The 179488-nt window shown below is 70.9% G+C and carries 156 protein-coding genes, 1 other RNA gene, 1 pseudogene and 1 riboswitch (1 of these 159 only partly in view); of the genes and pseudogenes, 79 read left to right on the forward strand and 79 right to left on the reverse strand.

Annotated elements, in window-relative coordinates; translation table 11 throughout:
- Positions 1 to 693, forward strand: partial view of a bifunctional RNase H/acid phosphatase gene (locus tag NBY69_RS27205; RefSeq protein ID WP_250304627.1) — the 3' portion only. The gene continues 453 nt to the left of window position 1, outside the view; the window shows 693 of its 1146 coding nt (coding positions 454-1146); its start codon lies beyond the left edge, outside the window; the stop codon is at positions 691 to 693.
- A 55-nt stretch (positions 694 to 748) separates the two neighbouring features.
- Here NBY69_RS27205 and eda read toward each other — a convergent pair whose 3' ends face one another.
- Complete coding sequence (gene eda, locus NBY69_RS27210; RefSeq protein WP_250304350.1) at positions 749 to 1369, reverse strand: bifunctional 4-hydroxy-2-oxoglutarate aldolase/2-dehydro-3-deoxy-phosphogluconate aldolase; 621 nt, start codon at positions 1367 to 1369, stop codon at positions 749 to 751.
- Positions 1370 to 1442: 73 nt separating this feature from the next.
- Positions 1443 to 2225 (reverse strand): peroxide stress protein YaaA, encoded by a 783-nt coding sequence (gene yaaA, locus NBY69_RS27215; protein WP_250304352.1) that lies wholly within the window; start codon positions 2223 to 2225, stop codon positions 1443 to 1445.
- A gap of 153 nt (positions 2226 to 2378) precedes the next feature.
- On the opposite strand from yaaA, the gene rnpB reads away from it, so the two are divergent.
- The 4 genes from rnpB to NBY69_RS27235 all read left to right on the forward strand — a co-directional run bounded on the left by rnpB (position 2379) and on the right by NBY69_RS27235 (position 9163).
- Positions 2379 to 2782, forward strand: an RNA gene (gene rnpB / locus NBY69_RS27220) — RNase P RNA component class A.
- Between the two features lie 273 nt (positions 2783 to 3055).
- The gene (locus NBY69_RS27225; protein WP_250304355.1) at positions 3056 to 4081 is read left to right on the forward strand and encodes a LuxR family transcriptional regulator; all 1026 of its coding nucleotides are present in this window, start codon (positions 3056 to 3058) and stop codon (positions 4079 to 4081) included.
- A gap of 249 nt (positions 4082 to 4330) precedes the next feature.
- Positions 4331 to 7723, forward strand: coding sequence for a S8 family serine peptidase (locus tag NBY69_RS27230; RefSeq protein WP_250304356.1), 3393 nt, complete (start codon positions 4331 to 4333; stop codon positions 7721 to 7723).
- Between the two features lie 291 nt (positions 7724 to 8014).
- Positions 8015 to 9163: a PP2C family protein-serine/threonine phosphatase gene (locus NBY69_RS27235; protein ID WP_250304358.1), complete on the forward strand. Its 1149-nt coding sequence runs from the start codon at positions 8015 to 8017 to the stop codon at positions 9161 to 9163.
- 76 nt (positions 9164 to 9239) lie between these two features.
- Here the strand turns inward: NBY69_RS27235 and NBY69_RS27240 are convergent, their stop codons facing one another.
- Complete coding sequence (locus NBY69_RS27240) at positions 9240 to 9428, reverse strand: hypothetical protein (RefSeq protein ID WP_250304360.1); 189 nt, start codon at positions 9426 to 9428, stop codon at positions 9240 to 9242.
- A 190-nt stretch (positions 9429 to 9618) separates the two neighbouring features.
- Between NBY69_RS27240 and NBY69_RS27245 the strand changes: the two genes are divergently transcribed.
- Entirely contained in the window at positions 9619 to 10767 is a 1149-nt protein-coding gene (locus NBY69_RS27245) for a D-alanyl-D-alanine carboxypeptidase family protein (protein ID WP_250304362.1), read from the forward strand.
- 86 nt (positions 10768 to 10853) lie between these two features.
- Here NBY69_RS27245 and NBY69_RS27250 read toward each other — a convergent pair whose 3' ends face one another.
- The 4 genes from NBY69_RS27250 to NBY69_RS27265 are packed head-to-tail and all read right to left on the reverse strand — an operon-like array spanning position 10854 to position 13957.
- A complete protein-coding gene (locus NBY69_RS27250) occupies positions 10854 to 11729 on the reverse strand; it encodes a PhzF family phenazine biosynthesis protein (RefSeq protein WP_250304364.1) in 876 nt (291 codons plus the stop codon).
- Positions 11730 to 11756: 27 nt separating this feature from the next.
- Positions 11757 to 12116: a MazG-like family protein gene (locus tag NBY69_RS27255; RefSeq protein WP_250304366.1), complete on the reverse strand. Its 360-nt coding sequence runs from the start codon at positions 12114 to 12116 to the stop codon at positions 11757 to 11759.
- 45 nt (positions 12117 to 12161) lie between these two features.
- On the reverse strand, positions 12162 to 12947 hold the full coding sequence (locus tag NBY69_RS27260) for an SDR family oxidoreductase (RefSeq protein WP_250304367.1): 786 nt from the start codon (positions 12945 to 12947) through the stop codon (positions 12162 to 12164).
- Between the two features lie 11 nt (positions 12948 to 12958).
- Positions 12959 to 13957: a Gfo/Idh/MocA family protein gene (locus tag NBY69_RS27265; protein ID WP_250304368.1), complete on the reverse strand. Its 999-nt coding sequence runs from the start codon at positions 13955 to 13957 to the stop codon at positions 12959 to 12961.
- A gap of 109 nt (positions 13958 to 14066) precedes the next feature.
- Here NBY69_RS27265 and NBY69_RS27270 point away from each other — a divergent pair, with 109 nt between their 5' ends.
- The 7 genes from NBY69_RS27270 (at position 14067) to NBY69_RS27300 (ending at position 22474) form a co-directional block, all read left to right on the forward strand.
- Positions 14067 to 15344: a multidrug effflux MFS transporter gene (locus tag NBY69_RS27270; protein ID WP_250304370.1), complete on the forward strand. Its 1278-nt coding sequence runs from the start codon at positions 14067 to 14069 to the stop codon at positions 15342 to 15344.
- A 143-nt stretch (positions 15345 to 15487) separates the two neighbouring features.
- The gene (locus NBY69_RS27275; RefSeq protein ID WP_250304372.1) at positions 15488 to 16582 is read left to right on the forward strand and encodes a beta-ketoacyl-ACP synthase 3; all 1095 of its coding nucleotides are present in this window, start codon (positions 15488 to 15490) and stop codon (positions 16580 to 16582) included.
- Entirely contained in the window at positions 16579 to 17802 is a 1224-nt protein-coding gene (locus tag NBY69_RS27280; RefSeq protein WP_250304374.1) for a beta-ketoacyl synthase, read from the forward strand. The genes NBY69_RS27275 and NBY69_RS27280 overlap by 4 nt, the downstream gene beginning before the upstream one ends.
- A 3-nt stretch (positions 17803 to 17805) precedes the next feature.
- Positions 17806 to 19671, forward strand: coding sequence for an acyl-CoA dehydrogenase (locus NBY69_RS27285; RefSeq protein ID WP_308409505.1), 1866 nt, complete (start codon positions 17806 to 17808; stop codon positions 19669 to 19671).
- Positions 19672 to 19901: 230 nt separating this feature from the next.
- Complete coding sequence (locus NBY69_RS27290) at positions 19902 to 20147, forward strand: acyl carrier protein (RefSeq protein WP_250304376.1); 246 nt, start codon at positions 19902 to 19904, stop codon at positions 20145 to 20147.
- Positions 20144 to 21370, forward strand: coding sequence for a beta-ketoacyl synthase (locus tag NBY69_RS27295; RefSeq protein WP_250304378.1), 1227 nt, complete (start codon positions 20144 to 20146; stop codon positions 21368 to 21370). Before NBY69_RS27290 ends, NBY69_RS27295 begins: the two co-directional genes overlap by 4 nt.
- A 96-nt stretch (positions 21371 to 21466) precedes the next feature.
- On the forward strand, positions 21467 to 22474 hold the full coding sequence (locus NBY69_RS27300; RefSeq protein WP_250304380.1) for a small ribosomal subunit Rsm22 family protein: 1008 nt from the start codon (positions 21467 to 21469) through the stop codon (positions 22472 to 22474).
- Between the two features lie 117 nt (positions 22475 to 22591).
- Here the strand turns inward: NBY69_RS27300 and ddaH are convergent, their stop codons facing one another.
- Entirely contained in the window at positions 22592 to 23494 is a 903-nt protein-coding gene (gene ddaH / locus NBY69_RS27305) for a dimethylargininase (protein WP_353961842.1), read from the reverse strand.
- Positions 23495 to 23611: 117 nt separating this feature from the next.
- On the opposite strand from ddaH, the gene NBY69_RS27310 reads away from it, so the two are divergent.
- Complete coding sequence (locus tag NBY69_RS27310; RefSeq protein ID WP_250304384.1) at positions 23612 to 24331, forward strand: TetR/AcrR family transcriptional regulator; 720 nt, start codon at positions 23612 to 23614, stop codon at positions 24329 to 24331.
- A gap of 90 nt (positions 24332 to 24421) precedes the next feature.
- Positions 24422 to 25153 (forward strand): bifunctional DNA primase/polymerase, encoded by a 732-nt coding sequence (locus tag NBY69_RS27315; protein ID WP_250304385.1) that lies wholly within the window; start codon positions 24422 to 24424, stop codon positions 25151 to 25153.
- Between the two features lie 81 nt (positions 25154 to 25234).
- Here the strand turns inward: NBY69_RS27315 and NBY69_RS27320 are convergent, their stop codons facing one another.
- The 7 genes from NBY69_RS27320 to NBY69_RS27350 form a co-directional block, all read right to left on the reverse strand.
- Positions 25235 to 26149, reverse strand: a complete 915-nt coding sequence (locus NBY69_RS27320) for a hypothetical protein (protein ID WP_250304629.1) — start codon at positions 26147 to 26149, stop codon at positions 25235 to 25237.
- Positions 26076 to 27035, reverse strand: a complete 960-nt coding sequence (gene efeU / locus NBY69_RS27325; RefSeq protein ID WP_250304387.1) for an iron uptake transporter permease EfeU — start codon at positions 27033 to 27035, stop codon at positions 26076 to 26078. The genes NBY69_RS27320 and efeU overlap by 74 nt, the downstream gene beginning before the upstream one ends.
- 78 nt (positions 27036 to 27113) lie before the next feature.
- The gene (gene efeB, locus NBY69_RS27330) at positions 27114 to 28361 is read right to left on the reverse strand and encodes an iron uptake transporter deferrochelatase/peroxidase subunit (RefSeq protein WP_250304388.1); all 1248 of its coding nucleotides are present in this window, start codon (positions 28359 to 28361) and stop codon (positions 27114 to 27116) included.
- Between the two features lie 42 nt (positions 28362 to 28403).
- Positions 28404 to 29549 carry an iron uptake system protein EfeO gene (gene efeO, locus NBY69_RS27335; RefSeq protein WP_250304390.1) on the reverse strand — a complete coding sequence of 382 codons (1146 nt, stop codon included), beginning with the start codon at positions 29547 to 29549 and terminating at the stop codon, positions 28404 to 28406.
- A gap of 201 nt (positions 29550 to 29750) precedes the next feature.
- Complete coding sequence (locus NBY69_RS27340) at positions 29751 to 30596, reverse strand: heme ABC transporter ATP-binding protein (protein ID WP_250304392.1); 846 nt, start codon at positions 30594 to 30596, stop codon at positions 29751 to 29753.
- A 228-nt stretch (positions 30597 to 30824) separates the two neighbouring features.
- Positions 30825 to 32000, reverse strand: coding sequence for an iron ABC transporter permease (locus NBY69_RS27345; RefSeq protein ID WP_250304394.1), 1176 nt, complete (start codon positions 31998 to 32000; stop codon positions 30825 to 30827).
- Positions 32001 to 32005: 5 nt separating this feature from the next.
- Positions 32006 to 33064: a hemin ABC transporter substrate-binding protein gene (locus tag NBY69_RS27350; protein WP_374211347.1), complete on the reverse strand. Its 1059-nt coding sequence runs from the start codon at positions 33062 to 33064 to the stop codon at positions 32006 to 32008.
- Between the two features lie 106 nt (positions 33065 to 33170).
- Between NBY69_RS27350 and NBY69_RS27355 the strand changes: the two genes are divergently transcribed.
- The 11 genes from NBY69_RS27355 (at position 33171) to NBY69_RS27405 (ending at position 43603) form a co-directional block, all read left to right on the forward strand.
- Positions 33171 to 34550 (forward strand): HtaA domain-containing protein, encoded by a 1380-nt coding sequence (locus NBY69_RS27355; protein WP_250304398.1) that lies wholly within the window; start codon positions 33171 to 33173, stop codon positions 34548 to 34550.
- A 54-nt stretch (positions 34551 to 34604) separates the two neighbouring features.
- A complete protein-coding gene (locus tag NBY69_RS27360; RefSeq protein WP_250304400.1) occupies positions 34605 to 36104 on the forward strand; it encodes an HtaA domain-containing protein in 1500 nt (499 codons plus the stop codon).
- Positions 36105 to 36269: 165 nt separating this feature from the next.
- On the forward strand, positions 36270 to 36755 hold the full coding sequence (locus tag NBY69_RS27365) for a CrcB family protein (protein ID WP_250304402.1): 486 nt from the start codon (positions 36270 to 36272) through the stop codon (positions 36753 to 36755).
- A gap of 31 nt (positions 36756 to 36786) precedes the next feature.
- Entirely contained in the window at positions 36787 to 37131 is a 345-nt protein-coding gene (locus NBY69_RS27370; protein WP_250304404.1) for a DUF190 domain-containing protein, read from the forward strand.
- Entirely contained in the window at positions 37128 to 37502 is a 375-nt protein-coding gene (crcB, locus tag NBY69_RS27375; RefSeq protein WP_250304406.1) for a fluoride efflux transporter CrcB, read from the forward strand. The genes NBY69_RS27370 and crcB overlap by 4 nt, the downstream gene beginning before the upstream one ends.
- A 124-nt stretch (positions 37503 to 37626) precedes the next feature.
- A complete protein-coding gene (locus tag NBY69_RS27380; RefSeq protein WP_374211348.1) occupies positions 37627 to 38586 on the forward strand; it encodes an urea transporter in 960 nt (319 codons plus the stop codon).
- A 128-nt stretch (positions 38587 to 38714) separates the two neighbouring features.
- Positions 38715 to 39578, forward strand: coding sequence for a sirohydrochlorin chelatase (locus NBY69_RS27385; RefSeq protein ID WP_250304407.1), 864 nt, complete (start codon positions 38715 to 38717; stop codon positions 39576 to 39578).
- Between the two features lie 132 nt (positions 39579 to 39710).
- On the forward strand, positions 39711 to 40436 hold the full coding sequence (locus NBY69_RS27390; RefSeq protein ID WP_250304409.1) for an urease accessory protein UreF: 726 nt from the start codon (positions 39711 to 39713) through the stop codon (positions 40434 to 40436).
- Between the two features lie 120 nt (positions 40437 to 40556).
- Positions 40557 to 41177, forward strand: a complete 621-nt coding sequence (gene ureG / locus NBY69_RS27395) for an urease accessory protein UreG (protein ID WP_250304411.1) — start codon at positions 40557 to 40559, stop codon at positions 41175 to 41177.
- A 1-nt stretch (position 41178) separates the two neighbouring features.
- The gene (locus NBY69_RS27400; protein WP_250304413.1) at positions 41179 to 42174 is read left to right on the forward strand and encodes an urease accessory protein UreD; all 996 of its coding nucleotides are present in this window, start codon (positions 41179 to 41181) and stop codon (positions 42172 to 42174) included.
- 49 nt (positions 42175 to 42223) lie between these two features.
- On the forward strand, positions 42224 to 43603 hold the full coding sequence (locus NBY69_RS27405; protein ID WP_250304415.1) for an ammonium transporter: 1380 nt from the start codon (positions 42224 to 42226) through the stop codon (positions 43601 to 43603).
- Between the two features lie 38 nt (positions 43604 to 43641).
- Here NBY69_RS27405 and NBY69_RS27410 read toward each other — a convergent pair whose 3' ends face one another.
- Complete coding sequence (locus NBY69_RS27410; RefSeq protein ID WP_250304416.1) at positions 43642 to 44289, reverse strand: heme oxygenase (biliverdin-producing); 648 nt, start codon at positions 44287 to 44289, stop codon at positions 43642 to 43644.
- 154 nt (positions 44290 to 44443) lie between these two features.
- Positions 44444 to 45301: a type I methionyl aminopeptidase gene (gene map, locus NBY69_RS27415; RefSeq protein ID WP_250304418.1), complete on the reverse strand. Its 858-nt coding sequence runs from the start codon at positions 45299 to 45301 to the stop codon at positions 44444 to 44446.
- Between the two features lie 30 nt (positions 45302 to 45331).
- Between map and NBY69_RS27420 the strand changes: the two genes are divergently transcribed.
- Positions 45332 to 45562 (forward strand): hypothetical protein, encoded by a 231-nt coding sequence (locus NBY69_RS27420; protein ID WP_250304420.1) that lies wholly within the window; start codon positions 45332 to 45334, stop codon positions 45560 to 45562.
- Here the strand turns inward: NBY69_RS27420 and NBY69_RS27425 are convergent, their stop codons facing one another.
- Both NBY69_RS27425 and NBY69_RS27430 read right to left on the reverse strand, forming a co-directional pair.
- Complete coding sequence (locus tag NBY69_RS27425; protein WP_250304633.1) at positions 45563 to 46846, reverse strand: MFS transporter; 1284 nt, start codon at positions 46844 to 46846, stop codon at positions 45563 to 45565.
- 54 nt (positions 46847 to 46900) lie between these two features.
- Positions 46901 to 47503 carry a hypothetical protein gene (locus NBY69_RS27430; RefSeq protein WP_250304423.1) on the reverse strand — a complete coding sequence of 201 codons (603 nt, stop codon included), beginning with the start codon at positions 47501 to 47503 and terminating at the stop codon, positions 46901 to 46903.
- 147 nt (positions 47504 to 47650) lie between these two features.
- Between NBY69_RS27430 and NBY69_RS27435 the strand changes: the two genes are divergently transcribed.
- From NBY69_RS27435 to NBY69_RS27450, 4 genes are all read left to right on the forward strand, one after another.
- Positions 47651 to 47911, forward strand: a complete 261-nt coding sequence (locus NBY69_RS27435; protein ID WP_250304424.1) for a type II toxin-antitoxin system Phd/YefM family antitoxin — start codon at positions 47651 to 47653, stop codon at positions 47909 to 47911.
- A complete protein-coding gene (locus NBY69_RS27440; protein WP_250304426.1) occupies positions 47908 to 48177 on the forward strand; it encodes a type II toxin-antitoxin system RelE/ParE family toxin in 270 nt (89 codons plus the stop codon). The genes NBY69_RS27435 and NBY69_RS27440 overlap by 4 nt, the downstream gene beginning before the upstream one ends.
- A gap of 97 nt (positions 48178 to 48274) precedes the next feature.
- Complete coding sequence (npdG, locus tag NBY69_RS27445) at positions 48275 to 48979, forward strand: NADPH-dependent F420 reductase (RefSeq protein ID WP_250304428.1); 705 nt, start codon at positions 48275 to 48277, stop codon at positions 48977 to 48979.
- A gap of 90 nt (positions 48980 to 49069) precedes the next feature.
- The gene (locus NBY69_RS27450) at positions 49070 to 49261 is read left to right on the forward strand and encodes a hypothetical protein (RefSeq protein WP_250304430.1); all 192 of its coding nucleotides are present in this window, start codon (positions 49070 to 49072) and stop codon (positions 49259 to 49261) included.
- A gap of 103 nt (positions 49262 to 49364) precedes the next feature.
- On the opposite strand, the gene NBY69_RS27455 is transcribed toward NBY69_RS27450, so the two are convergent.
- Positions 49365 to 50171, reverse strand: a complete 807-nt coding sequence (locus NBY69_RS27455; protein ID WP_250304432.1) for a site-2 protease family protein — start codon at positions 50169 to 50171, stop codon at positions 49365 to 49367.
- A 249-nt stretch (positions 50172 to 50420) separates the two neighbouring features.
- On the opposite strand from NBY69_RS27455, the gene NBY69_RS27460 reads away from it, so the two are divergent.
- The gene (locus NBY69_RS27460) at positions 50421 to 53861 is read left to right on the forward strand and encodes a BTAD domain-containing putative transcriptional regulator (protein WP_250304434.1); all 3441 of its coding nucleotides are present in this window, start codon (positions 50421 to 50423) and stop codon (positions 53859 to 53861) included.
- Positions 53862 to 53882: 21 nt separating this feature from the next.
- Here the strand turns inward: NBY69_RS27460 and NBY69_RS27465 are convergent, their stop codons facing one another.
- The 3 genes from NBY69_RS27465 to panB form a co-directional block, all read right to left on the reverse strand.
- Complete coding sequence (locus tag NBY69_RS27465) at positions 53883 to 54719, reverse strand: ABC transporter permease (protein ID WP_250304436.1); 837 nt, start codon at positions 54717 to 54719, stop codon at positions 53883 to 53885.
- Positions 54716 to 55747, reverse strand: coding sequence for an ATP-binding cassette domain-containing protein (locus NBY69_RS27470; RefSeq protein ID WP_250304635.1), 1032 nt, complete (start codon positions 55745 to 55747; stop codon positions 54716 to 54718). The genes NBY69_RS27465 and NBY69_RS27470 overlap by 4 nt, the downstream gene beginning before the upstream one ends.
- Positions 55748 to 55867: 120 nt before the next feature.
- Positions 55868 to 56764, reverse strand: coding sequence for a 3-methyl-2-oxobutanoate hydroxymethyltransferase (gene panB / locus NBY69_RS27475; protein WP_250304437.1), 897 nt, complete (start codon positions 56762 to 56764; stop codon positions 55868 to 55870).
- A gap of 176 nt (positions 56765 to 56940) precedes the next feature.
- On the opposite strand from panB, the gene NBY69_RS27480 reads away from it, so the two are divergent.
- The 4 genes from NBY69_RS27480 (at position 56941) to NBY69_RS27495 (ending at position 61852) form a co-directional block, all read left to right on the forward strand.
- Entirely contained in the window at positions 56941 to 58548 is a 1608-nt protein-coding gene (locus NBY69_RS27480) for an MFS transporter (protein WP_250304439.1), read from the forward strand.
- 60 nt (positions 58549 to 58608) lie between these two features.
- Positions 58609 to 59298: a TetR/AcrR family transcriptional regulator gene (locus NBY69_RS27485; protein ID WP_250304441.1), complete on the forward strand. Its 690-nt coding sequence runs from the start codon at positions 58609 to 58611 to the stop codon at positions 59296 to 59298.
- 152 nt (positions 59299 to 59450) lie between these two features.
- Positions 59451 to 60476: an endonuclease/exonuclease/phosphatase family protein gene (locus NBY69_RS27490; protein ID WP_250304443.1), complete on the forward strand. Its 1026-nt coding sequence runs from the start codon at positions 59451 to 59453 to the stop codon at positions 60474 to 60476.
- Between the two features lie 152 nt (positions 60477 to 60628).
- Positions 60629 to 61852, forward strand: coding sequence for an MFS transporter (locus NBY69_RS27495; protein WP_250304446.1), 1224 nt, complete (start codon positions 60629 to 60631; stop codon positions 61850 to 61852).
- On the opposite strand, the gene NBY69_RS27500 is transcribed toward NBY69_RS27495, so the two are convergent.
- From NBY69_RS27500 to NBY69_RS27525, 6 genes are all read right to left on the reverse strand, one after another.
- Positions 61824 to 63575, reverse strand: coding sequence for an NAD+ synthase (locus NBY69_RS27500; RefSeq protein WP_250304448.1), 1752 nt, complete (start codon positions 63573 to 63575; stop codon positions 61824 to 61826). The genes NBY69_RS27495 and NBY69_RS27500 overlap by 29 nt on opposite strands.
- A 151-nt stretch (positions 63576 to 63726) precedes the next feature.
- Positions 63727 to 65367: a multicopper oxidase family protein gene (locus NBY69_RS27505; protein WP_250304449.1), complete on the reverse strand. Its 1641-nt coding sequence runs from the start codon at positions 65365 to 65367 to the stop codon at positions 63727 to 63729.
- Between the two features lie 71 nt (positions 65368 to 65438).
- Positions 65439 to 65939: a hypothetical protein gene (locus tag NBY69_RS27510; RefSeq protein ID WP_250304451.1), complete on the reverse strand. Its 501-nt coding sequence runs from the start codon at positions 65937 to 65939 to the stop codon at positions 65439 to 65441.
- Positions 65940 to 66047: 108 nt separating this feature from the next.
- Positions 66048 to 67997 (reverse strand): protease pro-enzyme activation domain-containing protein, encoded by a 1950-nt coding sequence (locus NBY69_RS27515; RefSeq protein WP_250304453.1) that lies wholly within the window; start codon positions 67995 to 67997, stop codon positions 66048 to 66050.
- A 109-nt stretch (positions 67998 to 68106) separates the two neighbouring features.
- The gene (locus NBY69_RS27520; RefSeq protein ID WP_250304637.1) at positions 68107 to 68703 is read right to left on the reverse strand and encodes a DUF305 domain-containing protein; all 597 of its coding nucleotides are present in this window, start codon (positions 68701 to 68703) and stop codon (positions 68107 to 68109) included.
- Positions 68704 to 68771: 68 nt separating this feature from the next.
- On the reverse strand, positions 68772 to 69446 hold the full coding sequence (locus tag NBY69_RS27525; RefSeq protein WP_250304456.1) for a DUF3105 domain-containing protein: 675 nt from the start codon (positions 69444 to 69446) through the stop codon (positions 68772 to 68774).
- A gap of 375 nt (positions 69447 to 69821) precedes the next feature.
- Here NBY69_RS27525 and NBY69_RS27530 point away from each other — a divergent pair, with 375 nt between their 5' ends.
- The 4 genes from NBY69_RS27530 (at position 69822) to NBY69_RS27545 (ending at position 77099) form a co-directional block, all read left to right on the forward strand.
- Positions 69822 to 71183, forward strand: coding sequence for a glutamine synthetase family protein (locus tag NBY69_RS27530; RefSeq protein WP_250304457.1), 1362 nt, complete (start codon positions 69822 to 69824; stop codon positions 71181 to 71183).
- Positions 71184 to 71505: 322 nt separating this feature from the next.
- Positions 71506 to 72903 (forward strand): alpha-amylase family protein, encoded by a 1398-nt coding sequence (locus NBY69_RS27535; protein WP_250304459.1) that lies wholly within the window; start codon positions 71506 to 71508, stop codon positions 72901 to 72903.
- Positions 72904 to 73129: 226 nt separating this feature from the next.
- The gene (locus NBY69_RS27540) at positions 73130 to 73885 is read left to right on the forward strand and encodes a DUF3472 domain-containing protein (protein WP_250304461.1); all 756 of its coding nucleotides are present in this window, start codon (positions 73130 to 73132) and stop codon (positions 73883 to 73885) included.
- Positions 73886 to 74066: 181 nt separating this feature from the next.
- A complete protein-coding gene (locus NBY69_RS27545; protein ID WP_250304463.1) occupies positions 74067 to 77099 on the forward strand; it encodes a bifunctional [glutamine synthetase] adenylyltransferase/[glutamine synthetase]-adenylyl-L-tyrosine phosphorylase in 3033 nt (1010 codons plus the stop codon).
- A gap of 97 nt (positions 77100 to 77196) precedes the next feature.
- On the opposite strand, the gene NBY69_RS27550 is transcribed toward NBY69_RS27545, so the two are convergent.
- From NBY69_RS27550 to NBY69_RS27560, 3 genes are all read right to left on the reverse strand, one after another.
- Entirely contained in the window at positions 77197 to 78177 is a 981-nt protein-coding gene (locus NBY69_RS27550) for a phosphatase PAP2 family protein (protein ID WP_250304465.1), read from the reverse strand.
- 76 nt (positions 78178 to 78253) lie between these two features.
- Entirely contained in the window at positions 78254 to 79318 is a 1065-nt protein-coding gene (locus NBY69_RS27555) for a LacI family DNA-binding transcriptional regulator (protein ID WP_250304467.1), read from the reverse strand.
- A gap of 25 nt (positions 79319 to 79343) precedes the next feature.
- A complete protein-coding gene (locus NBY69_RS27560; RefSeq protein WP_250304469.1) occupies positions 79344 to 80969 on the reverse strand; it encodes a glycoside hydrolase family 13 protein in 1626 nt (541 codons plus the stop codon).
- Positions 80970 to 81258: 289 nt separating this feature from the next.
- On the opposite strand from NBY69_RS27560, the gene NBY69_RS27565 reads away from it, so the two are divergent.
- From NBY69_RS27565 to NBY69_RS27585, 5 genes are all read left to right on the forward strand, one after another.
- Positions 81259 to 82530: an extracellular solute-binding protein gene (locus NBY69_RS27565; RefSeq protein WP_250304471.1), complete on the forward strand. Its 1272-nt coding sequence runs from the start codon at positions 81259 to 81261 to the stop codon at positions 82528 to 82530.
- 87 nt (positions 82531 to 82617) lie between these two features.
- Positions 82618 to 83598, forward strand: coding sequence for a carbohydrate ABC transporter permease (locus tag NBY69_RS27570; RefSeq protein WP_250304473.1), 981 nt, complete (start codon positions 82618 to 82620; stop codon positions 83596 to 83598).
- Positions 83599 to 83652: 54 nt separating this feature from the next.
- Positions 83653 to 84558, forward strand: a complete 906-nt coding sequence (locus NBY69_RS27575; protein WP_250304474.1) for a sugar ABC transporter permease — start codon at positions 83653 to 83655, stop codon at positions 84556 to 84558.
- A 48-nt stretch (positions 84559 to 84606) separates the two neighbouring features.
- Positions 84607 to 86256, forward strand: a complete 1650-nt coding sequence (locus NBY69_RS27580) for a glycoside hydrolase family 13 protein (RefSeq protein WP_250304475.1) — start codon at positions 84607 to 84609, stop codon at positions 86254 to 86256.
- The gene (locus tag NBY69_RS27585; protein WP_250304477.1) at positions 86244 to 87275 is read left to right on the forward strand and encodes a LacI family DNA-binding transcriptional regulator; all 1032 of its coding nucleotides are present in this window, start codon (positions 86244 to 86246) and stop codon (positions 87273 to 87275) included. The genes NBY69_RS27580 and NBY69_RS27585 overlap by 13 nt, the downstream gene beginning before the upstream one ends.
- 375 nt (positions 87276 to 87650) lie before the next feature.
- Here NBY69_RS27585 and NBY69_RS27590 read toward each other — a convergent pair whose 3' ends face one another.
- Complete coding sequence (locus NBY69_RS27590) at positions 87651 to 88154, reverse strand: GNAT family N-acetyltransferase (RefSeq protein ID WP_250304479.1); 504 nt, start codon at positions 88152 to 88154, stop codon at positions 87651 to 87653.
- Between the two features lie 75 nt (positions 88155 to 88229).
- Between NBY69_RS27590 and NBY69_RS27595 the strand changes: the two genes are divergently transcribed.
- Positions 88230 to 88580 (forward strand): 5-carboxymethyl-2-hydroxymuconate Delta-isomerase, encoded by a 351-nt coding sequence (locus NBY69_RS27595; RefSeq protein WP_250304481.1) that lies wholly within the window; start codon positions 88230 to 88232, stop codon positions 88578 to 88580.
- Here the strand turns inward: NBY69_RS27595 and NBY69_RS27600 are convergent.
- The 7 genes and pseudogenes from NBY69_RS27600 to NBY69_RS27630 form a co-directional block, all read right to left on the reverse strand.
- Positions 88571 to 89287 (reverse strand): TetR/AcrR family transcriptional regulator, encoded by a 717-nt coding sequence (locus tag NBY69_RS27600; RefSeq protein ID WP_250304483.1) that lies wholly within the window; start codon positions 89285 to 89287, stop codon positions 88571 to 88573. The two genes, NBY69_RS27595 and NBY69_RS27600, sit on opposite strands and share 10 nt — an antisense overlap.
- Before the next feature lie 84 nt (positions 89288 to 89371).
- Positions 89372 to 90212: pseudogene (locus tag NBY69_RS27605) on the reverse strand (DUF3626 domain-containing protein).
- Positions 90213 to 90413: 201 nt separating this feature from the next.
- A complete protein-coding gene (locus NBY69_RS27610; RefSeq protein WP_250304485.1) occupies positions 90414 to 93776 on the reverse strand; it encodes a GH92 family glycosyl hydrolase in 3363 nt (1120 codons plus the stop codon).
- A gap of 180 nt (positions 93777 to 93956) precedes the next feature.
- Positions 93957 to 95084 carry a PDR/VanB family oxidoreductase gene (locus NBY69_RS27615; RefSeq protein WP_250304486.1) on the reverse strand — a complete coding sequence of 376 codons (1128 nt, stop codon included), beginning with the start codon at positions 95082 to 95084 and terminating at the stop codon, positions 93957 to 93959.
- Position 95085: 1 nt separating this feature from the next.
- Positions 95086 to 95982, reverse strand: a complete 897-nt coding sequence (locus NBY69_RS27620; protein WP_250304488.1) for a metal-dependent hydrolase — start codon at positions 95980 to 95982, stop codon at positions 95086 to 95088.
- Between the two features lie 130 nt (positions 95983 to 96112).
- The gene (locus NBY69_RS27625) at positions 96113 to 98038 is read right to left on the reverse strand and encodes a hypothetical protein (protein WP_250304491.1); all 1926 of its coding nucleotides are present in this window, start codon (positions 98036 to 98038) and stop codon (positions 96113 to 96115) included.
- 207 nt (positions 98039 to 98245) lie between these two features.
- Positions 98246 to 101347 (reverse strand): alpha-N-acetylglucosaminidase, encoded by a 3102-nt coding sequence (locus tag NBY69_RS27630; RefSeq protein ID WP_250304493.1) that lies wholly within the window; start codon positions 101345 to 101347, stop codon positions 98246 to 98248.
- 369 nt (positions 101348 to 101716) lie between these two features.
- On the opposite strand from NBY69_RS27630, the gene NBY69_RS37695 reads away from it, so the two are divergent.
- Positions 101717 to 101797, forward strand: a complete 81-nt coding sequence (locus NBY69_RS37695; protein WP_353961845.1) for a tryptorubin family RiPP precursor — start codon at positions 101717 to 101719, stop codon at positions 101795 to 101797.
- Between the two features lie 165 nt (positions 101798 to 101962).
- Complete coding sequence (locus NBY69_RS27635) at positions 101963 to 103006, forward strand: cytochrome P450 (protein WP_250304494.1); 1044 nt, start codon at positions 101963 to 101965, stop codon at positions 103004 to 103006.
- Positions 103007 to 103043: 37 nt separating this feature from the next.
- On the opposite strand, the gene NBY69_RS27640 is transcribed toward NBY69_RS27635, so the two are convergent.
- Entirely contained in the window at positions 103044 to 103862 is an 819-nt protein-coding gene (locus NBY69_RS27640; protein WP_250304497.1) for a TrmB family transcriptional regulator, read from the reverse strand.
- Positions 103863 to 104210: 348 nt separating this feature from the next.
- Here NBY69_RS27640 and NBY69_RS27645 point away from each other — a divergent pair, with 348 nt between their 5' ends.
- Complete coding sequence (locus tag NBY69_RS27645) at positions 104211 to 105368, forward strand: S53 family peptidase (protein WP_250304640.1); 1158 nt, start codon at positions 104211 to 104213, stop codon at positions 105366 to 105368.
- 99 nt (positions 105369 to 105467) lie between these two features.
- Here NBY69_RS27645 and NBY69_RS27650 read toward each other — a convergent pair whose 3' ends face one another.
- Together NBY69_RS27650 and NBY69_RS27655 are read right to left on the reverse strand one after the other, a co-directional pair.
- Complete coding sequence (locus NBY69_RS27650; protein ID WP_250304499.1) at positions 105468 to 106115, reverse strand: response regulator transcription factor; 648 nt, start codon at positions 106113 to 106115, stop codon at positions 105468 to 105470.
- Positions 106079 to 107389: a sensor histidine kinase gene (locus tag NBY69_RS27655; RefSeq protein ID WP_250304501.1), complete on the reverse strand. Its 1311-nt coding sequence runs from the start codon at positions 107387 to 107389 to the stop codon at positions 106079 to 106081. Before NBY69_RS27655 ends, NBY69_RS27650 begins: the two co-directional genes overlap by 37 nt.
- Before the next feature lie 230 nt (positions 107390 to 107619).
- On the opposite strand from NBY69_RS27655, the gene NBY69_RS27660 reads away from it, so the two are divergent.
- Positions 107620 to 109740, forward strand: coding sequence for an MMPL family transporter (locus tag NBY69_RS27660; RefSeq protein ID WP_250304503.1), 2121 nt, complete (start codon positions 107620 to 107622; stop codon positions 109738 to 109740).
- Between the two features lie 103 nt (positions 109741 to 109843).
- On the opposite strand, the gene NBY69_RS27665 is transcribed toward NBY69_RS27660, so the two are convergent.
- Positions 109844 to 110371 carry a winged helix-turn-helix transcriptional regulator gene (locus NBY69_RS27665; RefSeq protein WP_250304505.1) on the reverse strand — a complete coding sequence of 176 codons (528 nt, stop codon included), beginning with the start codon at positions 110369 to 110371 and terminating at the stop codon, positions 109844 to 109846.
- Between the two features lie 372 nt (positions 110372 to 110743).
- The gene (gene glnII, locus NBY69_RS27670) at positions 110744 to 111763 is read right to left on the reverse strand and encodes a glutamine synthetase (RefSeq protein ID WP_250304507.1); all 1020 of its coding nucleotides are present in this window, start codon (positions 111761 to 111763) and stop codon (positions 110744 to 110746) included.
- Positions 111764 to 111941: 178 nt separating this feature from the next.
- Between glnII and NBY69_RS27675 the strand changes: the two genes are divergently transcribed.
- Positions 111942 to 112844 (forward strand): Gfo/Idh/MocA family protein, encoded by a 903-nt coding sequence (locus NBY69_RS27675; protein WP_250304508.1) that lies wholly within the window; start codon positions 111942 to 111944, stop codon positions 112842 to 112844.
- Positions 112845 to 112875: 31 nt separating this feature from the next.
- On the opposite strand, the gene NBY69_RS27680 is transcribed toward NBY69_RS27675, so the two are convergent.
- Positions 112876 to 113235, reverse strand: coding sequence for an arsenate reductase family protein (locus NBY69_RS27680; RefSeq protein WP_250304510.1), 360 nt, complete (start codon positions 113233 to 113235; stop codon positions 112876 to 112878).
- Between the two features lie 180 nt (positions 113236 to 113415).
- Here NBY69_RS27680 and NBY69_RS27685 point away from each other — a divergent pair, with 180 nt between their 5' ends.
- Entirely contained in the window at positions 113416 to 113673 is a 258-nt protein-coding gene (locus tag NBY69_RS27685; RefSeq protein WP_250304511.1) for a hypothetical protein, read from the forward strand.
- A 115-nt stretch (positions 113674 to 113788) separates the two neighbouring features.
- On the opposite strand, the gene NBY69_RS27690 is transcribed toward NBY69_RS27685, so the two are convergent.
- From NBY69_RS27690 to NBY69_RS27705, 4 genes are all read right to left on the reverse strand, one after another.
- Positions 113789 to 114625: a putative protein N(5)-glutamine methyltransferase gene (locus NBY69_RS27690; protein ID WP_250304513.1), complete on the reverse strand. Its 837-nt coding sequence runs from the start codon at positions 114623 to 114625 to the stop codon at positions 113789 to 113791.
- A gap of 195 nt (positions 114626 to 114820) precedes the next feature.
- A complete protein-coding gene (locus tag NBY69_RS27695; RefSeq protein WP_250304515.1) occupies positions 114821 to 115597 on the reverse strand; it encodes a (2Fe-2S)-binding protein in 777 nt (258 codons plus the stop codon).
- A gap of 125 nt (positions 115598 to 115722) precedes the next feature.
- Positions 115723 to 116604 carry an Fpg/Nei family DNA glycosylase gene (locus tag NBY69_RS27700; RefSeq protein WP_250304517.1) on the reverse strand — a complete coding sequence of 294 codons (882 nt, stop codon included), beginning with the start codon at positions 116602 to 116604 and terminating at the stop codon, positions 115723 to 115725.
- 124 nt (positions 116605 to 116728) lie between these two features.
- Positions 116729 to 117097: a nuclear transport factor 2 family protein gene (locus NBY69_RS27705; RefSeq protein ID WP_250304518.1), complete on the reverse strand. Its 369-nt coding sequence runs from the start codon at positions 117095 to 117097 to the stop codon at positions 116729 to 116731.
- Between the two features lie 179 nt (positions 117098 to 117276).
- On the opposite strand from NBY69_RS27705, the gene NBY69_RS27710 reads away from it, so the two are divergent.
- Positions 117277 to 117564, forward strand: coding sequence for a hypothetical protein (locus NBY69_RS27710; protein WP_250304643.1), 288 nt, complete (start codon positions 117277 to 117279; stop codon positions 117562 to 117564).
- A gap of 528 nt (positions 117565 to 118092) precedes the next feature.
- Positions 118093 to 118710 carry a hypothetical protein gene (locus NBY69_RS27715; protein WP_250304520.1) on the forward strand — a complete coding sequence of 206 codons (618 nt, stop codon included), beginning with the start codon at positions 118093 to 118095 and terminating at the stop codon, positions 118708 to 118710.
- 124 nt (positions 118711 to 118834) lie between these two features.
- On the opposite strand, the gene glnA is transcribed toward NBY69_RS27715, so the two are convergent.
- The gene (glnA, locus tag NBY69_RS27720; protein ID WP_250304523.1) at positions 118835 to 120244 is read right to left on the reverse strand and encodes a type I glutamate--ammonia ligase; all 1410 of its coding nucleotides are present in this window, start codon (positions 120242 to 120244) and stop codon (positions 118835 to 118837) included.
- Positions 120245 to 120455: 211 nt separating this feature from the next.
- Here glnA and NBY69_RS27725 point away from each other — a divergent pair, with 211 nt between their 5' ends.
- Positions 120456 to 120923, forward strand: coding sequence for an RDD family protein (locus tag NBY69_RS27725; RefSeq protein WP_250304525.1), 468 nt, complete (start codon positions 120456 to 120458; stop codon positions 120921 to 120923).
- A gap of 152 nt (positions 120924 to 121075) precedes the next feature.
- Here NBY69_RS27725 and NBY69_RS27730 read toward each other — a convergent pair whose 3' ends face one another.
- The 4 genes from NBY69_RS27730 to lipB all read right to left on the reverse strand — a co-directional run bounded on the left by NBY69_RS27730 (position 121076) and on the right by lipB (position 124300).
- Positions 121076 to 121771 carry a DUF4191 domain-containing protein gene (locus tag NBY69_RS27730; protein ID WP_250304527.1) on the reverse strand — a complete coding sequence of 232 codons (696 nt, stop codon included), beginning with the start codon at positions 121769 to 121771 and terminating at the stop codon, positions 121076 to 121078.
- Positions 121772 to 121790: 19 nt separating this feature from the next.
- Entirely contained in the window at positions 121791 to 121997 is a 207-nt protein-coding gene (locus tag NBY69_RS27735) for a hypothetical protein (protein ID WP_250304529.1), read from the reverse strand.
- A gap of 375 nt (positions 121998 to 122372) precedes the next feature.
- Positions 122373 to 123326 carry a lipoyl synthase gene (gene lipA, locus NBY69_RS27740; RefSeq protein WP_250304530.1) on the reverse strand — a complete coding sequence of 318 codons (954 nt, stop codon included), beginning with the start codon at positions 123324 to 123326 and terminating at the stop codon, positions 122373 to 122375.
- A gap of 152 nt (positions 123327 to 123478) precedes the next feature.
- Positions 123479 to 124300 (reverse strand): lipoyl(octanoyl) transferase LipB, encoded by an 822-nt coding sequence (gene lipB, locus NBY69_RS27745; protein ID WP_250304533.1) that lies wholly within the window; start codon positions 124298 to 124300, stop codon positions 123479 to 123481.
- Positions 124301 to 124523: 223 nt separating this feature from the next.
- Here lipB and NBY69_RS27750 point away from each other — a divergent pair, with 223 nt between their 5' ends.
- Positions 124524 to 125996, forward strand: coding sequence for a regulator (locus NBY69_RS27750; protein WP_250304534.1), 1473 nt, complete (start codon positions 124524 to 124526; stop codon positions 125994 to 125996).
- A 66-nt stretch (positions 125997 to 126062) separates the two neighbouring features.
- Here the strand turns inward: NBY69_RS27750 and NBY69_RS27755 are convergent, their stop codons facing one another.
- Together NBY69_RS27755 and NBY69_RS27760 are read right to left on the reverse strand one after the other, a co-directional pair.
- A complete protein-coding gene (locus NBY69_RS27755) occupies positions 126063 to 127367 on the reverse strand; it encodes an NAD(P)/FAD-dependent oxidoreductase (protein WP_250304536.1) in 1305 nt (434 codons plus the stop codon).
- A 230-nt stretch (positions 127368 to 127597) separates the two neighbouring features.
- Positions 127598 to 128503 (reverse strand): TIGR01777 family oxidoreductase, encoded by a 906-nt coding sequence (locus tag NBY69_RS27760; protein WP_250304537.1) that lies wholly within the window; start codon positions 128501 to 128503, stop codon positions 127598 to 127600.
- Between the two features lie 114 nt (positions 128504 to 128617).
- On the opposite strand from NBY69_RS27760, the gene NBY69_RS27765 reads away from it, so the two are divergent.
- On the forward strand, positions 128618 to 129115 hold the full coding sequence (locus tag NBY69_RS27765; RefSeq protein WP_250304539.1) for a GNAT family N-acetyltransferase: 498 nt from the start codon (positions 128618 to 128620) through the stop codon (positions 129113 to 129115).
- Positions 129116 to 129144: 29 nt separating this feature from the next.
- Here the strand turns inward: NBY69_RS27765 and NBY69_RS27770 are convergent, their stop codons facing one another.
- On the reverse strand, positions 129145 to 129663 hold the full coding sequence (locus tag NBY69_RS27770) for a DUF4240 domain-containing protein (RefSeq protein WP_250304542.1): 519 nt from the start codon (positions 129661 to 129663) through the stop codon (positions 129145 to 129147).
- A gap of 164 nt (positions 129664 to 129827) precedes the next feature.
- Here NBY69_RS27770 and NBY69_RS27775 point away from each other — a divergent pair, with 164 nt between their 5' ends.
- Positions 129828 to 130760 (forward strand): SDR family oxidoreductase, encoded by a 933-nt coding sequence (locus NBY69_RS27775; RefSeq protein ID WP_250304543.1) that lies wholly within the window; start codon positions 129828 to 129830, stop codon positions 130758 to 130760.
- 202 nt (positions 130761 to 130962) lie between these two features.
- Here NBY69_RS27775 and NBY69_RS27780 read toward each other — a convergent pair whose 3' ends face one another.
- From NBY69_RS27780 to NBY69_RS27810, 7 genes are all read right to left on the reverse strand, one after another.
- Positions 130963 to 132024: a YafY family protein gene (locus NBY69_RS27780; protein WP_250304545.1), complete on the reverse strand. Its 1062-nt coding sequence runs from the start codon at positions 132022 to 132024 to the stop codon at positions 130963 to 130965.
- A gap of 43 nt (positions 132025 to 132067) precedes the next feature.
- Positions 132068 to 134731 (reverse strand): pyruvate dehydrogenase (acetyl-transferring), homodimeric type, encoded by a 2664-nt coding sequence (aceE, locus tag NBY69_RS27785; RefSeq protein WP_250304547.1) that lies wholly within the window; start codon positions 134729 to 134731, stop codon positions 132068 to 132070.
- A gap of 206 nt (positions 134732 to 134937) precedes the next feature.
- Positions 134938 to 135561 (reverse strand): GntR family transcriptional regulator, encoded by a 624-nt coding sequence (locus NBY69_RS27790; protein WP_250304549.1) that lies wholly within the window; start codon positions 135559 to 135561, stop codon positions 134938 to 134940.
- 123 nt (positions 135562 to 135684) lie between these two features.
- Positions 135685 to 137445, reverse strand: coding sequence for a 2-oxoglutarate dehydrogenase, E2 component, dihydrolipoamide succinyltransferase (sucB, locus tag NBY69_RS27795; RefSeq protein ID WP_250304552.1), 1761 nt, complete (start codon positions 137443 to 137445; stop codon positions 135685 to 135687).
- A gap of 71 nt (positions 137446 to 137516) precedes the next feature.
- A complete protein-coding gene (lpdA, locus tag NBY69_RS27800; RefSeq protein ID WP_250304553.1) occupies positions 137517 to 138905 on the reverse strand; it encodes a dihydrolipoyl dehydrogenase in 1389 nt (462 codons plus the stop codon).
- Between the two features lie 305 nt (positions 138906 to 139210).
- Positions 139211 to 140722, reverse strand: coding sequence for a leucyl aminopeptidase (locus NBY69_RS27805; protein ID WP_250304555.1), 1512 nt, complete (start codon positions 140720 to 140722; stop codon positions 139211 to 139213).
- Between the two features lie 141 nt (positions 140723 to 140863).
- Positions 140864 to 141628 carry an adenosylcobinamide-GDP ribazoletransferase gene (locus NBY69_RS27810; RefSeq protein ID WP_250304556.1) on the reverse strand — a complete coding sequence of 255 codons (765 nt, stop codon included), beginning with the start codon at positions 141626 to 141628 and terminating at the stop codon, positions 140864 to 140866.
- Positions 141629 to 141742: 114 nt separating this feature from the next.
- Between NBY69_RS27810 and NBY69_RS27815 the strand changes: the two genes are divergently transcribed.
- Positions 141743 to 142516 (forward strand): hypothetical protein, encoded by a 774-nt coding sequence (locus NBY69_RS27815; RefSeq protein WP_250304558.1) that lies wholly within the window; start codon positions 141743 to 141745, stop codon positions 142514 to 142516.
- On the opposite strand, the gene NBY69_RS27820 is transcribed toward NBY69_RS27815, so the two are convergent.
- The 4 genes from NBY69_RS27820 to NBY69_RS27835 all read right to left on the reverse strand — a co-directional run bounded on the left by NBY69_RS27820 (position 142411) and on the right by NBY69_RS27835 (position 147596).
- Complete coding sequence (locus NBY69_RS27820) at positions 142411 to 143205, reverse strand: hypothetical protein (protein ID WP_250304559.1); 795 nt, start codon at positions 143203 to 143205, stop codon at positions 142411 to 142413. The two genes, NBY69_RS27815 and NBY69_RS27820, sit on opposite strands and share 106 nt — an antisense overlap.
- Positions 143169 to 144935, reverse strand: coding sequence for a phosphatidylglycerol lysyltransferase domain-containing protein (locus NBY69_RS27825; protein WP_250304561.1), 1767 nt, complete (start codon positions 144933 to 144935; stop codon positions 143169 to 143171). The genes NBY69_RS27820 and NBY69_RS27825 overlap by 37 nt, the downstream gene beginning before the upstream one ends.
- Positions 144936 to 145011: 76 nt before the next feature.
- Positions 145012 to 146238: a nicotinate-nucleotide--dimethylbenzimidazole phosphoribosyltransferase gene (cobT, locus tag NBY69_RS27830; protein WP_250304563.1), complete on the reverse strand. Its 1227-nt coding sequence runs from the start codon at positions 146236 to 146238 to the stop codon at positions 145012 to 145014.
- A gap of 155 nt (positions 146239 to 146393) precedes the next feature.
- Complete coding sequence (locus NBY69_RS27835) at positions 146394 to 147596, reverse strand: bifunctional adenosylcobinamide kinase/adenosylcobinamide-phosphate guanylyltransferase (protein WP_250304565.1); 1203 nt, start codon at positions 147594 to 147596, stop codon at positions 146394 to 146396.
- A gap of 130 nt (positions 147597 to 147726) precedes the next feature.
- On the opposite strand from NBY69_RS27835, the gene NBY69_RS27840 reads away from it, so the two are divergent.
- Entirely contained in the window at positions 147727 to 147966 is a 240-nt protein-coding gene (locus tag NBY69_RS27840; RefSeq protein WP_250304567.1) for a hypothetical protein, read from the forward strand.
- Between the two features lie 70 nt (positions 147967 to 148036).
- Here the strand turns inward: NBY69_RS27840 and NBY69_RS27845 are convergent, their stop codons facing one another.
- The 3 genes from NBY69_RS27845 to NBY69_RS27855 all read right to left on the reverse strand — a co-directional run bounded on the left by NBY69_RS27845 (position 148037) and on the right by NBY69_RS27855 (position 150598).
- Positions 148037 to 149131 carry a S1C family serine protease gene (locus tag NBY69_RS27845; RefSeq protein ID WP_250304568.1) on the reverse strand — a complete coding sequence of 365 codons (1095 nt, stop codon included), beginning with the start codon at positions 149129 to 149131 and terminating at the stop codon, positions 148037 to 148039.
- 76 nt (positions 149132 to 149207) lie between these two features.
- Complete coding sequence (locus NBY69_RS27850; RefSeq protein WP_250304570.1) at positions 149208 to 149915, reverse strand: bifunctional 2-polyprenyl-6-hydroxyphenol methylase/3-demethylubiquinol 3-O-methyltransferase UbiG; 708 nt, start codon at positions 149913 to 149915, stop codon at positions 149208 to 149210.
- An 86-nt stretch (positions 149916 to 150001) separates the two neighbouring features.
- Complete coding sequence (locus tag NBY69_RS27855; protein WP_250304572.1) at positions 150002 to 150598, reverse strand: DUF3043 domain-containing protein; 597 nt, start codon at positions 150596 to 150598, stop codon at positions 150002 to 150004.
- Between the two features lie 348 nt (positions 150599 to 150946).
- Between NBY69_RS27855 and NBY69_RS27860 the strand changes: the two genes are divergently transcribed.
- The 5 genes from NBY69_RS27860 to NBY69_RS27880 all read left to right on the forward strand — a co-directional run bounded on the left by NBY69_RS27860 (position 150947) and on the right by NBY69_RS27880 (position 157422).
- Positions 150947 to 151723 (forward strand): PspA/IM30 family protein, encoded by a 777-nt coding sequence (locus NBY69_RS27860; RefSeq protein ID WP_250304574.1) that lies wholly within the window; start codon positions 150947 to 150949, stop codon positions 151721 to 151723.
- A 9-nt stretch (positions 151724 to 151732) separates the two neighbouring features.
- Complete coding sequence (locus NBY69_RS27865) at positions 151733 to 152011, forward strand: PspA-associated protein PspAA (protein ID WP_250304576.1); 279 nt, start codon at positions 151733 to 151735, stop codon at positions 152009 to 152011.
- Positions 152012 to 152167: 156 nt separating this feature from the next.
- Positions 152168 to 153430, forward strand: coding sequence for a sensor histidine kinase (locus NBY69_RS27870; RefSeq protein WP_250304578.1), 1263 nt, complete (start codon positions 152168 to 152170; stop codon positions 153428 to 153430).
- Entirely contained in the window at positions 153427 to 154110 is a 684-nt protein-coding gene (locus NBY69_RS27875; protein WP_250304579.1) for a response regulator transcription factor, read from the forward strand. Before NBY69_RS27870 ends, NBY69_RS27875 begins: the two co-directional genes overlap by 4 nt.
- Before the next feature lie 156 nt (positions 154111 to 154266).
- Positions 154267 to 157422, forward strand: a complete 3156-nt coding sequence (locus NBY69_RS27880) for an efflux RND transporter permease subunit (protein ID WP_250304581.1) — start codon at positions 154267 to 154269, stop codon at positions 157420 to 157422.
- Between the two features lie 82 nt (positions 157423 to 157504).
- Here the strand turns inward: NBY69_RS27880 and nadA are convergent, their stop codons facing one another.
- Positions 157505 to 158695, reverse strand: coding sequence for a quinolinate synthase NadA (nadA, locus tag NBY69_RS27885; protein WP_250304583.1), 1191 nt, complete (start codon positions 158693 to 158695; stop codon positions 157505 to 157507).
- A 311-nt stretch (positions 158696 to 159006) separates the two neighbouring features.
- On the opposite strand from nadA, the gene NBY69_RS27890 reads away from it, so the two are divergent.
- Positions 159007 to 159363 carry an iron-sulfur cluster assembly accessory protein gene (locus NBY69_RS27890; protein WP_250304585.1) on the forward strand — a complete coding sequence of 119 codons (357 nt, stop codon included), beginning with the start codon at positions 159007 to 159009 and terminating at the stop codon, positions 159361 to 159363.
- Between the two features lie 123 nt (positions 159364 to 159486).
- On the opposite strand, the gene NBY69_RS27895 is transcribed toward NBY69_RS27890, so the two are convergent.
- Complete coding sequence (locus tag NBY69_RS27895) at positions 159487 to 160908, reverse strand: hypothetical protein (RefSeq protein ID WP_250304587.1); 1422 nt, start codon at positions 160906 to 160908, stop codon at positions 159487 to 159489.
- A 168-nt stretch (positions 160909 to 161076) separates the two neighbouring features.
- Entirely contained in the window at positions 161077 to 161274 is a 198-nt protein-coding gene (locus NBY69_RS27900; protein WP_250304589.1) for a hypothetical protein, read from the reverse strand.
- A 130-nt stretch (positions 161275 to 161404) separates the two neighbouring features.
- On the opposite strand from NBY69_RS27900, the gene NBY69_RS27905 reads away from it, so the two are divergent.
- A complete protein-coding gene (locus NBY69_RS27905; RefSeq protein WP_250304591.1) occupies positions 161405 to 162379 on the forward strand; it encodes a carbohydrate kinase family protein in 975 nt (324 codons plus the stop codon).
- Between the two features lie 13 nt (positions 162380 to 162392).
- On the opposite strand, the gene NBY69_RS27910 is transcribed toward NBY69_RS27905, so the two are convergent.
- Entirely contained in the window at positions 162393 to 163808 is a 1416-nt protein-coding gene (locus NBY69_RS27910; RefSeq protein WP_250304594.1) for a cysteine desulfurase/sulfurtransferase TusA family protein, read from the reverse strand.
- Between the two features lie 260 nt (positions 163809 to 164068).
- Between NBY69_RS27910 and coxB the strand changes: the two genes are divergently transcribed.
- The 4 genes from coxB (at position 164069) to NBY69_RS27930 (ending at position 168522) form a co-directional block, all read left to right on the forward strand.
- The gene (gene coxB, locus NBY69_RS27915; protein WP_250304596.1) at positions 164069 to 165034 is read left to right on the forward strand and encodes a cytochrome c oxidase subunit II; all 966 of its coding nucleotides are present in this window, start codon (positions 164069 to 164071) and stop codon (positions 165032 to 165034) included.
- Positions 165031 to 166764, forward strand: coding sequence for a cytochrome c oxidase subunit I (gene ctaD / locus NBY69_RS27920; RefSeq protein ID WP_250304598.1), 1734 nt, complete (start codon positions 165031 to 165033; stop codon positions 166762 to 166764). Before coxB ends, ctaD begins: the two co-directional genes overlap by 4 nt.
- Positions 166761 to 167159 carry a cytochrome c oxidase subunit 4 gene (locus NBY69_RS27925; RefSeq protein ID WP_250304599.1) on the forward strand — a complete coding sequence of 133 codons (399 nt, stop codon included), beginning with the start codon at positions 166761 to 166763 and terminating at the stop codon, positions 167157 to 167159. The genes ctaD and NBY69_RS27925 overlap by 4 nt, the downstream gene beginning before the upstream one ends.
- A 106-nt stretch (positions 167160 to 167265) precedes the next feature.
- Positions 167266 to 168522: an Ig-like domain-containing protein gene (locus tag NBY69_RS27930; protein ID WP_250304601.1), complete on the forward strand. Its 1257-nt coding sequence runs from the start codon at positions 167266 to 167268 to the stop codon at positions 168520 to 168522.
- 46 nt (positions 168523 to 168568) lie between these two features.
- On the opposite strand, the gene NBY69_RS27935 is transcribed toward NBY69_RS27930, so the two are convergent.
- On the reverse strand, positions 168569 to 168985 hold the full coding sequence (locus tag NBY69_RS27935; protein WP_250304602.1) for a hypothetical protein: 417 nt from the start codon (positions 168983 to 168985) through the stop codon (positions 168569 to 168571).
- 184 nt (positions 168986 to 169169) lie between these two features.
- Here NBY69_RS27935 and NBY69_RS27940 point away from each other — a divergent pair, with 184 nt between their 5' ends.
- The 6 genes from NBY69_RS27940 to NBY69_RS27965 all read left to right on the forward strand — a co-directional run bounded on the left by NBY69_RS27940 (position 169170) and on the right by NBY69_RS27965 (position 176330).
- Positions 169170 to 169790, forward strand: a complete 621-nt coding sequence (locus NBY69_RS27940; RefSeq protein WP_250304605.1) for a heme-copper oxidase subunit III — start codon at positions 169170 to 169172, stop codon at positions 169788 to 169790.
- 65 nt (positions 169791 to 169855) lie between these two features.
- Positions 169856 to 170665 (forward strand): c-type cytochrome, encoded by an 810-nt coding sequence (locus tag NBY69_RS27945; RefSeq protein WP_250304606.1) that lies wholly within the window; start codon positions 169856 to 169858, stop codon positions 170663 to 170665.
- Complete coding sequence (locus NBY69_RS27950; RefSeq protein ID WP_250304608.1) at positions 170662 to 171714, forward strand: Rieske 2Fe-2S domain-containing protein; 1053 nt, start codon at positions 170662 to 170664, stop codon at positions 171712 to 171714. The genes NBY69_RS27945 and NBY69_RS27950 overlap by 4 nt, the downstream gene beginning before the upstream one ends.
- Positions 171711 to 173336, forward strand: coding sequence for a ubiquinol-cytochrome c reductase cytochrome b subunit (locus tag NBY69_RS27955; protein ID WP_250304611.1), 1626 nt, complete (start codon positions 171711 to 171713; stop codon positions 173334 to 173336). Before NBY69_RS27950 ends, NBY69_RS27955 begins: the two co-directional genes overlap by 4 nt.
- Before the next feature lie 129 nt (positions 173337 to 173465).
- Positions 173466 to 174530: an anthranilate phosphoribosyltransferase gene (trpD, locus tag NBY69_RS27960; RefSeq protein WP_250304613.1), complete on the forward strand. Its 1065-nt coding sequence runs from the start codon at positions 173466 to 173468 to the stop codon at positions 174528 to 174530.
- A gap of 158 nt (positions 174531 to 174688) precedes the next feature.
- Positions 174689 to 174806: riboswitch (SAM riboswitch) on the forward strand.
- A 147-nt stretch (positions 174807 to 174953) separates the two neighbouring features.
- The gene (locus tag NBY69_RS27965) at positions 174954 to 176330 is read left to right on the forward strand and encodes an aminotransferase class V-fold PLP-dependent enzyme (RefSeq protein WP_250304615.1); all 1377 of its coding nucleotides are present in this window, start codon (positions 174954 to 174956) and stop codon (positions 176328 to 176330) included.
- 111 nt (positions 176331 to 176441) lie between these two features.
- Here NBY69_RS27965 and NBY69_RS27970 read toward each other — a convergent pair whose 3' ends face one another.
- Positions 176442 to 176723, reverse strand: a complete 282-nt coding sequence (locus NBY69_RS27970) for an Lrp/AsnC family transcriptional regulator (RefSeq protein ID WP_250304618.1) — start codon at positions 176721 to 176723, stop codon at positions 176442 to 176444.
- Positions 176720 to 177433: a rhomboid family intramembrane serine protease gene (locus NBY69_RS27975; RefSeq protein WP_250304619.1), complete on the reverse strand. Its 714-nt coding sequence runs from the start codon at positions 177431 to 177433 to the stop codon at positions 176720 to 176722. The genes NBY69_RS27970 and NBY69_RS27975 overlap by 4 nt, the downstream gene beginning before the upstream one ends.
- Before the next feature lie 171 nt (positions 177434 to 177604).
- On the opposite strand from NBY69_RS27975, the gene NBY69_RS27980 reads away from it, so the two are divergent.
- Both NBY69_RS27980 and NBY69_RS27985 read left to right on the forward strand, forming a co-directional pair.
- Positions 177605 to 177847, forward strand: a complete 243-nt coding sequence (locus NBY69_RS27980; protein WP_250304621.1) for a hypothetical protein — start codon at positions 177605 to 177607, stop codon at positions 177845 to 177847.
- Between the two features lie 35 nt (positions 177848 to 177882).
- Entirely contained in the window at positions 177883 to 179247 is a 1365-nt protein-coding gene (locus NBY69_RS27985; RefSeq protein ID WP_374211349.1) for an NYN domain-containing protein, read from the forward strand.
- The last annotated feature ends 241 nt before the right edge of the window (positions 179248 to 179488 follow it).

A 179488-nucleotide genomic window follows, 5' to 3' on the forward strand; every position in this document is an offset into this window, starting at 1 on the left:
CCGTCCGCCCCTGAGGCGACCGGTGCCCCGGCCGCCCCGCCGGTCGGCTGGTCGGCCCCGGCCGACCTGGGCGCCCCGGCGACCTTCGTACTGCTGCGCCACGGCGAGACGGCGCTCACCCCGGAGAAGCGGTTCTCCGGCAGTGGCGGCACGGACCCCGAGCTGTCCGCGACCGGCCGCGAGCAGGCGGAACGGGCCGCGGCGGCGTTCGCTGCCCGCGGCACGATCCAGGCGGTCGTGTCGTCACCGCTGCGCCGCTGCCGCGAGACGGCGCAGACGGTGGCGGACCGGCTGGGTCTGCCGGTCCGGATCGAAGAGGGCCTGCGTGAGACGGACTTCGGTGCCTGGGAGGGCCTGACGTTCGGCGAGGCGCGCGAGCGGTACCGCGCCGACCTCGACGCCTGGCTCGCCTCGCCCAAGGCGGCCCCGACCGGCGGCGGCGAGAGCTTCGCGACAGTGGCCCGCAGGGTCGCGTCCGCCCGCGACCGGCTGATCGCCGGGCACCGGGGGACGACGGCGCTGCTGGTCACGCATGTCACACCGATCAAGACACTGGTACGGCTCGCGCTGGGCGCGCCGCCCGAGTCGCTGTTCCGGATGGAACTCTCGGCGGCCTCGGTGTCGGCGGTGGCGTACTACGCGGACGGCAACGCGTCCGTACGGCTGCTGAACGACACGTCACACCTGCGCTGAGCGGAAACCCGCTTCGGGCGGAACGTGCTTCGGCCGCCGGTCGACCGGACCCGCGTCACGCCACGCGCAGCGCCGCCGCACCCCGCGCCAGTGACTCCACCCGCGCCCAGTCCCGGGTGGCGACGGCTTCCGCCGGGAGCATCCAGGTCCCGCCGACGCAGCCCACGTTCGGCAGCGCCAGATACGACGGCGCGGACGTCAGCGAGATCCCGCCGGTGGGGCAGAACCGCGCCTGCGGCAGCGGCCCCCCGAGCGACTTCAGGTAGGGCGTCCCGCCCGCCGCCTCCGCGGGGAAGAACTTCATCTCGGTGATCCCGCGCTCCAGCAGCTGCACGACCTCCGAGGTCGTGGAGACGCCCGGCAGGAACGGCACACCGGATTCCGTCATCGAGCCCAGCAGCCGGTCCGACCAGCCGGGGCTGACCAGGAACCGGGACCCCGCGGCGAGTGCCTGAGCGACCCCCTCGGGGGAGATCACGGTGCCCGCGCCGACCACCGCGTCCGGCACCTCGGCGGCGATGGCCCGGATCGCGTCCAGCGCGGCGGGTGTCCGCAGCGTCACCTCGATCGCGGGCAGCCCGCCCGCGACCAGCGCCCGCGCCAGCGGTACGGCATCGGCTGCGTCGTCGAGCACGACGACAGGGACCACGGGGGCAAGGTCGAGCACGGAAGTCATACCGGCATCCTGCCCCGGCACACACGTCACGCGCAACGCCCGTTGCATCCTGTGCAACGGGCGTGGGTGTGGCTCAGTGGATCTCGGTCACCAGTACATCCAGCTCCCAGGCCTTCCCGGCCTTCGCCGGAGCCGATGCCTCCACCACGTACCCCAGCTCCCGCAGGGTCTCGACGAGGGCGGCGGGGCCGGCCGGTGCGGCGCCCGCGAGCAGCAGATCGCGCACCATCCGCCCCTTCGTCGCCTTGTTGAAGTGACTGACGACCTTCCGGGTCGGCGCGTGCAGCACCCGTACCGAAGCCGTACGCTCCGCGACCTCACCCTTCGGCTTCCATGCCGTCGCATAGGCGGCCGACCGCAGATCGAGCACCAGCCCACCGCCCGCGACCTCGGGCATGACGGCGGCCATCGGCGCCCGCCAGTGCGCCCCGAGCGCCCCGAGGCCCGGCAGCTTCACCCCCATCGAGCAGCGGTACGAGGGGATCCGGTCGCCGATCCGTACGGCACCCCACAGCCCGGAGAACACCAGCAGGGACGTCGCGGCCCGCCGCCGGGCCGACGCGTCGAGGGAGCCGAGGTCCAGTGCGTCGTAGAGCACGCCGGTGTAGATCTGACCGGCGGGACGCGCGCCCGCGGTCCGCAGCCCCGTGTTCTTGGCGACCTCGCCGCGCAGCCCCTCGCTCAGCCCGAGGACCTCGCGCGCCTTCTCCTCGTCCGCCGCGCACAGCTCGACCAGTTCGTCCAGCACCGCGGCCCGTGCCCCGGCCAGCCCCGGCAGCGACAGCGACTCCGGCTTCAGCGGGGCACCGGAGCCGCTCGCGGCCTTTCCTTCGGACGGCGGCAAGAGCACGAGCACGGCAGGTCTCCTTCGTACGTGAGCAGCAACAGCCAGCGTAAAGGTGCGGCACTCGGTACCGGCCCGGACCACCGTCCCGCCTCCGTCCCGCCCCGGCCCGCAGTCGGCCGGCTCCGGCAGGGCCGCGACCGGCTACGATGTCCGTACGGCGGACGAGTCGGCCGGACGGCCGCGTGGGGATCTCCGGATCCTCCCGAGGAACGTCCGGGCTCCACAGGGCAAGGTGGTGGCTAACGGCCACCCGGGGTGACCCGCGGGACAGTGCCACAGAAAACAGACCGCCGGGGTCCGCAAGGCCCCCGGTAAGGGTGAAACGGTGGTGTAAGAGACCACCAGCGCCTGAGGTGACTCAGGCGGCTAGGTAAACCCCACCTGGAGCAAGGTCAAGAGGGGTTGTCGCAAGACGATCCTGCGCGGACGTTCGAGGGCTGCTCGCCCGAGTCCGCGGGTAGACCGCAGGAGGCCGGCAGCAATGCCGGTCGTAGATGGATGGCCGTCTCCCCGGCGACCGCGAGGTCACCGGGTGACAGAACCCGGCGTACAGGCCGGCTCGTCCGCCGCCATCTGTGAAGTTTTCCCGGAAGGGGCCTCCGACGTGTGTCGGAGGCCCCTTCCGGGCTTCAGGGGCACGGGCTCCTCAGGGGCACGGACTTCAGGGAGCAGTGGCTCTTCCGTGCCTCCCGCCCGGGACATGTCCACCCACCGGTACCGACAGGCGAAGCGGAAAACGACGTATTCCGGTTGAGAGATAGGGTTCGACGGAAAAGACCCGCTCGGTGCACGTGAGTTGTGCCGGGGCCGGACACGGTGGCCGCCCCAGGAGGAACCGGATGCTGCAGGCGCTCGGACTGGGCCCACCCGAAGAGGCCATATACACGGCCCTGTTGGCGCGCCCGGCGGCATCCGCGCAGGACCTCGCCCAGCAGACCGGACTGGACGAGGCCGAGAGCGACCGGATCCTGCTCGGCCTCGCGGCGCGCGGCTTGGTGGCCGTCGCCACCGGGACGGGGATTCCCGGCCCGGTCGAACCCGCCGAGGCCGGTCCCGGGGCCGCCCGCTACCGGCTCACCCCGCCCTCGGTGGCCCTGGCCCCCCTCCTCGTCGAGCAGCGCAACGCCCTGCACCTGGCCGAGACCGCGTATGCGCAGCTGACCGAGCAGTACCGCAACACCGCCGCACACACGGCGGGCGGTGTCGTGGAGGTGGTCGTGGGTGTGGAACAGGTGGCGCACCGCTTCCACCAACTGCAGTCCGGGGCCCAGCGGGAGCTGTTCGTCTTCCTCGTCGGCGAGCCCATCGCGGTGCCGCGCGAGGACACCGACACGTCGGAGAGTTCCGCTCTGGACCGCGGCGTCGACTTCCGGGTCGTGGCCGCCAAGAACTATTTCGACGGCCACGAGGCCGTGCGGGACGTGCGGGAGGCCGTCATGGGGGGCGTCGAGCTGCGCGTGGCCGACTCGTTGCCGCTCAAGATGGTCATCTCCGACCGGGAACGCGCCATGGTGCCCCTGGACATGACGGATCCCGGAGGCGAGCCGAGCGCCATCGTGGTGCACCGCAGCGGCCTGCTGACGGCCCTGGTGCATCTCTTCGAGAAGGAATGGGCTCAGGCCCGGCCGCTGTACACCACCCCCACGGGCCTTGGCGAGGAGCCGGCCGCCGAACAGCAGCCGTCCGAGGAGGAGTTGGAGGTACTCGCCATGCTGCTGGCCGGGATCTCCGACCGGCGGGCAGCGTCCCAACTCGGCCTCTCCCTACGCACCGTGGAGCGTCGGGTGCGCCGGCTGATGGACCTCGCGGGAGTGGAATCGCGCCTCCAGCTCGGATGGCACGCCGCGCGCATGGGCTGGCTCTGATCCCGTCCCCGGCGCGTCCGGGGCACGGGCCGTCCGGTAGTCCCCGGGGCGGGTACACCCGCTCTCAGCTGGAAGTACGTTCATCCACCTGACCGGGAGAGCCCGGTCAGGTGAACCGCCGGAAGTGACCGGCTGGCGGAATGCCGCCACGTGGGGAACCCGCCACACGTGGGCACCCCTGAGTGATCCGTATCCCTGCCAGGATGCAGCCGCAGCATGGCACGTTCACGGTTTCGATTAGGGAGATTCATGTATCCGATAGCGCGAATTGCCTTGGGCGCGGCTACCGCCGCGGTCCTGGCAGTCACGGCCGTCGCGCCGTCCGGGGCGGCAGCGGACACACCGCCCGGCGGTTCCCCGGGCAAACGTCCTGTCGTCGGCAGCGGGGCCGCGGCAAAGGACGGCAAGCAGGTCACCGTCACGCTCGTCACCGGCGACAAGGTACTGGTGACCACGGACCCGTCGGGCCACAGCTCGGCAGCCGTACTGCCCCGCAAGGACGGCGTACAGCCGATCGTGCAGACGTACCAGCGGGGCAAGGACCTCTACGTCTACCCGGACGACGCCTCCCGGGCGATCGCCGAGGGCAAGGTCGACGAGCAGCTGTTCAACGTCAGTGGGCTCATCCGTCAGGGATACGACGACACCCACTCCGACACGCTGCCGCTGATCGCCACCTACCGGAACAGCGTGAACGTTGCCGACAGCGCACCGGCGGCTCCCCGTGGAGCCGAGCGGGGTCTGAGTCTCCCGGCCGTGGACGGTGTCGCGCTGAAGGCCGACAAGGACACCGCCGCCACCTTCTGGCAGGACGTCACCGACAACCGCTCCCGTTCCGGCTCCTCGCTGAAGAAGCTGTGGCTGGACAGCAAGGTCAAGGCCACGCTGGCCCAGTCCACCAAGCAGGTGCACGCGCCGGAGGCCTGGGCCGAGGGCTACGACGGCAAGGGCACCAAGGTCGCCGTCCTGGACACGGGCGTGGACGCCCAGCACCCGGACCTGGTGAACCGGGTCGCCGCGTCCAAGAACTTCACGGACTCCGACAGCACCGACGACCGGCACGGTCACGGCACCCACACCGCCTCCACGGTGGGCGGCTCCGGAGCGGCCAGTGACGGCCGCGAGAAGGGCGTCGCCCCCGGGACCTCCCTGCTCATCGGCAAGGTCCTCAACGACAGCGGCTCCGGTGACAGTTCCTGGATCATCGCGGGCATGCAGTGGGCCGTCGACCAGAAGGCCGACGTCGTCTCCATGAGCCTCGGCAACCCCGCGATCGGCGACTGCACCGACCCGCTGGCCGAGGCCGCGAAGCAGCTCTCGCAGAGCACGCACACCCTGTTCGTCATCGCCGCGGGCAATGCCGGATCGGCCAGTGAGACCGTCTCCTCGCCCGGCTGCGCGCCCGGCGTGCTGACCGTCGGCGCTGTCGGCCAGGACGACACCACCGCGCCGTTCTCCAGCCGCGGCCCGGTGGCCGTCACCCACACCCTCAAGCCCGAGATCGCCGCCCCCGGCGTCGACATCCTGGCCGCCAAGGCGGGCGGGCGCGGCGTCTACGCGTACCAGACGATGTCGGGTACCTCCATGGCGACCCCGCACGTCGCGGGCGCGGCGGCCATCGTCCGCCAGGCCCACCCGGACTGGACCGCGCAGCAGATCAAGGCGGCCCTGGTCTCCTCCGCCCGTACCGGCGGCAAGATCGCGGGCGCCGACCAGACCGGCGCCGGTGTCCTCGACGTGGCCACGGCGGTGCACCAGAAGGTGCTCTCCGCGCCCGCCGTCCAGGGCGGCAGTTTCAACTGGCCGCAGGACGCCTCGGACCGCACCACCGTGCAGGTGCCCTTCACCAACACCAGCACCGGTGACCTCACCTTGGGCCTCAAGGTCAGCGGCGTGCACGGCAACGACGGCAGCGACGTCAACTCCGGCGTCGTCAAGCTGGACCAGAGCAAGGTGACCGTTCCCGCGGGCGCCACCGTCCAGGTGCCGGTGCGGATCAACCCCACCGCTCACCTCCAGGCCGGCCAGTACGGCGCGGTCACCGGCCGGATCATGGCCACCGGCAGCGACGTGCACGTCTCCGTACCGGTCACGCTCTACGTCCAGCCGGAAACCGTCACCCTCCGGGTCAAGGTCATCGACCGCAACGGGCAGCCCGCGAACGGTGCTTCCTCCCTGGACCTGGTCAGCCTCGACACCGCCAAGGGTGAGCGCCGCAGCAACGCGGGCGCGACCGACCAGACGTACAGCGTGCGTCCGGGCGACTACGCCCTCTCCAGCTTCGTGGCCACCTACGACGCGAACAACGCGGCCGAGTCCATCGGCTACCTCGGGCGCCCGCAGCTGCGGATCACCGGGGACACCACGGTCGTCCTCGACGCGCGCAAGGCCCACCGGATAAGCGTGCGCACCGACCGCCCCTCGACGGTCACCCACACCACCTTCAGCTACGCCCGCACCTGGGACGACACCTGGCAGCTGGACGGATCGCTCATGGCCGGCAGCGCCGTGCAGAAGTTCTACGCCTCCGTCGACGGGCGCGCGAAGAAGGGCTTCTTCGAGTTCCGGCCCACCTGGCGCGCGACCGGTTCCCAGGGCGGATCGTCCTATGTCTACAACCTCTCGTTCCCGAGCCAGGGCCCGCTGCAGTCCGACCACGTGTACCAGTCGAAGGACTCGAAGCTGGCCCAGGTCACCGAGAAGTGGTACGCCCTCGGCAAGGAGGCCGACTACCTCGACGGACTCTTCATCGGTCCTTCCTGGAACACGAACACCTCGATCACGGTGAGCCTGTTCGACCCGGTCCATGTGCCCGGTACCCGTACCGCCTACTACACGACCGGCGACGACGTCTGGTCCCACGGCGCGATGAGCAGCTTCCCGTTCGCCGCGTTCATGAGCGACCAGAACCGCACCTACCGGGCAGGGGACCGGCGTTCCGAGGAGTGGTACCGCGGTCTCCTGCGGCCGGCGGCGCCGCGTGACACGGACGGCAAGCCGGTGCTGGCCGCCGAGCGGCAGGGTGACCTGATCGGCTTCCAGAGCGCGCTCTGGCTCGACGCGTCCGGTGACCACTGGTCCGGCGGCGCGTCGTTCGGCGACCTCGGCAACCTGGTGCTGAAGCGCAACGGCGAGCAGATCGCCACCAGCACCTATCCGTACGACGCGTTCGCGGTTCCGGCCGAGGACTCCGCGTACGAGCTCACCCAGAACCTGGACAAGATTCCGTCCTCGGACCGGAGCTGGCTGCGCTCCACCGATATCACCACCACCTGGAGCTTCCGCTCCCACCTGGAGTCGGACGTCTACTCCCGCGGTCTGCCGATCCTCTTCCCTGACTACGACCTGCCGGTGGACGGCATGAACACGCTGCCCGCGAAGAGCGGCATCAAGGTCGGCCTGTCGGTCGAGGGCCACGCCGGGTACACCCCGGGCACGATCACCGCGGCCTCGCTGTCCTACTCCTACGACGGCGGCACCACCTGGACCCAGGCGCCGACCGAGCAGAAGAACGGCAAGTGGACGGCCGTCCTCGACCACACCGGCGCCGCCGGTAAGCAGGTCACGCTGAAGACCACCTTCACGGACTCGAACAAGAACGCGGTCAGCCAGACGATCACCCGCGCCTACGACGTCCGGTAACCACACAGCACGCGCACGGCAACGACACAGCCGGGCCGGGCGGTCCCCCGTACCAGGGGGACCGCCCGGCCCTCGTCGTGCCCTCGTCGTGCCCTCGTCGTGCCATCGGCGTCGAAGTCGGCGAACCGCGTGCCCGCTCCGCGCATCGCCACTCGTACGGGCGCACTTCAGCACGGCAGCGGCCAGCCTCCCGCCGGGCCCCTGGCCGACGTGAATGATCGAGGCCGCCTGTCCGCCGCCGTGTGCGGACTCGCACCAGCCCGACCTCAAGTGCCGCTGGAGGATGCCCGCATGTTCCGTTCGTTGCGTGCGGCACTGCGCTCGGCACCCGACCTGGCGGACCGCAGCGACGAAGACACCGCCATTCGCACGCCTTCCACCCGCAATGTCGTCTGGGCGACGGTGGCCACGACAGCGGTGGCGGTCACCCTTGTCCTGCTGACCGGAGCCGCGGTCTTCCTTCTCGGCCTGCTGGTGTTCCTGCCGGCGTTCGCCGCGGCGCTGTGCAGCCCGCGCCAGACGGCCCTGGTCTCCGCCTGGGTGACCGCCTTCGTCATCGTGCCGGTGTTCATCCGGTCCGAGGAGCGTTTCGTCGACCGGGTGATCCTGGCGCTGTTCGCCATCGGCTTCGGTGCGCTGGCCGTCTACAGCTCCCGGATTCGCCTCACGCGCGAGGCGGCGCTGGTGCGGCTGCGGTCGACCGCAGCCGCGATGCAGCGGCAGATCCTGCGTCCCCTGCCGCTGCTCACCGACGACGTCCTCGTGGACGGTGTCTACGAGCCGCTGCAGCAGGACAAGCTCGTCGGCGGCGACATCTACGACGTGGCGGCCACCCCTTGGGGCACCCGGGTGCTGATCGGCGACGTCCAGGGGAAGGGGCTGCCCGCCATCGGCATGGCCATCGACGTCGTGGGTGCCTTCCGCGAGGCCGCCCACCGCGAGCCGACGATGACCCTGCTCATCGACGCGCTCGAAGCGGCGGTCGTCCGCCACAACGACTACGCGGCACAGCGCGGTGAGCCGGAACGGTTCGTCACCGCGCTCGTCCTGGGCGTGGACAAGAGCACCGAGACCCAGGTCGTCACCTGTGGGCACATCCCGCCCTACCTGCTGCACGACGGAGCGGTCACCGCCGTCGCCGCAGGGACCGAGCATGTGCCGCTCGGCCTGGCGAGCCTGGTCGACGAGCCGCGCACGGTGGAGTGGTTCCCGTTCCCCACCGGGGCCACGCTGCTGCTGTGCACCGACGGTCTGACCGAGGCCCGTTCGCCCGAGGGCGCCTTCTATCCGCTGGAAACGCGCCTGACCGGCCGCGTCGACATCACCGCAGGCCAACTCATCGGTTCACTCGTCGACGACGTGAGTGCCTTCACCGCGGGGTCCCAACAGGATGACCTGGCGGTCCTCGCCGTCCGCCGCGCCCCGCACCGGGTGCCGTAGCGCACGACGCCGACCGCGTCGGGTGTCAGGGTGCCGACACGGTCGGCGTCGCTTCGGTCACCGGAAGAGGCTTCGGTCACGGGAAGAGCGCGACTCCCACGATGATCAGCAGGATGATGGCCGCGGTCATCAGAACCACGGTCAGCGGCCCGCGGTGTTTCAGTGGCGCTCTCGGTCCGCCTCCACGGGGGCGGTCCTCCGGCATGGTCGCGTTGGGCGACCTGTCGCGTGAGTAGAAGTCGTCCTTCTCATAGGTGGTGCTCATAAGACACCTCCGGGCGCTGGATTCTCGCCCCCACATGGGTTTCTTACCCGCAATACAGGCATGTACTCGGACAAGGGCGACATGTGTTCGGGTGGATCCGGTGACGGACACGCACAGGAACAGCACCCGTGCGAGGGGTGAGATCGGCCCCGCCGCACCCGCCCGCCGCTCAGGTTCGTACGATCCCTCAGTGACCAGCAACGCTTCGCACTCCCGGCGCGCAGTGCTCGGCCTCGCCGCCGCTGCCGTGCCCGCCGCGCTTCTCGTCTCCGGGGCCACCCCGGCCTCGGCCGCCACCGTGATCGGCGGTGAGCGGCTGGGCCTCGACGGGATACAGGTCAGACGCCGCGCCGGTGCGCCCGCGTTGCCGCGCGCCGCCGCTCAGTCGTGGCTCGTCGCGGACTACGACAGCGGTGAGGTGCTGGCCGCCTACCGGCCCCACCGGCCGCTGCCGCCCGCCTCCACGCTGAAGATGCTCTTCGCTGACACCGTGCTCCCCAAGTTCGACAAGGCGCAGAAGCGCAAGGTGACCGCCGCCGATCTGGCGGGGATTCCGGCGGGCAGCAGCCTCGTGGGCGTCGAGGCCGGAACCACGTACACCGTCGACCAGTTGTGGCATGGGGTCTTCCTGCGTTCCGGCAACGACGCCGTCCACGTGCTGAGTTCCATGAACGGCGGTGTGGCCGGCACGGTCGGTGAGATGGCCGCGAAAGCCGTGGACCTCCAGGCCCTCGACACGCATGTGGTCAGCCCCGACGGCTACGACCACCCCGGGCAGCTGTCGTCCGCGTACGACCTGTCGCTGTTCGCCAGGCACGGGCTCAGGAACACCGACTTCCGGGGCTACTGCGCCACCCGCGTCGCCGAGTTCCCCGGCCGGGGAGGCAAGAAGTTCCAGATCCAGAACACCGACCGGCTGCTCGGCACGTACGCCGGGATGATCGGCGTCAAGAACGGTTACACCACGCACGCGGGCAACACCTTCACCGGAGCCGCCACCCGAGGTGGCCGCACCCTGCTGGTCACCGTCATGCACCCGGCGGTCGGCTACGACGCGGTGTACAAGGAGACCTCGGCCCTGCTGGACTGGGGGTTCAGGGCGGTGGACAAGGTGACCCCCGTCGGTATGCTCGTCGACCCGCTCAGCGAGGGCGGCGGCCTCAGGACCGCCTCCCCGGCCGCGGGTCCGCGGGCCGCGCGGGCCGCGGCGTCCGGCGGCAGCGGGACGGGCGACAGCTCCTGGCCGCTGCTCGGAGCGGGCGGGGGAGTGGCCGCGCTGCTCGCGGTCGGCACGGTGGCCCTGCGCAACCGGCGTCCCCGCCGCAGGCGCAAGCACTGACGCGGACGGTGACACCGGCCATCGGCCGGACCGGCGCCACCGCGATCGGCCGGACCGGCGGCGGGCAGTGGCCCGCCGCCGGGGGTTCAGTCCGCGATCCGGGCGCCCGTGCCGCTCACCCGCACCCGCTCGTCACCCGCGCGCAGTTCGACGGTCAGCTCGCCGGGGCGGCCGAGGTCCGCGCCCTGGTGCAGGGTGAGGACCGCATCCGCCGCGACCAGGCCCAACTCCCGTGCGTACGCGCCGAACGCGGCGGCAGCGGCCCCCGTCGCCGGGTCCTCCACCACCCCGCCCACCGGGAACGGGTCGCGGACGTGGAAGACGGACTCCGACTCGCGCCACACCAGTTGGAGCGTGGTGAGGTCCAGGCCGCGCATGAACGCGGCCAGCCGGTCGAAGTCGTACGACAGGTCCGCCAGCCGGGACCGGGTCGCTGCCGCCAGCACCAGGTGGCGGGCTCCCGCGTACGCGATCCGGGGAGCGAGCGCCGGGTCCAGGTCGGCGGCGGACCAGCCCAGAGCGGCGAGTGCCTCGGCCACGTCCTCCGCCGTCACGTCGAGGACGGCGGGCGCCACGCTCGTCAGCGTCGCCCGCAGCACCCCGTCCCGCTCGGTCACGGCGACCGGGACCGTACCCGCCCGGGTGGCGAGGAGCAGGTCGCCGGGGCCGTGCCGTTCCGCGAAGGCGACGGCCGTGGCGATGGTGGCGTGCCCGCAGAAGGGCACCTCGGCCCGGGGGCTGAAGTACCGCACGGTGTACGCCCGGCCGGGCTCCCCGCCGAGCCCCTCCGGCGGCACGGTCAGGAACGCGGTCTCGCTGTACCCCAGCTCCGCGGCGATGGCGAGCTGCTCCGCGGTGCCGAGCCCCGCGGCGTCCAGGACGACCCCGGCGGGATTGCCCCCGGCCGGGTCGGCGGAGAAGGCGGTGTAGCGGAGGATCTCGGGGCGGGGAAGTGGCGTCATGTCGACGTAACTTCCGCCGCTCCGTGGTCATTCCCGGGTGTCGGAGGCCGGGTCGGGGGACGGCGGCGCGGCACCGCCGAGGGAACGGTCCGCGACCCGTTGCACATGGGCGGCGAAGACCCCGGCCGCGTCCGGGGTCAGCGTGCGCAGCGCCACCATCGCCGTCACGATCACGTCGCACAGCTCGGCCTCCACGTCCTGCCAGCTGTGCGACCGCCCCTTGCGCGGGTTCTGGCCGGTGGCGCCGATGACGGCCTGCGCCACCTCCCCGACCTCCTCGGAGAGTTTCAGCACCCGGAGCAGCGTCTCCTCGCGGGGCGGCCGGGTGGCGGACTCCTCCAGCCAGGCGTGGAGTCGGGTGACGGTCGTCCAGGCGTGTTCGTCCATGACGGCACCCTGCCACGGCGCGCCGTCATGCCGGGCGCCCCCGCGTCAGCCGCGCCCCACGTACGGCATGGTCGTGGCCAGCACCGTCGCGAACTGCACGTTCGCCTCCAGCGGCAGCTCCGCCATGTGCAGCACCGTCCTCGCCACGTCCGCCGCCGCCATCACCGGCTCCACCGCCAGTTCCCCGTTCGCCTGGCGGATCCCCTGCCGCATCCGCTCCGTCATCTCGGTCGCCGCGTTGCCGATGTCGATCTGCCCGCAGGCGATGCGGTACGGACGGCCGTCCAGCGAAAGGGACTTCGTCAGGCCCGTCAGGGCGTGCTTCGTCGCCGTGTACGCGATCGAGTCCGGGCGCGGTGTGTGCGCCGAGATCGAGCCGTTGTTGATGATCCGGCCGCCCTGCGGCTGCTGCTCCTTCATCAGCCGGAACGCCGCCTGCGCGCACAGGAACGACCCCGTCAGGTTGGTGTCGACCACCTTCTGCCACGCCGCGTACGGAAGGTCCTCGACCGGCACCCCGCCGGGGCCCGAGATGCCCGCGTTGTTGAAGAGCAGGTCCAGGTGGCCCCAGCGGTCCCGTACCTCCGCGAACAGGGCGGTCACCTCGTCCGGCGACGAGACGTCCGTGCGGACCGGCAGGGTCTCGCCGCCGGTCAGTGACGCCGTCTCGGCCAGTTTCTCCGTACGGCGGCCGGCCAGCGCCACCGACCAGCCCGCCTCCGCCAGGGTCAGCGCGACGCTGCGGCCGATCCCCGAGCCCGCGCCGGTCACCACCGCCGTCCTGCGGGATGTGCGCGGGGGCGGGTCCGTGGGTGTGCTCATGGTGCTCATGAGGGCGCAGGTTACGACAGGTCCACCGGGTAGCGGACGCCGATACGGTCCCGTACCGCGTCGAGGGTCCGCATCACCGCGAGCGTGCCGTCGAGCGGTACCAGCGGGGACTCGGTCTCACCCGCGCGCAGGGCACGCATCACCTCGGCGGCCTCGTACTGCATGCCGTGCAGCCCGCTCCCGGCCTGCCCGAGGGTGAACTCCTCGGGCTCCCGGCCCACCCGGTGCAGCACGAACCGCTCCGGGTAGAAGAAGCCGGGCGGGAACTCGATCCGGCCCGCCGTGCCCGTCACCGCGGCCGTCCGCGGGGTGTCCGCGGTCACCGAGCAGCTCAGCAGCGCGCTCGCCCCGCTGTCCCAGCCGAGCAGCATCCCGGTGTTCAGATCCACGCCCTCCGGCGAGAGCAGCGCGTGCGCCGCCACCCGGTCGGGCTCGCCGAGCAGCAGCTGGGCGAAGGACACCGGGTAGACCCCGAGGTCGAGCAGCGCGCCGCCGCCCTGGGCCGGGTCGCGCAGCCGGTGGCCCGCGTCGAACGGTCCCTCCAGTCCGAAGTCGGCCTGGACGGTGCGGATCTCGCCGATCGCCCCGTCCCGTACGAGCTCCACCAGCCGCCGGACGAGCGGGTTGCAGTACATCCACATGGCTTCCATCAGGAAGCTGCCGCGGGAACGGGCGAGGCCCACCAGTTCGCCCGCCTCCCGCGCGTTCAGCGTGAACGCCTTCTCGCACAGCACCCCGCGGCCCGCCTCCAGGCAGAGCCCGGCGGCGGCCCGGTGCGCGGAGTGCGGGGTGGCGACGTACACCACATCGACGTCCTCGTCGGCCGCCAGCTCGTCCCAGCTGCCGTACGCCCGGGGAATGCCGAAGCGTCCGGCGAACTCCTTCGCCGGAGCGAGCGCGCGGGAGGCCACCGCGACCACCTCCGCGCCCGGCAGCTCCTGCAGGTCAGCGGTGAAAGTGGCGGCTATGCCACCCGTCGCGATGATGCCCCAGCGCACGGTTCTGTCCATTCCGGCCTCCACAGGACCGACCGGCAGCCGGGTAGCGGCGCCCGCTCCCCGACTGCCGGTCGGCCTGAATCGTCATTACCACACGGTCTGAGCTGAGAGCATAGAGGCCATGCCGAAGACCTCTGCCCCGGACCACATACGCACCGGGCACCCTGCCCCTGCCGTCGCCCGTACCGCCGGAATCCTGGTCACCCTCGTCCTCGGCGGGCTCACCGCGCTGCCCGCGCTGTCGATGGACATGTACCTCCCCGCGCTGCCCGAGGTCACGGACGCGCTGCACTCACCCGCCGCCACCGTCCAGCTGTCCCTCACCGCCTGTCTGATCGGCATGGCGCTCGGCCAGCTCGTCATCGGCCCGATGAGTGACAAGTGGGGGCGCCGCCGTCCGCTGCTCATCGGCATGGTCGTCTACGTCGCCGCCACCGCCGTCTGCGCCTTCGCGCCCAGCGTCGGACTGCTCATCACCTTCCGGCTGTTGCAGGGGCTGGCCGGCTCCGCGGGCGTCGTCATCGCCCGTGCCGTGGTGCGCGATCTGTACGACGGCATGGAGATGGCCCGGTTCTTCTCCACCCTGATGCTGATCTCCGGGGCCGCCCCGATCGTCGCCCCGCTCATCGGCGGCCAGATCCTCCAGATCACCGACTGGCGCGGGGTGTTCGTCGTGCTCACCGTCGTCGGCGCGCTGCTGACCCTCGTGGTGTGGAAGTGGCTGCACGAGACGCTGCCGCCCGAGCGGCGGCACACCGGCGGCATCGGGCACGCGCTGCGGACGATGCGCTCGCTGCTCGCCGACCGGGTCTTCACCGGCTACCTACTGGCCGGCGGGTTCGCCTTCGGGGCGCTCTTCGCGTACGTCTCGGCCTCGCCCTTCGTGATCCAGGACATCTACGGCGCGTCGCCCCAGACCTTCAGCCTGCTCTTCGGGATCAACTCCGTCGGGCTGGTCGCGGTCGGCCAGATCAACGGCAAGCTGCTGGTCGGCCGGGTCAGCCTGGACAAGGCGCTCGGCTTCGGGCTGACCGTCATCGCGCTCGCCGCCACGGCGCTGCTGCTGATGACGTCCGGGGTCTTCGGCCACGTCGGTCTCTTCCCGGTCGCGGCTGCTCTCTTCGTCCTGATGTCGGCGATGGGGCTCGCGATGCCGAACACCAACGCGCAGGCCCTGATGCGTACGCCGCACGCCGCCGGTTCGGCATCGGCGCTGCTCGGCACGTCGACGTTCCTGCTCGGCGGGGTGGCGTCCCCGCTCGTCGGCATCGCGGGCGACGCGACGGCCGTGCCGATGGCCGTGGTGCAGCTGGTGTGCGCGGTGAGCGCGGCAATCTGCTTCCTGGCGCTGTGCCGGCCGTGGCAGCGCATGGCCCCGGCGGCACCGCAACTGCCATAGGCATACCTTCGCAGGTCATCGCGGTGCGGGTCTGCACTTCGAACATATGAACCGAGCCCACCCGTTCGGCCCCCTGCTGCGAAACCCTTCCCCCTCGGATGCCGTTCTGCTGCCGCAGACATCGAATGACGAGGGGGGAACAGATGGCTCTCGTGGAGTCGGTGGCCGGGTGGGTGCCACCGCAGCGGGTGACGAACGACGACTTACCCACGCACTGGGGCGTGGACGACGCCTGGGTACGGACCAGGACCGGCATCGGGGCCCGCCACCGGGCCGGTCCCGGTGTGTCCACCGGCGACCTCGCCTACGAGGCGGCCCGGCGGCTCCTGGAGCGCACCGGCCACCCCGAGGTCGACGCGCTCGTCCTGGCGACCGCCACCCCGGACCACCCCTGCCCGGCCACCGCGCCCGCCGTCGCCGCCCGCCTGGGCCTCGGCACGGTCGCCGCCGTCGACGTGTCGGCGGTGTGCAGCGGATTCGTCTACGGACTGGCCTACGCGCAGGGCCTGGTGGCCGCGGGGGTCGCCGGGCGCGTCCTGCTGGCCGGGGCCGACACGTACTCCACCTGGCTGGACCCCGACGACCGCGGGCCCGGCGTCGTCTTCGGCGACGGCGCGGGCGCCGCCCTGGTCGCGGCGGGGCCCGCCGGGGCCCCCGGCGAACTGCTCGGCTTCGACCTGGGCAGTGACGGCACCGGGTACGACCTGATCACCGTGGCCGGCGGCGGTTCCCGGGCGCGGGCGTCCGCGGCGCCCCACGGACCGGGCGACGGCTACTTCCGTATGCGCGGCGGGCCGGTGTACCAGCACGCCGTCGAGCGGATGACCGGCTCGTGCCGGGCGCTGCTCGCGAAGGTGGGCTGGGAGCCGGACCAGGTCGACCACTTCGTACCGCACCAGGCCAACGCCCGGATCCTGAGCGCGGTCGCCGAGCGGGTGGGGATCGATCCGGCGCGGTGCGTGACCCATCTGGACCGGGTCGGGAACACCGGCGCGGCCTCCCTTCCGCTCGCGCTGGCCGACGCCGACGCCCGGGGCGTCCTGCGGTCCGGCGACCGGGTGCTGCTGACCGCCTTCGGCGGCGGGCTGACCTGGGGGTCGGCCGCCCTGCGCTGGGCCGGTTCCGACGCGCCCGGCACGCGCCGGGCCGCCTCCCGTACGGCCTCCGCCCCGCCCGCCGCTTCCCGTACCACCTCCACGCCGTCCGCCGTGGCGGCACTCTCCGAGGAGCTCTCATGACGACACCCGAGATCGCCGTGACCGGCTTGGGGATGATCACCCCGGCCGGGGCGGACACGCACACCACCTGGGAGCAGGTGTGCGCGGGCCTGCCCACCGCCCGCCGCCTGCCCGAACTCCACGGCCTGCCCGTGGACTTCGCCTGCCCGGTCGACGCCGACGTGGACGCGCTGGTGGGCGGGCGCCGGACCTGGCGCATGCACCGGTTCGTCAAGCTGGCGCTGATCGCCGCGCGGCAGGCCGTCGCGGACGCCGGACTCGACCCGGCGAGCTGGGACGGCAGCCGGGTGGGAGTGATCATCGGCGTCGGCGTCGGCGGGGTCTCCGTACTCACCGACAACGCGCTGAAGCTGCACACCACGGGCCCGGAGTCGGTCTCCCCGCTGCTGGTCCCGATGATGATCCCGAACGCGGCGGCGGGCGAGGTGGCCATCGCACTCCGGGCCCACGGCCCCAGCCTGGCCCCCGCCACCGCCTGCGCCTCGGGCGCCACGGCCATCGCCGTCGCCCGCGACCTGCTGGCGTCCGGGCAGTGCGACGTGGTGGTGGCCGGCGGCGCCGAATCGGTGCTCCAGCCGCTGGTGGTGTCCGGGTTCACACAGCTGGGGGCGCTCTCGCGGCGTACCGAGGACCCCGGAGCGGCGTCCCGTCCGTTCGCCGGGGACCGGGACGGGTTCGTCATGGCGGAGGGCGCCGGGGTACTGGTGCTGGAGCGGGCCGCCGACGCGGCGGCCCGGGGACAGCGCGCGCGTGCCCTGCTCACCGGGGTGGGCGCCACCACCGACGCCCACCACCCGACCGCCCCCGACCCGCAGGGCCGCTGCGCGCGGGCCGCGGTGGCGGCGGCCCTGCGGGAGGCGGACTGGAGCCCGTACGACATCGGGCACGTCAACGCGCACGGCACCTCCACCCCGCTCAACGACGCGATGGAAGCAGCGGTGATCACCCGGGTCTTCCCGCACTGGCCGTCGGTGACCTCGGCGAAGGGAGTCCTGGGGCACTCGCTCGCCGCCGCGGGCGCCATCGAGGCCGCGCTGACCGTACTGACCCTGGAGACCGGCCTCATCCCGCCGGTCGGCAACCTCGACGCCCCGGCCGTCGAATTCGACCTGAACTGTGTGACCAAGCAGGCGCGCCCGGAGCACGTGGAGACGGCCGTCAGCCACTCCTTCGGCTTCGGCGGGCACAACGTGGTGCTGGCCTTCCAGCGCGGAGCGTGAGACATGACGGTGAACAACACCGTGGAGCGGGAGACGGGGACCGCCGGGGAGGCCGCCGTACGGGGCGAACTCGTCCGGGTCCTGTTCGGCGACGACCACCGGGCCACCCACGGCCACTGGCGCAGACTGCTCACCACCGGGCCCTTCCGGCGCCGTGCCGGACTGACGCCCGAGGAACAGCTGGGACTGGCGTACGAGCGGCTGCGCACCCTCGACTCCACGCTGGACAGCGCCTTCCGGCTGGCCGCCGACCCGGTGGCCCTGGCGAACCTGCACGAGTGGATCAGCCCGGTCGACACCGCGCTGGCCACCGTCGCGGGCATCCACTACAACCTCTTCCTCGGCAGCCTGCTGGACCACGACGGCGACGCGGGGCGCGATCTGTCGGAGTTCGCCGACCTGTCGCGGGTCGGGACCTTCCTGTGCACGGAGCTCGCCCACGGCAACGACGCCGCGGCGCTGGAGACGACCGCCACGTACGACCGGGCGGCGGACGGCTTCCTGCTGCGCACGCCGCACGCGGGCGCGCAGAAGTTCATGCCCAACACCAGTACGGCGGGCGGCCCCAAGAGCGGTGTGGTCGCGGCGCGGCTGCTGCTCGACGGCCGGGACCTGGGGGCCTTCCTGTTCCTGACCCCGCTGACCGACGCCACCGGACCGCTGCCCGGCGTACGGATCAGGCTGCTGCCCCGGCGCATGGGCAGCGTCGTCGACCACTGCGTCACCTCCTTCGGCGACGTCTTCGTCCCGCGCTCCGCGCTTCTCGCCGGACCACAGGGCCGCCTCGACGGCGAGGGCGTCTTCAGCAGTGACGTGGCCAACCGGCGCAGGCGGTTCCTGCTGTCGATCGGCCGGGTCACCGCGGGGAAGCTCAGCATGAGCGCCTGCGCGGTGGGCTCCGTACGGGCGGCGCTGGCGGTGGCCGTACGCTACGGCTCGCACCGGATCATCGCCGGGGTACGGGCCGCCGAGCGGGTGCCGGTGACGGCCCATCGCAGCCACCACGCCCCGCTGGCGTCCGCGCTGGCCACCGCGTACGCGATGACGCTGCTGCACCGCACGGTCCAGCGGACCTGGACGGACCACGACGAGAGCAACAGGGCGGCGGCCGAGCGGCTGGTCGCGGTGGCCAAGGCGTGGATCACCTGGGAGGCGCGTACCGTCATCGCCGAATGCCGTGAACGGTGCGGCGCCCAGGGCCTGTTGGAGAACAACGGGCTCGCCGCGTTCGTCACCGGGATCGAGGGGACGATCACCGCCGAGGGCGACAACCTCGCCATCCACGCCAAGGCGGCGGCCGAGATGGTGTCGGGCCAGCACCCGCCGCGCCCGGCGGCGGCCCCCGCGGGACGCGAACTCACCGACCTCGCCTTCCTGCGCGATCTGCTCGCCGCCGTCGAGGCCGTCCAACTCGGCCGGGCCCGCGCGCGGATGCGTGAGGCGCCGCCCGGTGACGCCCTCGGCCGGTGGAACGCGGGCGCCACCGCAGCCCTGAAAGCGGCCACCGCGCACGCCCAGTTGCGGGCCGTCGAGGCGGTGACCGAAGCGGTGGCGGCCCTGCCGCCCGGCTCGGCCGCCCGGGAGCGGCTGTCCGGGCTGGGGCGGCTGTTCGCGCTGGAACGCATCGCGGGCAACACCGGCGATCTGCTGAACGAGGGATTTCTGGAAGGCCGGCACATCAGCGAGCTGCCCGTCGAGGTGGACCGGCTCGCCGCGCGGATCGCCTCGGTGGCGGGGCCGCTGACCGAGGCGTTCGACCTGCCGGAGGAGTGGCTGGCCGATGTGCCCATCGCGGGCGCCGGGTATCTGGCGGCGTACGACGATCCCCAGGGGCCGTGGCACCGGTCCGGTACGGGGGAGTCGAAGTGAGCCGGCTGTTCCTGCGGGTCGTCCTGCTCGCGTACTGGGGCACCGGACATGTTCTCTCGCTGCTCTTCCGTCACCCCTCCGGAACCCCTCCCGAGCAGGTGCGGAGTGCCTCCGGAGAACTGAAAAAACCTTCCCTCACTGCGTAACCGGAAGATCATCCGGACGTTGACAGGACGTCAATAGCCCGCGTTCCGTCATCATTTCGAACGCTACGCACCGAGGAGAACACCATGCCCGAGCTGCACCCGACCCTCGTCGACGTCCTGACCAACACCTTCAAGGTCCCCGCCGGTGAACTGCGCCCCGAGGCCACCATGGACGACCTGGAGATGGACTCCCTCGCGGTCGCCGAACTGGGCGTCATCGTCAAGGAGACCCTTGGTGTCGACGCCGACACCGACTCGGCGTACAAGGGCGCCACGCTCGGCCGGATCACCGAGTTCCTGAACGATTCCACCGCGGTCGCCTCCCGATGAGTCGCTCTCCCGTCGCCATCACCGGCCTGGGCATGATCACCCCGGCCGGCAACGACACGGAAGCCACCTGGCGGGGGGTGTGCGCGGGCCGCTCCACGGCGCGTGTCCTTCCCGAACTGGACGGCTGTCTCATCGACTTCGCCTGCCCGGTCACCGGAATCGACCTGGCGGACGCCGTCGGCGGCCGTACCGCCTACCGCATGGGGCGCTTCGTCAGACTCGCGATCCTCGCCGCGAGGGAGGCCGTCGCCGACGCCGGTCTGTCCCCGGCGACCTGGGACGGATCGCGGGTGGCCGTGATCATCGGGACCAGCAGCGCCGGTTCGACCGGACTGTACGAGCAGTCGCTCGTCCTGGAGCGGCGCGGCCCCGATTCCACCTCACCGCTGGGCACCCTGCTCACCATCGCCAACATGCCGGCTGCCGAGGTCGCCATCCGGCTGCGGGCGTCCGGGCCGAGCCTGGCGCCCGGCACGGCCTGCTCGTCCGGGGCCACCGCACTCTCCGTGGCCCGTGACCTGCTGGTCACCGAACAGTGCGACATCGCCGTCGCCGGGGCCACCGAATCGATCATCGACCGGCTCGCGATGACCGGTTTCGCCCGGTCGGGGGCCGGGGCGCTGCGGGCGGGCGAGGAACCGGACGCGGTCAGCCGCCCCTTCGCCGCCGACCGGCGCGGGCTGGTCATGGGGGAGGGCGCGGCGGTGATGGTCCTGGAACGCGAATCCGCCGCACGGGCCCGGGGCGCCGCGCCGCGGGCGCTGCTGGCCGGGGCCGGTGCCACCACCGATGCGTACCACCCCACCAGCCCGCGCCCGGACGGTGCCGTCGCCGTGGCCGCTGCCGAGGCGGCGCTGCGGGACGCGGGCTGGGACGCCACGGACGTCGATCACGTCAACGCCCACGGCACCTCGACCCCGCTCAACGACGCCACCGAGGCCGGACTGATCGCCCGGGTCTATCCGCACCGGCCTCCGGTGACCGCGCCCAAGGGTGTGCTGGGTCACTGCATGGGGGCGGCGGGCGCCATCGAAGCCGCCCTGACCGTCCTGACCATCCAGCACGGGCTCGTGCCGCCGGTCGCCAACCTGGCGGCCCCGGCGCCGGAGTTCGGCATCGACTGCGTCACCAAACAGCCCCGCCGTACGCGGGTGTCGCGCGCGGTCAGCCACTCGTTCGGATTCGGCGGGCACAACGCGGTGCTCGCCTTCCGGAGGGCGTAGACCGACCCGGGCCTTCCGCCCGGATCAGGCCGGACCAGGGAGAGGGCTCCCGGTCCGAGGCGGCCTCCTCCGCGACGGTCGGTCTAAACTCCTCCGGTGAACGACTCCCTCCCCACCGCGGAAGCCCTGCGCAGTGCCCTTGCCGGACTTCTCGACGGGCTGCCGCCCAAACAGGCCGCACAGGCCGTCGAGCGGCTGATCGCCAACTACCGGGGGACCACCCCCACCGACGCCCCGGTCCTGCGGGACCGTTCGGACGTCGCCGCGTACGCCGCGTACCGGATGCCCGCGACCTTCGAGGCGGTACGGTCCGCGCTCGACGCCTTCCGGGCCGCGGTTCCGGAGTGGGTGCCCGCCACCCACACCGACATCGGCGGCGGTACCGGGGCGGCGAGCTGGGCGGTGGCCGGGGCCTGGCAGGACACGGAGGACGGCGAGACCCGCCGTACCACCGTGCTCGACTGGGCGGAGCCCGCACTCGCGCTCGGCCGTGAACTGGCCGCGGAGTCGGGCTCGCCCGCTCTGCGCGGCGCCGAGTGGCGGCGCTCACGGATCGGCTCGGCGCTCAGCCTGGAGAGCACCGATCTGGTCACCGTCTCGTACGTCCTCGGCGAGCTGACCGTGGCCGACCGCACCGCCGTGGTGGACGCGGCGGCTGCCGCGGCCACGGCCGTCGTGATCGTCGAACCGGGCACCCCCGACGGCTATCTGCGGATCATGGCGGCCCGCGACCGGCTGACCGCGGCGGGGATGCGGACCGCGGCACCCTGCCCGCACAGCGACGCCTGCCCCATCGAGCGCGGCACGGACTGGTGCCACTTCTCGGCGCGGGTCACCCGCTCCTCGCTGCACCGACGGATCAAGGGCGGCTCCCTTCCGTACGAGGACGAGAAGTTCAGCTACGTCGCGGCCTTCCGCGGTGACGTGGCGACGGTCCCCGCCCGAGTCGTACGCAAACCGCAGATCCGCAAGGGCCTCGTCCAGCTGGAGCTGTGCACGGACGCCGGGGACCTCGTCCGCGAGACGGTGTCCAAGCGCCACGGCGACCTCTACCGCGCGGCACGGGACACGGCGTGGGGCGACGCCTGGCCGCCCGACGCGTAACGGCCCGTGCGGTAACTGCCCACGCGGTAACGGGTCATGCGGTAACGGCCCGTGCCGTAACGGGTCACGCGCAACCGCTCGCGCGTGACCCGTACACCCGGCCCGGTTCCCGACCGGCTACGGACGCAGCTCCTGCGTACAGCACTTGACGCTGCCGCCGCCCTTGAGCAGCTCGCCCAGATCCATCCCCAGCGGTTCGAACCCGCGCGCCCGCAGCGGCCCGAACAGCCCGACAGCGGCCTGCGGCAGCAGCACATGGCGGCCGTCGCTCACCGCGTTGAGACCCAGCGCCCCGGCGTCCTCGGGGGTGGCGATCAGCGCGTCGGGGAAGAGTCTGGCCAGTACGGAGCGGCTGCCGGGGGAGAAGGCGTCCGGGTAGTACATGATCTCGTCGGCCGTGTCGTCCAGGACGCTCAGCGCGGTGTCCAGGTGGTAGTAGCGGGGGTCGACGAGATCGAGGCCGATCACCGGGCGGCCGAAGAACTCCTGGGCCTCGTCGTGCGACAGCGGGCTGGAGCGGAAGCCCCGTCCGGCGAGCACGAAGGACGCGGTGACGGCGAAGTCCCCCTCGCCCTCGTTGACATGGGCGGGCAGGTGGATGTCCGTGAAGCCGTGCGCGTGGAACCACGCCAGATGCGCCTCGGCCTCCCCGGCCCGTTCGGCATGGGCGAAGCGGGCGCCGAGCACCCGGTCGTCGACCACGGTGGCGCCGTTGGCGGCGAAGACCATGTCGGGCAGCTCGGGGCGGGGATCGAGCAGCTCGACGGTATGGCCGAGGGAGCGGTAGCGGTCCCGCAGGTCCTCCCACTGGGCGAGGGCGAGCGGCAGGTCGACCGGTTTCGAAGGGTCCATCCACGGGTTGATGGAGTACGTCACCCTGAAGTGTGCCGGTGGGCACATCAGATAGCGCCGGGGTCGGGCGTCACGAGGCAATGAGGGCTCCTCACGGCGGACATGGGCTGCGGGTGCGCAGCCGGTTGCTGCCCATGGTCCGCTCTGCGGGGCCCGCGCGCTGTGCACCGATCGGGTGGTTCACCCACCGTGGCCGCGCCGGTGGCCGGAACCGTGACCGGCCGGGCACAGTCCAGGCAAACCGAGACGATACGTGTCGACTCCACCGGTGTTAGATTCCGGTCCATGGCCGATTCCCCGACCCCCGCGCAGCCGCCCTCCGCGCAGCCGACTCCCGTACAGCCTTCACCTGCGCAGCCGTCCTCCGCGGCACCGTCCGCCGACCCGGTGTCCCGCAAGGCGCCGAACGCCAACCGCCGCAGCGAGCGCTCGCGCCGCGCGATCCTCGACGCGGCGCTCGCCCTGGTCGGTGAGGTCGGCTACGACAGGCTGACGATCGAGGCCATCGCCGCCCGCGCGGGGGTCGGCAAGCAGACGATCTACCGCTGGTGGCCGTCGAGGGCGGCCGTACTGCTCGACGCCTCCACCGCGCTCTTCGAGGACGCGGCGGCCGAGGGCGAGTGGACCGGCTTCCCCGACACCGGGGACGTCGCCGCCGATCTGAAGCACGTGCTGCGGCTCACCGTCGACCAGTTCACCGACGAGAAGTACGAGGCGCCCACCCGCGCGCTGACCGCGGCGGGCGCCACCGATCCGGAACTCGGCCGGAAGTTCACCCGCGAACTGCTCGAACCCTCCCTCGCGCTGTACGAGGAGCGGCTGCGGGCCGCTGTCCTGGCCGGGCAGGTCGACCCGGGCGTGGACATCCGGGTGGCCGTGGAGATGCTGGTGGGACCGCTCACCCACCGCTGGCTCCTGCGCACCGCCCCGCTCACCCATGCCTTCGCGGACACCTGCGTGGACCAGGTCCTGCGCGGAATCGGTGCCCGTCCCGACAGCCCCTGAGGCACCCGGGAAGGCATATGTGGTCACCCGGGGCGCAGGATGGTGGCAGCATGGAGGGTACGTGGGGGTAGTGGTGAGGTGAGGGGATAGATGGGAACAGAGTCCGGCCGGGATCGCGGCACAGCGAGCAGGATGTCCCAGTGGCTGCGCCGCCGTCCCAAGGAGTCCCCCGACGACCACCACCTCCGCGAGACGCTTCTGCTCGCTGCCGCCGCAGCCGGACTGCCGCTCTCGCCCGCCGCCCACCCCATCGGTTACCGGTGTTCCTGCGACCGCGTGGGCTGTCCCACCCCGGCCAGGCACCCCCTCTCCTTCGCCTGGCAGACGCAGTCGACCACCGACCGCGCCCAGGTCGAGCGCTGGGTCCGCAACCAGCCCGATGCGAACTTCATCACCGCGACCGGCATGGTCCTCGACGTACTCGACGTCCCGCTCGACGCGGGACGCAGTGCTTTGGAGCGGCTGCTGGCCGAGGGCATCGAAGTGGGGCCCGTCGCCCAGTCGGGCAGCGACCGGATGCTCTTCTTCACCGCCACCCGTGGCACGCCCGAGGACGAGGACGAGTGGTGGCCGTGCGAGCTGGACTGCCACCCCGAGACGATGGACGAGCACCCGGGGCTGCGCTGGCACTGCCGCGGCAGCTACGTGCTCGTACCGCCCGCCCGGCTGCCCGGTGAGGCGAGCGTGGACTGGGTCCGTGGGCTCGAACATCCGCTGCCGGACCCGCTGACCCTCCTGGAGACGCTCACCGACGCCTGCGCGCGCTTCGCGGACGAGGACGATCAGGACGCGCACGCGGTGGCCTGGCCGCTCGGCCGCTGAGCAGGCGGCTGCCGACAGACACCCGCCGTTCCCCGTCCGGACGACGGCCGGGGAACAGGCGGGGAACAGCGGGGGAACCGCCTACGAGCCCTTCGCGGCGGTCAGGCCCTGCAAGCGGTTGAGCACGTTCACCTGTCCCTCGGCGGGGACCAGCGCGACCTCACCGGCCACGCGTTCCTTGGTGATCGTGGTCCTCGCGTCACCGGTCGTCAGCGCCTTCACGTCCGCCGGGACCGTCAGGTGCAGACCCTTCGCCGCGGTCTGCTGCTCGAAGTGCCGGGTGGAGAAGAAGACCAGCGCCCCGCCGTCCCGCGTGGCCAGCCCGAGCGGCCGGTAGTCGCCGTCGGTGAGCGGCCGGTCGACGTACTGCGTGGAGAGCGTCGGCAGATTCGCGTTCTTCTCCCGCGCGGCCCGCCAGAGGCTGGTGTTCGGCCCGGGGGCGAAGTGCGCCGGTTTCCCGCTCTGCAGATACGAGGCGTACTGCGCGCTCAGATCCTTCGGGGCCACCGCCAGCGAGTGACCGGCCGGCTCCACCGGCTCGGCCCAGCCGTCCTTGTCCGTGACGAAGGCGGGGAGCGCCGACGGGGCGACGACCGACAGATAGGCGGCCCGCCACGGCTGGCCCGCCGCGTTCTTCACGAAGACCACCAGCCAGCGGTTGTTCCGGTCCCGGTTGGAGTCGGTGTCGGCGACGAACCACCGCGGCCACCCGGCCTTCTTCGGTATGAGGAACTTCGCGTCGGACAGCGTCATGTCCGAGTGCTGGGCGTTCCCGGCCGGGGTGGTGATGTGCCGCGCCTTCAGCCCCGCCTGGTTGATCGCACCGAGCGAACCCGTGACCCGGCCCTCGTCGAGAGCCGGGTCGTACGCCTTGTCCGCCTTGTTGTACGCGTCGGTGAACGCGGCGAGTGCCTGGGCGGCCTCAGCCTTCGTCGCTGACGGTACGACTTCCAGCTCCCCGTGCACCGTCATGCACCCGCTCGCCGTCAGCGACATCACTGCCACCGTCGCGAGAACCGCCGTCAGCCGCCCCAGCTTGCTCATGAGTTGCCTTCTGCTCCCTCGACCCCACCGACTTCGCGAACCCTACCGGGGCGAAGAAAAATGCGAGCGTGGGGACCAGGTAGAGCACCCATACCGTTGCCTGGACCACGGTCGGGTCCGGCTGGAAGTTGAACACGCCCTTCAGCAGCGTGCCGTACCAGCTGTCCGGCGGAACGGCCGAGCTGATGTCGAACGCGAGGCTCCCGATGCCGGGGAGGAAGTCGGCCTCCTGGAGGTCGTGGACGCCGTACGCGAGCACGCCCGCGGCCACGATCACCAGCATCCCGCCGGTCCAGGTGAAGAACTTCGACAGGTTGATCCGGACCGCACCCCGGTAGAACAGCCAGCCGAGGACGACCGCCGTGAGGATGCCGAGCAGCGCGCCGATCATCGGCTCCTGGCTGCCGTTGGTCGAGGTGTGCACCGAGGACCAGATGAACAGCGCGGTCTCCAGGCCCTCCCGGCCCACGGCGAGGAAGGCGGTCGCGACGAGCGCGCCCGTACCCATCCGCAGCGCGGAGTCCAGCTTGCCGTGGAGTTCGGACTTGAGGTGGCGCGCGGTGCGCCGCATCCAGAAGACCATCCAGGTCACGAGCGCGACCGCGACGATCGACAGCGAACCGCCGAGCGCTTCCTGAGCCTTGAACGTCAGCTCCTGCGAGCCGAATTCGAGCGCGAAGCCGAACGCGAGCGCCACCACGATCGCGGTGGAGATACCGATCCAGATGGGCCGCAGCGCGTCACGCCGCTCCGTCTTGACGAGGTAGGCGATGAGAATGCACACGACCAGGCTCGCTTCGAGCCCCTCGCGCAGACCGATCAGATAGTTGCCGAACACGTCGGGTCCTTTCTGGTTGCAGGAACCGGATTACGAGAACGACGGACACCGCAGGAGCAGCACGGGCCGGTACGGGTCCTAGGAGAAGAGCGCACGGCCCCACCAGTCGTTCTTGTCACGGACGCCCGGCGGGACGGCGAAATGCGCCGAACCGACGTGCTGGATGTACTCGTTGAGCGCGTCGTGCCGCGCCAGCCCCTGCTGGATCGGGATGAACCCCTTGCGGGCGTCCCGCTGGTACGCCAGGAAGAACAGCCCGGCGTCCAGCCGCCCCAGACCGTCCGTACCGTCGGTGAAGGAGTAGCCCCGGCGCAGGATCCGTATGCCGTGGTTGCTGTCCGGGTGGGCCAGCCGTACGTGCGAGGTGGGCAGCATGGCCTTCAGGAAGGGCTCGTCCCGCTCCTTCGCCTTGCCGACCGGCGCGCCCTCGCCCTTGTCACGGCCGAAGACGTCCTCCTGCTCCTGGAGCGAGGCGCGGTCCCAGGTCTCGATGTGCATCCGGATCCGGCGGGCGACCAGGTACGAGCCGCCGGTCATCCAGTCCGGACCGTCCTTCCCGGACACCCAGACGTGCTGGTCGAGCGCGGCCGGGTCGGTGCCCGAGATGTTCCGGGTGCCGTCCTTGAAGCCCATCATGTTGCGCGGGGTCTGGGCGTCCGGCGTGGTCGACGAGGTCTTGCCGAAGCCCAGCTGCGACCAGCGGATGGCTATCTTCCCGAAGCCGATCCTGGCCAGGTTGCGGATCGCGTGCACCGCCACCTGCGGGTCGTCCGCGCAGGCCTGGACGCACAGGTCGCCACCGCTGCGCGTCGCCTCGAGGTTGTCGCCGGGGAACTTCGGCAGGTCGACCAGCGCGTCGGGCCGCTTGTCCTCCAGACCGAAACGGCCCTTCCTGAACAGGCCGGGGCCGAAGCCGATGGTCAGCGTCAGCCGGGACGGCTTCAGCCCGAGCGCCTCACCGGTGTCGTCCGGCGGGGCCTCCGGCTGACCGCCGTACGCGCCGTCGCCGACCGGGTGCCCCTGGGCCATCAGGGCCGCCGCCTTCGTCCAGTCCTTCAGCAGCTGGATCAGTTCGGCGCGGTCCTCGGTCGTCACGTCGAAGGACGCGAAGTGCAGCCGGTCCTGGACGGCGGTGGCGATACCGGCCTGGTGCGCACCGTGGAAGGGTACGGCCGTACTGCTCTCGGCGACGGGGGCCGTGTCGTCGCCGGTGCGCAGCGCGGCGACACCGCCACCGGCGGCGACCGCGCCGAGAGCGAGCCCCGCGCCGCCCCAGCCGATCAGGGAACGCCGGGACGGGGAACCGGGGTTGGTCTCGTCAGCCATCAGGGTCTCCTGTCTCTGTCCGACCGCTGTCTCTGTCCGGCGTTACTTCGTGACCACGGCCGCGGCGAGCCTCGACAGCGGCTCGGCGAGCGCGTTGACGGCGTCCGACAGCTTCTTGCGGTCCGCCTCGGAGACCTTGTCGTACGACGTGAAGTCGTACGAGGTCTTGTCCGTGCGGTAGCCGTCGAGCAGCGTGTTCAGCGCGGCGAACTGCTTGTCCAGGTCCTTGGTCAGCGCGGGCTGGTTCACGGAGGCGACCGGCTTCAGCAGCTCGTACGCCTTCTGTGCGCCCTCGACGTTGCCCTTGAAGTCGACCAGGTCGGTGTGGCTGTAGCGGTCCTCCTCACCGGTGATCTTCCCGGTGGCGACCTCGTCGAGGAGTTCCTTGGCGCCGTTGGCCATCGAGGTCGGGGTGATGACCGCGGTGCCGACCCGCTTCTGCCAGTCGGTCAGGTCGGTGTCCAGCTCGGTGGCGAGGGCCTTCTCGGTGGCGCCGATCTTCTTGTCCTGCCAGAGCGCCTTCTCCAGCCGGTGCCAGCCGGTCCACTTCTGGCCCTTCTCCAGGTCGTTCACGCGGGTGTCGGTCTTCGGGTCGATGTCACCGAAGGACTCCGCGACCGGCTCGGTGCGCTCCCAGCCGAGGCGCGAGGGGGCGTACGCCTTCTTGGCCGCCTCCAGGTCGCCCTTGCGGATGGCGTCGGTGAACGCCTTGGCCTTCGGCAGCGTCTCGTCGGCCTGCTCCTGCGCGTACGTGCGGTACGCGGCGACGGCGGCGTCCAGCTTCGGGTCGCGCTTGACGGCCGTGCCGCCGGTCACGGTGACCTTCTGACGGATGCCGTGGCCCTTCATGCCGGGCTTGCAGGCCAGCTCGTACGAACCGGCCTTCACCTCGGCCGTCAGCGTCTGCTTCAGACCGGGGCCGATGTTCTCGCGCTCGGCGACGATGCGGTCGTCGGGGAAGAGGAGGTACACCTCGGTGACCTTGGAGCCCTTGTTCTCCACGTCGAACTGCACGTGTCCGGCCGGGAACTCGGTCTTGGACACCTTGCACGAGGAGTCGTCGGCCGTGACCTCGACGGCGCCGCCGGCACCGGCCTTGGCGTCGCTCTTCTCGGCGCAGCCCGTGACGGCGGTCAGGGCGGCCACGGCCGTGATGGCGGTGACGACGGAAAGACGGACGGGTCGCATTCGGGCTCCACGCTGGGTGAATGGTCGAGTGAGGCAGCCCTAACTTAACCGAGGCTTACCTCACTGATACCCAGTTGTGTCGTGATTCAGGTCTCATTCCGGTGACCCTGCCACGGGCCCGGCCACGGACCGGTCCGGATCTGGCCGTGGACCCGGTCCTGGACTCGGCCTCGATCGCATCACACCCGCCTCGGCTCCCGCTCAAGCCGTGGTCAGCGGCGGCCGTTCCGGAATCACCAGTGGCGCCCCGGTCCGGGGATGTGCCAGCACCTCGACGGGCTGCCGGTACACCCGGCTCAGCAACTCCCCGGTGAACACCTCCGCGGGCGGCCCCTCGACGGCGATCCGCCCGTCGTGCAGGACGGCGCCCCGGTCCGCGTACGCAGCTGCCAGCCCGAGATCGTGCAGTACGACGACGACCGCGCACCCGGCGGCGGCCCGTTCGCGGCAGACCCGCAGGACGAGTTCCTGGTGCCGCAGGTCGAGTGCGGCGGTCGGTTCGTCGAGCAGCAGGAGCGGGGCCTGCTGTGCGAGCACTCTGGCGAGGGCGACCCGGGCGCGTTCGCCGCCGGAGAGCGCGGGGAAGGGCCGCGTGGCGAATCCGGCCACTTCGGTGGCGGCCATGGCCTCGGCGACGATCCGCTCGTCGTCGTCCTCGCGGTCCGTTCCCGCCCAGGGGGCGCGGCCCATCCGTACGACCTCCTCGACCGGGAACGGGAAGGAGAGGGCCGCGGACTGGGGCAGTACGGCGCGCCGCAGGGCGAGTTCGGCGGCGGGCCAACTGCCGACCGGTCGCCCGTCGATCCGTACCTCCCCTCGGGTAGCCGGGAGATCAGCTGCGAGGGCGGCCAGCAGGGTGGATTTTCCCGCCCCGTTGGGCCCGACGAGGGCAAGGAGTTCGCCGGATCGGACGGTGAGGTCGATACCGGTGAGGACCCGCCGCCCGCCGAGCTCCAGATGGAGCCGGTCGGCCTCGGCGAAGGGGGTTCCGGGCGGGACGGGCCCGGGGAGTCCGCGGGGGCGGGGGCGGAAGAGGTGGGTGAGCATTTCGGTTGCCTCGCCTGTCTGTTGTATCGGGGCTCGAAGACCAAGTCCCTGGCGGGCTTCGGGACTTCAGGCCCGCCTGGTGACGCAGGTTTTCCAGCCGTCCGGTGACGCCTGCTTTCTTGTTTCAAGCCCCTCCGGCGATCGAGGAGCGGGGTCCCGGGCGGAGCCCCGGGTTCGGGAAGGGGCGGGGCGGGGAACAGCCCGCCGCAGGCGCACCCCCGCCCCCCGTCACGCCCACCCGCCCTGCCGCCGCCGCGTCCTCCGCAGCAGCCAGAAGAAGAACGGGCTTCCGAACAGCGCGGTCAGCACACCGAGCGGCAACTCCGCGGGCGCGGCCACCGTACGGGCCGCGAGATCACCCGCCACCAGGATCACCGCCCCGCCCACCGCACTGCCCGGAACCAGGAATCTGTGCCCGGGACCGTTCGCCATCCGCAGCAGGTGCGGGACCAGCAGGCCGACGAACGTGATGATCCCCGCCACCGCCACCGCGGCTGCCGTGAGCAGCGCCACGATCAGCACCAGTACGATCCGCAGCCGCTCGACGTCCACCCCGAGGTGGCGGGCGGGCCGTTCACCCAGGGCCAGCAGGTCCAGCTTCCGGGCATGGAACGGCGCGACCGTGAGGCCGAGCAGCGCGCACGGCAGGACGGCCAGCACCTTCGGCCAGGTCGCCTGGGAGAGCGAACCCAGCTGCCAGAAGGTGATCTGGGTGACCTGGGCGTTGTCCGCGAAGAAGAGGAAGAGCCCGATCAGGGCCCCGGCGAAGGCGTTCACCGCGATCCCGGTGAGGATCAGCGTGACGACCTCGGTCCGCCCGCCCGAACGGGAGAGCGCGTACACGAGCAGTACGGTCACCAGCCCGGCGGCGAACGCGCAGACCGTCACCGTCCAGTTGCCGAAGAAGCTCAGCCCGAGCGCGAGGGACCCGACCGCGCCGACGGCCGCGCCCGACGAGATGCCGATGACACCCGGTTCGGCGAGCGGATTGCCGAACACGCCCTGCATCAGCGCCCCCGCGCAGCCGAGCGACCCGCCGACGAGCAGCGCGAGGACCACCCGGGGCAGCCGTACGTTCCACAGGACGCTCTCCCCGACCCGGTCCAGCGGGGCGCCGCCGATCCCGGCCCGGTGCCGCGCCGAGGCGAGGACGTCCCCGAGCGGGATGTGGTACGCGCCGACACCGGCCGACACCAGGCACAGCAGCAGGAGCACGGCGAGCAGGGCGGCGGTGAGGAGGACCGCGGAGGACGGACGGCGTCGTACCGCCGACTCTCCGGAAGGCGACTCTCCGGAAGGCGGTTCTCCGGAAGGTGGCGCTCCGGCGGGCGGCGGTGCGGCCGGGTCCGCAACGCCTCCGGTGCGTACGGGAGTTGCTGAGGTGTCCGGAGGTGACTGGGGCATCGGATTCACTTCCCGTCCGCGTACAACTGCCGGACCAGGGACGCCAGTACCTGATCGGTGCGCGGGCCGTAGTTCAGCAGCACCCCGTCGTCGATCGAGACGACCCGGCGGTCCATTCCGGCCGGGGTCTCGGCGACGCCGGGGATCTTCACCAGGCCGTCGGTCCCGCCGACCGATTCGAGCCCCTTGGTCATCACCAGGATCACGTCCGGCGCGGCTTTGGCCAGCGCCTCGCTGGTGATCGCGGTGAAGTCCTTCGTCAGCCCCGAAGCCTTGCCCGCGTCGATCGCGCCGGCTGCCTCCAGGAGCGAACTCGCCCCGGAATCACGGCCGCCGAGCAGGTAGACGGAGGCCGTTCCGCGTAGATAGAGGAAGGCGACCCGAGGCCTCTGCCCGTCCTTGCGCCCGTCCTTCCGCCCGTCCTCCGGCGCGGGGACGGACTTCCGTACGGCGGCGAGCCGGTCGTCGGTGCGCTGCTTCAGCGCGGTCCCCGCGTCCGGTACGCCGAGCGCCGAGGCCACCGCGTCGATACGGCGGTCGACGTCGTCCAGGCCCTTCGCCGGGTCGATGACGACGAGCGGGATGCCCGCGTCCCGTAGCTGGCCGATGGCCTCGGCGGGTCCGGTCGTGGTGTCCGCCAGGACCAGGGTCGGCTTCAGTGAGAGCACGCTCTCTGCCGAGACGTCGTGCGCGCGGGTGACCACGGGCAGCTTCGCCGCCTGCTCGAAGGTGGTGGTGATGTCGCGGGCGACGACGTGCTTGCCGAGGCCGAGCGTGAAGACGATCTCGCTGAGACCGCCGGTCAGCGGAACGACGCGGTCGGCCGAAGTGACCGTCACCCGCTTGCCGTCGGCGGAGCCCACGGACACGGGCAGCCGGGGTCGTGGCGTGGCGGCCAGTGGTTCGACCCGGTCGGCCGGGGCGCCGGTCGCGGGCCCGGCGGCTCCGCTTCCCGCGGTCCTCCCGCCGGACGCGGGGTCCGTGCCGCAGCCGGTCGCTGCCAGCGCGAGGGCGAGCGCGGAGAGAAGGGCACCGGCCAGCCGGGGTGTGCGCACCGAAGGCACCGTCCTTGTCGTTCGGTTGAGCGTGCCGGGGCGGAGGGGTTCCGGACCGGATCAGGGATAGCTTAGGTTAGCCTTACCTTAGTCACCGGCCCTCCGGGGGGATTCCATGCTGTCGTTCAGACCCGTCCGCGCGCTCGTCGTCGTACTGCTCGCGGGCCTGCTGGGAGCACTGCTCCCGGCGTACACCGCTCAGGCGGCGAGCCGTACGGTGCAGGGCGGCCGGCTCGACTGGGGGATCAAGTCGTCCTTCCAGAGCTACGTCACCGGCCCGGTGGCCAAGGGGAGTTGGGGGCTGCTGGGCGGGGCCGCCACGGTCGGAGGCAGCCAGTTCCGCTTCCATTCGGCGACCGGTTCGTACGACCCGGACAGCGGCAGCTTCAGCGCCGGGTTCTCCGGCGGTGTCCGTTTCACCGGTCACCGGAAGGCGGACGGCAGCCATGAACTCGACCTCACCATCAGCAGGCCCACCGTCCGGATCTCCGGAGGCCGGGGCACGCTCTTCGCCGACATGGTCAGCAAGTCCAGGAGCACCGGACGGGTCACCACATCGACCCAGGTCCCGCTCGCCGCACTCGGCCTCTCCGGCATCGACATGAGGGGCGGCGGCAGCCCCGTCGCCCTCAACTCCGTCCCCGCGACGCTCACGTCACAGGGCGCCACGGCCTTCGCCGGGTACTACACGGCCGGTACGGCGCTCGACCCGGTCAGCCTCTCGGCCGATGTGATCCGGCCCGCGCAGCAGCAGGAGAAGGCCACGGAGAAACCGGCAGCGGAGAAGCCGGGCGGGAAGAAGACCGACGCGGAGAGGGACAGCGTGGCGGGTCCCATCCGGGATGCCGCCGTGGACTGGGGCGTACGCCGCACCTTCCGTGAGTACGTCACCGGGGACATCGCCAAGGGCAGGTGGACCCTGTCCGGAGGGGCCCAGGACGGCGGCGCGCTCTTCCGCTTCCCCCAGGGCAAGGGCACCTACGACGAGAAGAAGAGGACGCTCGACGCGCACTTCGCCGGCACGGTCCGCTTCACCGGGGACCGACTGGACGTGGAACTCACCGCGTTGGCCGTCAGGATCGAGGACGGCAAGGGCACGCTCCTCTCCGCGGGTAGGCCCGTGGTCACCTTCGAAGCGAAGCAACTCACCGTGAAGGACGGCCTGATCGCCCTCGACGAGGCGCCCGCGAAACTCACCGGGGGCGGCGCGGAACTCTTCGGCTCGATGTACCGGGCGGGCACCGACATGGACCCGGTCTCGCTGGCCGTGGCCATCGACAAGAAGGCCGAGCTGCCCGCCCTCCCGGACCTGGGCAGCGAACCGGGCGCCGCCCCCACGCCCGCACCGCGGACCGGGGCGGCGGCCCCCGCGCCCACCGCGGCCTCCACGGACAGCCGCACCGGGACCTACGTCGGCATCGGCGCGGGCGTCCTCGGCGTGGCCGCACTCGGCGTCTTCGTGGCCCTCCGGCGTCGCGCCGCCCGGCAGCACTGATCGTCCCCACCCACCCACCTGTACCTCACCCCCTTGTCAAGGAGACACCCGATCATGGCCGTTACCCGTCGCCGTCAGATATCCGTCGCAGCCGCCGTCGCCACCGTGACCGCACTGGGCGCGACCGCCTTCGCCCTGCCCGCGCTCGCCGCGGACGGCCCGCCCAAGGAGCCGCTGAAGATCACCGGGGGCACGCTGGACTGGGGCATCAAGGCTTCCTACCGCAATTACGTCACCAGTTGGGCCGCAGGGGAGATCAGAACCGCGGACGGCGCCGTACGCAACGACGACGGAAGCTTCGAGTTCGGCGGCGCGCAGGGTGCGTACGACCCCGGGGCACACACGGTCAAGGCCGCGTTCGACGGCAGCGTCACCTTCTTCTCGCCCGCGCCGCCCAAGGGCCACGGCTTCGAAGTGACCCTGTCCGACCTGCGGTTCGACAGCGGCGCCCAGCGGATCACCGCCGACGTCACCAAGGACGGCGCGACCGAGCAGGACGTGCCGCTCGCCGACGTGAAGGCGACCGGCGCCTCGATGGAGGACCTGCCCGCGACCCTCACCGAGGAGGCGGGGGACGTGCTGGGCTCGGCGTCGTACGCCGGGGCGGAGGGCGATCCCGTCACGGTGCGCCTGGAGTTCGGGGCGCCCACGGAGCCCACCGCCCAGCCGAGCACCGACCCCAGCACCGCCCCGTCCACCGGCCCGACGGACGGCCCGACCGGCAGGCCCACCGACCCGCCGACCGGGCAGCCCACTCCCGCCGAGAGCTCCACCAAGCCGGCCGGGACGACCGGCCAGGTCTCCGACGGCACGCTCTCCTGGGGCGTCAAGGCGTCCTTCCGTACGTACATCCTCAGCGGCGGCGAGATCAGCACGGCCGCCGGTGCGAAGAAGAACGCGGACGGATTCGACTTCCCGCTCGCGCAGGCCGACCTGAACAGCGGGCAGCAGACGCTGAAAGCCGCCTTCGACGGCAGCGTGCGGTTCCACTACGCCGCGCACGGACTCGACATCGCACTCTCGGACATCCACCTCGTCGCCAAGGGCGCCAAGGGCACCCTGCGCGCGGACGTCACCACGCCCAAGGGCACCGACGAGGACGTCGACTTCGCCTCGCTCGACCTGTCCGGGGCCGACTACACGGCCAAGAACGACGTGGTCCAGCTGAAGAGCGTCCCGGCAGTCTTCACGGCGGACGGCGCGGCCCAGTTCGCCAACGACACCACGGGCTCCCTCTACAAGGCGGGTGACGCCATCGACCCGGTGACGGTGGCGCTCGCCCTGAGCGACGACGCGCGGCTCCCCGGCGGCTCCACCACGGGAGGTACCGGCACCACGGGAGGCACCACCGGCGGCTCGGGCTCCGGGTCCACCACGGGCGGCGGCTCGGTGGGTGGCCCGGCGGGCGGTTCCGTCGGCGGAACGGACACCGGCGCACTCGCCTCCACCGGCTCGGACGTCCCGGCCGGCGCCCTCCTCGGTGCGTCGGGTGCGGTCGCCGCGATCGGCGCGGCCCTGGTGACCGTGGCCCGCAGGCGCCGCACGAACGTCTGACACGACCGGCCCTCCGGCGCGGTGCGGGCGGGCACGGTGCGGGCGGGCCGCACCCGCACCGGTGGCCGGCCTCCGTACCAGCGTCTAGGTTCCGAGAGGAGACCCGCGGCCCACGGCCGCGGCACGTGCGGGCGGCCACGGCCCCCTGACCACGATCGGAACACGATGGCTCCTCCCACCGGTGCGGCAGCGTCCACCCCCGGGGCGGCCGGCCGCACCCGGAGCACGGCCCCGGCGGACCTCAGGCACGCCCTCGGCCCCCGGGACGTCCTCCTGTCCGTCGGTCTCGGCGGTGTGCTGGGTGCCTTCCTCCGGCACGGCGCGAATCTGGTCTGGCCGCACACCGCCGGTACCTTCCCCACCACCACGCTCGTCATCAACGTGGTCGGCTGCGCGCTGATGGGCGTACTGAAGGTGGTCGTCAGCGAGTTGCGCCGGGTGCACCGGCTGGCCGGTCCCTTCATCGGCACCGGCATCCTCGGCGGATTCACCACCTTCTCCACCTACGAGGTGGGCATCCACCTGCTGCTCACCGACGGCCACGTCGTGACCGGCCTGGTCTACGGCCTGGTGACCCCGGTGGCCGCGATGGCGGCGGTCCAGGTGGCCACCGGACTCACCCGTCGAGCCCTGACCGGACGGCACCGATGACCAGGCCGGCACCGATGATCAGGAGGCACCCATGATCCGGACCAAGAGCGCCCTGCGGCTGACCGTCTTCGTCGCGGAGAGCGCCACCTGGCACAGCCGTCCGCTGCACGCGGAGATCCTGCGGCTGGCGCAGGCCGCGGGACTGGCCGGCGGCAGCGTACTGCGTGGCATGGAGGGCTTCGGGCCCAGCGGCGTACGCCACACCTCCCGGCTGTTCTCGATGAGCGGTGATCTGCCGCTGACCGTGATCCTCGTCGACGAACCCGACCGCATCCGCGCCTTTCTGCCCCGCCTCGACGACGTGATCGCGAAGGGCCTGGCGGTGCTCGACGAGGTGGAGGTGGTCTTCCACCTCACGGACGGCGAAGAACGGTGACCTGGCTGCTGGTGGCCGTCGGCGCCTGCGTCGGCGCGATGCTGCGCTACCTCACCGACCGCTGGGTCCACACCCGCTACCACGGGGTGTTTCCCTGGGGCACCTTCACCGCGAACATGGCCGCCGCGCTCGTCCTGGGCGTCGTCACCGGAGCCGTACTGTCCGGCCACGCCTCGCACGACACCCAACTGCTGCTCGGTACGGGCCTGTGCGGCGCTCTGAGTACCTACTCGACCTTCTCCTACGAGACACTCGCCCTGGCAGCGAGCCGCCCCCGGACACTGGCCGTGACGAACCTCGTCGTCACCGTACTGGCCGGTCTCGGCGCAGCCGCTCTCGGCTCCGCCGTCGCCACGGCGCTGTTCGGCTGACCTGCCCCGGGCCGCCCGGGGGTGCTCACCCCATCGGGCCGCCTGCGGTGGCGGATCCCCGGAGCTCTCGTAGCGTCGGAAGGGCGGCAGCTGCCGCAGCCGACTCCGTTCAGGGGCAACTCCCGTGCCTACCACCGAAATACACGGTCGCCATCCGAGTGACGAGCTTCCGCAGGCTCTGGCCGAGACCGGGCTGCGCGGGTTCGCCCAAGTGGTCCTGCAGACCAACCTGCTGACCGGGGCGCTCATCCTGGCCGGGCTCTTCGCGTACAGCTGGCAGGCCGGGGTCTTCGGACTGTTCGGTACCGTGGTCGCCACGGTCACCGCCTATCTGCTCGGCGCCGACCGCACCGCGATCCACCAGGGGCTGCACGGATTCAACGGGTGCCTCACCGGAGTCGCCGTACTGGTCTTCCTCGGCATGCACCTCTCGACCTGGCTGCTGGCCCTCTTCGGCGCCGCAGCCGCCACCCTGGTCTCCGCCGCGCTGGCCACCGTGTTCTCCACCTGGGGGCTCACCGGCCTGACCGCTCCGTTCTGCGTCGTCTCGGGCGTCATGGTCGTCGGGGCGCCGTCCTTCGCGCGGCTCTGGCACACGGGCAGCCCCGCGGCCCTGCCCACCGTCACCACCGGCGACCGGGCGCTGTCCTGGAACGATCTCTGGCACGCCTTCTTCAACAACGTCGCCGAGATCTTCCTGCTCAACACCTGGTACTCCGGGCTGCTGATCCTCGCCGGACTCTTCCTCGCGGGCGTGCGCGTGGGGCTGTTCGCGGTGGCGGGCAGTGTGCTCGGGATCGTCGTCGCCTGGGCGTTCGGCGCCCCCGCAGCGGTGATCGCCAACGGCATCTACGGCTACAACGCGGTGCTCGTCGCCATCGCGCTGGGCGTCACCTTCCTCGCGCACGGCACCTGGGAGACCGGCTACGCCCTGTTCGGGGCCGTGCTGAGCTGCGCCCTCACGGCCTCCCTCACCTCGTTCTTCAAACCGTTCGGCGGCCACACCTTCACCTGGCCGTTCATCCTCACCACCTGGCTCCTGCTGCTCGCCGTACCCGGCCTGACCCGGTTGCGGCGTGCCTGACACCCGAGCCGGGCGCCCTGCCCAAGGAGGACAACCCGCATGAACCTGACCCCCCGTGAGATCGACAAACCGCTCGTCCACGTCGTCGCGGACCTGGTCTCCTGCCACGCCCCGATCGGCGGCTGACCGTGACCGCGCTCCCCACCGTCATCGCGGTCTGTGGCCACGAGGCCGCCTTCGGCCGCGCCCTCGACGGCGTACTGGCCGGCAGCGGCGTTGTTCCCGTCGCACCGGGGCGGGAACTCCAGGCCGCAGTGGGCCGCGCGCTGCGGGCCGGTCCCGGGCCGGTCTGCGTGGTCCCGATGACCCTCGGCCGCGACCCCGAACTCGTCGCGGACACCGCGCGCACGCTGCGCCGGCCCGCCGCCGAACACCCGGGCCGGATCGCGCTCACCGAGCCCTTCGGCTCGACGGAACACCTGATCGGCTGGCTCCGTGCGGCGGCCGGACACAGCGCGCCGGCCGAGGCCGAACCGGCCCTGCTGATCGTGGCGCCCGCGGCGGACCCGCACGCGGACGCCGAACTGTTCCGGGTCGCCCGGCTGGTACGCCAGTACGGGCGGCACGGGCTGGTCGAGGTCGCCCTGGCGGGCGGCGACCCCTCACCCGCCGAGGGCATCGACCGCTGCCGCAGGCTCGGCGCCGCCCGGGTCCGGGTGCTTCCCGCATCCTTCGTGGAGCCGGGGCCACCGGGACCGCCCGACCTGTCGCACCTGCCGGAACTCCCGCACCAGACCGAGGTGTTGTGCGGTGGCCCACTGCTCGGGAGGGCTGCGGTCGAGGCCGTACTCGCCACCAGGACCGGCGCGGCGCTGCGGAAGCTCGCGGCCCACGACGACGGGATCGCCGCCGGGTCGGCCCAGCACCACGGCCACACACACAGCCACGACGACGATCACGACGACCACAACCATGCCCTCGACCACGAGCACGCACATCCACACCCGCACGTCACGGACCGGCCCTTGCACACCGCCGTCCTTCACCCCTGATCGCCCCAGCCCCCTGACGCACCGCTGCTGAAACGAGGCACCCATGGCAGGCCAGCCGACATATCTGTACGGCGACGATCCCGTCGAGATCAACGCCGGACTGCCCCTCGACCAGCTGTTCTTCCTCGTCCGATGACGGCCCCGGTGATACTCGACAGCGCGCCGCCGAACACCCTGCTGAGTTCGCTCCTGGTCAGTCTCCAGCTCACCGACTCGGCGTTCCCCAGCGGCTTCTACACGCTCTCGCACGGGCTGGAGGGGTTCGCCCAGGCGGGCATGGTCGACCCCGAGGGTCTGGCCCCGCTGTTGTCCGACCTGCTGCACCACGGCATCGGCCCGTCCGACGCCACGGCGCTCGCCCTGGCGCACACCGCGGCGGTGCACCGGTCCTGGGGGCAGGTGGCCGAGGTCGACGAGCGGCTGTACGCCACGAAGCTCAGCCGGGAGATCCGGGTGGCGGCCACCCGGACCGGCCGTCAGATGCTCGACCTGGCCCGGCAGGTGTTTCCCAGCGAGGCCGTCGAGGAGTACGCGGCCGTGGTGGCCCGCCGCGAGGCGCCCGGCAACCAGGCCGTGGTCGCCGCGGTGATCCAGGCCGGTATGGGCGTACCCCGCCAACAGGCGGTGGCCACGGACCTGTTCGCCTTCTGTGCCGCCTTCGCCGGGGCGGCGCTGCGGCTGCGGCTCACCGATCACCGCAAGGCGCAGGTACTGCTGCGGGAGGCCGCCCCGGTGGTCGAGGAGGTGACGGCGGCGGCCGTCCGCCGTGAACTCGCCGACCTGGGTGGCTGCATTCCCACCACCGACGCGCTGTCGGGGCGCCATGAGCGTTCCGACGCACGCCTGTTCGCCAACTGACCGCTGTGTGCGCGGACCCGCGCACACAGCCCGTAACGACACAGCCCGTAACCACAGAGCGTAACCACGGAACCCGTACCCGCAGAGCAGCGCATCCACAGACCGAGGAGAGGAAACGCCATGGACGACAAGGTGCTGAGGGTGGGCATCGCGGGACCGGTCGGCTCGGGGAAGACCGCGCTGATCGAGGCCCTCGTGCCGCTGCTCGTCGAGCGCGGTCGCACTCCGGCGGTGGTCACCAACGACATCTACACGCAGGAGGACGCGATCCATGTCCGCCGCACGCTGGAGGGGGTGCTCGACCCCGAGCGGGTGGTCGGCGTCGAGACGGGTGCCTGCCCGCACACGGCGGTGCGCGACGACCCGACGATGAATCTGGCCGCGGGAGCCGAACTGCTCGAACGCTTCCCGGACGTGGACACGCTGCTCTTCGAGAGCGGCGGCGACAATCTGACGCTGACGTTCAGTCCGGCGCTGGTGGACATGTTCATGTTCGTACTGGACACGGCCGAGGGCGAGAAGATGCCCCGCAAGCGCGGCCCCGGCATCACCACCTCCGACCTGCTGGTGATCAACAAGATCGACATCGCGCAGTACGTGCGGACCGACCTCGCCGTCATGGAGGGCGACGCGATCCGGGTCCGGGACGGCCTGCCGGTGATCCTCACCGACTGCCTGACCGGGCAGGGCGTGGCGGACGTACTGGACTTCATCGAGTCACGGCGCAAGGTGCTGGTCTGAGATGGCCCTGGTCACGCAGGAACCCGAGACCTCCGGCGGGACCCGCCCGGGGTCCGCGACGGGCCGGCAGGTGCCGCGCCTCTCCGCCGCGCACCACACCCCGCGCCGGATCCCGGCGGAGGTGGCCCGGTACGCATCCGTTCCCGACACCCTCCCCGCAGGCTCGGCCGGAAGGATCGGCCTGCTGGAACTGGGCTTCGAACGGCTCCAGGGCCGGACCGAACTGGTCCACCGGTACGAGGAGTCGCCGCTCCAGATCATGCACCCGCTGTACGTGGATCCGCTGCGGCCGAAGATGGCGTTCACCTCCATGACGTCCGTCGGCGGCGGCATGGTGCAGGCCGACCGGTACCGCATCGACGTCTGCTGCGGCGCTGAGACCGAGGCGCACCTCACCACGCAGGCGGCGACCGAGGTCCACCGGATGGAGCACGACTACGCGACCCGGCTGGTCAACCTCCGGGCGGGCCCCGACGCGTACCTGGAGTACCTGCCGGACCCGCTGATCCCGTTCCGCGGCGCCCGGCTCTACCAGCGCACCGTCATCACCGCCGACCCCACCGCCACCGTGGTGATCGGCGAGACGGTGACCCCGGGACGGCCCGCGCTCGGTGAACACCACGTCTACGACGTCCTCGGCCTCGACCTGGAGGTGCGGCGGCCCGACGGGCGGCTCCTCGCCCTGGACACCATGCGGTTCTGCCCCGACCTGCACGGTGTGAACGGTCCCGGCGTGCTGTCCGGACACGCCTGTGTGGGCTCGCTGTTCGTGGTGAGCGGCCGGTGCGCCGCGACCGTGGTGGCCGATGCCCTGCACACCGCGCTCGACGGCCGGGGCGTGCTGCACGGCGTGAGCGTGCTGCCGCACGACTGCGGAGCCTGGGTCCGGATCCTGGGCGACGACGCGCCCGCCGTGGCCGCCGCCCGGCACGCGGCCTGGGACGCCGCCCGCCGGCTGCTCACCGGATCACCCGCACCCGACCTGCGCCATTCCTGACCCGCACCGCGCCGGATCAGGGCGCGGACACCGGACAGAGTGAGGAACCATGCCACCCAGCTACGATTCCGGCGACACCGCCTGGCTGCTCGTCAGCACGGCGATGGTGCTGCTGATGACCCCGGGGCTCGCCTTCTTCTACGGGGGGATGGTCCGCACCAAACATGTCCTGGTGATGCTCAAGATGAGCTTCGCCTGCCTGTGTGTGGTCAGCGTGGTCTGGTTCGCGTTGGGCTACAGCCTGGCCTTCTCCGGTGACGTCGGGGGCGTCGGCCTGATCGGCGACGCCCAGCAGGGCTTCCTGCACGGCATCGGCCCCAAGACCCTGCACGGTCACATCCCCACCTATGTGTTCGCCACCTTCCAGATGGCCTTCGCCATCATCACGGTGGCCCTGATCAGCGGCTCGATCGCGGGCCGGGCCCGGATGTCCGCCTGGCTGGTGTTCGCGGCCGTCTGGACGCTGGTGGTCTACGCCCCACTGGCGCACTGGGTCTTCGACCCGCGGGGCTGGGTGGTGCACCACCTGGGTGCACTGGACTTCGCGGGCGGGCTGCCCGTCGAGATCAACTCGGGCTTCGCCGGTCTCGCGGTGGCCACGGTGGTCCGGGGCCGCAAGGACTTCCGCAGGCTGGAGCTCAGGCCGAACAACGTCCCGCTGGTGGCGCTCGGCCTGGCACTGCTCTGGTTCGGCTGGTTCGGCTTCAACTCCGGTTCGGCGCTCACCGATCAGGGCGCGGCGGCGACCGCCCTGATCAACACCCAGCTCGGCGCGGCGGGCGCGCTGATCACCTGGCCGATGGTGGAGAAGTGGCGCGCCGGCCAGGTGACCATGACCGGTGTCTGTTCCGGCGCCGTCGCCGGGATGGTCGCCATCACCCCGGCCTGCGGTGAGATCTCACCGGTCGGCGCGCTGGTGACCGGGCTGGTGGCCGGCGTGGTGTGTGCCTTCGCGATCACCCTGAAGTACCGCTTCGGGGTGGACGACACCCTGGACGTGGTCGGGGTGCACGGCTGGGGCGGCATCACCGGTACCTTCATGGTCGGCCTCTTCGCCACCGCCCAGGTCAGCGGCCGGAAGGGCCTGTTCTACGGCGGCGGGTGGGACCAGCTGGGCAAACAGGTCGTCGCGATCCTGGCCTGCGCCACCTTCTCCTTCCTCGCGACCTGGCTGATCGCCAAGGCCATCGACGTGACCATCGGCTTCAGCACCCCCGAGTCGTACGAGCACGTGCCGGGCGCCGACGAGGAGCGTGCGTACGACTTCCGTACGGTGTCGCAGATCGCGGACCTCACCGAGGACCGGCCCGGAGCGGCCGGTGCGGGCCGGGCCCCCGCCGAGGTCGGGGCCGGGCGCCGCGCCGCCTCCGACGCCGAGGTGGTCGAACGGATCCGGCGGCTGGTCAAGGAGCGGAATGCCGACCGCTGACGCCCCGGGCCGACCCGACAAGACCGACCGGACAGGCCCTACGCGCTGATCGGGAACTCCTGCCCCAGCTCCCGGAAGACCTGGATGTTCAGCGCGAAGGCCCGCTTGCACTCGTCCACGATCCGGCGCTTCTCCAGATCGTCCGCGTCCACCGCGTCCAGCAGTTCCCGGTAACCCCGCTTGAAGGCGGCGGGGTTGGGGATCTCCTCGAAGACGTAGAACCGCACACCGTCGCCCTTGCGCGCGAAGCCCCAGGTCTTCTCCGCCGTGTCGCGGATGATCTGGCCGCCGGAGAGGTCGCCGAGGTAGCGGGTGTAGTGGTGCGCCACGTACCCGGCGGGCCAGGCGTTCGCGCAGTGCGCCACCCGCTCCGCGTACGCCGCGGTGGCGGGCAGCGGCGTCGCACCCGCACGCCAGCCGTCGCCGCGCAGATGCGCCAGATCCCGCTCCAGCTCGGCCGTACGCATCAGCTCCGGCTGGATGAACGGCCCGGCGACCTGGTCCGACGCGAGCTTCTCCGCGCCCTCCTCCAGGGCCCGGTACACGAACCACAGCTGCTCGGTGTAGCGCGCGTACGCCTCCACCCCGAGCCGGCCGTTCAACAGGTCCCTCATGAACGTCGGGGACTGGGCCTCGGCGTGCTGCTCGTGCGAGGCGGTGCGGATGAGCGTCGAGAAGGCGTCCATGACGGACCTCCAGAGAGCCGGAGCGGGCGGGGAACCTGAGTAGATCCTCTGACTTAGGCTTACCTAAGTCAATACGTTCCCGACGACCTGTCGGTAAAACGCTACCCAGTACCCGCCCGTACGCAACCTCTCGGCGCGCGGCCCCGGTGTCCGGTCAGGGGAGCGTCAGGATCTCCGCCCCCGTGTCCGTCACCACCAGCGTGTGCTCGAACTGGGCGGTCCGCTTCCGGTCCTTGGTGACCACGGTCCAGCCGTCGTCCCACATGTCGTAGTCGTGGGACCCGAGCGTGAGCATCGGCTCGATCGTGAAGGTCATTCCCGGCTTGATCAGTTCCTTCGCGTACGGGCTGTCGTAGTGCGGGACGATCAGCCCGGAGTGGAAGGAGGTGCTGATGCCGTGACCGGTGAAGTCCCGTACGACCCCGTAGCCGAAGCGCTTCGCGTACGACTCGATGACCCGCCCGATGATGTTGATCTGGCGGCCGGGCTTCACCGCCTTGACGGCGCGGTCGAGGGACTCCCGGGTCCGCTCGACCAGCAGCCGCGACTCCTCGTCGACGTCCCCGCAGAGGTAGGTGGCGTTGTTGTCGCCGTGCACGCCGTTGATGTACGCGGTGACGTCCAGATTCACGATGTCGCCGTCCCGCAGCACGGTGGAATCCGGAATCCCGTGACAGATGACTTCGTTGACCGAGGTGCAGAGCGACTTCTTGAACCCGCGGTAGCCGAGCGTCGACGGATAGGCCCCGTGGTCGCACATGAACTCATGGGCGACCCGGTCGAGTTCGTCCGTCGTCACACCGGGCACGATGTGCTTGGCGGCCTCCGCCATCGCCCGGGCGGCGATACGGCCCGCGACGCGCATCCGCTCCACGGTGTCGGCGTTCTGGACTTCCGGTCCGGTGTACGGCGTCGGCGCGGGCTTGCCCACGTACTCGGGACGCCGGATGTTTCCGGGTACGGAACGGGTGGGAGAGAGCTCCCCTGGTACGAGAAGTGACTGGCCAGACATGCCAGCGAGTGTATGAGAGAGGAGCCGACCATGGCTTTGTTCAAGAAGCGTGCGGCAGCGAAGCCGGGCGAGTGGTACTACTGCATCCAGCACAAAAAGGTCGAAGAGGGGCCGGAGTGCCCGGCGAAGGACCGCTTCGGTCCGTACGCCACCCGCGAGGAGGCGACGCACGCCATGGAGACGGCGGCCGAGCGCAACCTGGAGTGGGAGACCGACCCCAAGTGGCACGACAAGGGCGAAGCCACCGACGAAGAGACCTGATCAGCCCACCGCCGCAGCCGTCGCCGCCTCCTTGTGAGCGCGGCGCAGCTGCGCGTCCTCGTCCGTCGTCGCGTCGTACGTGACCAGCTTCGGGAGCACGGCTGCGAGCAGCCCCACCGAGGCGACGCACGCGAGCCCGCCGCTCCAGACCGCGGTCCTGGTCCCGGTCCACCCGGCCAGCGCGCCGGCCCTCACCTGGCCGAGCTGGGGTCCGACGCTGTACGAGAGCACCTCGATGCCCGCGAGCCTGCCGCGCAGCTCCTCCGGGATGGTCTGGTTCCAGATCGTGGAGCGGCCGAGCCCGCTGAGCATGTCGCCCGCGCCCGCGAAGGCGAGGCAGAGCAGCACCAGCCAGACGTTCGCGAACCAGCCCGCCGCCACCATCGCCGCACCCCATCCGGCAGCCCCGAACACCACGAAGAGCCCGTGCCGCCGCACCCGCGAGGTCCAGCCGCTGGTCAGGCTCAGCAGGACGGACCCCACTGACCCCGCCGCGTACATCAGCCCCAGGGCCCACTCGGCGTGCAGGTCGTCGGCGAGGAACGGGAAGATCGTGTTCGGGTAGGCGAAGAACATCGCGGCCAGGTCGACGGCGTACGTCCCGAGCAGCACCGGCCTGCTCCACGCATACCGCGCGCCCTCCGCGATGCCGCGCAGCGAGGGCTTTTCGGCGTCGCGCGACGGCGGGGCGGGGGAGAGCCGCGTGCACATCGCGACCGAGACGACGAAACCGAGCACGGTGACGCAGTACGCGGTGGGGTACCCGGCGTACGCGACGACCACCCCCGCCAGCGCCGGTCCCGCGATCGCACCGGTCTGCCAGCGCAGCGCGTTCAGCGCGGCGGCGGCGGTGAGCTGGTCGTGCGGGACGATCCGCGCCATCAGGGAGTCCAGTGCCGGACGCTGGAGTCCGGCGAGCGCCGACACCCCGGCGGCGACGACGTACAGCGGCCACAGCATCGGCCGCCCGAACAGGGAGTTGGCCAGCAGCAGCACGGCGAGCAGCCCGAGCCCGGCCTCGGTGCCGAGGATGACCCTGCGCCGGTCGACGGCGTCGGCGAGCGCCCCGCCGTACAGCCCGAAGACCACCAGCGGCACCAGTTCGACCGCCCCCATCGCCCCCACCGCGGCCGGGGAACCGGTCAGGTCCTTGATCTGGAGCGGCAGCGCGATCATCGCCATGGAACTGCCGAAGAAGGTGATCAGACCCTGTACCCAGAGCAGCCGGAACTCCCGGGAGGAGCGCCAGGGGGTGAGATCGGGGAGTATCGCGCCGAGCCGCATGCGTGGAGCCACGAAAGGTCATGCTCGGGCCGGCGGTTCCCGGGCGCAACCCGATTACCAGCGGCTCGGCGGGGGCGCGGTCAACTGGTCGGCCAGCCGCGACAACCGGTCCCGGAAGCGCGACGTCCCGCGCTGCACCGGCAGGCTGTTCTCCCCGGCCGCCGCGCTGACCAGGTGCTGCACGGTGTCCAGATCGACCTCGTCCTCCTCGGTCACCGCGAGCGTCTCGTGGGCGAGCCCACGGACCTCGGTGTCCCCGCCGTCGAGCGACAGCACGGTCGCCCCGGCCCGCCGCGCACCGTGCACCCGCTCCAGCAGCGCCTCGCCGGGCGACCGCGGGGCCACCACGAGCAGCGTCTCCCCCCGCCCGGCCGCTTCGATCCGCCCCAGCCCGACGGAGAGGTGCGCGGGCTCCCCGGCCTCGACCCGGTGGCGTACGAGCGTGGGGGCCAGCTCGGGCAGCCCCGACCAGGCGGCCTCGTCGACGAGATGTGCGGCCAGGTGCCACGGCTCGTACTGCTCGGTCCCCACGAGCAACAGCCCGCCGCCGTGCGGCACGACGGACGACCGCAGCGCGGCGGCGAACCTCCGGGTGGCCCGCGGCCACTCCGTCCCGGCCAGGACTTCCCTCAGCAGCGCCACGCGTACGGCATCCATGGGGCGGGATCCTGCCGCATCCGCTGCGCCGAGAAGGCGAGTTGGCGGTGAATCACCCGTCCGGGAGGTGGGATCTCCCAGATGCCGGCGCTCGACAGGGCTTCTCACGTTCTGGAGTGTGTACACGCGAGCGCGTACACTTGGCGCATGGATGAATCCGTCTCCGTTCGTGAAGCCCGTGCCCAGCTCGCCCGGATCCTTGATGCCGCCCAGGAGGGCACTCCTACCGTGATCAGCCGGGCCGGGGTGCCCGTCGCGGCCGTCGTCCCGTTCGAGGCGTACAGCGCCCTTGAAGACGCCGCGGATCAGTTGCTCGCGCGGGAGGCCGTGCAGCACCTCGGTGAGCCGACTGTGGGAATGGCCGAGGTGCTCGCCGACATCTTCGGCAGCGCCGAGGGTGCCGCGTGAAGTACACCTTCCGTTTCACCGAGCGGGCCAGGCGTGATCTGCGTGGTATCGACCAGCCCGGCGCCATGCGCATTCTCGCGGCGCTGACGCGCCTCGGTGACGATCCCTACCGCGCTGATGCCGACATCAAGAAGCTCACCGACCAGCACGGCATCTACCGTTTGCGGGTGGGTGACTTTCGCGTGGCCTACACCGTCGATGACGGGCAACTGATCATTCTCGTCATCAAGATCGGAAATCGCCGGGACATCTACCGCAACCTGTGAAGGACGGGCCTGCGCCAGTGGCGTGCGGGAGCGGAGCGGACAACCATGGGGCAGGTGGATCTGTTGGTCCTGTCGGGCCTGAAGCTAGGGTCAGCCCATGACTTCTACCGACAGTGCACAGAAGCCCGCAGCCAAGGACCCCTGGGATCTCCCCGACGTGTCAGACCTGGTCGTCGGGGTCCTCGGCGGGACCGGCGACCAGGGCCGTGGGCTCGCCTACCGGCTGGCCAGGGCGGGCCAGCGGGTGATCATCGGGTCCAGGGCCGCCGAGCGGGCGCAGACCGCCGCCGACGAGCTCGGGCTCGGCGTCGAGGGCGCCGCCAACGCCGACTGCGCGAGCCGTAGCGACGTGGTGATCGTGGCCGTGCCGTGGGACGGGCACGCCAAGACACTGGAGTCGCTGCGGGAGGAACTGAGCGGCAAGCTCGTCGTCGACTGCGTGAACCCGCTCGGCTTCGACAAGAAGGGTGCGTACGGCCTGAAGCCCGAGGAGGGCAGCGCCGCCGAGCAGGCCGCCGCCCTGCTGCCGGACTCGCGGGTGGCCGCCGCCTTCCACCACTTGTCCGCCGTGCTGCTCCTGGACCCGGAGACCGCCGAGATCGACACCGATGTGATGGTGCTGGGTGAGGAGCGGGCCGACGTCGAGATCGTGCAGGCCCTGGCCGGGCGGATTCCCGGGATGCGCGGGGTCTTCGCCGGGCGGCTGCGCAACGCCCACCAGGTCGAGTCGCTGGTGGCCAACCTGATCTCCGTCAACCGCCGCTACAAGGCACACGCGGGGCTGCGCATCACCGATGTGTGACCGGCGGCCGACCGACGTGTGAGTGCGAAGGGGGCATGGGGGACACTGGGCGGGAGCAGATACTGACCTTCCGGACAGGAGCCGACCCCCATGCCCCGCCTCGCTGTGTACGCCCTCGTCGTCTGTGCCCTCGCCGTGATCGCGGCCGTGGTGTCCTTCGTCCAGGGCAATTTCATCGGGATCGTCTGGGTCCTGCTGGCCGGGCTCTCGTCGAACATGGCCTGGTACTACCTGCGCAAGGACCGGGTCGGCAAGGCCGCGGGCGCACCCGTCACGGACTGACCGGGCACGTCGGCCCGACGCCGGCCCGACGAACCGACCGGACGCGGCGGCGCCACGACCCCGGCGACTTCACGACCCCTTCGGCTTCACGACCCCGGCGGCCTCACGACCCCGTCGGGCAGAAGAACGGGTCCGGCTTGCCCAGCCAGAACCGGTAGAACTGCTGACCGCAGTAAGAGTCCTGGTTGCTGACCCCGACACCGCGCAGAATCGCGTCGATCATGTCGAAGAACACATGGTTCACCGACGGGATCCACAGCAGCGCGAAGACCGCCAGCAGCCCGATCTGCCCGAACGGCTCGACCTGGCGGCGGATCCCGTACGAGAGCCACGGCTCGATCACGCCGTACCCGTCGAGCCCCGGCACGGGCAGGAAGTTCAGGATCGCGGCGGTGAACTGGAGCAGCCCGAGGAAGCCCAGCGCGTAGCGGAACATCGGCGGGACGCCGTCCAGGGCGTGCAGCCAGAACGGGGCGGTGCAGACGAACGCGAACAGGACGTTCGTCAGCGGGCCCGCGGCGGAGATCAGACTGTGCCGCCAGCGTCCCCTGATCCGGCCCCGCTCGATGAAGACCGCCCCACCCGGCAGCCCGATGCCGCCCAGGATCAGGAAGACCAGCGGCAGCACGATGGACAGCACCGCGTGCGTGTACTTCAGCGGGTTGAGGGTGAGATAGCCCTTCGCGCCCACCGAGATGTCGCCGCTGTGCAGGGCGCTGCGGGCGTGCGCGTACTCGTGCAGACAGAGCGAGACCACCCACGCGGAGGTCACGAAGAGGAACACGGCGAACCCGGGAACCTTCGCGTAGTCGGCCCACACGGCCCAGCCCGTGGCCGCCATGACGGCGACGATGCCGAGGAAGACGGGGCTGATCCGCCGTTCGCTGTGGTGCGTGTGGGCGGTGGTCATCGGCGGAGCTCCTGGTGCGTCGGGCCGCGAGTGCGAGGGGCGGTGCTGAAGTGCCCGACGGTACAGGTGACACGCGGTAAACGTCTCGCAGACGGAGGGGAGTTCCGTGCAGGGTAGGCCCATGACTGTGTGGCAGAACCGGTACCAGGACGGCGGGACCGGCGATACGGCCGGGCCGGATGCCGGGAGCGGTGCCGGGCCGGAGAGACCGGGCGGGCTGCCGTGGGCGACGTAACGGAGAATGGGCACGTGCGCTATCGGATCCTCACCACCACCCAGGCGCTCCGCGACGACGGCACGGCCGTCACCCTCGGCGGGGCGCGGCTGCGTGCGCTCCTCACCGTACTGGCGCTGCGCGTCGGCCGGACCGTGCCCTCCGGCGTCCTCGTCGACGAGGTGTGGGGCGATGAGCCGCCCGCCGATGCCAGCGGCGCGCTCCAGGCGCTCGTCGCCCGGCTGCGGCGCACCCTCGGGCACTCCGCCGTCGCCTCGGTGGACGGCGGCTACCGGCTCTGCGCCGAGGCCGACGACGTCGACCTGTACCGCTTCGACCGGCTCGCGGGGGAGGGCGCCAGAGCACTGGACGAGGGCGACCCGGCGAAGGCCGCGGGCCTGCTGGCGGACGCGCTGGCGCTGTGGCGGGGCGCGGTCCTCGCCGACCTCCCGGACCGCACGGCCGAGGCGGCCCGCTGGGAGGCCCGGCACCTGGACGCCCGCCGGGTCGCGTTGACCGCGGCGCTGGCGCTGGGGCGGGCCGAGGAGACGCTGCCCGAGCTGGCCGCGCTCTGCGGCGGCCATCCGATCGACGAACCCTTGCAGGCGCTGCGGATCCGGGCGCTGCGGGACGCCGGGCGGGCCGCGCAGGCGCTCGCCGCGTACGAGGAGGTACGGCGTGACCTCGCCGACCGGCTCGGCGCCGATCCGGGGCCCGAACTGCGGTCGCTGCACGCGGAATTGCTCGCGCCGCAGCCGGCCGCCCCACACCCGGCCGCCCCACACCCGGCCGCCCACCGGACGTCCCCGGACCTGACTGCCCGGACCTCGACCGCTCAAGCCTCGACCGCTCAGCCGCCGACCGTCCAGCACCCGACCGCCGGGCAGCAGTCCGTCCGGCAGCGGTCCGGACCCGGCGGGGACGCGCCCGCCTCCCCGGCCGTCGGCGTACGGCCCCCCGGTAACCTCCGTGCCCGGCTCACCAGTTTCGTCGGCCGCGAGAGCGACATCGACGCCCTCCGAGGCGACCTCGGGCGGGCCCGGCTGGTGACGCTCCTCGGCCCCGGCGGGGCCGGGAAGACCCGGCTGTCGCAGGAGGCCGCCGAGGCCGCTGCCGGGACCTGGCCCGACGGGGTGTGGCTGGCCGAGCTGGCTCCGGTGGACGACCCGGAGACCGTCCCGGAGGCCGTACTCACCGCACTCGGCGCCCGCCAGACGGTGCTGCGCGGTGCGGGCGCCGAGGAGATACGGGCCGTCGAACGGCAGTCCGACGACCCGCTCGCCCGGCTGGCCGAGCACTGCTCCCGCCGCCGGATGCTGCTGCTGCTCGACAACTGCGAGCACGTGATCGGGGCCGCTGCCGAGCTCGCCGACGAACTCCTCGCACACTGCCCCGAGTTGACCATCCTGGCGACCAGCCGGGAGCCGCTCGGGGTGCCCGGCGAAGTCGTACGCCCGCTGGAGCCACTGCCCCAGCCGTCCGCCCTGCGGCTGTTGGCCGAGCGCGGCGCCGCCGCCCGCCCCGGCTTCCGCGTCGACGACGACCCGGCAGCCGCTGCCGAGATCTGCCGCCGCCTCGACGGACTGCCGCTCGCCATCGAACTCGCCGCGGCCCGGCTGCGGATGCTCACCCCGCGGCAGATCGCCGACCGCCTCGACGACCGCTTCCGGCTGCTCACCGGCGGCGCCCGGACCATCCTGCCGCGCCAGCAGACACTGCGCGCGGTCGTCGACTGGTCCTGGGATCTGCTGGACGAGGGGGAGCGCACCGTCCTGCGCAGGCTCTCCGTCTTCGCCGGTGGCTGCGGCCTCGCGGCCACCGAGGAGGTCTGCGGCCCCGAGGCGCTCGACCGGCTGGGTTCGCTGGTCGACAAGTCCCTGGTGGTCGCCGCCCCCACGGCCGAGGGCGAGATGCGCTACCGCCTCCTGGAGACCGTGGGGGAGTACGCGGCCGAGCGGCTCGACGAGGCCGGTGACCGCGCCGAGGCCGAGCACCGGCACCTCGTCCACTACCGCGAGTTGGCCCGGCTGGCCGACGCCCGGCTGCGCGGTCCCGGGCAGCGGGCGGCGATCGACCTGCTGGAGCGCGAGTACGAGAACCTGCGCACCGCGCTGCGCCGCGCCGTTGCCACCCGTGCGGAACACGAGGCGCTGGTCCTGGTGCACGCCCTGGCCTGGTTCTGGCAGATGCGCGATCTGCGGGCCGATGCCAGGCACTGGTCGGAGGTGACCGCCGCACTCGGCCCCGACCCGTTCGAGGCCCCGGTCGCCCAGGCGCCGCCGCTGCACGAGCGGTGCACCGACGCGCCACCGCCCATGGGGCCCGAGCTCCTCGAAGAGGCACGGCGCGGCGTACGGCTGATCCACCTCACCACGGCGGACCAGGAGTTCGACGACTGGACCACACCGGAGAGCGTCGACCGGCTGAGCCGGGTCGCGCAGGCCTACCGGCCCGGACTGCCGCAGACCTGCCGGCTGCCCGGTTCGCTCTGGTTCTTCGCGATCGTGGTCGCCGGTGACGCGGAGCGGCTGAAGGCCGTCCTCGACGAGACCGTCCGGGCCTGCCGGGACTACGGCTACGTCTGGGAGCTGGCCATGGCGCTCCAGATGCGGGCCAACATCCTGGCCAACCGGAGCGACTGGGCGGGCGACGCCACCCAGGATGCCGACGAGTCGCTGATGATCTTCACGCGGATCGGCGACATGTGGGGTGCGGCCGAAGCGCTCTCGGCGCGCGGAGAGGCACGCGAGCGGCAGGGCGACTTCCGGCGCGCGGGCGAGGACTACCACAGCGCGTTGGTGTACGCCGAGCAACTCGGAGCCCAGGGGCAGGTGTTGGTGTTGCGGGCGAGGTACGCCGGCACCCTCGTGGAGTCCGGCCGGGGCGAGGAGGGCGAGGTGCTCCTGCGGTCGATCCTGGAAGAGGACAGCCAGCCGGGCGCGGGCCACGAGGTCTGGCCGCTGGCCCGCATGTACATCGCGATGTGGCTGGGCCGCACCGGCCGGATCGACGAGGCACGGGCCGAACTCGACCTGCTGATGGAGCGGTTCAGTTCGGGAGCGCTGGTCGTCTTCGAAGGGTTCGTGCTCGGCCTCATCGCCTGGCTGGACAACGAGGTGGGACTGTACGACGAAGCCCTCGGCAAGGCGCGTGAGGCGTACCTGCGGACCCGCGACCCGTTGTCGCAGATGGTGGCCCCGCAGATGGCCGCCGCCCATCTGGCGACCTACGCCTGGGCGTTGACCGGCCCCGGTGAACCCGACCGGGCCCGGGAGGCCGTGCAACTGCTCGCGGTGGCAGACGCGCAGCTGCCGGCCGGTCACTTCCTGACGCCCCTGGAGCGCGCGAACCGGGAGCGGGCCGAGGCGCTGGCCCGCGCCGCCCTGGGGGACGCGGGTTTCGACACCGCGTACGCCGAGGGCGGCGGCCTCACGATCGAGGAGGCCACCGCCCTGGTGGAGCGACGCGGGGAGTAACCCGGAACCGTGCCGTGACCGTCAGGTCTTCTTGCGGAACTTCCGGATCGCCAGCGGCGCGGTGATCGCGGTGATCGCCACCGACCAGCCGAGCGTCATCAGCACGGAGTGGGCGACCGGTCCGCCGTTCACCAGGTTCCGCGCCGCGTCCGCGAGGTTGGAGAGCGGGTTGTAGTCGGTGAACGCCTGGAGCCAGCCGGGCATCGTGGTGGGCGGGGCGAAGATCGACGAACCGAACTGCAGCGGCATCAGGACCAGCATGGCCATCCCCTGAACGGCTTGCGCCGTCTTCAAAGTCAGTCCGAGCAGGATGAAGATCCACATCAGCGAGGCGCCGAACACCAGCGAGAGGCCGATCGCCGCGAAGAGCGAGAGCACCGAGGTGTGGATGGTGAGACCCAGGATGAAGCCAACGGTCAGCAGGATCGTGATGGCGACCAGCATCCGGCCGATCTCCACGACGATCTTCGCGATGAGGACGGACGACCGGGCGATGGGCATACTGCGGAACCGGTCCATCACCCCCTTCTTGAAGTCGTCGTTGACGCCGGTGCCGACGGCCATGGCGATGTTCATGCCCATCATCGCCATCAGCCCGGGAACGACGTAGTCGACGTACTGCGTCTGGTGGCCCTTGCCCGAGATGGCGCCGCCGAAGACGAACACGAACAGCAGGGTGAAGATGATCGGCATCAGCAGGACGTCGAACATCGACTCCGGGTCCGCCTTGATCTGCAGCGCGTTGCGCCGCGCCAGCGCTCCGATGTGCCGGAGATTGCCCCGCAGCCCGATCCGGCCCTCGGAGTTCGCCGCGGCCGTGGTGACGGGCGCCGGCTTCTCGATCGTTGCCGTGCTCATACCGTGACCTCCTGGTTCAGCGTGTTCGTCTCGTCCTGCGTGTCCGTCGGTTTCTGGCCGGTGATGGCCAGGAACACCTCGTCCAGGCTGGGCAGATGGGTACCGATGTTGGTGATGCCGAAGCCGCGCGAGGCCAGCAGGCCGACCACCGCGGTCAGTTGCTCGTCGCTGAGGATCGGCACGTTGAGCAGGCCCTCGTCGGGCACCGCCTGGGATCCGGCGACACCGTCGAGGCCGGCCTCGGCCAGGGCGCGTGCCATGGCGGGCAGCTGTCCGGGGTCGCTCGGCTGGATCTGCAGGGTGCGCCCGCCCACCTTGGCCTTCAGCTCGTTCACCTTGCCGTTGGCGATGACCCTGCCCTTGTCGATGACCGTCAGCTCGTTGGCGAGCTGCTCGGCCTCCTCCATGTACTGGGTGGTGATGAGCACGGTCGCCCCCTCCGCGACCATCCGCTGCACCTCGTCCCAGACCTCGTTGCGGGTACGGGGGTCGAGGCCGGTCGTCGGCTCGTCGAGGAAGAGCACCGACGGGCTGCCGATCATCGAAGCGGCCAGGTCGAGCCTGCGGCGCATCCCGCCCGAGTAGTGCATCGCGGCCTTCTTGGACGCCTCGGTCAGCGAGAACCGCTCCAGCAGCTCGTCCGCGCGGTGCCTGGCGTCCTTGCGGGACAGGTCGAGCAGCCTGCCGATCATGTAGAGGTTCTCCCAGCCGGAGAGCTTCTCGTCGACCGAGGCGTACTGCCCGGTCAGGCCGATCACCCGGCGCAGCTGCCGGGGCTGGGTCAGTACGTCGTACCCGGCCACCGTGGCGCTGCCCGAGTCGGGCTGGAGCAGGGTGGAGAGCACCCGCACGAGCGTGGTCTTCCCCGCGCCGTTGGGGCCGAGCACACCGAGCACGGTGCCTTCGCGGACATCGAGGTCCACGCCGTCCAGAGCTTTGGTCTCGCCGTAGTGCTTGACCAGACCCCGCACCTGTACGGCTTGGGCGCCGTTACCGGGGTTCCTGTCGATTCGCGTCATGCCGTACATCAGACCAGCCGTCACTGACAATCCGCCGACAGAGTGCCGACAGCCCGCCGATGGGGGATGTCGGCGGGCTGTCGGTGTGTGCGGCAGTGGGTCAGGTGCTGTCCGTCACCCTGCCAAACCCTAGTGGAAGGTGTGCGCCTCCTGCGGGAAGGTCCCGCCGACGACCTCGTCGGCGAACTCCCTCGCCGCGTCACCCAGGGTCCGGCGCAGGTCCGCGTACTGCTTGGTGAAGCGCGGCACCTTGCCGCCGGTCAGTCCGACCATGTCGGTGTAGACGAGGACCTGTGCGTCGCACTCGGGCCCGGCGCCGATACCGACCGTCGGGATGTGCAGGATGCGGGTGACCTCGGCGGCCAGCTCCGCCGGGACGAGTTCGAGTACGACCGCGAACGCGCCCGCGTCCTGGACGGCCTTGGCGTCGCGCAGCATCTGCTGGGCGGCCTCCTCGCCGCGGCCCTGGACCCGGTAGCCCATGGAGTTGACCGACTGCGGGGTGAGCCCGATGTGCCCCATGACGGGGATACCGGACTGCACGAGGAGCTCGATCTGCTGGTGGGAGCGCTCGCCGCCCTCCAGCTTCACCGCGCCCACACCCGCGTCCTTCACCAGCCGCATGGCGCTGCGCAGCGCCTGGACCGGGCCCTCCTGGTACGTGCCGAACGGCAGGTCGCCGACGATCAGGGCACGCGAGGTGCCCCGTACGACCGCGGCGGAGAGCATCGTTATCTCGTCGAGGGTGACCGGGACAGTGGTCTCGTAGCCGAGGTGACAGTTGCCCATCGAGTCGCCGACGAGCATCACCGGGATGCCCGCCTCGTCGAAGACGGAGGCGGTCATCGCGTCGTACGCGGTGAGCATGGGCCACTTCTCGCCGCGCTCCTTGGCGCCGGAGATGTCATGGACGGTGATGCGCCGGCTGCTCCTGCCGCCGTACAGCGCCTTGCTGCTGTCGGACTGCTGCCGGGGAGCGGTCGGGCTCTGGGCATCGTTCTGGGGGTCGTTCAACGCGCGCGTCATCGCAACGCTCCTGTTCGTCATCTCAAGGCGCCCTGACGGCGTCCCTGGACCGCATCCATGGTCGCATCGCACGGCTGTCCCACGGAAGTGGGCAGCTGGTTCCCTCCGGGACCTTCCGGGTAAAATCTTTACGATACGAGACGGTGCCGTATCGAAAGTGTTCTAATCTGTTCGACATGACCAATCCCACGGGGCCGGCTGCCGCGCCCCGCATATCCGAAGCCGTGCACCGCCGCCGCTGGGCGATTCTGGCCGCGCTGATGCTGAGCCTGCTGATCGTGGTGCTCGACAACTCCATCCTCAACGTCGCGGTCAAGACGATCGCCGCCCCCGCGCCCGACGGGCTCGGGGCCACCCAGAGCCAGCTCGAATGGGCGATCAACTCCTACACGCTGGTCTTCGCCGGGCTGCTCTTCACGGCGGGCCTGCTCGGCGACCGGATCGGCCGCAAGCGGGTCCTGCTCTTCGGTCTCGCGGTCTTCGGTATCGGCTCGGTGCTCGCGGCGGTCTCCACCTCACCGGCCGAACTCATCGCGTTCCGGGCCGTGATGGGCCTCGGTGGGGCTTTCGTGATGCCCGCCACCCTCGCCGTACTGATGAACGTCTTCGAGCGTGACGAACAGCCGAAGGCCATCGGGATCTGGGCGGGCGGTGTCGGTCTGGCCATCGCCATCGGCCCGATCACCGGCGGCGTGCTCCTCGAACACTTCTGGTGGGGCTCGGTCTTCCTGGTCAACGTCCCCGTGGTGATCGTCGCCCTGATCGCCATGGTGCTGCTGGTCCCCGACTCCAAGGACCCCGACCCCGGCCACATCGACCCGGTGGGCGTGGGGCTCTCCGTCGTCGGTCTGGTGCTGCTGGTGTACGGCATCATCCGGGGCGGCGAACTGGCCGACTTCACCGCGCCGTCCGTCCTGCTGACGACCCTCGGCGGCCTCGCGGTGCTGATCGGCTTCGTGGTGTACGAGAAGCACAGCGCCCACCCGGCCATCGATGTCAGGTACTTCAAGAACCCGGCGTTCTCCGCCGCCGTCGCCGCCATCGCGCTGGTCTTCTTCGCGCTGATGGGGGTGACCTTCTTCTCCGCCTTCTACATGCAGAGCGTCCGCGGCTACAGCGCGCTGGAGTCCGGCGTGCTGCTGCTGCCGCTCGCCGCGGCCCAGATGATCTTCTCGCCGCGGGCCAGGCTCGTCGTCCAGCGCTTCGGCGCCCGCGCCGTCTGCACGGCCGGCATGGTGCTGGTGGCCGCCGGGCTCGGCTGCTTCGCGTTCTTCGGGACCGACACCCCCATCTGGGCGATGGAGGTCGTCTTCTTCGTCATGGGCACCGGGATGGCGCACATCATGCCGCCGGTCACCGTCTCGATCATGCAGTCGCTGCCCCGGGAGAAGGCCGGTTCCGGCTCGGCGATCAACAACACCTTCCGGCAGGTGGGCGGGGCCCTCGGCGTCGCCGTACTGGGCTCCGTGCTCTCCGCCGCCTACCGCGGCCGTATCGAGGACCACCTCGACGCCGTACCGCCGGGCGCCCGTAAGGCGGCGGGCGAGTCGATCGAGGCGACCCTGGGCATCGCGGCCAAGCTCGGACCCGCGGGCAAGGACCTCGCGAGCCAGGCGGACACCGCCTTCCTGCACGCCATGCAGGTGACGGCCCTCGGCTCGGCCGGTGTCGCGCTGCTCGGCGCGCTCGTGGTGGTGCTCTTCCTGCCGGGCAGGCCGAAGGCCGGTACCGCCACCGAAGGCGCTGCCGACGCCGTGCCCGCATCAGCGACAATCGGGGACTGACCGGCAAGGATCTACGACGAGCAGCACGCGGTGAGCGGTGCGGTGAGAGACGGAGCGGGTGTGCCCCCGACGGAACAGCGGAACCATCCACCGGAGCACCGGCGCGGCCGGCCCCGCTCCGAGGCGGTCGAACGGTCGATCGTCGAAGCCGTGGTGAAGCTGCTGGAGGAGGGCGCCCCGCTCGCCGAGGTGTCGATCGAGCGGGTGGCCCGTACGGCGGGTGTCGGCAAGGCCACCATCTACCGCCGGTGGAGGGGCAAGGAAGAGCTCTTCATCGATGTGCTGAAGGACATCGAGCCGGTCGACGCCGAGCTCCCGGGCACCTCGGTGCGCGACGACCTGATCGCGATGCTCGAATCGCTGCGCAGCCGCGGCCTCGCCAAGCGTTCGTCGGCCCTGCTGTACAACGTCTTCGCCGAGATGCAGGGCTACCCGGCGCTCTGGAGGGCGTACCACGACACGGTGGTCGAGGCCCGGCGGCGGAGGGGCGCGGAGATCGTGAGCCGGGGGATCGAGTCGGGGGAGATCCGCTCGGACGTGACGGCCGAACTCATCAACGACCTGTTCGTCGGGCCGATGCTGCTGCGCTCCGTGCTGCGGCCGGACGGAGAACTGGAAGACGATCTTGCCGAGCGCATCGTGGACGCCGTGCTGGAAGGGCTGAGGCCGCCCGGTGGCACGGGCTCGGCCGGGAGTGCGGGGTCGCCCGGGAGCACGGGGCCGGCCGGGGACGCGAAGCCGACCGGCTGAAGTTTGCGCGTTCCGTCACAACCGGAACCCCGGGGGCCGTCCGCCACGTCCTTGTCACCGTACGGCCGTGTCCGCACGGCAGAGAAAGTGCCGTTCCATCGCCTAGGGTCAGGTCGGGACGGTGTGTACGGCAAGGCAGCGAGGACAACGGTATGGCGCAGGCGCACTTCACGGACACGGATCAAGGCAGCTCGGAGCCCGAGCACCCGGGATCCGGTGCCCGGCGCCTGTTCGGTGGACGCTGGCGGGGAGACCCGGGTGTCTGGCGGCGGGGCATCGTCATCGCCGTCCTGGCCGTCCTGCTCACGCTGGTCCTGCTTTTCCACGGGCAGCTCCCCAACACCGTCGGCAACCTCGGCAGCCTCACCGAGACCTTCCTGCCCTGGCTCGGTCTGGGCGTCCCGGTACTGCTCGTCCTCGCCGTGCTGCGCCGCTCCGCCACCGCGCTGATCGCCCTCCTGCTGCCCGTGATCGTCTGGTTCAACGCCTTCGGCGGCCAGCTCACCGACAAGTCGGGCACCGGCGGTGACCTGGTGGTCGCCACGCACAACGTCAACGCGCAGAACCCCGACCCGGTGGGCACCGCGAAGAAGGTCGCCGCGTCCGGCGCGGACGTGGTCGCGCTGGAGGAACTGGCCGCGGGCAAGGTCTCGACGTACGTGAGCGCTCTGGCGGCCACCTACCCGTACCACTCGGTGCAGGGGACGGTCGGGCTGTGGAGCAAGTACCCGATGAGCGACACCAAGCCGGTCGACATCCGGCTCGGCTGGGTGCGCGCCCTGCGCTCGACGGTGGCCACGCCCAAGGGGAAGGTCGCGGTCTACGTCGCCCACCTCCCGTCGGTACGGGTCAAGATCGACGCCGGGTTCACCGCCTCCCAGCGCGACGAGAGCGCCGACGCGCTGGGGCACGCCATCGCCAAGGAGCCGCTGCACGACGTGGTGCTGCTCGGCGACCTCAACGGCACGATGAACGACCGCTCGCTGAACGCCGTCACCGCGCAGATGCGCTCCGCCCAGGGCGCCGCGGGCAACGGCTTCGGTTTCAGCTGGCCGGCCAAGTTCCCGATGGCCCGGATCGACCAGATCATGGTCAAGGGCGCCGACCCGGTCTCCTCGTGGACGCTGCCGAGGACGGACAGCGACCATCTGCCGATCGCCGCACGCCTGAAGCTCTGACCGCGCGGCGGCGGGAGGGCGCCTGGGAGATACGCGTCACGTAACGCGGCGTTCACCTGCCGGAACAACCCGGCTGAAAGAATTTGTTCCGTGGGAGAACTTAAGCTGAGGACTCCCGTTCCCCGCCCCCACGGAAGAGAAGGCCCCCTTTCATGCCCCTGGCCCTGCTCGCGCTGGCCATTTCCGCGTTCGGCATCGGCACGACCGAATTCGTGATGATGGGCCTGCTGCCCAACGTCGCGGACGACCTGGGCACCTCGGTGCCCACGGCGGGCTACCTCGTCTCCGCCTACGCGATCGGCGTCGTCATCGGCGCCCCGCTCCTCACCGCCCTCGGCTCCCGCGTCCCGCGCAAGCGGATGCTGCTGCTCCTGATGGGGCTGTTCACCGTCGGCAACCTCGCCTCCGCCCTCGCCCCCGGCTTCGGCTGGCTGCTGGCCGGGCGGGTACTCGCCGGGCTGCCGCACGGCGCGTTCTTCGGGGTCGGCGCGGTCGTCGCCTCCGGCCTGGTCGAGGAGGGCAGGCGCGGCCGTGCCGTCGCCACCATGTTCCTCGGCCTGACCATCGCCAACATCGTCGGCGTACCCGCCGCGACCCTGCTCGGGCAGCACCTCGGCTGGCGCGCCACCTTCGTCGTGGTCGGTGTGATCGGGCTGGTGGCGCTGGCCGCACTGGCCCGGCTCGTCCCGTACGTCCCCGTCGACGCGGGACAGGGCCTGCGCCACGAGGTACGCGCCCTCGGCAACCGCCAGGTGCTCCTCGGGCTGCTCACCGCGGTCTTCGGCTTCGCCGGGGTCTTCGCCGTCTACAGCTACCTCGCCTCGATCACCACCGAGGTCATGGGTTTCTCCGAGTCCTCGGTGACCCTGGTGCTCGCCCTCTTCGGCATCGGGATGACGCTGGGCGCGCTGGCCGCGGGGCCGCTGAGCGACCGGGCGCTGCGCCCCACGGTGTACGGCTCGCTGGGCGCGCTCGCCGTCGTCCTGGTCGCGTTCGACTTCACGGTCCATGTGAAGTGGGCCGCGCTGGTCAGCGTGGTGCTCCTGGGCGCGGTCGGTTTCATGACCACGACACCGCTGCAGATGCTGGTGATGAAGAAGGCCAGTTCCGCGCCGACGCTGGCCTCCGCCTCCAACCACTCCGCCTTCAACCTCGCCAACGCGGGCGGTGCCTGGCTCGGCGGCGTCGCCATCGCGGCGGGCTGGGGCTGGATGTCACCGACCCTGGTGGGCGCGGCGCTCGCCGTGATCGGACTGGCCGTCGCGGTGACCGCGGGCCTGCTGGACCGCGGTACGCCGAAGGGGGCCTCCCGCGTGGTCGCGGAAGGCCCCCGTACGGAACGTGCGCTCAGCTCGTCTCGCGCCAGCGGTTCGTGATCGGCAGCCGCCGGTCCTTGCCGAAGCCCTTCGCCGAGATCTTGGTGCCCGGCGGGTACTGACGGCGCTTGTACTCCGCGGTGTCCACCATCCGCAGTGTCTTCGCCACCAGTTCCGGATCGAACCCGGCCGCGACGATGGTGTCCTGGCCCTGGTCGGCGTCGACGTACATCGCCAGGATCGCGTCGAGCACCTCGTAGTCCGGCAGCGAGTCCGTGTCGACCTGGCCGGGCCTCAGCTCGGCGCTGGGCGGCTTGGAGATCGAGTTCTCCGGGATCGGCGGGGTCTGGCCCCGCTCGGCCGCCGCCCGGTTGCGCCACTCGGCGAGCCGGAAGATGGCCGTCTTGTAGACGTCCTTGATCGGCCCGTACGCGCCGACCGAGTCGCCGTAGAGCGTCGAATAGCCCACCGCCAGCTCGGACTTGTTGCCCGGCGCGAGCACGATCTGGCCCTCCTGGTTGGAGATGGCCATCAGCGTCGTGCCGCGCAGCCGCGACTGGAGGTTCTCCTCGGCGAGACCGGTGAGGGAGAGCGAGTCCATGTACGCGTCGAACATCGGCGCGATCTCCACGGTCCGGAAGTTCAGCCCGGTACGGCGGGCCAGTTCGGCCGCGTCGCCCCGGGAGTGGTCCGAGGAGTACTTGGACGGCATCGAGACGCCGTACACGTTCTTCGCGCCGAGCGCGTCGCAGGCGATGGCCGCGACGAGCGCGGAGTCGATCCCGCCGGAGAGCCCGATCAGGACCGAGCCGAAGCCGTTCTTCGCGGCGTACGCACGCAGCCCGACGACCAGCGCGGTGTACAGCTCCTCGTCGTCGTCCAGCCGGTCCGCGTAACCGCCCGCGACATCGGTCCCGTACGCCGGGAGCGGTTCGGCGGAGAGGGTGACGTGCTCGACCCGCAGTCCGTCGTCGACCACACCGGCCGGGACCGGACCCGCGGCGGGCAGCTCCAGGTCGAGGACCACACAGCCCTCGGTGAACTGCGGTGCGCGCGCGACGACTTCACCGTTCTTGTCGACGACGATCGAGTCGCCGTCGAAGACCAGCTCGTCCTGGCCGCCGGTCATCGCGACGTACGCGGTGGTGCAGCCGGCCTCCTGGGCCCGCTTGCGGACCAGTTCCAGCCGCTGGTCGTCCTTGTTCCGCTCGTACGGCGACGCGTTGATGGAGAGCAGCAGCCCGGCTCCGGCGGACCGGGTGGCCGGGACCCGGCCGCCGTCCTGCCAGAGGTCCTCGCAGATGGCGAGCGCGACGTCGATGCCGTGCACCCGGATCACCGGCAGGGTCTCGCCGGGGACGAAGTAGCGGAACTCGTCGAAGACGCCGTAGTTCGGCAGGTGGTGCTTGGAGAAGGTCAGTGCGACCTCCCCGCGGTGCAGCACGGCCCCGGCGTTGCGCGGCGCGCCCGCGGGCTGGCCGTAGCGGGGCTGGGCCTGCTCGGTGCGGTCGAGGTAGCCGACGACGACGGGGACCTCCCCGAACCCCTCGCCGGCGAGCCGCGTGGCGAGCGCGCGCAGCGCGGCCCGGGACGCGTCGACGAAGGACGACCGCAGAGCGAGGTCCTCGACGGGGTAGCCGGTCAGCACCATCTCGGGGAACGCCACCAGGTGGGCGCCCTGCTCGACGGAGTGCCGGGTCCAGTGGACGATCGCCTCGGCGTTTCCGGTGAGGTCACCGACGGTCGAGTCGATCTGATTCAGTGCGAGGCGTAGTTGAGGCACGGGCCCAGTGTATTCGTCTCTCTGACGCGATGTCCTGGCGGGAGCGTGCGCGGTACGTCACTCGCCCGTACCGCGCACGCTTCCGTACCGCGGCCACCGCACCCGTGGACGGTGCCGGTGGACCGCACCCGTGGACCGTGCCCGGGACGGGTCAGTCCTGGTAGCCGAGCACCGTCATCATGCCCGCCTCCGCGTGGTAGACGTTGTGGCAGTGGATCATCCACAGCCCCGGGTTGTCCGCGTCGAAGTCGACGCTCAGCGTGCCCTTCGGCAGCACGATCGCGGTGTCCTTGCGGGCGCCGCCGGGCCGCGTGGTGAGCGCGAAGGTGTGCCCGTGCAGATGCAGCGGGTGCCACATCCCGGTGGGGTTGCTGAAGACCAGCCGCACCCGCTCACCCTTGCGGACCGGGTGCCGCCGGTCCGGGGCGTACGGCTTGCCGTCGAAGCCCCAGTCGTACGCCGCCATCCCGCCGGTCAGCCGCAGCCGCACCGTCCGGTCGGGGGTGCGGTGTGCCAGGGCCACCGATTCGGCTGCCTCCAGCCGGTCGGCGGTGACCAGCTTCCCGGACAGCTCCTTCGGCCGTACGGACGCGGTGGGCGCCGCACCGCCGGAGGTGCGCAGCACCGCGAGGGCCGCGGCGCCCTTGCCCTCGGCCAGCGCGGTCAGCGGGAACGCGCCGTCGCCCGCGGTGACCAGGACGTCGTACCGCTCACCCATGCCCAGCAGCAGCGCGTCGGTCGTGGTGTGCCGGACCGGGTAGCCGTCCGTGTGGGTCACCGTCAGCCGGTGGCCGCCGAGTGCGATCCGGAAGGCGGTGTCACCACCGGCGTTGATGATGCGCAGCCGGATGCGGTCGCCGGGCTCGGCCGTGAAGACCGAAGGGTCCTGCGCGGTACGGCCGTTGACCAGGTAGTACGGATACGCGACATCGCCCGCGTCGCCGCCGAGCAGGGGGCTGGTGGCACCCATGAGCATCCGGGACGGCGTGCGGTGCGAGGCGGACGGGGAGGGGCCGGGCGATGCGCCCGTGGCCGTGCCGGCCCTGCCTCCCATTCCCTCCATCCCGTCCATGCCATCCATCCCGCCCATGTCGCCCATGTCGTGGCCGTCGTGACCGCTGCCGCTGCCACTGCTGTGGTCCGGGCCGTCCTTCTCGGGCGACGGGCCCATGCCACCCCGCAGCTCCGCCAGTACCGCGTCCGGTGTCGAGCCGCCGACCCCGTCGACCCAGTCGTCGAGGATCACCACCCACTCCTTGTCGTAGGCGAGGGGCTCCCTGGGGTCGTCGACGATCAGCGGGGCGTACAGCCCCCGGTCCTGCTGTACGCCGGAGTGCGGATGGAACCAGTACGTCCCCGGGTCGGGAACTGCGAACCGGTACGTGAAGTCCGCGCCCGGTTTGACGGCCCGCTGGGTCAGTCCCGGTACGCCGTCCATGGCGTTGGGCAGGGCGATGCCGTGCCAGTGCAGCGAAGTGGACTGCGGCAGATGGTTGGCGACGGTGACGGCGAGGGTCTCGCCCGCGGTGGCGCGGATCTCCTTGCCGGGCAGCCGGTCCCCGTACGCCCAGGAGCTGACGGTCCGGCCGCCGCCGAGGTCGAGCGAGGCCCGCGCGGCGGTGAGCCGGATCTTCCGCCCGGCAGCGGAGCCGGAGTCCGAGCCGGAGCCGGAGTCCGAGCCGGAATGGTGGTGGCCGTCCGGCGACGACGAGCACGCCGCCAGGAGTCCGGTGCCCGCGACCGCGAGCGACGCGCCGAGCACGGAACGGCGTGAGGGGTGGTGAATGCGCATGACTGAACTGCACCTCGTGAGGAAAGTCGGTGGAACGAGCGTGAAGGGGTGCGTCTACAGCTCGTGCGCTCTTATCTGCGCAGGACCGACAGTCTGCCGAGGGGAGGGGCGAGCGGCGGCGGGTTCGGCCACAGGGCCCGCAGCAGCGGGGTGGCGGCCACCGCGGCCGGACGGCCCGCCGGGTGGCGCAGCAACAGCGCGGCGGCCCAGGCCACCAGGACGGCCAGACAGACCGACATGGGGTCCATCAGGGGCTGGTGAGGGGCGTGTTCGGTGTGCTGCCGATGTGCACGCACGGGCGCCGCGTGCGGGACCGGTGCGGTCGGCGGGTGCGCCGCCGCCGGAGCCATCGCAGGAGCCGCCGCCGGGTGGGCCTCGGGCATCCGGACTTCAGGCATCCGGGCCCCGTCCGCCCGGACTTCGGGCATCCCGGCCCCGGCCATGACCGTCCCGGTCATCGGCGCCCCGGCCTGTGCCGGGTGGCCCACCGTGTGCATCATGACGATCCCGAACAGCAGAGCGGCGAACAGCAACAGCTGTCCGCCCCTGGTGCTCCGCCCGGTCGCCGTCATGCGGCCACCCTACCCCCGCCCGGTATACGGGAGGGGGCAGGGTGGCGTCCGCACGAGAGGCAGGAGTGACTGCTCCGGGCGGTTACGTCAGCTTGATGCTTCCGCTTGTCACTTCAGCCGGTACGAGTTCACGTAACCGGCGGCCGGCGAACCGACACCGGTGACGACGTCGTAGCCCTTCGTCGCCTCCAGCGAGGCGTCGTCGCCCAGACCGCGCAGCGAGGTCAGCAGACCACCGGACGCGTCGATCGAGTTCGCGAAGTCCACCCGGACGACCGCGAGGTCACGGTTCTTGCCCAGCGGGTGGTCGGTGACGTCGTGGTAGACCTTCGAGCCGAAGCGGTCGTAGATCGACGGGTTCGCGAAGCCGATCGGGACACCGTGCCGCGCCTGCTGTGCCAGCGCCTGGACACCGGCGAGAACCGGGGCCGCAAGCGAGGTGCCGCCGATGCGGTACTCGCTGTACTGCTGCGAGCCGTCGGGGAAGGTCTGCGTCTGGCCCACCAGGAAGCCGGTGTTGGGGTCGGCGACCGCCGAGATGTCCGGCACCGTGCGCATGGGGTTGCCGCCGTTGGCCCGCGAGAGGGTCTTGGGCACCACGTTGCGCTGGTAGTACGGCTGCGCCACGGTCCTGCTGGTGCCGCCGCCCGCGCCGCTCGTGTAGGCGCCCGGGTACCCGGCCCAGCTGTTGCCGTCGGCGGCGAGGTTGGACTTCACCGTGCCCCAGCCGGTCTCCCACTGGTACTTGTCACCCTTGCCCACGGCCAGCGCGGTACCGCCGACAGCGGTGACCCAGGCGGAGTTGGCCGGGGTGTCGACCTGCTTCGTGCCGGTGTGCGCGACCTCGTCGCCGTTGTCACCGGAGGAGAAGTAGAAGCCGATGCCCTCGATCGCGCCCATCTGGAAGACCTGGTCGTACGCGGCTGCGACGGCCGGGGTCTCGTTGGCCTCGATGTCGCCCCACGAGTTGGAGACGATGTCGGCGAGCCGACTGTCGACGATCTTGTTCAGGGAGTCGAGCAGCGCGTCGTCGTTGCAGGACGCGGCGCCGACGTACCGGATGTCGGCCTTGGGCGCCACCGCGTGCACGGCCTCGACGTCGAGGGTCTCCTCGCCGTACCAGCCCGCCGCGCCGCACTCGTCGACGTCCGTGTAGGCGTCCGGCAGGACCTGCTGGAGCTGGCCCTTGGCGTACGCGCCGTCACCGTTGCTCTTCGCGTACTTGCTCGCGTCGGCGGCGATGTACGGCGAGGCGTAGGCGTCGGTGATGGCGACCGTGACGCCCTTGCCGTTCTTGTCGCCCGCGCCGTAGGCGGAGCGCAGCTGCTTGCCGGTGTAGCCCTTGATCGCGTACGGGGCCTGGACCCCGCCGGCGCTCGGCAGCTTCTTGTTGACGTTGGAGCCGAAGTACGTCGAGAACGGCCCGGCGTTCTTGAAGACCGCGTCCGGCGGCGGCAGCGTGTCGTCGTGCTTGACCTTGTGCGGGGCGTTGTCGAGGCCGACGACCGTCAGCACGGCGCCGCCCAGCGACGCGGGCGCGGAGGCCGCGGCCGTCGGGGCCCGGTAGGTCTTGTTGCCCTTGCGGTAGTTGTGCAGCTTGGTCGAGAACGCCTTCTCGGCCGCGCTGACGTCGCCGCTGACCGAGACGTAGTGCTGGTTCGACCCGGTGACCGTGAGCCCGGCGGACTTCAGCCAGGCGGTGACCTGCTTGATCTGCTCCGGCGTCGCGCCGAAGCGGGCCTGCGCCTGCTTCGCGGTCAGGTACTTGCCGTACGAGGCGGACTGCGGGTCCGACACCTGCTGGGCGTACGCCGTCAGGCCCTGCGCGTCCCGGCCGGCCAGATAGACCCGGGCGTTCACCTGGGCGGATCCGGCGGCGGCGCCGCGGTCGGCCGAGGACTTCGCCCACTGGGGCCTGGTGCCCTGGAGCGTGTGGCGACTGCCCGGACCGGAGTCGGCGTTGGCGCTGGGTACGGACAGAGCCAACGCGCCGGCGAGCAGCGGCAGTGTCGCTGCCACGCTCAGACCGGCGCGTATCTTCGAGCGGCTGGATCTCATGGAACCCCCTGTGTTGCGGTTCGTCGCAGGTACGCGTGTACGCCACACCTTGCCCGATGAACGGCTCATGCCAGGGGCATGCGATGACCAAGAAGAGACCAAGGAAGGGTCATGAGTGGTCAGTTGATCCCGATGTTGCCGAAGCGCCCCTTTCCTTCAGCAGATCGGCCATGAGCTGCACCTCCGACTGCTGGGCGGCGACCATTCCCTGGGCGAGCTTCCGCTCCGTACCGACCTTGCAGAGCTGCACACAGCCCTCCGCCATGTGGATGCCGCCCTGGTGATGGGCCGTCATCAGCTGGAGGTAGCGGATCTCCGCCTGCTTGCCGCTCAGCCCGCGCAGGGTGTCGAGCTGCGCCCTGGTCGCCATGCCCGGCATCAACGCCCCGTCGGTGGACGGCTCCTGGCCCATTCCCATCCACTGCATCGGCAGCCTGGCCGCGTCGGTGACCGGCAGCCCCCAGAGGTTCAGCCAGCCCGTCATCATCCCGCGCTGGTTGGCCTGGGTGTTGGCGATGTCGTACGCGAGACGGCGCACGTCCGCGTTCTCCGTGCGGTCCCGGACGATGAACGACATCTCCACGGCCTGCTGGTGATGCACCGACATGTCGCGGGCGAACCCCGCGTCCGCGGAGTCGGCGGTGGGCGTGCGGACGGCGGACGCGCGGGCCGCGGACGGGTCCGGGCCGCCGGTGGTGAACGCCATGGTGGCCGCAGCCGCGCAGAGCAGCGCGAGGACGACGGCGGCGACCGCCAGCAGCCGGGTGCTCCGGCTCACTGTGCGTCCAGCCCGCCCGTGCAGGCCGCGCCGGGCTCCGGCGTCTGCGGGCCCTGCACGTACTTGGTGAAGAACTCGTTCACCCTCGGGTCGTCGGCGCCGTTCACCGTCAGCTGCTTGCCCCAGGCGCTGAGCATGATCGCCCCGGCCTGGCCCGGGTACGGACTCATCAGGGAGTAGGGGGTCGTGGAGACCTTGGCGCCGAGCTTCTTCACATCGGCCGCGGGCGCCTTGTCGGTGTAGGTGACCCAGACGGAGCCGTGCTCCAGCGCGTGCACGGCGTTCCGGTCGGGGACCGCCTTGGTGTAGACGTTGCCGTTGCAATTCAGCCAGACCTGGTCGTGGTCCCCGCCCACCGGCGGCTTCATCGGGTACGTGACCGCCGTGGTGACGTGCTTACGGCCCAGCTTCTTCACGTCCCAGTCCCGCTCGCCCTTGATCGGCCCCGCGGTCGTCGCGGCGTCCGACTTGCTGTCGGCGGTGGCGGTGGAGGCCTTGTCGTCGGACCGGTTACTGAGGGCGTAGGTGCCGAACCCGATCAGACCCGCCACGGCGACCGCGGCCACCACGATCGCGACGGTGCGGATGCGGCGCTCACGTGATTTCTGGGCGCGGCGCATCTCCTCTATTCGGGCCCTGCGATCGTTCTTCGGACTCTCGGTCGAAGCCATCGGTCAGTCCTTCTGGATACGGGCGGAGACGGGCCGGGTCAGGAAGGCCGCCGTGCCCGCCGGATGCGCTACGGGGCCCCCTCGCGCAGATGGTAGTGGTGGGGCGCACGGCATGGCAGTGCGCGGCTGCGGAGCGACCGCGGTCCCCGGAACGCCGGTGGCGGCGAGGCCCGCCGGGGAGGCCCGCGCCCCTGACTCGTTCACCGCCTCGGCGTGACCCACAATGGAGTCCGCGGTACGCCTGAACAGGGTGAGATGTTCGGACGAAGGTTCGCAACATGCCGGAAATCGTGTGGTGGGATGCTCATGAGCCCCGGTGTCTCCGGAGGCGTGGGAGCAGGTGGCTGACCAGCAAGGATGGGTAGGGCGGTACATATGGACAAGCAGCAGGAATTTGTGCTCCGGACGCTGGAGGAGCGCGACATCCGCTTCGTGCGGCTGTGGTTCACCGATGTACTCGGCTTCCTGAAGTCGGTCGCCGTGGCCCCCGCCGAGCTGGAGCAGGCCTTCGACGAGGGCATCGGCTTCGACGGCTCCGCCATCGAGGGCTTCGCCCGGGTCTACGAGTCCGACATGATCGCCAAGCCCGACCCCAGTACCTTCCAGATCCTGCCCTGGCGCGCGGAGGCCCCGGGCACCGCCCGGATGTTCTGCGACATCCTGATGCCGGACGGCTCCCCTTCCTTCGCCGACCCCCGCTACGTACTGAAGCGGATCCTCGCCAAGACGTCCGACCTGGGCTTCACCTTCTACACCCACCCGGAGATCGAGTTCTATCTCCTGAAGGACAAGCCCCTCGACGGGACCCGCCCCACCCCCGCCGACAACTCCGGCTACTTCGACCACACCCCGCAGAACGTCGGCATGGACTTCCGCCGCCAGGCCATCACCATGCTCGAATCGATGGGCATCTCGGTCGAGTTCAGCCACCACGAGGGCGCCCCGGGCCAGCAGGAGATCGACCTGCGGTACGCGGACGCGCTGTCGACCGCCGACAACATCATGACCTTCCGCCTGGTCATGAAGCAGGTCGCGCTGGAGCAGGGCGTCCAGGCCACCTTCATGCCGAAGCCGTTCAGCGAGTACCCCGGCTCGGGCATGCACACCCACCTCTCCCTCTTCGAGGGCGACCGCAACGCCTTCTACGAGTCGGGCTCCGAGTACCAGCTCTCCAAGGTCGGCCGCTCCTTCATCGCGGGCCTGCTGAAGCACGCCGCCGAGGTGTCTGCGGTGACCAACCAGTGGGTCAACTCCTACAAGCGCATCTGGGGCGGCTCGGCCCGCAGCGCGGGAGCGGGCGGCGAGGCCCCCTCGTACATCTGCTGGGGCCACAACAACCGCTCCGCGCTGATCCGCGTCCCCATGTACAAGCCGGGCAAGACCGGCTCGGCCCGGGTCGAGGTCCGCTCCATCGACTCCGGCGCCAACCCGTACCTGACGTACGCGCTGCTGCTCGCCGCCGGCCTCAAGGGCATCGAGGAGGGCTACGAACTCCCGCCCGGCGCCGACGACGACGTCTGGGCGCTGTCCGACTCGGAGCGCCGGGCGATGGGCATCGAGCCGCTGCCGCAGAACCTGGGCGAGGCGATCGAACTGATGGAGCGCAGCGAACTGGTCGCCGAGACGCTCGGTGAGCACGTCTTCGACTTCTTCCTGCGGAACAAGAAGCAGGAGTGGGAGGAGTACCGCAGCGAGGTCACCGCGTTCGAGCTGCGGAAGAACCTGCCGGTGCTGTAAGGCGGATCAGAGGGATCAGACGGGCCCCAGCACCCGGGCCGCAGTCCGAGGTGCTGGGGGTGAGCGCGAGGCCGAGGTCCGGCGAGCACGCCGCGAGGCCGTGCGCAGGATGGCCGCCGCGCTCGCCGACGGGATCCCGCCCTCGTCCGCCGCCCGTCGACCGCACTGGATCGCGTGAGCGGGGCCCGGTCCCACCGGCTGTAATTTCTTGCTGCAAGGTTCAGGAAATCCCTTGCAGATATCTTGACGTGTCCATCTCCACGGCGGGAGGCTCCTCGGGCGCAGCCTCGCGGGACGCGGGGCCCGACCACAGGAGCCGCTCATGAGATCCCGTGCCCTACGCAGCGGGCTGGCCGTACTGCTCGCGGCGACCGGCCTCACCTTCGCCGCCCAGCCGTCCGCGCAGGCGACCCCGCCCGGCAGCAAGGACGTCACCGCCACCCTCTTCGAGTGGAAGTACGACTCCGTGGCCAAGGCCTGCACCGACAGCCTCGGCCCGGCCGGGTACGGGTACGTCGAGGTCTCACCGGCGTCCGAGCACATCCAGGGCGACCAGTGGTGGACCTCGTACCAGCCGGTCAGTTACCGCATCGCCGGGCGGCTCGGCGACGAGACCTCGTTCCGGAACATGGTGAACACCTGCCACGGTGCCGGGGTGAAGGTCGTCGCCGACGCGGTGATCAACCACATGTCGGCCGGCTCGGGGACGGGCACCGGGGGCACGGGCTACAGCAAGTACGACTACCCCGGCTTCTACCAGGACCAGGACTTCCACTCCTGCCGCACCGACATCAGCAACTACGGCGACCGCGACAACGTCCAGAACTGCGAACTCGTCGGCCTGGCCGACCTGGACACCGGCAGCGACTACGTCCGCACCACCATCGCCGGCTACCTGAACCACCTCATCTCGCTCGGGGTGGACGGATTCCGGATCGACGCGGCGAAGCACATGGCGGCCGGTGACCTCGCCGCGATCAAGGCGAAGCTCTCCGACCCCGGGATCTACTGGGCGCAGGAGGTCATCTACGGCGCGGGCGAGGCCGTCCAGCCGGGCGAGTACACCGGGACGGGCGACGTGGACGCCTTCCAGGGCGCCTTCGACCTCAAGCGGATCTTCAGCAGCGGGCAGCTGTCCTCCCTCGGCAACTGGGGCCAGTCCTGGGGCAGCGGATACCTCGCGAGCGACAAGTCCCGTACGTTCGTGGACAACTGGGACACCGAGCGCAACGGCTCCACGCTCAGCTACAAGGACAACGCCACCTACACCCTGGCCAACGTCTTCGTGCTGGCCTGGCCCTACGGCTCGCCGAACGTGTACTCCGGGTACGAGTTCTCCAGCAACGACGCCGGCCCGCCCAACGGCGGTACGGTCAACGCCTGTTACAGCGACGGCTGGAAGTGCCAGCACGCCTGGCCGCAGATCGCGAACATGGTCGGCTTCCGCAACGCGGTCTCCGGTACCGCGGTGACCGACTGGTGGTCCGACGGCGGCAACGCCATCGCCTTCGGCCGCGGCAGCAAGGGCTTCGTCGCGATCAACCACGAGGGCGGCCCGCTGACCCGGACGTTCAGCACCTCGCTGCCGGGCGGCACCTACTGCGACGTCCAGCACGGCGGGACGACGTACACCGTCGGCCCGGACGGCACGTTCACCGCCACCGTCGGGTCCGACGACGCGGTCGCCCTCTACGCGGCGAGTTCCTGCTCGGGTACGTGAACACCGATGGCCGGGACGGCCCTCGCCGCGGCGGTCCCGGCCGCCCCGCCGGTACGGGTGCGCGGGCTCTTGGACTTTGGCGCCGGCGCACTTGTCCTTTCGTCGCGATCTGTTGACGAACCGTCAGGTCGTGCGTGAACGTGCTTGTTCAGCGTCACCGGTGAACAGGACCACTCACCTTCACTGCACGGCCACGTGAACTCCACCCCCCACTCAGGAGACACACATGCGGATGCGGAAACTGATCACGACCGGAACCCTCACCGCGGCGGCGGGCGCCGCCGTGCTGCTGATGGGACCCGCGGCCCCGGTACAGGCGGCCGACACCGGCCAGACCCCGGGCACCTACGCCTACTGGAACGCGCCCCAGGACGTCACATCGGTCTCGATCCCGATGACCCTCCAGCACTCCCCGGGCAACTACAACGCCTACTGGTCCACCCAGTTCACCTTTGCCGGGAGCGGAGCCTCCGGCTACATGGGCTTCCAGACCCACGCCGACGGCGGCGGCATGTTCCTCGTCTCCATCTGGAACGGGACGGCGGCCACCGCGGGCGGCGCAGGCACCTACTGCCAGGACTTCGACGAGGGCGGCACCGGCAAGACCTGCCGGCTGGACCAGCGCCCGGTCGAGGGACACCAGTACGCGATGCAGGCGGAACAGCAGTCCGGCTCGAACTGGAAGTACTCCATCGTGGACCGGACCGCCGGCACCACCACGGTCCTCGGCACCATCAGGATCGACGGCGACCACTCCATGGCCGGCGGCAGTTTCATCAGCTGGACCGAGTACTTCGACTGGAACAACCCCGCCACGACCTGCGCGGACGCCAAGTACTCCAAGCTCCTGTTCGGCATCCCCACCACCAGCGCGGGCAACGGCACTTACCAGTCGTCGAGCCTCAGCGACACCTGCCAGGACATCGCCAAGGTGACACTGGACGGCTCCGGCGCCACCGAGGAGAACGGCATCGGACAGTAACTCCGCACCCCGTCCGCCCGGCCTCCCCTCCCCGGGGCCGGGCGCGACGGTGCGGACGGCCCCCACGCTTGCCTCCGGCCGGGACGGTGCCGCCCCTCGGGAGGGCCGCTCACCGCTGCTGCGGCTAGGCTCGGAACCCGGACTTCGATCTGCCGGGTGGACCGGCTCGGGAGGCGGCGGCATGACGGTGCCGGGGCGCAGAAGCAGTACCTTCACCCGGCTGTTGCGGCACGGTTTCACCGACCCCTCGGCCGCCGAACGGCTCCTCGACGCCCCGGAGCTCGCCTCCGTACGCACCGATCCGGTACTCCTCGACGCCCTGGGCGCCACCGCCGACCCGGACCTCGCGCTGCTCGCCCTCGTACGCATGGCCGAGTCCCAGGAGCCCGACGAGCGGCAGACCCTGCTGGACATGCTGATCGCGGCGAAACCGCTGCGCGACCGGCTGCTCGGGGTGCTCGGCGCCTCCGAGGCGCTCGGCGACCACCTGGCGCGGCACCCGCACGACTGGCACGCCCTCGTCACCTACGAGACGTCGGATCTGCACCCGGGCGTCGTCGAGTTCGAGCGCGGTCTCGCCGACGCGGACGACCCGGTGTCCCTGCGGATCGCCTACCGGCGGTGCCTGCTGTCCATCGCGGCACGCGACGTGTGCGGGACGACAGAGGTCGGACAGACCGCCGCCGAGCTGGCCGACCTGGCGACGGCCACCCTGCGCGCCGCCCTCACGATCGCCTCCGCCGCCGCCCCGCAGGACGCCGCGCTGTGCCGTCTCGCCGTCGTCGCCATGGGTAAATGCGGGGGACACGAGCTCAATTACGTCTCCGACGTGGATGTCGTCTTCATCGCCGAGCCCGCCGTCACCGTCCTGGTCACCGGCGGAAACGGCGACTCCGGTGACGCCGCTGACGAGACCGAGACCGAAGCCGTCCAGGCCGCCACCCGGCTCGCCGCCCACATGATGCGGATCTGCTCCGAGACCAACATCGAAGGCACCATCTGGCCCGTCGACGCCAACCTGCGTCCCGAGGGGCGCAACGGGCCGCTGGTGCGTACCCTGTCCAGCCATCTCGCGTACTACCAGCGCTGGGCCAAGACCTGGGAGTTCCAGGCACTGCTCAAGGCGCGGGCGGTCGCCGGTGACCTCACGCTCGGCGAGGAGTACGTCGAAGCCGTCAGGCCCCTGGTGTGGCAGGCGTCGGAGCGCGACAACTTCGTCACCGACGCCCAGAAGATGCGCCGCCGGGTCGTCGACAACATCCCGCCCGCCCTCGTCGAGCGCGAGCTGAAACTCGGGCCCGGCGGGCTGCGGGACGTGGAGTTCGCCGTCCAGCTGCTCCAGCTCGTCCACGGACGCAGCGACGCCACCCTGCGCAGCGGGAACACCCTGGAGGCCCTGGACGCGCTGGCGGTGGGCGGCTATGTGGGCCGGTCCGACGCCGCGCAGCTGGACGAGGCGTACCGGTTCCTGCGCGCCATGGAGCACCACATCCAGCTGTACCGGCTCCGGCGCACCCACCTCGTACCCGAGGGCGAGGCCGATCTGCGCAGGCTCGGGCGTTCACTGGGGCTGCGCACCGACCCCGTCGCCGAGCTGACCAGGGCGTGGAAACGGCACGCGGCCGTCGTACGGAAGCTGCACGAGAAGCTCTTCTACCGGCCGCTCCTCGACGCCGTCGCCCAGCTGGCCCCCGGCGAGATCAGGCTCAGCCCGAAGGCCGCCGGCCAGCGCCTCGAAGCGCTCGGGTACGCCGACCCGGTCGGCGCCCTGCGCCACCTGGAGGCGCTGTCCTCCGGGGTCTCCAGGAAGGCCGCCATCCAGCGCACCCTGCTGCCCGTGCTGCTCGGCTGGTTCGCGGACTCCGCCGACCCGGACGCCGGTCTGCTCGGCTTCCGCAAGGTCTCCGACGCGCTCGGCAAGACCCCCTGGTACCTGCGGCTGCTCCGCGACGAGGGGGCCGCCGCGGAGAACCTCGCCCGGGTCCTCTCGGCCGGCCGCCTCGCCCCCGACCTGCTGCTGCGCGCCCCCGAGGCGGTCTCGCTGCTCGGCGCGCGCGGTGGCCTCGACCCGCGCAGCCGCGACAACCTCGAACAGGAGGTCCTGTCGGCCGTCGGCCGGGCGGAGACCCCCGAGGGCGCGGTCGCGTCGGCGCGCGGGGTCCGCCGCCGGGAACTCTTCCGTACGGCGGCGGCCGACCTGATCAGCTCGTACGGCACCGAGGAGAACCCCGCCGAACCGGACCCGGGCGCCCTGGTGGACCGCGTCGGCAACGCCGTCACCGACCTGAACGCCGCGACCCTCGCCGGCGCCCTGCGGGCCGCCGTACGGGCCGAGTGGGGCGACACCCTGCCGACCAGGTTCGCGGTCATCGGCATGGGCCGTTTCGGCGGCCACGAGCTGAGCTACGGCTCGGACGCCGATGTGCTCTTCGTGCACGCCCCGCGGGACGGCGTGGACGACCAGGAAGCGGCCAGGGCGGCCAACGCCGTCGTCGCCGAGATGCGCAGGCTGCTCCAGCTGCCGACCGCCGACCCGCCGCTGCTGATCGACGCGGACCTGCGCCCCGAGGGCAAGAGCGGCCCGCTGGTGCGGACGCTGGCCTCCTACGCCGCGTACTACCGCCGCTGGTCGCGCGTCTGGGAGAGCCAGGCGCTGCTACGCGCCGAACCGATGGCGGGCGACGCCGACCTGGGCCGGAGCTTCGTCGAGCTGATCGATCCGCTGCGCTACCCCGCCGAGGGCCTCGGTGACGACGCGGTACGGGAGATCCGCCGCCTCAAGGCGCGGATGGAGTCGGAGCGGATGCCGCGCGGCGCGGACCCGACCCTGCACGCGAAGCTCGGCCGGGGCGGGCTCAGTGACGTCGAGTGGACGGTGCAGCTGTTGCAGATGCAGCACGGCTGGCGGCTGCCGGGCCTGCGGACCACCCGTACCCGCAGGGCCCTGGCCGCCGCCCACGAGGCGGAACTGCTGTCCACCGAGGACGCGCAGACCCTGGACGAGGCGTGGGTGCTGGCCTCGCGGGTGCGCAACGCGGTGATGCTGGTGCGGGGGAGGGCCGGTGACACGTTCCCCTCGGACGGGCGGGAACTGGCGGCGATGGCCCGGTACCTGGGGTACGAGACGGGACACGTGGGCGACATGATCGACGACTACCGCCGGGCCACACGGCGGGCCCGCGGGGTCATGGAGGAGCAGTTCTACGGGGCGTAGCCGTACGGTGTACGGGTTCTGCGCGGGATCCCCGGGAGAACCCCGGCCCCAGCCGGTCGTGCCCAGCCGGTCGTGCCCAGCCGGTCGTACCCGGCCCTCAGTCGCCGGACGGGGTCGATCTCGCCGACGCCGGACGGTCGGTGGCCGGTCCGGGGCGGCGGCCCTTGGCGGTCACGGGGCGCTCCTGGCCGCCCTCGCGCGGCTCGGAGGCGTCCCCGCCCAGATAGCGGGAGGCCACGATCCGGCCCGGCTGCCTGCTCTTGGGCACCCGGGGCAACTGATGCGGCAACGCCCCGTACCAGCTGTACGACAGAGCCGTACCGAACGCCAGGCAGAGCACTCCGCCCACCGCGTCCAGCCAGAAGTGGTTGGCCGTCGCCACGATCACCAGCAGTGTCAGCACCGGGTACAGCAGGCCCAGGATCCGCGCCCAGGGCGCCTTCGCCAGGGCGAAGATGATCAGGCCGCACCAGAGCGACCAGCCGATGTGCATCGACGGCATCGCCGCGTACTGGTTCGACACGTTCTTGAGGTTGCCCGAGGCCATCGAGCCCCAGGTGTCGTGCACCAGCACGGTGTCGACGAAGTGGCTGTGGGGCATCAGACGTGGCGGTGCCAGGGGGTACAGGTAGTACCCCACCAGCGCCACCGCGGTCGTCGCGAACAGCGCGAGCCGGGCCGCCGCGTAGCGGCCCGGATGGAAGTGGAAGAGCCACACCAGGACACTGATCGTCATGATGAAGTGCATGGTCGCGTAGTAGTAGTTCATCCCGACGATCAGCCATGTCACCGAATTCACGGCGTGGTTGACGCTCTGCTCGACTGCGATACCGAGGGTGTGCTCCGCACGCCAGACCCAGTTGGCATTGCGGAGCGCCTCCGCCTTCTGCTCCGGTACGGCGTTGCGGATCAGCGAGTACATCCAGTAACTCAGCGCGATCAGCAGGACTTCGAACCAGATGCGGGGACGGCGGGGTGTACGAAGTCGCCCGATGAGAGAGATATGAGGCTCCTTGGCCACGACGGGTGACGCGGCGGCCGTAAGGCCTTCCAGTGTCTTCACGGTCGTTTCACCCATAGGAAAAGAGTCTGCCAGAAACTCCGCTTCCCACAGATCATCCCTCGGCGGCGCCCGGCCCGCACCTGCTAGGACGCTACCGGGCCTGCTCCGCGCCCCTGGAACGGGAAGTTGACGCCGGGGCGGAACCCGGGCCGGAAGCGGTGGAACCACGGACCACCAGCTCCGTCATGAAGACGAATTCGCTGTGCGGCGCGGGCGTACCGCCGACCTCTTCGAGCAGGGCCCGGACGGCGGCCTGCCCCATGGCGGTGACCGGCTGGCGGATCGTGGTCATCGGCGGATCCGTGAACGCTATGAGCGGGGAGTCGTCGAAGCCGACCACCGAGATGTCACGCGGCACGTCGAGCCCGAGCTGGCGGGCGGCCCGGATGGCACCGAGTGCCATCATGTCGCTGGCGCAGACCACCGCCGTACAGCCGGCGGAGATGAGCGCCGACGCCGCGGCCTGGCCGCCCTCCAGCGTGTACAGCGAGTGCTCGATCAGCTGCTCGCTCTCGGCCGGGGACAGCCCGAACCGGTCCTGCATCGCGGCCTGGAAGCCCTCTGTCTTCCGCAGCACCGGGACGAAGCGCCGCGGCCCGAGCGCGAGCCCGATCCGGGTGTGCCCCAACGAGGCGAGGTGGGTGACGGCCAGCCGCATCGCGGCCCGGTCGTCGGGCGAGATGAAGGGCGCCTGCACCTTCGGCGAGAAGCCGTTGACCAGGACGTACGGCACGCCCTGGGCGCGCAGCTGCTCGTAGCGCCGCATGTCCGCCGTGGTGTCCGCGTGCAGCCCGGAGACGAAGATGATGCCCGCGACCCCGCGGTCCACCAGCATCTCGGTGAGCTCGTCCTCGGTGGAGCCGCCCGGGGTCTGGGTGGCCAGCACCGGGGTGTATCCCTGGCGGGTGAGCGCCTGACCGATGACCTGCGCCAGTGCCGGGAAGATCGGGTTCTCCAGCTCGGGGGTGATCAGCCCGACGAGGCCCGCGCTGCGCTGGCGCAGCCGGACGGGACGTTCGTAGCCGAGCACGTCGAGTGCGGCGAGAACGGACTCGCGGGTGGCCGCCGCTACCCCCGGCTTGCCGTTGAGGACCCGGCTGACCGTCGCTTCGCTGACCCCCGCCTGGGCTGCGATGTCGGCAAGCCGTGCGGTCATGGGAAGGGACTGTACCGGGCCCATGTCAGATTGCCCACCAGGTGCAGGAATCGGCGGGAATGCGAACGGTGTCACCGGAGAGGACCGGCTCGGACGTGGCGAGCAGCGGCCTTCCGGGGGTGGGCAGTTCGGCCGCCTCGGAGAGCGTGTTGACGGTACAGACGAATCCGGGCCGGGCGAAGACCAGGACACCCTCGGGGCCGTCGAGCCACTCCAGGGAGCCGTCGCCCAGGCCGTCCAGCTCGCGCCGCAGCTTCAACGCGGTGCGGTACAACTCCAGGGTCGAGTCCGGGTCACCGGTCTGTGCCTGCACGGAGTGTTCCCGCCAGTTCTCGGGCTGCGGCAGCCATCCCGGGCCGGGCCCGAAACCGTACGAAGGGCCGTCCTCGGTCCAGGGGATCGGCACCCGGCACCCGTCCCGCAGCCCCTCCTGCCCGGCGCTGCGGAAGAACGACGGGTCCTCGCGCAGCTCGTCCGGGAGGTCGGTGACCTCGGGCAGGCCGAGTTCCTCGCCCTGGTAGACGTACGCGGACCCGGGCAGCGCCAGCATCAGCAGGGCGGCGGCACGGCCCCGGCGCAGCCCGGTGGCGCCGCCGCCGTACCGCGTCACATGGCGTACGACGTCGTGGTTGGAGAGCACCCAGGTGGTGGGCGCGCCCACCGAAGCAGTGGCGGCCAGCGAGTCGTCGACGACCGCGCGCATCGCCGCTGCGTCCCAGGGGCACCTGAGGAACTGGAAGTTGAAGGCCTGGTGCAGCTCGTCGGGGCGCACGTACAGCGCGAGGCGCTCGGCCGTGGGGGCCCACGCCTCGGCGACGCCGATGCGCTCGCCCGGGTACGAGTCGAGCAGCCGCCGCCAGGAGCGGTGGATCTCGTGCACCCCGTCCTGGTCGAAGAACGGCAGTACCTGGGAGCCGATCATCTTGACCTGCTCGCGGCTGCCGATGTCCGGCAGCCCGGCGGCCTTGACCATGCCGTGGGCGACATCGACGCGGAAGCCGTCCACCCCGCGGTGGTCACCACCGGCGCCGAGCTCCAGCCAGAAGCGCAGGATCGCCTCGAACTCCGCGCGCACCTCGGGGTTCTCCCAGTTGAGGTCGGGCTGCTCGCCCGCGAAGAGATGGAGGTACCAGGCGCCGTCCGCCACCCTCGTCCAGGCCGGTCCGCCGAACACCGACTCCCAGTCGTTGGGCGGCAGTTCACCGTCTCCGCCCCTGCCCGGCCGGAAGTGGTACCGGGACCGGGCGGCGCTGCCCGCGCCTCCGGCCAGCGCCTCCTTGAACCAGATGTGCTGGTCCGAGGTGTGGTTCGGGACGACGTCCACGATCACCCGCAGTCCGAGCCGGTGCGCGGCGCGCAGGAGCGCCTCGGCCTCCGCGAGATCCCCGAAGAGCGGGTCGACGACGCGGTAGTCCGCGACGTCGTAACCGCCGTCCGCCTGGGGCGAGGCGTAGAACGGGGTGAGCCAGACCGCGTCCACGCCCAGCTCCGCGAGGTACGGCAGCCGCTCCGTGATGCCCCGCAGATCGCCGATGCCGTCGCCGTCGCTGTCCGCGAAGGACCGCACGTACACCTGGTAGATGACGGCGTCCCGCCACCATCCGGTGGATTCCGCGTCGGCGGCGGTCGCGGGGGAGAGGGGCTGCGTCATGAGGGTCCCTTTCGGAAGACTTGCAACGTACGGGAACAACGCTCGTGGACTCCGAAAGTAACAGCCTTGCAAGAGCTTGCGGTGGTGTTCGGGGGGTTGCCGGAAGGCTGGAAGTGCCCCAACAAGCCGTTTGACAAGGGTCGCAATGGCAACCTTGCGGACACGCTGAGGTAACGAAGCCTGGTTCTTGCAGAAAATCTACGCAAGGTCTTTCGGACTTCTTGCATCCTTGTTACGTTCCTCGACGACCCGGAGCCGTGATGGAGCGGCACCCGTTGAAGGAGTTCACATGCGACGTGGCATAGCGGCCACCGCTCTGGTTGCGACCCTGGCGCTCGCGGCGACGGCTTGCGGCGGCGACAGCGGCAGCGGCAAGGCGGACGGTCCCACCACCATCACCTGGTGGGACACCTCGAACGCCACGAACGAGGCCGCCACCTACCAGGCCCTGGTCAAGGAGTTCGAAAAGGCGAACACGGGCATCAAGGTCAAGTACGTCAACGTGCCCTTCGACCAGGCGCAGAACAAGTTCGACACGGCCGCCGGTGCGAAGGGTGCCCCGGACGTGCTGCGCTCCGAGGTCGGCTGGACCCCCGCCTTCGCGAAGAAGGGCTACTTCCTCCCGCTGGACGGCACCGAAGCCCTCAAGGACCAGGCGAAGTTCCAGCCCAACCTGCTGAAGCAGGCGCAGTTCGACGGCAAGACCTACGGTGTCCCGCTGGTCACGGACACCCTCGCCTTCGTCTACAACAAGGCGCTCTTCGCCAAGGCCGGCATCACCAAGGCCCCGACCACCTGGGACGAGCTGAAGAAGGACGCCGCAGCCGTCAAGTCCAAGGACAAGGTGGACGGTTACTGGGCCAGCACCGCCGGCTACTACGCGCAGCCCTTCCTCTACGGCGAGGGCACCGACACCGTCGACGTCGCCGGGAAGAAGCTCACCATCGCCGGCGCCCCGGCGGTCAAGGGCCTGGAGACCTGGAAGGGCCTCTTCGACGGTCCGGGTCTGCACAAGCCCGACATCACCGCCGACGCCTACGCCCACCAGCAGGACGCCTTTGTCAACGGCAAGGTCGCGTCGATCATCCAGGGTCCCTGGGAGATCACGAACTTCTACAAGGGTTCGGCCTTCGCGGACAAGAACAACCTCGGCATCGCCACCGTCCCGGCCGGTTCCACCGGCAAGGCGGGCGCACCGACCGGCGGTCACAACCTCGCCGTCTACGCCGGTTCCGACAAGGCCCACCAGGACGCGTCGCTGAAGTTCCTGAACTTCATGACCTCGGCGAAGAGCCAGGAGACGGTCGCGCTGAAGAACTCCACCCTGCCGACCCGCACGGACGCGTACACCGCGAAGGTCACCGCCGACCCGGGCATCGCCGGCTTCCAGAAGGTGCTGAGCGCCTCGCAGCCGCGCCCCGAACTGCCCGAGTACAGCTCGCTCTGGGGTCCGATGGACACCGAACTGCCCAAGGTCGCCAGCGGCAAGGAGTCGCTGCAGGACGGCGTCAAGTCCCTGACCGAGGCCATGGCCAAGCTCGTTCCCGACTTCAGTAAGTGATCCACCGGCTGCCGGACCCGCACACCACGCGGGCCCGGCAGCCGCACGCGTCGCCGCCCCGCCGAACTCCCCCGAAAAGGTGTCAAGATGACCGTTGCCGTCGAAGGCGCGGGCCCCGAGCGTCGAGGGCCGGCGCAGCGCTTCAAGAACTCCTGGCAGAAGCACTGGTACGCCTACGCGATGGCCGCCCCGGTGGTCGTCGTCCTCGGTGTCCTCGTCGGGTACCCGCTCGTCCAGGGTCTGTACCTCACCCTCACCGACGCGAACAGCCTCAACTCGGCCCGCACCATCGGCGTCAACCACATCGACGCCACCTACAAGTTCATCGGTCTGCACAACTACGCGGACATCCTCTGGGGCCCGACGGCCTGGGACCGCTTCTGGTCGCACTTCCTCTGGACCGTCGTCTGGACCGCGGCCTGTGTGACCCTGCACTACGTCATCGGCCTCGGCCTGGCCCTGCTGCTCAACCAGAAACTGCGCGGGCGCACCTTCTACCGGATGATGCTGATCCTGCCCTGGGCCGTCCCGACCTTCGTCACGGTCTTCTCCTGGCGGATCATGCTCGGCGACTCCGGCATCGTGAACTCGGTGCTCGGCAGCCTGCATCTGCCCCAGCCCGCCTGGCTGGAGGAACCGCACTTCCAGCAGCTCGCCGCGATCGTCGTCAACACCTGGTGCGGTGTGCCCTTCATGATGGTCTCGCTGCTCGGCGGACTCCAGTCGATCTCCGCGGACCTCTACGAGGCGGCCGAGATGGACGGTGCGAGCCCCTGGCAGCGCTTCCTCAACGTCACGCTCCCCGGGCTGCGTTCGGTCAGCTCCACCGTCGTCCTGCTCGGCATCATCTGGACGTTCAACCAGTTCGCCATCATCTTCCTGCTGTTCGGCAACGGCGCTCCGGACGCCCAGATCCTCGTCACCTGGGCCTACCGCCTCGGCTTCGGCCAGCAGCCCAGGGACTACGCCCAGTCCGCCGCGTACGGCGTACTGCTGCTGTCCGTCCTGATCGTCTTCACCTCCTTCTACCGCCGCTGGCTGGCCCGCAACGAGAAGGCCAACGGCTGACCGCCCCCCGATCAGGAAGACGGACCCGAAGACGGAACAGAAGGCAGGAATCCGATGACGACCCTCACCACAGAGACCCCGGCGGCGCAGCAGCCACCGGCGCCCGCACGCCCCAACCGCACGGTCCGCCGCGACCGGCCTTCCCGCCGCGCCACCGTGCTGTCGCACACCGCCCTGAGCATCGCCAGCCTGATCGCGCTCTTCCCGATCCTCTGGCTGGTCTTCCTCTCGCTCGGCCCCGACAAGAGCGACTACCTGCACCCGGGCCGCATCTGGTCCAAGGTGTCGTTCTCCAACTACTCGTTCGTCATGGAGCACACGGGCTTCTTCACCTGGCTCGGCAACACCGCGCTGATCGCCGTGTCGACCTGCCTCATCGGCGTCTTCATGGCCGCGACCACCGGCTACGCGGTCTCCCGGATGCGCTTCCCCGGCCACAAGAAGCTCATGTGGATCCTGCTGGTCACCCAGATGTTCCCGGTCGCCGTCCTGATGGTGCCGATGTACGTGATCCTCGCGGACCTCGGCCTCATCGACACCTTCGGCGCCCTGATCCTGGTGTACTGCTCCACCGCCGTGCCGTACTGCGCCTGGATGCTCAAGGGGTACTTCGACACCATCCCCTTCGAGATCGACGAGGCCGGCCGGGTCGACGGGCTCAGCCCCTTCGGCACCTTCTGGCGGCTCATCCTGCCGCTCGCCAGGCCCGGTCTCGCGGTGGCCGCCTTCTACACCTGCCTGACCGCCTGGGGCGAGGTGGCCTTCGCCTCCACCTTCATGCTCGACGACAGCAAGTACACCCTCGCGGTGGGCCTCTCCAGCTTCGTCAGCGAACACGACGCCCAGTGGAACTACATGGCGGCCACCGCCGTCCTCATCGCCATCCCCGTCTCCGCCATCTTCTACCTGGTGCAGAAGCACCTGGTCACCGGCCTGACGGCGGGCGGAACCAAGGGCTGAGCCCGCACCTTCTTCCGTACACCCGACCCCACATCTTCCAGGGAAGCCATGACTCAGCACTTCGCCGCCCCCACCGCCCCGACGACCGGCACCCCCACCGGCTGGTGGCGGGACGCGGTGATCTACCAGGTCTATCCGCGCAGCTTCGCCGACAGCAACGGCGACGGCATGGGCGACCTCGAAGGCGTACGCGACCGGCTCCCGTACCTGCGTGACCTCGGCGTCGACGCCGTCTGGCTCTCGCCGTTCTACGCGTCGCCGCAGGCCGACGCCGGGTACGACGTCGCCGACTACCGTGCCATCGACCCGATGTTCGGCACGCTCCTCGACGCCGACGCGATGATCCGCGACGCCCACGACCTGGGCCTGCGGATCATCGTGGACGTGGTGCCCAACCACTCGTCGGACCAGTACGCATGGTTCAAGCGGGCCATCGACGACGGCCCGGCCTCCCCGCTGCGCGACCGGTACCACTTCCGTCCGGGCAAGGGCGAGAACGGTGAACTCCCGCCCAACGACTGGGAGTCCATCTTCGGCGGCCCCGCCTGGACCCGGGTGGCCGACGGCGCCTGGTACCTCCACCTCTTCGCCCCCGAACAGCCCGACCTCAACTGGGAGCACCCGGCCGTCGCCGACGAGTTCCGCTCGATCCTGCGGTTCTGGCTCGACATGGGCGTCGACGGCTTCCGGGTCGACGTCGCGCACGGTCTCGTCAAGGCGGAGGGGCTGCCCGACATCGGCGGCAACGAGCAGCTGAAGCTGCTCGGCAACGACGTCATGCCCTTCTTCGACCAGGACGGCGTCCACGAGATCTACCGCTCCTGGCGCAGGATCCTCGACGAGTACCCGGGCGAGCGGATAGCCGTCGCCGAGGCCTGGACCCCGACCGTGGAACGCACCGCCCACTACGTGCGCCCCGACGAGCTGCACCAGGCCTTCAACTTCCAGTACCTGGGCACCCACTGGGACGCCGCCGAGCTGCGCGCGGTCATCGACGCCTCGCTGGCCGCGATGCTCCCGGTGGGCGCGCCCGCCACCTGGGTGCTCTCCAACCACGACGTCACCCGGCACGCGACCCGCTTCGCCAACCCGCCCGGCGGCACCCAGATCCGCACCGCGGGCGACCGCGAGCTCGGCCTGCGGCGCGCCCGCGCGGCCACGCTGCTGATGCTGGCGCTGCCCGGCTCCGCGTACGTGTACCAGGGCGAGGAGCTCGGCCTGCCCGACGTCACCGACCTGCCGGACGAGGTGCGCCAGGACCCGTCGTTCTTCCGCGCCGCCGGACAGGACGGCTTCCGCGACGGCTGCCGCGTCCCGCTCCCGTGGACCACCGACGGGCCCTCGTACGGCTTCGGCAGCGGCGGCAGCTGGCTCCCGCAGCCGCAGAGCTGGGCCGGGCTGAGCGTCGAGGCGCAGACCGGCGACCCCGGGTCCACCCTGGAGCTGTACCGCAGCGCGCTGGCACTGCGCCGGGAACACCCGGGCCTCGGCGCGGGCGACTCGGTCGACTGGCAGCCCGGCACCCCCGAGGGTGTACTGGCCTTCGCCCGCCCCGGCTTCCTCTGCACGGTCAACACCACGGCCGCCCCCGTACGCCTCCCGGTGCCCGGACGGCTGCTGCTCGCCAGCACCGCGACGACCGTCGAGGGGGACGAGTTCGAGCTGCCCGCGGACAGCACCCTCTGGTGGGCGGTGTGACGGCAGCCCCCCGGCTCGCGCACATCGCCGCGCAGGCCGCCGTGAGCGAGGCCACGGTCAGCCGGGTGCTCAACGGCAAGCCGGGCGTCGCGGACACCACGCGTCAGCGGGTGCTCGCGGCGCTCGACGTCCTCGGGTACGAGCGCCCGGTGCGGCTGCGGCAGCGCAGTGCGGGCCTGATCGGGCTGGTGACCCCCGAGCTCACCAACCCGATCTTCCCGGCCTTCGCCCAGGCCGTGGAGCAGGTCCTCGCGGGGCACGGCTACACCCCGGTTCTCTGTACGCAGATCCCGGGCGGCGCCACCGAGGACGAACTGGTCGGGCAGCTGGTGGAGCGTGGGGTGGGCGGCATCGTCTTCCTCTCCGGGCTGCACGCCGACACCTCGTCGGACCCTGCGCGGTACGCCGGACTGGCGGAGCGAGGGGTGCCGTTCGTCCTGATCAACGGCTACAACGAGCACATCAGCGCCCCCTTCGTCTCGCCCGACGACCACGCGGCGGCCCACATGGCGGTGCGCCACCTCGCGGACCTCGGCCACCGCCGGATCGGGCTGGCGGTCGGCCCGCTCCGCTACGTGCCGTCGCGCCGCAAGCGGGAGGGCTTCCTCGACGCGGTGGTGGCCCACCTCGGCCGGTCCCGGCAGGAGGCCGAAGTCCTGGTCCAGCACACCCTGTTCAGCGTGGAGGGCGGCCAGGTCGCGGCCGGCGCGCTGTTCGACCAGGGCTGCACGGCCGTGGTCTGCGGCAGCGACCTGATGGCCCTGGGTGTCGTCCGGGCCGCCCGTGAGCGGGGTCTCGACGTCCCCGACGACATCTCGGTGGTCGGCTTCGACGACTCGCAGCTGATCGCCTTCACCAACCCGCCCCTGACGACGGTCCGCCAGCCGGTCCAGGCGATGGCCGCGGCGGCGGTGGGCGCGCTCCTGGAGGAGATCGGCGGGAACCCGGTCCAGCGCACGGAGTTCGTCTTCCAGCCCGAGCTGGTGGTACGGGGGTCCACGGCCCGCCGGACCGGTTGACCGGTGCTGCGGGCGTGCCCGGCGAGCCCGGCACTCCCGGCGCTCCCGGCAGAAGGAGACCCCTGGGGCCTGCCCTGAGTTGGGCCGGCGGGGAGATGGCCCCGGGGGTCTCTCTGTGTATCCGAATCTAGCGTGACAGGTAACACTGCTGCAATCTTTTGCGGCAGGTCTTGCGAAGCGCGGGAAGCGGTGGGCGTGCGCCGACAAGCCACCGGCGTACGTGATGTGAGGGATCCGGTGAGGATCCGATCCTGTCCTGTGCAGGGGTGGACCGGGAGCGGGTGGCTTGTAACGGCCTGGGGCGCGCCGAATCTTTCATTCTTGCAGCAAGAACATTCAGGAACCCTCCCGGGTGCCCGCAGCCGGTGGCCGGGGTCAGCCCAGGACCCTCTCCAGCAGGGTCACGGAGTAGATCCGCCCGTCCCGCGCCTTCTTGTCGGGGAGCTCGCCCACGGCCCGGTACCCCGCGCCCGCGTAGTACCCGCACAGCCAGGGAGCGCAGTCCAGCCTTCCCCGCTCGCGCCCGGCAGCGGATATCCGCTGCTCGGCGTGGGCGAGGAGGATGCGGCCGGTGCCCGCCGGCGCGTATCTGCGGTCGACCATCAACCGGTGCACATAACCGGCGACCGGCGGCTGCACCCCCCAGGCCTCCTCGTCGTCCCACCACAGCTCGTACGCGCCCACGCGGTGCCCGTCCGCCTCCGCGAGCCACACTTCCCCCTCCTTCATGCGCTGCAGGAAGTGCTCGGTGTCCTTCTCGCCGGGCCGCCACTGGTCGATGCCGTTCTCCCGCATCCAGTGGGCCGCCCGGTCGTACATGGCGGCCAGTGCTTCGGCGTCGTCCTGGTCCGCCCTGCGGAAGGTGAGTTGTGCGGTCATGGTCTCCACCGTAAAGGTGGGCACTGACATCCGGGCATTCGTTCGGGCACGAGGAAACACGAGGAAAGAAGACCCATGCCGCAGATCACCGTCGAGTACTCCGCGTCCCTGGACGACTCCTTCGACCGCCGGGGCTTCGCGCTCGCGCTGCACCCGGTGATCGTCGAAACGGTCCAGGCCAGGATCGCCGCGTGCAAGACCCGCTTCGTCAGGGCGGAGGAGTTCGTGGTGGGCGGAGGCGGGACGGACGACGCGATCGTCCATGTCGGCATCGCCCTGCTGGCCGGTCGCACGGACGAGGCCAAGGCCCGGCTCACCGAGGCGGTGCCCGGTCTCGTACGGCAGTACCTGAAGCCCGCCGACGACAGCGGCACCACGGTGCACATCTCCGCCGAGACACGCGACCTGGACGCCTCCTACCGCTGACTCCGCTGTGCGGGGACCGCGGGAGCCAGCACGAGCAGCCGCCCGACGAGGTCACCGAGCGGCCCGTCGGCGGGCTCCTCGGCCAGTATCCGCCGCACGACGTCGGCCATCTCCGCGTCGTACGCCGCACTCACCGCGGCCAGCGCGGCGAAGTCGTGCACCAACTGCAACTCCAGCTCGGCCCGGGGGATGTCCCGCCCGTCCAGCCAGATCAGCGCGGTCGACTCGGCGAGAGAGACCCAGGACCGTACGACCAACTTCAGCCTGGTCGGCGGCTCCTGGACGTCCAGGTGGGACAGGATCTGGAGGTACGCGGCGGTGCGCACCTCGTCGATCATCGCGTTGGTGGTGGTGGAACCGACGGCGGGCCCGCCGCGCATCAGCGCCGAGAACCCGGGCCCGTGCTCGTCGACGAAGTCGAAGAACCGCTCCATCACCCGCAGCAACCGCGCCCCGAGCGGTCCTTCGCGCGGCTCGACGAAGCGCTCGGCCAGCTCGTCGGCGGCCCGGCGCAGCGCGGCCTCGTACAGATTCTGCTTGCCGGGGAAGTAGTGGTAGACGAGCGGCCGGGAGATCCCCGCTGCCGCGGCGATCTCGTCGATGGAGACGTCGTCGGGGGAGCGGTGGCTGAACAACTCCAGTGCGACGCCGATCAACTGCTGTCTGCGCTCTTCGACGCCCATTCTGCGGCGTACCCCGGTCGTCATCCGAACAGCGTACAGACCGGCCCCTGCGAGAACACGGGCCGGGCAGGGACACGCGCCGGGCAACGTGCGGGCGTGCGCCGGGTGTCAGTTCCCGAACCGGGCCACGTAGTGCCAGACCTTCTTCAGGTCCTGCGGGTCGTGGCGGCCGGCGCGTACGGCGTCGCCGATGACGCGGGGCGTGAGCAGCCCGTCCTCGGCGATCTCGGCGCCCAGCGCGACGTATTCAGGACCGCGGTACTCCGGGTGGCGCCGCAGCACGCCGACGGTCAGCCGGAAGCCGGGGTGCCATTCGACGGGGAACGGCAGCAGCCCGGCCGCGGTCTCCACGTCCGTCCCCCGGAAGCTGGGATCGAGCACCAGCGCCTCGACGTCCGTGGCGAGGACGAGCGGCCCGTGCAGATGCGCCTCGACGTAGTCGTCGAGGGTGTCCTGCTGGTCGGCGTCGGCGCGTTCGATCAGCGGGGCGAGGGCCTCCGCCACCCCGAAGTGGACCGGCTCCGTGACGCTGTCCGGATAGCAGAAGGTGGTACGCGCCAGGGTCTCCGGCCGCAGCCGCAGATGGGCGGAGCCGAACCGGTGCGCCCCGCCGACCGGGCGCAGCCGGTGGTTCAACGCGCCGTACACGGGCCGCTGTCGGGCGGGGGCCGTGTCGTAGGCGCCACCGAAGATGCGGCTCTCCCACCGGTGGCGGTCCCCGCCGGGGTACGCGGTCAGCCCGCCGTTGCTGGTGCCGGTGACGAACTGCGAGGAGTAGACGCCGTCCTGGGCGAGCGCCCGCAGGGAGCGGCGGGCCGCCGGGGGCCGCCCGGTCGGGGTGGAAGTTGAGCGTCACGCGCAGCTCCGGCGCGGCGGGCGCACCCGAGGCGAGGGCCGCGACATGGCGGATGGCCTCCTCGTGGGGCGGCCGGGGAAGATTCACGGTCATCGGGGCAGTGTGCCCGAGTTCCGTCATGCAGTGCGGTGCGGTGTGGTCCTGCGGTGGAGTGCGGTGCGGTCGTGGACATACAGCTGGGCGCGGCCCGCCGGACCGCGCCCACTCCCTGAGCGCGGAGGCTCCCGGGTCCTGACATCCGGGAGCCTCCGCTGTCCGTACCGCTCAGTTCCCTACCGTCACGCCGTCACGCCGTCACGCCGTCGCCACCGCGAAGACGTGGATCACCCCGCCCTTCGTCGACGACGGCATGGTCACGCTCGCCAGCTGCTTGCCCGCCTGGAGCGCGATCGGGGCGGTCGCGAAGACCTCCGTGCCGATCGGGTCCTGGCCACCGCCCTGGACGTCGCGGTAATCGGTGTGCACCGCGATCGTGTTGCCGAACGACGGCTTGTCGGAGCCGCCGCCCAGCGTCCAGTCGCTGAAGCCGATGTCCGCCTGCTGGGTCGTGCCGTCGGCGTACGTCAGGGTCAGCGTGCCGCTGGCCGATCCCTCCGCCGCGCTGCCCAGCAGGCTGAGCTCCGTGGCACCCGGGGCCGGCGGGACGGTGAGCACCTGCGGGGTGCTGCCCGCCACCTCGATGTTGTCCGGGTCACCCGCGGTCACCTCCGGCCAGCTGAAGTCGAAGCCGTTCGCCGAGACCGTGGAGCCGGGTGTCGCACCCGCCGCGGCCAGCGCCTTGGCCGAGTAACTCCAGCCCTCACCGTCGAAGTTGGCCTGCGGGTTGTCGTCGTCGGCGGAGATCGCGGTGTTGTTGCGGTTCCACAGCAGGCCGTTCTTCTCGGCGACGGTCACCGCGACCGACGTCTTCGGCAGGTCCGCCCCGGTGGACGACTTCAGCGTCACCGGGACGGTGTAGTGGCCCTCCGCGGTGTCCGCCGCAGCGGAGACCGAGAGCTTCGCGCTCACCGATCCGCCGGCCGGGACCGTGAAGTCCCCCGAGGCGGGGGTGACCGTGACCCCGGGCGGCGGGGTGGCGGTCCAGTGCACCCGGGCCGCCTCGGTGTCCAGCGTCTGCACCTTGACGGTCGTGTCCGCGCCCCCGGCGCCCGGCTCGACCTTCAGCTGGTCCGGGGAGGCGCCGGTGAAGTACTTCACGCCGCCGCCCGGGAAGGACGGCGGAGCGTCGGCAGCCGCGCTGCCCCACGAGGTGTTCGGCCTGGAGCCCAGGGCGTAGTCCAGGGTGCCGCCCTCGGTGACGAACGAGGCGGGGACCCACGGCTTGCCGGACTTCTTGCCGTTCACCTCCAGGCCCTGGATGTACGCGTTGCCCGCGGACGCGGCCGGGGCGTTGACCGTGATCGTCCTGCCGTGACCGGTGTGCACCACGGCCTTCGGGAACAGCGGTGCGGAGAGCGTCAGATCGGCCCGGCTCGGAATCTGCGGGTACATGCCCAGCGCCGAGAACACGTACCAGGACGACATCGTCCCCGCGTCGTCGTTGCCGGGGATCCCGCCCGGTCCGTCGGTCCACAGCTGGTCCAGCTCCGCGCGCACCGTCTCCTGCGTCTTGTACGGGACGCCCAGGTAGTCGTACAGATAAGGGGCGTTGATGTCGGGCTCGTTGGTCGCGTCGTAGCGGGTGTCGTCCTTCGCCGAGAAGTCGAACGTCCCGTCCGGCGCCCGGAAGAAGGAGTCCAGCCGCTGCACCGCCGTGTCCTTGCCGCCCATCGCACTGGCGAGCCCCGCCACGTCGGAGTACACCATCCACGTGTACCGCGCGCTGGAACCCTCCACGAAGCCGCTGCCGGTGGCCGGGGTGAAGGTGCCCGCCCAGCTGCCGTCGGCCCTGCGGTCGCGGATGTAGCCGCCCTGCTCGGTGGCGTTCGCGTCGAAGACGTTCGTCCAGTTCCCCGAACGGTCCAGGAACTTCTTCGCGTCGGCCGGGTGACCGGTCTGCCGGGACAGCTCGGACAGGCCGAAGTCGGCCGCCGCGTCCTCCAGCGTCTCGGCTGCGCCGCCCCAGCAGTGGCAGTTGTCCGCCGGTACGTAACCCAGCTTCAGGTACTGGTCGAGCGCCGGGCGCTGGCCCACGCACTCCACGTTGCAGCCCGAGCTGTCCGAGTCGTTCGCCGTCGGTACGGTCGCCGCCCCGACCAGGGACTTCAGCGCGCCCTTGACGTCGAAGTCACGGCCGCCGAACGCGTAGATCCCGGCCAGTGCCGCGTCCGACGGGTCGCCGGACATCACGCTCGTCTTGCCGTTCTCCAGCAGCCAGCGGTCCCACTCGCCGCCGCGCTGTCCCGCGTAGTTGTAGAGGGACTGCGCGTAGTCGCTCCCGGCCTTCGCGTTCAGCAGCGTCATCAGCTGCACCTGCGCCCGGTACTGGTCCCAGCCGGAGAAGGTGCCGTACTGCGCCTGCTGCCCCTTGGCCAGCTCGTGCGGCTTGCGGTCGGCGCCCAGGTAGCGGCCGTCGACGTCGCTGGTCAGCGTGGGCTCCAGCATGGAGTGGTAGAGCGCGGTGTAGAAGGTGGTGCGCTGCGCTTCGGTACCGCCGCTGACCCCGATCTTGGTCAGCTCCCGCTGCCAGGCCCTGGCCGCCTGCGACTTGACGGAGTCGAAGCTCTTGCCGGGGCCGTTCTCGGCGCGGAGGTTGGCCTCCGCGTTCTGCGGGCTGACGTAGGAGATCGCGACCTTCGCCCGAGCCTTCGTCGTCCCGCCGGCGAACGTCACATAGGCGCCCGAGCCCTTGCCCTCCGTGGCATTGCCGGACGAGCTGTACCCCGTACCGCCGGAGGCCGAGGTGGAGCCGGGCTTCACCGTGCCGTCCGTCCAGGTGCCGACCTTGGCGAACGCCTTGTCGAAGTGGGCGGTGAAGTACAGCGTGTAGAGGTCCTTGCGGTTGTTCGCGCTCTGCGGGCCGCAGAAGTTGCCCGCGCTGACCGAGCCGGTCACGGTCCGCCGCGCGGCATCGACCTTCACGGTGGCGGCTGCGCTGCCGCTCTCGGAGTTCGACGTACGGAAGAGCATGGTGGCGGGCTTCCCGGCCGGGAAGCCGAACTGGCCCGTGCCGGTGCGGGCGGTCGTGGTGAGCGCGGCGGAGGTGCCGTTGTCCAGGCCGACCCGGTAATAGCCGGGCGACGCGGTCTCGTTGGCGTGCGAGAAGGTGCTGGCGTAGGTGGCATCGGTGGTGTCCGAGCTGGGCGAGGAGTCCACGTCGCCCGCGTACGGCATGATCGGGATGTCACCGTTCGCACCGGAACAGCCGACCCCGTTGAGGTGGGTCAGGCTGAAGCCGCGGATCTTCGTCGCGTCGTACTGGTACCCGCCCGGCGCGGGCGTGGAGACCTGCTTGCCGCGGGAGTTCTGCGGGCTCCAGGCCAGCATGCCGAACGGCTGCACGGCGCCCGGGTAGGTGTTGCCGGCGTGGGACGAACCGATCAGCGGGTTGACGTACGACACCGGGTCCTTGACGGCGTCGTGACGGGCGGAGGCCGCGGGTGCGGCCGATGCGGGGACGGCCGTGGCGGCCGGTCCCAGAATGGCCAAGGCGGTCACCGCGACGGAGCCGAGCGCTCTGAGCCCGGTGCGCGTACGACGGCGGTGCGTGTCTGACACCGTTCCTGCCCTTCGTGTGTGACGGAAGGTCAACGCGACGGGGAAGCTGCCCGACAACGTTGTCAACGACCGTCAGGATGCTCCTCCTGGTGTTCGGGGGTGTCAAGGTTTCGGCACCGGGCGGTCCGGCCGCGCGCCCGGTGCGTTCCCGGCCTGGTCCCGACGGGACCCGACCGGGTCCTACAGGTCCAGCACCAGCCGCCCGCCGCGCGCCCGCGACACACAGATCAGCATCGAGTCGTCCCGCTCGGAGTCGGTCAGCAGCTCGTCGCGGTGGTCGATCTCGCCCTCCAGGACGCGCTGTTGGCACGTCCCGCAGAAGCCCTGTTCGCAGGAGTACGACACGTGCGGCAGCTCGGCGCGTACGGCGGCCAGGACCGTGGAGCCGGCCGCGACGGTGACCGTCCGGCCCGAGCGGTGCAGTTCGACCTCGAAGCTGTCGGCGCCCCCGGCGACGGCGCCCGGCGTGAACCGTTCCAGGTGGAGTGCGGTGTCCGCGGGGAGGGCTTCGGCCACTGCCGTCAGCAGGCCTTCCGGGCCGCAGGAGTAGTACGCGGTCCGCCCGGCGTCCGTAGCCTCCTCGGCATGCCCGGTGTCCTCGGCGTCCTTGGTGTCCTCGGCATCCTTGGTGAAGTCCAGCTCGGGGAGGCCCTGTTCGTCCTGCGGGACCACCTCCACCCGGCCCCGGCCCCCGTCCAGCTTCCCGATCTCGTCCAGGAACGGCATCGACGCGCGCGTCCGCCCGCAGTACACCAGCCGCCACCGGGCGCCCGCGGCCTCGGCGGCCCGCAGCATCGGCAGCACCGGGGTGATGCCGATGCCGCCCGCGACGAAGACGTACGACTCCGCGTCGACCAGCGGGAACCGGTTGCGCGGGCCGCGGATCTCCACCTCCTCGCCCTCGTGGAGCTGCTCGTGCACCTCGCGGGAGCCGCCCCTGCCGTCCTCGATCAGCCGGGTGGCGACGGTGTACGCACCCCGGTCGCCCGGGTCGCCGCAGAGCGAGTACTGCCGGACCAGCCCCGAGGGCAGCACCAGGTCCAGATGGGCGCCCGGTGTCCAGGCGGGCAGTTCGTCGCCGGACCCGCTCTCCAGCCTGAGCAGCACCACACCGTCCGCCGCGGCCACCCGTGCGGTGATCAGCAGCCGGTGGGTGAGGGTCCGGCGGCGGCCGTGGCCCGAGACCGGTGTCTCCAGGGCGGGCAGCGGCCAGAGCGGCGATGTGGCGATGCGCCGGTGCAGGGCCCGCTTGGCGAGCAGCGCGGCACCGGTGATCAGGACGACCGTGCGGATCCGGGGAAGTGCCATCTCAGCGCGCCCCGTTCGCTGCGGGGGAAGCGGCCAGATACGCGACGGCCTGCGCCGTGCTGCCCTCCTGCGAGGGGTGGTACGTACGGCTCAGATAGCTCGGCACCGAGCGGGCGATGGCCCCGGCCGTGGGCAGCAGCCCCTGGCGCCCGCGCTGCTGGTACGCCCGGAAGGTGGCCCTGCCGTCCACCAGCAGCGGGTCGTTCTCCATGAAGAACCGGACGCCCCGCTGCCACAGGAAGACGAGTGCGGAGAAGGCGGTCGCCCAGGTGCGGGCCCGGCGGCGGTATCCGCCGTCGACGTGCAGGAAGACCTCGAAGGCGACCGACCGGTGCTCGACCTCCTCCGCGCCGTGCCAGCGCAGCAGGTCCAGCATCACCGGGTCGGCCCCGCGCCGGTCCAGCGCCTCCGCGTTGAGCACCCAGTCGCCGAGGAACGCGGTGTAGTGCTCGATCGCCGCGATGGTCGCGACCCGCTCCCGCAGCCACCACTGGCTCGGTCGGCCCGGCGGCAGGGTCCGGTCACCGAGCAGCTTCTCGAAGAGCCAGTCGACCTGGGCGGTGTACGGGGTGGGGTCCAGGCCCTGGGCCTTGAGGTGGGGGAGTACGTCGTCGTGCGCCTGGGAGTGCATCGCCTCCTGCCCGATGAACCCGATGACGTCCTCGCGCAGCCGCTCGTCCCGGATCAGCGGAAGCACCTGCTTGTAGACGTGCACGAACCAGCGTTCGCCCGCCGGGAGCAGCAGATGCAGCACGTTGATCATGTGCGTGGTGAACGGATCGTCCGGCACCCAGTGCAGCGGGGTGTCCGCCCAGTCGAAGGAGACCTTGCGGGCCTTGAGCGCTATGTGCTCGGACGCCACCGGGGCAGGCCGCGCACCGGGCCGGGTATTAGACATGGCGTCAATGTACCGACGGGTACGGCTGAGGAACAGGCCCCTGCACGCACTCCCTCGACTGCGAACACTCCCTCGACGGCGCCCCGACCGCAGCGGCAGCCCGGCCCCGAGGGCCCCTCGGCGGGCGCGCTCACCGCAGGCTGGTGACCCGCGTCCCGTCCACGAGCCGCCCGCTCAGCTGCGCCTGCGCGCCCTGCTTCGCCGGTACGGCGAGCAGCCTGCCCACCGTGCTGCCGGTCGCCTCGCCCGTCGTGGCCAGCGAGGTGATCTGCCGGCTGCCCGCGGCCAGTACGTACCAGTGCCCGCCCCGTGACTTCCACAGCACGCCCGCCAGGGCCCGCGGCTGCCGGGTGCCGCACGCCGGGGAGTCCTCCGCGCGGGCCACCACCGCACCCGGCGCCGACGGTTTGCCGCCGGGAGTCAGGAATTCCGCGAGCACCCGGCTGCCGGTGCCCCGCCAGGTCTCCGCGCGGGTGCACAGCCAGGCCGCGCCGCCGTTGGCCTCGGGGAGCTGCTGGGTCGCGAACTGCCAGGAGTTCACGGCACGTACGCCGTGCGAGCGCACCGCGGGCAGCAGACAGGCCGTGTGCGCCCAGCTCGCCCGGTCCGCCGCCCCGGTGACATCGTGCGGCCTGCCCGGGGGACCCGACACCAGCCGGGCCGGGGTCAGTTCACCGAGGTCCGTCACCAGGTGCTTCCCCGCGCCGTCCTGCATCGTCAGCGCGTTCCACGAGGCGCAGCTACGGCTCGTGTCCGGGCTGCGCACCGGGTCGGTGACCCCGTCCGCGGTCCGCCGCAGAGGCAGCGTGACACCCTTCGGGGTGAGCAGATCCCGTACGTCCACGTTCCGTACCCACGGGGCCGTCAGATAGCGGACGTTGCCGTCCGTACGGCCGACGACCAGCGCGTCCGACGCGGCCTCGTCCGCGCCGTCCACCCGGGCGAAGTCGAGCGCGGCAGCGGCGCCGCCGTCCTTCGACTCGGCGTACCGCACCACCCGCAGTCCGTCGTAGAACAGCACCACGACGGCATCGTCCACCGTGCCCGCGTACAGCAGCTGGGGCGCGCCCATCGGAGGTCCGGCGGGGGTCCCCGGGGTCGCCGAGACCTGTACGGTGTCGCCCGGCCGGGCCCAGACGGCGAGCGCGCGGCGCAGCAGCGCCGTGTCACCGGCCCGGTCGCCGCGGGTGGGCCACGCGGAGAAGTCGATACGCGCCGACGTCTTCCACGCGAAGGCCGCCACCCGCCCCAACCTGGCCGGTTGCAGGGCCTGTTCGGAGACGGCGTTACGGGCGTACGACGGCCCTGCCGCCCCGTCGCCGCCCAGACCGCCGTCCGGCAGGGCCAGCAGGGCCCCGCACACCACGACCGCCGCCGTCGCGGCGAGCGCCGCACGGGTGCGCCGCCTGCGCCGGACCAGATCGGTCGGCCTCGCCTGGAGCGCGCAGGGGTCGAACTCGGCGGACGCCAGCAGTTCGAACTGCGCGCCGGCCCCGGCCGCCCGCGCCAGCGCGGCCTTCGGGTCCGCGACGCCCGCGGCCCTGAGGGCCCTGAGCACTTCCCCGTCGTCGAGCCGCTCAAGACCGCGCAGCACATAGGCGGCGCGCGCGGGCCCGGACAGCCCGGACAGCCGTTGCTCCAGGGCGAGTTCATCGGCGCCGCCGCAGCGCGGGAAGAGCCGCAGTCCCCAGACCAGGGGCAGCACGGGCGGCAGCTGGGCGCGCTTGGGCCACGCCGTCCACCGCCGCGGGGCCGCGGCTTCCAGCGCGGCTGTGAGCACCCGCCCGCGCAGATACACGTATCCGGGGTCGCGGCCGTCGGCGCGGCGCGGCGGCGGGACGCAATCGTCGCCCGCCACGCGCCCGCGCGGCAGGGAGCGCTGGGCGAGGGAGTGCGCGGTCAGTGCCCGGCGGTGGCGGCCGAGTGAGGGCGGCAGAACGAGATACGCCAGCCGGACGAGCCGTGGATAGTGCTCGACGAGCGCGGCCTCGGCCTGCTCGGCGTCGACGGAGGCGGACCGGGGCGCGTGACGGGGGGCGACATCCTGTGGCTGCACGTTCAGCAGAACGAGCGGACGGGGGGATTGGTCACCCGCCGGGCCGCTCCTGCGGCCCCCCGCCGCTCTTCCGCCGGGCCGTTCCACCGGTGCTGCTCCGGCGCGCACCGGGCACCCGGAGCGTGTGCCGCTCCGGGCGCCCGTGCGCCGGTCACCGAGAGGTCGCCCACCCCTCGGGAGGTTGCTCCGATACGGTCTGCCGACCGGTCAACTCACCTTCCATGCACTGAAGTTCACGGTGCCACGCACATCGCCGCCCCCGTTCGTGGCGCTCATGAAGATTCCCGCGTCCTGAACGGCGGCGCTGTCCGGCACGGTGACGGTGGCGACCGTCCGCCAGCTCTTCCCGCCGTCCGTCGAACAGGCGCCCGTGTACTCCCCGTCGGCGCGCGAGAGCCGCAGCAGCACCGGCGCCACGATGCCGGTGAGGCGCTTGTAGGTGTCCAGCGTCCCGTCGCCGTTCGTGTCGTACGACAGCACCACACCCTGACCGGGGGTGACCGCCAGATTGAGGAAGCCCGCCGATCCGGGGGTGGCCAGGCTGTTGCGTACGACGAGCCCGCACCGGGCCCAGCTCCCGGTGTTGTCCTGGGAGTCGACCCGTACGGTCACGCTCTTCCCGTCCGCCATCGCCCCGGCGCGGAAGGCCGTGCCGAACTCCGTGGTGCCCTTCCACAGGTCCTGCCCACCGCCGTTGACGGCCAGCCGCTCGCCGAGCTGCCCGAACACGGCCGCGTTGCTGGTGAAGGTCCGCCAGACCGGGTCCAGCGGGGCCGCCACGTACACCGCGCTCTGCTGCCGGATCCCCACCGGGGTCCCGCCGCGCGGTCCGAACCGGGTGAGCAGGGTGTACGGCATCGGGCGCAGCGGGGTCGTCAGCGGCTCGGACGGGGCCGTCACCCGCCAGGAGACCGAGCCGGTGCCGCCGGGCGGAACGCTTTCCAGGGAGTCGGCGCTCTTCAGCAGGGAGTCCAGACCGGTCAGCGTGAAGTCGACGCGGCCGGTCGCACGCAGCCCGTTCAGATTGCGGAAGCCCGCGGTGACCGTGCCCGTGCTGCCCGGGGAGAAGACGACGGGGTCGGCCGAGACGGTGGCGCTGCCCTGGTACGGGGCGGCGGCGAGGGTGTCGTGCACCTGCTGCGCCGTGCGGTGGGCGTCGCCCGTGGCCCGTACCGGATAGGACTCGGTCCGGTGGGTCCAGCTCTCCTCGCCCGGGTACCAGTCGAAGGACTTGGCGGCCCTGCCCTCGGTCAGGGCGGCCGTCAGCTCGTCCAGGTACGCCTGCCACTGCGGCAGATGGACGTCGCTCAGCAGTCCGTGCCAGTCGCGGTTGGCGTAGTTGCTGAGGTGGTCGGCGGCGGTGCGGTCGGCCCAGGTGGTGAGCAGGGTGCGGGCCGTCCACTCCAGGTGCCCCGCCTCGGCCGGGGCGGTGGCGAAGCGCTTGGCCTCCTCCAGCCAGGGGCCGAGCAGGAACGCGGAGTGGCAGCCCGCCATGGTGTCGGCGAGCCGCATCAGCTTCAGCCAGAGGGCGGCGAGCGCGCGGAAGGTGTCCGTGTCCTTGTTCGCGTAGGCGGCGCGCAACTGCGGCAGCAGGATCCGGCCCCGGTCGGCGAGCGCCTGTCTGGCCAGATCGGTGAGGTCGTAGCGGTACGCGTCCGAGCCGCGCAGCGAGGCGCCCACACCCAGCAGCGCGGCGAACGCGGTGTCGAACCGGGCGGTGTCGAAGGCGTCGTGGACGGACCCGTTGACGTTGGGACGGCGGGAGAAGAGCGAGTCGACGGGGCGGCCGTCGGTGGTGGTCAGCTGGTACGCGGTGGTGGTCAGCGCGGCGAAGGCCGCCTTCGCCTGACGGTCGTCGCCGCCGTAGCGCACCGTGGAGTACCGGCTGAACCACCCGGCCCTGTCGATCTTCTCGGTACGCCAGGCGAGTTCGCTGAACAGCTCGAAGGCCGCGGGGTCCCGCTCGGCGGCCTCCGGCATGTACGCGGTGCCGACGAGCGCGCTGTCGGGCTTGTCGCGCCAGGCCGTGAACCTCTCCGTCCAGCGGTCGGTGTCGGCGCCGATCGTCGTACGGCCGCCGAAGTTGGGGATGGTGCCGAAGGCGTAGGGAGCCCCGCCCCAGTCCTTCTCGCGGTCGGTGACGGTGTCGATGTCGGAGAGTCCGTCGACGATCAGGATCCGGTCGGTGTCGATCGCCTGGAGCACCTCGGGGCGCGGATTGCGCCCCCAGCCGAGGATCACCCAGGTGGCGTCCGGGTGCGCGGCGCGCAGGGAGGTCTCGACGGCGCGCGCGGCGTCGGTGACGGGCACGTCGCCCGGGGTGCCGCCCTCGTGGAGCAGGTCCATCTTGAAGTGTGCGGCCTGGCCGAAGAGTTCGGACTGGTGCCGGTAGAACGCGGCGGCCATCGCGCCGAACGCCTTGGTCCGCGGGTCGAGCCAGTCGGGGCGCCGCAGTCCGTTCCAGCTGCCCTGCGGGACGACCCGGGCGCCGGAATTCCGGTCGGCGAACCCGTCGGGGACGGTCCCGAAGTAGCCGGGGAACACCGGGTGCATGCCCAGTTCGCGCAGCCGGTCGGCGATCTTCCTGCCCAGCGCAGCGCGGGCGGCGATGAGCGCGGTGGAGAGCGGGCCGCCGTACCCGCTCATGTTCTGGAGCAGCCACCAGGGCTGGTGGGAGGGGGCGGGCAACCAGGTCCTGGCCTCGGTGTCGGAGTACCCGAAGTCCTGGAGCAGCCGGTGGTAGACGGCCTCCTGACCGGCGGTGACGAGCACTTCGTTGCAGCCGTGCAGGGCGAGGACGTCGAGGGTCCGCTCCCAGTGGGCCCAGTCGGCGTACGGGGCGGTGTAGCCGTCGTGGGTGTCGTTGAAGGCGAAGCGGTGCGGGACGGTCGCCGACTGCTCCACCGCCTTGCCGGGGGCGGGCAGCCGCTGCGGGAGGGCGAGCTGGGAGCTGTTCCAGGAGATGTGCGCCCGGCAGACGTACTTGAGGTACCAGTGGACTCCGGTCAGCGCGACGGCCGGGCCGGTGGCGGCGACCTCGATACGGCCGGCGGAGCCGGTGACCCGGAACCGCTCCTTGCCGGTGAGGAGCGTGAGGTGGAACTGGTCGGCGTGGTGGGGCAGTAGACGCCGCAGGGCGGCGCGGGCCGGGCCGGAGTCGAGCGGGGCCGGTTCGGCGGGGGAGAGGTGCGCGACGGGGGAGGCGGGTGTGCTTCCGGCTGCGACGGCGGGGGTGTGGCCGCCGAGCGCCGCTCCGGTCCCGATCGCCCCCGCGGTGCTCAGCAGCGTACGTCTCGACAGCTCAGGCATGGGCACTCCTCGTGTGGCTCGTCAGGTGGTCCGTAACCGCTGGTGACTGCGCGTGCGACGACAGGTGCATGCGCTGCGCACGTTAATGACGAGGAGGGGGTGGAGCAATGGGGCGCACCGGCAGACGATCAAGTGCGGGACGATCAGAGGATTGGCGTCCTGCGGAGATGGGTATCCGATCCGGCTCCGGGAAGGTTGACTGCCTTCGTTTCGCCTGATTTTGACCACTGTCCGGAACGAAACATGCAATGCGCATATGCGCCGAGTGATCTGCATTACATTGACGGCATCTCAACTGCCGGGATTCAATTTATCCATCGGAGTCATATATTTGACTCGGTCAGTTCACCGTTAACCGGAGGTGCTGTCATGAAGCTCATTCATTCCCTCAAGAATAAGATCCGGCCCGAGAAGAACCTGAAGTCCTACGCTTGGTACATCTGGTACTGAGCAGGCGTTCGGCCGCCTGGACGAGTGCAGGTCTCCGGTGTTGCCCACGGGGCGTTCCCTGGTGATAACACGGCTTTGACCTGGTAGTTCGTATTCTGGTCGATGTCCGGCGGGGCCGTTCACCGGTCCTGCCGGGCGCAGGCCTCCTGCCCTTGGAGATTTCCCATGCATATTTCAGGTACGGACAGGAGTGCCCGGACCACGGTTTTCACGCCGCGAATCGAAGCTCTTCTCAGGGAACATCGCGGCGCCGAGGTGTTCCGCCTGGATTCGGGGACCGTCGGGGTTGCGGGACCTGCCCTGATCGATGAGATTCTCCGCAGCAGGCCGGCCAATGAATTCGAACGCCCCACCTTCAAACCATTGCAGGGAAGATCCATCACCAGGCCGGAATCGTCCGCCCTGATGCGGGCTGTTTCTCAGGACGTCCGGGCCGCTTTGAGGAAACCCGACCCTGCTCCGGTCGATCTTTCCGGGGAATGGCCGCACGTGGGGCATACTTATCTTCGCGATCTTATTTTCGGCTCCGACCCTTTTCGACTGCGTGTTCTCATGGACCGCAAGCTGGAACTGACGCCCAAACTGACCTGGACGGTCATCGGAACCGGCGCCGCGTTCCCTCTCGCCGGTCCGGACGCGCCGGTGTCCGGACTCGCCGCCCTCACTGCCGCCGCCGCGAGTTACGGCGACCGCCGTCATGCCATGGGCCTGTACCGCAGGGCCGCGGCGCCGGTCTGCTTCACGGTCTCCGCCCTCGTCACCAACGCCCTCTGGCTCGGATCGCCCTTCCCCGACGACGTGTCGAACCGGGACATCCTGCTGGAGAGCCTCCGGTTGCTGCCGCCCTCGTGGAACCTGCTGCGGGTGGCCTCCCCGGAGTTCGCCGCCCTGGACGACCGGATCGGCGTGAGCGACGACGTACTGATGCTGCCGCTGCTGACCCACCGTGACCCGGCGATCTGGGACGACCCCGACGCGTACCGCCCCGAGCGGTGGACCGGTGCCGACCCCGACGACCACCCGGGATATCTGCCCTTCGGTCATGCCAACGAGCGTTGCTGGGGGCGCCACATGGTCATGCCGCTGGCCGAGCGGCTGCTCGATCTGCTGCGGGCCGACGGACTGGCGGTGAGCCCCGAACAGACCTCGGCGCGGGTGCCGCTGGCCGGCCTGATGGGGGTCACGGGGGTGCGGGTGACCCGGCGGTAGCCGCGCCGGCCGGACGACGCTGCTTTCCCGACACGGCCTAGCCGTTCCATATGTGCTGCCTGGTCGTCGCCTGGTGCCACACGGTCTGGAAGGCGAGGCGCAGGCAGGCGGCGAGCGCCGGGTGCTCGATGAACAGGGCGGTGGTCTCGCCGGTTCCCGCCACCGGGTCGGGCATGTCGCACAGCACCAACGAGGCGTCGGCGATGACGAGTTTGAGCGGCAGGGTCTCGGTGAAGCGGGCTTCCTCGCCCGCTTCACTGAAGCGCTCGACGTTCTCCAGGACCTCCGCGTCGGCCAGCGCGTCGTGCGTGTACACCGCGTGCACCGTCCCGTTGGCGCGGCGCAGCCGACGGGTCGCCTTGATGCCCGTGGTGTTGGCGGCCGGTGCGACGAACGGAGGCATGCAGAAGGTGAGCAGCTCGCTGGTGGCCTGTTCCTGGATGTCCGCGAACCGGTCCGCGATCTGCCGCGGGTCGCGCAGGACTTCGATGTAGTCGAGCGGATCGGTGTGTACGCGCCCGTCGGACCAGAGCGGCAGCAGCGTCGCCGTCAGCCCGGCCGAGATCCGCTCCATCTGTTCCAGGGACTCCCGGCGCCGGTTCATCAGCCGGGCGAGCGCGAGCTCCGGTGCCACCGCGCCGAAGGTGGCGACTTTACCCCGGTGGGCGACGGCGAGTTGGGCGCGGACGAGCCCGTCGAGCACGTCGTAGATCCGCTGTCTCGGTACGTCGGCCGCACGGGCGACCTGCGCCGCTGTGTACGAATCACGCCTGACCAGAGCGAGGTAGACACGTGCCTCGTAGCGTGAGAGGCCGAGTTCGACGAGCTCGCTGACCGACTCTTCGTCCGACTCCATGGCCGCCACCGTATACGGGTGAGGGCGGCCCGGGACCGCCGGTGATCCAACCCATTTCGGGGGCAAGCCTTTACCTCAGGCTTGCCACACACCTGTTGTAGGAGACGGGCAGGCGTTCTAACTTCGTTGCTGCCACCACTGAACCGGGTGGCATCCCGTTCCGTGCATTGTCATGCACCGGACAGGATTGCGACAGGTTCGACAGGCACCTCCGATCGTCCCCACCGGACGATTCAACCCCCCATGGAGGGAAGTTCCTTGAACGCGAAGAGAACCCTTGGTCTCGCGGGACTGACGAGCAAGGCCGGCACCGTGCTGATCTCGGCCGCGGCACTGGTCACCGGCGGAATGATGGCGGTGGCCCCCGCCGCCTCCGCGCAGACCACCAACGCACCGTCGGCCGGTGCCGGTGTGCAGCGGGTCTGTGCCCAGCCCGCGAAGCCCGGCATGATGGCGTGCCTGGCTCTCGCCCGCACCGATGTGATGCAGCACCTCGGCGTCAGCCCGAAGGCCGCCCCGTCCGGTTACGGCCCCTCCGACCTGAAGAGCGCCTACAACCTGCCGACCGGCGGTTCGGGTGCCACCGTGGCGATCGTCGACGCCCAGGACGACCCCAACGCCGAGTCGGACCTCGCCACTTACCGTTCGCAGTACGGTCTGCCGGCCTGCACCACGGCCAACGGCTGCTTCAAGAAGGTCGACCAGAACGGTGGCACCAGCTACCCGACGGCCGACGCCGGCTGGGCCGGTGAGATCTCGCTCGACGTCGACATGGTCAGCGCCGTCTGCCCGCAGTGCCACATCCTGCTGGTCGAGGCGAAGTCCGCGACCATGGCCAACCTCGGCACCGCGGTGAACCGCGCGGTCACCATGGGCGCCAAGTACGTCTCCAACAGCTACGGCGGCTCGGAGGACTCCACCGACACCAGCGCGGACTCCTCGTACTTCAACCACCCGGGCGTCGCCATCACCGTCAGCTCCGGTGACAGCGGCTACGGCACCGAGTACCCGGCGGCCTCCAAGTACGTGACCGCCGTCGGCGGCACCTCGCTCAGCACCGCGAGCAACAGCCGCGGCTGGTCCGAGTCGGTCTGGGGCTCCAGCTCCGGCGGTGAAGGCGCGGGCTCCGGTTGCTCCGCCTACGACGCCAAGCCGTCCTGGCAGAAGGACACCGGCTGCGCGAAGCGTTCCGTCGCGGACGTCTCCGCGGTGGCCGACCCGTACACCGGGGTCGCGGTGTACGACAGCTACCAGGACCAGGGCTGGAACGTGTACGGCGGCACCAGCGCCTCGTCGCCGATCATCGCATCCGTGTACGCCCTCGCGGGCACCCCGGCCTCGGGCACCGTCCCGGCCTCGTTCCCGTACTCCCACACCTCCTCGCTCAACGACGTCACCTCCGGCGCCAACGGCAGCTGTGGCAACTACCTCTGCAAGGCGGGCGCGGGCTACGACGGCCCGACCGGTCTCGGCACCCCGAACGGCACCGCTGCGTTCACCAAGTGAGCTGAGCACCACCTGAGTCGTACCGACGAACGGCGCAGGGTGTGGGCCCGGGGGAATCTCTCCCCCGGGCCCACACCCATGACAGCCAGGCAGGGACCGCTAGCCTCGGTCGAGATAGGCCAGCACCGCAAGCACCCGCCGGTTGTCGTCGTCGGAGACCGGCAGGCCGAGCTTGCCGAAGATGTTCGAGGTGTGCTTCGCCACCGCCCGCTCGGTGACCACGAGTTGACCCGCGATGGCCGCGTTGGAACGCCCCTGCGCCATCAGCTCCATCACTTCCCGTTCCCGGGGCGTGAGGCTGCCCACCGGCTTGTCCTGGGCGCGCCGGGACAGCAGCTGCTGGATGACCTGCGGGTCCATCGCCGTACCGCCCGCGGCCACCCGGCGTACCGCGTCGATGAACTGGTCCGCGTCGAACACCCGGTCCTTCAGCAGGTATCCGACGCCCCCGGTGCCGTCGGCCAGCAGTTCGCGCGCGTACAGCTGCTCCACGTGCTGCGACAGGACGAGGACCGGCAGTCCCGGTCGGGCGCGCCGGGCGGCCAGGGCGCACTGGAGGCCCTCGTCGGTGTGCGACGGCGGCAGCCGGACGTCGACGACCGCGACGTCCGGCTGCAACTCCGCTAGTGCTCTGGTCAGTTCGGGGCCGGTCTCGACCGCTGCGGCGATCTCGAAGTCGTACGCCTCCAGCATCCGGACCAGGCCGTCTCTCAGGAGGAAGAGGTCTTCGGCGAGGACAACGCGCACGGAATCTCCATCGTCACCATGGTCGGGCCGCCGGCAGGGCTGCTGACGGCCAGTACGCCGTCGAATGTACCCAGTCGGCGTTCGATTCCGCTCAGCCCCGACCCCTTACCGATCACCGCACCCCCACGGCCGTCGTCGGTGACGGACATCCGCAGCATCCCGTCGGCGTGGTGGATGTCCACCCAGATCCGGTCACCACCGGAGTGCTTGACCGCGTTCGTCAGCGTCTCACTGACCGCGAAGTAGGCGGCCGACTCCACCGGGGCTTCCGGCCGTCCGTCCATGTCCACCTCGACCTCGGTCCGCACCGGCAGCCGCAGCGCCAGAGCCCGAACGGCGTCCCCGAGACCGCGTTCGGCCAGTACCGGCGGGTGGATGCCGCGCACCAGGTCGCGCAGTTCCGTCAGGGCCTCGGCCGACGACTCGCGGGCCATCGACAGCAACTTCTTCGCCTGCGCCGGGTCCTTCTCGATCAGCGCCTCGACGGTGGAGAGGTTCATGCCCATCGCGACCAGCCTGGCCTGCGCCCCGTCGTGCAGGTCCCGCTCGATCCGGCGCAGTTCGGCGGCCGAGGAGTCCACCGCGTCGTGCCGGGTCTCGGTGAGCCGGTCGATGCGCCGGCTCAGCTCGGCCTCCTTGGTGGGCGCGAGCGTCCCCTTCGTGATGCTGAAGTGCAGGTTCACCAGCTGACGGCCGAAGCGCATCCCGAGCGCGATCCAGCAGAGACCGACCAGCCCGGCGAAGAGGGCCGTGGTCGAGTCACTGACCGGCACGAAGTCGAACCAGAAGCTCTCGGTACCGCCGTTGCTCAGCGGCTTCCACAGGCCGAGGAAGATCACCAGCCCGAAGATTCCCTCGCCGAGCAGCCCGGGGGCGAGCAGCGCGACGGCCGCGCCACCCGACATGTCGACCAGCATCCACAGGAGGTCGCGCCAGGTGGCCGGGTCCTTCAGCAGGAAGGTGCAGCGCTCGACCTGTCCGGTGATCCCGGGCCGCAGGCCCTGCGGGAGCGGCCGGTACGGCAACGGAATGCGCGTCCCCGCCCACGAGGCCGCCAGTAGCCGCCGCTGATTGGCGTGGGCCCTGACCATTTTCAGTACGGCGGGCGTGGTGAGGACACCGATCCCGACCGGGATCAGGGCGATCGAGGTGACGGCCAGGGTGTAGAGCGTGACCGACCCGATGAGCGAGAGCAGCCCCAGCGCCAGCCCCTGTCCGGCCGCCACCACGGCGTCGCGCGCCTTCGCCGCCCTGGTCGGCTTGGTCGCCTTCATGATGTTCCCCTCGTTCCCGGCCGGACGTGTCACCGGCCTGCGCCCAGTGTGACCGCAACGGCAGGCCAGGTCATTGGGCCCGGCCCCCGGACGGGGGTGTACCTGGCAACACCCCACCGGCCTCGCCCTACGGCTCTCCGGAAGGGGGCCTCGACGGCTGGGGCGGCGTGCGTCCCGTTCCTAGCGTGGAGACCCAATCAACCGACGCATATTTCTGGGGGAGACACGCCATGAGGCTCAACCTCGCGGCTCGTATCGGTGTGTGGAGCGCACACCACCGCAAGACGGCCGTCTTCGGCTGGCTGCTCTTCGTCGTGCTCGCCACGGGCATCGGCGGGGCTTCCGGCATGGTCGACATGTCCGAGTCGGAGAACGGTGCGGGTGACTCGGCGCGGGCCGCGCAGATCCTGGAGGACGCGGGCCTCACCCGCCCCGCCGGTGAGATGGTCATGGTCTCCGGACAGGGCGCCGGCGACTGGCGGGCGGCGGCAGCCGACCTGCGGACGGCGGTGCACAGGACCGGCGCGGCACAGAACCTCGCGGAGCCCGTCCCCTCGAAGGACGGCAAGGACGCGCTGATCACCTTCGACATGAAGGGCGACGCGGCCACCTCCGCCGACCGGGTGCAGCCCGTCATCGACGCGGTGGCCGGGGTACGGGCGCACCGGCCGGACGTGAAGATCTACCAGTTCGGCGAGGCCAGCGCGGGCAAGCAGCTCTCCGATCTCCTCTCCAGCGACCTCCGGACGGCCGAATTCACCGCCGTACCCCTGGCGTTGGGCATCCTGCTGGTGGCCTTCGGAGCCGTGGTGGCGGCCCTGCTGCCGGTCGGTCTCGCGCTCACCGCGTGCATGGCCGCGTTCGGGCTGCTGTCGCTCGCCAGCCACCAGCTGCACCTCTTCCAGACCACGTACTCCGTGATGTTCCTGATGGGCTTCGCCGTCGGCGTCGACTACTGCCTCTTCTATCTGCGGCGCGAGCGGGACGAGCGGGCCGCGGGACACGACGCCGAGACGGCGCTGCGGATCGCGGCGGCCACCAGCGGCCGGGCCGTACTCGTCTCGGGGCTCACCGTGATGGTCGCCATGGCGGGGATGTTCCTGTCCGGGCTGATGCTGTTCAAGGGATTCGCGCTCGCCACCATCATGGTCGTCTTCATCGCGATGCTCGGCTCGGTGACGGTCCTGCCCGCACTGCTGTCCTGGCTGGGCGACCGGATCGACGCGGGCCGCGTACCGCTGCTGAACAGCCGGGGCAGGAGGGGCGCCCGGCAGAGCGGGGCGGTCGCCGGGAAACTGCTGCGGCCGGTCCTGGCCAGGCCCGCGTTCTTCGCGGTCGGCGCGGTGGTCGTCCTGCTCGCACTCGCGGCGCCCGCGCTGGGCATGAAGACCGAATCGCTGGGCCTGGAGAAGCAGTTCGGCTCGTCGTCGGAACTGTCCGTCGCCTACCGGCACATCGCGCAGACCTTCCCCGGCGGCCCCGCCCCGGCCAACGTCGTGGTCAAGGCCGCCGACATCGGCTCGCCCGGGGTACGCAAGGCGCTCGCCACCTTCGAGGAGGCGTCCGACAAGGTGACCGTCCACCAGCGGCAGAACGTCGCGGAGATCGAGGTACCGCTGCCCGGCGGCCGGGCCGACCTGACGAAACTGCGCGAGGACCGGGTACCCGCGGCGTTCGAAGGGACCGGAGCCACCGCGTACGTCACCGGGGACCTGGCAGGATCGGTGGACTTCACCGGCCAGCTGAAGCACGGCATCGTCCCGGTCTTCGCCTTCATCACGGCGGTGACCTTCCTGCTGATGCTGTTCTGCTTCCGCTCGTACGTCATCGCGGTGACGTCGGTGCTGCTCAACCTGCTCTCGGTGGCCGCCGCGTACGGGGTGATGGTCGCCGTCTTCCAGCACGGCTGGGGCGCCTCGCTGATCGGCTCGGAGAAGGTCGGCGCGATCGAGTCCTGGTTGCCGCTGTTCGTCCTCGTCGTCCTCTTCGGACTGTCGATGGACTACCACGTGTTCGTGGTGTCGCGGATCCGGGAGGCGCACGACCGGGGGATGACCACACGGGCGGCGGTGGACGAGGGCATCCGGCGGACGGCGGGCGCGGTGACCGGCGCGGCCGTGATCATGGTCGCGGTGTTCTCGGTCTTCGGGACGCTCTCCATGCAGGACATGCAGCAGATGGGCGTCGGCCTCGCGGTCGCGGTTCTGCTGGACGCGACGGTCGTGCGGATGGTGCTGCTGCCCGCGGTGATGACGCTGCTGGGTGAGCGCAACTGGCGTACACCCAAGGGTGGTTCGCGGCTGCCGGAGGCGGAGCACGGGGAGGAGCGGCGGGTCGCCACCGGTGTGTGAACCGTGACGGGCCGCGTGCGCCCCGCATGTCCTCCAGAGGACATGCGGGGCTCACGCGCGCGGTCGCCGGGCGTGGGGCGCACGCGCGCTGCCGCCGGGGCGGTCAGGGGGCGTACTTGTACCCCACCCGGCGCACCGTGTGGATGGTGTGCCGGTGCTCGCTGCCCAGCTTGCGGCGCAGCCGGGCCACATGGACGTCCACGGTCCGGCCGTCGCCCACATGCCCGTAGCCCCACACGGTGGTCACCAACTGGTCCCGGCTGTGCACGCGTTGGGGATGTGCCACGAGGTGGGCGAGCAGTTCGAACTCCAGGTACGTCAGATCGAGCAGCCGCCCGTCCACCGAAGCCGTGCGCTCCACGGTGTCGATCACGACCGGGCCTTCGGGCCTGTTACCGGCCGGAGCCGGGGCGGGCCGGTGATCGGCCGGTACGAGCACCAGGTACCCGATCATCGGCGGCTGGCCGGGGATGCTGGGCAGAGTGTGCTGCGGTGCGGGCAGCCAGGTGGCACCCGGCGGCAGGAAGTCGGCGACCGGGACCACCTCGTCCCGGTCCACCGCCCGCAGCCGGTGCCGCTGGGCAGGGACGGGGGTGGCGGTCGCAGCGGAGAAGGAACGGGTGTCAGCCATGAGTGGTCAGCTCTTTCGCGCGGAGAGGTCGTCGAGGGGACGTACGTCGTGCGCGCCGGCCGAAGGCTTCGAAGAGGTTTTAGGGGGCCGGCGCCTGTGTCGCGCGGCAACACACTCGGTCGAAGTCATGATGCTGACGGGACGGCCAGAACGGTTCGAGGTCGCTGCGACCGGTCGAGGTGTTCTGGAAGCGGGCCATGTGCCCATTGAACCAGATACCGCCGGGCGGCAGCAGGCCCCCGGGGCACGCGGGACGTGCCGAACACGCCCGGGGACGTCCCGAACACGCCCGGGGACGTCCCGAACACGCCCGGGGGCGCCCGCCGTAGTGGCGGGTGCCCCCGGACCAGACCCTCTGCGACTGCCGGCGGATCAGACCTGACCGGCCTTCTCCAGCGCGGTGCAGCAGGTGTCCACGACCAGCCGGGTCACCGTGTACGGGTCGACGTTCGCGTTCGGGCGCCGGTCCTCGATGTACCCCTTGCGGTCCCGCTCGACCTGCCACGGGATACGCACCGAAGCACCACGGTCGGAGACGCCGTACGCGTACTCGTTCCACGGGGCGGTCTCGTGCAGGCCGGTCAGCCGGTCGTCGATGCCCGCGCCGTAGTGCTTGACGTGGTCCATCGGCTTGGAGCCCTCACCCAGCGACTCGCACGCGGTGATGATCGCGTCGTACCCCTCGCGCATCGCCCTCGTGGAGAAGTTGGTGTGCGCGCCCGCGCCGTTCCAGTCGCCCTTCACCGGCTTCGGGTCCAGCGTCGCCGTCACACCGAAGTCCTCGGCGGTGCGGTACAGCAGCCAGCGCGCGATCCACAGCTGGTCCGAGACCTCCAGCGGGGACAGCGGGCCGACCTGGAACTCCCACTGGCCGGGCATCACTTCGGCGTTGATCCCGGAGATGCCCAGGCCCGCGTGGAGGCAGTGGTCGAGGTGCTTCTCGACGATGTCCCGGCCGAAGATCTCGTCGGCGCCGACACCGCAGTAGTAGCCACCCTGCGCGGCCGGGAAACCGCCCTCGGGGAAGCCGAGCGGGCGGTGGCCGTCGAAGAAGGTGTACTCCTGCTCGATGCCGAAGATCGCCTCCTGCCCGGCGAACCGGTCCGCGACCTCGGCCAGCGCGGCACGCGTGTTGGAGGCGTGCGGCTTCATGTCGACGTCGAGGACCTCGCACAGGACGAGTACGTGGGCACCTCCGCGGATCGGGTCCGGGCAGCTGAACACCGGGTTGAGCACCAGGTCGGACTTGTGGCCCGTCGCCTGGTTGGTGCTCGACCCGTCGAAGCCCCAGATCGGCAGCTCCGCGCCGTCGGCCATGATCTTCGTCTTCGAACGGAGCTTGGCGGTCGGCTCGGTGCCGTCGATCCAGATGTACTCGGCCTTGAAAGTCACGACGTCGTCCTTTGCGGTGCAGCAGTGCCGGCGGGTGCGGCGGTTCCGTGCCGAAGCATCGCAATCCGCGATTTCCCGTCCGTTGCCCGAGTGTGAACGGCATGTTTCCCTACGGGCCCTCTGTCATCTGCCCTCCCCGCCCGTCCCTGACCTCGGCCGATGGCTGAGACTGGCCCCCATGACGAAGTCACCTGGCACGAAGCCGCGCATCGGACTCCTCGGCACCGGCCCCTGGGCACAGACCACCCACGCCCCCGCACTCGCCGCCCACCCGGACATCGCATTCAGCGGGGTCTGGGGCAGGCGCCCCGAAGCGGCGGCCGAGCTGGCCCTGGCGCACTCCACGACCGCGTACGACGACGTCGACGCCCTGTTCGCCGCGAGCGACGCCGTCGCGATCGCCCTCCCGCCGGACATCCAGGCCCCGCTCGCGGCCCGCGCGGCTGCGGCCGGATGCCACCTGCTGCTCGACAAGCCGGTGGCCACCACGGTCGAGGGTGCCCGCGAGGTGGTCGCCGCCGCGGAACGCGCCGGGGTCGCCTCCGTGGTCTTCTGCACCCTGCGCTTCGCCCCCGCGGTGGCCGACTGGATCACCGAACAGGCGGCAGTGCAGGGCTGGTTCGTGGGCTGGGCCCAGTGGCTGGGCGCGCTGTTCTCACCCGGCGCGGACAGCCCGTACGCGGCGTCCCCGTGGCGCAAGGAGAAGGGCGGCCTGTGGGACGTGGGCCCGCACGCGCTCTCCGTACTGCTGCCGGTGCTCGGCGACGTGACGGAGGTGACCGCGGCCGGAGGCCCCGGGGACACGGTGCACCTCGCGCTGCGCCACACCTCGGGCGCCTCCAGCTCGGCGACGCTCAGCCTCAGCGCACCCGCCAAGGCAGCGGGCGCGACGGTGGAGTTCCGCGGTGACCAGGGCGTGGCGACGCTGCCGGAGGGCGGCGGAGGCCCGCGGGTGCCGTTCACCGCCGCGGTCGACGCGCTGCTCGCCGCCGTACGCACCGGGCAACCGCACCCGTGCGACGTGCGGTTCGGGCTGCGGCTGACCGAGATCCTGGCCGAGGCGGAGAAGCAGCTCGGCTGAAGCGTGTTGCAGAGGGCTGGTGGGGCGGGCGTTACCGGCCGAGCGCGTCGCGGACCGCCTCCTCCGTACGCCCCACCACCGCCGTACCGTCGTCCGCCGTGATGATCGGGCGCTGGATCAGCCTCGGGTGACCGGCCAGCGCGCCGATCCACCGGTCCCGCGCCCCCGCGTCACGCGGCCAGTCCTTCAGGCCGAGCGCCTTGGCGTCCGCCTCCTGTGTCCGGGTGATGTCCCACGGCTCAAGCCCGAGCCTGCCGAGCACCTCGCGGATCTCGTCCTCGGTCGGCACGTCCTCCAGATACCTGCGGACGGTGTACGAGGCGCCTTCCGCGTCCAGCAGCTCCACCGCGCTGCGGCACTTGGAACAGGCGGGATTGATCCAGATCTCCATGCGCTCCACGGTACGCCGCCAGGTACGCGAGAGGCAGCCGGGAGGGCACGTCGGAAGGGGCGCCGGACAGGCTGCCGGAAGGTGCGTCAGAGCGCCCCTGGCCAGGGGCTTTTGTCAGTGGTGGGCAGTAAAATAGAGGGAGTTCCAGAGGGTCCCACCACCAGTGCCTGGAGGCCGCCGATGGCTGTTGCCACGATCACGACGGAGCCCCTTCTCAAGAAGCCCCTGCCCGCCGGAAAGCCACGTGACTGGTACATCTCGCACAACCGCCGGCTGAAGGCGATGCGCCTGGCCATCGCCCTGCTCGACGCGGGCGTCTACCGGCCGCAGCAGGCGCCGAACCGCAAGATACGGTCCACCGCGACCCTCGTCGGGATCCACCCGCCGTCGGACGTGACCTGCCGGATGGTCCGTTACCTGATCCGCTACGGGCTCTGACACCGACCGGCCCGGTGGCCGCGGGCGTCCCGCGGCCACCGGGGACGGCACACCCTCCCGGGCCTGCTGCGTTTCCCACCGATCCTGGCCAGGGGCCACTCCGTCCAGCCACGGGTCACGCCGTCCGTCCGGGGCGACCCGTGCCGCGCCGGGCCCCGATGACGACGGTGGCGTACAACTCCTCGTCCGTGGCCACCCGGGGCACCAACCCGGCGTCGGTGACGGTCTCGACGGCCCGTGGGGCCTGCCGCTCGCTGGTCTCGAACAGCAGATGTCCGCCGGGCGCCAGCCACGGCAGTGCGGCGGCGGTCACCCGCCGCAGTACGTCCAGCCCGTCCGCGCCGCCGTCCAGTGCCACCCGCGCCTCGTGCACGCGCGCCTCCGTGGGCAGCAGCTCGATCTCCTCGGTGGGTACGTAGGGCACATTCGCCAGCAGCACGTCGACCCGGCCGCGCAGCGAGGCGGGCAGCGGGTCGTAGAGGTCGCCCTCGTAGACCCGGCCGCCCGCAGCGGCGACATTGCGGCGGGCGCACCGGACCGCGACGGGGTCGACATCGGCCGCGTACAGCTCGGCCCCTTCGAGCGACGACACCAGCGCGGCGCCCAGCGCGCCCGAACCGCAGCACAGGTCGACGACGACGGCCCCCGGCGGGGCGAGCGCGACGGCCTGCTCGACCAGGAACTCGGTGCGTCTGCGGGGTACGAAGACGCCGGGGTCCACAGCGATCCGCAGCCCCCGGAACTCCGCCCAGCCCAGGACGTGTTCGAGCGGCAGACCGGCCACCCGGCGGTCCACCATGGCGGCGAGTTCGGCGGGGGACCCGGCGGTGGAGAGCAGCAACTGCGCCTCGTCCTCGGCGAACACGCAGCCCGCGGCGCGAAGCCTGCTGACGACGGCGGAGAACGGCAGAGGCGGGAGGGGCGACGGCAGAGGTGACGGTGAGACCGGCATGTGAGCCTTTCGGGATACCTGTGGGGCTCCCTCGGCCATCTGTCTCAGACGGACCTGTGTCTCAGACGGACCTGACGACCGTGAGGGGGAGTCCCCGACCTGCTGGAGCGGTAATGGGTCTCACCTCCTGGATACGGTCCACTGCTGTGCGGTCCACTGCTGTGGAGAGGGCCACAGTACATGAGCCGGTGACGGTCAGACCGCCCGCCGACGGCGGGAACGCCGGAGTACGCAGTCGCCGCAGAGCCCACCGCCCGGGACCCGGTAGTACAGACAGCAGCTGTTGCGCAGGTAGGCGAAGCCCAGCCCCTCCTCGACGATGAACTCCCCGCTGCCCGCGAGCGGTTCACGTTCCAGCAGTGCGGCGACGAGGGCGGTGGCCCGTGCCTCGGTGTCCGGGCGCCGGCCGTTCAGTACGCGCAGGGCTCCGACCAGTGCGGATGCCGCGTTACCGCACAGGACCTGCGGCGACAGCCCGTACCGCGCGCGGAGGGTGTCGTGCAGCGGTCGCAGATGGGTGGCGGCCACGGCCGCGTGCACCGCGTCGACGGAGCGGCGCTCCTCCTCGGGCAGGTCGGCGCTCCCGGTGCCGTCAGCGGGGGAGGGACGTGGCCCGAGAGCGGCGAGAGCCGGTTCCGGCAGCCACAGTTCGACCGGCCCGTCCTCGGTGAGCCGCAGCCGGAGCCGGTCGGGCGAGAGGTCCGGCACCCGCCCGGACAGCACCACGGAACCCAGCGCGATCGACCAGAGCCGGGAGGCGAACCCGAGCTGGAAGGTCGATGCGGCCACCCGCGGCTGGTCGGTCCTCATCCGCCGCGCGTACACCGACACATACGAATCGAGCACGCCCTCGCCCGCGTACAGGGCGCTGACCGGCAGGAACCCCTCGCTGTCGGGCCGCTCGCCGTGCTCCACCGTGAAGTACGGCCCGACAGCTTCCAACTGGGCGAGCAGGTCCGAAGCTTCGTTCACAGGACGGGCACCCCACGGCTCGGCGGGACGGTCTCCTCCGGTTCCCGGCAGCCACCATTCTCGCGCGGACGGACGACGGCCGCGCACGTCAGCTGTCGGCGACGGCGGCTCCCCGACTACGAGTGCTACTTCAGCAGCCGGGACAGCCGCCGGTCCGCCAGGATCTTCCCGCCGGTCTGGCAGGTCGGGCAGTACTGCATCGCCGAATCGCTGAAGGACACCTCGCGGATCGTGTCCCCGCAGACCGGGCAGGGCTCACCCTTCCGGCCGTGGACCCGGAGCCCGGTCTTCTTCTCCGCCTTGAGGTCCCGGAGGGCAAGCCCGCGGGACCGCTCGATCGCTTCGGTCAGCGTCGTGCCGATCGCTCCGTACAGGCGGGCCACCTCCTCGTCGGAGAGCTTGGCGGCCAGCTTGAAGGGGGACATCCGCGCGGCGTGCAGGATCTCGTCCGAGTACGCGTTCCCGATCCCGGCCAGCACGGTCTGGTCACGCAGTACGCCCTTGATCTGGCGGCGTTCCCCCGCCAGCAGCTCCGTGAAGGCGGCCGGGGTGAACGCCCGGGAGAGCGGATCGGGCCCGAGCCGTGCGACACCGGGCACCTCTTGCGGGTCGTGCACGACGTACACCGCGAGCCGCTTCTGGGTGCCTGCCTCCGTCACGTCGAACCCCGTGCTGTCGGGCTCACCGTTGCCGGGTTCCGTGAGCCTCACGCGCAGCGCCAGCGGCCCCTTGCCGGGGCGGGGTGGTGCCTCCGGTAGCCGGTCGGTCCAGCGCACCCAGCCCGCTCGGGCGAGGTGCATGACCAGATGCAGGTCACCGGCCCGGAGATCGAGGAACTTGCCGTGCCGGGTCACGCCGTCGAACCGGCGCCCTTCGAGCGCGGTCAGGGGCGGGTCGTAGGTCTTGAGCGCATGGAAGGCGACCGGGTACACGCGGGCGACGGAACGGCCGACGAGGTGGTCGGCCAGGAACCGGGCGAGGGACTCGACCTCCGGCAATTCAGGCATAACGCCATTCTGCCTCGGGGCGGCCGGATCGCCTCGCCGAGCACGTCGGCTCGGCGCGACCCTGCGTATGCGCCGGAGGGCCCTGGACGCCGTCGGCACCCAGGACCCTCTACGGGGGCACCTGTCAGGCCGCCGGAACGCGGTCCAGGAAGCCGTGCACCGTACGGATGCGGTTGTCCTCCGCGAGCGCGATCACATCGAAACCGGCGACGGGCGCCGAGCCGTCCGCGACGGACACCAGCTCCCAGCCGAAGCGCGCGATGTCGTGGTGGCCGTCGACCGCACCGAGCTGCCGGAACTCGAAGCCGGGGAACTGCCCCTTGACCGCGGCGATCACGGCCGCGATCCCCTCGTGCCCCGCCACGTCGGCCATCGGGTCGGTGTAACTGCCGTCCTCGCTCCAGGCCGCGGCCACGGCCTTGGCGATGTCCTCGGCGCTTCCGGCGTTCCAGGCTTCGAGGTAACGGGTGACAGCGGTCTCGTGAACGGACATGGTGAATCAGCCTCCGGTGCGGTCGTACGGGATCTGGCTCCGAAGGCCGGGAGGAGTGCGCCTCCCGGACTTCGGATGCCCTCAGCCTGCCGCGCTTCGGGGGAGGGGTCGATTACGTCCGGGGTAATGGTGCTGCTGCCGGTTCGCGCTGCTCGCCATCGACAGCAGCAGCGAGCGACGTGAGCCCCGAATCGATCCGCTGGCCGCTGACGGGCAGCCTCAAGGACATCGCCGGAATCGGCACCGGGCCGATCGGACTCCACTACGTGAACCACGCGGGGTTCCGGCCGTCGGGTTGGCGCCGCCCGGACAACGTGTTCCGCTTCCCCGGACAGTTGAACTGGCTGCTCGGTGGCGCCGCAGAAGTCGCCGAGTCGTACGAGGAGACTGCAGCCCGGCGGCTGCCTTCCACTGGTAAGCGGCCTCAGCGCACGGCAAGTTGGGCAACACGTGGCAGCACGCAGTAGAGCTGGACCACCTGGCGACGGCTGTCCACGCAGACGAGCCCGAGGCCGCCCGGACCTACTGGGCAGAGGCCCTGACGTACCTGAGCCCCTACACGGACGGGCGCGCCACGACGGTATGCGCCCGAATTGAGCAGCGCCTCGTCTCACCGTGATGGGCCGCGACCTATTCAACGAGATCGTGGATGACGCGACGTGAAACGCAGGGCTGTCGGCATGGCTGAGGGGCGCCGTCCGAGAGCGGTGGCGACCCTCAGCCGTAACCGACATCAAGCCGGAGAATCGGCCGACCGGTTCACGCGTGGTCCGTCGGAGGCACCGAAGACCCCGGTGGACAGCGTTCGATCCTGCCAAGATGGGCCCACTACGGCATGGGGGGATCGGGTGACCGGGAACTTACGAGCGCGCGCCGCTCAGGGAGACGGCGAGGCAATCCGCCTTCTTCTACGTGCACTTGACGGTCCGGACATCGTGTCGCCGGACGACCGCGTTGCGGCAGAGGGGATGACCCCGGGCACTCTGAGGATGTGGTTGGACGCGGCGGAGACGCACCGACCGCGCTCCGACCGGCACGACGAGTACATGTTCGCCATGCGCCTCGCGGGCGTCGCCTCCGACCTCGTGTCCCTTGCCGCGAGAACAGGGGAGCGGTGGAACCAACTGCTCTCCCATCCGGTGTTCACGTCGCCCATGGTGACTGTCCCCGAGCCGCCGCCGAAGGCCCTCACAGCGCCTGTGCCCTCTGCCCCTGCGCCGTCGGCCTATGCCGTCACGTCTCCTGCGGGTGCGCCTCAAGGAGCCCTCGAAGTCGCGGCGTTCGTGGTGACCGCCGGGCTCGTACCGTTCCTCCAGACCATTGCCGCGCAGGCCGCGCAGCGCACATTCGATGCGGCGCGTGCCACCATTCGGGCCCGTCTGGGGCGTGGTGGTGGCCGGGTCTCCGGACCGCAGTTGGTGATCGAGGAACGTGGCGGCCGTGAGGAGTTCCGGGTGCCGAGCGACATTCCCGATGCGGCGCTGGAAGCGCTCGCGGCCCTCGGCGAGCGTGACCTGGAAAGGCTTGCCCGGCGCGACTCCTGGGGCCGGGTCGTCAGCGTGGCCTGGAACCCCGAGAGTCGGCGCTGGGAGCGGAGCGTCCATCGGCGCTGACCCGCTTGCCGGATCTGCCGGCGTCCCGACGAGGCGAGGGCCGCTACCCCTTGATACGGGGTAGCGGCCCTCGCTGCTGCCTCTGCGGGCGAGTCAGGACTCGCCCGGGTCACTCATCGCGTGCTTAGAGGTCGAAGTACAGCTCGAACTCGTGCGGGTGCGGGCGCAGCTGGATCGGGGCGATCTCCTGCGTGCGCTTGTAGTCGATCCACGTCTCGATCAGGTCGGACGTGAAGACCCCGCCGGCCTGCAGGTACTCGTTGTCCGCCTCCAGGGCCTCAAGGACCGCCGGGAGCGAGGTCGGGACCTGGGCGACGCCCGCGTGCTCCTCGGGGGCCAGCTCGTAGAGGTCCTTGTCGATCGGCTCGGCGGGCTCGATCTTGTTCTTGACGCCGTCCAGGCCGGCCATCAGCAGCGCCGAGAAGGCCAGGTACGGGTTGGACGACGGGTCCGGGGCGCGGAACTCGACGCGCTTGGCCTTCGGGTTCGAGCCGGTGATCGGGATGCGCATCGCGGCCGAGCGGTTGCGCTGCGAGTAGACCAGGTTGACCGGGGCCTCGAAGCCGGGCACCAGGCGGTGGTACGAGTTCACCGTCGGGTTGGTGAAGGCCAGCAGCGACGGCGCGTGCTTCAGGATGCCGCCGATGTAGTAGCGGGCCATGTCCGAGAGGCCCGCGTAGCCCTGCTCGTCGTAGAAGAGCGGGGAGCCGCCGGTCCACAGGGACTGGTGGACGTGCATGCCCGAGCCGTTGTCGCCGAAGATCGGCTTCGGCATGAACGTCGCGGTCTTGTTGTTGCGCCAGGCGACGTTCTTCACGATGTACTTGAAGAGCATCAGGTCGTCGGCCGCGGCGAGCAGCGTGTTGAACTTGTAGTTGATCTCGGCCTGGCCGGCGGTGCCGACCTCGTGGTGCTGGCGCTCGACCTGGAGGCCGTTCTTGTCCAGCTCCAGGGAGATCTCCGCACGCAGGTCGGCGAAGTGGTCGACCGGCGGGGTCGGGAAGTAACCGCCCTTGTAGCGGACCTTGTAGCCGCGGTTGTTCTCCTCCGAACCGGTGTTCCAGGCTCCGGCCTCGGAGTCGATGTGGTAGAAGCTCTCGTTCGCCGACGTCTGGAAGCGGACGTTGTCGAAGACGTAGAACTCGGCCTCGGGGCCGAAGTACGCGGTGTCGGCGATACCCGTCGAGGTGAGGTACGCCTCGGCCTTCTTCGCCACGTTCCGCGGGTCACGGCTGTACTGCTCACCGGTGATCGGGTCGTGGATGAAGAAGTTGATGTTGACGGTCTTGTCGCGGCGGAAGGGGTCGACGCGGGCGGTCGACAGGTCCGCGCGGAGCGCCATGTCGGACTCGTGGATGGCCTGGAAGCCGCGGATCGACGAGCCGTCGAAGGCGAGCTCCTCGGTCGGGTCGAATACCGCCGCCGGGATGGTGAAGTGCTGCATCACACCGGGCAGGTCGCAGAACCGGACATCGATGAACTTGACGTCTTCGTCGGCGATGAACTTCTTCACGTCGTCGGCGTTCTGGAACATCCAACTCCTCCTACTCCCGACCCGGGAGGGGCGGGGTTGCAGCTCATGGTGGGACCAGTGCGGGGTGGCACACGCTGGACCCGACCATAGGGACAGCGGATTTCTCAAGCATGACCCATTTGTTTCGCAGAAGTTAACCGGGCCGGGTGTGGTGCACGCCTCGACGACCCCGATCGTATGGGCGGGAATGCGACCGCAGTACCGTGGACGGGTGGACAACAGGCAAGCAGTCGGATCGTGGCTCTCCGGGCCGGGCGAGGCCGCGAAAGAGATGGGTGCCGACTTCGGCTACCGGGGCAAGCGGCTCGGTCTGCCGGAAGAGGGACCGGGCGCGATTGCGCCGCTGGGCCGCCGGTTCGGGGCCGTTTTCATCGACTGGGCACTCTGCATGCTTATCGCATACGGGCTCATTGCGCGCGGCGACCAGCAGGCCGTGGGGAACTGGGCGCTGCTCGTGTTCTTCGTGCTGAGTGTGCTCACCGTCTCCGCCGTCGGCTTCACGCCGGGCAAGCGGCTGCTCGGGCTGCGGGTCGTCGCGGAAGGGGGCGGGCGCCTCGGCGTGGGCCGGGTCTTCGTACGCAGTCTGCTGCTCTGCGTGGCCATTCCCGCGCTGATCTGGGACCGGGACGGGCGCGGCCTCCACGACCGCCTCGCCCGCGCCGTTCAGGTGCGGATCTGAGCAGCGAGCAGCGGCAAGCGGTAAGCAGAGACAAAAGCGGTAAGTAGAGAAGGCGGCCCGGACCTGGTGGTCCGGGCCGCCTTGTGCTCAGGTCCTGCGCCCGCACGGGAAGCCGTGCGGGTACGGGAAGGACGAGCAGGACGAGCAGGAAGTCAGCGCATCTTTCCGCCGCGCGGAGCGCGCGCACTCTTCGGCATGGGCCCCTTCGGGAGCGGCATGTTCGACATCAGGTCGCCCATCGCGCGCAGCCGGTCGTTGGCCGTGGTGACCTGCGCGCCCGTCAGCACGCGCGGCAGCTTCAGCAGCGTGGTGCGCACCTTCTTGAGCGGCACCTGGCCCTCGCCGTCGCCCACGATGATGTCGTGCACCGGCACGTCCACCACGATGCGCGCCATCTTCTTCTTCTCGGCGGCCAGCAGGGACTTCACCCGGTTCGGGTTGCCCTCGGCCACCAGCACCACACCGGCCTTGCCGACCGCGCGGTGCACGACGTCCTGGCTGCGGTTCATCGCGATCGCCGGGGTCGTGGTCCAGCCGCGGCCCACGTTTTCGAGCACCGCCGCCGCCGCACCCGGCTTTCCTTCCATCTGCCCGAAGGCCGCCCGCTCGGCGCGGCGTCCGAAGACGATCGCCATCGCGAGGAAGGCCAGCAGGAAACCCAGGATGCCCAGGTAGATGGGGTGACCGATCAAGAAGCCGACGCCGAGGAGGACGCCGAAGACGACGATTCCCAGGCCACCGACGACAAGACCGACCTTGGGATCGGCCTTGCGGGTCATCTTGTAGGTCAGGGCGATCTGCTTCAGTCGCCCGGGATTCTCAGAGTCTGCGTTTGCCTTCCTCGCCATGGCCAGAAGTTTACGCGGCCTAAGAAGTGCGGGTGGCCACGGCCTCCAGTACGTGCTGTGCGTCGACCCGGTCCTTGGCCCGGCGACGGTCCTCCAGCACCGAGGTCCAGGCATTGCGGCGGGCGGTGCGCTGGCCGTTGCTCAGAAGCAGTGACTCGACCGCACGGAGTGCGCTGGTGACGGTCGGGATGGCGGTGGCGCGTACGGACTGGGGCGCGGCCTGCATGGTGGGTGTCCTCTCGGGGAGGCGGTGGATACACAGCGGATGCGATACACGGCAGGTACGAGATGCGATACACGGCAGTTACGAGATGCGGTACACGGCAGGTACAGGAGGTGCGTACCAGCGGTGGCTACGAGCGGTACGGCGGTACGGCGACGTGCGCGGGATTCCGGGTCGTACGGGTCCCGATGGAGCGGTGTGTAATCCCAGGGTCACTGATCGGTGTTACCAAGGCATGTCCAGGCGGTCAAACGCCGGTGAAAGGTGCGATGCGCCCCCGGAAACGCCCGACGCGGCCCGTACCCGCCCCCGACCTGCGAGGACTGTACGAGCCGCGTCATTACGGCATTACCGCAGAGTAGTTCCTTGTGCGCGGTTTCACACGGCGGCGGAGCCGCGCCGGTCCATCGCCTGCTGGAAGAGACGCCCGGCGCGGTACGAGGACCGGACGAGCGGACCCGACATCACACCGGAGTAGCCGATCTCGTCGGCCTCCTCCTTCAGCTCCACGAACTCGGCGGGCTTCACCCAGCGCTCCACCGGGTGGTGACGCGCGGAAGGACGCAGATACTGCGTGATCGTGATCAGCTCGCAGCCCGCGTCGTGCAGGTCCTGCAGCGCCTGGCTGATCTCCTCGCGCTCCTCGCCCATGCCCAGGATGAGGTTCGACTTGGTGACCAGACCGGCCTCGCGGGCCTTGGTGATGACTTCGAGGGAGCGCTCGTAGCGGAAGCCGGGGCGGATGCGCTTGAAGATGCGCGGCACCGTCTCCACGTTGTGCGCGAGGACCTCGGGACGGGACGAGAAGACCTCGGCCAGCTGCTCGGGAACCGCGTTGAAGTCCGGGATCAGCAGCTCGACCTTGGTACGGCCCTCGGCCCGCTCGGCCGTCATCGCGTGGATCTGGCGCACGGTCTCCGCGTACAGCCAGGCGCCGCCGTCCTCCAGGTCGTCGCGGGCGACGCCGGTGATGGTCGCGTAGTTCAGGTCCATCGTGACGACGGACTCGCCCACCCGGCGCGGCTCGTCGAGGTCCAGTGCGGCCGGCTTGCCGGTGTCGATCTGGCAGAAGTCGCAGCGCCGCGTGCACTGGTCGCCGCCGATGAGGAAGGTCGCCTCGCGGTCCTCCCAGCACTCGTAGATGTTGGGACAGCCCGCCTCCTGGCAGACCGTGTGCAGACCCTCGGATTTCACCAGGGCCTGCATCTTGGTGTACTCGGGGCCCATCTTCGCGCGAGTCTTGATCCATTCGGGCTTGCGCTCGATGGGGGTCTGGCTGTTCCGGACCTCCAGACGCAACATCTTGCGCCCGTCGGGTGCGACAGCGGACACGTCCGGCTCCCTACAGCTTCGATTCTTCGGCGAACACCAGGGTACGCCCGTTATTTGTATGGCCTTCCTCCGGCCGACCCATGGGCGCGGAGGCACATTCCCTCGTACGGCCGGAACGCCGGCCACTCGGGCCGGATCCCGGCAGGACCGGTCTACGCGGTGGCGCGCTCGACCGTGCGCGGGGCCAGGGCCGCGTTCTCCAGGACGTCGCGGAGGTGTTTCTCCACGACGGGGAGCACCTCGGCGACCGTGACCTCGCGGCCCAGTTCGTAGCTCAGTGAGGTCACGCCCGCGTCCCGGATGCCGCACGGCACGATCCTGTCGAACCAGGTGGTGTCCGGATTGCAGTTCAGCGCGAAGCCGTGCATGGTCACGCCCTTCGCGACGCGGATGCCCATGGCGGCGATCTTGCGGTCCTCGCGGCGCTGCCCCGCGTTGGACGGGGCGTACTCGGGGCCGTTCATCCGCGGGTCGAACTCGTCGTCCTGGAGACGCGGGTCCAGATCCAGCGAGAGGCCGCCGGTCGACGAGAGTCGACCGCCGTCGGTCCCGTTCCGGCTCTCCGCCGGATCGCCCAGGACCCAGACGCCCGCACGGCCCTCGACCCGGCTGGTCTCGACGCCGAACTCCGCGCAGACGCGGATCAGCGCTTCCTCCAGGCGGCGCAGATGGGCGATGACGTCCACCGGGCGCGGCAGCTTCTGGATCGGGTAGCCGATCAGCTGGCCGTAGCCGTGCCAGGTGATCTTGCCGCCGCGGTCCACGTCCACGACGGGGGTTCCGTCCAGGGGGCGCTCGCTGTCCGCCGTCCGCCTGCCCGCCGTGTAGACGGGCGGGTGCTCCAGGAACAGCACCGTGTCGGGGACCTCGTCGGCGAACCGGGCGGCGTGCACCTCGCGCTGCTTCTGCCAGGCCTCCTGGTACTCGACGGCCTCGTCGCCGAACCCCAGACGGACAAACCGCAGCTCGCTCACGGCAGCTCCCCTTCGCATACGGACATCGCACCCCGCAGGGGGTGCCACCCCAGCCACTGTACGACCGCTTCGAACGGCACCTAAGGGCGGGCAGAAACGACACCTCCTCACACGATCGGATGAACCCGGCGCGAAGGTGGCGGTACAGGCGGTTCGGCCCGCTAAATTCACGCCGTTCCATGAGGGCTGCTCCCGGCCCGGAAGGCAGGAGACCGCACAGCTGATGACGGAACGAACCCCGCAGCGCACACCCAACCGCCAGCTCGCCGCGCTCATCGGCGAGGCTGGATTCTCCAACGCGGGGCTGGCCAGAAGGGTGGACCAGCTCGGTCTTGAGCACGGTCTCGACCTGCGGTACGACAAGACCTCGGTGACCCGCTGGCTGCGCGGACAGCAGCCGCGCGGCACCACCCCCGCCCTGATCGCCGAGGTCTTCACCCGGCGCCTGGGCCGGCGGCTGTCCGCGCAGGACCTCGGACTCGACGCCTGCGCGCCGGTCTACGCCGGTCTGGAATTCGCCGGTACGCCCGAGGAGGCCGTCGACATCGTCAGCGGTCTCTGGCGCAAGGACTCCGGCAGTCACGCCGAACTGCGCAAGATCGCGTTCACCCCGGCCGGACTCGTCGTGCCGAGCCGCGACTGGCTGATCGGCCGCCCCGACGACTGGGGTGCGCCGGGTTCGGCCGGTGGAGTGAGGCCGGTGCGCGGTGACCCGTCACCCGGCGGCGTACGGGCTGCCCTCCAGCCGCGCCCGACCGTGCCCCGCCAGCGGCAGACCGACCGCGCGCCGGGCCAGCGGGTCGGCGCCGGGGACATCGCGGCGCTGCGCGCGGTGGGGGAGCTGTTCCGCACGCTGGACCACGCGTACGGCGGCGGGCACGCCCGACAGGCACTCGTGCGCTATCTGGAGCACGAGGCGGAGCCGATGCTGCGCGGGTCGTACGGGGAGGCGACCGGGCGGCGGCTCTTCGCCGCCGCCGCCGATCTGACCAGGCTGGCCGGCTGGACCTCGTACGACATCGCCGCGCATGGTCTCGCACAGCGGTACTTCGTCCAGGCGCTGCGCCTCTCGCAGGCCGCGGGCGACCGTGGGTACGGCTCCTACGTGCTGGTCACCATGAGCCGCCAGGCCGTCTACCTGGGCCACGGCCGCGAGGCGGTCCAGCTGGCGCGCGTCGCCCAGCAGGGGGTCGGGGCCGCGGCACCCCCGGTCGTCCAGGCGCTGCTGCACTCGGTCGAGGCGCGCGGGCACGGGGTGCTCGGCGAGGCGCGGGCCTGCACGGCCTCGCTCGTGCGGGCCGAGCGCGCGATGGAGGCCGTGCGGCCCGGCGACGAAGTGCCGCACTGGGCACGCTTCTTCGACGAGGCGCAGCTGGCCGACGAGTTCGGTCACTGCCACCGGGACCTCCAGCAGTACCGGCCCGCCGCGCAGTACGCCGAACGCTCCCTCCAGCTGCGCGCCCCCGCTTTCGCGCGCTCCCGGCTGTTCTGCCGGGTGGTGCTCGCCACGGCACGGCTGGGGCTCGGCGAGCTGGACCAGGCGTGCGCGCTGGGGGCCGAATCGGCGCAGCAGGCAGGGGAGATGAGGTCGGTGCGGGCGGTCGAGTACGTCCGGGACTTCGAGCGCCGGCTTGAGCCCTACCGGGACGCGGCGGCGGTACGGGGGTACCGCGACCGGGTCGCGGCGATCGGCTGACCCCGGACGGAGCGCGCCGCGAAGGCCGGCCGTCGGCGTCGAGGCAGGCGGCCGGGCTTGCAGGTGTCACGCGGCCAGCGGCATCTCGTCCGTCGCGATGTCCGGTTTGATGCCGAAGTCCCGCATGACCTCCTGCGCGGCGCGACGGCCGGAGAGCAGCGCGCCCTGGACGGTGCTGGTGTCGCGGTGGTCGCCGCACACGTACAGCCCGGCGAGGAGCCGCACCGGGCGGCGCAGGTCGTGCGGCGGGGGCATCGCGGGGACCGCGTCGGGGGTGTGGTGGACGGCGAGCAGTTCCCAGTCGTCGGTCGGTGTGCCGTAGAGGGCGGCCAGTTGGCCGAGTACGGCGTGTTCCAGACCGGGGCGGGGAGTGCCCGGCACGGTCGAGGTGATCAGCGCCCTGCCGTCGGGTGCCCGCGAGGGGTCGACCTCGCTCATGACGGCGGTGTGCGAGACCGGCCCCGAACGGTCGGCGTCCAGCAGCAGCGCCGGTTCCGCCAACGGGCTGCGCGGGGCCGTGTGGTGAAAGACCGTCACCGGATGGAAGTCCGGGACCCGCAGGCCGGGCAGGAGCCGTGCGGCGGAGCGGGCGTCGGTCGCGACGACGAGGGCACGGCAGCCGAGCCTGCCCAGCTCCTCGGTGGTGACCGAGCTGATGGAGGCCGAGGTCACGCGCACGCCCGTCCGCACCGTGCCCGGCGGCAGCGTCGCGGCCAGCCGCTCGGGCAGGGCGTCGGCGCCACCCGCGGGTACGCACAGCCGTCCGCGGGCGAAAGCCCGCAGCGCGAGGTCGGCGCACCGGCTCGATGTGGTGAGTCCGGGGTCGCACAGCAGCGCGGACAGCAGCGGCCTCAGGAACCCGGAGACGGTACGGGGCGGCAGCCCGCGGTTGCGGAGCGCGGCCGACGCGCTCTGCTCCGGGCGGGCCAGCAGCCGCTCCACCGGAGTGGCCGCCTGGCGGGTGAGCGCCACGCCGAGCCGGGCCTGGCCGAGTGTGCCGCCCATGGGGGCGCGCTGGGCGCTCCGCAGGGCGCGCGCGGCAGTGAGTGCGCCCCGCGTGCCCCCGGGCTCGCCCGCGCGGTGCAGACGGCCGTCGCTGTGCACGAGGACGCCGGGCGAGAACAGCTTGAGATCGACCTCGCCCAGACACGGCGCCCGGAGCAGCTCCGGGTACGAGGTGCTGAGCAGCCGTCCGACGCGGTCCAGGCGGAATCCGTCGATCCGCTCCGTGGACATCCGGCCGCCGGGACCGGGTGCGGCCTCCAGGACGCTGACGGATACTCCGGCGCTGGTCAGCCGATGAGCTGCGGAGAGCCCGGCGATCCCGGCCCCCACGATGACGACATCGGCATGGAATGCGGTGCTGCGCACGTGCCCCTCCCCGAGGTCGGTGCTGCCGCGGAGTCTCGTGGAGGGCTGATTCCCCCAACGGGCCGCGGGAATGCCCTGGTTCGGGTCGAGCGTAGGGAGAGGCGCGGCGGCGGGCAGGCGCGCGGCGCGGGGGCACGGGGGCGTGGGGTCGCACGGGTGCGGGCCGCCCGGGGGAGCGGCCCGGCGAGGGCGATGCGCGGGGCTCCGCTCCGGGCCCCGGCGGCTGCTCCTCAGCCCCTCGTGACGCTGCCGGACGCCGCCCCGATCGCCTCGTCGATCCCCGGGAACGCGAATGTGAACCCCGACTCCAACAGCTGCCTCGGCAGCACCCGTTGGCTCGCCAGTACATCTCCCGCGAACTCGCCGAGCACGATCCGCAGGGCCGGTGCGGGCGCCGTGAACAGGGTGGGGCGGTGCAGTACGCGGCCCATCGCCTCGGTCACCGCCCGGTTGGTCACCGGAGCGGGACCCGTCAGGTTCACCGGACCCGCCAGCGTCCCGGTGTCCAGGATGTGGCGGAGCGCCGCGACCTCGTCGTGCAGCGCGATGAAACTCCAGTACTGGTTTCCGTCGCCCATCCGGCCCCCCAGGCCCGCCCTGAACAGCGGGAAGAGCTTGCCCCAGGCTCCGCCCTCCTTGGCCACCACCAGCCCCGTACGGGCGAACACCGTACGGATGCCCGCCTCTTCGGCGGGGCGGGCGGCCTCCTCCCACTCGACGCAGAGGTCGGCCAGGAACCCGTCGCCGGGAGGCGCGCTCTCGTCGATCGCGCGGTCGCCCGTGTCCCCGTAGTAGCCCACCGCGCTGCCGCACAGCAGCACCCGCGGGGGGACGTCCAGCGAGGCGACGGCCTCCGCGAGTGCCGCGTTGCCCAGGATCCGGCTGTCCCTGAGCGTCTTCTTGTAGGCATCCGTCCAGCGGTGGTCGCCCACCCCGGCCCCGGCCAGATTGACCACCGCGTCGCATCCGGCGAGGCCCGCGGTGTTCACGTAGCTCCGTTCGGGATCCCACTCCACCTCGTCCGCCGCGCGGGCGATGCGGCGGACCAGCCGGACCACCTCGTGCCCGTCGGCGCGCAGGGAGCGGTCCAGCGCCTTACCGATAAGTCCTGATGCTCCGGCGATCGCGATACGCATGGCCTCATCCTCACCCATCGGGGCCGCGTGCGGGCGCCGGGACCCGGGGGAGTCAGGCTCCGGGAACGGTGGATCCCGGGCGGCGGTGAACGGCCCCGTGGCAGAGTGGCGCGCATGTCCGATGCGTACATACGCGGTGCCGAACCCGCCGACGACGAAGCCCTCGGCGCTCTCGACCGCGCGACCTGGTCGACCCTGCACGCCGTGGCGCCCCGGCCCCAGCCGCCGTACCCGCCCTTCTTCGACGAACGCCACGCACCCGAGGACCACCTCGTCGCCGAGCTGGTGGGCGAGATCGTGGGCTACATCCGGCTCGGGCACCCCACGCCGCTCAGCTGCAACGCGCATGTGCGCCAGATCCAGGGCCTCGCCGTCGCGCGGGCGGCCCGCGGCCACGGGGTCGGCAGGGCGCTGCTCAGGGGCGCGTGTACGGAGGCCGGCCGGCAGGGCGCGACCCGGATCACCCTGCGGGTGCTGGGCCACAACACCCCGGCCCGCGCGCTCTACGCGGCGGAGGGCTTCGAGGTGGAGGGGGTGCTGCCGGGCGAGTTCTACCTGGCGGGCCGCTACGTCGACGACGTACTGATGGGACGCAGCCTCACTCAGCGGTGAGCCCCCCTGCGCCCTGCGCCGAAAGGCCCCTATGAGCCGAAGCGTTCCCAGAGCCGCGGGTACCGCTGGGCGAGCGACTCGTCGTCGAAGTCGACAGGCGCGCCCTCCGGCTCGGTGGCCTGCGGCGGAATCCCCAGCTCGGGGGTCTCGGCCCCGGTGAGCTGTTCGTACGCCTCGTCGGCCGCGTACCCCAGATCCTCGCCGTCGCCGTCGATCTCCTCGTCGAAGTCGTCGAGCAGGTCGGCGAGCGCGTCGGGGTCGTGCAGCGCGCCCTCGAAGATCTCCCGGCCCTGGCCGATCAGCCAGCAGCGGAAGTAGTCGAAGGCGTCGTTGTCGGTCTCGCCGAGCAGGAGGGCCGCCGCGCCCCACAGGTCCCAGCGGTAGGCGCGGTTGTAGCGGGTCTCGAAGTACCGGGCGAACTCCAGCACCGACTCCGGGTCGAGCTGCAGCAATCTCTCGGTCAGCAGATCGGCATGGTCCTCGGGGTCGCCCTCGGCGGCCGCGCGGGTGCTGTCGATGATCTCCCAGAACTCCGTCTCGTCCCTCACGCGTCCAGCATCGTCGGTGGCGCGTCCCGGCGCACGCGGAGCGCGAATGAGCGGCCCTCTTGTTACCAGGCGGTGTGACCGTCCGATGAAACGCGGTTGACGGGCCGGGCGATTCCGCGGAAATCCGGACGGAGGCTGTCGGGTATCAGTGCGACGGTGGCCGCATGGAGACAGAGAAGCCGGAGAAGCCATTGACGGGACGAATCGCTCTGGTCGCGGGGGCCACCCGAGGAGCGGGCCGGGCCATCGCCGTACAGCTGGGGGCCGCGGGTGCCACGGTGTACGCGACCGGCCGCACCACGCGTACGCAGCAGAGCGAGATGGGCCGGGCGGAGACCATCGAGGAGACGGCCGAGCTGATCACCGGCGCGGGCGGCCGGGCGTTCGCCGTGCGGACCGACCATCTGGAGCCGGACCAGGTACGTGCGCTGGTCGAACGGATCGACCGTGAACAGGGACGGCTGGACATCCTCGTCAACAACGTCTGGGGCGGCGACCATCTGACCGACTTCGGTACGGAGACGAAGATGTGGGACATGGCGCTGGACCGCGGACTGCGGATGCTGGACCTCGGAGTGAAGAGCCACATCGTCACCAGCAGCCTCGCCCTTCCCCTGCTGGTGCGGGAGCCGGGCGGCCTGGTGGTCGAAGTGACGGACGGGACGGCCGAGTTCAACCGTGCGTACCGGGAGAACTTCTACTTCGACCTGGCCAAGAACGCGCCGATCAGGATGGCCTTCAACCTGTCGCACGAGCTGAAATCGGTGGGCGGCACGGCGGTCTGTGTCACCCCGGGCTTCCTGCGCTCGGAGGAGATGCTCGACCACTTCGGTGTGACGGAGGAGACCTGGCGCGACGCGATCGCGCAGGATCCGCACTTCGCCATCGCGGAGTCCCCGGTGTTCGTGGGCCGGGCGGTCGCGGCGGTCGCCGCTGACGGGGAGCGGGCGCGGTGGAGCGGGCAGTCGCTGTCGAGTGGCGGGCTGGCGAAGGAGTACGGGTTCACCGACGCCGACGGGAGCCGGCCGGACGCGTGGGCCTACATCACGGAGGTGGCGATCGGCGGTGCGGACCGGTCGGTGGAGGAGTACCGGTAGGTGCGGGTGCGGGTGCGGGTGCGGGTGCGGGTTGTGGGTTGTGGGTGCGGGTTGTGGGGGTGCCGCGTCGGAGTTTCCCTTCCCCGCCCCTTCCCGAACCGGGGCTCTGCCCCGGACCCCGACAGGTGTCCTCAATCGCCGGACGGGCTTGAAATGCGGGCTCGGAGTGCGGGCTTGAAATGCGTCGGCTCGTCCGCGCAGTTCACCCGTACAGTTCCGCCGACCGTCCCGCCGCTTCTACGAACCGCTCGCGCAGCTCCGGTGGATCCAGGACCTCCACCTCGGGCCCGAGGGCGAGCAGTTGCCCGTACGCCACCTCCAGGGACTCCACCGGGAGCACCAGCGTCACCCGGCCCGCCGGGTCGGCCGGGGCGGCGGTGGTGAGTGCCTGGCGGGCCGCCGAGCGGTCCGCCACGTACGGGAGCCTCGCCGCGCCCGATGGCGAGAGCCGCACCCGCACCTCGGCCCGGAGCAGCGACCGCGCGAACCCGGCGGCCCGCGCCTCCCAGAAGCCGGGCAGGTCGAAGTCCTCGTCGCGGACGAAGCGGTCGTCACCGTACGGCACCACCGCGGTGAAGCGGTCGATGCGGTAGACGCGGAACTCCGCGGAGTCCCCGGGAGGGCCGGGAGGCTCGGAGGTGCCGGAGTCTGCTGTGGATCCCGGACGGTCGGGGTTACCGGCGTTACCGGAGCCCCCGGCCGCGTGCGCGCAGACGTACCAGACGCCCGCCTTCAGCACGAGCCCGTACGGTTCCAGCGTCCGCTGCACCTCCGAGCCGTCCCGGCGGCGGTAGCGCGCGGAGATCCGCCGGTCGGCCCAGACGGCGTCGGCCAGCGCGGGCAGCAGCTCCGGGGTCGGCGGCTCCTGGTACCAGCCCGGAGCGTCCAGGTGGAAGCGCTGCGCCGCGGACGCCGGGGCGTCACGCAAGGAGGGGAGGAGGGCCGCGGACACTTTCAGCCGGGCGGCCGAAGCGGCGTCGCCCAGGCCCATCTCCCGCAGCGGGCCGGGCAGTCCGGAGAGGAAGAGCGCCTCGGCCTCGGTGCGGGCCAGGCCGGTCAGCCCGGTGCGGTACCCGCCGACCAGCCGGTAGCCACCGGCCCGGCCGCGCTCCGCGTACACGGGGACGCCCGCCGCCGAGAGGGCGAGGGCGTCCCGGGTGACGGTGCGCTCGGACACATCGAGCTCCTGCGCCAGCTCGGCCGCCTTCATCAGCGGCCGGGACTGGAGCAGGAGCACCATCTTGATCAGACGGGCAGCGCGCATGCCCCCCAGCATGCACGCCGCCACTGACAACGCCCCAGGGGCGTCACACGCCGTAGCGCTCGCGGGCTTCCTTCACGGCCGAGACCGGGACCTCGCCGCGCTTGGCCAGCGAGGCCAGCGCCGCGACCACGATCGACTGCGCGTCGACACCGAAGTGGCGGCGGGCCGCCTCACGGGTGTCCGACAGGCCGAAGCCGTCCGTGCCGAGCGACATCCAGTCCTGCTCGACCCACTGGCTGATCTGGTCGGGAACCTGCCGCATCCAGTCGCTCACCGCGAGCACCGGACCCGGGGCACCGGACAGGGCCTGGGTGACGTACGGCGTGCGCTGCTCGCCGCGGAGCAGCGCCTCGTCGGCTGCCAGCGCGTCCCGGCGCAGCTCGCCCCAGGAGGTCGCGGACCAGACATCGGCCGTGACACCCCAGTCGGCGGCGAGCAGTTCCTGCGCCTCCAGCGCCCAGTGGATCGCCGTACCGGAGGCGAGCAGCTGCATGCGCGGGGCGCCCGCGGCTGCCGTGCCCTCCTTGAAGCGGTACAGGCCGCGGCGGATGCCCTCCTCGACGCCCTCGGGCATCGCGGGCTGCTGCTTCGGCTCGTTGTAGACCGTCAGGTAGTAGAAGACGTTCTCCGCGTCCGGGCCGTACATCCGGCGCAGACCGTCCTTGACGATCACCGCGATCTCGAACGCGAACGCCGGGTCGTAGTTGAGCGACGCCGGGTTGGTCGAGGCGATCAGGTGCGAGTGGCCGTCCGCGTGCTGGAGCCCCTCACCGGTCAGGGTGGTGCGGCCCGCGGTGGCGCCGACGATGAAGCCCCGGCCGAGCTGGTCGGCGAGCTGCCACATCTGGTCCGCGGTGCGCTGCCAGCCGAACATCGAGTAGAAGATGTAGAAGGGGATCATCGGCTCGCCGTGCGTCGCGTACGACGTGGCGGCGGCGACGAAGTCGGCCATGGCGCCGGCCTCGGTGATCCCCTCGTTGAGGATCTGGCCGTCGGAGGCTTCCTTGTAGTACATCAGCTGGTCGCGGTCGACCGCGTCGTAGGTCTGGCCGAGCGGCGAGTAGATGCCCGCCGACGGGAACAGCGACTCCATGCCGAACGTACGGGCCTCGTCGGGAACGATCGGCACCCAGCGCTTGCCGGTCTGCTTGTCCCGCATCAGGTCCTTCATCAGCCGGACGAAGGCCATGGTGGTGGCCATCTCCTGCTGGCCCGAACCCTTGATGAGGGCCTTGAAGGCACGCTCCTCGGGCTCCGGCAGGACCACCTGGTGCACCCGGCGGGCCGGGGCGGGGCCGCCCAGCTCGGCACGGCGCTCCTGGAGGTAACGGACCTCGGGGGAGTCGGCGCCCGGGTGGCCGTAAGGCACCAGGCTCTCGTCCAGCTTCGAGTCCGGGATCGGCAGCTCCAGCAGGTCCCGCATCGCGCGGAACTGCTTGCCGTCCAGCTTCTTCATCTGGTGGTTGGCGTTGCGGGACTCGAAGCCCTCGCCGAGCGTGTAGCCCTTCACGGTCTGCGCGAGGATCACGGTCGGCGCGCCCTTGAACTCCAGGGCCGCCTTGTACGCCGCATACACCTTGCGGGCCTCGTGGCCGCCGCGCGAGGTGTGGAAACACTCGGCGATCTTCGCGTCGGTGAGCAGCTTCGCCAGCTCGGCGAGCGCGGGCTCGGCGCCGAAGAAGTGCTGGCGGATGTAGGCCACGTCGCGCGTCGCGTACGTCTGGAACTGCGCGTCCGGCACCTCGCGCAGGCGGCGGATCAGCGCACCCGTGGTGTCGAGCTGGAACAGCTCGTCCCAGGCGGAACCCCAGAGCGTCTTGACGACGTTCCAGCCGGCCCCGCGGAACAGGGCTTCCAGCTCCTGCACGACACGGAAGTTGGCGCGGACCGGGCCGTCGAGGCGCTGCAGGTTGCAGTTGATGACGAAGGTCAGGTTGTCGAGACCCTCACGCGCCGCCAGGGTGAGCGCGGTCGTCGACTCGGGCTCGTCCATCTCGCCGTCGCCCAGGAACGCCCAGACGTGCGAGTCCGAGGTGTCCTTGATGCCGCGACCGGACAGGTAGCGGTTGAAGCGCGCCTGGTAGATCGAGGAGATCGGGCCCAGGCCCATCGAGACGGTGGGGAACTCCCAGAGCCAGGGCAGCCGGCGCGGGTGCGGGTAGGACGGCAGACCGTCGCCGCCGGCCTCCTGGCGGAAGTTGTCGAGCTGCTGCTCGCTCAGCCGTCCGTCGAGGAAGGCGCGGGCGTATATGCCGGGCGACGCGTGGCCCTGGATGTAGAGCTGGTCGCCGGAGCCGCCCTCCTTGCCGTGGAAGAAGTGGTTGAAGCCGGTCTCGTACAGCCAGGCGGCCGAGGCGAAGGTGGCGATGTGGCCGCCGACGCCGAAGCGGGAGCCACGGGTGACCATCGCCGCCGCGTTCCAGCGGTTCCAGGCGGTGATCCGGCTCTCCATCGCCAGGTCGCCGTCGAAGGCGGGCTCGGCGGAGGTGGGAATGGTGTTGACGTAGTCGGTCTCAAGCAGCTTGGGCAGTGCGAGACCTGCACCGTCGGCCCGCTGCAGCGTGCGGCGCATCAGATATGCGGCACGGTGGGGGCCGGCGGCCTTGGTGACGGCATCGAGGGAGGCCGCCCATTCAGCGGTCTCCTCGGGGTCGCGGTCCGGGAGCTGGTCCAGCTCGCTCGGAAGCTTGCCTACGGGGTCGGTCATGATCGCCGCCTTCCGGACAGAACAGGGGGTGTAGAAGGGCCCGGTCTGGCAGGACAGGGCGACGGGCTGGGTGAAGCCCTCCGGAGACTCTAAGTCGCTGATCGATGATCGATCAAAGGGTTGAAGGGAAAATCTTTCCGTAAAGTAAAAAGTCGGCATGGGGTGTCACGAACTGGGGCACGCGGTGCCGCAAAAACCCGCTCCGACTAGGCTCTCGGCGCACATCCGAGCACATGGTCCTTCACCAGCGGGCCGATCTGCGGATCCCGTCGCCGGAACGCCTCGACCAGGGCCTCGTGCTCCTCCGCGTACGACTTCTGCACGGTCCCCAGCCAGCGGATCGACAGCGCCGTGAACACCTCGATGCCCAGCGACTCCCAGGTGTGCAGCAGGACGCCGTTCCCGGCCGCCCGCACCAGCTCCCGGTGGAAGGCCACCGTGTGCCTGACCTGGGCTGCGCTGTCGCCCGTACGGTCGGCCAGGTACAGCGCGGCGACCGACGGCTCCAGGGCGGACACGTCGGCGGCCAGCCGGTCGACGGCCAGCTCGGCCGCGATCTGTTCCAGACCGGCCCGGACCGGATAGCTCTCCTCCAGGTCGGCCGCGGTCAGATTCCGTACGCGCACGCCCTTGTTGGGGGCCGACTCGATGAGCCGCAGCGTCTCCAGCTCGCGCAGCGCTTCCCGTACGGGCGTCTGGCTGACCTCCAGCTCGACCGCGATCCGCCGCTCCACGATCCGTTCGCCGGGCTTCCAACGCCCGCTGACGATCCCCTCCACGATGTGCTCGCGAATCTGTTCGCGCAGGGAGTGGATGACGGGCGGCGTCAATGTGTGCTCCTTCGGACCGTATTGGTCGGGGTGGGCCGGCCACACGGACCAAGCCCCCCATGACAATACGGCGGCGCCCCCGCCCGGAAGTGATCCGGACGGGGGCGCCACAGGTGAGGCTGGTTACAGGCCGAGCTCGACCTCGAACTCGCCGGCCTCCAGGATCGCCTTGACCGTCGTCAGGTAACGGGCCGCGTCGGCGCCGTCCACCAGGCGGTGGTCGTAGGAGAGGGCCAGGTACGTCATGTCGCGGACGCCGATGACGGTGCCCTCGGCGGTCTCGATGACGGCCGGACGCTTGACGGTCGCGCCGATGCCCAGGATGGCTGCCTGGTTCGGCGGGACGATGACGGTGTCGAACAGCGCACCGCGCGAACCGGTGTTGCTGATCGTGAAGGTCGCACCGGACAGCTCGTCCGGGCTGATCTTGCTGGAACGGACCTTGCCCGCCAGCTCCGCGGTCTTCTTGGAGATACCGGCGAGGTTGAGGTCGCCCGCGTCCTTGATGACCGGGGTCATCAGACCCTTCTCGGAGTCCACCGCGATACCGATGTTCTCGGTGTCGAAGTAGGTGATCGTGCCCTCGTCGTCGTTGATCCGGGCGTTGACGACCGGGTGGGCCTTCAGCGCCTGGGCGGCGGCCTTGACGAAGAACGGCATCGGGGACAGCTTGACGCCCTCACGGGCGGCGAAGCCTTCCTTGGCCTGGTTGCGCAGCTTCATCAGCTTGGTGATGTCCACCTCGACGACCGAGGTGAGCTGCGCCTGCGTGTGCAGGGCCTTCATCATGTTCTCGCCGATGACCTTGCGCATCCGGGTCATCTTGACGGTCTGGCCGCGCAGCGGCGAGACCTCCAGCTTCGGCGCCTTGGCGGCGGCCGGAGCGGCGGCGGTCGGTGCGGGCGCGGCGGCCTTGGCGGCCTCCGCGGCGCTGATGACGTCCTGCTTGCGGATACGGCCACCGACGCCGGTGCCCTTGACCGAGCCCAGGTCCACGCCGCTCTCGCCGGCGAGCTTGCGCACCAGGGGGGTCACGTACGCACCGTCGTCACCGGTGGTCACGGCAGGAGCCGGGGCCGGGGTGACGGGGGCCGGAGCGGCGACCGGAGCCGGGGCGGGCGCCGGAGCGGCCGGGGCAGCGGGCGCGGCCGGAGCCGGGGCCTGCTGGACGGGCGCGGGGGCCGGAGCCGGAGCCGGAGCAGGGGCGGCGGGGGCGGGCGCCGGAGCAGCGACCGGGGCCGGAGCGGCAGCGGGGGCGGCGGCCGGGGCCGCACCCTTCGCGCCGACCACGGCGAGCCGGGCGCCGACCTCGGCGGTCTCGTCCTCGGCGACCAGGATCTCCAGCAGGGTGCCGGCGACGGGCGAGGGGATCTCGGTGTCGACCTTGTCGGTCGAGACCTCCAGCAGCGGCTCGTCCTCGGCGACGTCGTCGCCGACTTCCTTGAGCCAGCGGGTGACGGTGCCCTCGGTGACGCTCTCACCGAGCGCGGGAAGGACGACGTCGGTGCCCTCGGCGGCACCGGCGGGGGGCGCCGGAGCCGTGGCCGGAGCCTCGGCGACCGGGGCCGGAACCTCGGCGATGGGGGCGGGGACAGCGGCCGGAGCCGCAGCGGCGGCCGGGGCCGGGGCGGCAACGGGCGCGCCCGTGCCGTCGTCGATGACGGCGAGCTCGGCGCCGACCTCGACGGTCTCGTCCTCAGCGACCTTGATGGCGGCCAGAACACCGGCGACCGGCGAGGGGATCTCGGTGTCGACCTTGTCGGTCGAGACCTCCAGCAGCGGCTCGTCGGCCTCGACGCGCTCGCCCTCGGCCTTGAGCCAGCGGGTGACGGTGCCCTCGGTGACGCTCTCGCCGAGCGCCGGCAGGGTTACGGAAACCGACATGGTTTCAGTTGCTCCTATCGGAAAATGCGGAATGGTCGTCGCGGCCCTGGGGCTTGCGCCCCTACTGGCTACTAGTCGTGGGAGTGCAGCGGCTTGCCCGCGAGCGCCAGGTGGGCCTCGCCGAGCGCCTCGCTCTGCGTCGGGTGCGCGTGGATGAGCTGCGCGACCTCGGCGGGGAGAGCCTCCCAGTTGTAGATCAGCTGGGCTTCGCCGACCTGCTCGCCCATACGGTCACCGACCATGTGGACGCCGACGACGGCACCGTCCTTGACCTGGACGAGCTTGACCTCGCCCGACGTCTTGAGGATCTTGCTCCTGCCGTTGCCGGCCAGGTTGTACTTCAGCGCGACGACCTTGTCGGCGCCGTAGATCTCCTTGGCCTTGGCCTCGGACAGGCCCACGGACGCGACCTCGGGGTGGCAGTACGTCACCTTCGGCACACCGTCGTAGTCGATCGGCACGGTCTTCAGACCGGCCAGCCGCTCGGCCACCAGGATGCCCTCGGCGAAGCCGACGTGCGCGAGCTGGAGGGTCGGGGCCAGGTCACCGACGGCCGAGATGGTCTCGACGTTGGTGCGCATGTACTCGTCGACCAGGACGTAGCCGCGGTCCATCGCGACGCCCTGCTCCTCGTAACCGAGGCCCTGCGAGACCGGTCCGCGGCCGATGGCCACGAGCAGCACCTCGGCCTCGAACTCCTTGCCGTCCGCCAGGGTGACCTTGACGCCGTTCCCGGTGTACTCGGCCTTCTGGAAGAAGGTGCCCAGGTTGAACTTGATGCCGCGCTTGCGGAACGCGCGCTCCAGGAGCTTCGAGCTGTTCTCGTCCTCGACCGGCACGAGGTGCTTCAGGCCCTCGACGATGGTCACGTCGGTGCCGAAGGACTTCCACGCCGAGGCGAACTCGACGCCGATGACGCCGCCGCCCAGGATGATGGCCGACTCCGGGACCCGGTCCAGCACCAACGCGTGGTCCGAGGAGATGATGCGGTTGCCGTCGATCTCCAGGCCGGGCAGCGACTTCGGTACGGAGCCGGTGGCGAGGAGAACGTGACGGCCCTGGATGCGGCGGCCGTCGACGTCGACGGAGGTCGGGGAGGAGAGACGCCCCTCACCCTCGATGTAGGTCACCTTGCGCGAGGCGACCAGACCCTGCAGACCCTTGTAGAGGCCCGCGATCACATCGTCCTTGTACTTGTGGACCCCTGCGATGTCGATGCCCTCGAAAGTGGCCTTGACACCGAACTGCTCGCTCTCACGCGCCTGGTCGGCGATCTCGCCGGCGTGCAGCAGGGCCTTCGTGGGGATGCAGCCGTTGTGCAGGCAGGTGCCGCCGAGCTTGTTCTTCTCGATCAGGGCGACGTCCAGACCCAGCTGCGCTCCGCGCAGCGCCGCGGCGTAACCGCCGCTACCGCCGCCGAGAATCACTAGGTCGAAAACGGTGCTGGCGTCGTTCGCCACGTCACGTCCTCCATGCATGGTGCGCCGGTGCCGGTCTTCCCTGACCGGGCGGCGGCGGGTGTACGGCCGCTTTTATTCGGCCCTGTGGTGGGGGCCCTGTCCTGCCGAGAACCCATCTTCGCACTTGTCGGCGGCCGACGGGACGCCGGGCCGGAGTGCGGTACGTCCCATCCGCCGTCCGGGCGCCTCACCCGGGCGTACGCACGTACGGATTTCGTTCAGGGCGAACACCGGCAAGGACAGAGCAAAGCCGTACGGCCCCGGGCGGTGAGCCCGGGGCCGTACGGGATGAAGCGTGGTGCGGCTCAGCCGAGGTCGCCCTCGGCGGTGCGCTCCGCGAGGCGCACCAGGGTGCGGATCGCCGAGCCGGTGCCGCCCTTGGGCGTGTAGCCGAACGGAGCGGCCTCGTTGAACGCCGGGCCCGCGATGTCGAGGTGGGCCCAGGTGATGCCCTCGCCCACGAACTCCTTGAGGAACAGACCGGCGACCAGGCCGCCGCCCATCCGCTCGCCCATGTTGGCGATGTCGGCGGTGGGGGAGTCCATGGCCTTGCGCAGGTGCGCGGGGAGCGGCATGGGCCAGGACGGCTCGCCGACCTCCTCCGAGATCTCGTGCAGCTCGGTGCGGAAGGCGTCGTCGTTGGACATGATGCCGAAGGTGCGGTTGCCCAGCGCCATCATCATCGCGCCGGTCAGGGTCGCCACGTCGACGATCGCGTCCGGGGCCTCCTCGGAGGCCTTCGCCAGGGCGTCGGCCAGGACGAGACGGCCCTCGGCGTCGGTGTTGAGGACCTCGACGGTCTTGCCGCTGTACATGTTCAGGACGTCACCCGGGCGGGTGGCGGAGCCCGACGGCATGTTCTCGGCGAGCGCCAGCCAGCCGGTCACGTTGACCTGGAGGCCGAGCCGCGCGGCGGTGACGACGGCGGCGAACACGGCGGCGGCGCCGGCCATGTCGCACTTCATCGTCTCGTTGTGACCGGCCGGCTTGAGGGAGATGCCGCCCGAGTCGTAGGTGATGCCCTTGCCGACGAAGGCAAGCGACTTCTCCGCCTTGGCGTGCGTGTACGAGAGCTTCACCAGCCGCGGCGGGGCCTCCGAGCCGACGCCGACGCCGAGGATGCCGCCGAAGCCGCCCTTGGCGAGCGCCTTCTCGTCGAGCACCTGCACCTTGATGCCGTGCTCCTTGCCGGCCGCGGTGGCGACAGCGGCGAAGGCGGCCGGGTTCAGCTCGTTCGGCGGGGTGTTGACCAGGTCGCGGGCGCGGTTGATCTCCTCGGCCACGGCCACGGCGCGCTCGGCGGCGGCCTTGTGCGCCTTGTCGCGCGGCTTGGCACCGAGCAGGGCGACCTCGCCGAGCGGGCCCTTGTCGTCCTTGCCGACGGACTGGAAGGCGGTGAAGGCGTACGAGCCGAGCAGCGCGCCCTCGCCGATCGCCTGGACGTCCTCGGCGGATCCGACGGGCAGCGCGAACGCGGCCTTCTTGGCGCCGACCAGCGTACGGGCCGCGACACCGGCGGCGCGGCGCAGCGCCTCTTCGTCGTACTCCTCGTCCTTGCCGGGGACGGCACCGAGGCCGACGGCCAGGACGAGCGGGGCCTTGAGACCGGCGGGCGCGGGGACCTTGGTCGCCTCGCCCTCGCCGCCGGTGGCGCCGAGAGTCTCCAGAACGGCGGCGAGCTTTCCGTCGAACGCCTTGTCCACGGCTTCGGCGCCGGGTGCGACCACGGGGCCCTTGGCGCCCTTCGCCACGCCTACGACGACGACATCGGCGCGCAGCGTCGCGGCGCCGGCCGTGCTGAGAGTGAGAGCAGTCACGGTGGTGAAATCTCGCTTCCGTTGAGTTTGTCGGTGGCCGATGGATGGGGCCGCTCCGCCCGAGAGCCTACGCTCGGTGACGGAAATCGCCCACGCGGGCTGCGCCTTCGGCCAGGATCGGTGTGCCGGGCCCGACCGGTCTCAGCCGAACGTCAGCACCACGAGGGCCGCGGTCGCCGCCGTCTCGGCCAGCGCGCCGAACACGTCGCCGGTCACCCCGCCGAAGCGCTTCACGCAGTGCCGCAGCATGAGTTGGGCCGCACCGAGCGCGAGAATCACGGCCAGCGCGTGGCGCAGCGCGCCGTACGGACCGAAGAGCGCCCCCGCCCCCGCGCCGGCCGCGGTGACCACGGCGGCGACGGCCAGCGCGGTGCACAGGGGCACCGTTCCGGCCACCGCGGCGCCCAGCCCGTCCGGCCGTGCCGCGGGGACGCCCCGGCGGCAGGCCAGCGTCAGCGCCACCCTGGCCGCGAGCGCGGCGACGACGGCGGCGGCCGTGCCGTACGCCCAGCCGTCCCCGTAGAGCCGGGTCAGCGCGGCGATCTGCGCCAGCAGTACCAGGACCAGCGTCACCACCCCGAACGGGCCGATGTCCGACTGCTTCATGACGCGCAGCGCGTCCTCGGCCGGTTTCGCGCTGCCCAGACCGTCGGCGACGTCCGCGAGACCGTCCAGATGCAGACCGCGGGTGAGGACGGCGGGTACGGCCGTACCCGCCACGGCGGCGAGCAGCGGGCCCGAGCCGAGCAGCAGCAGAAGAGCGCCGAGCGCGGCGGCGGCCAGCCCCACGACCAGCCCGGCCAGCGGGGCGCAGACCATCCCGGAGCGGGCCGCCGCCCGGTCCCAGCGCGTCACCCGGACCGGAAGGACCGTGAGCGTGCCGAAAGCGAAACGTATGCCGTCCATGCCGCGCAGGTTATCCACCACCCCTATTCCGTGCGTGCCAGACCCCGTGACGCCGCCCCCCCCGTGCGCCAGGCGGGCTAAGTTACCCAGGACGGACAAAAGGGAGCAGGTGGCATGGGTCACTGGTGGGACCGGAACATCGTGGAACCGGGCAAGCTCCCGCTGACGCTCGCTCTGCTCTCGTTCGTGCTGTCCTTCCTGATCGCGCGCACCGTGGCCCGGCTGATCCGGGCGGGCCGCGGCCCGTTCCGGAACGTGACGCCCGGCGGGATGCACATCCACCACGTCGTCCCCGGCGTCGTCCTGGTGGTCATCGGCGGCTTCGGCGCGGTCACCAGCGGCACCCGGGGATGGGGCGCCGCGGTCTGTGCGGTGATCTTCGGGAGCGGCGCGGGGCTGGTCCTCGACGAGTTCGCCCTGCTGCTCCACCTGAACGACGTGTACTGGAGCGAACAGGGCCGCAAGAGCGTCGAGATCGTGGTCCTCACCGTGGCACTGGTGGGCCTGGTGCTCGGCGGGTTCCTGCCGTTCGGGGTCAACGAACTCTCCCCGGCCGAACGGCAGGACCGCGGGCTGTTCGCCGTGAACACCGTGGTGAACTTCGGCTTCGCACTCATCGCGCTGAGCAAGGGCAAACCCCGTACGGCACTGATCGGCGCCGTGGTGCCCTTCGTCGCTCTGGTCGGCGCGGTCCGGCTCGCCCGGCCCACCTCCCCGTGGGCCAAGCGCTTCTACCGCTCCCGGCACCGGACCCGCGCCAGAGCGACCCGGCGCGCCTACCGTCACGACAAACGCTGGGCCGGGCCCCGGCGCCGGTTCGAGGAGCTGATCGGCGGCGCCCCCGACAGGACGGAGCTGCCCGGCCGTGACCCGGGGCCGCGCCCCTGACGCTGCCGGTCCCGCCAGGCCGAGAAGGCGCAGATCACGAGTGCCGCCAGGATCGCGGCGATGTGCTCCTTGCCCGCCAGGTTGTCCTTGACGACCAGCTCCAGGATCATCCCGACGATCACCACGCCCCCCGTCCACCAGGCCCGCAGCCGCCAGCAGAGATAGACGGCGAGACCCACCACTGCGGCCGAGGGGCCGGTGTCGACGATCAGCGCGTCGGACGCGGGAGTGCCGAACACGTGGTGGGGGCCCAGGGAGATGGCGACGCGTGCGTACAGCGTGCCGGCCAGCGTGGTGATGTACGCGATCACCAGCGTCCGCCACCACCCGATGCAGATCTCGGCGATGCTGAAGACCAGCAGGATCTGCGCCAGCGCGCCCCATACGGGCAGGTCCAGCGCCGGTACGAACAGCGACAGCGGCGTTCGCAGCAGCGCCAGCCAGAGCGGGTCGCGCGCCTGGACGAACCCTATGTCGCTCACCGGCCCCAGGCCCCACGACTGGTTCTGCAGGATCTGGAAGAGCGCGGTCAGCGCGACCGCCCCGAGCGTCAGGGGGATGGCCCGCCACTTCCTGGTGACCAGCGCGTGCCGTACGACGGGGAAGAGCGGACCCCATTCGCGGCGGGCCGCCGCACGCAGGGCGCGCCCGGTCACCGTCTGGTCCCGAGCGGCTTGCGGTGCAGCCATGCGGGCAGCCCCGGTGCTTCCAGGAAGCCCTCGGCACGGGCCGATGCGACAGCGATGCGCAGCAGGTCTGCGCTCTTCTCGAAGAGCATGAAGCGTGGCTCCCAAATTGGCCGGTACTTGGCGTTGGCGCGGTACAGCGACTCGATCTGCCACCACCGGGAAAAGAAGGTGAGGAACGAGCGCCACAGCCTCAGCACGGGGCCAGCCCCGAGCTTCGAGCCACGTTCGAAGACTGATCTGAACATCGCGAAGTTCAGTGAGACCTGAGTGATCCCGATCTCCTTCGCCCGCTGCAGGAGTTCGATGATCATGAATTCCATCAGGCCGTTCTCGGCATCCCGGTCACGGCGCATCAGATCCAGCGACAGGCCCGCGGGGCCCCACGGGACGAAGCTCAGAACGGCGCGCAACTCGCCTTCCCCGTCCGTGCATTCGAGCATCACGCAGCGTCCGTCGGCCGGGTCGCCGAGCCGCCCGAGCGCCATCGAGAACCCGCGCTCGGTGGTCCCGTCGCGCCAGTCGTCGGCGCGGCGCACCAGCACGTCCATCTCGGCGTCCGGGATCTCCTCGTGGCGGCGGATCCGGACCGTGTACCCGGCGCGCTTCACCCGGTTGTACGCCTGGCGCACGGTGCGCATGGCGCGGCCGTCCAGGGTGAACTCGGCGATCTCCACGATCGCCTCGTCGCCGAATTCCAGCGCGTCCAGGCCGTGCCTGGCGTACACCGTGCCGGCCTCCTCGCTCGCGCCCATCACCGCGGGCAGCCAGCCGTGTTCGCGCGCCTCGGCCAGCCAGTTCCCGATCGCGCCCGGCCACGCCTCCGGATCGCCGATCGGATCCCCGGAGGCGAGCGAGACCCCGCCGAGCACCCGGTAGGCGACCGCCGCCTTGCCGGTGGGTGACCAGATGACGCTCTTGTCCCGGCGCAGGGCGAAGTAGCCGAGCGAGTCGCGCTCGCCCTGCCGGTCCAGCAGGGCGCGCAGCTGGTTCTCGTCCTGCGCGGTGATCGGGTCGACCGCACGGCGGGAGCGGAACGCCGCGTAGAGCACGGCGAGCAGCAGCAGGGTGGAGAGCGCGTTGATGGCGATGTCGACCCAGTTGGGCGTCTCGATCCCCTGGATGTGCGAGTCGTCGGGCACCAGCGAGACCAGCCGCATGAAGCCGTACCGCCAACGGCCCAGGAACGTCGAACGGGTCTCGTCGTGGGCGGTGTTGGTGACGGTCACCAGCAGCGAGGCCAGCAGCGAGCAGACCAGCACCCCGCCGACGGCGACGGCCGCGGCGAGTTTGGGGTTGGAGCGGTCGCCCTTCGCGTAGTACTCCCGCCGGCCGATCAGCAGGGAGACCACGAAGGCCGTCGTCAGCACCAGCGAGACCCAGTTCTGCGGGTACCGGCGGAACTCCGGGAAACACATGGCGAGGCCGAGCACCAGCAGGAAGAGCCCGCTGATCACCAGGTTGAGGATCCAGGCGGCCCGCTTGCGGCGGCGCATGGTGATCGCCAGGAAGAGGGTGAACGCGCCCGAGGCGAAGCCCGCGGTCAGCATGTAGGGCGTGAAGTAGAAGTCGGTGTTGTGGCGGCGCAGGTCCTGGCCCAGGGAGACCCAGGCGGCACTCAGGAAGTTGATGAACGACACGGCGCGCAGATACCAGACGGCGAATGCCGCACTGCGGCGCGACCGGACGCTGGTCAGGGGTGTGACCCCGGCGGATGTGCGGACTTCTCCCATGAAACGCGATGATATGGGGCGCCGTGCGTCACGTCGGGGGTGTGTTGTGGCCGACGGTCAGCCGCCGGCCACGGGCTCACTCCCCACCGTCCCCCACCGCGGTCTCCGCCGCCACCGAAGTCGCGTCATCCGCAGGGGATTTCGGCGAAGCTTCACTCGGCGTTGTCCCGCTTTCCGCCGTCTCTTCCGGTGTTGTTCGCTCGCCCGACGCCTCGCTGGACGTCTCGTCTGCGCCGCCGTCGGTAGCCGTGCCGTCGGTGGTGCGCTCCGGCAGTTCGGCCAGCAGCGCCGCCGTGGCCTGGACGAGCGGCAGCGCGAGCAGCGCCCCCGTGCCCTCGCCGACCGTCACCCCGTGGTCGAGCAGCGGGGTGAGTGCCATCCGGTCCAGTGCCTTCGCCTGGGCCGGTTCGCCGCTGACCTGCCCGGCCAGCCAGGAGTCGGGGGCGCGGAAGGCGGCCCGCTGGGCCACCAGCGCGCAGGCCGCGGAGACCACGCCGTCGAGGATCACCGGCACCCGGCGTACCGCGCACTGGAGCAGGAACCCCGTCATCGCGGCCAGATCGGCGCCGCCGACCGTGGCGAGCAGTTCCAGCTGGTCACCGAGGACCGGACGGGCCCGGCGCAGCGCGTCCCTGATCGCCGCACACTTGCGCATCCACGCCAGATCGTCGATGACCGCGCCGCCGCGCCCGGTGACCACCGAGGCGTCCGTGCCGCAGAGCGCCGCGATCAACGTGGACGCTGCCGTCGTGCCGCCCACGCTCAGGTCGCCCAGGACGACCAGATCGGTGCCCGAGTCGGCCTCCTCGTCGGCGATGGCCATCCCCAGACGGACCGCCTGCTCGGCCTCCTCCGAGGTGAGCGCGTCCTCGATGTCGATCCGCCCGGTCCCGCGGCGCACCCGGTGCCGGACGACCTCGTCGGGCAGCAGTGCGGGATCGCAGTCCAGACCGGCGTCGACGATCCGCACCGGCACACCGAGCCTGCGGGCCAGCACGGCGACAGGGCTCTCCCCGTCGAGCACGGCCCGCACCAGCCGGTGCGCACTCCCGGCGGGCCGGGCCGACACACCCAGCCCGGCCACCCCGTGGTCGCCCGCGAACAGCACCACGCGCACCGTCTCGACGGGCCTGACCGGCGCCGCGGACTGCGCCGCGGAGAGCCACTCACCCAGTTCGTCGAGCCGGCCGAGAGCGCCGGGCGGAACGGTCAGCCGCTCCCGGCGTTCCTCGGCGTCGCGCCGTACGCCGCCGTCGGGGCGTTCGATCAGATCGGAGAAGTCGTCGAGATTCAGCGAGCTCATTCGCCGAACAGTACCGGCAGCTTTCCTGGTGAGATGTCCATGGACCGCCCGGAGGGCCATACGTTCCACTGTGCGCCGGATTGTCACCCGCGGGCTTCTCACCCCCCGCTTCTCACCCCCCGCTTCTCACCCGCGGCCTTTCACCCCCCCGCTTCTCACCCCCGCAGTACGACGGCCTGCCCCGCGACGATCAGCAGCACGTGCTCGCACTCGGCAGCGAAGGCCGCGTTGAGCCGCCCCAGCTCGTCGCGGAACCGCCGGCCGGACGCGGTCGCGGGCACCACACCGGAGCCGACCTCGTTGCTGACGGCGACGACGGCGCGCTCCGTGGCCCGTACGGCGGCGACCAGTTCGGCCACCCGCGCGCGCAGCGCCGCCTCGCCGCCGCCCGCCCACCGGTCGTCGTCCCAGGCGCCCGCCCGGTCCATCGCGTCGGTCAGCCACAGCGACAGACAGTCGATCAGCAGCGGAGGCCCGCCGTCCGCCAGCAACGGCGCCAGCTCGCAGGTCTCCTCGGTGCGCCACGACCCCGGCCTGCGCTCCCGGTGCAGCCCGACCCGGGACGCCCACTCGGCGTCCCCGTCCCGGGTGCCGCCCGTCGCGACGTACACCACCTCGGGGAAGGCTTCGAGACGCCGCTCGGCCTCCACGGACTTGCCGGAGCGCGCCCCGCCGAGCACCAGGGTGCGGCGCGGCAGATCGGGCACCGCGTGATACTCGCCGACGATCAGCGTCGTCCCGTCGGGCACCGCCCGTGCCCCTGCGGCGGCCAGCCGCCGGTCCAGCTCGGCGCCCGGCGGCGCCTCGTGGCCCAGGTGGACGGCGATCACATCCGTCGTGGACCCGACGGCCCCCGTCGCCCGCAGCCTGGCCAGCGCGTCCGGGCGCCCGGTGACATCGGCGACGACCATCTCGTACGGAGCGGAACCGTCCTCCGAGAGCCCCGCCGGGGACGCGCCGGGCGGCAGGTAGAGCAGCCGCTCACCGCCCGGTGACGTCACCTCGTACCCGGTGCCGGGGGAGTCCATCGGCACCGCCCGCACCCGGTGGCCGCTGAGCAGCGTCAACACCCGCCCGTCGGCCACCCGGCCCGCGGACGGCAGCCCGGCGGGCAGTTCCACCGGAGGCCCGCCGTGCGGGTGGGTGAGCAGCACCTGGCGCACCCCGGTGAGCGAATGCCCGGCGCGGGCCGCGGCCAGCGCGGCCCCCGGAGTGAGGTCGAGCAGCAGGACGCCGTCCAGCAGCAGCGCGGTCGCGGCACGCGCCCGGTCGCCGCGGGCACTGGCGCAGGCGGCGCAGGGACAGTCGGGACGGGGCAGCCCGTCGGGGGCACCGGTGCCGAGCAGAGTGAGTTCCACGTATCCGATCCTCCCGCGCCCCCGCGCCCGGTGCGCGCCCGGCTACGCTGCCAGCAGGCCGTGATCCCGCCGGGGTCGACCCCGCGGGCGCACGGCCGGGCCGAGACAGCGTGGCATCCAGGAGGCGGACATGGCGTGGACGTGGCGGTTCGAGAAGTCCGACGGTACGGAGACACAGCCCTCGGTGGTGCCCGAGGAGTTCACCACGCAGGGCGACGCGGAGTCCTGGATCGGCGAGGCGTGGAAGGAGCTCGCCGAGGGCGGCGCCGACCAGGTGCGGCTCTTCGAGGACACGACCGAGATCTACGGACCGATGAGCCTGCACCCCGAGGAAGCCGCAGAGCAGGCGGACACGGCCGACCAGGCCTGACGGCGTACGGGGAGGGGCGGCACCCGGCCGGGTGCCGCCCCTCCCCGTGCCGGACCGTGCGCTCCGGCGCCTACATCGCGCCCAGCGTGACCTCGACCGTCTTCTTGGCGCTGTCGCGCTGGTAGCCGACCTTGACCTGCTGACCCGGCTTGTACGAGGCCAGCGCCTCGGAGAGCGCGGGCAACGAGGCGATCGGGGTGGTGCCCAGCTGGGTGATGACGTCCCCGGTACGCAGCCCGGCCTTCTCCGCGGCGCCGTTCTTCGTGACGGCGACCACCGCGACCCCGGCGGGCTGGAATCCGGCGTTGACGACGGACCGGCCGGTGATGCCCAGGGCGGCCCGGCCGGAGTTGGTGACCTTGCCGTCCTTGATGATCTGGTCGGCGATGTTCGTGACCATCGAGGCGGGGATCGCGAAGCCGATGCCGGGCGCCGCGCCGTTGCCCAGCTGCGGGTCGGTCGCCGCCAGGGTGGGGATGCCGATGACCTTGCCGTCGAGGTTGACCAGGGCGCCGCCGCTGTTGCCGGGGTTGATCGCGGCCGAGGTCTGCACCATGTTGCCGATGGTCGCTCCGGTGCCGCCGTTCGCGCTGCTCTCGCTGACGGTGCGCCCGGTGGCGGAGACGATGCCCTGCGTGACGCTGCTGGAGAGCCCCAGCGGGGAGCCCATCGCGAGCACGATCTGACCCATGTCGACCTTCGACGACGGGGCGAACGAGGCGGGCTTGAGCTGGGAGGGCACCGTGTCGAGCTTGATGACCGCGAGGTCCTGCGCGGGGTAGCTGGAGACCAGCTTGGCGCTCAGCTGGGTGCCGCCGGTGGCCGAGGTGACCTTGAACTGCTTCGCGTTGCCGACCACATGGGCGTTGGTGACGATGTCGCCCTTGTCGTCGTAGACGATGCCCGAACCGAGGTCGTTGCCCGACACGATCTGGACGACGGAGGGCAGGACGTTCTTGATGACCTGCTCGTAGTTGGTCTGCAGGCCGCTGCCACCGTTCGACGACGACGCTGCGGGCAGGGCCGACGGCGTGGATCCGGAGCCGGGCGCCGGGGAGGAAGAACCGGCGCCCGAACAGCCGCCGACCAGGGCGACCGCACAGATCCCCGCGGTCAGGGGCAGCAGCAGTCGGTGTACACGGCCACGGTTACGGGAGGAGTCCATGCCCGTAGTGTCGCTTTTGCCGGATCAGGTCTGCCTGCGGTGTGAGCCGATCAGGGGAAGGCGTCAGGGGAGGACGTCAGCCCCGTACGCCGCACAGGTGCAGCAGCGCGGCCACGTTCTTGTACGGCTCGGTGCGCCCGGCGCGGTCCTCCGCGGCCAGCAGCTGGTCCAGCTCCTGGGCCGACGGCAGCTCCGCGTCGTTGGGCACGTTGTCGGTGAAGACCCGCACGCCGTACCAGGCGTGCAGCGGGGCCGCGATCCCCGCCAGCGTGGCCGTCAGCGCTTCCAGCCGGTCGGCGCGCACCGTCAGGCCGAGCCGGTTGGTGTACGTGTCGGTGTCGAAGGCCGCCAGGGCCGTGGGCCAGTCGGCCGCCAGCCCCGGCCGCATCGCCAGTGCGTCCGCGTTGCGGACCAGCAGCGAGAGCAGCCCGCCCGGCGCCAGCATCCGGGCCAGGCCCGCCAGCATCCCGTCCGGCTCCGGCACGTACATCAGCACCCCGTGGCACAGCACCACGTCGAAGCTGCCCGGGAGGAAGTGCGCGCCGGTCTCCCGGCCGTCGCCGTCCAGCAGCCGCACCCGCTCGCGGATGCCCTCGGGCTCGGTGGCCAGCGCGTCACGGGCCACCTTGAGCATCACGGGGTCCGACTCCAGGCCGGTCACCGTGTGCCCGGCACGGGCCAGCCGCAGGGCCTGGGTGCCCTGCCCCGTACCGACGTCGAGGATCCGCAGGCGCTGTCCGACCGGGAAGCGGGCCGTCAGCTGCTCGTCGAGCTGGCGCGCCACGAGCTCCTGGCGGACGGTGTTACGCAGTCCGCCGAGGCCCTTCAGCCAGGCGGACGCGGCGCCGTCGAACCCCGAGGTTCCCGTGCTCAGGGCCGTTCTCCGCGCTTGACCTGCGGCTTCGGCAGACGCATCCGGCGCATCTGGAGCGTACGCATCAGGCCGTAGGCGACGGCGCCGCGCTTCGGCTCGTCCGGGAAGCGCTCGTTCAGCTGCTTCTTCAGGCGGAACCAGACACCGATCGAGTCGATGACGATCAGCACGATCACCACGAGCCAGAGGAGCAGCGCGATGCTCTGGATGCCCGGTACCTGGATGACGCTGAGCACCAGGATGATCACGGCGAGCGGCAGGAAGAACTCGGCCAGGCACCAGCGGGAGTCGACGTAGTCCCGGGCGAAGCGGCGGGCGCGGCCCTTGTCGCGGGCCGGCAGGTAGCGCTCGTCGCCACTGGCGAGGGCTTCGCGCTGCTTGGCCATGTCCGCACGGCGGGCGTCACGCTGGCGCTTGGCAGCCTCCTTGCGGTCGGTCGTCGGAGTGACCGCGCGGCGTCGCTGGGACTGCGCCTCACTCCGCTTGGGGGTGGGGCGACCTTTGGGGGCCTGCGGGTCGCGGGGCTGCTTGGAGAGGTCCGTCGTCACCTTGGAGGTGCGGGCCTTCTCTTCATTGGCGCGGCTTCGGAACACAAAACCCAAGGGTACGGGGTGGCGTGCGGGGGTCCAGAACCGAGGGGGAACGATCCGGCAACGGTCGCCCACTCCGGGATTCCCGGGATTCCTGAGATCCCCGGGAATCCCGGATGCCCGGGAGTTCTCTCGAATTCCCCTGAAATCTCCCGGATCCATATGGATTTTTCCGTAGTTCCCCGACGTTCCCCTGGAACCACCTACTCCCTACGCCGGAGCGGATCAGGCGCAGGTCGTCCTGGAGGAGGAGCGCATCCGGTCCCGAACAGTGCGGTAATGGATGTAGGCCCCGTAGTGTGGGTTCAAGTGCTGGAGCTGAAGTCCGTCAGAAGGGGGCGCGCGAAGCCCATGAGCGGTGTCATGAAGCGTATGGGGATGATCTTCCGCGCGAAGGCCAACAAGGCCCTGGACCGGGCCGAGGATCCGCGCGAGACCCTCGATTACTCGTACCAGAAGCAGCTCGAACTGCTTCAGAAGGTACGCCGTGGGGTCGCCGACGTGGCGACCTCCCGCAAGCGTCTCGAACTGCAGCTGAACCAGCTGCAGGGTCAGTCCTCCAAGCTGGAGGACCAGGGGCGCAAGGCGCTCGCGCTGGGTCGTGAGGACCTGGCCCGCGAAGCGCTGTCGCGGCGTGCCGCGCTGCAGCAGCAGGTCACGGACCTGGAGACGCAGCACCAGACGCTGCAGGGCGAGGAGGAGAAGCTCACTCTCGCCGCCCAGCGTCTGCAGGCCAAGGTCGATGCCTTCCGTACGAAGAAGGAGACCATCAAGGCCACCTACACGGCGGCCCAGGCGCAGACCCGGATCGCCGAATCCTTCTCGGGTATCTCCGAGGAGATGGGCGACGTCGGCCAGGCCATCGCACGGGCCGAGGACAAGACCGCCCAGCTGCAGGCCAGGGCCGGTGCGATCGACGAGCTGCTCGCCTCGGGCGCGCTGGACGACCAGTCCGGCATGGGGAAGGACGACATCTCCGCCGAGCTGGACCGGATCTCCGGTGGTACGGATGTGGAACTGGAACTGCAGCGCATGAAGGCCGAGCTGGCCGGCGGATCGTCGTCGAAGCAGGCCATCGAAGGCGGCGAGCCGCAGGACCGGCCCCATCCGAATCTGGACAAGCAGTAGGGAAGCGTCATGATCGTACGGATCATGGGTGAAGGCCAGATGGAGCTGGCCGACAGCCACCTCACCGAGCTCAACAAGCTGGACGACGAGCTCCTCGTCGAAGTGCAGAGCGGCGACGAAGCCGGCTTCCGGCGCACGCTCCACGCCCTGCTCGACAAGGTGCGGGAGCTCGGTTCCCCGCTGCCGGACGACTCGCTGGCTCCCTCGGAGCTGATCCTGCCGCCCGCCGAGGCCACGCTGGCGGACGTCAGGGAGATGCTGAACGACGACGGTCTGATCCCGGGCTGAGCCCGTTCCCCGGCCCCGGCGCTGTTTCCGGCCGTACGGCGCTCCGCACCCCTTCCGGGGGCGGGGCGCCGTCGCTGTTCCCGGAGCCCGTGCCGGGGCCGTGCATGTCCGCCGGTCGGTACGACCACGGCGCGGCACGCCGTACCGTTGTTCCACGTGTCTTCTCCGTCGAGAGCCGGTACCGGCTATGCCAGGGCCGCCGTCTGGCTGCGCGCCCACCCGCTGGCGTTCGACGCGGGCCTGGCGCTGGGCGCGCTGGTCTGCATGGTCGCCGGTTCGTTCGCCCACACCGGCGGCTCCGAAGGGCCGGCCTTCGGCCACCGGAGCCCCCAGTTCCACACCTTCGTCCTGATGGGCGTGGGCGCCGCGGCCCTGGTCCTGCGCCGCCGCACCCCGATGGCCGTACTCGCCGTCACCTGCGGGGTCACCGCGGTCCAGTTGATCTCCGGTGAACCACCGACCCTGGTGGCGATGAGCGCGGTCATCGCGCTCTGCACGGTCGCCGCCCGCACCGACCGCCCGACCACCTGGCGGGTCGGGCTGGTCACCATGGCCGTACTCACCGGGACGGCGATGTGCTTCAGCGAGACCCCCTGGTACTCCCAGGAGAACCTGGGAATCTTCGCGTGGACCGGAATGGCCTCGGCCGCAGGGGACGCCGTACGCAGCCGCCGTGCCTTCGTCGATGCCATACGGGAGAGGGCCGAGCGGGCCGAACGCACCCGTGACGAGGAGGCCCGCCGCCGGGTCGCCGAGGAGCGGCTGCGGATCGCCCGCGACCTGCACGACGTCGTCGCCCACCACATCGCCCTGGTCAACGTGCAGGCAGGGGTGGCCGCCCACGTCATGGACAAACGCCCCGACCAGGCCAAGGAGGCGCTCGCGCACGTACGGGAGGCCAGCCGCTCCGCACTGAACGAACTGCGTGCCACCGTCGGCCTGTTGCGCCAGTCCGGCGACCCCGAGGCGCCCACCGAACCGGCCCCCGGCCTCGCGGTGCTCGACGAACTGGTCGGCACCTTCCGCAACGCGGGGCTGCCCGTGGAGGTGGCCTGCAACCACGAAGAGGCGGGCATGCCCGCAGCCGTCGACCTCGCCGCGTACCGGATCATCCAGGAGGCGCTGACCAATGTGCGCAAGCACGCGGGCCCCGGGGCGAAGGCCGAGGTCAGCGTGGTGCGCGTCGGACCGGCGGTCGAGGTCACCGTCCTCGACAACGGCGTGGGCCAGGGTCCCGCGTCCCGGCCGGAGGACACCGCGCCCGGCACGGCCGCCGACGGCGGCGGCCACGGTCTGATCGGCATGCGGGAGCGGGCCGCCGCCCTGCGCGGTTCCTGCACGGCGGGCCCCCGCTACGGCGGCGGCTTCCGCGTCCAGGCGATACTGCCGGTCAACGCCGGCGCAGGGGAGGACGCATGACGATCAGGGTATTGCTCGCCGACGACCAGGCGCTGCTGCGCAGCGCGTTCCGGGTGCTGGTGGACTCGGAGCCCGACATGGAGGTCGTCGGGGAGGCGGCGGACGGCGCTCAGGCGGTGGCCCTCGCCCGCTCCGAGGCCGCCGATGTCGTCCTGATGGACATCCGGATGCCCGGTACGGACGGCCTCGCGGCCACCCGCATGATCAGCGCCGATCCGGAACTCGCCGCCGTGCACGTGGTGATGCTCACCACCTTCGAGGTGGACGAGTACGTCGTGCAGTCGCTGCGCGCGGGCGCCTCCGGCTTCCTCGGCAAGGGCGCCGAGCCGGAGGAACTGCTCAACGCGATCCGGGTCGCCGCGGCCGGTGAGGCCCTGCTGTCCCCGGTGGCCACCAAGGGGCTCATCGCGCGGTTCCTCGCCCAGGGCGGCAGTGCGGACGGAGCCGCGGACCCCGAGGCGTACGCGGAACGGCTCGCCGCCCTCACCGTCCGCGAGCGGCAGGTGCTGGTCCAGGTCGGCGGCGGCCATTCCAACGACGAGATCGCCGAACTGCTGGTCGTCAGCCCGCTCACCGTCAAGACCCATGTGAACCGGGCGATGGCGAAACTCGGCGCCCGCGACCGGGCTCAATTGGTGGTAATCGCCTACGAATCGGGCCTGGTCCACCCAAGGGCGTAGCGGCGGCCTACTCCAGCTGCGGTATGCGTCGCATAAGGGAAGGCACCTGGGAGCGACGCGTCGGGGCCCCCGGATGGCTGAAGGTATAGGTGGGTCATTCGTGCCCACCCATACCTCCAGTCACACCTGCCTCGCACGCCACAGAAGAGAGACCCCATGTCCTGGCTGTCCAGATTCAGCCTCGCGCAACGGGCCCTGATCGGGCTGATATCGATCGTCGCCGTCGTCTTCGGTGCGATAGCGATCCCGCAGCTCAAGCAGCAGCTGCTGCCCACCATCGAACTGCCGATGGTGTCGGTTCTCGCTCCGTACCAGGGTGCGTCCCCGGATGTGGTCGAGAAGCAGGTCGTAGAACCGCTCGAAGACACCATCAAGGCTGTCGACGGCATCAAGGGCGTCACCTCCACGGCGAGTGAGGGCAACGCCGTGATCATGGCCCAGTTCGAGTACGGCAACGGCACCAAGCAGCTCGTCGCCGACGTCCAGCAGGCCGTGAACCGCGCCCGGGTCAACATCCCCGACTCCGTCGACCCGCAGGTCGTGGCCGGATCGACGGACGACATCCCGACCGTCGTGCTCTCGGTCACCTCCGACAAGGACCAGCAGGCGCTGTCCGACCAGCTCGACCGCTCGGTCGTCCCGGTCCTCCAGAACATCGACGGCGTCGGCCAGGTCAGCGTCGACGGCGTGCAGGACCTCCAGGTCACCGTCACCCCCGACAGCGCGAAGCTGGCCGCCGCGGGACTCACCCCCGCCTCGCTCAGCCAGGCCCTCCAGGCGGGCGGCGCCACGCTCCCGGCCGGTTCGTTCTCCGAGGACGGCAAGAGCCGCACGGTCCAGGTCGGCGGCGGCTACACCTCGCTGAACCAGATCCAGGACCTGCGCGTCACCGGCATGTCCTCGATGGGCAAGCCGACCAAGCCGGTCCGGCTCGGCGACATCGCCAAGGTCCAGGAGCAGCCCGCCACCGCGACCTCCATCACCCGTACGAACGGCAAGCCCAGCCTCTCCATCGCCATGACGATGGGCCAGGACGGCAGCGCCGTGGGCATCTCCGACGCGGTCAAGGACAAGCTCCCCGACCTGCGCAAGACCCTCGGCTCCGGCAGTGACCTGACGGTCGCCTTCGACCAGGGACCCTCCGTCTCCAAGTCGATCAACGGCCTCACCACCGAGGGCGCGCTCGGCCTGCTCTTCGCCGTGATCGTCATCCTGCTCTTCCTGAGGTCGCTGCGCTCGACGCTGGTCACGGCGCTCTCGATCCCGCTCTCGGTGCTCCTCGCGCTGATCGTGCTGTGGACCGACAACCTCTCGCTCAACATGCTCACCCTCGGCGCGCTGACCATCGCGATCGGCCGCGTCGTCGACGACTCGATCGTCGTCCTGGAGAACATCAAGCGGCATCTGAGCTACGGCGAGGAGCGCCAGGCGGCGATCATCGCCGCGGTGAAGGAGGTCGCCGGAGCGGTCACGTCCTCGACCCTCACCACCGTCGCGGTCTTCCTGCCGATCGGCCTCGTCGGCGGCATGGTCGGCCAGCTCTTCGGCTCGTTCTCCATCACGGTCACGGCGGCGCTGCTCGCCTCGCTGCTGGTGTCGCTGACCGTGGTCCCGGTCTTCTCGTACTGGTTCCTGCGCGCCCCGAAGGGCTCGGAGGGCGTGGACCCGGAGGAGCTGCGCCGCGCGGCCGAGGCGGAGGAGGAGCGCAGCCGTCTCCAGCGCTTCTACGTCCCGGTGCTCCAGTTCGCGACCCGGCGCCGGGTCACCAGCCTGATCATCGCCGCCGTGGTCCTCGTGGCCACCTTCGGCATGGCACCGCTGCTCAAGACCAACTTCTTCGACCAGGGCGAGCAGGACACCATGTCGCTCACCCAGAAGCTCACCCCGGGCACCAGCCTGGAGGCCGCGAACACCGCGGCCAAGAAGGTCGAGAAGCTGCTCGACGGCGTCGACACCATCAAGGACTACCAGGTCACGGTCGGCTCCTCCGGCTTCGCCGCCGCGTTCGGCGGTGGCACGGGCGCCAACCAGGCCTCGTACCAGGTGACCCTGAAGAAGGCCTCCGACTACGACGCCACCCAGGACCGGATCGAGAAGGGCCTGGCCAAGCTCCACGGCATCGGCGACACCAGTGTCGGCAGTGGCGGCGGCTTCGGCAGCCAGGACCTGAGCGTCGTCGTGAAGGCGGGCGACGGCGACACCCTCAAGAAGGCGGCCGAGCAGGTACGGGCCGCTGTCGCCGAGCTCGACGACGTCAAGGACGTACAGAGCGACCTGGCGCAGAGCGTGCCGCGGATCTCCGTGAAGGCCAACGACAAGGCGGCTGCCGCGGGCTTCAACGAGACGACGCTGGGCGCGGCCGTCGGCCAGGCGGTCAAGGGCACCACGTCGGGCAAGGCGATCCTGGACGACACCGAGCGGGACGTCGTCGTGAAGGCGGCGCACCCGGCCACCACCCTGGCCCAGCTGAAGAACCTCGACCTGGGCCCGGCCAAGCTCGGCGACATCGCCACGGTGAAGCTGGTCCCCGGCCCGGTCTCGATGACCCGGATCGACGGCGCCCGCGCCGCGACGATCACGGCGAAGCCGACCGGTGACAACACGGGCGCGGTCACCACCGCGCTGCAGACCAAGATCAATGACGTCAAGAAGGCGCTGCCCAGCGGCGCGACCGTCGAGATCGGCGGCGTCTCGTCCGACCAGAGCAGCGCGTTCAAGAACCTGGCGCTGGCCATGCTGGCGGCCATCGCGATCGTCTTCATGCTCCTGGTCGCGACGTTCCGCTCGCTGGTCCAGCCGCTGATCCTGCTGGTCTCGATCCCGTTCGCGGCGACCGGCGCGCTCGGCCTGCTGATCGTCACCGGCACCCCGATGGGTGTCCCGGCGATGATCGGCATGCTGATGCTCATCGGCATCGTGGTCACCAACGCGATCGTGCTGATCGACCTGATCAACCAGTACAGGTCGCGTGGTCTCGGCGTGGTCGAAGCGGTCGTGGAGGGCGGCAGGCACCGTCTGCGGCCGATCCTGATGACCGCGCTGGCGACCATCTTCGCGCTGCTCCCGATGGCGCTCGGCGTCACCGGTGAGGGCGGCTTCATCTCGCAGCCGCTGGCCGTGGTGGTGATCGGCGGTCTGATCACGTCGACGCTGCTGACGCTGCTGCTGGTGCCGACCCTCTACGCGATGGTGGAGCTCCGCAAGGAGCGCCGGGCGAAGAAGAAGGAACTGAAGCGGGCCCAGAAGGGCGGGGCGCAGCCCCGGTCCGGCGCCGACACGTCCTCGGACGAGCCGGAGCCGGTGAACGTCTGACATCTCGCACGACCGCGGCCCCCGCACCGGAATCCGGTGCGGGGGCCGCGGGGTGTCCCGGGCGGGGAAAGTGCCGGGAGCGCTACGGCAGCGCCAGCATCCGCTCCAGCGCCAGCTTCGCGTACTTCTCCGTCTCCGGATCGACCTCGATCCGGTTCACGAGGTTCCCCTCGGCCAGCGACTCCAGCGTCCACACCAGATGCGGCAGATCGATCCGGTTCATCGTCGAGCAGAAGCAGACCGTCTTGTCGAGGAAGACGATCTCCTTGTCCGGGTGGGCGTTCGCCACCCGCCGGACCAGGTTCAGCTCGGTCCCGATCGCCCACTTCGAACCGGCGGGCGCCGCGTCGAGGGCCTTGATGATGTACTCCGTCGAGCCGACCTCGTCCGCCGCCGACACGACCTCGTGCTTGCACTCGGGGTGGACCAGCACCCGTACACCGGGTATCCGCTCACGTACGTCGTTGACCGAGTCCAGCGAGAAGCGCCCGTGCACCGAGCAGTGCCCGCGCCAGAGGATCATCTTGGCGTTGCGCAGCTGCTCGACGGTCAGGCCGCCGTTCGGCTTGTGCGGGTTGTAGAGGACGCAGTCGTCGAGCGACATCCCCAGGTCCCGGACCGCGGTGTTCCGGCCCAGGTGCTGGTCGGGCAGGAACAGCACCTGCTCGCCCTGCTCGAAGGCCCACTCCAGGGCCCGCTTCGCGTTCGACGACGTACAGATCGTGCCACCGTGCCGGCCGGTGAAGGCCTTGATGTCGGCGGAGGAGTTCATGTACGAGACGGGGACGACCCGCTCGGAGATACCGGCGTCGGTCAGCACGTCCCAGCACTCGGCGACCTGCTCGGCCGTGGCCATGTCGGCCATCGAGCAGCCGGCCGCGAGGTCCGGGAGGACCACCTTCTGGTCGGCGGAGGTCAGGATGTCCGCCGACTCGGCCATGAAGTGCACACCGCAGAAGACGATGTACTCGGCCCCCGGCCTGTCGGCCGCGTCGCGGGCGAGCTTGAAGGAGTCGCCGGTGACGTCGGCGAACTGGATGACCTCGTCACGCTGGTAGTGGTGGCCGAGCACGAAGACCTTGTCCCCGAGCTTCTCCTTGGCCGCGCGGGCGCGCTCCACCAGGTCCGGGTCGGACGGGGACGGCAGGTCGCCGGGGCACTCCACGCCACGCTCGCTCTTCGGGTCGGCCTCCCGGCCGAGCAGCAGCAGCGCGAGGGGCGACGGCTGGACATCGAGGTCCTGACGGGTTTGGGCGGTGGTCACGACACGCACCCTTTCTTTTCCAAGTTCGGCGCGGCGTGTGGCCGCTCCAGGAACCGGTGCGGACACCGGAGGCTTCTCGTCGAAATGACGTTATCTATCATAACTGCTTCACGTCACCTTGACGATGGCGATCTCGTCGATGTGACGTATCCCCGATCCCGCGGATCTGTGACTCCGCGGAGGGGGTGTGCGAGCATGAACGCGTAAGAGAAGTGCCAGGCCCGGAATGAATCCGCGGCCCCGCCGGTTGCACGAGTCGGCAAGCAGTCCGTACTTCCCCTGCCTCAGGGCGGGGAGACCCCAGCCCGGGAGTGAAGCAGATGTCCGTATCGGACGAGAAGACCACGGTGAGTGACGGCATCCTCCTGTCCGACGCCGCCGCGTCCAAGGTCAAGGCCCTGCTCGACCAGGAAGGCCGTGACGACCTCGCCCTGCGCGTCGCCGTTCAGCCGGGCGGCTGCTCGGGCCTCCGCTATCAGCTCTTCTTCGACGAGCGCTCGCTCGACGGCGATGTGGTCAAGGACTTCGGTGGAGTCAAGGTCGTCACCGACCGGATGAGCGCCCCGTACCTGGGTGGCGCCTCCGTCGACTTCGTCGACACCATCGAGAAGCAGGGCTTCACCATCGACAACCCGAACGCCTCCGGCTCCTGCGCCTGCGGCGACTCGTTCAGCTAGGACCTGGCCCAGGCCTGTACCAGCTGGTGCGCGTCCGCCGAGGACGCACGAAGCACACGCGAAGGCGGCGGCCCCCGGGATGATCCTGGGGGCCGCCGCCTTTTCGCTCCGCCGTGCCGCCCGCTACAACTGCGGGACCGCGTCACCGCTCGCCGCGTCGACGACCTTCCGGCTGCCCAGCGGCTGGTCCAGGGTGACCGTCTGCGTCACGTCCTTGGCCAGCGCGACACAGATCTTCCCCGGCTCGCGGTTCGGTCCGTCGACCGTCACCCGTACCGCGCCCTTGCTCTCGCTCGCCCGCGCGTCGTACGTACCGCACACCCCGCCCCAGAAGTGCACCGTCAGACTCCGCCCGTCGGTGCTGTAGGACTTCAGCTTCTGGTCCGTACCCGGGTGGTTGCGCCCCGGCGGCGGTTCGGGGTGCGTCAGGTAGCGGGGATCCACCGCCGTCGCCGTGACCGTGCGGAGCCGGGCGTCGCCCGTCGGCTCCGTCTCGAACAGCCATGACGGTACGAGCGTCTGCCGCCCGCCGACCAGCTGCGCCGCGAGCCCCAGCTCCGCACGGTCGATGGTCACCGGCGTGCGCTCGGGGGGGCGGGAGGAGGGTCCACAGGACTTCTCGCTGCCCGGACCGGGCGTGACGCCCTCGGCGAGCGGTTCGACGGTGGCGCAGCTGCCGCTCTTTCCTGCCCCCACCGCGGGCGCGTTCAGCTGCTTCAGCGCCTCGGCGGCGCCGACCAGCGGATACTCGGCCCCCTTGACCGGTTCCTTCAACTGCCCGCTGCCGCCGACCAGTTGGCCGGACGAGCCGATCCGGAGCCCGGTCGCCCAGCCGTAGGTGGGCAGTCCGCCGACCTTCGGGTCGGCGTTCACCACCCGCACCGAACCCGTCAACTGCCCGGCGTCGAGCTTCGCGTCGTCCTGCCCCAGCGCCTTCAGTACCGGAGCGGCTGCGGCCTTCGCCGCCTGCTCGCTCACCGCCGTACCACTGCCGCCCGGCGCGGTCCCGTCGGCCGAACAGCCCTTCCCCTGGGGGCAGTTGTCGCTCCCTCCGCTGCCGAACCTGGCGTAGGTCCAGGTGCCGGGCGCCTGCTGGGCGACCTGGAGCAGCGGCCCCGAACCGTCCTTGTCGGCGCCGACCCTCCAGGACGTACCCACCAGCCGGGGCGTGCCCGTCACGCCGAGCGCCTGGGCGAGCCGGGTCACCTCGGCCGCGGTGACGGCGCCGTCGGCGCGGTACACCGGAGCCTTGCCCGGTCCGGCGGGAAGCGGGCCCCGGGCGCGGTAGACGGTTCCGCCGGGGTCCGGCTCGCCGGGCGCGATACCGGTGACGGGGCCGCCGTGCTGCGCCGCGCTGTCCAGGGCGAGCGGGGGCGGGCCGCTGCCGCCGCTGCTCTCCGTACTGCCGCCGCCGACGGACGCGGAGGCCCAGTAGGCCCCGCCGCCCCCGGCCAGCAGTACCGCCGCCGCCACCGAGGTGACGACCGCGGGGGACCGCCGCCCACGGGGACGTGCTGTGTCGTGTTCGGGTCGCTCACTGCTCACCGCATGCTCCTTCGACTCCGCTGCCGTGTCCCGTATGTCATGTCCTCCGTAAGAAGGAACACCGGTGGGACGGGGCGGGGGAGCACACGGTTCCCTCGGATCTCCCGGAGCGTTTCAGCTGCGGGGGGCGGCTGTGCGGATCAGTGGCGTGGTGCCACCGGGCGCGGTTCAGTCCCCGTACTCGGACATCCCGTCGATCAGCCGCGCGGAGGCGGGCGGGACCGTGACCCCGTGGATGTGCGACGGGGGGACCGGGGCGGGCGCGGCACTCGGGGGCGCCACCCAGTGCGGTGCCATGCGCGCGCAGTCGCCGCGCAGGTCGTTCAGGTCTGCTTCGGGCTCGGGCCGGGCGATGGAGTTCGACATATCAGAACCGTAAGCACAGGACGCATGCGAAGAAAGCCCTACTATCGGGTAGTTTCGCCCCTTCGGCCCGTGGTGTACGAACCGGTAGCGTGAGGTGTCCGCCTCCCTCCTCCGCAGGAGTGTCTTCGCCGTGCGCATCGCAGTCACCGGCTCCATCGCCACCGACCACCTCATGACCTTCCCCGGCCGCTTCGCCGACCAGCTGGTCGCCGACCAGCTCCACACGGTCTCGCTCTCCTTCCTCGTCGACAATCTCGACGTACGGCGGGGAGGCGTCGGCGCCAACATCTGCTTCGGCATGGGCCAGCTCGGCACCCGCCCGATCCTGGTCGGCGCGGCCGGCTCGGACTTCGACGAGTACCGTGCCTGGCTCGACCGCCACGGCGTGGACACCAGGGCGGTCCGGATCTCGGAGGTCCTGCACACCGCCCGCTTCGTGTGCACCACCGACGCCGACCACAACCAGATCGGTTCCTTCTACACGGGCGCCATGAGCGAGGCCCGCCTGATCGAGCTCCAGTCGGTCGCCGAGCGCGTCGGCGGACTGGACCTGGTGCTGATCGGCGCGGACGACCCCGAGGCGATGCTCCGCCACACGGAGGAGTGCCGCACCCGCTCGATCCCCTTCGCCGCGGACTTCTCGCAGCAGATCGCCCGGATGAGCGGCGAGGACATCCGTACGCTCCTCGCGGACGCCACCTACCTCTTCTCCAACGAGTACGAGAAGGGGCTCATCGAGTCCAAGACCGGCTGGACCGACGAGGAGATCCTGGCCAAGGTCGGCCACCGGGTCACCACGCTCGGCGCCCAGGGCGTCCGTATCGACCGCGTCGGCGAGGCCCCGATCGTCGTCGGCTGCGCGGAGGAGGAGACCAAGGCCGACCCGACGGGCGTCGGCGACGCGTTCCGCGCGGGCTTCCTGTCGGGCCTCGCCTGGGGCGTCAGCCTGGAGCGCGCGGCGCAGGTCGGCTGCATGCTGGCGACGCTGGTGATCGAGACGGTGGGCACCCAGGAGTACACGCTGAGCCGCACCAACTTCATGGACCGCTTCACCAAGGCGTACGGCCACGAGGCGGCCACCGAGGTGCAGTCCCACCTCCCGTAACCCGACGGGGCGCTCAGGACACCCGGCGCACCCGGTAGGCGGTACCCCCGTCGGCCGGGTGCGCCCCCTCGTATCCCTGCCCGCGCATCTCGCACCACGCCGGTACGTCCAGCCGGGCCGCCTCGTCGTCCGAGAGCACCGTCACCACCCCGCCGACCGGTACCTTCCCGATCACCTTGGCGAGCTCGATCACCGGGATCGGGCACCGCTTGCCGAGCGCGTCCACCACGAGCGTGTCCACCCCGGCCCCGGAGTCCGGTGCCGCTTCCGGCACCGGCTCCGCCGGGGCCCCGGCCGCGTCGCCGACGCCCAGCCGCTCCCGTACCGAGCGGACCACCCCCGGCAGCACCGCCAGGAACCGCTCCACGTCCTCCTCGGCCGTGCCGACCGGCAGGGAGATCCGTACGTTCCCCTCGGAGAGCACCCCCATCGCCCGCAGCACATGACTGGGCGTCAGCGTGCTGCTGGTGCAGGACGAACCGGACGACACGGAGAAACCGGCCCGGTCCAACTCGTGCAGCAGAGTCTCCCCGTCGACATAGAGACAGGAGAACGTCACGAGATGCGGCAGCCGCCGCAGCGGATCGCCGACCACCTCGACATCGGGCACCAGCTCCGGCACCCGGGCCCTGATCCGGTCCACCAGCCCCCGCAGCCGCACCCCTTCGGCGTCCGCCTCGGCCCGGACCGCGCGCAGCGACGCCGCCGCGGCCACGATCGCCGGGACGTTCTCGAAGCCGGCTGCCCGCCCGGACTCCCGCTCGTCGGCCGGGCCTTGAGGGACGAACCTCACACCCTTCCGTACGGCGAGCAGCCCCACTCCGGCCGGTCCGCCCCATTTGTGCGCACTCGCGGCGAGCAGCGACCAGGCGCCCCGTACCGGCCCCCACCCCAGCGACTGCGCCGCGTCCACCAGCAGCGGCACACCCGCCTCCCGGCACGCCTCGGCGACCTCGGCGACCGGCTGTTCCGTGCCGACCTCGTGGTTCGCGGACTGCAGACACGCCAGGGCGGTGGTCCCGGTCAGCGCGGCGGCGTACGCGTCCGGGGTCACCGCCCCGGCCCGCCCCACCGCCACCTCGGTCACCGAACCGCCGGCCGCCTCGTGGGCGGCGGCCGAGTGGAGTACCGAAGAGTGTTCGACCGCCGACACCACCAGGTGGCCGCCGACACGCCGACGCCCAGAAAGTGCTCCGGCAATTCCTGAGTGGACCGCGCGGGTCCCGGAAGAGGTGAACACGAGTTCGTCGGGGCGGCACCCGACCGCCTCGGCCGCCGCCTCCCGCGCCGCGTCGAGCAGCAGCCGCACCCGCCGCCCTTCCCGGTACAGGCGGGCCGGATCGGCCCAGCCTTCGTCCAGGGAGGCTTGCAGGGCCTGACGTGCGACGGGGTGCAGAGGCGCGGAGGAGGCGGCATCGAAGTAGGGCACGGCGCCACGCTAGCCGCCGCCCTCGCGCGGCCGGTCCGCACCGTCAGGGGAGAGACCGTCAGATCGCCGCCGGAAGCCGGGATTCCACCCCTTCGGGGTGTCGGACGGCGCGTTGGGCACCCTCCCCGCGCGGCCCCAAATGGCCTCCAGTAGGGTTTGGTCCGCATAAACATCCAAACCCCTGCCCGGAGCAGGACCGGCGACCGACCTCGATGCGGCCGCAGCCGGCCGCACGGGCGAGACTCTCGGGAAGGCGCTACGTGAGTCCCAACGGCTCCGACCGCTCGTCGCGGCGCCCGATGCGGCGGAAGCTGCCGCAGGTGCTGACTGCGGGCCTGATCCTTGTGACCGCTACAGGTTGCTCGTACAAGGATTTCCCCCGCCTTGGTATGCCCACCCCGGTAACGGAAGAGGCACCTCGGATCCTCTCCCTCTGGCAGGGCTCGTGGGCGGCAGCGCTCGCCACGGGCGTGCTGGTGTGGGGGTTGATCATCTGGAGTGTCATCTTCCACCGGCGTAGCCGGACCAAGGTGGAGGTACCTCCGCAGACGCGGTACAACATGCCCATCGAGGCGCTGTACACCGTGGTCCCCCTCATCATCGTCTCGGTGCTCTTCTACTTCACCGCCCGCGATGAGTCGAAGTTGCTCAGCCTCTCGCCGAAGCCCGCCCACACGGTCAACGTGGTCGGCTTCCAGTGGAGCTGGGGCTTCAACTACATCGAGGACGTGGATGGGAACCCGGCCACGGGCAACGCTGCGAAGACCGCTGAGCTGTCCGACATTCCGGACCGCTTCACCAAGCAATTCCCCAAGGGGGCCGAAGGCGTCTACGACGTCGGCACTCCGGCAACCCGGAACCCGCAGAACGGCAACCCGGGTCCCACCCTGTGGCTGCCGAAGGGGGAGAAGGTCCGCTTCGTTCTGACTTCGCGCGACGTCATCCATGACTTCTGGGTGGTGCCGTTCCTCATGAAGATGGACGTTGTTCCGGGCCACACCAACTCCTTCGAGGTGACTCCCAACCAGGAAGGCACCTTCAGGGGCAAGTGCGCTGAGCTCTGCGGCGTAGACCACTCCCGGATGCTCTTCAATGTGAAGGTCGTCTCTCCGGAGCGCTACAAGCAGCACCTCAAGGACCTGGCGAATGAGCACCAGAAGGGCTACATCCCCGCCGGGATCGCGCAGACTGGCCACGCCAAGAACGCGGAGACGAACAACCTGTGAGCATCCTCAACGAACCCCAGGGTGCCGCGGCAGCAAACGACTCCTACGAGAGCGAGCTGCCGGTACGGCGCAAAGAGCCGGGAAACGTCGTCATCAAGTGGCTGACCACCACTGACCACAAGACGATCGGCACGATGTATCTGGTCACCTCGTTCGCGTTCTTCTGCATCGGCGGTGTGCTGGCCCTCGTGATGCGGGCCGAGCTGGCCCGTCCGGGCACGCAGATCGTGTCGAACGAGCAGTTCAACCAGGCGTTCACGATGCACGGCACGATCATGCTGCTGATGTTCGCGACGCCGTTGTTCGCCGGGTTCGCGAACTGGATCATGCCGTTGCAGATCGGCGCGCCCGATGTGGCGTTCCCGCGGCTGAACATGTTCGCGTACTGGCTGTACCTCTTCGGCTCGCTCATCGCGGTCGGTGGCTTCATCACCCCGCAGGGCGCGGCCGACTTCGGCTGGTTCGCCTACTCCCCGCTGTCGGACGCCGTCCGCTCGCCGGGTGTGGGTGCCGACATGTGGATCATGGGTCTGGCCTTCTCCGGCTTCGGCACGATCCTCGGTTCGGTCAACTTCATCACCACGATCATCTGCATGCGCGCGCCCGGCATGACGATGTTCCGGATGCCGATCTTCGTGTGGAACGTCCTGCTGACCGGTGTTCTGGTCCTGCTGGCCTTCCCGGTCCTCGCCGCCGCACTCTTCGCGCTGGAGGCGGACCGCAAGTTCGGCGCTCATGTATTCGATGCGTCAAATGGCGGCGCGCTCCTATGGCAACACCTCTTCTGGTTCTTCGGCCATCCAGAGGTGTACATCATCGCGTTGCCATTCTTCGGAATTATTTCCGAAGTGATTCCAGTGTTCTCCAGAAAGCCGATGTTCGGATACATCGGCCTGGTCGCCGCCACCATTTCGATCGCCGGTCTTTCGGTGACGGTGTGGGCGCACCACATGTACGTCACCGGCGGTGTGCTGCTGCCGTTCTTCTCCTTCATGACCTTCCTGATCGCGGTGCCGACCGGTGTGAAGTTCTTCAACTGGATCGGCACGATGTGGAAGGGGTCGCTGTCCTTCGAGACACCGATGCTCTGGGCCGTCGGCTTCCTGATCACCTTCACCTTCGGTGGTCTGACCGGCGTGATCCTGGCCTCGCCCCCGATGGACTTCCACGTCTCCGACTCGTACTTCGTCGTCGCGCACTTCCACTACGTCATCTTCGGCACCGTGGTGTTCGCGATGTTCTCCGGATTCCACTTCTGGTGGCCGAAGTTCACCGGCAAGATGCTGGACGAGCGACTGGGCAAGATCACCTTCTGGACGCTGTTCGTGGGCTTCCACGGCACGTTCCTGGTGCAGCACTGGCTGGGTGTCGAGGGCATGCCGCGGCGTTACGCGGACTACCTCGCCGCTGACGGCTTCACCACGCTGAACACGATCTCGACCATCAGCTCCTTCCTGCTGGGCCTGTCGATCCTGCCGTTCTTCTACAACGTCTGGAAGACCGCCAAGTACGGGAAGAAGATCGAGGTCGACGACCCGTGGGGCTACGGGCGTTCGCTCGAATGGGCGACGTCCTGCCCGCCGCCCCGGCACAACTTCACCACCCTGCCGCGGATCCGTTCCGAATCCCCGGCGTTCGACCTGCACCACCCTGAGATCGCGGCTCTCGACCAGCTCGAGAACCACGGTGCCGAAGCGGCCCTCGCCGGTGGCAAGGAGGCGGGCAAGTGAAGGTCCAGGGAAAGATGTTCATCTGGCTGGCCGTCTTCATCCTCGCCGTAGCGGTCGTCTACGGCGTGTGGTCGAAGGAGGCAGCCGGTACCACGGCACTCTTCATGGCCTTCGGGCTGAGCATCATGATCGGTTTCTACCTGGCCTTCACGGCCAAGCGGATCGATGCCGGCGCGATGGACGACAAGGAGGCCGACGTCGCGGACGACGCCGGTGAGGTCGGGTTCTTCGCCCCGCACAGCTGGCAGCCGATCTCGCTGGCCATCGGCGGTGCGCTCGCCTTCCTGGCCATCGCGATGGGCTGGTGGCTGCTGTACTTCTCGGCACCGCTCGTCGTGATCGGCCTCTGGGGCTGGGTGTTCGAGTTCTACCGCGGAGAGAACCAGAACCAGTAGGACCGCTCCACCGCACGAGAGGCCCGGACGCCATTCAGGTGTCCGGGCCTCCTCGTTTGCAGTCATCCGGCGTGCCGTTACCGGGAGATCTTCATAACGTGTGCTTATGAGCCACGCACCTCGATTCCGTACGGTCCTGAGCTGCACACTGCTGGTCGTGTCCCTGGGGGCGACGGCGACCGCGTGCGGCGGCTCCCCCAACAATCCGCTCTCCGCGCCGCCGTACAACGCCGCCGACGACATCTCGTTCAGCGGCCCCGGCGGCAGCGGCAAGGTGGACCCGGACAAGCCGCTCGAAGTCACCTCCAAGGATGACGGCGGTCGCATCACCGATGTGACCGCCTCGGACAGCACAGGACGCCAACTGGCGGGCGAACTCTCGGCGGACGGCAGCAGGTGGCACAGCACGGCCCCGCTGGCCGCAGGCGCGCACTACACGGTGCGCGTCGCCACCGAGGACGAGGACGGCTCGCCGGGCGCGAAGACGACCACGTTCGACACGGCTCCCGCCGCCGACCGGCTCAACGTCACCTTCGGGCCCAAGGCGGGCGAGTACGGCGTCGGACAGCCCGTCACCGCCCAACTCAGCGCCCCGGTCAAGGACAAGGCCGCCAGGGCCCAGGTCGAGCGTGCCCTGAAGGTCGACTCGGTACCGTCCGTCGAAGGCGCCTGGTACTGGGTGGACAGCAAGACGCTGCACTACCGCCCGAAGGAGTACTGGCCCGCACACGCCACGATCGACGTGCACAGCAACCTGAACGGGATAAAAGTGGCGGGCAAGCTCTACGGCGGCGACGCCAAGCCGCTCAAGCTGACCACCGGCGACCGCCTCGTGGCCGTCACGGACGCGTCGTCGCACGAAATGACGGTCACCCGCAACGGCGAAGTGATCAACACCATTCCGGTGACCACCGGCAAGGCGGGCTTCTCCACCCGCAACGGCGTCAAGGTCGTGCTGGGCAAGCAGTACTTCGTACGCATGACCAGCGCCAGCATCGGTATCGCCGCCGGGAGTTCGGACTCGTACGACCTGCCGGTCTACTACGCGACACAGGTCACACTGAGCGGGGAGTACGTCCACGCCGCGCCGTGGTCCGTGGGCTCGCAGGGGAGTGCCAACACCAGCCACGGCTGCACCGGGATGAGCACGGACAACGCCTCCTGGTTCTTCAGCCACGTGCGCCAGGGCGACATCGTCGACGTCGTCGGCAGCGACGGCGACACGATGACGCCGTTCGACAACGGCTTCGGGGACTGGAACGTGTCCTGGGCCAAGTGGGCCAAGGGCAGCGCGCTGACGAACGGCAAGCAGGTGCCCGCCGCACCCGCGGAAACGGCCCGGCTGCGGCCCGCCGCGTTCTGACGGGAGCCGACGCGCGGTTCCGCGGGAGCGGTCCGCCGCGGCCGGGTCAGGACCCCGTGGCGACGGTGCCGGCGGCGAGCCTGCTGCGGATCAGAGCGGCCAGCGTGCCCGCGAACTCCACCGGCTCCACCGGAAGTGTCGCCGCGGCGTCCGCGCGGCTCCAGGTGGCCAGCCAGGCGTCCTGGGGGCGGCCCATCAGCAGCAGCACGGGCGGGCACCGGAAGATCTCGTCCTTGATCTGCCGGCAGACCCCCATACCTCCCGCGGGGACCGACTCGCCGTCCAGCACGCAGACATCGATCCCACCGTTGTCCAGGGCCTTGAGCACCGCGTCGAGCGTCGCGCACTCCAGGTACTGCACCGGCGGCACGTCCGAGGCCGGCCGCCGGCCCGCGGCGAGCCGTACCTGCTCACGGGTGTTCGCGTCGTCGCTGTAGACCAGGACCGTGGCGCTCGGCTGCATTGTTCCTCCGTGACGGCTGTTTCGGGGACTGCGGGGCTTCGACCTTGGCGCGGATGCTACTCCGTCCGACACCCCGTCAACACCGTTACGGACCGCCTCGCGCTGGGCCGTTCGAGCTGGACACGAGGGGCTGACACACCGAACGGCACCCCCCAGGGTGAGGGCGGGATAAGCGACCGACATAATGTCGGTCGTGGCGACAGCAACGACAGTAGAAACCGGGCACGCGCACCCGTCGGTCAATCGGCCGAACCTCACCAGCGTCGGAACCATCATCTGGTTGAGTTCCGAGCTGATGTTCTTCGCGGCCCTCTTCGCGATGTACTTCACCCTGCGATCGGTGACGGGTCCCGAGCACTGGAAGGAAATGGCGTCCTCGCTGAACGTTCCTTTCTCGGCGACGAACACCACGATCCTGGTGCTCTCTTCTCTCACCTGCCAGCTCGGCGTGTTCGCCGCCGAGCGGGGCGATGTGAAGAAGCTCCGCACGTGGTTCATGATCACGTTCGTGATGGGTGCGATCTTCATCGGAGGCCAGATCTTCGAGTACACCGACCTGGTGAAGAAGGACGGCCTTTCGCTGTCCTCCGACCCGTACGGTTCGGTGTTCTACCTGACCACCGGCTTCCACGGCATGCATGTGACAGGCGGTCTCATCGCCTTCCTGTTCGTTCTGGGCAGGACATACGCGGCCAAGAGATTCACGCACCACCAGGCAACCGCCGCCATCGTCGTGTCCTATTACTGGCACTTCGTCGATGTCGTCTGGATCGGCCTCTTCGCGACGATCTACCTCATCAAGTAATCGGGCCCGACGCCCCACTCATCCAGCAAGCACCGACGCAGAAGATCCTGACACCGGGGTAATCCGTGAAAAAGCTCTCCGCACGACGACGCCACCCGTTGGCGGCGGTCGTCGTCCTACTCCTCGCGCTGGCGGCCACCGGGGGGCTGTATGCCGCGTTCGCGCCTGCGGGCAAGGCGCAGGCCGACGAAGCCTCCCAGTCCCTCGCCATCACTGAGGGCAAGAAGCTCTTCTCCGTGGGCTGCGCAAGCTGCCACGGAATGGGAGGCCAAGGCTCGTCCGACGGGCCGCCCCTGGTCGGCGTCGGCTCCGCCGCCGTCGACTTCCAGGTGGGCACCGGCCGTATGCCGGCCCAGCAGCCCGGCGCCCAGGTGCCGAAGAAGAAGGTCATCTACTCGCAGGCCGAGATCGACCAGCTCGCCGGGTACGTGGCTTCCCTCGGCGCGGGCCCCATCGCGCCGACCGCGAAGCAGTACAGCGACCAGGGCGCCGACATCGCACGCGGTGGCGAGCTCTTCCGCACCAACTGCGCCCAGTGCCACAACTTCACGGGTGAGGGCGGCGCGCTGACACACGGCAAGTACGCCCCCAGCCTTGCAGGCGTGGACCCGAAGCACATCTACGAGGCCATGCAGAGTGGCCCGCAGAGCATGCCGTCCTTCCCCGACACCACGATGCCGGAGAAGAGCAAGCAGGACATCATCGCGTACGTCAAGACCGTCAACGGCGACGAGTCCGAGAGCCCCGGTGGCCTCAAGCTGGGCGGGCTCGGTCCGGTCAGCGAGGGCCTGTTCGGCTGGATCTTCGGACTCGGTGCACTGATCGCAGTTGCCATCTGGGTCGCGGCCCACACCGCTAAGGCCAAGAAGTCATGAGTAGCCAAGAGAATTCCGAAGAGATCCTGCCGAGTAAGCAGGAGGCCGCGCACGGCGCGGTGGAGCACGCGGACGATCCGTTCGCCGACCCGGGAATGCCGGCCCACAAGCCGCGCATCCAGGACATCGACGAGCGGGCCGCCAAGCGCTCCGAGCGCGTGGTCGCCTTCCTGTTCACGCTCTCGATGCTGGCGACGATCGCGTTCATCGCGTCCTACGTGATCTTCCCGGTCGACAAGATCGTCTTCATCTTCCCGTTCGGGCACGTGAGCGCCCTCAACTTCTCCCTGGGTCTGACCCTGGGTGTGGCGCTCTTCACCATCGGCGCGGGCGCGGTCCACTGGGCCCGCACGCTGATGTCGGACGTCGAGACGGCGGCCGACCGCCACCCGATCGAGGCCGAGCCCGAGGTCAAGGCGCAGGTCCTGGCGGACTTCGCGGCAGGTGCCGCCGAGTCCGGCTTCGGCCGCCGCAAGCTGATCCGCAACACGCTGTTCGGCGCGATGGCCATGGTGCCGCTCGCCGGTGTGGTGCTGCTGCGCGACCTCGGCCCGCTGCCGGAGAAGAAGCTCCGCGAGACGCTGTGGAACCGCGGCAAGGTGCTCATCAACATGAACACCAATGAGCCGCTGCGTCCCGAGGACGTGGCCGTCGGTTCGCTGACGTTCGCCATGCCCGAGGGCCTCGAGGAGAGCGACGAGGACTTCCAGACGCAGATCGCCAAGGCTGCCCTGATGATCGTCCGTATCCAGCCGGAGAACATCAAGGACAAGAAGGAGCGCGAGTGGGCCCACGACGGCATCGTCGCGTTCTCGAAGATCTGCACCCACGTCGGCTGCCCGATCAGCCTGTACGAGCAGCAGACGCACCACGTGCTCTGCCCGTGCCACCAGTCCACCTTCGACCTGTCCGACGGCGCCCGCGTCATCTTCGGCCCGGCCGGCCACGCCCTGCCGCAGCTGCGGATCGGTGTGAACGGCGAGGGTAACCTCGAAGCGCTCGGCGACTTCGCAGAGCCCGTCGGTCCTGCCTTCTGGGAGCGCGGATGAGCACCGTGACGGATACACAGCGCAAGGCGCCCGCCGGCGAGCGGGTGGCCGACTGGGCGGACGGCCGCCTGGGCATCTACGGCCTGGCCAAGGCCAACATGCGCAAGATCTTCCCGGACCACTGGTCCTTCATGCTCGGGGAGATCTGCCTCTACAGCTTCATCATCATCATCCTCACGGGTGTCTATCTGACGCTGTTCTTCCACCCGAGCATGAACGAGGTCGTCTACGACGGCCCGTACGTGCCGCTCCAGGGCATCCGGGTGTCCGAGGCCTTCGCCTCGACGATGAACATCAGCTTCGGGGTCCGCGGCGGTCTGCTCATCCGGCAGATCCACCACTGGGCCGCGCTGATCTTCCTCGCGGGCATGCTCGTGCACATGATGCGGGTGTTCTTCACGGGCGCGTTCCGCAAGCCGCGTGAGATCAACTGGCTGTTCGGCTTCCTGCTGCTGGTGCTGGGTATGTTCACCGGCTTCACCGGCTACTCGCTCCCGGACGACCTGCTCTCCGGTACGGGTGTGCGGTTCATGGAGGGCGTCATGCTCTCCATCCCGATCGTCGGCTCGTACGCGTCGATGTTCCTGTACGGCGGGGAGTTCCCCGGCGGTGACTTCGTCGCCCGGTTCTACTCGGTCCACGTGCTGCTGCTGCCGGGCATCATGCTCGGCCTGCTGGTCGGCCACTTGATCCTGGTCTTCTACCACAAGCACACGCAGTTCGCGGGCCCCGGCAAGACCAACAAGAACGTCGTCGGCATGCCGCTGCTGCCGGTCTACATGGCCAAGGCCGGAGGCTTCTTCTTCCTGGTCTTCGGTGTCATCGCGGCCATCGCGGCGATCGCCTCGATCAACCCGATCTGGGACATCGGCCCGTACCGGCCCGACCAGGTGTCGACCGGCGCCCAGCCCGACTGGTACATGGGATTCTCCGAGGGTCTCGTCCGCATCATGCCGGGCTGGGAGATCAACGCCTGGGGTCACACACTCGTCCTGGGTGTGTTCATCCCGATCGTGGTCTTCCCGCTGGTCCTGGCGGCCATCGGTGTCTACCCGTTCATCGAGTCCTGGATCACCGGCGACAAGCGCGAGCACCACATCCTGGACCGCCCGCGCAACGCCCCGACCCGTACCGGCCTCGGCGTCGCCTGGATCACGCTGTACCTGATCCTGCTCGTCGGTGGCGGCAACGACCTCTGGGCGACGCACTTCGAACTGTCGATCAACGCGATCACCTGGTTCGTCCGGATCGGAATGTTCGTCGGACCGGTCATCGCGTTCATCGTCACCAAGCGGTTCTGCCTCGGCCTCCAGCGTCGCGACAAGGAGAAGGTGCTGCACGGACGCGAGTCCGGCATCATCAAGCGCCTGCCGCACGGTGAGTTCGTCGAGGTGCACGAGCCGCTCGCCCCGGAGGCGCTGCACACGCTCACCGCGCACGAGCAGTACCAGCCGCTCGAAATCGGCCCCGAGGTCGACGAGAACGGTGTCGCGCGCAAGATCTCGCGTCTGACCAAGCTGCGCGCCAAGCTGAACAAGGGCTACTACGGCGAGCACAGCCAGATCGAGAAGCCCACCGCCGACGAGTACAAGGAGATCACCAGCGGCCACGGCCATCACTGATCACCTGACCGACTGAACACAGTCGCCACAGCAGGAGCCCCGTCCAGCGCATGGACGGGGCTCTTCGCGGTCTCCGGGGCTGGATAAGGTAGCGGTATCCCTATTCGGCTGTGGACCCAGGAGCGGACCATGAACGTTGTGACCCCGGCAGGCGGCGACAGCGTGGCGGCATTCTCCTGGCCGGGCGTACTGGACTCATTGCTGGGCGGCACCGACCAGAGCGCGGACGCCACCGCCTGGGCGATGGACCGCATCATGAGCGGCGAGGCGACCGACGCGCAGATCGCCGGTTTCGCCGTGGCGCTGCGGGCCAAGGGCGAGACGGTCGCGGAGATCAGCGGTCTCGTCCGGGCGATGTACGAGCACGCCAGGCTGATCGAGGTACCCGGCCCGAGCGTGGACATCGTCGGGACCGGCGGCGACAGCGCGAGGACGGTGAACATCTCGACCATGTCGTCCATCGTGGTGGCGGGCACCGGCGCGAAGGTCGTCAAGCACGGCAACCGCGCGGCGTCGTCGGCGAGCGGGTCCTCCGACGTGCTGGAGAAGCTCGGGGTCAACCTCCAGCTGACGCCGGAGCGGGTCGTCGAGGTCGCGGAGGAGGCGGGCATCACCTTCTGCTTCGCGGTGAAGTTCCACCCGGCGCTGCGGTACGTGGCAGCCGCGCGGAAGGAGCTGGGCATCCGGACCACCTTCAACTTCCTCGGCCCGCTCACCAATCCGGCGAAGGTACGGGCGCAGGCGACCGGCGTCGCCGATGCCCGGATGGCGCCGATCATCGCGGGCGTGCTGGCCGAGCGGGGCTCCTCCGCGCTGGTGTTCCGGGGCGACGACGGGCTCGACGAACTGACCACCACCGCCACGTCGAAGGTGTGGACGGTGGCGGACGGCACCGTCCACGAGGAGCCCTTCGACCCGCGCGACGTGGGCATCGGCCTGGTCCCGGTGGAGGCGTTGCGCGGCGGGGACCCCTCGTACAACGCCGATGTCGCCCGGCGGCTGCTCGCGGGTGAGGGCGGTCCGGTACGGGACGCTGTTCTGCTCAACTCGGCGGCGGCGCTGGTCGCGCTGCATCCGGGCGGGGGATCGCTCGACGAGCGGATCGCCGCGGGGATCGCCCGCGCCGCCGAGTCGATCGACTCGGGAGCGGCCGGCCGGGCCCTGGAACGCTGGGTCACGGCCAGCAACGCCTGACTCCCGCTGTCCGCCACAACTCCCCGCGGGACAGCGGGTAGTTGTGGCGGTACGGCGCCCGTTCCGTTCGGGCGACGCGGGGTGCGGTTCACGCCGTTCGGTCTCAAGCCGTGGACTGCGCCTTGCGCGTCACCGTGCGTATGGCAAGATTCTCTTCAGGTCATGAGTGACAGCGACTACGGCCCCAGCCCGCTGTCCGGCAACCCTCCGTCCGTGGCGGGGTGCCCTGGGTGAAGACCAGGCCGCAGGCAGCGAAGTCTGCGGCAAGCGCGGATCCCTCGACAGGGATCCTGGTCGTCGAGGGAGTTCTTCCGTGGTTCAGCGAATGCGATAGGGCAGTAGCCCTCTTTCCGCACACCCTTTTCTGCACTGTTGCGTGTGGCACGCGCAGTGAATTCGCCTGCCCTTTTCCGGGAGTTCGTCATGTCTGTCCCCACCGCTGCCGCCGACTCTGCCATTTGTGCCCCTCTGCCCGTTCTGGGTGGAGATGTTCTTGTGCCGCTCGTGACCGGTGGCGAGGTGGCCTACGCCGCGCTCGACTACGCGGCGAGCGCCCCGGCCCTGCAGCGCGTCTGGGACGACGTCGCCGCGTACGCCCCGTACTACGGCAGCGTGCACCGCGGTGCCGGCTACCTCTCGCAGCTCTCCACCGACCTCTTCGAGAACAGCCGGGCCACCGTCGCCGAGTTCCTCGGCTGCCGCGAGGGCGACCAGGTCGTCTTCACCCGGTCGACCACCGACTCGCTCAATCTGCTGGCCGCGGTGGTCCCCGCCGACTGCGAGGTCTTCGTCTTCGAGACCGAGCACCACGCCTCACTGCTGCCGTGGCGCGACGCCGCGGTGACCTACCTCGACGCCCCCCGCACCCCGCAGCAGGCCGTCGCCACACTGGAGCGCGCGCTGGCCGCCCGTACCGCGGTGTCGCCCGGGGGTCAGGGCCCCGCGCTGGTCTGCGTGACCGGCGCGTCGAACGTCACGGGCGAGCTGTGGCCGGTCAGGGAACTGGCCGCCGCCGCCCATGCGCACGGTGCGCGGATCGTGCTGGACGCCGCGCAGCTCGCGCCGCACCACCCCGTGGACATCGCCGAGCTGGACGTCGACTGGGTCGCCTTCTCCGGGCACAAGCTGTACGCGCCGTTCGGCTCCGGGGTCCTCGCCGGCCGCTCCGACTGGTTGCAGGACGCCGAGCCGTACCTCGCCGGTGGCGGTGCCTCGCGCAGGGTCGCCCGGCGCGGTGACGGCGGGGTGGACGTCGAGTGGCACACCACCGCGGCCCGCCACGAGGCAGGCTCGCCGAACGTCATCGGTGTCTACTCCATCGCCTCCGCCTGCAAGGCGCTCACCGAGGCGGGCTTCGACTCGCTGGTGGCACGGGAGCAGTCGCTGGTCTCCAGGGTCCGCGCGGGGCTCGCCGAGGTGCCGGCGGTGAAGGTGCTCTCGCTCTTCGGCGACGAGGCGCCGCGCGTCGGGGTCATCTCGTTCGTGGTGGAGGGCTGGAACAGCTCGCACTTCGCGGCGGCGCTGTCGGCCGAGTACGGCATCGGGGTGCGCGACGGTCTCTTCTGCGCCCACCCGCTCGTACGGACCCTGCTCGGCAGCGACCCGCAGGACCAGGGCGAGTGCGGTGCGCCGGAGAGCGAGCCGGGCGAAACCTCCCTCAACGCCGTCCGGGTGAGCTTCGGCGCGGGCACGCCCGACGAGCACGTGGAGCGGTTCGTGACGGCGGTCAAGGAACTGGTCCGGGACGGCGCCCGCTGGAACTACCGCACCGAGGACGGCCGCTGCGTGCCGGCCGTCTGACACACCGTCCGGCACATCGCGAAGCCCTGGAGCCCGTCCGGCCGGACGGGCTCCAGGGCTTCGTTTCCGGGCCGGGCCGGACCCCCGCGGGCCCGGCCCGGGCGGGAGGTCCTACGCGTCCAGGCCGATGGCGAAGGCCGCTTCCAGGTCGTGCTGCGAGTACGTACGGAACGCCACATGCGTGTCCGTGGCCTCGACACCGGGGATCTTGCTGATCCGGCCGGGGATGATGTCCGCGAGATCGTCGTGCCGGGCCACCCGCACCAGCGCGATCAGATCGTACGTACCGGTGACGGAGTAGACCTCGCTGACGCTCTCCAGGGCGGCGAGCGATTCGGCGATCTCGGGGATCCGGTCCACGCTGGTCTTGATGAGCACGATCGCGGTGATCACGGCTTGCTTTCTCCCTCGGTGGCCGTCGCTGGGAGTTTCACTCTAGTCGTACGCCAGTACCGCGCCGCGGCGTAGGCGAAGCCCAGCGAGAACCCGGCGAGGTGTGCCGTGTAGGCGACACCGGGGCCGGTGCCGGTCTGCTGCCGGGCCGCCAGCCACTGGAGCACGAACCAGAAGACCAGCACGATCCAGGCGGGGAAGCGCAGCGGCAGGAACAGCAGGAACGGGAAGATGCTGGTGACCCGGGCCTTCGGGAAGAGACTCAGGAACGCCCCGAGCACCGCCGAGATCGCACCCGATGCGCCCACCAGGGTCTGGTCGGACCCGGAGTGGGTGAGCGCGTAGGCCGACAGGGCGAGGTAGCCGCTCACGAGGTAGAAGACGGCGAAGTGCAGCCGCCCCATGCGTTCCTCGGCCATCGCCCCGAAGACGTAGAGGAACAGCATGTTCCCGAGCAGGTGCAGCCAGTTCGCGTGGACGAACAGCGCGGTGAACGGTGTGAGCAGCGCTCCCGGTGTGCCGCTCATCAGTTCGGTGGGGACGACGCCCCAGCGTTCGAAGTAGGCGCTCTGGGCGGCGAGCAGGTTGTCGCCGGTGCCGTACGTCGGGTCGAACCCGGAGACGGGGCTGATGAGGAAGACGACGCAGCAGACGCCGATCAGGCCGTACGTCACCACCGGACCCTTGGGCGCGTCCCACTGCTTGAGCATGCACAGAGCATGGCTTAACGGGACCGAATCGGGCAGACCGCCTCGCCGGACTCCGTACCGTCCACAGGCCTCCCCCCTGGGTACCCGCGAGGCCGTAGGGTTACGGGGAGTACATCCGCAGTTCGATGGCGCACCGCGACCGACGCACGACGAACGAAGAGGACGGCACGTATGACGACGGTTCCCATGCCGACCGCCGATACCCGGTGGCGCTGCACACTCTGCGGCAATCTCACCCGTTTCGATGTGACCCGCTCGTCGAAGGTTGTCGAGTACATGCATCTGGACCTGGCCGGTGAGCCCAAGGTCGAGGAACGCGAGGTGGTCAGTGAGACCATCGAGTCGGTGCGGTGCCGCTGGTGCAACGCGGTGGACCAGATCGAGCTGGTGGACAGGCCGGGTGGCGGCTCCTGAGGGAGCCCGCTGAAGAGTGAACAGTGGGGTGACGGATGGTGGAGGAGCCTGCGGGCGGTGCGGAGCCGGCCGACGCGGCCGGTGACGTGGCCGAGGCGCTCGACCGCCCGTTGCCGGAAGGGGTGCGGCGCCGGGTCGTCGCACTCGTTTCCGACGCCTTCGGAGAGCTGACCGTCGTCGAACTTCCGTCGCAGCTGCGGCAGTACGCCCGGTTCACCCCCACCCGGCGTGCCAAGTTCGCGGGCAACGCGATGGCGGCGGCCCTGGAGGGCGACCCGCTGTTCCGGCAGCGCATCGGCGAGCGGCTCAAGGCGTCCCAGCCGGAGCTCGCCGATGCACTCGAAGCGGGCTCGCCGCCGGCCGCGGCCGATCCTGTCGATGTGGCCGCCGCGGCGTACGTGCTGCGCCCCGCGGGCTGGGTGAAGCTGGTCGCCGCGGCAGGCGAGGAGGCGCAGCGCGCCGACGCCGAGCGGGCGGACGAGGCGGCTCAGCGCGAGCTGGAGCAGCTGCGCGAGGAGCTCGCCGAGGCGAGGGCGCAGACCCGGACCGAGAACGAGCGGCTGCGCGCGGAACTGGACGCGGCCCGCAAGGATGCCGAATCGCTTCAGCGCAAACTGCGCAGCGCCCAGAGCGATGTGAAGCGGGGTGAGGCGGCGCTGCGCCGCACCGGTTCCGAGATCGACACCATCAAGTCCGAGGCGGCGGCCAGGGTCGCCGCGGCGGAGAGCGAGTCGCGGCGGCTGAAGGCGCGGCTCGGTGAGGCGGAGGCCTCCGTGGAGGCCGGCCGTCGTGCCGTACGCGAAGGGCGCTCCGTCGAGGACATGCGGCTCCGGCTGCTCCTCGACACGGTGCTGGACGCGGCCCAGGGGCTGCGGCGCGAACTGGCCCTGCCGCCGTCCACGTTGCGCCCCGCCGACTCCGTCGACGCGGTGGAGCCGGGCAGGCTCTCGCCCAAGGACATCGCGGCCAGGGCGCTCTCGGACACCGACCCGGCCCTGCTCGACCAACTGCTCTCGCTGCCGCAGGCGCACCTGGTGGTGGACGGCTACAACGTCACCAAGACCGGCTACCCGCAGCTGCCGCTGGAGAAGCAGCGGCTGCGCCTCCTCGGCGGCCTGTCCATGCTCGCCGCGCAGACGGGCGCCGAGATGACCTGTGTCTTCGACGGGGCGGAGCTGGCGGCGCCGGTGCTGCTCGCGCCGCCGCGCGGGGTGCGGGTGCTGTTCAGCAAGCCGGGAGTGACCGCCGACGAGGTGATCCGCCAGCTGGTCCGGGCGGAGCCTTCGGGCCGCCCCGTGGTGGTCGTTTCGACCGACCGTGAGGTGGCCGACGGGGTGGCCAGGGCGGGCGCCAGGCCCGTGGCGTCCGTCATGTTGCTGAAGCGGCTTTCGCGCGTCTAGTAACTCCTGTGCGGCATGCCCCACTTCGGGGTGCCTGATGGTCTGCGCACCGTCAAGTGACCGCTACTGTGCGTGCGGTGTATGTAAAGAATGCAGTCGATGACCGAGATTTTCGGCATCGGGATTTGAACTGATCACAAGAGGGTCACTATGGTCGGCCATCGAACCTTCGCGCGGTTGATCACTCATTCGGGGTGGCAGCGGAGGAACCGCCGAGGAGCACGTGAGTTGACCTGCGTGC

It is taken from the genome of Streptomyces sp. A 4/2, assembly GCF_940670765.1.
Classification (GTDB): domain Bacteria; phylum Actinomycetota; class Actinomycetes; order Streptomycetales; family Streptomycetaceae; genus Streptomyces.

Bases quoted from the DNA above. Each gene is read 5' to 3' on its own strand.
- NBY69_RS27270 (WP_250304370.1), top strand. From the start codon at position 14,067: ATGCCGAAGACCTCTGCCCCGGACCACATACGCACCGGGCACCCTGCC.
- NBY69_RS27845 (WP_250304568.1), bottom strand. From the start codon at position 149,131: ATGGACTCCTCCCGTAACCGTGGCCGTGTACACCGACTGCTGCTGCCC.
- NBY69_RS27225 (WP_250304355.1), top strand. From the start codon at position 3,056: ATGCTGCAGGCGCTCGGACTGGGCCCACCCGAAGAGGCCATATACACG.
- npdG (WP_250304428.1), top strand. From the start codon at position 48,275: ATGACTTCTACCGACAGTGCACAGAAGCCCGCAGCCAAGGACCCCTGG.
- NBY69_RS27630 (WP_250304493.1), bottom strand. From the start codon at position 101,347: ATGCCTGAGCTGTCGAGACGTACGCTGCTGAGCACCGCGGGGGCGATC.
- panB (WP_250304437.1), bottom strand. From the start codon at position 56,764: ATGACGCGCGCGTTGAACGACCCCCAGAACGATGCCCAGAGCCCGACC.
- NBY69_RS27400 (WP_250304413.1), top strand. From the start codon at position 41,179: ATGGCCCTGGTCACGCAGGAACCCGAGACCTCCGGCGGGACCCGCCCG.
- NBY69_RS27595 (WP_250304481.1), top strand. From the start codon at position 88,230: ATGCCGCAGATCACCGTCGAGTACTCCGCGTCCCTGGACGACTCCTTC.
- NBY69_RS27455 (WP_250304432.1), bottom strand. From the start codon at position 50,171: ATGACCACCGCCCACACGCACCACAGCGAACGGCGGATCAGCCCCGTC.
- NBY69_RS27370 (WP_250304404.1), top strand. From the start codon at position 36,787: ATGATCCGGACCAAGAGCGCCCTGCGGCTGACCGTCTTCGTCGCGGAG.
- NBY69_RS27730 (WP_250304527.1), bottom strand. From the start codon at position 121,771: ATGGCGAGGAAGGCAAACGCAGACTCTGAGAATCCCGGGCGACTGAAG.
- NBY69_RS27685 (WP_250304511.1), top strand. From the start codon at position 113,416: ATGGCTGTTGCCACGATCACGACGGAGCCCCTTCTCAAGAAGCCCCTG.
- NBY69_RS27260 (WP_250304367.1), bottom strand. From the start codon at position 12,947: ATGAGCACCATGAGCACACCCACGGACCCGCCCCCGCGCACATCCCGC.
- NBY69_RS27310 (WP_250304384.1), top strand. From the start codon at position 23,612: ATGGCCGATTCCCCGACCCCCGCGCAGCCGCCCTCCGCGCAGCCGACT.
- NBY69_RS27890 (WP_250304585.1), top strand. From the start codon at position 159,007: ATGTCCGTATCGGACGAGAAGACCACGGTGAGTGACGGCATCCTCCTG.
- NBY69_RS27600 (WP_250304483.1), bottom strand. From the start codon at position 89,287: ATGACGACCGGGGTACGCCGCAGAATGGGCGTCGAAGAGCGCAGACAG.
- NBY69_RS27810 (WP_250304556.1), bottom strand. From the start codon at position 141,628: ATGGACGGCATACGTTTCGCTTTCGGCACGCTCACGGTCCTTCCGGTC.
- NBY69_RS27875 (WP_250304579.1), top strand. From the start codon at position 153,427: ATGACGATCAGGGTATTGCTCGCCGACGACCAGGCGCTGCTGCGCAGC.
- NBY69_RS27465 (WP_250304436.1), bottom strand. From the start codon at position 54,719: ATGAGCACGGCAACGATCGAGAAGCCGGCGCCCGTCACCACGGCCGCG.
- aceE (WP_250304547.1), bottom strand. From the start codon at position 134,731: ATGACCGACCCCGTAGGCAAGCTTCCGAGCGAGCTGGACCAGCTCCCG.
- NBY69_RS27425 (WP_250304633.1), bottom strand. From the start codon at position 46,846: ATGCGGCTCGGCGCGATACTCCCCGATCTCACCCCCTGGCGCTCCTCC.
- NBY69_RS27525 (WP_250304456.1), bottom strand. From the start codon at position 69,446: ATGGCTTCGACCGAGAGTCCGAAGAACGATCGCAGGGCCCGAATAGAG.
- trpD (WP_250304613.1), top strand. From the start codon at position 173,466: ATGAACGTTGTGACCCCGGCAGGCGGCGACAGCGTGGCGGCATTCTCC.
- NBY69_RS27550 (WP_250304465.1), bottom strand. From the start codon at position 78,177: ATGGGTGAAACGACCGTGAAGACACTGGAAGGCCTTACGGCCGCCGCG.
- NBY69_RS27555 (WP_250304467.1), bottom strand. From the start codon at position 79,318: ATGACCGCACGGCTTGCCGACATCGCAGCCCAGGCGGGGGTCAGCGAA.
- NBY69_RS27275 (WP_250304372.1), top strand. From the start codon at position 15,488: ATGGCTCTCGTGGAGTCGGTGGCCGGGTGGGTGCCACCGCAGCGGGTG.
- NBY69_RS27965 (WP_250304615.1), top strand. From the start codon at position 174,954: ATGTCTGTCCCCACCGCTGCCGCCGACTCTGCCATTTGTGCCCCTCTG.
- efeO (WP_250304390.1), bottom strand. From the start codon at position 29,549: ATGCGACCCGTCCGTCTTTCCGTCGTCACCGCCATCACGGCCGTGGCC.
- NBY69_RS27505 (WP_250304449.1), bottom strand. From the start codon at position 65,367: ATGCGCATTCACCACCCCTCACGCCGTTCCGTGCTCGGCGCGTCGCTC.
- NBY69_RS27290 (WP_250304376.1), top strand. From the start codon at position 19,902: ATGCCCGAGCTGCACCCGACCCTCGTCGACGTCCTGACCAACACCTTC.
- NBY69_RS27815 (WP_250304558.1), top strand. From the start codon at position 141,743: ATGGGTCACTGGTGGGACCGGAACATCGTGGAACCGGGCAAGCTCCCG.
- NBY69_RS27285 (WP_308409505.1), top strand. From the start codon at position 17,806: ATGACGGTGAACAACACCGTGGAGCGGGAGACGGGGACCGCCGGGGAG.
- NBY69_RS27765 (WP_250304539.1), top strand. From the start codon at position 128,618: ATGTCCGATGCGTACATACGCGGTGCCGAACCCGCCGACGACGAAGCC.
- NBY69_RS27410 (WP_250304416.1), bottom strand. From the start codon at position 44,289: ATGGACGCCTTCTCGACGCTCATCCGCACCGCCTCGCACGAGCAGCAC.
- NBY69_RS27315 (WP_250304385.1), top strand. From the start codon at position 24,422: ATGGGAACAGAGTCCGGCCGGGATCGCGGCACAGCGAGCAGGATGTCC.
- NBY69_RS37695 (WP_353961845.1), top strand. From the start codon at position 101,717: ATGAAGCTCATTCATTCCCTCAAGAATAAGATCCGGCCCGAGAAGAAC.
- NBY69_RS27820 (WP_250304559.1), bottom strand. From the start codon at position 143,205: ATGGCTGCACCGCAAGCCGCTCGGGACCAGACGGTGACCGGGCGCGCC.
- glnA (WP_250304523.1), bottom strand. From the start codon at position 120,244: ATGTTCCAGAACGCCGACGACGTGAAGAAGTTCATCGCCGACGAAGAC.
- NBY69_RS27240 (WP_250304360.1), bottom strand. From the start codon at position 9,428: ATGAGCACCACCTATGAGAAGGACGACTTCTACTCACGCGACAGGTCG.
- NBY69_RS27515 (WP_250304453.1), bottom strand. From the start codon at position 67,997: ATGAGATCCAGCCGCTCGAAGATACGCGCCGGTCTGAGCGTGGCAGCG.
- NBY69_RS27365 (WP_250304402.1), top strand. From the start codon at position 36,270: ATGGCTCCTCCCACCGGTGCGGCAGCGTCCACCCCCGGGGCGGCCGGC.
- NBY69_RS27645 (WP_250304640.1), top strand. From the start codon at position 104,211: ATGATGGCGGTGGCCCCCGCCGCCTCCGCGCAGACCACCAACGCACCG.
- NBY69_RS27420 (WP_250304420.1), top strand. From the start codon at position 45,332: ATGGCTTTGTTCAAGAAGCGTGCGGCAGCGAAGCCGGGCGAGTGGTAC.
- NBY69_RS27955 (WP_250304611.1), top strand. From the start codon at position 171,711: ATGAGCACCGTGACGGATACACAGCGCAAGGCGCCCGCCGGCGAGCGG.
- NBY69_RS27860 (WP_250304574.1), top strand. From the start codon at position 150,947: ATGAGCGGTGTCATGAAGCGTATGGGGATGATCTTCCGCGCGAAGGCC.
- NBY69_RS27700 (WP_250304517.1), bottom strand. From the start codon at position 116,604: ATGCCTGAATTGCCGGAGGTCGAGTCCCTCGCCCGGTTCCTGGCCGAC.
- NBY69_RS27530 (WP_250304457.1), top strand. From the start codon at position 69,822: ATGGACAAGCAGCAGGAATTTGTGCTCCGGACGCTGGAGGAGCGCGAC.
- NBY69_RS27450 (WP_250304430.1), top strand. From the start codon at position 49,070: ATGCCCCGCCTCGCTGTGTACGCCCTCGTCGTCTGTGCCCTCGCCGTG.
- NBY69_RS27470 (WP_250304635.1), bottom strand. From the start codon at position 55,747: ATGTACGGCATGACGCGAATCGACAGGAACCCCGGTAACGGCGCCCAA.
- NBY69_RS27655 (WP_250304501.1), bottom strand. From the start codon at position 107,389: ATGAAGGCGACCAAGCCGACCAGGGCGGCGAAGGCGCGCGACGCCGTG.
- NBY69_RS27495 (WP_250304446.1), top strand. From the start codon at position 60,629: ATGCCCCTGGCCCTGCTCGCGCTGGCCATTTCCGCGTTCGGCATCGGC.
- NBY69_RS27590 (WP_250304479.1), bottom strand. From the start codon at position 88,154: ATGACCGCACAACTCACCTTCCGCAGGGCGGACCAGGACGACGCCGAA.
- NBY69_RS27565 (WP_250304471.1), top strand. From the start codon at position 81,259: ATGCGACGTGGCATAGCGGCCACCGCTCTGGTTGCGACCCTGGCGCTC.
- NBY69_RS27535 (WP_250304459.1), top strand. From the start codon at position 71,506: ATGAGATCCCGTGCCCTACGCAGCGGGCTGGCCGTACTGCTCGCGGCG.
- NBY69_RS27615 (WP_250304486.1), bottom strand. From the start codon at position 95,084: ATGGCACTTCCCCGGATCCGCACGGTCGTCCTGATCACCGGTGCCGCG.
- NBY69_RS27680 (WP_250304510.1), bottom strand. From the start codon at position 113,235: ATGGAGATCTGGATCAATCCCGCCTGTTCCAAGTGCCGCAGCGCGGTG.
- NBY69_RS27940 (WP_250304605.1), top strand. From the start codon at position 169,170: ATGTCGGTCGTGGCGACAGCAACGACAGTAGAAACCGGGCACGCGCAC.
- NBY69_RS27435 (WP_250304424.1), top strand. From the start codon at position 47,651: ATGGATGAATCCGTCTCCGTTCGTGAAGCCCGTGCCCAGCTCGCCCGG.
- map (WP_250304418.1), bottom strand. From the start codon at position 45,301: ATGTCTGGCCAGTCACTTCTCGTACCAGGGGAGCTCTCTCCCACCCGT.
- cobT (WP_250304563.1), bottom strand. From the start codon at position 146,238: ATGAGCTCGCTGAATCTCGACGACTTCTCCGATCTGATCGAACGCCCC.
- NBY69_RS27775 (WP_250304543.1), top strand. From the start codon at position 129,828: ATGGAGACAGAGAAGCCGGAGAAGCCATTGACGGGACGAATCGCTCTG.
- NBY69_RS27520 (WP_250304637.1), bottom strand. From the start codon at position 68,703: ATGGCGTTCACCACCGGCGGCCCGGACCCGTCCGCGGCCCGCGCGTCC.
- NBY69_RS27235 (WP_250304358.1), top strand. From the start codon at position 8,015: ATGTTCCGTTCGTTGCGTGCGGCACTGCGCTCGGCACCCGACCTGGCG.
- NBY69_RS27665 (WP_250304505.1), bottom strand. From the start codon at position 110,371: ATGGCTGACACCCGTTCCTTCTCCGCTGCGACCGCCACCCCCGTCCCT.
- NBY69_RS27760 (WP_250304537.1), bottom strand. From the start codon at position 128,503: ATGCGTATCGCGATCGCCGGAGCATCAGGACTTATCGGTAAGGCGCTG.
- efeB (WP_250304388.1), bottom strand. From the start codon at position 28,361: ATGGCTGACGAGACCAACCCCGGTTCCCCGTCCCGGCGTTCCCTGATC.
- NBY69_RS27900 (WP_250304589.1), bottom strand. From the start codon at position 161,274: ATGTCGAACTCCATCGCCCGGCCCGAGCCCGAAGCAGACCTGAACGAC.
- NBY69_RS27490 (WP_250304443.1), top strand. From the start codon at position 59,451: ATGGCGCAGGCGCACTTCACGGACACGGATCAAGGCAGCTCGGAGCCC.
- NBY69_RS27545 (WP_250304463.1), top strand. From the start codon at position 74,067: ATGACGGTGCCGGGGCGCAGAAGCAGTACCTTCACCCGGCTGTTGCGG.
- NBY69_RS27360 (WP_250304400.1), top strand. From the start codon at position 34,605: ATGGCCGTTACCCGTCGCCGTCAGATATCCGTCGCAGCCGCCGTCGCC.
- NBY69_RS27825 (WP_250304561.1), bottom strand. From the start codon at position 144,935: ATGGGAGAAGTCCGCACATCCGCCGGGGTCACACCCCTGACCAGCGTC.
- NBY69_RS27510 (WP_250304451.1), bottom strand. From the start codon at position 65,939: ATGACGGCGACCGGGCGGAGCACCAGGGGCGGACAGCTGTTGCTGTTC.
- NBY69_RS27230 (WP_250304356.1), top strand. From the start codon at position 4,331: ATGTATCCGATAGCGCGAATTGCCTTGGGCGCGGCTACCGCCGCGGTC.
- NBY69_RS27840 (WP_250304567.1), top strand. From the start codon at position 147,727: ATGGCGTGGACGTGGCGGTTCGAGAAGTCCGACGGTACGGAGACACAG.
- NBY69_RS27560 (WP_250304469.1), bottom strand. From the start codon at position 80,969: ATGACGCAGCCCCTCTCCCCCGCGACCGCCGCCGACGCGGAATCCACC.
- NBY69_RS27355 (WP_250304398.1), top strand. From the start codon at position 33,171: ATGCTGTCGTTCAGACCCGTCCGCGCGCTCGTCGTCGTACTGCTCGCG.
- NBY69_RS27570 (WP_250304473.1), top strand. From the start codon at position 82,618: ATGACCGTTGCCGTCGAAGGCGCGGGCCCCGAGCGTCGAGGGCCGGCG.
- NBY69_RS27250 (WP_250304364.1), bottom strand. From the start codon at position 11,729: ATGACGCCACTTCCCCGCCCCGAGATCCTCCGCTACACCGCCTTCTCC.
- NBY69_RS27540 (WP_250304461.1), top strand. From the start codon at position 73,130: ATGCGGATGCGGAAACTGATCACGACCGGAACCCTCACCGCGGCGGCG.
- NBY69_RS27750 (WP_250304534.1), top strand. From the start codon at position 124,524: ATGACGGAACGAACCCCGCAGCGCACACCCAACCGCCAGCTCGCCGCG.
- NBY69_RS27575 (WP_250304474.1), top strand. From the start codon at position 83,653: ATGACGACCCTCACCACAGAGACCCCGGCGGCGCAGCAGCCACCGGCG.
- NBY69_RS27935 (WP_250304602.1), bottom strand. From the start codon at position 168,985: ATGCAGCCGAGCGCCACGGTCCTGGTCTACAGCGACGACGCGAACACC.
- ureG (WP_250304411.1), top strand. From the start codon at position 40,557: ATGGACGACAAGGTGCTGAGGGTGGGCATCGCGGGACCGGTCGGCTCG.
- NBY69_RS27480 (WP_250304439.1), top strand. From the start codon at position 56,941: ATGACCAATCCCACGGGGCCGGCTGCCGCGCCCCGCATATCCGAAGCC.
- sucB (WP_250304552.1), bottom strand. From the start codon at position 137,445: ATGTCGGTTTCCGTAACCCTGCCGGCGCTCGGCGAGAGCGTCACCGAG.
- NBY69_RS27675 (WP_250304508.1), top strand. From the start codon at position 111,942: ATGACGAAGTCACCTGGCACGAAGCCGCGCATCGGACTCCTCGGCACC.
- NBY69_RS27635 (WP_250304494.1), top strand. From the start codon at position 101,963: ATGCATATTTCAGGTACGGACAGGAGTGCCCGGACCACGGTTTTCACG.
- eda (WP_250304350.1), bottom strand. From the start codon at position 1,369: ATGACTTCCGTGCTCGACCTTGCCCCCGTGGTCCCTGTCGTCGTGCTC.
- NBY69_RS27880 (WP_250304581.1), top strand. From the start codon at position 154,267: ATGTCCTGGCTGTCCAGATTCAGCCTCGCGCAACGGGCCCTGATCGGG.
- NBY69_RS27405 (WP_250304415.1), top strand. From the start codon at position 42,224: ATGCCACCCAGCTACGATTCCGGCGACACCGCCTGGCTGCTCGTCAGC.
- NBY69_RS27780 (WP_250304545.1), bottom strand. From the start codon at position 132,024: ATGCGCGCTGCCCGTCTGATCAAGATGGTGCTCCTGCTCCAGTCCCGG.
- NBY69_RS27660 (WP_250304503.1), top strand. From the start codon at position 107,620: ATGAGGCTCAACCTCGCGGCTCGTATCGGTGTGTGGAGCGCACACCAC.
- NBY69_RS27975 (WP_250304619.1), bottom strand. From the start codon at position 177,433: ATGCTCAAGCAGTGGGACGCGCCCAAGGGTCCGGTGGTGACGTACGGC.
- NBY69_RS27640 (WP_250304497.1), bottom strand. From the start codon at position 103,862: ATGGAGTCGGACGAAGAGTCGGTCAGCGAGCTCGTCGAACTCGGCCTC.
- NBY69_RS27580 (WP_250304475.1), top strand. From the start codon at position 84,607: ATGACTCAGCACTTCGCCGCCCCCACCGCCCCGACGACCGGCACCCCC.
- NBY69_RS27690 (WP_250304513.1), bottom strand. From the start codon at position 114,625: ATGCCGGTCTCACCGTCACCTCTGCCGTCGCCCCTCCCGCCTCTGCCG.
- NBY69_RS27430 (WP_250304423.1), bottom strand. From the start codon at position 47,503: ATGGATGCCGTACGCGTGGCGCTGCTGAGGGAAGTCCTGGCCGGGACG.
- NBY69_RS27265 (WP_250304368.1), bottom strand. From the start codon at position 13,957: ATGGACAGAACCGTGCGCTGGGGCATCATCGCGACGGGTGGCATAGCC.
- NBY69_RS27865 (WP_250304576.1), top strand. From the start codon at position 151,733: ATGATCGTACGGATCATGGGTGAAGGCCAGATGGAGCTGGCCGACAGC.
- NBY69_RS27340 (WP_250304392.1), bottom strand. From the start codon at position 30,596: ATGCTCACCCACCTCTTCCGCCCCCGCCCCCGCGGACTCCCCGGGCCC.
- NBY69_RS27320 (WP_250304629.1), bottom strand. From the start codon at position 26,149: ATGTCGCTGACGGCGAGCGGGTGCATGACGGTGCACGGGGAGCTGGAA.
- NBY69_RS27735 (WP_250304529.1), bottom strand. From the start codon at position 121,997: ATGCAGGCCGCGCCCCAGTCCGTACGCGCCACCGCCATCCCGACCGTC.
- NBY69_RS27280 (WP_250304374.1), top strand. From the start codon at position 16,579: ATGACGACACCCGAGATCGCCGTGACCGGCTTGGGGATGATCACCCCG.
- NBY69_RS27295 (WP_250304378.1), top strand. From the start codon at position 20,144: ATGAGTCGCTCTCCCGTCGCCATCACCGGCCTGGGCATGATCACCCCG.
- NBY69_RS27620 (WP_250304488.1), bottom strand. From the start codon at position 95,982: ATGTCTAATACCCGGCCCGGTGCGCGGCCTGCCCCGGTGGCGTCCGAG.
- NBY69_RS27255 (WP_250304366.1), bottom strand. From the start codon at position 12,116: ATGGACGAACACGCCTGGACGACCGTCACCCGACTCCACGCCTGGCTG.
- NBY69_RS27980 (WP_250304621.1), top strand. From the start codon at position 177,605: ATGACGACGGTTCCCATGCCGACCGCCGATACCCGGTGGCGCTGCACA.
- NBY69_RS27930 (WP_250304601.1), top strand. From the start codon at position 167,266: ATGAGCCACGCACCTCGATTCCGTACGGTCCTGAGCTGCACACTGCTG.
- NBY69_RS27705 (WP_250304518.1), bottom strand. From the start codon at position 117,097: ATGTCCGTTCACGAGACCGCTGTCACCCGTTACCTCGAAGCCTGGAAC.
- NBY69_RS27390 (WP_250304409.1), top strand. From the start codon at position 39,711: ATGACGGCCCCGGTGATACTCGACAGCGCGCCGCCGAACACCCTGCTG.
- NBY69_RS27950 (WP_250304608.1), top strand. From the start codon at position 170,662: ATGAGTAGCCAAGAGAATTCCGAAGAGATCCTGCCGAGTAAGCAGGAG.
- NBY69_RS27345 (WP_250304394.1), bottom strand. From the start codon at position 32,000: ATGCCCCAGTCACCTCCGGACACCTCAGCAACTCCCGTACGCACCGGA.
- NBY69_RS27985 (WP_374211349.1), top strand. From the start codon at position 177,883: ATGGTGGAGGAGCCTGCGGGCGGTGCGGAGCCGGCCGACGCGGCCGGT.